The organism is Secundilactobacillus kimchicus JCM 15530, assembly GCF_001433995.1.
Taxonomy (GTDB): domain Bacteria; phylum Bacillota; class Bacilli; order Lactobacillales; family Lactobacillaceae; genus Secundilactobacillus; species Secundilactobacillus kimchicus.
The window spans coordinates 115,344-292,702 of the sequence record NZ_AZCX01000004.1 but is presented as its reverse complement, the minus strand read 5'-3'; the positions used below and the strand labels follow the sequence as shown (position 1 = coordinate 292,702).

At 44.0% G+C, this 177,359-nt stretch carries 192 protein-coding genes, 3 tRNA genes, 1 other RNA gene, 1 pseudogene, 1 CRISPR repeat array and 2 other annotated features (1 of these 200 only partly in view); of the genes and pseudogenes, 47 read left to right on the top strand and 150 right to left on the bottom strand.

What is annotated here, in order from left to right; translation table 11 throughout:
* Positions 1 to 380: 380 nt before the first annotated feature.
* From FC96_RS07675 to yfmF, 11 genes are all read right to left on the bottom strand, one after another.
* Positions 381 to 2,438, bottom strand: a complete 2,058-nt coding sequence (locus FC96_RS07675) for an LTA synthase family protein (protein ID WP_056942571.1) — start codon at positions 2,436 to 2,438, stop codon at positions 381 to 383.
* A gap of 105 nt (positions 2,439 to 2,543) precedes the next feature.
* A complete protein-coding gene (locus FC96_RS07670; protein ID WP_055679707.1) occupies positions 2,544 to 2,780 on the bottom strand; it encodes a YkuJ family protein in 237 nt (78 codons plus the stop codon).
* A gap of 116 nt (positions 2,781 to 2,896) precedes the next feature.
* Positions 2,897 to 4,834, bottom strand: a complete 1,938-nt coding sequence (gene mutL / locus FC96_RS07665; protein WP_056942570.1) for a DNA mismatch repair endonuclease MutL — start codon at positions 4,832 to 4,834, stop codon at positions 2,897 to 2,899.
* 21 nt (positions 4,835 to 4,855) lie between these two features.
* Positions 4,856 to 7,441 carry a DNA mismatch repair protein MutS gene (gene mutS, locus FC96_RS07660; protein WP_056942577.1) on the bottom strand — a complete coding sequence of 862 codons (2,586 nt, stop codon included), beginning with the start codon at positions 7,439 to 7,441 and terminating at the stop codon, positions 4,856 to 4,858.
* A 49-nt stretch (positions 7,442 to 7,490) separates the two neighbouring features.
* Entirely contained in the window at positions 7,491 to 8,294 is an 804-nt protein-coding gene (locus FC96_RS07655; protein ID WP_056942569.1) for a TIGR00282 family metallophosphoesterase, read from the bottom strand.
* Between the two features lie 108 nt (positions 8,295 to 8,402).
* Entirely contained in the window at positions 8,403 to 9,962 is a 1,560-nt protein-coding gene (gene rny / locus FC96_RS07650; protein WP_056942568.1) for a ribonuclease Y, read from the bottom strand.
* 233 nt (positions 9,963 to 10,195) lie between these two features.
* Complete coding sequence (locus tag FC96_RS07645; protein ID WP_056942567.1) at positions 10,196 to 11,443, bottom strand: competence/damage-inducible protein A; 1,248 nt, start codon at positions 11,441 to 11,443, stop codon at positions 10,196 to 10,198.
* A 76-nt stretch (positions 11,444 to 11,519) separates the two neighbouring features.
* A complete protein-coding gene (pgsA, locus tag FC96_RS07640; RefSeq protein ID WP_056942566.1) occupies positions 11,520 to 12,107 on the bottom strand; it encodes a CDP-diacylglycerol--glycerol-3-phosphate 3-phosphatidyltransferase in 588 nt (195 codons plus the stop codon).
* 89 nt (positions 12,108 to 12,196) lie between these two features.
* Positions 12,197 to 13,129, bottom strand: a complete 933-nt coding sequence (locus FC96_RS07635) for a helix-turn-helix domain-containing protein (RefSeq protein ID WP_055679706.1) — start codon at positions 13,127 to 13,129, stop codon at positions 12,197 to 12,199.
* 106 nt (positions 13,130 to 13,235) lie between these two features.
* Entirely contained in the window at positions 13,236 to 14,528 is a 1,293-nt protein-coding gene (gene yfmH / locus FC96_RS07630; protein ID WP_056942565.1) for an EF-P 5-aminopentanol modification-associated protein YfmH, read from the bottom strand.
* The gene (gene yfmF / locus FC96_RS07625; RefSeq protein ID WP_056942564.1) at positions 14,506 to 15,777 is read right to left on the bottom strand and encodes an EF-P 5-aminopentanol modification-associated protein YfmF; all 1,272 of its coding nucleotides are present in this window, start codon (positions 15,775 to 15,777) and stop codon (positions 14,506 to 14,508) included. Before yfmF ends, yfmH begins: the two co-directional genes overlap by 23 nt.
* A gap of 132 nt (positions 15,778 to 15,909) precedes the next feature.
* Here yfmF and FC96_RS07620 point away from each other — a divergent pair, with 132 nt between their 5' ends.
* Positions 15,910 to 17,265 (top strand): aspartate kinase, encoded by a 1,356-nt coding sequence (locus FC96_RS07620; protein ID WP_056942563.1) that lies wholly within the window; start codon positions 15,910 to 15,912, stop codon positions 17,263 to 17,265.
* 99 nt (positions 17,266 to 17,364) lie between these two features.
* On the opposite strand, the gene cls is transcribed toward FC96_RS07620, so the two are convergent.
* The 15 genes from cls to ezrA all read right to left on the bottom strand — a co-directional run bounded on the left by cls (position 17,365) and on the right by ezrA (position 35,062).
* Positions 17,365 to 18,813, bottom strand: coding sequence for a cardiolipin synthase (gene cls, locus FC96_RS07615; protein ID WP_056942562.1), 1,449 nt, complete (start codon positions 18,811 to 18,813; stop codon positions 17,365 to 17,367).
* A 60-nt stretch (positions 18,814 to 18,873) separates the two neighbouring features.
* Complete coding sequence (locus tag FC96_RS07610; RefSeq protein WP_056942561.1) at positions 18,874 to 19,719, bottom strand: amino acid ABC transporter substrate-binding protein; 846 nt, start codon at positions 19,717 to 19,719, stop codon at positions 18,874 to 18,876.
* A gap of 12 nt (positions 19,720 to 19,731) precedes the next feature.
* Positions 19,732 to 20,373, bottom strand: coding sequence for an amino acid ABC transporter ATP-binding protein (locus FC96_RS07605; RefSeq protein ID WP_055679703.1), 642 nt, complete (start codon positions 20,371 to 20,373; stop codon positions 19,732 to 19,734).
* Between the two features lie 15 nt (positions 20,374 to 20,388).
* Positions 20,389 to 21,036, bottom strand: a complete 648-nt coding sequence (locus tag FC96_RS07600) for an amino acid ABC transporter permease (protein ID WP_055679702.1) — start codon at positions 21,034 to 21,036, stop codon at positions 20,389 to 20,391.
* A 148-nt stretch (positions 21,037 to 21,184) separates the two neighbouring features.
* Positions 21,185 to 21,413 (bottom strand) — a binding site (T-box leader).
* 55 nt (positions 21,414 to 21,468) lie between these two features.
* Positions 21,469 to 22,272, bottom strand: coding sequence for a septum site-determining protein MinD (gene minD / locus FC96_RS07595; RefSeq protein ID WP_056942560.1), 804 nt, complete (start codon positions 22,270 to 22,272; stop codon positions 21,469 to 21,471).
* Positions 22,273 to 22,276: 4 nt separating this feature from the next.
* Positions 22,277 to 22,939, bottom strand: coding sequence for a septum site-determining protein MinC (locus FC96_RS07590; RefSeq protein WP_055679701.1), 663 nt, complete (start codon positions 22,937 to 22,939; stop codon positions 22,277 to 22,279).
* A gap of 13 nt (positions 22,940 to 22,952) precedes the next feature.
* The gene (gene mreD, locus FC96_RS07585; RefSeq protein WP_056942559.1) at positions 22,953 to 23,477 is read right to left on the bottom strand and encodes a rod shape-determining protein MreD; all 525 of its coding nucleotides are present in this window, start codon (positions 23,475 to 23,477) and stop codon (positions 22,953 to 22,955) included.
* An 11-nt stretch (positions 23,478 to 23,488) separates the two neighbouring features.
* Positions 23,489 to 24,352: a rod shape-determining protein MreC gene (gene mreC, locus FC96_RS07580; RefSeq protein ID WP_056942558.1), complete on the bottom strand. Its 864-nt coding sequence runs from the start codon at positions 24,350 to 24,352 to the stop codon at positions 23,489 to 23,491.
* Positions 24,353 to 24,436: 84 nt separating this feature from the next.
* A complete protein-coding gene (locus FC96_RS07575; protein ID WP_056942557.1) occupies positions 24,437 to 25,441 on the bottom strand; it encodes a rod shape-determining protein in 1,005 nt (334 codons plus the stop codon).
* A gap of 168 nt (positions 25,442 to 25,609) precedes the next feature.
* On the bottom strand, positions 25,610 to 26,923 hold the full coding sequence (locus tag FC96_RS07570; protein ID WP_056942556.1) for a bifunctional folylpolyglutamate synthase/dihydrofolate synthase: 1,314 nt from the start codon (positions 26,921 to 26,923) through the stop codon (positions 25,610 to 25,612).
* Between the two features lie 165 nt (positions 26,924 to 27,088).
* The gene (locus FC96_RS07565; RefSeq protein WP_056942555.1) at positions 27,089 to 29,758 is read right to left on the bottom strand and encodes a valine--tRNA ligase; all 2,670 of its coding nucleotides are present in this window, start codon (positions 29,756 to 29,758) and stop codon (positions 27,089 to 27,091) included.
* Positions 29,759 to 29,819: 61 nt separating this feature from the next.
* Positions 29,820 to 30,031, bottom strand: a binding site (T-box leader).
* 23 nt (positions 30,032 to 30,054) lie between these two features.
* Entirely contained in the window at positions 30,055 to 30,564 is a 510-nt protein-coding gene (gene tpx / locus FC96_RS07560) for a thiol peroxidase (protein ID WP_055679700.1), read from the bottom strand.
* 159 nt (positions 30,565 to 30,723) lie between these two features.
* Positions 30,724 to 31,941: a tRNA uracil 4-sulfurtransferase ThiI gene (gene thiI / locus FC96_RS07555; RefSeq protein WP_056942554.1), complete on the bottom strand. Its 1,218-nt coding sequence runs from the start codon at positions 31,939 to 31,941 to the stop codon at positions 30,724 to 30,726.
* 13 nt (positions 31,942 to 31,954) lie between these two features.
* The gene (locus tag FC96_RS07550) at positions 31,955 to 33,130 is read right to left on the bottom strand and encodes a cysteine desulfurase family protein (protein WP_056942553.1); all 1,176 of its coding nucleotides are present in this window, start codon (positions 33,128 to 33,130) and stop codon (positions 31,955 to 31,957) included.
* A 201-nt stretch (positions 33,131 to 33,331) separates the two neighbouring features.
* The gene (ezrA, locus tag FC96_RS07545) at positions 33,332 to 35,062 is read right to left on the bottom strand and encodes a septation ring formation regulator EzrA (RefSeq protein WP_056942552.1); all 1,731 of its coding nucleotides are present in this window, start codon (positions 35,060 to 35,062) and stop codon (positions 33,332 to 33,334) included.
* Positions 35,063 to 35,228: 166 nt separating this feature from the next.
* Between ezrA and FC96_RS07540 the strand changes: the two genes are divergently transcribed.
* Together FC96_RS07540 and rpsD are read left to right on the top strand one after the other, a co-directional pair.
* Positions 35,229 to 35,696, top strand: coding sequence for a GAF domain-containing protein (locus tag FC96_RS07540; protein ID WP_055679695.1), 468 nt, complete (start codon positions 35,229 to 35,231; stop codon positions 35,694 to 35,696).
* A 195-nt stretch (positions 35,697 to 35,891) separates the two neighbouring features.
* A complete protein-coding gene (gene rpsD / locus FC96_RS07535; RefSeq protein ID WP_055679694.1) occupies positions 35,892 to 36,500 on the top strand; it encodes a 30S ribosomal protein S4 in 609 nt (202 codons plus the stop codon).
* Positions 36,501 to 36,588: 88 nt separating this feature from the next.
* Here rpsD and FC96_RS07530 read toward each other — a convergent pair whose 3' ends face one another.
* Positions 36,589 to 37,191, bottom strand: a complete 603-nt coding sequence (locus FC96_RS07530) for a DUF1054 family protein (protein ID WP_056942551.1) — start codon at positions 37,189 to 37,191, stop codon at positions 36,589 to 36,591.
* Positions 37,192 to 37,271: 80 nt separating this feature from the next.
* Between FC96_RS07530 and FC96_RS07525 the strand changes: the two genes are divergently transcribed.
* The 4 genes from FC96_RS07525 to FC96_RS07510 all read left to right on the top strand — a co-directional run bounded on the left by FC96_RS07525 (position 37,272) and on the right by FC96_RS07510 (position 40,236).
* The gene (locus tag FC96_RS07525) at positions 37,272 to 37,739 is read left to right on the top strand and encodes a YueI family protein (protein WP_055679692.1); all 468 of its coding nucleotides are present in this window, start codon (positions 37,272 to 37,274) and stop codon (positions 37,737 to 37,739) included.
* Between the two features lie 64 nt (positions 37,740 to 37,803).
* Positions 37,804 to 39,087, top strand: a complete 1,284-nt coding sequence (locus FC96_RS07520; protein WP_056942550.1) for a replication-associated recombination protein A — start codon at positions 37,804 to 37,806, stop codon at positions 39,085 to 39,087.
* A 302-nt stretch (positions 39,088 to 39,389) separates the two neighbouring features.
* Positions 39,390 to 39,677 carry a hypothetical protein gene (locus FC96_RS07515; protein WP_056942549.1) on the top strand — a complete coding sequence of 96 codons (288 nt, stop codon included), beginning with the start codon at positions 39,390 to 39,392 and terminating at the stop codon, positions 39,675 to 39,677.
* Between the two features lie 79 nt (positions 39,678 to 39,756).
* Positions 39,757 to 40,236, top strand: a complete 480-nt coding sequence (locus FC96_RS07510) for a universal stress protein (RefSeq protein WP_056942548.1) — start codon at positions 39,757 to 39,759, stop codon at positions 40,234 to 40,236.
* An 80-nt stretch (positions 40,237 to 40,316) separates the two neighbouring features.
* Here FC96_RS07510 and FC96_RS07505 read toward each other — a convergent pair whose 3' ends face one another.
* From FC96_RS07505 to FC96_RS07350, 32 genes are all read right to left on the bottom strand, one after another.
* Positions 40,317 to 40,895 (bottom strand): DNA-3-methyladenine glycosylase I, encoded by a 579-nt coding sequence (locus FC96_RS07505; protein WP_056942547.1) that lies wholly within the window; start codon positions 40,893 to 40,895, stop codon positions 40,317 to 40,319.
* 34 nt (positions 40,896 to 40,929) lie between these two features.
* Positions 40,930 to 42,579, bottom strand: a complete 1,650-nt coding sequence (locus tag FC96_RS07500) for a glycerophosphodiester phosphodiesterase (protein ID WP_056942546.1) — start codon at positions 42,577 to 42,579, stop codon at positions 40,930 to 40,932.
* A gap of 23 nt (positions 42,580 to 42,602) precedes the next feature.
* A complete protein-coding gene (locus FC96_RS07495) occupies positions 42,603 to 43,574 on the bottom strand; it encodes a DUF2785 domain-containing protein (protein WP_056942545.1) in 972 nt (323 codons plus the stop codon).
* Positions 43,575 to 43,668: 94 nt separating this feature from the next.
* On the bottom strand, positions 43,669 to 44,445 hold the full coding sequence (locus FC96_RS07490) for a hypothetical protein (protein ID WP_055679685.1): 777 nt from the start codon (positions 44,443 to 44,445) through the stop codon (positions 43,669 to 43,671).
* Positions 44,435 to 45,307 (bottom strand): ABC transporter ATP-binding protein, encoded by an 873-nt coding sequence (locus tag FC96_RS07485; protein WP_056942544.1) that lies wholly within the window; start codon positions 45,305 to 45,307, stop codon positions 44,435 to 44,437. The genes FC96_RS07490 and FC96_RS07485 overlap by 11 nt, the downstream gene beginning before the upstream one ends.
* A complete protein-coding gene (locus FC96_RS07480) occupies positions 45,307 to 45,678 on the bottom strand; it encodes a GntR family transcriptional regulator (RefSeq protein WP_055679684.1) in 372 nt (123 codons plus the stop codon). The genes FC96_RS07485 and FC96_RS07480 overlap by 1 nt, the downstream gene beginning before the upstream one ends.
* 37 nt (positions 45,679 to 45,715) lie before the next feature.
* Positions 45,716 to 47,533 carry an FtsX-like permease family protein gene (locus tag FC96_RS07475; RefSeq protein ID WP_056942543.1) on the bottom strand — a complete coding sequence of 606 codons (1,818 nt, stop codon included), beginning with the start codon at positions 47,531 to 47,533 and terminating at the stop codon, positions 45,716 to 45,718.
* 15 nt (positions 47,534 to 47,548) lie between these two features.
* Entirely contained in the window at positions 47,549 to 48,304 is a 756-nt protein-coding gene (locus FC96_RS07470) for an ABC transporter ATP-binding protein (RefSeq protein WP_056942542.1), read from the bottom strand.
* A gap of 159 nt (positions 48,305 to 48,463) precedes the next feature.
* On the bottom strand, positions 48,464 to 49,291 hold the full coding sequence (locus FC96_RS07465) for a MetQ/NlpA family ABC transporter substrate-binding protein (protein WP_056942541.1): 828 nt from the start codon (positions 49,289 to 49,291) through the stop codon (positions 48,464 to 48,466).
* A 32-nt stretch (positions 49,292 to 49,323) separates the two neighbouring features.
* A complete protein-coding gene (locus FC96_RS07460) occupies positions 49,324 to 50,007 on the bottom strand; it encodes a methionine ABC transporter permease (RefSeq protein WP_055679682.1) in 684 nt (227 codons plus the stop codon).
* Positions 50,000 to 51,034, bottom strand: a complete 1,035-nt coding sequence (locus tag FC96_RS07455) for a methionine ABC transporter ATP-binding protein (RefSeq protein WP_056942540.1) — start codon at positions 51,032 to 51,034, stop codon at positions 50,000 to 50,002. Before FC96_RS07455 ends, FC96_RS07460 begins: the two co-directional genes overlap by 8 nt.
* A gap of 390 nt (positions 51,035 to 51,424) precedes the next feature.
* The gene (locus tag FC96_RS07450) at positions 51,425 to 51,727 is read right to left on the bottom strand and encodes a glycine cleavage system H family protein (protein WP_055679681.1); all 303 of its coding nucleotides are present in this window, start codon (positions 51,725 to 51,727) and stop codon (positions 51,425 to 51,427) included.
* An 18-nt stretch (positions 51,728 to 51,745) separates the two neighbouring features.
* The gene (locus tag FC96_RS07445; RefSeq protein ID WP_082593438.1) at positions 51,746 to 52,951 is read right to left on the bottom strand and encodes an FtsW/RodA/SpoVE family cell cycle protein; all 1,206 of its coding nucleotides are present in this window, start codon (positions 52,949 to 52,951) and stop codon (positions 51,746 to 51,748) included.
* Between the two features lie 88 nt (positions 52,952 to 53,039).
* Positions 53,040 to 53,261, bottom strand: coding sequence for a DUF2969 family protein (locus FC96_RS07440; RefSeq protein ID WP_056942539.1), 222 nt, complete (start codon positions 53,259 to 53,261; stop codon positions 53,040 to 53,042).
* 49 nt (positions 53,262 to 53,310) lie between these two features.
* Positions 53,311 to 53,586, bottom strand: coding sequence for a membrane protein insertion efficiency factor YidD (gene yidD / locus FC96_RS07435; RefSeq protein ID WP_055679680.1), 276 nt, complete (start codon positions 53,584 to 53,586; stop codon positions 53,311 to 53,313).
* A gap of 11 nt (positions 53,587 to 53,597) precedes the next feature.
* Complete coding sequence (mreB, locus tag FC96_RS07430; protein ID WP_055679679.1) at positions 53,598 to 54,608, bottom strand: rod shape-determining protein; 1,011 nt, start codon at positions 54,606 to 54,608, stop codon at positions 53,598 to 53,600.
* Positions 54,609 to 54,737: 129 nt separating this feature from the next.
* Positions 54,738 to 56,042 carry a UDP-N-acetylglucosamine 1-carboxyvinyltransferase gene (murA, locus tag FC96_RS07425; protein WP_056942538.1) on the bottom strand — a complete coding sequence of 435 codons (1,305 nt, stop codon included), beginning with the start codon at positions 56,040 to 56,042 and terminating at the stop codon, positions 54,738 to 54,740.
* A gap of 19 nt (positions 56,043 to 56,061) precedes the next feature.
* Entirely contained in the window at positions 56,062 to 56,268 is a 207-nt protein-coding gene (locus FC96_RS07420; protein WP_235804739.1) for a DUF1146 family protein, read from the bottom strand.
* 205 nt (positions 56,269 to 56,473) lie between these two features.
* Entirely contained in the window at positions 56,474 to 56,902 is a 429-nt protein-coding gene (locus FC96_RS07415; RefSeq protein WP_055679677.1) for a F0F1 ATP synthase subunit epsilon, read from the bottom strand.
* Positions 56,903 to 56,915: 13 nt separating this feature from the next.
* Positions 56,916 to 58,328 carry a F0F1 ATP synthase subunit beta gene (gene atpD / locus FC96_RS07410; protein ID WP_055679676.1) on the bottom strand — a complete coding sequence of 471 codons (1,413 nt, stop codon included), beginning with the start codon at positions 58,326 to 58,328 and terminating at the stop codon, positions 56,916 to 56,918.
* A gap of 21 nt (positions 58,329 to 58,349) precedes the next feature.
* Positions 58,350 to 59,246, bottom strand: a complete 897-nt coding sequence (locus tag FC96_RS07405) for a F0F1 ATP synthase subunit gamma (RefSeq protein ID WP_055679675.1) — start codon at positions 59,244 to 59,246, stop codon at positions 58,350 to 58,352.
* A gap of 25 nt (positions 59,247 to 59,271) precedes the next feature.
* A complete protein-coding gene (atpA, locus tag FC96_RS07400; RefSeq protein ID WP_055679674.1) occupies positions 59,272 to 60,810 on the bottom strand; it encodes a F0F1 ATP synthase subunit alpha in 1,539 nt (512 codons plus the stop codon).
* Between the two features lie 28 nt (positions 60,811 to 60,838).
* Entirely contained in the window at positions 60,839 to 61,381 is a 543-nt protein-coding gene (gene atpH, locus FC96_RS07395; RefSeq protein WP_056942537.1) for an ATP synthase F1 subunit delta, read from the bottom strand.
* Positions 61,371 to 61,886 carry a F0F1 ATP synthase subunit B gene (gene atpF / locus FC96_RS07390; RefSeq protein WP_055679673.1) on the bottom strand — a complete coding sequence of 172 codons (516 nt, stop codon included), beginning with the start codon at positions 61,884 to 61,886 and terminating at the stop codon, positions 61,371 to 61,373. The genes atpH and atpF overlap by 11 nt, the downstream gene beginning before the upstream one ends.
* Positions 61,887 to 61,937: 51 nt before the next feature.
* The gene (atpE, locus tag FC96_RS07385) at positions 61,938 to 62,150 is read right to left on the bottom strand and encodes a F0F1 ATP synthase subunit C (RefSeq protein WP_055679672.1); all 213 of its coding nucleotides are present in this window, start codon (positions 62,148 to 62,150) and stop codon (positions 61,938 to 61,940) included.
* Positions 62,151 to 62,190: 40 nt separating this feature from the next.
* Positions 62,191 to 62,910 (bottom strand): F0F1 ATP synthase subunit A, encoded by a 720-nt coding sequence (gene atpB / locus FC96_RS07380; protein ID WP_056942536.1) that lies wholly within the window; start codon positions 62,908 to 62,910, stop codon positions 62,191 to 62,193.
* Positions 62,911 to 63,177: 267 nt separating this feature from the next.
* On the bottom strand, positions 63,178 to 63,807 hold the full coding sequence (upp, locus tag FC96_RS07375) for a uracil phosphoribosyltransferase (protein ID WP_056942535.1): 630 nt from the start codon (positions 63,805 to 63,807) through the stop codon (positions 63,178 to 63,180).
* A 164-nt stretch (positions 63,808 to 63,971) separates the two neighbouring features.
* Positions 63,972 to 65,231, bottom strand: coding sequence for a serine hydroxymethyltransferase (gene glyA, locus FC96_RS07370; RefSeq protein WP_056942534.1), 1,260 nt, complete (start codon positions 65,229 to 65,231; stop codon positions 63,972 to 63,974).
* Positions 65,232 to 65,302: 71 nt separating this feature from the next.
* The gene (locus FC96_RS07365) at positions 65,303 to 66,325 is read right to left on the bottom strand and encodes an L-threonylcarbamoyladenylate synthase (protein ID WP_056942533.1); all 1,023 of its coding nucleotides are present in this window, start codon (positions 66,323 to 66,325) and stop codon (positions 65,303 to 65,305) included.
* Between the two features lie 2 nt (positions 66,326 to 66,327).
* Positions 66,328 to 67,188 carry a peptide chain release factor N(5)-glutamine methyltransferase gene (gene prmC / locus FC96_RS07360; protein ID WP_056942532.1) on the bottom strand — a complete coding sequence of 287 codons (861 nt, stop codon included), beginning with the start codon at positions 67,186 to 67,188 and terminating at the stop codon, positions 66,328 to 66,330.
* Positions 67,181 to 68,263: a peptide chain release factor 1 gene (gene prfA / locus FC96_RS07355; RefSeq protein WP_056942531.1), complete on the bottom strand. Its 1,083-nt coding sequence runs from the start codon at positions 68,261 to 68,263 to the stop codon at positions 67,181 to 67,183. The genes prmC and prfA overlap by 8 nt, the downstream gene beginning before the upstream one ends.
* Positions 68,264 to 68,274: 11 nt before the next feature.
* Positions 68,275 to 68,859 (bottom strand): thymidine kinase, encoded by a 585-nt coding sequence (locus FC96_RS07350; protein ID WP_056942530.1) that lies wholly within the window; start codon positions 68,857 to 68,859, stop codon positions 68,275 to 68,277.
* Between the two features lie 202 nt (positions 68,860 to 69,061).
* On the opposite strand from FC96_RS07350, the gene FC96_RS07345 reads away from it, so the two are divergent.
* Both FC96_RS07345 and FC96_RS07340 read left to right on the top strand, forming a co-directional pair.
* Positions 69,062 to 70,414 (top strand): Mur ligase family protein, encoded by a 1,353-nt coding sequence (locus tag FC96_RS07345; RefSeq protein ID WP_056942529.1) that lies wholly within the window; start codon positions 69,062 to 69,064, stop codon positions 70,412 to 70,414.
* A complete protein-coding gene (locus FC96_RS07340) occupies positions 70,411 to 71,115 on the top strand; it encodes a type 1 glutamine amidotransferase (protein WP_056942528.1) in 705 nt (234 codons plus the stop codon). Before FC96_RS07345 ends, FC96_RS07340 begins: the two co-directional genes overlap by 4 nt.
* Positions 71,116 to 71,161: 46 nt before the next feature.
* On the opposite strand, the gene manA is transcribed toward FC96_RS07340, so the two are convergent.
* From manA to FC96_RS07325, 3 genes are all read right to left on the bottom strand, one after another.
* Complete coding sequence (gene manA / locus FC96_RS07335; RefSeq protein WP_055679708.1) at positions 71,162 to 72,127, bottom strand: mannose-6-phosphate isomerase, class I; 966 nt, start codon at positions 72,125 to 72,127, stop codon at positions 71,162 to 71,164.
* Positions 72,128 to 72,185: 58 nt separating this feature from the next.
* On the bottom strand, positions 72,186 to 73,205 hold the full coding sequence (locus FC96_RS07330; RefSeq protein ID WP_056942527.1) for a serine hydrolase domain-containing protein: 1,020 nt from the start codon (positions 73,203 to 73,205) through the stop codon (positions 72,186 to 72,188).
* A 128-nt stretch (positions 73,206 to 73,333) separates the two neighbouring features.
* A tRNA-Gln gene (locus FC96_RS07325) sits at positions 73,334 to 73,406 on the bottom strand.
* Positions 73,407 to 73,592: 186 nt separating this feature from the next.
* Here FC96_RS07325 and FC96_RS07320 point away from each other — a divergent pair.
* Both FC96_RS07320 and FC96_RS07315 read left to right on the top strand, forming a co-directional pair.
* A tRNA-Glu gene (locus tag FC96_RS07320) sits at positions 73,593 to 73,665 on the top strand.
* Between the two features lie 329 nt (positions 73,666 to 73,994).
* Positions 73,995 to 74,879 (top strand): CPBP family intramembrane glutamic endopeptidase, encoded by an 885-nt coding sequence (locus FC96_RS07315; RefSeq protein ID WP_056942526.1) that lies wholly within the window; start codon positions 73,995 to 73,997, stop codon positions 74,877 to 74,879.
* Between the two features lie 89 nt (positions 74,880 to 74,968).
* Here the strand turns inward: FC96_RS07315 and FC96_RS13125 are convergent, their stop codons facing one another.
* The 39 genes from FC96_RS13125 to FC96_RS07125 all read right to left on the bottom strand — a co-directional run bounded on the left by FC96_RS13125 (position 74,969) and on the right by FC96_RS07125 (position 110,324).
* On the bottom strand, positions 74,969 to 76,597 hold the full coding sequence (locus FC96_RS13125; protein ID WP_056942525.1) for a DUF5776 domain-containing protein: 1,629 nt from the start codon (positions 76,595 to 76,597) through the stop codon (positions 74,969 to 74,971).
* A gap of 168 nt (positions 76,598 to 76,765) precedes the next feature.
* The gene (locus FC96_RS07305) at positions 76,766 to 77,164 is read right to left on the bottom strand and encodes a hypothetical protein (protein WP_235804735.1); all 399 of its coding nucleotides are present in this window, start codon (positions 77,162 to 77,164) and stop codon (positions 76,766 to 76,768) included.
* A 239-nt stretch (positions 77,165 to 77,403) separates the two neighbouring features.
* On the bottom strand, positions 77,404 to 78,849 hold the full coding sequence (locus FC96_RS07300) for a catalase (RefSeq protein ID WP_055679666.1): 1,446 nt from the start codon (positions 78,847 to 78,849) through the stop codon (positions 77,404 to 77,406).
* A 694-nt stretch (positions 78,850 to 79,543) separates the two neighbouring features.
* Positions 79,544 to 80,308, bottom strand: a complete 765-nt coding sequence (locus FC96_RS07295; protein ID WP_054660850.1) for an N-acetylmuramoyl-L-alanine amidase — start codon at positions 80,306 to 80,308, stop codon at positions 79,544 to 79,546.
* On the bottom strand, positions 80,308 to 80,583 hold the full coding sequence (locus tag FC96_RS07290) for a hypothetical protein (protein ID WP_056942524.1): 276 nt from the start codon (positions 80,581 to 80,583) through the stop codon (positions 80,308 to 80,310). Before FC96_RS07290 ends, FC96_RS07295 begins: the two co-directional genes overlap by 1 nt.
* A gap of 11 nt (positions 80,584 to 80,594) precedes the next feature.
* Positions 80,595 to 80,822 carry a hypothetical protein gene (locus tag FC96_RS07285; RefSeq protein ID WP_054660848.1) on the bottom strand — a complete coding sequence of 76 codons (228 nt, stop codon included), beginning with the start codon at positions 80,820 to 80,822 and terminating at the stop codon, positions 80,595 to 80,597.
* Entirely contained in the window at positions 80,819 to 81,223 is a 405-nt protein-coding gene (locus FC96_RS07280) for a hypothetical protein (protein ID WP_056942523.1), read from the bottom strand. The genes FC96_RS07285 and FC96_RS07280 overlap by 4 nt, the downstream gene beginning before the upstream one ends.
* 1,474 nt (positions 81,224 to 82,697) lie before the next feature.
* Positions 82,698 to 83,459: direct repeats of the CRISPR family, unit length 28 nt; unit sequence GGATCACCTCCGCTGGTGCGGAGACTAC.
* 105 nt (positions 83,460 to 83,564) lie between these two features.
* Entirely contained in the window at positions 83,565 to 83,708 is a 144-nt protein-coding gene (locus FC96_RS12905) for an XkdX family protein (protein ID WP_156403188.1), read from the bottom strand.
* Between the two features lie 12 nt (positions 83,709 to 83,720).
* A complete protein-coding gene (locus FC96_RS07275) occupies positions 83,721 to 84,152 on the bottom strand; it encodes a hypothetical protein (protein WP_054660844.1) in 432 nt (143 codons plus the stop codon).
* 46 nt (positions 84,153 to 84,198) lie between these two features.
* The gene (locus tag FC96_RS07270) at positions 84,199 to 84,759 is read right to left on the bottom strand and encodes a hypothetical protein (RefSeq protein ID WP_054660842.1); all 561 of its coding nucleotides are present in this window, start codon (positions 84,757 to 84,759) and stop codon (positions 84,199 to 84,201) included.
* Between the two features lie 11 nt (positions 84,760 to 84,770).
* Positions 84,771 to 85,844, bottom strand: coding sequence for a hypothetical protein (locus FC96_RS07265; RefSeq protein WP_056942522.1), 1,074 nt, complete (start codon positions 85,842 to 85,844; stop codon positions 84,771 to 84,773).
* Complete coding sequence (locus tag FC96_RS07260) at positions 85,844 to 86,731, bottom strand: hypothetical protein (protein ID WP_054660836.1); 888 nt, start codon at positions 86,729 to 86,731, stop codon at positions 85,844 to 85,846. The genes FC96_RS07265 and FC96_RS07260 overlap by 1 nt, the downstream gene beginning before the upstream one ends.
* On the bottom strand, positions 86,724 to 87,443 hold the full coding sequence (locus FC96_RS07255) for a hypothetical protein (RefSeq protein ID WP_054660834.1): 720 nt from the start codon (positions 87,441 to 87,443) through the stop codon (positions 86,724 to 86,726). Before FC96_RS07255 ends, FC96_RS07260 begins: the two co-directional genes overlap by 8 nt.
* Positions 87,430 to 88,605 carry a baseplate J/gp47 family protein gene (locus tag FC96_RS07250; RefSeq protein ID WP_056942521.1) on the bottom strand — a complete coding sequence of 392 codons (1,176 nt, stop codon included), beginning with the start codon at positions 88,603 to 88,605 and terminating at the stop codon, positions 87,430 to 87,432. The genes FC96_RS07255 and FC96_RS07250 overlap by 14 nt, the downstream gene beginning before the upstream one ends.
* Positions 88,606 to 89,034: 429 nt before the next feature.
* A complete protein-coding gene (locus FC96_RS07245; RefSeq protein ID WP_056942520.1) occupies positions 89,035 to 89,421 on the bottom strand; it encodes a contractile injection system sheath initiator in 387 nt (128 codons plus the stop codon).
* A gap of 357 nt (positions 89,422 to 89,778) precedes the next feature.
* A complete protein-coding gene (locus FC96_RS07240) occupies positions 89,779 to 90,147 on the bottom strand; it encodes a hypothetical protein (protein WP_056942519.1) in 369 nt (122 codons plus the stop codon).
* Entirely contained in the window at positions 90,144 to 91,445 is a 1,302-nt protein-coding gene (locus FC96_RS07235; RefSeq protein ID WP_056942518.1) for a hypothetical protein, read from the bottom strand. Before FC96_RS07235 ends, FC96_RS07240 begins: the two co-directional genes overlap by 4 nt.
* Complete coding sequence (locus FC96_RS07230) at positions 91,445 to 91,927, bottom strand: phage baseplate plug family protein (RefSeq protein WP_056942517.1); 483 nt, start codon at positions 91,925 to 91,927, stop codon at positions 91,445 to 91,447. The genes FC96_RS07235 and FC96_RS07230 overlap by 1 nt, the downstream gene beginning before the upstream one ends.
* A gap of 10 nt (positions 91,928 to 91,937) precedes the next feature.
* Positions 91,938 to 92,936, bottom strand: a complete 999-nt coding sequence (locus tag FC96_RS07225) for a phage baseplate protein (RefSeq protein WP_156403187.1) — start codon at positions 92,934 to 92,936, stop codon at positions 91,938 to 91,940.
* Between the two features lie 62 nt (positions 92,937 to 92,998).
* The gene (locus tag FC96_RS07220) at positions 92,999 to 98,140 is read right to left on the bottom strand and encodes a phage tail tape measure protein (RefSeq protein WP_056942515.1); all 5,142 of its coding nucleotides are present in this window, start codon (positions 98,138 to 98,140) and stop codon (positions 92,999 to 93,001) included.
* The gene (locus FC96_RS07215) at positions 98,140 to 98,406 is read right to left on the bottom strand and encodes a hypothetical protein (RefSeq protein ID WP_156403186.1); all 267 of its coding nucleotides are present in this window, start codon (positions 98,404 to 98,406) and stop codon (positions 98,140 to 98,142) included. The genes FC96_RS07220 and FC96_RS07215 overlap by 1 nt, the downstream gene beginning before the upstream one ends.
* Positions 98,378 to 98,890 carry a hypothetical protein gene (locus FC96_RS07210; RefSeq protein ID WP_056942514.1) on the bottom strand — a complete coding sequence of 171 codons (513 nt, stop codon included), beginning with the start codon at positions 98,888 to 98,890 and terminating at the stop codon, positions 98,378 to 98,380. Before FC96_RS07210 ends, FC96_RS07215 begins: the two co-directional genes overlap by 29 nt.
* Positions 98,891 to 98,911: 21 nt before the next feature.
* Complete coding sequence (locus FC96_RS07205; RefSeq protein ID WP_056942513.1) at positions 98,912 to 99,349, bottom strand: hypothetical protein; 438 nt, start codon at positions 99,347 to 99,349, stop codon at positions 98,912 to 98,914.
* Between the two features lie 113 nt (positions 99,350 to 99,462).
* A complete protein-coding gene (locus tag FC96_RS07200; protein WP_054660795.1) occupies positions 99,463 to 100,545 on the bottom strand; it encodes a hypothetical protein in 1,083 nt (360 codons plus the stop codon).
* Between the two features lie 2 nt (positions 100,546 to 100,547).
* Entirely contained in the window at positions 100,548 to 101,048 is a 501-nt protein-coding gene (locus FC96_RS07195; protein ID WP_054660793.1) for a phage neck terminator protein, read from the bottom strand.
* Positions 101,032 to 101,439, bottom strand: a complete 408-nt coding sequence (locus FC96_RS07190; RefSeq protein ID WP_054660791.1) for a hypothetical protein — start codon at positions 101,437 to 101,439, stop codon at positions 101,032 to 101,034. The genes FC96_RS07195 and FC96_RS07190 overlap by 17 nt, the downstream gene beginning before the upstream one ends.
* Positions 101,436 to 101,888, bottom strand: a complete 453-nt coding sequence (locus FC96_RS07185; RefSeq protein WP_054660789.1) for a hypothetical protein — start codon at positions 101,886 to 101,888, stop codon at positions 101,436 to 101,438. The genes FC96_RS07190 and FC96_RS07185 overlap by 4 nt, the downstream gene beginning before the upstream one ends.
* 1 nt (position 101,889) lies before the next feature.
* On the bottom strand, positions 101,890 to 102,108 hold the full coding sequence (locus FC96_RS07180; RefSeq protein ID WP_054660787.1) for a LysM peptidoglycan-binding domain-containing protein: 219 nt from the start codon (positions 102,106 to 102,108) through the stop codon (positions 101,890 to 101,892).
* An 11-nt stretch (positions 102,109 to 102,119) separates the two neighbouring features.
* On the bottom strand, positions 102,120 to 102,452 hold the full coding sequence (locus FC96_RS07175; protein WP_056942512.1) for a hypothetical protein: 333 nt from the start codon (positions 102,450 to 102,452) through the stop codon (positions 102,120 to 102,122).
* Positions 102,453 to 102,464: 12 nt separating this feature from the next.
* Positions 102,465 to 102,743 carry a hypothetical protein gene (locus tag FC96_RS07170; RefSeq protein ID WP_056942511.1) on the bottom strand — a complete coding sequence of 93 codons (279 nt, stop codon included), beginning with the start codon at positions 102,741 to 102,743 and terminating at the stop codon, positions 102,465 to 102,467.
* 16 nt (positions 102,744 to 102,759) lie between these two features.
* Positions 102,760 to 102,972 (bottom strand): hypothetical protein, encoded by a 213-nt coding sequence (locus FC96_RS07165; protein ID WP_054660781.1) that lies wholly within the window; start codon positions 102,970 to 102,972, stop codon positions 102,760 to 102,762.
* A 91-nt stretch (positions 102,973 to 103,063) separates the two neighbouring features.
* Positions 103,064 to 104,125: a major capsid protein gene (locus FC96_RS07160; protein WP_054660779.1), complete on the bottom strand. Its 1,062-nt coding sequence runs from the start codon at positions 104,123 to 104,125 to the stop codon at positions 103,064 to 103,066.
* Positions 104,126 to 104,142: 17 nt separating this feature from the next.
* Complete coding sequence (locus tag FC96_RS07155; RefSeq protein ID WP_054660777.1) at positions 104,143 to 104,535, bottom strand: hypothetical protein; 393 nt, start codon at positions 104,533 to 104,535, stop codon at positions 104,143 to 104,145.
* A gap of 18 nt (positions 104,536 to 104,553) precedes the next feature.
* A complete protein-coding gene (locus FC96_RS07150; RefSeq protein ID WP_056942510.1) occupies positions 104,554 to 105,219 on the bottom strand; it encodes a capsid assembly scaffolding protein Gp46 family protein in 666 nt (221 codons plus the stop codon).
* Between the two features lie 111 nt (positions 105,220 to 105,330).
* Positions 105,331 to 106,272, bottom strand: a complete 942-nt coding sequence (locus FC96_RS07145; protein ID WP_056942509.1) for a structural protein — start codon at positions 106,270 to 106,272, stop codon at positions 105,331 to 105,333.
* On the bottom strand, positions 106,190 to 107,869 hold the full coding sequence (locus FC96_RS07140) for a phage portal protein (protein WP_056942508.1): 1,680 nt from the start codon (positions 107,867 to 107,869) through the stop codon (positions 106,190 to 106,192). Before FC96_RS07140 ends, FC96_RS07145 begins: the two co-directional genes overlap by 83 nt.
* A gap of 14 nt (positions 107,870 to 107,883) precedes the next feature.
* Entirely contained in the window at positions 107,884 to 109,221 is a 1,338-nt protein-coding gene (locus FC96_RS07135; RefSeq protein WP_056942574.1) for a PBSX family phage terminase large subunit, read from the bottom strand.
* A complete protein-coding gene (locus FC96_RS07130; protein WP_054660767.1) occupies positions 109,202 to 110,005 on the bottom strand; it encodes a terminase small subunit in 804 nt (267 codons plus the stop codon). The genes FC96_RS07135 and FC96_RS07130 overlap by 20 nt, the downstream gene beginning before the upstream one ends.
* A 133-nt stretch (positions 110,006 to 110,138) precedes the next feature.
* Positions 110,139 to 110,324, bottom strand: coding sequence for a hypothetical protein (locus tag FC96_RS07125; RefSeq protein WP_056942507.1), 186 nt, complete (start codon positions 110,322 to 110,324; stop codon positions 110,139 to 110,141).
* A gap of 406 nt (positions 110,325 to 110,730) precedes the next feature.
* On the opposite strand from FC96_RS07125, the gene FC96_RS07120 reads away from it, so the two are divergent.
* The gene (locus FC96_RS07120; protein ID WP_054660765.1) at positions 110,731 to 110,982 is read left to right on the top strand and encodes a GlsB/YeaQ/YmgE family stress response membrane protein; all 252 of its coding nucleotides are present in this window, start codon (positions 110,731 to 110,733) and stop codon (positions 110,980 to 110,982) included.
* Positions 110,983 to 111,353: 371 nt separating this feature from the next.
* Here the strand turns inward: FC96_RS07120 and FC96_RS07115 are convergent, their stop codons facing one another.
* A complete protein-coding gene (locus tag FC96_RS07115; RefSeq protein ID WP_054660763.1) occupies positions 111,354 to 111,806 on the bottom strand; it encodes an ArpU family phage packaging/lysis transcriptional regulator in 453 nt (150 codons plus the stop codon).
* 396 nt (positions 111,807 to 112,202) lie between these two features.
* On the opposite strand from FC96_RS07115, the gene FC96_RS07110 reads away from it, so the two are divergent.
* Positions 112,203 to 112,418, top strand: coding sequence for a CsbD family protein (locus FC96_RS07110; protein ID WP_056942506.1), 216 nt, complete (start codon positions 112,203 to 112,205; stop codon positions 112,416 to 112,418).
* Between the two features lie 136 nt (positions 112,419 to 112,554).
* On the opposite strand, the gene FC96_RS12760 is transcribed toward FC96_RS07110, so the two are convergent.
* The 13 genes from FC96_RS12760 to FC96_RS07050 all read right to left on the bottom strand — a co-directional run bounded on the left by FC96_RS12760 (position 112,555) and on the right by FC96_RS07050 (position 118,855).
* Complete coding sequence (locus FC96_RS12760) at positions 112,555 to 113,010, bottom strand: DUF1064 domain-containing protein (protein WP_082593427.1); 456 nt, start codon at positions 113,008 to 113,010, stop codon at positions 112,555 to 112,557.
* The gene (locus tag FC96_RS07100) at positions 113,000 to 113,545 is read right to left on the bottom strand and encodes a hypothetical protein (RefSeq protein ID WP_056942505.1); all 546 of its coding nucleotides are present in this window, start codon (positions 113,543 to 113,545) and stop codon (positions 113,000 to 113,002) included. The genes FC96_RS12760 and FC96_RS07100 overlap by 11 nt, the downstream gene beginning before the upstream one ends.
* 10 nt (positions 113,546 to 113,555) lie before the next feature.
* Entirely contained in the window at positions 113,556 to 113,870 is a 315-nt protein-coding gene (locus tag FC96_RS07095) for a hypothetical protein (protein WP_054660757.1), read from the bottom strand.
* Between the two features lie 2 nt (positions 113,871 to 113,872).
* Complete coding sequence (locus FC96_RS07090; RefSeq protein ID WP_056942504.1) at positions 113,873 to 114,709, bottom strand: DnaD domain-containing protein; 837 nt, start codon at positions 114,707 to 114,709, stop codon at positions 113,873 to 113,875.
* A gap of 48 nt (positions 114,710 to 114,757) precedes the next feature.
* A complete protein-coding gene (locus tag FC96_RS07085) occupies positions 114,758 to 115,057 on the bottom strand; it encodes a hypothetical protein (protein ID WP_054660753.1) in 300 nt (99 codons plus the stop codon).
* Positions 115,058 to 115,069: 12 nt separating this feature from the next.
* Positions 115,070 to 116,218 carry a hypothetical protein gene (locus FC96_RS07080; RefSeq protein ID WP_056942503.1) on the bottom strand — a complete coding sequence of 383 codons (1,149 nt, stop codon included), beginning with the start codon at positions 116,216 to 116,218 and terminating at the stop codon, positions 115,070 to 115,072.
* On the bottom strand, positions 116,215 to 116,736 hold the full coding sequence (locus tag FC96_RS07075) for a host-nuclease inhibitor Gam family protein (RefSeq protein WP_056942502.1): 522 nt from the start codon (positions 116,734 to 116,736) through the stop codon (positions 116,215 to 116,217). The genes FC96_RS07080 and FC96_RS07075 overlap by 4 nt, the downstream gene beginning before the upstream one ends.
* Positions 116,736 to 117,038, bottom strand: coding sequence for a hypothetical protein (locus FC96_RS07070; protein ID WP_054660743.1), 303 nt, complete (start codon positions 117,036 to 117,038; stop codon positions 116,736 to 116,738). Before FC96_RS07070 ends, FC96_RS07075 begins: the two co-directional genes overlap by 1 nt.
* Positions 117,031 to 117,207, bottom strand: a complete 177-nt coding sequence (locus tag FC96_RS12900; RefSeq protein ID WP_156403185.1) for a hypothetical protein — start codon at positions 117,205 to 117,207, stop codon at positions 117,031 to 117,033. The genes FC96_RS07070 and FC96_RS12900 overlap by 8 nt, the downstream gene beginning before the upstream one ends.
* A gap of 239 nt (positions 117,208 to 117,446) precedes the next feature.
* Positions 117,447 to 117,752, bottom strand: coding sequence for a DUF771 domain-containing protein (locus FC96_RS07065; protein WP_056942501.1), 306 nt, complete (start codon positions 117,750 to 117,752; stop codon positions 117,447 to 117,449).
* 11 nt (positions 117,753 to 117,763) lie between these two features.
* On the bottom strand, positions 117,764 to 118,288 hold the full coding sequence (locus FC96_RS07060) for a hypothetical protein (RefSeq protein ID WP_056942500.1): 525 nt from the start codon (positions 118,286 to 118,288) through the stop codon (positions 117,764 to 117,766).
* Between the two features lie 73 nt (positions 118,289 to 118,361).
* Positions 118,362 to 118,646 carry a hypothetical protein gene (locus FC96_RS07055; RefSeq protein WP_054660737.1) on the bottom strand — a complete coding sequence of 95 codons (285 nt, stop codon included), beginning with the start codon at positions 118,644 to 118,646 and terminating at the stop codon, positions 118,362 to 118,364.
* Positions 118,646 to 118,855: a helix-turn-helix transcriptional regulator gene (locus FC96_RS07050; protein ID WP_054660735.1), complete on the bottom strand. Its 210-nt coding sequence runs from the start codon at positions 118,853 to 118,855 to the stop codon at positions 118,646 to 118,648. Before FC96_RS07050 ends, FC96_RS07055 begins: the two co-directional genes overlap by 1 nt.
* 152 nt (positions 118,856 to 119,007) lie before the next feature.
* Here FC96_RS07050 and FC96_RS07045 point away from each other — a divergent pair, with 152 nt between their 5' ends.
* The 5 genes from FC96_RS07045 (at position 119,008) to FC96_RS07025 (ending at position 121,443) form a co-directional block, all read left to right on the top strand.
* On the top strand, positions 119,008 to 119,244 hold the full coding sequence (locus FC96_RS07045; RefSeq protein WP_054660862.1) for a helix-turn-helix domain-containing protein: 237 nt from the start codon (positions 119,008 to 119,010) through the stop codon (positions 119,242 to 119,244).
* Positions 119,241 to 119,804 (top strand): hypothetical protein, encoded by a 564-nt coding sequence (locus FC96_RS07040; protein WP_054660733.1) that lies wholly within the window; start codon positions 119,241 to 119,243, stop codon positions 119,802 to 119,804. Before FC96_RS07045 ends, FC96_RS07040 begins: the two co-directional genes overlap by 4 nt.
* A gap of 285 nt (positions 119,805 to 120,089) precedes the next feature.
* Positions 120,090 to 120,326: a helix-turn-helix domain-containing protein gene (locus FC96_RS07035; protein ID WP_056942499.1), complete on the top strand. Its 237-nt coding sequence runs from the start codon at positions 120,090 to 120,092 to the stop codon at positions 120,324 to 120,326.
* The gene (locus FC96_RS07030) at positions 120,323 to 121,084 is read left to right on the top strand and encodes a hypothetical protein (RefSeq protein ID WP_056942498.1); all 762 of its coding nucleotides are present in this window, start codon (positions 120,323 to 120,325) and stop codon (positions 121,082 to 121,084) included. The genes FC96_RS07035 and FC96_RS07030 overlap by 4 nt, the downstream gene beginning before the upstream one ends.
* A gap of 143 nt (positions 121,085 to 121,227) precedes the next feature.
* The gene (locus FC96_RS07025; protein WP_054660729.1) at positions 121,228 to 121,443 is read left to right on the top strand and encodes a hypothetical protein; all 216 of its coding nucleotides are present in this window, start codon (positions 121,228 to 121,230) and stop codon (positions 121,441 to 121,443) included.
* Between the two features lie 144 nt (positions 121,444 to 121,587).
* Here FC96_RS07025 and FC96_RS07020 read toward each other — a convergent pair whose 3' ends face one another.
* Positions 121,588 to 121,824: a helix-turn-helix transcriptional regulator gene (locus tag FC96_RS07020; RefSeq protein ID WP_056942497.1), complete on the bottom strand. Its 237-nt coding sequence runs from the start codon at positions 121,822 to 121,824 to the stop codon at positions 121,588 to 121,590.
* Positions 121,825 to 121,993: 169 nt separating this feature from the next.
* Between FC96_RS07020 and FC96_RS07015 the strand changes: the two genes are divergently transcribed.
* From FC96_RS07015 to FC96_RS07005, 3 genes are all read left to right on the top strand, one after another.
* On the top strand, positions 121,994 to 122,356 hold the full coding sequence (locus FC96_RS07015; RefSeq protein WP_054660858.1) for a helix-turn-helix domain-containing protein: 363 nt from the start codon (positions 121,994 to 121,996) through the stop codon (positions 122,354 to 122,356).
* A gap of 15 nt (positions 122,357 to 122,371) precedes the next feature.
* Positions 122,372 to 122,785: an ImmA/IrrE family metallo-endopeptidase gene (locus tag FC96_RS07010; protein WP_056942496.1), complete on the top strand. Its 414-nt coding sequence runs from the start codon at positions 122,372 to 122,374 to the stop codon at positions 122,783 to 122,785.
* A gap of 232 nt (positions 122,786 to 123,017) precedes the next feature.
* On the top strand, positions 123,018 to 124,355 hold the full coding sequence (locus tag FC96_RS07005) for an IS1182 family transposase (RefSeq protein ID WP_420835109.1): 1,338 nt from the start codon (positions 123,018 to 123,020) through the stop codon (positions 124,353 to 124,355).
* 1,271 nt (positions 124,356 to 125,626) lie between these two features.
* On the opposite strand, the gene FC96_RS07000 is transcribed toward FC96_RS07005, so the two are convergent.
* A complete protein-coding gene (locus FC96_RS07000) occupies positions 125,627 to 126,220 on the bottom strand; it encodes a hypothetical protein (protein WP_054660727.1) in 594 nt (197 codons plus the stop codon).
* Between the two features lie 953 nt (positions 126,221 to 127,173).
* Here FC96_RS07000 and FC96_RS06990 point away from each other — a divergent pair.
* Together FC96_RS06990 and FC96_RS12895 are read left to right on the top strand one after the other, a co-directional pair.
* The gene (locus FC96_RS06990; protein WP_056942494.1) at positions 127,174 to 128,328 is read left to right on the top strand and encodes a tyrosine-type recombinase/integrase; all 1,155 of its coding nucleotides are present in this window, start codon (positions 127,174 to 127,176) and stop codon (positions 128,326 to 128,328) included.
* Between the two features lie 299 nt (positions 128,329 to 128,627).
* Entirely contained in the window at positions 128,628 to 128,792 is a 165-nt protein-coding gene (locus tag FC96_RS12895) for a hypothetical protein (protein WP_156403183.1), read from the top strand.
* A 146-nt stretch (positions 128,793 to 128,938) separates the two neighbouring features.
* On the opposite strand, the gene FC96_RS06985 is transcribed toward FC96_RS12895, so the two are convergent.
* Positions 128,939 to 129,268: a hypothetical protein gene (locus FC96_RS06985; protein WP_056942493.1), complete on the bottom strand. Its 330-nt coding sequence runs from the start codon at positions 129,266 to 129,268 to the stop codon at positions 128,939 to 128,941.
* Positions 129,269 to 129,444: 176 nt separating this feature from the next.
* Here FC96_RS06985 and FC96_RS06980 point away from each other — a divergent pair, with 176 nt between their 5' ends.
* Complete coding sequence (locus FC96_RS06980) at positions 129,445 to 130,485, top strand: branched-chain amino acid aminotransferase (RefSeq protein ID WP_056942492.1); 1,041 nt, start codon at positions 129,445 to 129,447, stop codon at positions 130,483 to 130,485.
* A gap of 140 nt (positions 130,486 to 130,625) precedes the next feature.
* On the top strand, positions 130,626 to 131,144 hold the full coding sequence (locus tag FC96_RS06975) for a CvpA family protein (RefSeq protein ID WP_054660719.1): 519 nt from the start codon (positions 130,626 to 130,628) through the stop codon (positions 131,142 to 131,144).
* A gap of 86 nt (positions 131,145 to 131,230) precedes the next feature.
* Here the strand turns inward: FC96_RS06975 and FC96_RS06970 are convergent, their stop codons facing one another.
* The 5 genes from FC96_RS06970 to FC96_RS06950 form a co-directional block, all read right to left on the bottom strand.
* Entirely contained in the window at positions 131,231 to 132,577 is a 1,347-nt protein-coding gene (locus tag FC96_RS06970) for a glucose-6-phosphate isomerase (RefSeq protein WP_054660717.1), read from the bottom strand.
* Positions 132,578 to 132,658: 81 nt separating this feature from the next.
* Complete coding sequence (locus FC96_RS06965) at positions 132,659 to 133,519, bottom strand: GRP family sugar transporter (protein WP_054660715.1); 861 nt, start codon at positions 133,517 to 133,519, stop codon at positions 132,659 to 132,661.
* A gap of 147 nt (positions 133,520 to 133,666) precedes the next feature.
* Positions 133,667 to 135,121, bottom strand: coding sequence for a sensor histidine kinase (locus tag FC96_RS06960; RefSeq protein WP_056942491.1), 1,455 nt, complete (start codon positions 135,119 to 135,121; stop codon positions 133,667 to 133,669).
* Positions 135,118 to 135,933: a response regulator transcription factor gene (locus FC96_RS06955; RefSeq protein WP_056942490.1), complete on the bottom strand. Its 816-nt coding sequence runs from the start codon at positions 135,931 to 135,933 to the stop codon at positions 135,118 to 135,120. The genes FC96_RS06960 and FC96_RS06955 overlap by 4 nt, the downstream gene beginning before the upstream one ends.
* Before the next feature lie 29 nt (positions 135,934 to 135,962).
* The gene (locus FC96_RS06950; protein ID WP_056942489.1) at positions 135,963 to 136,655 is read right to left on the bottom strand and encodes a C39 family peptidase; all 693 of its coding nucleotides are present in this window, start codon (positions 136,653 to 136,655) and stop codon (positions 135,963 to 135,965) included.
* Positions 136,656 to 136,782: 127 nt separating this feature from the next.
* Here FC96_RS06950 and FC96_RS06945 point away from each other — a divergent pair, with 127 nt between their 5' ends.
* The 6 genes and pseudogenes from FC96_RS06945 to FC96_RS13275 all read left to right on the top strand — a co-directional run.
* On the top strand, positions 136,783 to 137,556 hold the full coding sequence (locus FC96_RS06945) for a Cof-type HAD-IIB family hydrolase (protein ID WP_056942488.1): 774 nt from the start codon (positions 136,783 to 136,785) through the stop codon (positions 137,554 to 137,556).
* A gap of 54 nt (positions 137,557 to 137,610) precedes the next feature.
* Positions 137,611 to 137,983: a transfer-messenger RNA gene (gene ssrA / locus FC96_RS12755) on the top strand.
* Between the two features lie 372 nt (positions 137,984 to 138,355).
* Complete coding sequence (locus FC96_RS06940) at positions 138,356 to 139,069, top strand: class I SAM-dependent methyltransferase (RefSeq protein ID WP_056942487.1); 714 nt, start codon at positions 138,356 to 138,358, stop codon at positions 139,067 to 139,069.
* Between the two features lie 1,081 nt (positions 139,070 to 140,150).
* A complete protein-coding gene (locus FC96_RS06935) occupies positions 140,151 to 140,342 on the top strand; it encodes a helix-turn-helix domain-containing protein (protein WP_054660709.1) in 192 nt (63 codons plus the stop codon).
* Positions 140,343 to 140,721: 379 nt separating this feature from the next.
* Positions 140,722 to 141,000, top strand: a complete 279-nt coding sequence (locus FC96_RS13280) for an IS3 family transposase (RefSeq protein ID WP_082593424.1) — start codon at positions 140,722 to 140,724, stop codon at positions 140,998 to 141,000.
* A gap of 27 nt (positions 141,001 to 141,027) precedes the next feature.
* A pseudogene (locus FC96_RS13275) lies at positions 141,028 to 141,465 on the top strand (transposase); the annotation flags it as partial.
* 282 nt (positions 141,466 to 141,747) lie between these two features.
* Here FC96_RS13275 and FC96_RS06925 read toward each other — a convergent pair.
* The 3 genes from FC96_RS06925 to FC96_RS06915 form a co-directional block, all read right to left on the bottom strand.
* Positions 141,748 to 142,065 carry a hypothetical protein gene (locus FC96_RS06925; RefSeq protein WP_156403182.1) on the bottom strand — a complete coding sequence of 106 codons (318 nt, stop codon included), beginning with the start codon at positions 142,063 to 142,065 and terminating at the stop codon, positions 141,748 to 141,750.
* A 73-nt stretch (positions 142,066 to 142,138) separates the two neighbouring features.
* Entirely contained in the window at positions 142,139 to 142,624 is a 486-nt protein-coding gene (locus FC96_RS06920) for a hypothetical protein (protein WP_056942486.1), read from the bottom strand.
* Positions 142,617 to 142,961: a hypothetical protein gene (locus FC96_RS06915; protein WP_054660703.1), complete on the bottom strand. Its 345-nt coding sequence runs from the start codon at positions 142,959 to 142,961 to the stop codon at positions 142,617 to 142,619. Before FC96_RS06915 ends, FC96_RS06920 begins: the two co-directional genes overlap by 8 nt.
* A 342-nt stretch (positions 142,962 to 143,303) precedes the next feature.
* Here FC96_RS06915 and FC96_RS06910 point away from each other — a divergent pair, with 342 nt between their 5' ends.
* Positions 143,304 to 143,537, top strand: coding sequence for a hypothetical protein (locus tag FC96_RS06910; RefSeq protein ID WP_054660701.1), 234 nt, complete (start codon positions 143,304 to 143,306; stop codon positions 143,535 to 143,537).
* A gap of 1,250 nt (positions 143,538 to 144,787) precedes the next feature.
* Here FC96_RS06910 and FC96_RS06905 read toward each other — a convergent pair.
* The 8 genes from FC96_RS06905 to FC96_RS12745 form a co-directional block, all read right to left on the bottom strand.
* On the bottom strand, positions 144,788 to 145,735 hold the full coding sequence (locus FC96_RS06905; protein ID WP_056942485.1) for a helix-turn-helix domain-containing protein: 948 nt from the start codon (positions 145,733 to 145,735) through the stop codon (positions 144,788 to 144,790).
* Positions 145,736 to 145,820: 85 nt separating this feature from the next.
* A complete protein-coding gene (locus FC96_RS06900) occupies positions 145,821 to 146,168 on the bottom strand; it encodes a hypothetical protein (RefSeq protein ID WP_054660697.1) in 348 nt (115 codons plus the stop codon).
* Positions 146,165 to 146,560, bottom strand: a complete 396-nt coding sequence (locus FC96_RS06895; RefSeq protein WP_056942484.1) for an HTH domain-containing protein — start codon at positions 146,558 to 146,560, stop codon at positions 146,165 to 146,167. Before FC96_RS06895 ends, FC96_RS06900 begins: the two co-directional genes overlap by 4 nt.
* A 2-nt stretch (positions 146,561 to 146,562) precedes the next feature.
* Positions 146,563 to 146,835 (bottom strand): hypothetical protein, encoded by a 273-nt coding sequence (locus FC96_RS06890; protein WP_054660693.1) that lies wholly within the window; start codon positions 146,833 to 146,835, stop codon positions 146,563 to 146,565.
* Entirely contained in the window at positions 146,835 to 147,137 is a 303-nt protein-coding gene (locus FC96_RS06885; RefSeq protein WP_156403181.1) for a hypothetical protein, read from the bottom strand. Before FC96_RS06885 ends, FC96_RS06890 begins: the two co-directional genes overlap by 1 nt.
* Before the next feature lie 325 nt (positions 147,138 to 147,462).
* Complete coding sequence (locus FC96_RS06880; protein ID WP_054660689.1) at positions 147,463 to 147,747, bottom strand: MerR family transcriptional regulator; 285 nt, start codon at positions 147,745 to 147,747, stop codon at positions 147,463 to 147,465.
* 13 nt (positions 147,748 to 147,760) lie between these two features.
* Entirely contained in the window at positions 147,761 to 148,408 is a 648-nt protein-coding gene (locus tag FC96_RS06875; protein WP_054660687.1) for a BRO-N domain-containing protein, read from the bottom strand.
* Positions 148,409 to 148,421: 13 nt separating this feature from the next.
* Entirely contained in the window at positions 148,422 to 148,646 is a 225-nt protein-coding gene (locus FC96_RS12745) for a helix-turn-helix domain-containing protein (protein ID WP_338055565.1), read from the bottom strand.
* 155 nt (positions 148,647 to 148,801) lie between these two features.
* On the opposite strand from FC96_RS12745, the gene FC96_RS12740 reads away from it, so the two are divergent.
* Positions 148,802 to 149,584, top strand: a complete 783-nt coding sequence (locus tag FC96_RS12740; protein WP_082593416.1) for a helix-turn-helix domain-containing protein — start codon at positions 148,802 to 148,804, stop codon at positions 149,582 to 149,584.
* Positions 149,585 to 149,644: 60 nt separating this feature from the next.
* The gene (locus FC96_RS06865) at positions 149,645 to 150,796 is read left to right on the top strand and encodes a site-specific integrase (protein WP_056942482.1); all 1,152 of its coding nucleotides are present in this window, start codon (positions 149,645 to 149,647) and stop codon (positions 150,794 to 150,796) included.
* Positions 150,797 to 151,073: 277 nt separating this feature from the next.
* Here FC96_RS06865 and FC96_RS12890 read toward each other — a convergent pair whose 3' ends face one another.
* A complete protein-coding gene (locus tag FC96_RS12890) occupies positions 151,074 to 151,247 on the bottom strand; it encodes a hypothetical protein (protein WP_156403180.1) in 174 nt (57 codons plus the stop codon).
* Between the two features lie 261 nt (positions 151,248 to 151,508).
* On the opposite strand from FC96_RS12890, the gene FC96_RS06860 reads away from it, so the two are divergent.
* Positions 151,509 to 151,874, top strand: coding sequence for a hypothetical protein (locus FC96_RS06860; RefSeq protein WP_054660685.1), 366 nt, complete (start codon positions 151,509 to 151,511; stop codon positions 151,872 to 151,874).
* A 71-nt stretch (positions 151,875 to 151,945) separates the two neighbouring features.
* Here FC96_RS06860 and FC96_RS06855 read toward each other — a convergent pair whose 3' ends face one another.
* On the bottom strand, positions 151,946 to 152,422 hold the full coding sequence (locus FC96_RS06855) for a prolyl-tRNA synthetase associated domain-containing protein (protein ID WP_056942481.1): 477 nt from the start codon (positions 152,420 to 152,422) through the stop codon (positions 151,946 to 151,948).
* A 171-nt stretch (positions 152,423 to 152,593) separates the two neighbouring features.
* Between FC96_RS06855 and FC96_RS06850 the strand changes: the two genes are divergently transcribed.
* From FC96_RS06850 to FC96_RS06845, 4 genes are all read left to right on the top strand, one after another.
* Positions 152,594 to 153,766 carry a serine hydrolase gene (locus FC96_RS06850; RefSeq protein WP_056942480.1) on the top strand — a complete coding sequence of 391 codons (1,173 nt, stop codon included), beginning with the start codon at positions 152,594 to 152,596 and terminating at the stop codon, positions 153,764 to 153,766.
* Between the two features lie 85 nt (positions 153,767 to 153,851).
* Positions 153,852 to 154,004, top strand: a complete 153-nt coding sequence (locus FC96_RS12885) for a hypothetical protein (protein WP_156403178.1) — start codon at positions 153,852 to 153,854, stop codon at positions 154,002 to 154,004.
* A gap of 92 nt (positions 154,005 to 154,096) precedes the next feature.
* Positions 154,097 to 154,264 (top strand): hypothetical protein, encoded by a 168-nt coding sequence (locus FC96_RS12880; protein WP_156403177.1) that lies wholly within the window; start codon positions 154,097 to 154,099, stop codon positions 154,262 to 154,264.
* A 294-nt stretch (positions 154,265 to 154,558) separates the two neighbouring features.
* Positions 154,559 to 154,984: an OsmC family protein gene (locus FC96_RS06845; protein ID WP_054660681.1), complete on the top strand. Its 426-nt coding sequence runs from the start codon at positions 154,559 to 154,561 to the stop codon at positions 154,982 to 154,984.
* A 102-nt stretch (positions 154,985 to 155,086) separates the two neighbouring features.
* On the opposite strand, the gene FC96_RS06840 is transcribed toward FC96_RS06845, so the two are convergent.
* On the bottom strand, positions 155,087 to 155,542 hold the full coding sequence (locus tag FC96_RS06840) for a MarR family winged helix-turn-helix transcriptional regulator (RefSeq protein ID WP_235804737.1): 456 nt from the start codon (positions 155,540 to 155,542) through the stop codon (positions 155,087 to 155,089).
* Positions 155,543 to 155,688: 146 nt separating this feature from the next.
* On the opposite strand from FC96_RS06840, the gene FC96_RS06835 reads away from it, so the two are divergent.
* From FC96_RS06835 to ppx, 4 genes are read left to right on the top strand one after another with little or no spacing between them, the layout of a single operon-like run.
* Complete coding sequence (locus tag FC96_RS06835; protein WP_056942479.1) at positions 155,689 to 156,504, top strand: LicD family protein; 816 nt, start codon at positions 155,689 to 155,691, stop codon at positions 156,502 to 156,504.
* A 14-nt stretch (positions 156,505 to 156,518) separates the two neighbouring features.
* Positions 156,519 to 158,048: a Ppx/GppA phosphatase family protein gene (locus FC96_RS06830; RefSeq protein ID WP_056942478.1), complete on the top strand. Its 1,530-nt coding sequence runs from the start codon at positions 156,519 to 156,521 to the stop codon at positions 158,046 to 158,048.
* Between the two features lie 8 nt (positions 158,049 to 158,056).
* A complete protein-coding gene (locus FC96_RS06825; RefSeq protein WP_420835108.1) occupies positions 158,057 to 160,210 on the top strand; it encodes an RNA degradosome polyphosphate kinase in 2,154 nt (717 codons plus the stop codon).
* Positions 160,210 to 161,163 (top strand): exopolyphosphatase, encoded by a 954-nt coding sequence (gene ppx, locus FC96_RS06820; RefSeq protein WP_056942476.1) that lies wholly within the window; start codon positions 160,210 to 160,212, stop codon positions 161,161 to 161,163. The genes FC96_RS06825 and ppx overlap by 1 nt, the downstream gene beginning before the upstream one ends.
* A 66-nt stretch (positions 161,164 to 161,229) precedes the next feature.
* On the opposite strand, the gene FC96_RS06815 is transcribed toward ppx, so the two are convergent.
* The 7 genes from FC96_RS06815 to FC96_RS13235 form a co-directional block, all read right to left on the bottom strand.
* Positions 161,230 to 161,301: transfer RNA gene (locus tag FC96_RS06815), tRNA-Asn, on the bottom strand.
* A gap of 62 nt (positions 161,302 to 161,363) precedes the next feature.
* Positions 161,364 to 161,672, bottom strand: a complete 309-nt coding sequence (locus FC96_RS06810) for a hypothetical protein (protein WP_054660856.1) — start codon at positions 161,670 to 161,672, stop codon at positions 161,364 to 161,366.
* Between the two features lie 208 nt (positions 161,673 to 161,880).
* Positions 161,881 to 162,972, bottom strand: a complete 1,092-nt coding sequence (locus tag FC96_RS06805; protein ID WP_056942475.1) for an ABC transporter ATP-binding protein — start codon at positions 162,970 to 162,972, stop codon at positions 161,881 to 161,883.
* A gap of 87 nt (positions 162,973 to 163,059) precedes the next feature.
* Positions 163,060 to 163,905, bottom strand: coding sequence for a glucosaminidase domain-containing protein (locus FC96_RS06800; RefSeq protein WP_056942474.1), 846 nt, complete (start codon positions 163,903 to 163,905; stop codon positions 163,060 to 163,062).
* A gap of 128 nt (positions 163,906 to 164,033) precedes the next feature.
* Positions 164,034 to 165,161 carry a glycoside hydrolase family 73 protein gene (locus FC96_RS06795; RefSeq protein ID WP_056942473.1) on the bottom strand — a complete coding sequence of 376 codons (1,128 nt, stop codon included), beginning with the start codon at positions 165,159 to 165,161 and terminating at the stop codon, positions 164,034 to 164,036.
* 201 nt (positions 165,162 to 165,362) lie between these two features.
* Complete coding sequence (locus tag FC96_RS06790) at positions 165,363 to 166,070, bottom strand: glucosamine-6-phosphate deaminase (RefSeq protein WP_054660671.1); 708 nt, start codon at positions 166,068 to 166,070, stop codon at positions 165,363 to 165,365.
* 183 nt (positions 166,071 to 166,253) lie between these two features.
* The gene (locus FC96_RS13235) at positions 166,254 to 166,385 is read right to left on the bottom strand and encodes a hypothetical protein (RefSeq protein WP_268872573.1); all 132 of its coding nucleotides are present in this window, start codon (positions 166,383 to 166,385) and stop codon (positions 166,254 to 166,256) included.
* A 107-nt stretch (positions 166,386 to 166,492) separates the two neighbouring features.
* Here FC96_RS13235 and FC96_RS06785 point away from each other — a divergent pair, with 107 nt between their 5' ends.
* On the top strand, positions 166,493 to 167,119 hold the full coding sequence (locus FC96_RS06785) for a flavin reductase family protein (protein WP_054660667.1): 627 nt from the start codon (positions 166,493 to 166,495) through the stop codon (positions 167,117 to 167,119).
* 109 nt (positions 167,120 to 167,228) lie between these two features.
* On the opposite strand, the gene glmS is transcribed toward FC96_RS06785, so the two are convergent.
* The 4 genes from glmS to cdaA all read right to left on the bottom strand — a co-directional run bounded on the left by glmS (position 167,229) and on the right by cdaA (position 172,458).
* Positions 167,229 to 169,046 carry a glutamine--fructose-6-phosphate transaminase (isomerizing) gene (gene glmS, locus FC96_RS06780; RefSeq protein ID WP_054660665.1) on the bottom strand — a complete coding sequence of 606 codons (1,818 nt, stop codon included), beginning with the start codon at positions 169,044 to 169,046 and terminating at the stop codon, positions 167,229 to 167,231.
* A 208-nt stretch (positions 169,047 to 169,254) separates the two neighbouring features.
* Positions 169,255 to 170,607 (bottom strand): phosphoglucosamine mutase, encoded by a 1,353-nt coding sequence (gene glmM / locus FC96_RS06775; protein WP_056942472.1) that lies wholly within the window; start codon positions 170,605 to 170,607, stop codon positions 169,255 to 169,257.
* Between the two features lie 28 nt (positions 170,608 to 170,635).
* Positions 170,636 to 171,607, bottom strand: a complete 972-nt coding sequence (locus tag FC96_RS06770; RefSeq protein WP_056942471.1) for a CdaR family protein — start codon at positions 171,605 to 171,607, stop codon at positions 170,636 to 170,638.
* Positions 171,604 to 172,458, bottom strand: coding sequence for a diadenylate cyclase CdaA (cdaA, locus tag FC96_RS06765; RefSeq protein ID WP_056942470.1), 855 nt, complete (start codon positions 172,456 to 172,458; stop codon positions 171,604 to 171,606). The genes FC96_RS06770 and cdaA overlap by 4 nt, the downstream gene beginning before the upstream one ends.
* 173 nt (positions 172,459 to 172,631) lie before the next feature.
* Here cdaA and FC96_RS06760 point away from each other — a divergent pair, with 173 nt between their 5' ends.
* Positions 172,632 to 173,318, top strand: coding sequence for a DUF1361 domain-containing protein (locus tag FC96_RS06760; RefSeq protein WP_054660663.1), 687 nt, complete (start codon positions 172,632 to 172,634; stop codon positions 173,316 to 173,318).
* A gap of 27 nt (positions 173,319 to 173,345) precedes the next feature.
* On the opposite strand, the gene FC96_RS06755 is transcribed toward FC96_RS06760, so the two are convergent.
* Together FC96_RS06755 and murB are read right to left on the bottom strand one after the other, a co-directional pair.
* The gene (locus tag FC96_RS06755) at positions 173,346 to 175,463 is read right to left on the bottom strand and encodes a cation:proton antiporter (RefSeq protein ID WP_056942469.1); all 2,118 of its coding nucleotides are present in this window, start codon (positions 175,461 to 175,463) and stop codon (positions 173,346 to 173,348) included.
* 18 nt (positions 175,464 to 175,481) lie between these two features.
* On the bottom strand, positions 175,482 to 176,390 hold the full coding sequence (gene murB, locus FC96_RS06750; protein ID WP_056942468.1) for a UDP-N-acetylmuramate dehydrogenase: 909 nt from the start codon (positions 176,388 to 176,390) through the stop codon (positions 175,482 to 175,484).
* 127 nt (positions 176,391 to 176,517) lie between these two features.
* On the opposite strand from murB, the gene FC96_RS06745 reads away from it, so the two are divergent.
* Together FC96_RS06745 and FC96_RS06740 are read left to right on the top strand one after the other, a co-directional pair.
* The gene (locus FC96_RS06745) at positions 176,518 to 177,282 is read left to right on the top strand and encodes an exodeoxyribonuclease III (protein WP_056942467.1); all 765 of its coding nucleotides are present in this window, start codon (positions 176,518 to 176,520) and stop codon (positions 177,280 to 177,282) included.
* Positions 177,283 to 177,340: 58 nt separating this feature from the next.
* Positions 177,341 to 177,359, top strand: partial view of a 3'-5' exonuclease gene (locus tag FC96_RS06740; protein WP_056942466.1) — the start only. It continues 521 nt past the right edge of the window; 19 of the gene's 540 nt are visible here — the first part of the coding sequence; it begins with the start codon at positions 177,341 to 177,343; the stop codon falls past the right edge of the window.

Sequence of the window (177,359 nt, the reverse complement as noted above, 5' to 3'; positions counted from 1 at the left end):
ACGAAACTTTGTTCAGTTTTCAAAGGTCTACAATCACGAATACTTCGTGGTTGTTGTTGATTAGCTTGATTACCAATCAACTTAATCAGTATATCAAGTGTTAATCAGGAAGTCAAGAACTAAATGAATAAATATTATTTTTTCAAAACACATTTTTCATCATCCTCGGTTAACACTGTCTGAATCGACTTACGCCGCTTATTCGTTTTTGAATAATTATGCGTTGCGTACGACGGATGTCGTCAACTGCTAACCAATTCCTTTTTAACAACGAGTATTATATTATCAACTAACTGGCTTACGGTCAAGCTCTTTTTGCTACTTTTCTGAGCTTTTTTAAAAAAAAAGAGTGATCCATCATCTGGATCACTCTCAAAAACCTATTTTAACTCAGGTGCATTCGTCCTGTATGTTGCTGTCGGTTTACCCTTATGACGCGCTTCAACGCTTGTCGGTTTCTGTTTTTGGGCCGTTTTCAGCTGGTCCATTCCCGTTGCATACTTATAGTTATACTTCTTCTTATCAACGGTCTTAAAGGCCTTAAGTTGATAGAAACGTAGTAAGTCCCCCTGCACTACCCGGTCAGAAAGAGACAATTGAGTCGTCACATAGTTTTGATCCTGGTCAATCTGGGCTTGTTGCTTCTTCGTTGGATCTAAAACCGCCCCCGTCTTGGTATTGTAGACCGTCCCGGACGACTTTGTGTACTGAGGTGTCACAAAATCACCATCACGAAAGGCCACAATCTGACGTCGATGAGTGGCCAAAAGATCCTGTCCAAATTGGATTGTCTTTTGGTTATTAATCCCTAACAGGTCAAAGAGGGTCGGCAAAACGTCAATTTCGCCACCATAAGTGTGGTTGATACCGCCCTTGAGACCTGGCGTATGCACCATAAAAGGAACCTTTTGGAACTGTGCTAAATCGTAATTCGTAATATCGTCCTTGTGCAACAACTGAGCGATTGCTGGGCGATGATTGTTCGAAATGCCATAATGGTCGCCATACAACACGAGTAAACTCTTCTTATAGAGTCCCGCTTGCTTGAGATACGTCAAAAATTCACCAAAAGCCTCATCTAGGTAATGGGCCGTTTGAACATACGGATCCACCGTCTTATCCCCAGTCTTAGTCGCTGGAAAATCGACGTTCGCCTTGTCTAGTTCATATGGATAGTGGTTTGTTAATGTAATTAACTTCGCATAGAACGGCTGCGGCAACATCTGTAAGTATTTGGCAGAATCTCTGAAGAAAATCTTGTCCTTTAACCCATAGCCCACCGAATAGTTTGGTTTCGTCTTATAGTAACTGGAACTAAAGAAGTAATTATAACCCCAAGACTTATACGTATTGTCCCGATTCCAAAAACTAGGAACGTCGCCGTGGAAAGCTGCCGAGGTATAACCGTGCTGACCAAGTATAGCTGGCGCCGCCTGGAACGTGTTTTGGGCCCCGTACGTCGTCATCGCTGACCCTTGTGGCAACCCAAAAAGAGAGTTCTCAAGCATCATTTCAGCATCTGACGTCTTGCCTTGGCCAACCTGGTGGAAAAAGTTATCAAAGCTCACCGTGTTTTGATTACGATAAAACCGATTCAAGTTAGGGGTGACTTCTCGCCCGTTAACCTTGTAATTAATCAAAAACTGTTGGAAGCTCTCTAAATGAATGATAATAACGTTTCGACCCTTAGCTCGACCATAATACGTCGGGTTCACGGCCGTTTTATTTTGGCGCACAAACCGTTTAACACTATTCAAATCGCTAGCGCTAGCTTTGGCCCGCGTAGCGCTCTCCTTTTGCGTCTGATAAGCCGAAAAAGCAGCGTACTCATTAATTCCGAGATACTTCACGATATAGTTATTATCAAAGGTTCGCGTCAACAAACCCGACCGATCACGGTTCGCAATTCCAAATTCAGCTCCCATTAAAGCAAACGCCAAAACGGTGATTGTCGCAGCAAACCGCCGCTTAAACGGTTGCGGGTCCATTCTAATCACCTTGGTGGCCAACAGAATAATGAGCAAAACCACGTCCGCAAAAGCCAAAAAGTCGGTTGGTTTAATAATTTCACTAATACTTTTACCCAGATTATTCGAAACGTCTCCAGAGCCCTTGATAACACCAAAGGACAGAAAATCCGAAAATTCTCGATAGTATAAAATATTAGCAAAAAGCCAACATGACTGAAGAAAATCAATAATTAACATCAGCCAATAACGCAACCGGCCCCTGAAATAAAGCGCAATTCCCAGCAAAAGTAGTGCTGATGGAATAATATTAACGGCGAGAAGAAATTCTTGAACGTCTCCTTTAACGCCGAGTGAAAACTTTGTTTTGTAAATCAGATACGTTTTGAAACAAAACAGAACGACCGTGAGTAAAAAAAAGCCCATGGTGGTGTTCAGTTTCTTAGATGTCCCCTTTAGAAATCCAGACATAACTCACTGCCTCCACGATAAAGATCACAAATGCCATTATAACGGACCACCGCTAAATAGCAATTTGCCAGGGGTTTCTTTTTAAAAACTTCAGATTCAGAATTTTTAATTATCAAATAACAAGTCATAGACCTCAATGGCCACCAAGTCAACATCGTCAAACGAGAAGGTTTCGTTATTTTGGTATTCCTCTAATTGCCACGTCTCTTTGTCTTGACTAAGGGTAACTTGGCAGGCCACGTTACCATCCTTTTCAAAGCGGCGATTTTGTTCAACACCACTTTCATCTTCCAACATCGCAATCAGTCGATTTAAAATTCCCATGAGCTTTGACTTCGTCATCTTAATATCTCTCCTTAATCTATCATTCCCTCAATTCTACCAGAGAATCAGCATCACGGCACCCTTCATTTGAAGATAATAAAAACCGGACCCCCTAGTGGCCCGGTTTTTGCGTTCTATAATGCGGATTCATGTGCATCTTGAATGCGCTTGAAAAGTTTTTCCATATCAGTGTCAGTAAAGTGAACCAAAACAGGCCGGCCATGGGGACAATTAAATGGATTTTCAGCAGTCGCCAATTTTGTCAAAAGCGCCTTTGCTTGTCGGTTATCCAAGTGGTGATTGGCTTTAATTGCCCGTTTACAGCTCATCATAATAGCCGTTTTTTCACGAAACTGAGCCACCGTTAACCGCCCATCCCGAAGGACCCAATCAATCATCTCTTTGACCGTATCCTCTTCCTGACCGGCTTTAAACCAGGTGGGATGTTGATGAATCACAATACTGTTACTCCCAAACAATTCCACATGAAGACCAACGCTGGCTAGCGTGTCCGTGTGGTCTCTGATTTTCAGCATATCCGAAGTGCTATAGTCAATAACAATTGGCACAAGCAACCGCTGCTGATCGTCAGCCACCTCGCCTATTTTTTGGCGATAATACTCGTAGTTAACCCGTTCTTGAGCAGCGTGCTGGTCGAGCATGTACAACCCGTCTGGTGCTTCTGCCAACAAGTACGTGCCGTGAAACTGCCCGATGTAACTTAACGTTGGAAACCGCTCCGTTGTGGGTGCTTGAAGTAGTTCTGTTTCTTGGGATACTCCGCTTGTTGCCGCTGGTTCGATAAAATTAGACTCACCGAACGGTCGCACAACTTCGTTTTTGTACTTCGACTCAAATTGGGCCATAGAAGGACTCTTCAAATCCTGTCGCGACCGAATTGTCACGGGCTGATGGCGATCTTCTTGACCATTATCCGGTGCTGCCACAGGCGCTTTTTTCTCAGGCTGAATAGCAGCCGAAACCCGTTCTTGACCTCGACTTACGGCCGTTAACGCCTGACTCATTACCCGCAGATCCACGGGCTTTTCGGCCCGTTTATTTAAATTATCCCAACCATCTGGAATCAAATTTCGGTCGCCCAAAGCAGCCGCAACAGCGGTCCTTACAAGATGACTTAACGCCTCTTCCTTGCTTAGACGAACCTCCTGCTTGGTCGGATGGACGTTAACGTCCACGAGGAGGGGATCCATTTCAATATTAATCACGGCCAGCGGGTACCGGCCAACCATTAGCTTAGAACCATAACCCGCGATGACTGCCTTGGTGATTGCAAAATTTCGAACGTAGCGACCATTCAACAAGACGCTGATATAGCTGCGACTTGCCCGGGTAAGTGCTGGGAGTGAAACATAGCCACTAATCTTAAAATCAGCATCACTGGCCTTAATTGGCGCCATTTGGCCAGTCGCCGCCATACCATACACACTGCCAATAACCTGAAGTTGATCGCCTCTTCCCGCAGTCCGCAAGAGTTCACGACCATTATGCGTTAATGCAATTGAAATTTCAGGGTGACCAAAAGCCAGTCGGTTGACGATATCAACAATTTTAGAAAGTTCAGTATTGGGTGACTTCAGATATTTCAAACGGGCCGGAACGTTGTAAAACAAATCCGCAACGGTGACCGTTGTCCCCCGTCTAGCTTCGGCTGGCTTCTGCGTCACGAGCTCACCGCCTTTAATCGTCACCGCTGCCCCTGTTTTGCCAGTGGAAGTGACCATCGTCACGTTCGAAACCGACGCAATGCTAGGTAGCGCTTCACCCCGAAACCCTAGTGATTTAACGCGAAACAGATCTTTTCGATCAGTAATTTTACTGGTGGCATGCCGCTTAAAAGCCGTCAACACCTCATCCGTTGAAATACCATCGCCATCATCTCGAACTTCAATTTTTTGAAGGCCCGCTTCTTCAAGCGTAATATCAATTTCTAAACTATGAGCGTCAATCGCGTTTTCAACCAATTCCTTCACAACAGAAGCTGGTCGCTCGATCACTTCACCGGCTGCAATTTGGTCAGTGAGTACATCAGATAATTCATGAATTTTGGTCAACGTCCTCACCCCCAATTTTCCTTACTTCTTGTGATTCATAGCTTGTTGCCACTTGTACACTTGATTCATGACATCCATCGGTGTCATGGCCATTAGGTTTATTTTTTTCAATTCAGCCATCAGCTCGACCGCCTCTGAGTCAACCACTGGCTCACTAAACAACGATAACTGGCCATCCTCTTCAACCGGTTCTGCAGCTGTGACTTGTTCTACCGGGTTGTTTGGTGTTGCTTGCGACACAACCGGTTGCTGCCCCGTCGCCTCTAAATCAGTCAAAATAGTATCCGCTCGACTCAGCAGGCTAGTGGGTAACCCCGCTAACTTTGCCACGTGAATACCGTAAGATTTATCTGCTGGACCTGACTGCATCTGATGTAAGAAAACTAATTCGCCATCTTTTTCCACCGCACCCACGTGAACGTTTTTCAGGTGAGTCAGCGTCGTTTCAAGCGTGGTCAACTCATGATAATGGGTCGAAAACAGTGTCTTAGCATGAACCCGGTTGTGCACATATTCAATAATGGCCTGAGCCAGCGCCATGCCATCGTAGGTAGCCGTTCCCCGACCGATTTCATCAAATAAAATGAGCGAATTAGCTGTCGCGTTGGCAAGGGCCTGATTGGCCTCTTTCATTTCCACCATAAATGTACTTTCGCCGGAAATTAAATCGTCTGCCGCCCCAATTCGAGTGAAGATCTGGTCGAAAATCGGCATTGTCGCCTGCTTTGCAGGGACGAAACAGCCCATTTGTGCCAATACAACGGTTAGCGCCAATTGCCGCATATACGTGCTTTTACCAGACATGTTTGGCCCTGTAATTAGCAAAATAGTCGTATCTGTCGGCATTTTAACATCGTTTGGAACATACTTTTGCCGGCCGAGGACTTTTTCGACAACCGGATGCCGGCCTTCGACAATTTCTAAATCATGGCTATTGGGCGTCAGCACTGGTGCGACAAACCGATAGCGTTCACTCACATCCGCGAAGCTCTGCAAAACATCAAGTTCGGAGACAGCCTGAGCCAGTTTCTGAATTCTCGAAATATTGGCTTTAACTCTATCACGAAGCTTAACAAAAAGCTCGTATTCTAACCCTGTTGACTTCTCTTCTGCCTCAAGGATCAAACGCTCCTTTGCCTTTAGTTCAGGCGTGCTAAATCGCTCCGCATTAGTTAACGTTTGTTTTCGCTCGTAACGGTCTTCGGGTAACTTGTCTAAATTCGCTTTTGTCACTTCAATATAGTAACCAAAAACCCGATTAAAGCCAATTTTCAGGTTATTTATTCCGGTTGCTGCTCGTTCGGAGGCCTCAAGCTCAGCCAGCCATTGTTTACCATTATGCATAGCCGACCGGTACTCATCTAACTTCGCATCGTAGCCATCTTTAATCACACCACCATCTGTGACCGAAAGTGGGGGCTCGGCAACAATTGCTTCATCAATCGCTGTTGCCACATCATCCAAGGGATCTAGGGCGTCAATTGTCGCGTCAAAAACTGGCGCATCGAGATTTTCAATCACGTGTTGAACCTTTGGAATTTGTCGTAACGACGTTAGAAGTTGGATCAAGTCGCGACCGTTGACGCTGCCAAAAGCCACCCGACCCGCTAACCGTTCTAAATCATAAACCTGAGTTAACTCTTCTTGCAGATTATGGCGTTCAAAATACGCGTTCACCAATACTGCCACCCGTTCTTGCCGGTTCATAATCGCTGTTTTATCAACCAACGGTCGATCAAGCCATTGCTTCAACAATCGGCCGCCCATCGCCGTTTTAGTTTCATCCAGGAGCCATAAAAGCGTGCCAGATTTTTTGTTCGTTCGAATATTTGAAACCAATTCAAGATTCCGCTGGGAATAGTGGTCCATTTTCAAGTAAGCTGATGGCTGATAGACTACTGCCCGTTGAATATGAGCAAGACTCCGTTTTTGAGTATCCGTAATGTAGGTCAGTAAGTGATCAAGAACCGCTTTTTGAGCACGATCGGTCACCCCTTGTGTCGCAAAACTCAGTTCGGCTTTAACGACCACTGCGTCCTCGTGAGATACTAGGACCCCAATCGTTTTAAACTGATCGATGAGCTCACCTGAAACTGACTGATCCACCACAATTTCCTTTGTCTGGAGGCTCATCACTTCATTGAGGACCGCACTGTGCGTTGTTAAGCTTGTGACCTTAAGTTCACCAGTTGATAAATCTGCGTAAGCAAAGCCAAATTGACCCTCAACTACCGCTAACGCCGTTAAGTAGTTATTTGACTTAGCCGCGGCTGCCCCGGTGTCGGTTTGAGTACCCGGCGTCACCAGCTGGATCACTTCTCGTTTGACCATTCCTTTGGCTAACTTGGGATCCTCCATTTGTTCGCAGATGGCTACTTTGTAGCCCTTATCAATTAAAATATCAATGTAATTTTGTGCCGCGTGATGGGGCACCCCACACATTGGAATTGGATTTTTTGAACTGTGATTTCGGGTTGTTAACGTCAGTTCTAGTAGTTGAGCCCCTTTAATCGCGTCCTCATTAAACATTTCGTAAAAGTCACCGAGGCGATAAAATAAGAAGGCATCCGGGTACTGGTCCTTAATTTTTTGATACTGCACCATCATGGGTGTCTGTTTTGGTTCTGTGCTCACTAAAGTCACCTCTGATTGTTTACTAGTTCAAATACGGGTGGTCTCGGTTAATTAAAATAGGTTTAATCGCCGTTGCCTGGTTTGTCGTGTCACTAATGTCGACAATGCACCCCGAGAGTTGTTTATTTGGTCCCGTGGCCACTTCATAACGAGCTGGTCGTTGGTCTAAAAACCGACCGATCACAGCTTCTGGCTTCATGCCGAGAATCCCATCATCAGGTCCCGTCATTCCGGCATCCGTCATAAACGCGGTCCCGCCCGTTAAAATCTGGCCATCGTTTGTTTGAACGTGAGTGTGAGTGCCGACCACGGCTGTGACCCGCCCACTCAAATACAAAGCCATCGCCCGTTTTTCACTCGTGACCTCTGCATGCATGTCAACGAAAATCATATCGGTTTGCTGGCGAAGTTCATCAACGATCCGATCAGCTACCTGAAAGGGATCATCTAACGGCGGTAAGAAGACCCGACCCTGAAGATTGATAACACCCAGCTTCTTTTGATTAACTTGCAGCGTCGTAAAACCGCGGCCAGGAACGTCGCGACCTGGGAAATTGGCCGGACGAACTAACTTTTTAGTACTGTCAATAAAATCAAAAATTTCTCGATTATCCCACACGTGGTTGCCCATCGTGACAACGTCCGCGCCGCTGCTTAGAAGGGCCTTATAGATTGCCTCACTAATTCCCCGACCAACTGGGGTGGCATTTTCGCCATTAACAATGGTGGCTTGAGGTTTCAAATCCCGTTTTAACCGTGGTAAATAGGTCTGAATCATGTCCATCCCTTGATCACCAACAACGTCACCGATAAATAAAATTCGCATGTTGTTCCTCTAATCTAATTTGATATGAACCCTTTAATACCTTGACTATTCTACCAGCTTGTCACCCAAAAATAAAACAAAGACCAGCTTTCGCTGGTCTTTGTTTGTTTACTTGGCGTAGGCCACTGATCGAACCTCACGAATTACGGAGACCTTGATGTGGCCTGGGTAATCCATGTCACTTTCGATGCGCTGCTTAATATCATGCGCGAGTGTGACTGCGTCTAAATCTGAAATTTTATCAGGTTTCACAATGACACGGACCTCTCGACCCGCTTGAATAGCGAAGGATTGTTTAACCCCATCAAAGTCATTGGCAATTGTTTCAAGGCGTTCAAGGCGGTGAATGTAGCTTTCCAACGAATCGCTACGGGCGCCTGGCCGGGTCGCGGAAATCGTATCCGCAGCGGCCACGAGTTCTGAAATAATGGATTGTGGCTCATGGGTATCTGTTTGAGCTGCAATGGCATCAACCACAACTGGACTTTCCTTGTACTTCTTTGCCAACTCAACACCACTTTGAATGTGGGAATCCTCAACATCGTTTTCCACTGCTTTACCAATATCGTGTAATAATCCTGCGCGTTTTGCTAGCGTAACATCCTCACCGAGCTCTGCTGCAAAAATCCCGGAAAGCTTAGCGACTTCAATCGCGTGAGTTAAGACATTTTGACCATATGAAACCCGGTAGTTCATCTGACCCACCAACTTAATTAAAGCTGGATGCATCGAATGAATACCGAGATCAAACACGGTTTGCTCGCCAAGGTCTTGAATCTTTTCATCCAATTCCTTACGGCCCTTTTCCACCATTTCTTCAATTCGAGCTGGATGAATCCGCCCGTCTTGAATAAGTTTTTCAAGGGCCAGCCGAGCTACTTCACGTCGAATGGGATCAAACCCACTCAATACGACCGCTTCTGGTGTATCGTCAATGATCAAATCAATACCTGTCAGCGTCTCGAAAGTCCGAATGTTTCGGCCTTCACGACCGATAATTCGACCTTTCATGTCATCGTTTGGCAACGTCACAACCGTGACAGTCGTATCAGAGACCATATCAGCCCCCGAACGTTGAATGGCTTGAACCACTAAATCTTTGGCCCGTTTATCGGCCTCCTCAATGGCTTGACGATGACTTTCCTTAATCATTTTCGCCCGTTCCTCAGACAATGAAGCCTTTGCTTCGCTAATAATCTGGGCTTGCGCGTCCTCTTTCGAGAGCGCCGCCGCTTCTTCAACGGCTGCTTGCCGCTTCTCAATCAGTGAGTCTGCTTGCTGTTGTAATTTAGCCAGTTTTTGTTGCTCAGCGCTCAGTTTGTTTTCCTTGCGTTCCAGAGCATCTTCCCGCTTTTGAAAAGCGTTATCTTTACGATCCAGCGCCTCTTCTCGTTGTAACACCCGATCTTCTTGCTTTTGAACTTCCGCCCGTTGGTGCTTTAGTTCGCCTTCAATTTTTGAGCGATAACGATGACTTTCCTCCTTAGCCTCTAATAGGGCTTCCTTGGTATCAGTCTCAGCCTGCTTTTTCGCATCTGCTAAAATTCCTTGTGCTGTTTCGTGCGCTTGATCCAAGTTCCGTTCATAAACGGACTTGTGTAACACGTACCCCACAACAACTCCGACAACAATAGCGATGAGTGCGAGGATTATTTCCGGAATACTCATGATTCCACCTCCGCATCATCAAAAATGATTGATTGCTAAATCAGCTATTTTTAAGATGTTTATTTTGATTATTGACACATCTAATATTTTAATGTTTCTAAACAAGCATGTCAATCAAATCTATTTCCATAAGTGCCGAATTTCCGCGGGTTAGGTCGCCTTTTATCCAATATCGGACTAAATTCGTGTCCCTGATGCAACAATCTGCCAACTACCACCATAACAATTGGCTTTTAGGCTTTTTTAATTTCTCGCCGAATAAGATCTAACCCGGTTAAAACTGACCGGTCCCGAATCTGTTGGCGACCGTTGTTAAACTGGTACAAAAAAGCTTGGGGTTCCCGATTTTGGTACGCCATCCCGATCCAAACCGTCCCGGCTGAGTGACCCTCCAATTCGTCTGGTCCAGCCACCCCCGTGAATGAGACAGCGACATCGGTTCCCATCTTCTCCTTAGCCATTTTGGCCATCCAGATTGCCACGGTTTCACTGACGACACCATACTGATCCACAATTTCAGGTGGAATACTAAGTAACCGTTCCTTCGCCGAGTTTGCATAGGTCACAAAACCACCAGGAAAGACTGCTGAGACGCCTGGAACATCGCCGAGTGTGCTTTGAAATTCACCAGCTGTCAAACTTTCAGCGGCCGTAATCGTCAGGTGCTGGTCCACCAAATCTTTAACCACGACAGCAGCTAAACTGTTATCATCGCCGTACCCGTAAAAATAATCGCCATCTCGTGCTAAAATTTGGCTCACGATTTCGTCAATCAGTTGGTTAGCCTCACGAATCGAACTGCCACTTGCTGTTATTCGAAGCGTCACCTCTGCCGGTTTTGCGTACGGCGCAATGGTCGGATTCGTTTGCTGAGCAATTAAGTCAGCAAGATCCGCAACAAGCTGTGATTCACCAATCCCAAAAAAGCGCATAACTTTGGAAGATAAGAGCTGAGGATTAACTGATTGTTCTTGCAAAATGGGAATCAGGGCTGAATCCACCATCTTTTTAAATTCCCGCGGTGGCCCAGGCAGTAACACAAAATCAGCCCCGTCAGGATTAGCATAAAAGTCCCCCACGGCATAACCATTTAGGTTGGCCAGTGGTCTTGCCCCTTTAAGCATCAATGCCTGCTTAGCATTGTTGGTGGTCAACATTTTACCAGTCCGCTTTTGATAGGCTGCAATTTTTTCCGCGGCCATCTCATTAGGAACCAAATCCACCTTAAGATAATCGGCGACCACCTCTTTAGTGAGGTCATCATCGGTCGGCCCAAGACCGCCGATGGTAATCACCAGATCACTGCGACCCTCAGCGGTTTGAACCGCTTGGGATAAGCGCTGCCGATTATCTCCGACAACGGTTTGCCAATACACATTGATCCCCAAGGCTGCCAACTGTTCCGACAAGTAGGCGGCATTTGTATTACTAATTTGTCCGAGGAGGATTTCCGTCCCCACTGCAATAATTTCTGCGTTCATAAGTCTAACCTCCGTTTAACATTGGATCTGAATCACCTAGTAAAAACGTCACTTGCACGTGGCAAGCGGCGCTTAGTTATTTCTTAGACGCAAAGGAATCCGCAAAGACGGACCGATTTTGAACGAAGTAATCGATTCCCGAGTACACGGTAAAAAATAGGCAAACGTAGAGTAAAATCGTCCCCAACCGAAAATCTGGGAACAAGAAGTCATTTAAGAGCAGCAAAATAATGGCCAGCATTTGCGAAGTCGTTTTAATTTTCCCCGGCCACGCAGCCGCAATCACCTCGCCGTCATTTTCGACAACAATCAACCGTAAGCCAGTCACCGCCAACTCCCGACACACGATAATGGCAACCACCCAGGCGGGCGCCAGCCCCATCTCGACTAAGAGTACAAATGCGGTCATCACAATCATTTTATCAGCTAATGGATCGGCAAATTTGCCGAAATTAGTGACAAGGTGGCGGCGCCGGGCAATCTGCCCATCCAAAAAGTCCGTCACGCTTGCCCCAGCAAAAATAATCGCCGCCACAATCTGGGTGACAGGAATCATCGTGGACAGCCACGTCACACTGCCCCAGTCCATCGGAACCGCTAAGATAATAAGAAATATCGGGATTAAAAAAATGCGAATAATCGTGAGTCGATTTGGTAAATTCAACGTCGTGACCTCCTGGTTTAATAAAAAAAAGGTTCCCGATCTGTCCAGCTACCTGGAACTAAGAACCACCGGAAACTCGTTTTTAACGGTTATTTAAATTGAATCGTAATGTTTTGAACTTGGTTAATCGTACTTGAAGAACTGGCCGACGCCGTATCGGTTGTGCCGTCTGTTGAACTAGATTCAGTCGTCGTAGCTGAACTACTTGCTTTAGCAGCTGGCAGTTTGTGACCGTTGACCGTCACCGTTGTCGCCGGGGCGTTCCCCATATTAATTGTCACAGACGTTGCATCGCTAGCTAAAGCAACTTTATGCTGACTACCCGATTGCAACGTCCCCTGCCAAACTGAAGTGCCGTTAACGTTCACAGAACTCCAAGCACTCTGGTCACTCGAAAGCGTCAACGTCTTCTTAGCTGGAGCGTTTTTCATCGTAAAGGTGGTGTCAGTTCCCGTTGTTGAAACTTGGCTAAAAGCAACTTTATCAGCCGACTTAGATGATGCCTTTGAACTGGAACTAACTGCTTTCGAACTTGTTGATTCTGAACTACCACTCACCGAAACAGAGCTAGTTTCAACCTGCGAGGAATGCTGTTGCTGGGCCCGATTGGTGCTAGCCAGCCAAATCCCCACTAACACGACGATAACGACCAACACCCCAATGACAATCGGGACTCGGCGACGCAGGTTACTCATGCGCTCGTTTTCAGTATGCTGTGCGGAGCGTCGTGATGGGTTATCGTCATTGACACGATCAACGTACTCTTGGGTCTTGGTACTTGGCAATTGATCGTTATACTGATCTAATAATGCTTGCCCGTCGAGCCCCACGGTATCCGCATACTGCTTAATAAAAGCGCGGACGTAGAAATCCCCGGGCAAGTCCGAAAACTGCTCGTCTTCAATCGCAATCAAGTACCGCTTTTGAATTTTGGTTGCTTGTTGCAAGTCGTCTAAGGTATAACCCTTTGCGATACGGGCGTCGCGTAGTGCGGCCCCAATGGATTGATTCGTTTCACTCATAATGTATACTCTCCACCTAGTTATAAATCTTTTCTACAGCCAGTATAGCATACGACCCACTCGGATTTAATAGGTCTGTCCTGTCAAATCCATAATTTAATCTTTCTTAACTCCCAGGCAAAATCGTCTGGACGCTCACGGTGTCCAAATTGATAAAAGATTGCATGGCTGTTAAAACGTCATCAAAGGTGACGGCCTCAATCACGTCAACCTCATCAAAGATGGTCGTACCACCGTACAACCAATCATCATACTGATTAGCAATTGCTTCTAGCGAATTAAAACTTGCAATGGTACTCCCGATTGCTTCTCGTTTGACGGTCTCAAAATTAAATTCTGCCTTTTTGAGATAGGCTTGTGCGTTCTCCAGAATTTCGGTTATCCCGGCTTCAAATCGGTCAGAGTCGGCTGTCTCCCCTGCTAAAATAACAAAGTGGGCGCCCCGTTGTAGTTCAATATTGTAGCCAAAACTGTCGTCTAATACGGACTGGTCATACAGTCGAAGGTACTCACTAGCCGTTTCACCAAACAAAAGGTCGAATCCTAAAGAAAGGGCCTCCTCATACTTGAACCGGTCCCATCCTTCAGGTAACTGGTCCACGCCTCGCAACCCAAGGCTCACTTTAGGGCGTTCAACTGGCATTGTCAGGGTCGACCGCTTGATTAAGCCCCCTTGATAGGCCGCTTCATTTTGTGAGCGAATAATGGGCATTGGCCGGTCAAACAGTTTGGCCGCCTGATTGGCTTTAATCCACCCCATTGTTTCGTCTGGCTCGAGTTTGCCAACCACCACCAAGCTCATATTAGCCGGTTGATAAAACGTTTTGTGGGCTAAGTACAAGTCATCCGCTGTGATGGCTGCAATGGAGTCAAGGGTTCCGGCAATGTCATTTTTAAATGGTAAATCTGGATACATTGCTGCTATGGTCCCAAAATAAGCCTGCGAATTTGGATCATCATCGTACATTTGAATCTCTTGACCAATAATCCCCTTTTCCTTTTCCACCGTTGCTTTAGTAAAGTATGGCCGTTGAACAAAATCTAACAACGTTTCTAAATTTTCCTTCAAGTGACGAGTGGTCGAAAACAAATAACTGGTATGGGTATAACTCGTAAAAGCGTTGGAATTTGCGCCAAAGTGGGCAAAATCATCAAACGCATCGTGGTCTTCTTTTTCAAACATTTTATGCTCTAAAAAGTGAGCAATCCCAGCTGGTAACGTGACTGGATGCGTTGTCCCTATGGGCACAAACGTGTTATCAATCGAGCCATAGTCGGTTGTAAAAACAGCATATGTCTTATGAAAACCAGCTTTAGGTAGCAAATGCACCGTCAAGCCGTTAGGTAAGACGTCACTGTATAGCGTTTCAGCTAATTTAGGATAGTGGTGCTGTCTCATTGTCGTCGGCCCCCTCTAAAAAGTATGTGGCTTGCTGTGTCACTTGCTGAGCAACGGCTGACACCGTCTGTTTCGATACGGCGCTCACCTGCTGTACCCACTCAGCAGTGGAAACGTGACTCCCGACAAGCTCATCTAAAACTGCCTGATTCAACAACGCTTGAGCGGAATCCATTCGAGATTCACGTCCATTAATTAAACTGGCAACGACCTGATCAAACAATTCATCGCTGAATTGGCCGTTTTGAATGGCCGTTAGTTGAGCTGCAATGATCGCTTCAACGGCCTGGCGGTTGTGTGATTCGATCCCTGTCCGGACAGAGAGCATGCCGGTAAACGCATCAAACTGACTGCTAGCAAAGTAGGCCAGACTGTTCTTTTCACGCACATTTTTAAATAAAAGCGAGATTGGGGTCCCACCAAACAATCCATTAAACACCAGTGCGGCATAAAATTGTTCCGTTCGATAGCCAATAGGTAACTGGTAAGCTAAATTTAATTTGGCCTGAGCAACCGCTTGCTGCTCAGTTTTTTCAATCAATGGTTGCCGCAGCCGAGTTACGATTGGGCTTTCTTTTAACGGAGTCCGATCTGGCAATGGCCAATCACCCATCAAAGCCTTAATCTGTGCTTCTGTGACATCACCAACGACTGTTACCTGAACCTGATTCGTCGCCAACAGATTCTGGTAATCTGCTAACAGTCCCTGCCCATCCAGCGTCGCAATGGTGGCGGCGTCACCGTATAAACTGGTCGCCAGTTCCGGCAAATCGCTAAACACCATATTTTGAAGCTGCTGATCGGCATGATATTGCTTATCATCGTCTAGGGATTTTAAATAAGCAATGAGATTTCGCTGTTGAAGTGTAAACGTTTGCGATTCAAAGGCGTCATCCTTCACTAAGGGGCGGAAAATAACTTTTTTCATAAAGTTAAACATGGTCGCTAACACATCGGGGTCACCCAAAAGGGCCCCATCGACCACATTTCCTGAGAATCTTAAGCCGTTGATGCGGCCGTAACGAAAAACATTAACGCCAAAACTAGCGCCATACATATTGGATAAAGCTGTTGCTAAGGCCGTTTGAGTTGGATAGTCCTGACTACTTGTTTCCAACAGTTGGGCCATTAAAATTCGTTTAGATAGCTCTGAAACGGTCACAGGGGCGATAAAATCAACGGCCACCCGTACCGTTTTGAATTGGCTGGTCGGAATCACCGTTAGCCCGATGCCTTTGCCTAATTGCATTTGTCTCGTTAGCCTCCTTAAGCATTACCCTACCATATTAGAGGATTCACGCGGCGATTACAAGATGGGTCCTTGAACCGACTCCCAACCTCTGATATTCTATTACTAATCATTTTTTAATGGAGGATGCTCATGAAAGTCGTAAAGTTTGGCGGTAGTTCACTTGCCAATGCTACCCAGGTTCGAAAGGTCGTCGAGATTGTTAAAGCTGACGACCAACGTCGGTTCGTTGTTGTCTCTGCGCCAGGCAAGCGGTGGTCCGATGACATTAAGGTGACCGATTTACTCATTGACTATGCTAATCGGGTGATCGCCGCCAAACCTATTGCCGATATTACCGATGCCATTATCAGCCGGTACCAAGATATTGCCACCGCCTTTCACATCTCAACAGATCAGTTTGCACCCATCAAACAGGCTATCTTGTCCTTGCCCGATCAGACGTATCAGGACAATGACTATTTAATGGCCACGTTTAAGGCCCATGGTGAGCGACTTAACGCCCTTTTATTTGCTCAAATTTTAGCACAAGAAGGCGTCAAAGCTAAGTACCTGGATCCCCATGATGCTGGTATTTTGGTGACTGATCATCCAAACGATGCAGAAATCATTCCAGACAGTTACGCTCAAATTGGGGAGTGGACGGACAGCGATATTGTCCGGGTTATTCCAGGCTTTTTTGGGTATAACTTACAAGGGCAAATTTGCACTTTTTCACGCGGCGGTTCTGATATTACCGGGGCGATTATGGCCCGAGGCGTTTCAGCGGACCGGTACGAAAACTTCACTGATGTCAACGCCATTTATGCCGCTAACCCCAGTGTGGTTACCAATCCAATCGCTATTCACCACATGACGTTTCGGGAGATGCGAGAACTCTCATACGCCGGCTTTTCGGTTTTTCACGACGAAGCCCTCATTCCAGCAATTGAGGGGAACATTGAGGTCGTTGTTAAAAATACCAACCATCCTGGCGAGCGAGGGACTTCTATCACTGCCGCTAAACGGATCAACCCCGCCTACCCGGTTTCCGGAATTGCCAGTTCACCGAACTTCTGTGGGATTTACATCCGAAAATACATGTTGGATAAAAAGGCGTTCAGCCAGAAGATTCTGCACATTTTATCCGAATACGGATTGACCTATGAACATATGCCCTCTGGGATCGACGACTTAACGGTTATCATGCGTCAGGATCAACTGACCGACGATTTGGAAGATCGTCTGATTCGCGAACTTGTGATTGCTTTGAAGCCGGATGAAATCCACATTACTCACGACTATGCCCTTTTGATGGTCGTTGGCGAAGGGATGCGCAACCGAACTGGCCTGATGTCGAAAGCCACCGATGCATTGGCCCGCCAAAACGTCAAATTGGTCATGGTCAATCAAGGGGCTTCCGAAATTTCAATGATGTTTGGCATTCAACAAGACAAAGCCAACGCAGCCATCCAAGCCCTCTACGAAACTTTTTTCCCGGAACTGTAATTAAAAACACACCCACTTCTGAGGCCTACCCCTAAAGTTAAAGTGAAATCACTTTAACTTTAGGGATACACCTCATTCATTGAGAGGGTGTGTTTTTAATTACAAAATTGGGGCCAGTAACCGGGAAAATGACTGCTTGGCCTTCGTGTACAACGACTGTTGCTGATACTTTGCCAGCGTCATTTCTTCGCTTTGTTCAAGGTCAATTTCAAATACCTTAAGTAATGCAGTTGCCAGATCTTCATCATACATAAACGCGTTCACTTCAAAGTTCAACTTAAAGGAACGAATGTCCATATTCGCAGAGCCAACAGAAGCAATCCGGCCATCGACTACAACCATTTTAGCGTGCATGAACCCGTTATGATACGTGTACACCCGGCCCCCCGCACCCAATAATTTCTTGGCGAAGGATTCCGTGGCACGATAGACAAAGGGATGATCCGGATGATCGGGAATGATTAATCGAACATCGATTCCAGATAAGGCAGCCACGGTCAGGGCTTCTAAGATACTTTCGTCCGGCACAAAGTAAGGTGATTCAATTAAAACAGCTCGCTTCGCGCTATTGATGAGCTTTAAGTAGCCCTTCTTAATCTGCTGAAGCTCCGAATCTGGACCGCTGGACACAATTTGCATGCTCGTGGTCCCATTTACGTTAATTTTTGGGAAATAGGTCTGATCGTACTGCACCCTTTCTTGCTTAGCCGTCGCATTCCAATCCAAAAAGAAGCGGCTCTGTAACGCTAGCACAGCATTCCCTTCAATCCGCAAATGCGTATCCCGCCAAAAGCCAAACTTAGGCTTTCGATTAACGTATTGATCACCCACGTTAAAACCACCGATGTAACCGATCTTTCCATCGATAACCACAATTTTACGGTGGTCGCGAAAGTTCAACTGAAAATCACTTAAAGCTAATCGGGAACTCAAGAACGGATAGGCCCGGCCGCCAAGTTCGGTTAGCCGTTTAAACAAGTGCTTTTTACCGCCATGCGAGCCAAACGTATCATAAATGACGCGAACGGCGACTCCTTCCGCAGCCTTTTTCTCAAGTAACGACACAAATTGACGGCCAATCTGGTCGTTATATATTGTAAAATACTCAACGTTAATGTGATGTTTTGCTCGCAAGATATCTTCGAATAACGCCGCAAACTTCTTTTCACCATCCGTAAAGACCCGCACTTTATTGTCGGTGGTCACAACAGATCGATCCACTTCTAAAAATAAGTTCACTAACTCCAAAACTTCCGGACTCTGATTATCCGGGACCGTTAAGGCTGCATTTGAAACTAGCTTTTTTTGGGAGGCCACCAATTGCCGAATTCCTAACCGCTCTTGGGCTTGAATATCGAAAATCCGTTTTTTGGATATTTTTCGACCAGCAAACAAATAGAACACGAACCCCACAACCGGAAGTAGCACCAGCACTAATAGCCAGGCCCAAGTCGTTGAGATATCGCGTTCCTCTCGAAAGATCGTGACTAGCGCCACGATTAAGTTAATGAGCAAAATGGTTGGGATCAGAATTTCCAAAGATAACATACGTTCTCTCCACTCTCAGACAAGATAAATTAATCTTACCATACCAAGTCGTTAAAAAAACTATTTTTGGTGGAGTAACGGGGAATCAGCCGCGTTTCCAAACCACTTGTGGTTAATTTTGGCCAACGTCCCATTTTGTGCTAACGTCTTAAGACCCGCATTAATTTTGGCCTTAAGGGTGTGGTCGCTCTTGCGTAATCCAACCCCAAATTCCTCTTTAGGAAACTGACCATTAATGATTCGGTAGGCCGCCGGGTTCTTCTGGTGTTTGACGTAGTAACCAGCGTACGTTGAATCAATAATCATCCCCTGAATCCGGTTCGCGTTCAAGTCAATAAATGCGTTTGTGAAACTATCATACAACACGGGTGACTGGCCCTTAATGCGATTTTTCAACAATTTGGGGTACGCGCTAATGTCGTTTGCCCCTGATGAACCAGTCTGAGCGCCCAGGGTCTTCCCCGCCATCTGCCGAAACGAGGTGATGTTATTTTTACGAAGACTAACCAATGTTTGATCATTTTGTAAATAAGTATCACTGAACGCCACGACCTTTTCTCGTTCCGGCGTCTTTGAGTAGCCATTCCAGATTGCATCAATCGTGCCGTTATTCAACTCCGTTGCGTTCATCGACCAATCAATCGTTTGAAAACTAACCTTTAAGCCGTACAATTTAAAAACTGCGCGAGCTAAATCAACGTCATACCCAACTAGGCGACCACTTTTTTCGCGGAATCCCATTGGAACAAACGTATCGTCTAAGCCCACAATGGCATATCCTCGCTTTTCAATCCGGTGCCAGTTATCGACATTGTTAGCCCGTTCACCAACGGTTACGCCACACCCAGAAAGAAGACCGCCAAGGGTGATCAAAACCAGAAGGCTTAACCATAATCTCTTCTTCATTCTGATTTCCCCCTATGATGGTTTAATCGGCTCAACACGCAAAATTTGATCCGCAATGTTTTCCGCGAAAGACATATCGTGGGTAACCACAATCTGAGTCATCTTCGAAGCTTTGAGACTTAAAATAATTTTCTCGACCGTCTCACGTAAATCTGGATCAAGCGCACTGGTTGGTTCATCGTAACATAGAATTTTGGGGTTCATGGCTAACGCCCGAACGATCGCCACCCGCTGTTTTTGCCCGCCGGATAACTGGAATGGGTGCAAAGTTTCTTTCCCCGTTAAATCAAGTTGATCAATCAACTCCTGAGCTCGCGCTTCAGCTTCTGTCTTGGACTGTTTTAAAACCATCTCGGGGGACAACGTAATATTTTCCATCACGGTCAAGTTGGGGAAAAGTTGGAAATCTTGAAAGACAACCCCAATGACCTTATCGTTATCCCGGTTTTCATACGGGTCAAAGACCTGACCATCTAACCGAAATTCCCCTGAATCAATGCGTTCCAGACCACTCATGCAACGAAGCAGGGTCGTTTTACCTGCTCCTGAGGGTCCAACAATAGCCAAGATTTGGCCGTCTGGCACGGTTAAGTTCATGTTATTAATAATTGTCCGGCCGTCAAACCGCTTAGTGATATTTTTTAATTCTAGCATTTATAGACCTCCTAACTAACGCCAAGTGCTGTAGTGTTGTTCAATCCGCCGCAACAGATAAGTCGCAATTGCAGTCATCAGCAGGTAGATAACCCCAACCATGACTAACGGTAACAAGGTGACATCGCGCGACATCGCGATATTGCCGGCCCGTAATAAATCGCCTAACCCGATCACGTAAACCAAGGAAGAATCTTTGATCAAATTGATTGTTTCATTGCCAATTGATGGTACGACAATTTTAACCACTTGGGGGATCACGATTTTACGTAGCGTTTGCCAGCGCGTTAATCGCAACACTTTAGCACTTTCATATTGTCCTTCCGGAATCGCTTGGAAGCCGCCCCGGAATATTTCGGCAAAGTATGCCGTATAGTTTAAAATAAAAGCAAAAATGGCAGCGTCGTAACGCTCAAAAATAATGTGGACCACTGGCAATCCGTAAAAGACAAAAATCAGTTGCAACAGCAGCGGTGTCCCTCGCATCAACCAAACATAAAACTTTAACACCCACCGAATTGGTGCGACACGCGACCGTAATCCCAGGCTAACAATAATGCCTAATGGGATTGAAATAATCAAGGTCCAAAAGAAAATCTGGACCGTCATCCAAGCGCCGCTCATCAGCGACGGTAAAATTTCACCAGCATAATTTAACATCATGACTCCCCCTTCTAAAATAAAAAAGTCCCCTTGGACTAAACACTAGTTCAAGAGGACGACTCGTCGTGGTTCCACCTCAGTTCGTCTGTCACTCACGTCACAGACCTCATGAAGTTTAAGCATTAAAAAACCCTCTTGGAAAAAATTCCAAGAGGGCGATTATCGCGGTTCCACCTCATACTTGTCAGTCGTTCACACGACAGACCTCAGTAAGTTTAATGTTTAAACTTCAGCGATAACGAGCTAACCGGGCCTCTTCTACTAACCTTCAAAGAGTCAACTCCCAGATGTGATTCGCAAGTTATCAGGACCCCTTTTCACCAACCGGAGCTCTCTAACCAAGATAATCTTCCTACTAGTCTGATCAAAGTTTCTTTTATTAAATTATTCTCATTATAGCGAATTCACAACATTAGTCAAGAAAAAAATTGGCTAACCGCGCTTAAACCATGACGCCACCTTGCTCCAAAAGCTCGGTTTAGCCGTTTGAATGTTCATTAACGGAACCGTTTCACCCTCCAGCCGCCGCGCGATATCGCGGTAACCACGGCCAGCAGGATTGTCAGTCTTCAGGACCACCGGTTCACCATGATTAGAGGTTGCGATAACTTCGTCGTCATCCACAACAATTCCTAACAGTGGCACGCCCAAATGATGGGTGATTTCATCAATATCCATGACGTCGCCTTCGTCCATCATGTGCGGGCGAATCCGGTTAATGACGATATGGGATTCTTCTTGCAACGGATTCTTCTCTAATAATCCCACCACGCGGTCCGCATCACGCACAGCCGAGATTTCTGGTGTTGTGACGATAATCGCTGTATCAGCACCTGCGATGGCATTCATAAAGCCCTGTTCAATTCCGGCCGGACAATCAATCAAAACGTAGTCAAAATCTGGTTTTAATTCATCAATAATTGCCCGGGCTTCATCTTCATTAAGCGCCGTTTTATCAGTATTTTGGGCGGCTGGCAGTAAGTACAGTAAATCGTCAAATCGTTTGTCTTTGACAAGCGCCTGTGCTAATTTTGCCCGTCCGGCTACAACGTCGACAATGTCGTAGATAATCCGATTATCCAGGCCCAGAACCACATCTAAATTACGTAATCCAATATCTAGATCAACGAGACACACCCGTTTCCCCATCAGAGCAAGGGCAGTTCCAATATTGGCGCTGGAGGTCGTTTTCCCCACACCGCCCTTACCAGACGTAATTACTATCGACTTTCCCATCTACCTAACCTCCTATTTGGTGGTATAACTTTGGATTGATTTCTTTTAGCTCATGTAAGTGACCATAGGTGACAGTATGTAGGTCATTCACGTAGGCCACCGTTTTATGATCAGCGGCTAGTTGATCCGCTTCAATAATATTAATTTGTTCGCCAATTCGAACTTGCTGAGCCTGATGCAGATCGCCGATGATGAGCTTATCCTCGAAACTTGGAGCACCAGCATGGACGACTCCCATGACGTCCCCCAACAAATACAAGTTACCAGACGTGGTCAGGTTACCACCTTCGTTGATGGTTCCTAAAAACAAGACATCACCCTTCATTTCGACGCGCTGACCATTCCGAATTGTTTGCGTCAACAAGTGCACGTTGTCCTGCTCTTTTAAATAAAAGGCCTCTTCGATTGTCATAACGTTGGCCGTAATTTTATGGATCGAAAAACCCGCATACTCACTAACAATCGCTTCGAGCTGCCGATTTTGGTCAGCGGATAATAATCGATCCCCGGTCAAAACATCAAAACTGATTTTAACGGTCGCTTCAGCATCCGCCGAGAGGTTATCAAGTAATTCTCGTAACCCCGTTTTAACCGCTTCGAAATCCGCTGACTGGTCGATTGCCAACTGATAACCATCCTGATTGCCTCGCAGTACAACTGCTTGCATTCTACAAACCTCCCTAACTGCTCATCCAGTCGAACAGCCGTTGAATTGGATAATACAAAATCACAAATGCCGCTAGATTATACGCCAATGTCGGCCCTAATGAATACACCAGCATGTCCGCAACGGAGGCACTGGTCAAATGGGTGACCATATTAGCCACGAAACTGGCAAAGGTCACAATTGTGATGTCAATAAATACAATGAGTAAGCCACTTAAAAAACTGACTGGAAACTCACGGTAACCAACCTTGGTGACCAACACAACAATGGGGAATACAAAGACAAAAACACCTAAAATTCCCGTGTAATATAAGTCGAAGACACAGCCAACAATGGCTGCCCAAATTTCGAGGTGATTATTATGTGGTCCTTCAAACAAAACAGTAAAAACTAACCACAAAACCACCAAATAACTGCTCATTGCGTATGGGTAATGAAACAGTTGTGGTTGAAAGGCCGCCCCGATAATCCCATCGAGGTACAGCCAGATAAACAGGATAATGGGAAAGCCGTACTTCATTTTTGTTGCTCTTGCCAATCGTCTCCCCCCTATTCCGTCGTTTGGGCTTGTCTGATGGCGACAGTGACAAAACTAACCGAGGAAACATCAGCCGCCGGGTTGATCATAATCTTGGAAGCTAAGCCGTAATCATCATGACCGGTAGCTGCAACAGTCCCAATGTATAATCCGGCTGGCATGACGCCACCCAGACCACTGGTCGAAACCCGATCGCCCTTTTCAATCTTCTTTTTAGTGGTAATGTTTCCCATCTCAATTTGGTTCTTGTCGTTATCATACCCGGAGATAATACCATTCACCGTCTCACCGCTCTTATTAGTAATCTGAACGGCAAACCGGTTAGCTGCCTCGTTCGTATTGGATAACAACTCAACTTTACTGTTGGTTCGGTTCACTTCCGCAATCCGACCAACAAGACCCTTTCCCGATAAGACAGGCATGTTCTTCTTGATTCCCGCTGCGCTTCCCTTATCAATAACGACTTGGTCCTGCCAAGATGAAGGCGTCCGGGCGATGACAGTCGCCGTCAAGGCATCGTAATCGGTCAGGGTGTTATTCAGTTTCAGTTGCGTTTTAAGCTTTTGATTCTCACCCGTTAAGGCTTGATCACGAACCTTTGTTTGGGCCAGCTGTTGCACCTGTTTTTTTAACCGGTTGTTTTCCTGATACGTGTTTAACAAGTTCGAAATTGAACTAACCGAATTCTTGACGCCCGCCACTGGTAGCGCGACCAGCCGGTTACCAAGCCCGACCACATCGTTTCCGAATTGTTGAATCATCGGTGGCGTTGCCCGGTTGTTACGAACCACGACGGAGAAACTCATTAATCCGAAACTGACGATTAAACCTACAATGATGATCACTAATCGTCGGTTGGAAAAGAATTTATTCATGATTGTCCTCCAGTGAATTGTTTACAAAATGTGGTGATTGACGCGCTAATAAAATAAGCGGGAAGTACGCTTCCCGCTAAGTCGTTATTTTTTCTTCATAACGTCGATACTCTTCAGCGATTCACCGGTTCCGATTGCAACACAATCTAGCGGGTCATTTGCGATGAATACCGGAACTTTAGTGGCATCCGCGATCACGTCTGGTAAGTTACGCAACAAAGCGCCGCCACCAGTTAAAACAATCCCGTGGTCGATGACGTCAGCAGCGATTTCAGGCGACGTTTCTTCTAGGGTTTCTTTAATGGCAGTGATCACTTCTTCAACGCCTTCATGAATCGCTTCGGCAATGTCTGAAGACGAAACTTCGATGGTCTTTGGCAGCCCTGAAATCAGGTCGCGACCACGAATTGAGGCACCGTCCTGGTCAGCCGCCGCTTCTACTGACGCTGACCCAATGTCCATCTTTAATTGTTCAGCCGTTCGTTCCCCAATCAATAAATTAAAGTGTTGGCGAACATAAGCAATGATGGCTTCGTCCAACTTATCACCCGCCATGCGAATTGACCGACTTGAAACGATGCCACCAAGTGAGATTGTCGCCACATCAGTGGTCCCACCACCAATGTCAACAACCATACTCCCCGTCGGATCCATAACTGGTAGACCAGCCCCGATGGCAGCTGCAAATGGTTCTTCGATAACGTACGCATCACGCGCGCCAGCCACGCGAGTCGCATCAATCACGGCCCGCTTTTCGACTTCCGTCACACCACTTGGGACGCAAACCATCACGTATGGCTTACCACTTGAATTACCTAACGTTTTTTGAATGTAATACTTCATCATGGCAACGGTTGTATCGTAATCAGCGATAACCCCGTCTTTCATTGGCCGAATGGCAACGATGCTAGCCGGCGTCCGACCGATCATTGCCCGTGCGTCTTCCCCCACGGAAACGATTTCGCCCGTTTTTGTATTCTTGGCAACCACTGAAGGTTCACGTAAAACGATACCCTTGCCGTCAACGTAAACAATCGTATTGGCCGTCCCAAGGTCGATGCCGATGTTTTTAGTTCCTAATCCGAACACTCTTTTTCATCCCTTCATTAACCCACAATCACACGATTGTATCAATTAGTCTGTTAGATGTATTATACCATACCTCTACTATCTGAATCACTAGTAGCCAGCAACAAGCATACCTAATTTATTGGTAGCTCTGCAAGGTTTTCTTTTTTTTTTAATGGAATTTAACTTTTATGACTCGTCCTTGAAAAAATGACGCACATCCGAAATAAAATACAGCGAGCCCGTAATTAAAAATAAATCATCCGCCGACATCGTTCGAAGAATCTGAGCAATCCCGAGTTGCCAGTCCTCAACCACCCTAATCCGGGGGTCATCGCCATACTGTTTGGCCAACGACTCGGGCGATTCAACCACTCGGTGACCAGGGCCATTGAAGGTTGTCAACACGAGGTGCACATGCTTAATTTGCAATAAAATGGCTAGCATTTTCTCAAATTGCTTGTCAGCTAACACAGCAAATAAAACGTAGACCTCGCGATCCGAGAACCTTGCATTGACCAACCGAGTCAACTCTGACATAGCCGGTTGGTTGTGGGCCCCATCCAAGACAATGAGTGGGTCGTCCACCACCGCTTCAAATCGGCCAGGCCACTTGGTTTCTTTCAGGGCCTGCTTCACCGTCCGCGCTTGGACCTTTTGTTGCATCTGAGTCTCATACACCAAAAAAGCGGTCAGCGCACTGCTGGCGTTGGCAACTTGGTAATCGCCAAGTAGTTGAATTTGCAGGTCGGGATACCGAACACCATTAAACTCATAATCGAATCGTTCTTGCCAGCCAGCACTTGGTTTCAAACGGGTGTGATAGCTTGAATCGGGCTGATAAAGTGGGGCAGCTTGCCGTTGGGCCGTTTGCTGAATGACCTGTTTGGCGGCCGCCGGTAATTGACCGATAACAACCGGAACTTTAGGCTTAATAATTCCTGCCTTTTGAGCGGCAATTTTTGGCAGCGTGTCGCCTAGCAATCGCATATGATCATAGCCAATTGTCGTAATAACCGCGACGGCCGGCGTTAAAACGTTGGTAGAATCAAGTAATCCGCCAATGCCGACTTCGACGATTGCCACGTCAACGCGGCCCTTAAAGTAAACAAACATCATCGCTGTGATGATTTCAAACTCAGTTGGCCCACCTTCCGGATAAGTGGCGTCTAGTTCGTCAACGACCGGTTTTACAACGTTAATAAGCGTTAACAAATCGGCATCACTAATGGGTTCTCCATTAATTGAAATCCGTTCGTTAAACCGCATTAAAAATGGTGATGTAAAAGTTCCCACGGTGTGTCCATTAGCCACCAACAAATTCTGTAAGAACGCGACTGTTGAGCCTTTTCCGTTCGTCCCTGCAACGTGAATAATGGATAAATCCCGTTGTGGATTTCCCAGGCGATCCATAAAGGCGTTCATGCGTCGGAGTTGATCACTTTTTTTAAATTGCGTTCTGCCGTGAATAAAAGCCAGTGCGGCTTCATAAGTTTCAATCATTTCTTCTGCTCCTTAACCAAGCTCAAAATACCAAAATTGGGGATAGGCTTGATGAACAATTCAAGCTTACCCCCAAATGATTGATTTAAACAGCATTCAAGCCTTTACTTCGAGTTAGGTTGGCTAATAAATAAGACCATCACACCCTAGTCGGTGTCTGTTAACCTACTGTTCAGCCTTTAATGCCGCTAAACGGTCTTTAGTTGCTTGTAACTTACTTTCGTTTTCCGTTTGCTTTTGACGTTCCGCTTCCACTACATCGGCCGGCGCGTTCGCAACAAATTTTTCATTGGCCAGTTTCTTTTGGGCCCGCGACACCTCGGCCTCAAACTTCTCAACTTCTTTTTGCAACCGAGCTGCTTCTTCATTCAAGTCAACCAATTCAGCTAATGGAACGTACAATTCGGCATCTGAAACAATCCCCGTCATCGCTAATTTTGGCGCTTGAACATCAGCACCAATGACCATCGTCTTTGGATGAACAAAGCGGTCAATGTAATCCCGGTTAGCTTCAAACATGGTTTGTAAAGCCCCATTATCCGTTTTGATCAGCACGTCAATTGGCGATGACATTGGCGCATTGGCTTCAGCACGGATATTTCGGACTGCCTTAATCAATTCAATTAAGCGACTCATGTCATCAATTGCCTTTTGATCGTCGAAGTCGGCATGGGTTTCAGGATAAGCTGCGACCACCAATGAATCACCCACGTGAGGCATCGTTAACCAAATTTTTTCGGTCACAAACGGCATAATTGGGTGCAACAGCCGTAATGTTTGGTCAAGAACGTAGGCCAGGACGTTTCGAGTTTTATTCTTGGCTTGTTCATCAGCGCCCGTCAGCACTTCCTTGCTCATTTCAATGTACCAATCACAGAAGTCATTCCAGATAAAGTCGTAAAGCGCCCGACCCGCTTCACCGAAATTAAACTTCTCGAACTGCTCTGTGACTTGGGCAACCGTCTGGTTCAAACGACTCAAAATCCACCGGTCGGCTAAGTCCCAACTTGCTTTATCTGGCAACTCTGGTTTCGTCATTTCACCAAGGTTCATGATGACGTAACGGCTCGCGTTCCAAATCTTATTAATAAAGTTCCACGCCGAGTCCATCTTCTTGTATGAGAACCGAATATCTTGACCAGGGGTTGAGCCGTTTGACAAGAACCACCGTAAAGCATCAGCACCGTACTGGTCAATGACGTCCATCGGATCAATCCCATTCCCCAGTGACTTACTCATTTTACGGCCCTCTTCATCGCGAATCAGACCGTGTAACAAAACGTTCTTAAATGGCCGACGACCCGTAAATTCCAGACTCTGGAAAATCATCCGAGAAACCCAGAAGAAAATAATATCGTAACCGGTGACCAAGGTATCCGTCGGGAAATACCGCTTAAAATCAGCAGCTTCCGTATTAGGCCAACCCATGGTCGAGAACGGCCATAAGGCACTTGAGAACCAAGTATCCAAAACATCTTTGTCCTGTTCCCAATTTTCAATATCCTTTGGCGGCTGTTCGTCAACGTAGAGCTCACCAGTTTTCTTGTTGTACCAAGCTGGAATTTGATGGCCCCACCAAAGTTGCCGCGAAATAACCCAATCGTGAACGTTTTCCATCCACTGGCTAAAGGTTTTTTCAAACCGGTCCGGCACAAAATCAACTTTATCGTCCGTCATTTGGTTTTTCAGTGCTTGTTCAGCTAACGGCTTCATCTTAACAAACCACTGAGTAGATAATCGAGCTTCTACCTGAACGCCAGTCCGCTCGGAGTGGCCCACAGAGTGAACGATGGGATCAATGGCAATCATCAAGTCCTGATCTTGTAAATCTTGAATCATGGCTTTCCGAGCTTCAAAGCGATCCAGGCCTTCATACTTACCGGCCTTTTCATTCATGGTGGCGTCTTCATTCATCGTATTAATTCGTTCTAGGTTGTGCCGGTTCCCTACCAAAAAGTCATTAGGATCGTGAGCCGGTGTAATTTTAACGGCCCCAGTTCCAAACTCAGGGTCGGCGTGTTGGTCGGTAATAATCGGAATCTCACGATTGGCTAACGGCAAGATAACCTTTTTACCCACAACATTTTTATAACGTTCGTCGTGGGGGTTCACCGCAATGGCGGTATCACCCATCATGGTTTCCGGCCGAGTTGTGGCAATTTCGATGTAATCCTTCCCATCAAGCGTCGTTTCGCCATCGGCAAACTTGTATTTGATGTGGTAGAAAGCACCCTTGTCGTCTTCATGGATGACCTCAATGTCTGACAAGGCGGTGCGGGCTTGAGGATCCCAGTTAATGATGTATTCGCCACGGTAGATTAAGCCTTTCTTGTAAAGCGATACAAAGACCTTTTTAACCGCATCAGATAATCCTGAATCCAGCGTAAACCGTTCCCGAGAATAGTCTAATGACAGCCCTAACTTGCCCCACTGGGTCTTAATGGTATTTGCGTATTCGTCTTTCCACTCCCAGACTTTTTCAATGAACTTTTCACGGCCCAGATCATAGCGGGAAATACCTTGCTCGCGCAACTTAGCCTCAACCTTGGCCTGAGTTGCAATTCCGGCGTGGTCCATCCCTGGTAACCAAAGGGTGTCAAATCCCTGCATCCGTTTTTGACGAATAATCATATCTTGCAACGTGGTATCCCAGGCGTGGCCGAGGTGGAGTTTTCCCGTCACGTTTGGCGGTGGAATCACAATTGAATACGGGTGGGCTTTTTGATCCCCACTCGGTTTGAATAACCCTTCGTCCAACCACTCGTCGTATCGACCCGCTTCCACTGCTTGGGGGTCGTACTTTGGTGGCATTTGTGTCGTTTCTTTATCTGCCATGTCAAACTTCCTCTCCAGATTCATTTTTAATTGTTAAAAAGAAAAGCACCCCGTCCTAATAACATAGGACGAAGTGCTTCGCGGTACCACCTAAATTGGGCGTTTAGGCCCCTCTTAATAACAATCGTTAACGGCCGTTACACCGGTTAGACCTACTTGGTTCAGTCCAACAGCTCACAAGCTACGTTCAATTAACTGGCCGGCGGAATTTTCAGCAACCATCCACTCTCTGATCAAAGCCGGTTAATCTACTCTCTTGCTCAATGCTTATATCCGTTATGATAGCCAATTTTTGACTAAGCGTCAACTCTGTCTGTCAACTTTTCCAAAGCTTCTAGAGCAGCCACGTAATTGGGCTCGTGGGTTGCTTCGGGGACAATCTCTGAATAAGTGATAACCCCCGCCTCATCGACCACGAAAATACTTCTTGCTAATAACCCAACTGTCGGCAGATAAAGCCCCGTAGCATAGCCAAATGAAAGCTCTTCATCCGACAACAGTTGCAGGTGGGCTACCCCTTCAGCGGCACACCATCCCTCCTGCTCTGCGACCGCATTATTTGAGATCGTCACAAAAGTTGCATGAGGATAATGATCGGCCTGTTGGTTGAATTTATGAGTCTGGGTGCTGCAAACTGACGTGTTGATGTCTGGAACCACCGAAATGAGCAGTGGTTGGCCGACTAAATCAGCCCGCTTGACTTTTTGATTTTGATTATCGAAAACCTTGAACTTTGGTAGTTCTTCCCCAACCGTTGGTGGGGTCGCTTCAAGCTCAGCTGGATTGCCATTAAACGTTATCTTCACTGTGAACACTCCTTACTCAATGAATCGATTTTAGTTTAATTTAACGCGTGACTCACCTAAATGCAAGTTAAAGTCACGCCAAAAAACGGTAATAAAAACCCCCAGCAACAGTTACCTGCTACCAAGGGCTTTGATATTTTACAGCGCCTGTCATCAGAATTACAACAGTTCTGCAAAAACCTCTTCTTGCTGGTTCATATAATGGTCACCTGGTTTGATATTGACTACCGTCACCCCAGCTAACGCTTCCGCCATTAAAGCATCCACATCAATCAACTTTTCAAAGTTCCGCACTTTTTCTAGATCCGGCCGCGTCTTAGGAGCCGGTGGTGTGAAGATTGTACAGCAGTCTTCAAAAGGCAAAATTGACAGATCATAAGTGTCAATCTTTTCAGCAATCTTAATGATTTCAGTCTTATCCATCGAAACAAGTGGCCGTAAAACTGGCATTGTTGTCACATCGTTGATGGCAAGCATGCTTTCCAACGTTTGTGAGGCCACCTGCCCCAGCGATTCCCCGGTGAAAATCCCTTTTGCTCCTCGTTGCTGAGCAATAGCGGCCGTTAATCGGAGCATCATTCTGCGTTGAATGGTCATCAGATAACCTTCTGGGACTTTTTCTTTGATGTCTTCTTGGACCTTAGTGAACGGTACGGCAATAAATTGAACGTGGCCAGCAAACCCGGCAATTTTTGTCGTTAGCTCTTTGGCTTTCGCAAGTGCCTGCTCACTGGTGTACGGCGGACTGAAGAAGTGGACCATATCCAGCTTCACGCCACGCTTCATTCCCATGTACGCTGCAACGGGCGAATCAATGCCACCAGATAACATCATCACGGCTCGGCCACCAGTGCCAACTGGTAATCCACCAGCACCATGAATTGTTTCGCTACTCAAAAAGATCCCGTTTAGGCGCACTTCTACTCGTAGCGTGATATCAGGTTGTTTCATCTTGACCGTAATAACTGGAATTGATCGTAAAATGTGACCACCCAACTGATCGTTGATTTGGTTCGTGTCTAATTCAAATTGGTGGTCTTGTCGCTTCGTATTAATTTTGAACGTCATACCTGGCTCATACTGCGCCTCAATCAGCGTCTTGGCCGCTTCGAACATCGCATCCTTAGTTTTTTCCACCTTCAAAACAGGGGAGAAGTTTTCGATACCAAAGACCCCTTTTAGCCGGTCAATAACGGGACCAGATGGCGTCCCGTTCAATGCTACGTGCAATCGGTCATGTTGGGCGTGAATCTCCAAGTCGGCAAATTCTTGCAACGCAGCCTTCACGTTCTGACCAAGTTGCCGGATAAAATCCTTTCGGTTCTTACCCTTAGTTGACAGTTCGCCGTAGCGAACCATAATTTCAGAATAATCCATTGGAGCCTCCCTTCTACACCTGAGCCGACGATTTGGACTCAGTGTGACTTAACTTTTTAAATTGATCATACAAAACATCAAAGACCCGGTTGAACTCGTCAGCTTCGGCCAACGTATTATTGGCGTCTAACGAAATCCGAATGGCGCTTGTCGCCACCGATTCATCAATATGCATGGCCATCAAGGTACTCGACGCCATGTGTTTTTTTGAAGAGCAAGCGCTGGTCGTCGAAATAAAAATATCGTGTTCTTCAAACGCGTGAACGATGGTTTCCCCTCGGACCCCTTTAATTGCAAAACACAAAATGTGGGGCGCAAAATCATCCGTTGGCTGGGAAAACAGCGTCACAAGGTCACGATCCTTGATATGTTGGTAGATTCGATTCTTAACGGCGCGCTGCTGGGCCACCTTTTTAGCCTCATCGGTTAATAATAACCGAAGGGCCTTCGACATTGCAGCAATCGCGGGTAGGTTTTCTGTCCCACTTCGAAGGTTCCGTTCCTGACCACCGCCCGTCAATAACGGGGCAATTTTCCGGCCCTGCCGTTTGTAGATAAACCCAATCCCCCGAGGTGCGTGAAACTTATGACCAGAAAAAGTCACAAAGTCCACCCGGTCGTTCATGATCATATCTTGAATCCCCTTACCAATGCCTTGAACCGCATCGATATGATAATGAATCTTAGGATAATCAGCTAAGACATCGGCCACAGCCTTAAGCGGTTGAATCGTCCCAATTTCGTTATTCACCGCCATAACTGAGACTAAAATCGTAGTCGGCCGAATTGCGGCCTTTAAATCAGCAATTGAAATCCGGCCGGCTTCATCCACTGGCAGGTAAGTGACTTCAAACCCCAACTGTTTCAATTGCTCCATTGAATTATGAATGGCCGGATGTTCGACAGCGGTTGTAATCAGGTGATTCCCAAAAGCCCGCTTTTCAATGGCTGTTCCCTTCAGGACCCAGTTATCGCCTTCCGTGCCACCACTCGTGAATAGAATTTCACTCTGGTGAACGCCCAGTAAATCCGCGATTTGTTTTCGGGACTGCTCAAGGAGGTTAAACGCGGCTTCACCAAACCGGTGCAAGCTCGACGGATTTCCCCAGATTTGCTGACTGACCTTGTCATAAGTGTCCACAACTTCAGGTGCTGCTTGGGTTGTAGCACTGTTATCAAAATAGATCATTTTCTCTGCCTCTTTATTTAGATTGGTTCGACTCCAATCAAAAAGTAGTCTCAATTATAACAGAAAAATCAGTAGTGACAAGCCTCTCGCGGTGGTTAATATCCGATTTGGGGAGCTGTATCCCCTAACACAAACAGCGGCAGACTTGGTGCATCAAGTCTACCGCTGTTTTATATGACCGTGATTGAGAATCTTAGTATCCTATAGCCCCTCAAGCGGATCATTATCTTGTTGTTGTTTTTTCGACTGGTAATAGTTGTCCTCCAATCGCTTGTAGGACCCCGGCTCCACCCGATCGAGCACCGTTGCAATGGATTCCAAACTCTTAGCGTAATTGTAGTCTTCGTCAAACAGCCGCTGGGCTTCGTCACTAGCCGCTGCCACGTCATCGTGAGACATCCGATACCGGTTAGCGTACTGGATCAGCTGCTCAGCTAATTGCGAGCTATCAATTAAGTCAGTGGTCTTTTCCTTTAAAATATCCAAGTCAGACTGAATCATAATCAACTGCTTTGTGATCTCTTCCATATTAATTCGGGGTTGATTAATGTCATGGTTTAACTTGCCGATTTCGGTTGAAACGACCTGAAAATAATCCGTATAATCCTTTGCTAACCCAGGTAAATTAAGATTGGCGACTTGGCGATGGATGGCATGCATCTCAAAGTCAAATTGTTGTAAGGTTTTCAAAGCCTGCTTTTCTTCCTCGGCCAACCCGGCGACAGCCTCGTTAATCGCTTGTTGCTGGGTTTCCATTGCCTCAAGATCCGCCCGTTGCTGTTCTTGGCGATCGAAGACTTCGGTGTAAACGGCCTGATTTTCATGAATGGCCGTTATATCCGTTTGATACTGCTTTTCGACCGTCTTAAGTTGGCCTGCAAAGTCGTGCACCGTGGCTTGTTCATCATGGTCCAACGTGTAATTTTGACTCAATCGGTCCAATTCCTTGCTCAAAACACTATTTTGGTTTTTAGCATGGGCGATAAACTTGGCTAACACGTCAAGGTTAGCCTCAACTTTTGGCTTAGCAGTCATTTCTTTTTCCATCACGTCGTACAAGTGGTCAGCCTTGCTTTCCAGCTGCTTACTCATCGCTGTGGCGTCATTCAAATCCAATTTGGCTAACGCTTCATACGCCGCTTGAAGATCCTCATCAAGTTGTGTCACTTGGGCGTCCAAATCGGATTCTGGAAATTGATAACCCTCTTGTTTTAAAGTCGCCAGGCCTGATTTAATCTCGGCGATTTGGGCTGGAAACTCCTCTTTTAACATTTTATACAGTGGCGGGATCTGCTCAATCAGCTCGCCCAGACGATCTGTATCGCGTTGTAATTGTTCCATCAAGGCCGTTGCTTTTTCGTGATCGCCCTGACTCGTTAACGCGCTAAATGTGTCGTTATTATCTTCCAAGGTGGCCAATTGCGTTTCAAGCGCATCAATGCTGTCACCATACAGAAAATTCTTCGACAAAAGTGCTTTTCTTAGCTCTTGATAGCGGCGTTGCAACGCGGTGACCGCTTCTTTATGCTGTGCGTCAATTTTTTGAAGCTGATCGACGTTTTCGCCGAGCTGCTTGACTACTTGACGGGCAACTCGCAACGATGCCGCAGCCTTGTTCTTATTGGCGGCCGCCTGAAACAGGTGATACTGTTTGGCTTGTTGGCGCGCTTCTTCAAGTTGTGCTGTAAGCCGCGGCAACCGATTTTCGGTCAGATCTGAATAATCTGTGTCCAGCTGATTCACCTGCTCTAAGGTCTTTCCAGTTAGACTCATTGTTTTAACCCCAGCAATGTCAGCTTGAATCGCGGCTGGATCAATCTCTGATTGTGAGTCAACCAGCGCTTTAATTTGTCGTAATAAGTATTGTTGGTATATTAGAATTGCGGCGTAGACCACAATTGCTAAGATGATGATTCCCACTAGAATCTTCAACGTCAATCCCCGTCCTTTATTCCACTCATATCAGTAGTCGATTCCGTAGAATATGTTTGATTTTTCGGTTCGCTACCTTTAAAATCTAGGCTAACTTAAATTATAGCATAGATAATCCGCCCTCTTCAGCGGAAATTCTAGTTTTCATACAAAAAGGAGCTTGAATATGCAAAATACAGAACTTTCCATGATGAGCCAACAATTGGATGCCTTACTGGACAACGAAAACAACCTTGTTGCGAACCTATCCAACGCCTCGGCCCTTCTTAACCAAAGCTTATCTGATCTGAACTGGGCGGGTTTTTACCTGTATGATGATGTGACGGACGAATTAGTCTTAGGTCCGTTCCAAGGCCAAGTCGCTTGTATGCACATCAAAAATGGCGCTGGGGTCTGTGGGACCGCACTAGCCACGCAAACTACCCAACTTGTCAAAAACGTCCATGAATTTCCCGGCCACATTGCCTGTGATTCGGCCAGCAATGCTGAAGTTGTTGTTCCCCTGACCAAAAATGGTCACAAGATTGGCGTCATGGACATTGACTCACCGACTCTCGGCCGATTTAGTGAAGCCGACAAGCAAGAACTCGAACAGTTTGCCAATATTCTAGTTAATCACCTTGACATTGCTTAGTCATTTGAAGTACACTGTCGTTTGTGTAAAATAATGCAGCGATGAGTGGTAAGCTCGTCAACAGATCACTGCCAATTGGTGGTTCAGTTAGTAACCTGCGGCTGCAGACGGCGAAACCTGCAAAGCGATCTGCACGAATACTAAACTCATAATGGCTTATTTTACTCCAATACTATTTTTTGGAGGAACAACAATATGTCTCGTTATACTGGCCCAAGTTGGCGTATTTCTCGTCGTCTTGGCATTTCACTTTCTGGTACTGGTAAGGAATTGGCCCGTCGCCCATACGCACCTGGTGACCATGGTCAAGCCCGTCAACGTAAGCTTTCAGAATACGGTACTCAACTCCGCGAAAAGCAAAAGTTACGGTTCACTTACGGTTTAACTGAACGTCAATTCAAGAACCTCTTCTTACGTGCCGGCAAGATTCGTGAAGGCAAGCACGGTGTTAACTTCATGATCATGCTCGAACGTCGTTTGGACAACATGGTTTACCGCTTAGGTTTGGCTACTACTCGTCGCCAAGCTCGTCAATTGGTTAACCACGGTCACATCACCGTTGATGGTAGTCGTGTCGACATTCCTTCATACGAAGTTAAGCCTGGTCAAGTGATCAGCGTTCGTGAAAAGTCAAAAGACATGCAAATCATTAAGGATGCCGTTGAAGCAGTTGTTGGTCGTCCACAATTCGTTGAATTCGATGCTGATAAGCTCGAAGGTAAGCTTACTCGTTTACCACAACGTGAAGAACTTGATGCTGACATTGACGAATCATTAATCGTTGAATACTACAACAAGCTCTAATTTCATGAGACTTAAAAAAGAACGGCTGATGCCGTTCTTTTTTTCTGCCCAAAATCCAATTCTTTAAGCCGTCAGAAGCCAGTTTACACTAGCTTTTCTGCTCGCCACCTTGAAGGAGCGCATAAAATGGTTGGAGCGCGCGGACCGTTTTATGCAATTCGGCTTGCTGTGTGCCCTCATCTTGAAAGACTGACTCACCACGAAACCACTGCCGGCCCACCAAAAAATCAGCCTGCTTAATTTGTCGATAGCGTGCTAGGACAACCTCTGAGTTAGCCAGTGTCAAAGGTGCGCTGGCCTTGGCCATATGATTCCCGCTAACTTGAAATGCTGCGTCCAAAGTAGCCAGCTCGGGCAATTGGGTTTCTAACTGGCTAGCTAGCCATTGGCGTTGGCTGGCCTCTGCTAGACAAGCCAACCAAACAAATAACCGATCATCCCAAAAACCAAGCATCAGATGTGGCGTCATTTTATAACCTCGGAACTGCTCGTTAAACGCTATCCACGTATTCATTGGTGGGTTTTTATGCCGCCTTAAATGTTGAGCGATATGAGTTGCTGAAGCGCCTAACCAATCACTGATGAGCGGCGCAATCGCTTCAAATTTTGGATCAATTTCTGATTTAATTCCACCCATTCGACCCGCTAACGTCGGGTCTTCAAACACCTCAAAATCCCTGTCATTAAACATTTCTAAACCGCCTCTATTCCGTCCTAAACGTGCTTATATGTTATACTACTTATACCTTAAAAGAAAGGTGGTCGATTTAAATGGCCGATAAAGACGACTTAACATCCCACTTGGATAACGCCATTTATGGCACGCCCAAGCTCCATCCCGATGAACAACGCCAATACCTTGGTACCTTCCGTGAACGAGTATCCTTACGCATGACAATTCAACAAGTGACCGATCAGATAGGACTGGCAGGATTTAAAGCCGAACTGAAAGCCAATCCAGACTTTCACGTGATTTTTAACGGCCACATCGACAGCCAAGCACTGAGTCCCTATATGCAGGCCGCAAGTGCCGCAAAAATTGAATTTACCATTGTTCAAGACGCCTTCTATGGCGACCAACCAACGAGCTCGGGGCTGATTGTTGCAAGCGACCACGCCATTGATGCTTACCCGATCGATGTCACTCAAAAATATCCCGAAACCTCGTCGGCAACCCAAAATACGACTGAAAAGAAAAGTTTCGGTGATCGCTTGAAGGATTTATTCAGCGGTCACTAATCCCCCTCAACCGTCGCTTATGCTGATAAACGACGGTTGAATCGTGAAGAAAGGAGTTTCCAAATTGTCCGAACCTCTGGCGTATCGCATGCGTCCGCAAAAATTAGAAGATGTCGTTGGTCAACAACACTTGGTCGGTGATGGCAAGATTATTAACCGGATGGTCAAAGCTAAAATGCTATCATCCATGATTCTGTATGGACCACCGGGAACCGGTAAAACCAGCATTGCCAGCGCAATTGCGGGATCCACCAAGTACGCTTTTCGGAAATTAAACGCGGCGACTGATTCCAAAAAGGACCTGCAAGTCGTGGCTGAAGAAGCCAAAATGAGTGGCACGGTTATTCTACTATTGGATGAAATCCACCGGTTAGACAAAACCAAACAAGACTTTTTGCTGCCCCATCTTGAAAGCGGCCGAATCGTTTTAATTGGCGCCACCACCGAAAATCCGTACATTAATATCAATCCGGCCATTCGGTCACGGACGCAAATATTTGAAGTCTACCCCCTTACTCCTGACGACATTAAGGGGGCCATAGACCGAGCGCTGGCCGATCGGCAAAACGGCCTGGGTGATTGGCCCATTAGTTTGGACGACACGGCGGCGACTTTTTTAAGTACTGCAACGAACGGTGACCTTAGAAGTGCCCTGAACGGTCTTGAATTAGCCGCTCGTTCAACTGAGAAGGATTCCGAAGGCCACGTCCATCTGACGTTACCAATCATTGAAGAGTGCGTTCAAAAGAAGGCTTTTTCTCACGATAAAGACGGTGATGCACACTACGATGTTATTTCGGCCTTTCAAAAATCCATTCGGGGAAGCGATACGGATGCCGCCCTTCACTATCTGGCCCGACTCATTGTAGCGGGTGACCTCCAATCCATTGCGCGAAGACTGCTTGTCATTGCTTACGAAGATGTGGGCTTAGCGAATCCACCGGCTTGTGCGCGAACCCTGGCCGCCATTTTATCCGCAGAACGACTAGGCTTACCTGAAGGGCGGATTCCGTTAGCTGATGCGGTCATCGAACTCTGTCTATCCCCCAAGTCAAATTCTGGAATTACGGCGATCGACACGGCTCTTGCAGACGTCAAAGCCGGGAAAGCTGGTGACGTGCCTAACCACCTTAAAGACGCGCACTACAAAGGCGCTGAAAAACTGGGCCACGGGGTCGATTACAAGTACCCCCATAACTACGAAAACGATTGGGTAGCTCAACAATACCTGCCAAATAAAATTAAGAATACTCATTATTATCAGCCCAAAGCCAACGGAAAGTATGAAGTCGCCTTTGGGGATCAGTATCGGCGACTGTGGCATGCACAACACAACACGGCAGAATAATTGTCAAAGTTAGCGATATATGCTACTATAATTTTGAGTTCTAGGGTGTGCGCGTTGCCCAGCATACGTGTTTGCCGAACAACTATTGTTACATTGGGACAACGATGTTCGTCCTGGCGATGACATGCCTTTTCACTAGGTAGTCCAGTCCTTGACTCATCAGCCCCACCTGCTTATCAGCGGGCCAAAACCTATCGGGCAATTAACGGCACTATTAGATCTTTAAAGTATTTTTACTTTGGGGCTGACTTGCACCTTGTGAGTCAGCCTTTTTCTTTACATATTCACTTGGAGGTTCTACTTTGCTCATTACTATCCTAATGCTCTTGCTTACCGCAATTAACCTTTTCCTAGGTTGGTATCTATTCACTCATCGTAACCGGCCTTTCCTGGTCTTTCATCCGGAAAAAAACGCTGGATTAGCTTCGCTTACTAAATTTAGTGGCCTCGCCCTAACAGTTATGGGCGTGGTGGCCTTAGTGGCTACTGTGATTCAAAATAACGTCTTTATCTCCATCGTTTTAATTTTTGATATTATTCTTGTTTTAGTCGTTCAAATGATCTTTGTCAGCTTCTTTCCGAAGCAATGATGAAAACGGATTCTTTTTTCCTTTTTATTTTCAGTCATTTAACGTAAGATAGAGGTATAAAGTGAAAGAGGTGACCATTATGTTACAACAATATAACCACATTTTAGTGCCAGTTGACGGTTCATACGAGGCTGAGCTTGCTTTCAAAAAAGCTGTTGCCGTTGCCAAAAGAAACGACGCTGACCTTCATTTGGTTCACGTTGTTGATACGCGTGCTTTCCAAAATATTTCCAGTTTTGATACAACGATGGTTGAGGAAGTCACCGATACCGCTAAAAAGACCCTCGACAAATATGTCCAAGAAGCCAAGGATGCCGGCGTTACTAACGTCGACTATGCCATTGAGTACGGTGCTCCAAAAACCATCATTGCTCGCGACGTTCCCCAGAATTTGGACATCGATTTAATTATGATCGGTGCAACTGGGCTCAATGCCGTTGAACGGTTACTCATCGGCTCAGTCACTGAATATGTCACACGGACAGCCGTTTGCGACGTATTAGTTGTTAGAACCGACCAAGAAAACAAGCCCGCAAAAGCACCACACCAAGATCACTAGATAATTGCGGCAATCTACAAAAAGCCGGGATAGAATTGATTAAATATCAATTCTATCCCGGTTTTTAATTGTCAGCAGTCTTATATTGTTTCGCCACCCAACGACAACTCTTGATGCCGATAGCACGTCTGAAAGTGATCATTAACCATCCCTGAGGCCTGCATAGTTGAATAAACCGTGCGTGGGCCAATTCGCTTAAATCCCAATAACTTTAACGTCTGACTAACCGTGTCAACAAACAATTTAATGGCCGGGTTTTCTCCTGGCTGCAGGTGATGATCCAGTGGCGTATCATGAACCTGAGCCCAAAACAGTCGCACCAACGACCAGTCCAGGTCGTGTAAGGCAGCTAGCACCCTGGCATTTTCAACAACCGCGTCAATTTTAGCCCGATTTTTAATAATGGTTGGGTTCGCATATAACTGCCCCTGCGATTGAACACTCATCGTTGCAATGCGCGCCACATCAAATTCGTAAAAGGCCGCCCGCAATCCACTACGGTACTTCAAGACGGTCTCCCACGTTAAGCCTGCCTGAAAGATTTCCAAGCAGAGGTTCTCAAATAATTGCTGTTCAGAACGGACTGGGACGCCCCACTCTAAATCATGGTAAATCAATAACTGAGGACTTTTTTCAGCCCATTCACACCTTGTCGTCATATCACCAACTCCTTTAAAGTTAGCTACGCAAGGATTAAATAAACTGACGGACAATTTCTTGAACAATTGCCCAGTAATATGACTGAGGTGGCCGCCGTTCCATCTTTTCAAGCCGATCCAATCGATCGGTAATAATACCGTCAATCCCCATCACCCGCATCACCTGCATCTGAGAAATTCTAGTTGGCGACCATACAAAAACGGGAGCCCCCATCGAATGGGCCTGTTGGACAAATGTCTGATTGAGACCAATCACCTGGAGCGAATAGAAATCGGCGGGTAAATTCCGGATCGAAAACAGGTTCACCGGTAAAATGTAGCCCACGATCAGTTCTTGGTCAATCGTTTTTAGTTGCGTGAGAGTTTTATAACTCATCGTGTGCACAAGACCTTGTTGCGCCACAATTTTGCGACCGTACTGGCGGACAAAACGGCGAGCCATATCAGCAGAGTCATGCGGGTTGACCTTTATTTCAACCATGACTCGTTGGTGATTCGCCCTCGCCACGGCTAAGTATTCTCGAAGCGAACTTAAATGAGCTGTCGCTCCGCCGTCCTGACGTTTAACGCGCTGCAATTGAGCAAGCGTGAAATCGCGAATAGGCCGCTTAGACTCCCCACTTTTAAACGCAATCGTATCATTATGCAGCACCACAAACTGCTTATCTTTCGTCTCCTGAACATCAATTTCAACATAGCTCGGATGTCGCTGAACCGTTTTTTTGAGCGATTGTATGGTGTTGGGGACCCCATTACGGTTCACAGTGCCGCGGTGGGCGACGCTAACAACACCAGGATTTGTCACACCAAAATGAAAGGCTTGAAAGCTAAACATCCCAATTAGTAACACCACAAGTCCGGTTGGGAACCAAGCCATCGTATGCAGTAAATCACCCTTTTCAAAATCTGGATTAAAGGTTGGCTGCCCCAAACTCTCCCAGATAATTGCGACCAACACAGCACTTAGCATCAACAGCGTCAACGCAACGAATACCGTTAGAATCAACATACTCGTTAATCGACCACTGGTCTGCCCCATCTTGACCACCCATTCATGGGTGAAAAAAACGCCCAATTCGTCCACAATTAACATGGGTAACCACAGTGCCACCATTGGCCGAAAGAACAGCCTCAAATGGGCCCACAAGCCCTTAATGGAAGGCTGTTGTTCAGAAGCGTGGTCCTGCTTTAATAATCGAGGACTAGACCATGTAAAACCACCCAAAATACTCAAATAGGCTAAGCCAATAACGGACAACCAAAAAACGCGATGCATCACTATCTGGTCAGCCCAGCTCCCAGACAGTCCGATAAAATTGACCACGGTGGCTGTAAAACCTGCCCCACCAAACGGTAACCAGACGAGTAACAACAGGCCTTCAAACCCAATGAGCTTAAACCAGTTTCTCCGATAGCTTCGCCACGCCTGAGCTAAAATTTCATCACTTTGATTAACCAGTGACGCTGAACCGGTCAGGACCGTCACAATGAGGGTCACTTCAAATGGCAAACCAAGCGTAAACAACCCCGCTAAAACGGCTTTAATAGCCACCCAACCTGCATTGAGCATCATAATATGGAGTGTCGTCAGAATGGCCATTAATAACAGCCAACCCAGATTAACTGCCCGAACCTGTAACAGCCGGTGAATCATCTGAAAAAGCTTACGGTAATAACGCAACATCTTGAATTCCTTCTCAATCTAGCCTATGCCAAAAAATCAATCACGGAACTCAAATACTGCATGATAGCTTCGTTAAAATCATGACGAATGATCATGGCTTCAATTAAGCGACCGCGATTATAAATTCGATTCCAAACGGCCTCATTCTCTGAGGTTTGGATGATAATTAACTGTTGGCGCCACCGCTTTAACTGCGATAGCAAATAATCTGCGTACAATCGATTCTTACTCGTCAAGTGCGCCAAATAACCCGCAATTCGCTGTGGTTCCCCAAATATGAGCGCCCCATCTAATTGTTTGTATCGTTCAATTAAAGTGGCCATTAAGAATAACTTGTCGGCCCGGGTTAATGAATCGCGATCAGCAAGTTCATCTAAGAGATTCCCAATATGCGTATAGACATGCGCCCATCCGTTACTGCCGATGAACCCGCGAGTATCTTTTTCAAGAATGATGTAACATGCAATTTGGTCAACGACGGCACTAATTTCATCGGCCGTTAAAACGTGATAACTCACTCGGTCGGCATAGAGAACGAGCGACAAAATCAAAACAGCAAAAGAACGCTGATAAACGGCTTCATTTTCCGGTTCTGTAATATGAGAAAAGAGCACTTGGTCACTACTTAAATATCGAACAGCCAGTCGCAATTGGTCTTGCGTCAGAACTTTTTGTTGCATCAAGTCGTTAAATAGAAAATAAACGCCCTTGTCCCGAATGGCTGGATCGGGTGACTTAAGGTGATTCAATAGGTTTAATAAATCCCCATCTTCAATTCGAGTTAGCGTGCCCTCCCGAATCTCCTCATTCAGGTGTAAGATTAAGCCTTTAATACCAGCGCCATCGTCCGGTAAAGAAACGTCAGTCTTTGGCGTGACCGGAACGGTGTCAAGCAAATCACTCAGTTTAAGTCCTAGTGACTTATAAAGTTTTCCCGCATTGACCTCTACTCTTAGCCCCTGCAATTCGTGTTTCAAATCCTCGATTTGACTCAAAGTATCCGCTCCGTTCTAATTGCTTTTAAAAACATTCTAGCATGATTCAGTCAACAATGATAATGGGGGGTGATTGAACCTGCCATTATCATGGTCACCTTGGATATTTTAATTTTAAGTTGACAGCATAAGTTGCACCCGTCATAACACCTAAATAAATTAGCCCTGAGATTAGGGGAGCGCCGGCATTGAAAGTTCCCGCTTGAACGTTAGGATGGTATCCAGAGACCCACTCAGCCAGCGTACTTAACCACGTGAACTGCCAAATTCTAGGAAGGTCAATGGCAGCCGCCGCAAACATCATAATAAATAGTAGGATCGGAATACCCACCAATAAAATCAACTGCGTCCGTCGGCTGAATAAGGCCAGAACACTTCCCGCAAACATGGCTGTCATGGTCAAACAAAACATGAATAACACCGTAATCAGAAATGTAATCAACCCGGACACTATGGGAGACGCTGTGGCTTTACCATAGAAACCTTGAAACGCGAGGACCGTTCCGCGGCTGTCAACCACTGCAACGTAAAAGAGACCATACAGCGCATTAACAACCTCACCAGCGATAATAATCGTGGCCATAACAGCTGCTTTTGACCAGAAATAGGTTTTTCGGCCAATTCCATTTTGGATTAATACCTTAAAGCCGTCGAACGTATTTCCGCCATACGCGATTAAGAAAATGGTTAAGACAATCGCAGTCAGTGCATTCGGCAGTGTTGCATTCAAGTTATAGGCGCTCGACCGGTCAAAAAGCAACCACATCAGGAGAGGAATCACAACAATTCCGGCAATTCCCCAAACATAAAACCAGAGTAGTGCTTGAACGTCAGACTTTAGCTGATAGTGAAAAGCTGCTTTAAATCGCATCGGCTCCTCCTTTCTGACTAGTTAACGTCACAAATAACTTTTGTAAATCAATGTGATCAACCGTCACCGTGTCTGGGATCGGTCGATCCGCTATCAATGGCCCATAAACGTAGTCCACGTACAAGTGGCCCAACTGATCTTGACCAATGATATTCGTCCCAGCGGTATAGGCGGTCACATCAGCCTTAGGGCCAGTAATCGCATAACTTTGCGCTAAGATGGCCTCGGTACTATCATCGACTGTCAGTTGGCCGTTTTGTAAGACGAAGACTCGCTCGACCATATTTGCAATTTCCTCGATCAAATGGGTCGAAATAACAAACGTCCGCGGTCGCTGGCTATAATTTTCAATGAGTAGCTGATAAAACAACTCACGGTGGTTGGCATCTAATCCCAATGTCGGCTCATCCAAAAAAACAAAGTCAACGTCAACGGCTAACGCCACAATTAACTTCATAATGGACCGGTACCCCGTTGATAACTTATTAACCCGAACCCTTGGGTCAAGGTCAAATTGCTGACACAGTTGCTTAGCGAGCTGTTGATCAAACTGCCCATACAGGGTCTCAGTTAACTCAAAAACTTCACTGACTCTTGACCTCGGCGGGTAAAGGTTCGCCTCACTCATTAAGTACATCCGGCCGAGCGCTTGATCGTGATTCTTATTGAGTTGACCGTCCACTAACACATTGCCACTCGTTGGATTTAGGCGATTGGTTAAAAGGTTAAACAGCGTACTTTTACCAGCACCGTTACGGCCTAACAAGCCGTAAATCGTGTTGGGCTGAATGGTTAAGTTAACATCTTTTAACACGACTTTATGACCAAACACTTTGGTTAAATTTGTCACTTGGATATCCATTACGTTATCTTAAACCCCCTTTTAACCATCTCAAGAATTGTCGACTCGTTAATGGCTAACTTCTGTGCTTCTAAAACTAAGTTAACAACGTATTGTTCATAAAACTCTTGACGTCGTTTTTCCTGAATTTTCTCACGAGCACCGTGAGTGACAAACATGCCCAAACCACGACGTTTCTCAATCAGTCCATTTTCTACTAAAATGTTCATTCCCTTTAAAACCGTTGCTGGATTAATATGAAACTGCTTTGAAATCTCGGTTGTGGAGGGTACTTGTTCCCCTTCCACAAACGTGGCCACAAAGATAGCATCTTCCAGCTGATCCGCCACTTGTAAGTAGAGCGGCTCCGTACTATCAAAGTTAAATTGCATGCTGCACCCCCTAACTGGCTATTTTTGACGATGCTCACTATTTATCGATTTTCACTTTTGGCACCACAATGCGCTGGTACATCATCACTGTGATAACGTAGTAAATAATATACAAAAATAGGAACAATGTAAATGGTAACCAGAGTTGGTCATAAGGGCTCAACAATAACCCACGAAACATTTGTAGACCAAATAAAACATCGATAACCCCTAGGATTCCAGGAAGTGCAAATAAAACCCCAACTTCTTGAATAATTGACCGCCGTAAAATTTGAGGGCGTGTTCCAATTTTATTGAGCATTTCATAACGTCGTTTGTCACTTGCGGCCCCACTCAAAATTTTGAACATTAAGCAACTCGCTAACATTGCTAGAAAGGCAATACCAAGGAAGAAGCCCATGAACTCGAAACCGCCGAATAGCGCCGTTGCTTCGGTGAACATGGCGAACGTGCCAGGAAGGGATGAAGCCGCTTGACCCGTCGCTTTTTCACTCACCACTTTAAGCTGTGCTTGGCTTTTGCTTAAGTCAGCCACCCGAAGCATCAACACTTTGTGCTGACTGCCAGACAACCTAGAAAAACGGTTGCCAGACACGATTCGAATCGCCTTTGATCGCTGCCAATTCGGTAGGTTCAAAAGGAGTTGTTGCGGATTCTTTTGCATCTTGTCGACGGATATTTTTTGGTACTTGGCCGCTTGAAGCCGACCAGCCTTTGCCTGATTCATTATTTGTGATTCCTGAGAAACGGATTCAAAGGGTTGGTTTTTAAATTGATCTGCATTGAAGTAAACGGCCTTTTTCGTCACGACCTGGTCATATTGGGCAGTTAACTGCCGGTCTAACTTTTTGACCTCCTGCTTAACCGTGGCCGAAGGGTCGCTTAAAACCAAGGTATAAGCGGACTGGGCCGTAGCCATTGACGTAATTTGACGTTGAAACCCGATTCCAACGGTGATTGCGCCCAGCGCGAGGGCAAATAAAATGGAAACAATCGACAAAATTCGGGTATAATTGCGAATTCTAAAGCTCAGCTGTGATAGCGTGAAGGTGTGAAGACCCTTACTAGCCCAAGGCAGTCGTTTAAGCATCACGACCAGCCAAACAAAAACTGCATTAAAGAGAAAATACGTCCCCAACACAATGGTCACTAAGGCAACCGGAATACTCATCAAGACCAGCAATTTCATATTGGCCATTACATAATAACCAATCGCCAACAAGGCCACGCCGAGCACTACTTGAATCAGCTGCCGGCCCTTTTTAAGGGTTGGCCGGTTGGGTTCACTATCACCTTTCAGCAATTGAAGAACTGGCGTCTTAGTGAGCCCGAAGCGGTTGATCACTCCTGCAATTAAAAACAAGATGACGTATAATGCCAGAGTTGCAACAGCTGCTGGGAGAAAGAATGGTTCAAACCCCTTTAACTTTGACGAAAACATCTGATCCATGAGGTAGTTCCCAAGCGTTGCGGTTAACAGCCAACCAACGACAATCCCAATCAGGCTGGCTAAGGTGCCAATAAGGAGTGTTTCGGTTAGGATTAACTGCCCAATTTTCCGTTGCTTTGCACCCAACATCATAAAGAGCCCATAGTCGTGCCGTCGCATACTCATCAGAAAAGAATTTGCATAAAAAATGTAAACTAAGGAAATAATCGTCAGCAAAATCGAACCAAATTGGAAAATAAAGCTGGCGCCCGTCACCATACTACCATTAGCCTTAATGAAATCCTGATTAGTCGCCAATGCCTCAAACATGTAAAAAATAGCACTTGAGATGACTAATCCAAAAAATAAAACGGTGTAGTCTTTAATCCGACTCTTAATACCAGTAAACGCTAATTTTCGTAACACCACGATTCCCCCCTTCTATTGGAATGTTCCTAGCGTGTCTAAAATTGTTTGATAAAAGGCTCGTCGATCTTGATTCCCGCGTTTTAATTCAGTGCCAATCACACCGTCTTTAATAAATAAGATCCGTTGACAATAACTAGCAGAGAATGGATCATGGGTGACCAATAGTACAGGCACGTGTTGTTCTTGATTGACGGTTGTCAGCATCTCTAAAAGATCTTTAGCGCTATTTGAATCAAGAGCACCTGTCGGCTCGTCACCAAAAAGAATGGCTGGATGGGACACTAATGCCCGAGCAGCTGCAATCCGTTGCTTTTGGCCGCCTGAAATTTCACTTGGATATTTGTCCAAAATAGCTTCAATGGAGAGTTGCTTGGCGATCCGGTTAACCTCAGGTTCAGCCGCCTTAGCCGATACATTTTGTAATGACAACGGCAGGGCGATGTTTTCGTAATTTGTTAAATTTTCTAAGAGATTAAAGTCCTGAAAAATAAATCCGACTTGGGTTGCCCGAAAATCAGCCATTTGATTTCCCGCTAACGTGGTTAATTCGCGTTGATTAACCGTGACCGTGCCACTAGTTGGCCGGTCAAGCGTCGCTAAAATATTGAGAAGGGTCGTTTTTCCCGATCCAGACGCCCCCATGATGCCAACAAACTCGCCAGGTTGAACGTCAAAATCAATTCCTTTCAACGCTTCATACTGTTTTTCGCCGGCCTTGCCGTACGTTTTACGAATGTTTTTTACTGATACAATTGGTGTTGTCATCATATCATCCTCCTGTTTGGTTAGTTACTCATGTAGTTAACTATATAAGAGCTAATTATCTTTGTCAATCCCCACTTGGATCATCTCGGTAAAAATTAATTCCAACCTATCAGCACAAAAAAACGTTCAGCACTTAAATGCTGAACGTTTTTGATAGAAACTCTAAAAAGTTTTAGCCGGTAAAACCGCACCTTTGTAATGCTTCTCAATCCATTGTTGGGTACTCTTTGACTGCAGAGCTTTCAACAACTTCTTGATAGCTGGCTTATTTTGATCACCTTTACGAACCGCTACAATATTAACGTACGGGCTAGATTTCTTCTCCAAGGCAATTGAATCTTTTCGTGGATCTAACCCGGCTTGAACCGCGTAGTTAGCATTGATAAAGACCACATCGCCTTCGTTGTTCTTGTACAATTCAGGCATCAGTTTTGGTTCGTAACTCCGCTTGAACTTTAAGTGCTTAGGGTTTGACGTAATGTCTGAGAAGTTAGCTGTCGTAATATCGATGCCCTTCTTCACTTTGATTAAGCCCGCATCCTTCAAAATTGTTAACACCCGACCGTAGTCTGGCGTGTTGCTGCTAACCAGCACCGTTGCGCCATCTTTGAGATCTTTAAGGTTTTTAACCTTCTTTGAGTAAGCTCCAATCGGTTCCAAATGCACGCCACCAGCATTAACCAAGGTGCCATTATTTTCTTTATTCCACTGCTTTAAGAACGGTACGTGTTGGAAGTAATTAGCATCTAATTCTTTGCCAGCTAACGCTTTATTAGGCATCACATAGTCTTGGAAAATTTTAATTTTCAAGTCAATGCCTTCCTTTTTTAACTCAGGTTGGACATGCTTCAAAATTTCGGCATGAGGCACTGATGAGGCACCTACCGTAATCGTTTTGCCGTTATTTGATGAGCTGTTACCGCAAGCTGCCAATAACACAGCCGTCGCCGCAACCCCTAATAAACCGACGATTTTCTTTAAAAACTTCATAAAAACTTCCTCCTCTATCCAGCAGATCTTTTTTATAGCGTCCGTTTATCAATATGACGGACGAGTGTATCCCCAATAAATTGAAAAGCGAAAACAATGACGACAATAACAACCGTTGCAACCAATACGATGGTGTTGTTACTTGCTTGGAAGCCCTCTTGATAAGCCAGATTTCCTAATCCACCGGCCCCAATAGCACCGGCCATGGCCGTATAGCCAATTAGCGAAATCGTAGTTACTGTTGCTCCTGATACCAACGCTGGCATACTTTCAGGGAGCAAAACCTTGAAAATAATTTGGCGTTTCGTTGCCCCCATGGCTTCGGCTGCTTCAATGACGCCGCGATCGATTTCGTGAAACGCCAACTCTACCATCCGAGCGTAAAACGGTGCCGCTGAAATCACAAGTGACGGTAATGCGGCGACCGGTCCAATAATCGTCCCAACCAGGTTTTTGGTGAACGGTAAAAGTAAAATAATTAAAATAATATATGGTATTGACCGAAACACGTTCACCAAAATGGCAATAACCCAATTAAGACCGCGAACTGCCAATGAATTAGACCCACTCGTTTCAAACAACAAAAGGCCTAGAAGCACTCCGAGAATCGCAACGAACAACATGGACACAAGCGTCATCCAAATGGTTTCCCATGTTGAACTCCCCATCATATTCCAGTCAACCTGATCAAAGGCAAAATATGAACTGTTACCCATGATGAATCACCTCCGTTTCAACTCGCATTTTTTTGAGCAGGTCTTGAGCCCCAGCTAAGCCAGTTTCATCGCCCAGCAACTGCAGGTAAAGTGAGCCAATTGCGCCCTCTTGCGTCTGGTGAATGCTCCCTTCAATAATTGAAACTTGAATCTCAGGGAACTGATGAATCATCTCAGACACAATTGGTAGCTTCGCTTGATCGCCATGAAAGACTAATTGAATCAGTAATCCATTCGGGTAGTTTTGAATTAAATCATCCAAAACAACGTTTGTATCTGAGCTTGCCGGATCGACTTCTTCGTTGACAAATCGCTTCGTAATCGTTTGTTTAGGGTTTCTAAACACGTTAAAGACGGTTCCTTGTTCTACGACCTGGCCGTCTTCCATCACAGCCACATGGTCGCAAATTTTGCGAATAGCGTGCATTTCATGAGTAATGAGGACAATACTTAAGTTTAATCGTTTGTTGATTTCCAGCAACAAATCTAGGACTTCATCGGTTGTTTGTGGATCTAACGCACTCGTGGCTTCATCTGAAATTAAAATTTCCGGATCGTTAGCTAGGGCCCGGGCTACTCCGACCCGTTGCTTTTGCCCACCTGATAATTCTGACGGGTATGCATTCTCGCGACCTTCCAAACCAACTAGTTTCACTAGTTCAGCTGCTTTTTTTCGTCTTTCAGAACGACTGAGACCAGCAACCTCTAACGGGAACATGACATTTTGCAAAACGGTCCGTGACCAAAGTAGGTTAAAATGTTGGAAGATCATGCCGATTTTCTGGCGCTTCTCGCGGAGTTCTTTTCCACTCAGCGTCGACATTTTTGCGCCATTAATATCAATTTCACCAGAAGTTGGGGTTTCAAGGCCGTTTAACATCCGAACAAGGGTACTTTTACCTGCACCAGAGTATCCGACAATCCCGTATATTTCGCCGTCTTCAATCGTTAAATTGACGTCATTAACAGCGTTTAAATTGCCGTCTTTCGTTGCGAACGTTTTTGAGACTTCTTTAAACTCGATCAAAGCTGCTCCTCCTCAAGAACCAAAATAAAAGAGCTTCTCCCCCACTGACTCCGAAGAGTCATTCAGGACGAGAAGCTCGTGTACCACCTTAAATTCATTATTGTCTCACAACAATAACCTCAAAGAGTCACCTTCCAGTGACTCAGCGAGATAATGGTCGCAGACCAGCTACGATTTACTTAACAAAGCTCACCGTAACATTTCACGCAGAACCATCTTCAGTGTCAATCCGTGCCCTCTTTTCAGCTGCCGAGGGTCTCTAAACACGGGCGAACACGTACTCATCCTGCCAATAATTATTCGCATTGCGTCAATAATTGAAGTATAACTAGGAAAAATGAGAAAGTCAAGTGAATCCCTCGATCAAATTCTCATCTTTTAAGTAGTTGTTTATTCCGTCAAGTCAACCAACCAGGCGTCTGCTTCCGCTTCGCTATTTAACGTGTCATAATCCCCAGCATCAAGCTGTGGATTAACAGCAACAACTTTTCCAGTCATTGGGCTTTCAATGTCTGAGACCGCTTTTTCAGCTTCAACCGAAATTAACGTTTTGCCCGCCGTGACCTGATCACCAACACTGGGTAACTGGGCAAACATCACGCTGCCAAGCTCGTCTTGGCCAAACTTCGTTAAACCAACGCGGGTCTTACCATCAACGTTCTTTGTCCAGAGATACCGATCTTGTTCTGCCATCTCAATCACCTCATCATATTATTCAAAATCATCGTTACGGCTAAACATGTAACTCTTGTAATGATACCTCATCGACATAATCATGCCAATTCCAATCATGTTCCCAATCAACGCAGATCCCCCTTGGCTCACAAACGGCAATGGAATCCCCGTCAGCGGTAAGAGACCGATGCTCATCCCAATATTTTCAAAAACGTGGAATAAAACCATCATGATAACCCCAGTTGAAATGTACGCGTAGAACACGTTTTTGGTATCAAAGGTCACCCGGATCATTTGGTAAATTAATAAGAAGTACAATAAAATCAAAATCAATCCGCCGATGAAACCGAAGTTTTCACCAATGACTGAGAAAATCATATCAGACTCCCGAACCGGGACATACACCTTAGACTGGTTAAACCCAGTTCCAAAAACGCCTCCGGATCCGATAGCCTTCATACTTTGCCAAAGTTGATAACCATTTGACGACGTATCTGCCGCCGGATTGCGCCAGGTATCGACCCGCTCAAATTGGTAACTTTGAAACCCAATGTGCTCTAGAATGGTCCGACCCCAGGAAGTCACAACCAACGTCAGAGCGGCCCCACCAACTGCGGCAATCCCCGCTGCTGCCGGAACCAAAATTTTCCATGTTATGCCTGAAATCAGCGCAACGCCACCAACAATTGCAAAGAAGACTAACATCGTACCAAAGTCATTTTGCAACTTTAGCAATACAGCAACGGGTAACGTCCACATCACCAGTTTACCGATGAGTAACCAGTCCGACTTAGTTGTATGTTGCAAATAGGTGTGATTATGATCACTTGTCACGCGAGCCAGCATTAAAATAAACGCGGGCTTCATCACTTCTGAAGGTTGAAAAGTCAATGGTCCCAAAGCAAACCACGATTTGGCACCAGTTGAAGCAGCGTAGGAACGACTATATAAAAACAACACCGCAAACAGCAAAAATATTCCAATCCAGTATGCAATCGGTGCCACTTTCCAGAGTTGCTCTGAATCAAACTGCATAATAATGACAATGGCCACAACCCCAATCACATACCAAATGAGTTGTGACACCAATGCAGAAGTGACACTAGTAGCGCTTGAATCGTGATTGGCGGCGACGTAAATTGAAGCCAGCCCAATCAAGGCCAGCATTAAAACACAAAAAATAACACCCCAATCAATCCGCGACTCGTCATCTGCTTTGCCTATTCTAAATCTATCGGCCACAATAGTGCCCTCCTTTTCAGACTATATTATATCGGCCACCTAACCCAATCATCCGACTCAATGACTGGTTTTTAAGGATTCTTATCCTTTAGTGGTGTAAATTGTAGTTCGAAAGGAGTAGCTCGACAGCCTCATTCTGGGTTTTAACCCGAATTGGCCGGTCATCAAATAACTTGGCTGCGAAACCGCCATCATCGGTCGGGGTGACCACGCCAACTTCTTTTTCTTTGACCTTGATGACTAAAACGTCTTTTCCATCCCGGTTATCCTCATCAATTGCAACTTCTACTGGGCGATTTTTCTTTGACATATTAAACTCCTTTTAAGTGAACCGACAAACAAAAAGCAGTCATCACTGACTACTTCAGATTCATCGAGCGAATGTATTCCATTTCGGCCTGTTTATTTCGTTTCAAGCTAAAATGGTCCGGAACGGGGTCATAACCACCGTGAACAAGCGGGTTGCACCGCAGAATCCGAGCAATTCCCATCAGTGTCCCTTTGACGGCCCCGTGCTTTTGTAGCGCTGTCAAAGTGTAACTTGAACACGTCGGTGAATACCGACAGCTCGGGGGAAACAAGGGTGAAATAAACCGTTGATATCCCCGAACCAACAACATTAAGACCTTTTTCATATAAGCTCCTTCTAGTTGTCGCCGCGCTTGCCCTGCTTACCCGTTTCACCGATGTGCTCCAACAAAATACCAGCACCCTTAGCGACGTTATCTAACGGGGTTTCGGCAATGACAACTGGGACCTTTAACTGTTCAGTAAACAATCGATCCACACCGTGTAAAAGGGCGCCCCCACCGGTCAGCATGATACCACGATCAATAATGTCAGACGCCAATTCAGGCGGGATAACTTCCAGAACTTCCTTAGCTGCTGCCACAATTTGACCCATGATATTACTAATCGCTGGTTCGATTTCCTCAGATGTTATTTCAATCGATCGAGGCATCCCTGAAACCGCGTCACGCCCCCGAACCTCCATCGTATTTTCTGCAATATCAGTTGGAAAAGCTGAACCGATTTTGATTTTAATGGCTTCTGCACTACGCTCACCAATCAACAACCCATGCTCGTTTTTCATGAAATTAACGATGCTGGCATTTAATTCGTCACCGGCAATCCGAATTGATTTGCTGGCGACAATGTCACCCAACGACAGAATGGCGATGTCGCTGGTCCCGCCACCAATATCGATGACCATATTGCCTTGGGGTTTGAAGATGTCCATTCCCGCCCCTATTGCAGCAACTTTTGGTTCAGCCTCCAAATAGACTTTGGCGCCACCCGACTTTTCAGCTGCTTGAATAATTGCTCGTCTTTCTATTTCAGTAATGTTAGTTGGGGCACAAATCATAATGTTGGGCTTTGACATGAATCCTTTGACGTTGAGTTTACTGATAAAGTAAGACAGCATTGCTTCAGTAATATCAAAGTCCGAAATCACGCCATCCTTTAATGGACGAATTGCCCGAATATTACTTGGTGTCCGTCCCACCATGCGGTACGCTTCTGAACCGACCGCTAAGACCTGGTTGGTTTTCGTGTCAATCGCAACAACGGAGGGTTCATTTAATACGACACCCTTGCCGACTGCGTAGATCAAAACGTTGGCTGTACCAAGGTCAATTCCAATATCTTTAGCCATCCTTATTCCTCCTGCATTAATTGCTTCTCAACCGTTAATTATAGCATAACACCTGAGCTAACACTATCAGCGTTCTAAGCAAAAACGAGGCTGGCAACCTTTATCGGTGCCAACCTCATTTTGTCTCCGTTAATCCTTAGCTTTTGTTTTCAAGACCACTTCGTCATTGTCCGAAACATCAACGCGTTCGATTTCTGCACCAAGTGCTTGAAGTTTTTTATGGAAATTATAGTAGCCCCGATCAAGATACTTAAGGTTTGTCACTTGCGTATAACCGTTAGCCACTAATCCAGCCAACACTAACGCCGCAGCCGCTCTTAAATCCGTTGCCGCAACTTCCGCACCATTAAATTCAGTTGGGCCATTTAATAGAACTGACCGGCCTTCGACCTTGAAGTTAGCATTCATCCGTCGGAGCTCTTCCAAGTGCATAAAGCGGTTTTCAAAAACCGTTTCAGTCAGTGTACTTGTCCCGTTAGCTGCTAATTGCAATACCGTCATTTGCGGCTGCATGTCCGTTGGGAAACCTGGATGCGGCAGCGTTTTAACATTCGTTGGCTTTAATTGGGCCGGGCCAAGAACCCGAACACCAGCGTCTTCAACAAGAACTGAAGCGCCCATTTCTTCCAGTTTGGAAATCAGTGGTTTATTATGTTCGGGAATCGCATCCGCAACCAATACATCACCATGAGTTAGCGCCGCTGCAACCATAAACGTTCCAGCTTCAATTCGGTCTTGAACCACGCTGTGCGTTGTTCCGTGCATCTCCGAAACACCCGTGACTTTAATCGTTTCTGTTCCGGCACCCTTAACCTTTGCGCCCATCTTGTTTAAGACGTTGGCAAGATCAACAATTTCCGGTTCTTGAGCTACGTTTTCAATCACTGTTGTTCCAGTTGCCATAGTCGCTGCCATCATAATATTTTGAGTCGCACCCACGCTTGGGAAATCGAGGTAAATATGCGCCCCGGTTAGCTGATCGGCGGTTGCTTCAATGTAGCCATCGTGTTGGTCAATTTTGGCGCCCAACGCTTCAAATCCTTTAAGGTGCAGGTCAACCGGTCGTGAACCAATGGCACAGCCGCCTGGCATGGCCACTCTAGCATGACCAAAACGGGCCAACAGCGGCCCCATCACAACAATGGACGCCCGCATTTTCGAAACGTATTCGAACGGAGCTTGCGTTGACAATTCCTTAGCCGCATTCAAACGAATCGAGTTGTTCGGTTCATCAAAGTCGACGTCTAGGTTCAAAAAACGCAAAACATTGTTCATCGTGTAAACGTCTGACAAAATTGGGACGTTAGTTAAAACTAGATCGTCCTTCTCAGCTAAAATCGAAGCTGCCAAAATGGGAAGAACCGCATTTTTAGCCCCTTCAATATGTACAGTGCCTTGTAATCGTGAGCCACCGTGCACAATAATCTTTTCCAATTGATTTCCCTCCATTCCGTTACCTGATCAAAAAGGTCAGGTTGCGGACGTTATCGTAGAAACGCCACAAAAATTCGCTACAGCTAAAGCCGATTGTGACAGATAATAACACAATCAACAATCGTGCTTGAGTTGGGTACAATCTCATTAAATTTTCGATGTGTAATTTCTGAATGCTCCAAAAGGCTAGGAAGATAAACAGAAATTCCGTCACCAATTGTAACATTGCCGTAATCCCGATTGTCTTCATAGTTTGCAAGATCCTTTCTGCATTACCCATCAAATATAGCATAATTGGCGATACTTGTCGTTAAAAACGTAACAATTGTAATATTACGTTTTTAACGAGACCACGTTTTTTTGACGTCTCAATCAGAAATTGATCATAACAAAAAAAGCCTGAAGCAATGCTTCAGACTTTTTAGGTCAAACTATTTACCTGCTACGTTAATCCGGTTGATTGCCCGGCGAAGTGCAACTTCGGCCCGAAGCATCTCGTCTTTATCGTGAGCAGCACGTGCTTTATCAATCCGGTCTTGAGCGCGCTTTTGGGCACTCTTGGCCCGATCAACATCGATGTCTTCTTGCAATTCAGCAGTATCGGCAACGACTGTCGCTACGTTATTCGAAAATTCAACGAAGCCACCATTAACGGCAACTTCGGTTTCTTTACTGTCGCCGACGGATTGAATCCGCGCTTCGTCAACCGCTAATGACGCGATTACAGGAACGTGGTTCGCCATGATTCCAAGCTCACCTAATTGGGTTTTGACAACGAGTAACGTCGCCTGCTTGTCTTCATAAACCGTACCATCAGGGGTTACGATACTAACGGTCAATACTGGTTGATGATCAGCCAATTAGAACCCCTCCTTAGTTGTTTAAGCTTTCCTGCATCTTCTTAGCGTTTTCGACAACGTCTTCAATTGGGCCACAGTTCCGGAATGCATCTTCAGGAAGATCATCATACTTCCCATCCAGAATTGCTTTGAAGCCCTTGACGGTTTCAGAAACTGGTACATATTTGCCGGGTAGACCGGTAAATTGTTCCGCAACACTAAAGCTTTGTGACAAGAAGAATTGAATCCGACGAGCACGGCCAACGATGGTCTTTTCTTCGTCAGACAATTCATCCATCCCAAGAATTGAGATGATATCTTGAAGCTCACGGTAGCGTTGCAAGACGTGCTGAACTTCAGTGGCAACTTCGTAGTGTTCTTGACCAACAACTTGTGGGTCAAGGGCGGTTGAAGTTGACGCTAACGGGTCAACGGCTGGGTAAATTCCTTGTTGCGTCAATGAACGTTCCAAGTTGGTTGTTGCGTCCAAGTGAGCAAACGTCGTAGCTGGAGCAGGGTCGGTATAGTCATCGGCAGGAACGTAAACGGCTTGAATTGAGGTGATTGACCCCTTCTTCGTTGACGTAATCCGTTCTTGCAACTGACCCATTTCAGTTGCCAGCGTGGGTTGGTAACCAACGGCTGAAGGAATCCGACCAAGTAAGGCTGAAACTTCCATCCCGGCTTGGGTAAACCGGAAGATGTTATCGATAAATAACAGCACATCTTGGCCTTTAACATCACGGAAGTATTCCGCAATGGTCAAACCAGTCAAAGCGACCCGCATCCGGGCTCCAGGTGGCTCGTTCATCTGACCATACACCATGGCCGTCTTCTCCAGAACCCCAGAGCCTTTCATTTCGTAGTACATATCGTTACCTTCACGGGTTCGTTCACCAACCCCCGTAAAGACAGAAATCCCGTTATGACCTTGTGCAATGTTGTGGATGAGTTCTTGAATCAACACGGTTTTACCAACACCGGCACCACCGAACAACCCAATTTTCCCACCACGAACATATGGCGCTAACAAATCAATAACTTTAATCCCGGTTTCCAAAATTTCTGAAGTTGGGTTCAATTCATCGTATTTTGGTGCATCACGGTGAATTGGCATTCTTTCAGCATCTGGGCCGAATTCGGCACCACCGTCGATTGGATCCCCTAAAACGTTAAACACCCGACCTAAAGTATCGTCACCAACCGGAACAGAAATTGAATCACCAGTGTTGATGACTTCCATTCCACGGCGAAGACCGTCGGTACCGTCCATCGCAATCGTTCTCATCACGCCGTCCCCTAATTCAAGGGTAACTTCGGTTACAAGAAAGCTGCCATCATCCTTTTGGATGTGTAAGGCGGTGTTAATATCAGGGAGTTTGTCGTCTAAGGGGAATTCAACGTCGACAACTGGTCCGATAACTTGAACAACTTTACCAGAACTCATATACGTTAATTCCTCCCGTCATTAATTATTTAATGCCTCTTGCCCACCAGTAATTTCAGTGATTTCAGTTGTAATCGCTGCCTGGCGAGCACGGTTATATCGCAATTCAAGATCAGCAATCAAATCGGTTGCATTGTCAGAAGCAGACTTCATCGCATTTGAACTTGACGCATGTTCGGCTGTTTTTGCATCCAAAATAGCGCCAAAAATCAAACTCTCGGAGTATTGAGGTAATACCATACTGAGGACCTCTTTTTCAGAGGGCTCCATATCGTATGAGGCCGTCAATGTCTCTTCTGGTGCTTCTTCAGAGGCATCAGTGGAAAGCGTTTCGCTATCCACTGGCAACATCTTTTCAGCACGGAAACGTGCAACCAACCGGTTCACAAAATGATCATATAGGACGTACAGTTCGTCAAAGAGGTTATTGTCATACATAGTTGTCACCGTTTTGACAATTTCACGAACCTCCATAAACGTTGGCACGTCACTCACCCCACGGTATTCATAAGCCACGTTAGCGCCGCGCTTCTTGTAGAAGTCTGCGCCCGTGCCACCCACGGCCAAGATGAGGTGATCCGCGCCACCACTGTGTTCTTCAATGAACGAATTGGCTTCGCGTAGGACGTTACTGTTGTAACTACCAACCATTCCGCGATCGGATGTGATGACCAGATAAGCAACCTTTTTAGTCGACTGATCCGATTTTGAATCGCTCGAGGAATCATCTAATAGATGAGATTTTGCAAGGTGCATCACAACTGCTTTCACTTTTGCGACATAGTCCTGATAACCGACTGCAGCCTTTTGAATCTGGTTCAACTTAGACGTTTGGACCATTTGCATCGCCGTCGTAATCTGACGGGTGTTTTTCGTCGACGCAATCCGGTGTTGGACATCGCTGATTGATTCAGCCAATTGCTCTCACCATCCTTCCTCAAGATTAATTAGTCGCAGCTGCTTGATCTTGCGATACCTTCGATGGTTGGAAGGTATCGGCATATTCTTGAACGGCACTCTTCAACGCAGCATCGTCTGGTAATTGACCAGTTGATGTGATCGTATCAAGTAAGTCTTTATGGCTACCGTTAAAGAAGTCGAATAAGCCACTTTCAAACTTAGCGATGTCATCAAGTTCAACTTTGTCCAAGAACCCGCGGGTCAGGGCATATAAAATCAAAACTTGATTTGCAACGGAAAGCGGTGCGTGCAGTGGTTGTTTCAAAACTTCCACCGTCCGGGCCCCACGGTTCAGCTTAGCTTGCGTTGCGGCATCCAAATCGGAGCCAAATTGGGCGAAGGATTCGAGTTCATGGTAAGAAGCCAAATCCAAACGTAATGTTCCGGCCACTTTCTTCATGGCTTTCACTTGGGCGTCCCCACCAACCCGGGAAACAGAAGTCCCGGCATCAATTGCGGGCCGAATTCCTGAATAGAATGAATCACTGTCCAAGAAGATTTGACCATCGGTGATTGAGATCACGTTGGTTGGAATGTAAGCAGACACGTCCCCGGCTTTAGTTTCAATGATTGGCAACGCCGTCATTGAACCCCCACCGAGTTCGTCGTTTAACTTAGCAGCCCGTTCCAATAACCGTGAGTGGGTGTAGAAAATATCACCAGGATAAGCTTCACGACCTGGAGGCCGACGAAGAATCAAGGAAAGTTCACGGTAGGCATCAGCTTGTTTTGAAAGATCATCATAAACAATCAAAACGTGCTTACCATTAAACATAAATTCTTCACCCATCGCTGCACCGGCATAAGGTGCAATGTACAGAAGTGGTGCTGGTTCACTAGGACCGGCCGTCACAACAATGGTGTAATCCATTGCCCCGTACTTGCGTAAAGTTTCAACGGATCCACGAACCGTTGATTCCTTTTGCCCAATAGCAACGTAGATACAAATCATGTTTTGGTCCTTCTGGTTGATGATTGTGTCAATTGCCACAGTCGTCTTCCCAGTTTTCCGGTCACCGATAATTAATTCACGTTGACCCCGACCAATTGGAACCAATGCATCAATGGCTTTCATCCCGGTTTGAAGCGGTTCAAAAACAGATTGACGTTCCATAACGCCCGGTGCTTTTCGTTCGATTGGCCGTGTGTGACCCGTATTAATAGTGCCTAACCCATCAACAGCTTGACCTAATGGGTTTACAACCCGACCGATCAATTCGTCGCCAACAGGGACTTCCATAATTCGGCCGGTCCGCTTAACGGTGTCACCTTCAGTGATCTTGGTGAAATCACCAAGAACCACAATTCCGACATCGTTACTTTCAAGGTTTTGGACCATTCCGTAAACCCCGGTATCGAATTCGAGCAACTCACCAGACAACGCATTTTCAAGGCCGTGAGCTCGGGCAATCCCATCACCAACGTAGGTGACAGTCCCAGTCTCTTCAACAGAGATCTCATCTTGATAATTTGCTAACTGTTGTTTGATCAGAGCACTGATTTCCTCAGCTTTAATGCTCATATAGGTTTCACCCCTTTATCTTTTTTCTTTATCCTAACAATGTTTGACGCAATCGATTGATTTTGGTCTTGATGCTACCATCAAGAATCGTGCCAGCAGACTGAACCACGACGCCACCAATAATCGAGGGGTCCACGCGGTTACTGAGAACCACCGTCTTTGCACCTACTCGACCGGCATAGCCGTCACGCAACGCATCAAGTTCCGAATCACTTAGTGGAACTGCTGTCGTTGCTTCAGCGTAAACCGTTTGATGAAGCGTATCGTATCGCGCTTGAAATTGATTGACAATTTCAACCATTGCGTCCATTCGATTGTAGTCATACACCATCTGAACGAGATTGTGAATCGTCCCAGATGTTGCGTCCAAGAGCGGCTGAACTAACTTTTGCCGTTCACTGGGCGCCAAACTCTTGTCAGTCAATACAGTGCCCAGTTGTGGGTTATCCTGGAAGACAGTGCGAATTTGTTTAAGTTTCTCAAGGCCATCATCCAATTGATTCTGACTATTAAGTAACTCAAACAACGCTTTAGAGTAGCGCTTGGCTACTGTTACCTTATCAAGACTCATGTTGCTTCCCCAACCCTTCGATGTAAGAATCAATCAATGCCTTTTGATCATTAGCGCTCAATTCTTTTTGAATGATCTTGGAAGCAATCTCAATAGATAAGTCAGCCACATCGTTACGGGCATTGAGCAACGCATCTTGACGCTGTTGCTCGATGTCTTTCTGGGCATTTTGCTTCAACGTCAAAACTTCGGTTTGAGCATCCGCTAAAATTCCATCACGTTGTTGTTGGCCTTGTTTCTTGGCACTGTCAACGATAGAAGAGGCTTCCTGTCTAGAATTGGCTAAGGCATCTTGGCGTTGTTTTGCCAGAGATTCAGCTTCCAAACGTGATTTTTCGGCTGAATCAATATCATTAGAAATCTTGTCAGCCCGCTTTTCCAACATTTCGTTAACTGGCTTCCAAGCAAAAACCCCGATTAGCCAAAGTAACAAAACAAAAGCGATCGCATAAAAAACCATGTCACCAACCATTAGGCCAGCTGCCACCGTTAAATGTGAGAACATCTATTGACACCTCCTTTGCTATCAATTTGTTGGTCACTATAAACGTGACGATTACTTGTTCATAACGAGCAATGCGACAACAAAGGAAATGATTGGCATGGCTTCAACAAGACCAACACCAATAAACATGTTCGTCCGTAATTGACCTGACAATTCTGGTTGACGGGCCATCCCTTCAAGCATCTTTGAGATAACAAGACCGTTACCAATACCACCACCCATGGCGGCACCCGCCATGGCGATACCAGCTGCAATTGCACCCATAATAAAAATCCTCCTTAAAATATAAAGCTAATTCTGTGAACTACTCTTCAATCTCCAGTTTTTGAGAGATATAAACAGATGAAAGTGTGACAAAGACGAAGGCTTGGATTGCCCCGAGGAACAACGAGAAACCTTGCCAAAACATTTCGATTGGTAATGCGATAATCATTGTCACAATACCGTGCGAGAAGGCAAGTTGCCCGATGATCTTAAGTAACATTTCACCTGAGAAAATAACACCGAAAATACGAAGTCCCAACGTGAGGAAGTTCGTAAATTCTTCAAAGATACTAATCGGTAACCAGAAGACGAACGGTTTTAAGTACCCAGTGAAGTGTTTTTTCCATCCAAGCTTTGAAACCCCAGCGTACTGCGCCAACATCATCGTTGCAAGCGAGAATGTCATCGTAACGACGGGATCGGCGGTTGGGCTTCGGACATAGTCCTTAGCACCAACTGCTACTTGAATGAACAAACCCATTTCGTTGGAAATAAATAAAAACAGGAATAACGTAAATCCGTAGAGTCCGAAGGCCCCCACTTCATTACCGTGAATAGAACCTTTCAAAATTCCGTTGGTAAACTCAATCAGCCACTCAAGAACATTTTGACCTTTTCCGGGCCGCAAGGTTAAGTGACGGGAGAGTGCAAACACAAACAAAAAAACGAGCACGAACGCAATAAGCCCTGAGATAATGTTAGCGGCATTAAACGTTAGTCCTCCGAATTGAAAGGTTGGAACTGAAGATGGGTCTCCCACAGAATATCACCTCTTTTCCACCAAAATAGCGCATTAGCGAGAAAACGTACAACAAAGCTTATGTAGGTGCGTAACTCCACAAATGCGGGCACTTGGAATGACAGCTTCGCTTTCATTACAAAATACAATCAAAACTATACCACCTATCTGCCAAAAATACAAAGCTGTTTTGATAAATTTGTTAGTAAAAAAACAATTAATTCACCTGTACGACAAACCTTATCGTATCAAGGAATCAATTGTTTTTTAAGACGCAAAAATCAAAATTTATTTGGTCCCGAATAACCGGTCGCCAGCATCCCCCAACCCAGGGACAATGTAGCCGTCTTCATTGAGGTGGTCATCTAAGGCAGCCGTATAAATATCCAAATCAGGATGCTTGTCTTGAAGGGCCTTAACGCCTTCAGGCGCAGCCACCAAGCAAACAAACTTGAGATTGGTGGCGCCGTGCTTCTTCAACGCATCGATCGCCATAATGGCCGAACCACCCGTCGCCAACATCGGATCCACCACGAAAACTTGACGCGACCCAATATCTTCAGGCAATTTCAAAAAATATTCGTGTGGCTCAAGGGTCTCTTCATCCCGGTACATACCGATATGGCCCACCTTGGCCGCTGGAATTAGTTGTAAGAACCCATCAACCATTCCAATCCCAGCTCGAAGAATTGGAACCACCGCTACTTTTCGCCCAGCAAGTTGCTTAGCCGTCATTTTAGCAATCGGCGTCTCAATTTCAACGTCTTCAAGTGGCATGTCACGAGCAACGTCATATGCCATTAACATCGTTATTTCGTTGACAACTTCCCGAAATACTTTTGTTCCACAGTTCTTGTTACGAATAATTGTCAGTTTGTGTTGGATAAGCGGATGATCCATCACTTGAAACTTGCCCATGACTTGACACTCCTTTAAATGTTTCCCTTATTGTACCATTTACCCTCGCCCGATTGAATGAGGGCTTGATAAAAATAGCTAAAAAAGTCGCCGACCCCGCTACTTCTTAACGGTTTACCCGTTAAGGTAGCCTCATAAGGGTCAGCGACTTAGCCTAGTATTAGTTATTCGAAGGCAATGGGGGCGACATTTTCATCAATTGGATGTTGGTCAGTCAACGCCCGCACCCCTTTTCGGACAGTTGCCAAAGCCGTTTCATCATCGTGATTATCGATGGCTGCCAAAATGAGTTCAGCGACCTTTTTAGCATCGGCCTCATCAAAGCCCCGGGTTGTAATCGCGGGTGTGCCCAACCGGACTCCAGAAGTTTTAAAGGGACTCAAAGTCTCATTTGGAATAGCCTCTTTGTTGGTCGTGATCATGACGGAATCAAGTAATTCTTGCGTTTCTTTACCATTCAGACCCGTTTGAGAAACGTCCAACGTCATCAAGTGGTTGTCAGTGCCCCCCGAAACAACCCGAACCGTGTCTGACTGGTCGAAAACTTCAGCCATGGCCTGTGCGTTCTTGATAATCTGGCCGGCATAATCAGTAAAAGTTGGTGCTAGCGCTTCTTTAAAGGCCACTGCTTTCCCAGCAATAACGTGTTCTAAGGGACCCCCTTGAGTACCAGGAAAGACCGCGGAATTGAGCTGCTTAGCGTATTTTTCCTGCGATAAAATTAACCCACCACGTGGTCCGCGCAACGTCTTATGCGTCGTTGTCGTCACAACGTCAGCAATGCCAACAGGACTTGGATGCAAGCCGGCGGCCACCAGCCCAGCAATATGGGCCATGTCAACCATCAGATAAGCACCCACAGAGTCGGCAATTTGACGAAAGGCCTGCCAATCAATGACCCGACTGTAAGCAGACGCCCCAGCCACAATCATTTGGGGCTTAACTTTTTTAGCGAGATCCGCAATCATATCAAAATCCAATCGTTCGGTTTCAGGATTTAAACCGTATGAGTACGCTTCATACAATTTCCCGCTAAAGTTAACTTTAGCACCGTGGGTCAAGTGGCCACCCGCGTCTAACCCCATTCCTAAAATGGTGTCGCCCGGTTTTAAAAAGGCGGCATAAGTCGCTTGATTTGCCTGGGAGCCTGAGTGAGGTTGAACATTGGCATATTCTGCATGAAATAGCGCTTTGGCACGATCAATCGCCAAACTCTCAACGATATCAATAAATTCATTCCCACCGTAGTAGCGTTTCTTAGGGTAGCCTTCAGCGTATTTATTGGTCAAAACGGAACCTTGAGCGGCTCGAACACCTGGTGAAACGATGTTCTCTGAGGCAATCAGCTCAATGTTATGTTGCTGCCGATCCTGTTCATTTGCGATAGCTTGCCATAATTCTGGGTCTTGTTCTTGATAATTCAACTCAATCAGCTCCTTAGGCAGTTAGTACTTCTATTCTACCAGAAGGCAGAAAAAAAGCCCACCTCTGGGCTTTATTGTTCGGAATTAAAATGCATTCCACCAGCTGATTTATCTAACCGGTTCATATAGGCTGCACCAAGTCCACGGGGTTCAAATCCTTGAGCTAAAATTAAAGAAACGTTCGACTCTAGGTCAAAATGGCGTAATCCCGCAAATAACAAATGACTGGCGCTGGCAATATCTGTGCCCAACGAAAAAGCTTCAACGTTGGCGGGCAGTGACAACTGGCTCAACACCTCATCTGTCGCCATTAACCCAACCGTATCTGCTTGCGCGCTAGCCTGGTTAACGCCAGCCGCAAAGTCAGCTGGATCGTCCACGATTTCAACCTGTGCCCTTGGCGCGTAATGCTTGTACTTCATGCCTGGAGCTTTCGGGGTCTCATCTTTTGACACGTGATGGTGGTCCGCCTTAACCGGACCAATTACAGCTTCTAACGCTTCGACGGTCACCGCGCCCGGTCGTAAGATAGTTGGCATCGCAACCGACATATCAATCACAGTCGACTCGACGCCAAATCGGGTTGGCCCATCATCCAAAATTCCTGCAATCTTACCCTTAAGATCGTGGTAGACGTGTTGAGCTAAGGTTGGACTAGGTTTTCCTGAAGTGTTTGCCGAGGGACCAACAAGCGGTACTCCAGCCGTTCTAATCAACTCGAGCGTTTTTTGATTATCAGGCATCCGAAAGGCCGCCGTTGTCAAACCACCGGTCACTGTTTTAGAGAGTGCGCCAGGCTTTAAGGGGAGGATAATTGTGAGCGGGCCCGGCCAAAAATGCTTCATTAAAGCCTTTACGGAATCAGAAAGTGGCGTAGCGAACTTTTCAACCGTTTCAACATCGGCAACGTGCACAATTAACGGATTATCACTCGGCCGCCCCTTTGCTTCATAAACGTGACTCACCGCGCGGTCATTCGTCGCATCAGCCCCCAGACCATAAACCGTTTCAGTGGGGAATGCCACGAGTTGCCCCGCCCTGATCTGGGCCGCCGCCGCTGGTACCTCATTTGATTGATAAATAATCGTGTCCATCTTTACTCTCCATTCCCCGGGTTGAAAATAACCCGGACCATTCGATCATGACCTGCCATATCTTGCCGGATACGAATTTGAGCATCGGGAAAAATCGTTTGAAATAGCGTTTGGACCGTTTCACCCTGATCAAAGCCAATTTCTAGGTACAACCGGTTGGTCATCACTATCCCTTGCTTCAGCTGCTGGGCCAGTTGCTCGTAAACCGCTAGCCCGTGGTGATCCGCAAAAAGGGCTAACGATGGCTCACTTTCAATCACACTTTGATCCATTAACGGCGTCGCCTCACGAGCAATGTAGGGCGGATTCATCACTACCGCGTCAAAGTGGTCACCAGTAAATGGTGTGAGTAAATTTCCCACTCGCTCGGTAACCTCAACACCTAAAGCCACAGCGTTCTTTCGAGCGACTGTCATCGCTGCCGCCGAAATATCACTAATACTAACCAACCAGTCTGGCCGTTCTTTTTTTAACGTTAAGCCGATGGCGCCACTCCCCGTTCCAACGTCAAGAATAGTCAGCTGGGCTTGGTTCGCGTAATCAGCCAATAACCAAGCAACCAATTCTTCCGTCTCTTGTCGGGGAATCAAGACGCTAGGCGTGACGCTAAACTGGTACCCATAAAAGTCCGCAGTTCCAATAATATACTGCGGTGAAACTCCCGCTAAATAGGCACTCACAGCAGCCTCAAACTGGTCTTTCAATTGCTCCGGTAGGCTATCGCGGTAATGAATTAATAGCTGCGTCTGGTCAAACCCCGTCAAAGCCCGCATCAAGTAATCAGCAGTCGCTGGGTCTAAGTCTCTTTTTTTCATAGCTAAAGAAGCCCCCTTAAGGGCTTCGAAGTAGGTCACTTTAGCCATTATTCAGTTCTTCCAGTTTTTCCGTTTGGTCATACAGAATTAAAGCATCAATAATATCGTCAAGATCACCGTTCATAATCTTATCGAGTTTATTTAACGTCAAGCCAATCCGGTGGTCCGTCACCCGATTTTGCGGGTAATTGTACGTCCGAATTCGTTCAGAACGGTCCCCAGTTCCGACCGCCGACTTTCGTTGTTCGTTATAGGCGCTTTCTTCTTGTTCTGCATAGTAATTGTAGACCCGGGCGCGCAGAATTTGCATCGCCTTGGCACGGTTTTGTTGCTGCGATCGTTCATCTTGCATCGCCACTACAATGCCGGTAGGTAAATGGGTCATCCGCACCGCTGAGCTGGTCTTGTTAATGTGTTGGCCCCCAGCCCCAGAGGAGCGGTAAACATCAGTCCGAATATCCTTTGGATCAATATCAATATCCACGTCTTCTGCCTCAGGCATCACACCAACAGTCGCAGTTGACGTATGAAGCCGGCCCGCTGATTCAGTGACTGGCACCCGTTGAACCCGGTGAGCCCCGTTTTCATACTTTAACTTCGAGTACACCTTGTCGCCAGAAATGAGCATCACAATTTCCTTGAAACCACCCACTTCGGTTTCGTTCCGGTCGACCACTTCGACTGACCAACCCTGTTTTTCAGCATAACGAGAATACATGTTGAACAGGTCAGCAGCAAAGAGACTGGCTTCGTCTCCACCAGCAGCGCCGTGGATTTCCATCACAATGTTTTTATCGTCGTTTGGATCTTTAGGTAACAACAAAATCCGAATTTTATCTTCAAGTTCGGTTTTTTGGGGTTCAAGCTCTTTTAATTCCTCTTTAACAACTTCTTCCATGTCGGCATCGAGCTTTTCGTGCAACATGTCATTATCCTCGTTTATTTGTTCCGTGATTTTTTGGTATTGGTGATACACCTCAACGGTCTCACGCAAATCAGCCTCTTCTTTTGAAAGGGCCATGAACCGCTGTGTATCAGCAATCACTTCTGGATCACTAATCAATTCATTAAGTTCGTCATAACGATCCACGAGTGCTTGTAGCCGATCGAACATTTCGTCCATAGTTTCGCTCCTTACTTTCCTAACATGTCTAGTGGCGGGTTATAGTAGTGGCGCCGGCACACTGGGTAATACGCTTCATTACCGCCGATTTGGACCTGTTCACCCTCATACACCGGTTGGTCGTCATGAAACCGCAAGTTCATCGTGGCCTTCTTAGCGCAAAACCAGCAAATCGTTTTCATTTCTTCCAATTTGTCCGCATACAGCAACAGATACTTAGAGCCTTCAAACAATTCATTGCGGAAATCATTTTTTAAACCAAATGCCATAACCGGGATATTTAATTCGTCCACGATTTTAGCCAACTGAAAAACGTGCGCCTTCGTTAAAAATTGCGCCTCATCAATCAGCACACAGTTGGCACCCGCGTTAATGGCTTTTACTTGTTCAAAAACATCATCACCCTGAAAAATCGGGTGAGCCGGCCGTTCTAGTCCAATTCGACTTGAAACCGTGCCGACCCCAGCACGATCATCTACCCCGCTAGTCATGATAATCACGGGTTTGTTTTGTTCCTCATAATTATGCGCCACTTTTAAAATCTCTATGGTCTTACCGCTATTCATGGCGCCATATTTAAAAAATAGTTGTGCCAATATTTGAACCCACTCTCTCACGAAATTTCTCATCTATTATAGCGGAAATGGCAACAGAATTCATTAAGGAATGGCAAATGGTCATGAATTTTGTCATTTTTCATTAAAACGCATGGATTCAAAGCACACATTTCTAGTTTTAATGGTAAAATTATTGTTCAGTGGCGGCTGACCGCCAAAGTCTCAGAGGAGCGTATTAAACATGACATTACGAAGCGAAATCGCAAGTTTAGCCGGGAAATCATCTTACTGGTTTCTTCACACCTTTTTTAAGGGCGGTAGTTCCCTACCAGGGAAAATTACAACAAAGATTGACCCCGATATTTTAAAACACTTAGGCCAAAACTACGAGGTTGTGATTGTGACCGGAACCAACGGTAAAACGCTAACCACAGCCTTAACTGTTCGAGTCTTACAACAAAAATACGACGACGTCCTCACAAACCCCACCGGCTCCAACATGGAACAGGGCATTGTCACCACGTTTTTACGAGCCCCTAAAACTAAGGCCAAAAAACCGATTGCAATCCTTGAGGTGGACGAAGCAAACGTGATCAAAGTCACCCAGTACATCAAGCCTAAGGCCTTCGTGTTCACCAACATCTTCCGGGATCAAATGGACCGGTATGGTGAAATTTACACCACTTACCAAAAAATCATTGACGGCGTGGCTTTAGCCCCTGATGCAACCATTATTGCGAATGGCGACGCCCCCATTTTCCATTCTAAAGACCTACCAAACCCCATTATTTACTATGGGTTCAACCACCAGGATCAAAGCCAAGATATCAAGGCCAAAGCAAATACAGACGGTGTTTTATGTCCCAACTGCCAACACATTTTACATTACCACTTCATTACGTACAGTAATCTAGGCAGCTACTTCTGCCCTAATTGCGGCTTTTCACGCCCTGAGTTAACCTACGCTGTGACGCAGTTAGGCAAAATGACGCCTAAAAATTCACAGTTCGACATTGACGGTCATCCTTACAAAATCGAAATTGGGGGACTATACAACATTTACAACGCCTTAGCTGCCTATGCTGTTGGTCGGTTCTTCGGCGTCAGTCCAGCCCAAATTGACCAAGCCTTTAGCGAAGACAAAAAGGTTTTTGGTCGACAGGAAGAAATCAACGTGGACGGCAAAGCTGTTACGCTGATTTTGGTCAAAAATCCGGTCGGTTTGAACCAGGTCTTAGATATGATTGAGACTGATTCAGCACCATTTTCATTTGTCGGTCTGTTGAACGCAAATTATGCGGATGGTATTGACACCAGTTGGATCTGGGATGGAAACTTTGAGAAATTAGCAGCGCTCAATCTACCAGCCTACATCACTGGTGGTGAGCGGTACAAGGATATTACCTTCCGGCTTAAGGTGGCGGGGGTGCCATCGGACAAACACGAAATCGTTCCCGAACTGCCAAAAGTTCTTGAAAAAATCAAACAATTACCGACGCAGCACGTTTATGTTTTGGCAACGTACACAGCTGTGCTACAATTACGGAAACTTCTAGCCGATCAAGGTTACATTAAGGAGGGAATGGGTCAATGACATACGAGCTACGAGTTGCCCATCTTTACGGGGATCTCATGAACACCTATGGTGACGTTGGCAATATTTTAGCGTTGAACTACTACGCAAAGCAAATTGACGTCAAGTTGACAACCACGGTTGTCAGCTTGAACCAAAAGTTTAACGCAGACGATTATGACCTTATCGTCTTTGGCGGAGGTCAGGATTTTGAACAAGAAGTCATTTCAACTGATATTCAAAAAAAGAAACCAGAACTCACTCGCTTTATCGAATCGAATGGTCCGGTACTCGCTATCTGTGGTGGTTTTCAGTTATTAGGTCACTACTATGAAGGCGCTAATGGTGAAAAAATCCAGGGCGTTGGCGCACTTGACCACTACACCCTTAAGCAAGACAATCACCGATTCATCGGCGATATTACCATTAAAAACCCAGAGAATGGCGAGGTCTATCATGGCTTTGAAAACCATCAGGGTCGAACTTTTCTCGGTCAGGATGAAAAACCACTCGGAACCGTCGTTGAGGGTCATGGTAACAACGGTGAAGACGGCACAGAGGGCGTCATTTACAAAAACGTCTACGGCACCTATTTCCACGGTCCGATTCTGACCAGAAATGCCAATCTTGCCAAGCGGCTCCTAATCGCCGCCTTAAAACGAAAATACCCAAACGCTGACCTACGAGCCCAAGAAGCGTTACCAGTCGGTGCCACGTTCTAAATAAAAAGCCGCGTGAACTAGTTTATGAACTAGCTCACGCGGTTTTTTATTTAGCTTGCGTCTGATTTGGCCAGGACGTGATGAGGACCATACTGCCTGTCAGCGCTAATTGATCGACGTCATAAGGAATGACGAACGATGCCCCTTTTTCAAGCGGATAATCATGGCCATCGACAGTCAACGTACCGTTCCCGTCAATGACGGTGAACAACTGATAGTCAGCTTGTCGTCGTTGAGTGGTCGAGCCAGTACATCGCCATTTTTCAACATCGAAATACGGACTACTCAATAAGTGCGTCTTCGTCAGGCCTGGTTCCGAAGTCGTCGCGATGTCTAAAACAGGATCAACGTGCGGAACCCTCGTCACATCGATAGCCTGCTTTAAATGCAATGCCCGTTTTTGCCCCGTCTTCTTATCTAAGCGGTCAAAATCGTACACTCGATACGTGGAATCGCTACTTTGCTGTGTTTCAAGGGCCAAAATCCCTTGGCCAAGCGCATGAATTGTTCCGCTCGGCACGTAATAGAACTCGCCCGCCTTAACCGGAATCTGGCGCAACAGGTGCGACCAGTCTTGCGCTTCAATCATGGTCTTGAGTTCATCGCGGGTCGTCGCTTGATGACCGTAATACAACTTAGCCCCTGGATCAGCTTGCAAAATGTACCAACACTCTGTTTTACCGAGTTCATGTTCATGTTCAGCTGCGTAAGCGTCATCCGGATGAACTTGAATGGATAGATCGGTTTTGGCGTCTAGAATTTTAATCAGCAGCGGGAAAACTGCCCCAGCCTCATTGTTGAACAATTCCTTGTGCGTTTGCCAAAGCTCTGCTAACGTCTGTCCTTTAAAACGGCCGTTAGCAACAGCAGTCGGTCCGTGAGAATGTCCTGAAATAATCCAAGCCTCACCGGTCTGATCATCCGGAATTTTAAAACCAAACTGCGACTGAAGTTTTGATCCACCCCAAATTTTATGGTGAAAAACTGGCGTCATGAATAACGGTTCCACGATTTTCGCTCCCTTCAAATGCTGGTTTAATCATACCACGGTCGCAACCTCGTGAAAACGCCTACAAGTGATTATTTGACTTTTCGCTGAGATAGGTTGTAATTAATGCATTTCTGGCGCCTAAGAAAGCGGTATTCGGGGCCTTTGGGTGAACTCGGTTCGATAAAAAGACCATGGCTTGCTGATTCTGTGGGTCAATGACTATAAAGGTTCCCGTAAAACCACTGTGCCAAATTGCGTAATGCGGTGTTGGAAATTGAACTGGGACTAACGCCCAGCCAAACGATCGAAATGCAGACTGATTGGGCGTTTGATCTTTCAAAAGTGCCTGCTTAAAATCCGTGGAAATCGGTCTGTTGTCACGGCTCATCATATGTTGAACAAACGTGACGAGGTCGCTGCGAGTGGCAAACAATCCAGCCGATCCACACCGACTTTTCAATACATTGGCCTTTGGATCATGAACCACACCGCGGATCAGTCCCCGAGTTGATGACAGTTCAGTGGGAACACACGTCAACGGATCAGTAGGTTGAAAAGTACTATGTCCCATCCCAAGGGGCGTCAAAACGCGCTGTTCAATTGCCTTTTGAATCGGTAAACCGGTAATTGCTTCAACGATCCATCCCAGAAAAATAAAGTTGGTATCTGCATACACCATTTGCTTGTCAAAGGTTGGTCCCACATGCAAGGTCAGCAACGCATCGTGTAACTCTTGGGCTGACAGTTTATCTCGCCGCGGAATATAGCCTGTGATGCCTGATGTATGGGTCAAAAGGTGGCGAATCGTCACTCGTCTGTCCGACCAGCCAGCTAAAAATTGCGAAATCGGATCGTTTAAAGTTAACACGCCCGATTCTATCAATTGCAATACGACCGGAACAGTTCCCACCACCTTGGTTAAACTTGCCACGTCGTACAGTTGATCGTTTTTTAGCGGTTCGTATGCCGGAACGAGTTGCTCAGCACCCACAATCCCCTTTGTTTGCAACTTACCATCTAAAATTGCGTAGCTAACGCCGGGCACAATACCAGTCGCTACTAGCCGGTTGATCGCTTCAATCGTTTGAGTATACGCCATTGATCACTGCCTCCTTTGATCCTGCTAGTCTTCATTTTGTTGCCGAAGTGGGTGTTGATTAGTCCTCATCAGCTGTGAAAATCCGGATTAATCAAAAAGGACCTGCATATTCATGCAGATCCTTGCGATTGGGTATACTGGGCTCGAACCAGTAAATTACGGATTCAGAGTCCGCTGCCTTACCAATTTGGCGAATACCCAAGAATAGGTCATCTCACAGTTAAATAGTGTACCGTCTTTTACTTTTAGTGTCAATATGTTTTGCCCGACTTTTGTCTTCATTTTTGCTGTATGATTAGCCGATAGATTTAATAATATACAGGAATGGTTGCTTTTTTTGAATCTACAGTGTAAAATACTATCTGTTAATAAACATTAGATAGCCATTGCCCGCTGGTCAAATTGGTTAAGACGTCGCCCTCTCAAGGCGGAGTTACGGGTTCGATCCCCGTGCGGGTGATTTTCTCAACAATATGGGAGTATAGTCAACACCTAAAATGCCTAGATTACGGTATTTCAGGTGTTTTTTTCTACCCTCAAACATACTCAAAAATAATGGTGGGGGAGTCATAGGGGAGTTGCAAACGATTTTCTGCCAAATAACTCCCCTACGACTCCCCTAAGCGAAAAATTCTCATCAATGTACCTCATCTATTGCATTCATAGAAGGCCATTCCTCATTCATGAAAGAATGATCGTTACTCGCCTCTTGAAGTTCAGCTGGAAACCAATACAATTTTCTTAAGACACTCCTAAAAGGCTAAGCGCAACTTTGGTAGATTAAAAGTAGTGCTATACTCTACCCATAAACTTCATCATGAGGGGGAAACTGTTATTTTAAAGAAAAGTGCCTTAACTTTTAAAAATAATTTGTTGGTTTGGCTAGTGGCAATTGTTTGGGTCCTTATTTCACAAATACCGGGAGTATTTTATGGACTAGCAAAAGTCCCACTGAATTTTTTCGATTCATATTCGTTCCTACTATCTTCTATGTTCTTTGAGGGTATCATCGTCCTAGTGATGTGGAGATACTATAAGCGTGACATCAATCTTTTTAATTTTACCAAAAAGAATCGCATCGGTAATTATGGGTATGGCTGGATTGCAGGATTCATTCTATTCGCGGTTGTATGGTTTGCAATCGTATTATTACATGGTTTCACTATCAAATTTGTATTTCTGGGAACGAATCTAGTTTGGTTGATCTTATTCTTGTTTGGTTTTGCGTGCCAGAGTATGTTTGAGGAAGCTCTATGCCGCGGATATGTGATGGGAAAATTATTAAAGAAAAGCACACCTATCATTGCTATCATTTCTAACTCATTTTTCTTTATGATTCTTCACATGTTAAATTCGGCGTTTAGTATAATTCCAGCAATTGGGTTACTCATGTTTGGAGTATTAATGTCGCTATTGCGTCTCTATGGTTACTCATTATGGTTTTTGGGTACCCTTCATGCAGCGTGGAACTTCTCAGAGGGGATTATCTTCGGAACGAGTGTTTCGGGGATAGCAAATATGGGGCTAATTGTTCAATCAAAACCTATCGGAAGTAAGTTCATAAATGGAGGTAGCTTTGGCCCAGAAGGATCAATAACACTGTTAATTGTGTATGCAATTGTATTAGGATGCCTGTTGCTTGTTCGATCTAAAAAACGCAAAAATATTTTCTAGCATTTTGGGATACGATTAAGGCTTCCCAAGGTGACCCTTTATTAAAAAAACAAACCCGCTCACCTTCAAAAGGTAAGCGGGTTTTAAAATTACTTGATACTTGAAAAGACTACAAATTTTTTATTCGCCGTGATGTACTTGCCATTTGTTAAACGGTATCTTGTGGCGTACTTGTATTTACGAATTTGAGTGACTTTTAATGTTTGGCCTACTTTAACGTGTGTACTCCTCCCGGATAACGAATATTTGTTATATTCATAAATTCCAGTCGGATTAATCACTCGAATTTTTTTGGTTTTTGGTTTTGTTGCATAGTAAGCTGAAACTACATATCTAGAACTAGCCGTTATATATCCAGAAGTGCCTTTAACATAACGCGCTTTATACGGGTCATATTGTTGTACTCGATATCTTAAATGGCCCTGACTATCTCGTTTGTAACCCTTAACAACAAACTCAGGCCGATTAATTCGCTTAGCCTTGCGATAGTACTTAATGCGATTGTGTTTGCTAAACTGTCCGTTTCGGTATAAGCCCACTGCCCGAATGGCATAAATTGCTTGTCCCTTCACTGCTACTGCCTTGGGTGTTGGTGTCGGCGTTGGCGTTGGTGTCGGCGTTGGTGTCGGTGTCGGCGTTGGCGTTGGTGTCGGCGTTGGTGTCGGTGTCGGTCTTGGTTCCTTTTCCCATTTTAAGGCGTAGTACTGATATCCGTCTGTTCTCAGAGTTTGTCCGTTCTCATATGTTATTGTTGCTGGATACCCATCAAGATTAAATTGATTTCCCACGATTAGCCATTTGCTTCCTTTAGCTACGTTACCTGTAGAGACAAAAGTATTCCCGTCTTTATTTATCTTCTCCCAATCACCGGTACTTGTATTATAAATCCTTGTACTGGTTTGGATGGGTTCAGACTTTATGCCTAAAACCTGCGAGGTTACCTTGATTGGCGTCTCAGAAGTAAATGTATCTGGATCAATATAAATCGGATTTTTACTAAAGACCTGAAATTCTGCCGTCGCAAAAATGTCCATGTCCCGGCTAAAAGCGGGTTTATTAAAGAAAGAAAAATCTGTTATTCTTTGATTCGACAGGTTAAATCCAAAATCCTTAGTTCCCTGATTCGCTTTCGCAACCTTTTCAAATAATGGTGACAAACGAGTTAAATCGTCATTGGTCAATCCTTCTTGATTTGAATATTCAGTATTTCCGACTAATTCGATATGATTAAACGATTTTTGAGGATCCGTAAATTCAATACTGTTTAGGGCCTCAAAGTCAGCGTTATGCATACCATCCTGTTGCAGCGATAAATCTGAGACTTTTAGCCCTGATAAGGGTTTTAGCGACACGCCTTTCGCTACATTCAAACCAAGATACTCAATCTCGGAATGATTGAGTTCTTTAAGTGATTCTAATCCCTTCAAAGAAGTGAGGTTCGACACAGTATGTGGAATCGCTGAAATATTTAATTTTCTTCCAGAATAGTTTCGCACGTCCCCATATGTTATCTTGTCGGTTTTCCCCATAGCCTGCGCAACTATCTTCCCCAATCTTTCGTCTCCAAAAACTACATTTTCGTTATCTAAATGTGCATTAACCTCCTCACGATTTTCATCACTAGATACAGCTACTACATTTGTTACATTTGCGTTCAGCAAACATAAACTCACCGATAACGATATCGTAAATCCAAACAATATGTTTTGACACTTCAATGCAAGCGCCTCCTTTTGGATATAAATTTAACATAGTGTCATATTTAATGCAAACAAAATTCGAATTATGTATAATATAAAGCCTACTTTATTTTTAATTTGTAACAAAAAACTGTCCGTCTTCAGAGATGGGCAGTTTAGAAAATCGAACTAGAATTCCGTTTTTTTTTATTTATTAATATTTTTGAGAGCTTGACCGTAAATCCAATAATTAGTTGTGACATTCTTATGGTTAACCTTCTTAGACACTGAGAAACGATACCAATTATATTGTGTGGCCTGGTTGGCGGTCATGTTAACTTTGACAGGGAATTGGCTAATCTTTTTTAAATTAATTCCTGATTTTTTCCAAGAAATTGTCTTGATCTTTTTATAGTTACTGTTAGGTACATGGTTGTATAACTTAAATGAACCGTAGTTATTGTTGAATTTGGCGTTCATTTTTGTCTTAGTATACTTTAGCTGTCCTACCATTGGCCCTTTAGTTGAAGTTGTTTTTGCACTTACACTAATACCCATAACAGACAGCGCCATCAACGTGGTAAACAGCATTACAAATCTTTTCATAAGTGTTGCCTCCATCAGTAATATATTTTGTTTCAGGTACACGGCCATTACATCATTTAAAATTGAATGATTACAGCGATTTTGCTAGATCGTTTAATATTTTTAATAGTCTTCACTAGAAAGCATCATTTATTTAAATGAAAAAATTATGGTAATACATCTGCCCACTATAAGAAAATAAAAACACCCAATCTTTTTAAGAAGGGTGTCCTATCAGTGGTATTGAATTTATTAGATACCTAATCAATAACTTTAGAAATGTCCAGATGTGCCGCGCTGGCAATTCTCTTTCCATAATCTTTGTCTGCATGGTAGAAGTTTTGCGTAGCCAAGATCTTGATTTCATCATTATCGAAAGTACTAAACGCATTAACAATCGTTTGGATTAACCGTTCTTGTTCGTCATCTGACATCAAACGATACAAGTCTCCGGCCTGTGAATAGAAGTCGGTATCATATGGCTTGAAATGGCCGGTTTCACCTGACACACCATCTGCGTGAATTTTCGCTTTATGCACTTCTTTAGGACCGTTTTTACTGTTCGGTTCGTAATTAACACTATCATCTTGATTTTGTGCCATAAATCCATCACGAGCGTAATTATGAACCTCGTTAATGGGCCGGTTTATTGGTAGTTGCTCATAGTTTGCCCCAAGTCGATACCTTGCAGCATCTTTGTACCCAAATAAACGCCCCTGCAATAATTTATCTGGTGAAGCCTCAATTCCTGGTACCAAATTGGCCGGTGAGAACGCTAACTCCTCGACTTCATCGAAATAGTTCGTTGGATTTTCGTTTAACGTAAATTCACCTATTGTGACTAATGGGTAATCTTTGTGCGATACTACCTTTGTCACATCAAAAATATCCGATTTATAGCTGAATCCATCTTTATAAGGAATAATCTGCACCGCTACTTTCCACTTAGGGAAATTCTTTTCTTCAATAGCATCATACAGGTCATGTAATAGATAATCGGTGTCTTTGCCTGCGATTTTTTCCGCCGCATCATCAGTCATGTTATGAACACCTTGATCACTGATAAAGTGATACTTCACCCAAAAAGCTTCACCATGTGCGTTAACCCATTTAAATGTATGACTTCCATACCCATTCATAGTTCTGTAACTAGCCGGATTACCACGATCGCCCATCAAATAAGTCACCTGGTGCGTACTTTCCGGAGAATGAGCCCAAAAATCCCATTGCATCTCATTATCTCGAAGATGTGTCTTCGGATCCCTTTTTTGAGAATGAATAAAGTCCGGAAACTTTAGAGGATCATTTATAAAGAAAACAGGTGTGTTATTCCCAACAATGTCATAATTCCCCTCTGCAGTATAAAGTTTAATCGCAAATCCCCGAACGTCTCTGATCGTATCAGGATAACCAGACTCCCCAGCTACTTGGGAAAATCTGATAGCCAAAGGTGTTTCCTTACCTTCTCCATTAAATAAATCAGCTTTGGTATAATCGGACATATCTCTCGTTAATTTAAAAGATCCTTTAGCTCCGGCTCCTTTTGCGTGTACGACTCGTTCCGGAATTCGTTCTCTGTTAAAATGTGCCAATTTTTCAAGTAGTTCATAATCTTGCATCAGTACTGGGCCACGTTTCCCGGCTGTTTGCGAATGATTATTATCCGACCAAGGTTGACCCGATTCGGTAGTTAGCTTTTCTGTCATGTCATTTCCCCCTTAACATTCCTATATTTTGGTTGTACCCTATTTAAAACTTGAATTCAAGTATTTAGCTGTATTCAATTACAGAATTAAAGCAAGCTAGATTACGACTACTTACGTTTCTTTTTAATCGGGTGCCATTGTATTTGAGGTATAAATTCATCATATATAAAAATGCTCGCCTTTGGGGAAACAGACCTCCCGGGTGGCAACAATACGCGATATTGTTAATACTGTTCACATATCCATGTCGACCATTGAAATGATTTAAAAACTGTTGGTACAATCGGGTTAATTTAACTAAGGTATATTTTTAAAAAGATCCCATTTGAATAACGAAAAGGAGAATTAATAAAATGATCTCTACGCTTATTGGCTTTTGCTTTTTGGGCTTTATTATTATGAGTATCGGACTCAAATATAACGTGTCTAAAACTATATACTTTGGCCTGGCCGTGATGATCTTTCCAGTGTTAACCTTCTTTTTTTTATACTTTACTCATTAAGGCGACCCTGCCGATTTCCTCGTTTTACATCTTATTGGAATAGTTTTTGTAAATTTCGTGAACAAAATATAAGAAGCCGCCTACCCCAATAAGGGCAGGCGGCTAGACGAAACTAGGTTAGATGAAGAATTCAGGCTCTTCAAAATTTGTATATGACTCATTAAGCGTTTTTATTATAGCACAGCTAAAGGTTATTTGAGAGCCTTAATAAATTTTACATAGTCCTTGTTGGCAGTCACGTAACCGACAGCGGTTTTAAAGCGGTAAATCTTACCGTACTTCTTCGGTTGAGCATAAAAACGACTCCCCTTCATAAAACGCACAGCCCGCTTCTGTTGTGCCTTAAGATCTTTGTATGCGTACACTTTTGGTGCAACAACTTCATAAAGCCCTTTAGTTTTGTAGTATTCTGGCTCGCCCATTGTTCCTACCACTCCATTCTTTAAATCCTTAGCAAATTGCCGTTTACTGATCCCCCATTTAGCCAAATAACCGTAAGGGTCAACATGGTCGCCACCGAAATGTTGAGTCACCCACTTATGCGTCTTAACTCCTTCAGTTGTGCGTCCACCTTTATCCAATGTTAAAGGAATCCCGTACTTTTTGGCGTAATATCGAATCAACCAAATATAGCGCTTATAAGATTCATTAAAACGGGCCTGCGTATCAACATGAGCTAGTTCGACTTGCATCGGGCTGTACGGGTTAGCATCTAAAGCACCCCAAGCCACATATCCCGGCTGCCCAACTTGGAAAATCGCCGTATCGTCCACAATAAAATGGGTATATGCGGCACCGTAATGTCCTTTCATATACGCCGCTTCGTTTCGAGCTGAATGGGCGCCCTTGTTGGCATCGTTGCCAGTATCATGCGCAATGATAAACCGCTTAACAGCCATTCGCCCATCACCTTCAGTGGCACCCAAAGCATAATCATTATTAATTGGATATCCCATTATTTAATCCCTCCAAAACCTTTAAATCCATCAAATAAGCCGGCTGTAAAACCACCAACTAACAGCCCCATTACAGCACTAGACAGGTAATTCGTGTCACCCGTCGTGGCAGTTGCCACCAAGCCGACCAAAATACCCGCCCCCATGGCTATCCAAGGCAAGTAATGGTTACCTAGCCGCGTCGTTTTAAAGGCCTGAGTGATACAAAAAACGACCAAAACTGTAATCATCAGTTCGGCCGTCGTCCCTAAATTAAGTTGTTGAATTAAATCCATATTATCCTCTCCTATAAGTCGCCATACTTTTGAATATAGCGATCAATTTTATGTTGCAGTGCTACGTTTTGCTGTTCAGCTTTCTCAGCTCGCGTTAATGCTTTGGTATACAGTGATTCCCATTGTTCTTGTTGCGACTTACGTTTTCCTAAATCATGGGTAAAATAGGCCGCCGCAAAAGCGGGCACAATCGCAATAACGGGGCCAAACTGGTGGACAATCTCCCCCAGCCAATTCATAACGAAGCGCTCCCCGAATCACTCCGTTTAGCTAAATAAAAAACCACTACAGTTAAAGCCGCATTACTAATCCACGGCATATCAATACCCAGCTTGATAAAGTGTGCCAGCTGAAGACAGGTCAAAAAAGTCATCATAAACGCTGATACAATCAGCAAAGCATGATCAAATCGCACAGAACGATTAAAATCGATTACCCAATACAATAACAACGTCCCTAAGACAACAAACGCCCCGCCAAAAATATCATCATTGGCAATGCCTGACAGCACTGGAGGCCAAATAAAATACTGATCACTCAAGACCAAGTGGATCCCAATGGCAATCTGAAATAGACCAAGCATGATATGCAACGGATTCTCTTTAATTGATGATTTAAACACTAGTTTCTGATTTTTCATTTTATCCCCTTCTTTCAAATTTTAAGTAAATAAAAAGCACCTACTGTATAAGTAAGTGCTCTGCGTGGTTATATAGGCCAAGAGGTAATCACAATCTAGAAAGTTTAAGTGTAAGCGCAATCCACTGGCACCACGCGATTAAATTTTATCATTTTTTGACTTATAAAACCGACATTTTTCTAAATTAAACAAAAAACACTCCAAAATAACGGAGTGTTTTACTATTCCAACCTTTAGTTTCCCCAAGAACCGTCCTATCTACTATAGCCTACGCAAAAGCTCTGTTTAGTTCAAGAAAAAAGCTTTTCAATTTCAGAGCCGTAATACCAGCTTTAAATTATACCCGTAAAAAAGCACCTACTTCGTAAGAAATAGGTGCTCATACGCGGAGGATCTAGGATCATCCTGAATAAAAGATGAGAAACCGCTTCATGTTTGGGGAAGCTCCTCCGCATAAAGCAGTATATCATCATTAGGCTAGTTTGGGCAGAACTTTTTCAGGCCATCACAACAATTGAGTGCACTCACTTATTCAATAATTGGATGCACAATAAAAGCCACCTACGAGAGAATATAGGTGGCTTTGAGGTTATATTTTGCGACGAGAAAATTTGGGGGAGTCTCTATCGCTGGTAACTACTGTAGGGGTATCAGAGGAGTAACTGAGCTACCAACAAGAATAATACCTGACATCGAGACAATATACAACTAAAAATATTCGAACAAATAATGTTATTTGAAAATTCATCAATAAATCATGGTGCAATGTACTTTTCACAACCAGGTTAGTTGTAAACAAAAGGCACCTACCATTTCAGATAGATGCCATTTTTTACAGACACGCAGAAGCCAAGTCAATTACTTAACTTGAAAAGGAGTGAAACTGCTGTGTGTTTGAGGAACAGCTTCTGCGCTTTTTTAGTATAGCACGAAACATAAACTTTTCGAGCACTGAATCGCCTTCGCGGGTGCGGAGAGTACGTCTGCTGATCCATGTCGATACCCTCTTGGTTGGGATCACCTCCGCGGGTGCGGAGAGTACTTGAGAAAAACAAAGGGACTTTCGCAGGAAGAAGGATCACCTCCGCGGGTGCGGAGAGTACCAATAAACAATCATTGATATAGCGGCTTCTTTAAAGGAATATCCCTCATTTTTTAATGAGAAACAATTTATTTTTAAAATACACCATTACTTTGAGCAATACAACCGCATAAAACCTAATTTCGAGTTCAATAGTGCTAAGCAAAAGAAAAGCACTTACCAATTAAGATAAGTGCTATACGTGGTAAATGCCTAAAAATCAAATTTTAGAGTAGTATAGCCGCACTCATTACCACGCATGTTCATTTTATCACTATTTCCTTTCTGTACATCACGATCTTTTAATTTTTATAGTATTTTCACCTCTAATTAATAATTTAAACTAAAAGTTAGTAAGCGATAATGAGCAAATGGCTTGGCACATTCCCACCGGAGATCACCTCCGCTAGTGCGGAGACTACGATAGCTCGCGGATCGAGTTAGACAGCGCGTCAGGATCACCTCCGCGGGTGCGGAGACTACTTGGCAGTGTCGAGGCTGGTATCGGATAGCCCGGGATCACCTCCGCGGGTGCGGAGACTACACACTCATTTGGTCCACTTTTTGCAAGCTCTGAGGACCACCTCCGCGGGTGCGGAGACTACTTAACCCGGTCTCCGGCGTTAAGTGTAGAGATGGGATCACCTCCGCTAGTGCGGAGACTACGCTTTACCATCACCAATATTCTGAACGGTTTGGGGATCACCTCCGCTAGTGCGGAGATTACTCCAAGCAATTCGGTCCGCATATTAATCGTTTTGGGATCACCTCCGCTGGTGCGGAGACTACAGCGACGATTACCAAAGTTGACGATATTAAGGAGGATCACCTCCGCTGGTGCGGAGACTACCAATTTACCAAGTCCACATTTGAAGCGTTTGCGGGATCACCTCCGCTGGTGCGGAGACTACCTCAACGTCAAAGCGTAATGCCCCCATCAAATAGGATCACCTCCGCTGGTGCGGAGACTACGGATGTGTCTACAACGGGTGATATGAACAGTCAGGATCACCTCCGCTGGTGCGGAGACTACACGTAGTCGACCTTTCGAATAACAATGGCATTAGGATCACCTCCGCTGGTGCGGAGACTACCAGATTTGGACCGCATCGGTGCTGACTGGGGTGGGATCACCTCCGCTGGTGCGGAGACTACACTAAATAATCATTGATACAACGGGATTTTCCAAAAGGTGTAACCTCAATTTTTATGAGTTTCGAATCCTGTGTTAAAACTACACCATAACTTCGATCACTTCAACTATTTTCCCGTGTAGTCAATACCTGTAATCTCTTTATATTGTTCTGGGGTAAGGCACCAATTAACCATATAATCAATCTTTAACCCCCAAGAGTTGTACAATTTTGCGGTGTCATAATTTGGAAAGCTAAATGGGTTTTTCATTTTCTGTCCCTCCTACTTGTTTGTCTGTAACTCAGTTACTGTCTGTTGTAGTTTAACAATTTGTTGGGTCAAGCTACCAAACTGTTCTTGAAATTGTTGTGATTGTTGAGTAAATCTCTGTTGAGCCTCAGTTTGAGCTCTAGTGGCAGCGTCCAAAACTTGTTCTAGGTTAGTTGCATTAGAAAAAGTTTGGTCCAGTCTATTGGCTTGCTGATCAATAATGCCTTGCAGGTAGTTGATCTCTAAGCTCGGCAGGTTCCCCGGCGCCTGTAAACGGCCATTGCCTAGCAGGCGGTACTGCCACCAGTAGCGGGTGAAGTACTGTACGGACGTGGCCGGTACGTCTACTTCCTGTAAGCCGTCAGCTGTTTCTAGTACGGGGGCAGTGTCCTTATCTGGGAACTCGCCATTGAGTTTTGAATCTGGTTTTACATAATATTTCATGCTAAATCCTCCTTATTTTTGTGTAAAAGAAAAGCACCCTTAGGTGCTAGTAGGCAGTGATCGAGTCTATATCTATATAGCCATTTCCATCAGTTCCTGTGTATATGCAAGTGCTTTTTCCAGAACCACCTGAGTAGTTACTTAAAAAGGTTAAAGTGTCAGTGCCAATGCTTTGAATTTTCGCACCTGCTACCACACCCACTCCGAATTTGCTAACTTCTATCAAGCTGACAATTGCATGCGTCTGCAATTGTTGTTTCGTTAAATTTATAGAAGTTTTGAATAGAAATTTAATATCATCTCGATCTGACCAAATAATCGCGCTACCCGCTTTCGTTTTATTTGGCGGATTGGTAAACGGTACATACTTATAAAAATTAGTATAATCTGTTATTGCCATACCAGAAATACTAAGTTCTAGTCCCCCGTCTAGCTTATCAAAAGTACTGGATAACTTAATGTTTGGTCCACTAATAGCATTATCAGGTAAACTCGCATTGCCTAGATATTCGCTGCCATGCATAAAGAAGCGTTCTTTTTCAAAAATTTTAGTTCCGGGATTTATGCCACTATCCCAAATTAAAGTGTTGCCGATAATTAAACCCATGATTACCCCTCCTAGTATGACAAAATATATTTGATCGCCAAAAATCGATCAAAATCAGTGCTAATTCCAGACCCTAAAACACCATTCACTGAAATTGATAACTCAGTTTTCTGAATTTTCAAATCAACGTTAAATTGAGTGCCTAAATTATCTAAGACTATAATTTTTTTCGACGGCGCTTCTTTAGAAATTAAGACTGGATTTTCAGGAATGGTGAAAGTACCGCTTCCGTTAGCGTTCCAACCGGAAAAGCCACCATAATAATAGTCAGCACTCGTATTTTCAAAAATGATCTGTACACCAGTCTTCTGATTTTGAATTTCTTCTGACAGTTTTAACTTACCTCCGGAAATACCCTTCACTTTATAAAATGGTGTGTTGCCATTCCCTAAATCTTTATCACCTGTTAAAACTCCACTTGAATCCCCGAATGAGTATAGTGAATGTCCGTCAACGACATCGTAATACGCGTTTACTGGAACAATATTTTTATTCGTATCCAACGTAGAATCCGATTTAATGAAATTAGCCGTTTTACCACTACTTAAAAGTATCTGGCGCATGTTGGCCGCATTAATCACTTCTTCTACATGTGAGCTAGTCAGCTCTTGGCCTTGTAAAATTTGGTATCGGGAGTCTTTTGAAACTTCTACAAATTGGTCTTGGACTTTTTTACTGATGCTTGTCCAGAGGTTAGCACTACTAGTAGAATCGATAAACTGGACATTAATTTGTTGTGTCCTGTTATTTTCCTTTACCCAGTAATTTAATTGAGACCACGGCAAAGCATTTTTAGCACTATTCAAATCTTCCCATACGCCAGTTCCAGTTACGTAACCTCGATAACCGCCCGGGATATGACCCTTGGCGACGTAGTTGCCATTCTCATCTTGAGAATCGGAAACATTCATGACATCTTTTTCATCAGCTGTGCCAGTTTTGACGAATGGTATATCATACGTACCCACACTCTCGCCGGTGTCTTTCAGCACATAATTTATTGTCACAATCGGATCCGCCTCATAAACCAGCTTATTTCCGACCACGCAACCAATAATCTCCTGATTTCCAATAACCATTCCCATCAGCTCAAGTCCTTTCCCCAGACATAGGCGTAGGTTGGATGCTGTTTTCCACCAGCAATGGCGGCCTCTTTATCAGCTACCAAAACAATCACCGGTGCGGGATTTCCGTCGATAGTCAAGTTGCTTTGAGCAAAATCAACCCTATCTGTAGCCTTACCGGTATCAGGATTGCGGTGGACCACTTCGGTATCTTTAGCCAGTTTGTCGAGTGTCTCTTGCGTGACGAAGACCCCCGTCTGCTCCCCGTCCTTGGTCGTGGCCTTTACGCTTACATTGTCGTCGGACAGCGTCACCAGGTTATCGGGTAGCTTTGGCGTGACATTTTTAATTTCGTTGTCAACTTCTTGCTTGGTGTAATAGTTCTTAAAGCGTGCATCTAAGTCCGTGACTAAGATATAGTTCTTTAAGATGCCATCCAGTTCGTCATTGGAGACAGAACCATCTGGAGAGATGATAATATTAACGTTTTGAGCATCACCGACATGCACCTTTAACTTGAAGCTCGTCCCAGTGACCGTGGCGCCAGTTTGTCCTGGAATTAGATCCGGCTTGCTGGCAGTTAGAATACCATATAAAATCTCATCGCCGTCAGCTGGTTTAGCAAACAGAGCCAAACCATACAATAGATAATCCGTCGTTAAATCCTTGTTGACTACTTTAACTGGCACATTGACCGTATGATCGTCCTGTACACTAATCGTACCAACCGGTAGGTCTTGCATTACACTGTCCAACTTAGTGATTGCCTTCAATTGGTCAGCAGTCATTGCTGACATATCTTTATCGGTGGTTTGGGCGTGTGTGTATTGAATCTTTTTCTCGGCTAAGGTTTGCGCTGACAATTGATATCCCGCTTCAGTAATAATGAGTTTGTTCCATTTAGCCATGAGTAACCTCCTCACTTTCAATTTCGTATTCTGTGTTGACAACTTGGGTGGAATGCAGATAAGTCGTAGTATCCACTTCACGTTCGGTTGTTTCGGTGCCGATATCGCTCTCGACCTCGACAAAGTTAAACGGGATTGCAGCCGTGCCAACATACAAATTACCTGTTGATGAAACTTCAAAAGTTACGTTAGAAAGCGTTATGCCTAATGCCAAAGCATTTTGTAGCTCGTTAATGAAGAGCTGTGTAATTTCTGGATGTTCGATTTCGTCTAATGGCAAATTCTCTACGTTGACGTGTAACGGTTCACCACGCGGCTGACCATCGGCTCCAATTTTATAGTCGTTATGCACCTGCACCTCACTGGGATCAACGTTAAACGTAGCTGCCACAATGGCTATCACTTCGTTGGCAGTACCTTGTGACGTTCGATTCACCATTTTTAGTTTTAGCAAGAAGCGGTATAAGTCATCCGGCTTGCCCAAACGAGGTAGGTCAAAATCATCACCGATATCGTCTAATTGGCCGCCGACTGCATTCTCAATATCGTTTAATAATGCAATACTTTTAGTATTTTGAGTCTTATCGTAAATAAATTTGTTTAAAACCCGTAGAAACTTTTCGGTAGGGGCATTGGGTGCCGTATTGATACCGTTAGTAGGAATGTCCAGAATTTCTTTTTCATGATAAAGTTCAAACTCACTCTTTGGCACTACTGATCACCTCAATTGTTTCATCACCCGTGGTGGCCACTGAAAAATTATCTAGGGTAATATTGGTTCGCCCCAATGATTCCCTAGTGGTTCCCCAGGTTAGATCAACCACATCATCAACACCATCTACATCAAATATGACCCCGAAGACTTGAGCATATTTAAGAATGGTCCCCATACTCATTTCATCAATCCAGGCTTCGATGTTGTCTTTAACGTCTTGCATGACGCTATCCGGGTCGGCCGCATTCTGAGTACTAATTGATAACTTAATTGAAAAGTAAATTGGCTGTTCTGTCCCATCAGAAAAGGCGACGTGATTTACGTCGCCATTGATAAGTGGAATATCAAATTGTCTAGTGCCAACTAACGTGATCCCCAGTGCAATGTTATCCGAAATAGCTTGTGCCACCGTTTGTGGTTCGCCACCCAGCACATAGATATGAGTGGTGTATGGCGGATCACCGGCCGCATTCGCTGTTCGTTCATTATTAACCGTCGTTAAAACACTCTTAACTCCTGATACTTCATACAAGGCAGACTGAATACCGTTGGGCGTCGGTGACTTAATGGCTTTTTGAGCCAGCAAAAGCCGTCTACGCAAATCGTAATCTGTTTCCATATCAGCCCCACCAGTTGCGGGTTCCGGGTTGGTAACCGATTCAATTTCCTCCACAAACATCACTTGGTCCGTAATCGTATTAGCAGCGCAGTTGTATTCTTCGCCCATTTCTTTAGCATACACCCTAACGCTCACTGTACCGTCCGCACCAATTACAACATCATCTTGTGTTTCAAAAATTCGGTCCTCATTGTTACTAAACATACTTTCTGCGTCAATGGCATATCCTGGCGTGCCTTTAATTAATAAACTGGTACTGGCAAATTGAGCCAAATTACGTGAAACACCGTAGTTAGCAGCTAAACGATCTAGTGACGTTCCTTCAGCTAACGACACAAAACGTGAATCATAAACGTCTTCAGTATTTAACTCTGACTTAGCCAGTTGACGGGCTAAAGATTCCAGCACGCTTTCAACCCAAGAACCAGTTGATAAGTCAACATCGGGTCCTAAATTCTTATCTTTTTTAATTTCCGTTTGCAATGACAGCAACCACTCATCATACGTGGTTGGTTCAAAGCCTGTTTCTTTCAGTCCCAAGAATACTCCTCCCTTCTATAATTTAGGTAAGATAAAAGCACTTACCGATTATGATAAGTGCTGTGATATACTTTATATCGTGGAAAAGTTAATGACGGTTGGCAAATCCAATCACTAAGAGGTGGTCGCCTATGAAAGACGTACCTAATCTGACTGTGAAAGGAGGTGCCATTGGTGTCTGTTGTTTCCGTGTTGACGTTAGTTTGCACATCATGTGCATGCCTGATCGAATTAATCAGACTAATAGTCGACATCGTGAACGCAATTTTAGACAACAAAAAAGACCGTCACTAAACTTTCGGCTAAGTTTAACGGTCTTTTGATCAAAAACTAAATGCCAGCCGTCTTTAGCGGCTCCACATGAGTCGGTGTTCTAGCACCGGCTCTTTTTACATACCTACAATAACATCTATCATTCGAATTCTCAACTCAAAACCCTAGAGGTTGCTCTAATTCGATATTCGGATTGCCGTTGTTATCGGCAATTAAGTCCGAATCGGATAATCTTAATTTGACCTGGATGCTAACTCTCCGCCGGTCTAAATTTGGAGTCACATTCACATCAAGTACTTGTGATACCCGATCATCATTTTCATAAGCTTCGGCAATCTTCGCCGCAGCAATATCCGTATCTTCAGTAGTACCAAAAAAATTGAGCCACTCAACGCCAAAACTATCATCATCTTTAGCCCAACCGACTGACGACATTAGTCGTAACCGTAACGATTGACGCAACTCATCTATACCGTTTACTACGCTGTCGCCTTTCATAAAATTGGGATCCCCATTAATATCCAACCTAACATCCGTACTCATATCAATTTCTCCAATCAAAATCAAAAGGGCACCGACAATAAGTCAATGCCCTTCTGTACTATATACGTGGAACTTCTCCCATACACCCCAATAACCGACCTCCATCAGCAATGCTACCGAGTGGGAACGGTTTGGTATAAATCCCCCGATTTATACCAAAAATAGATACTACAGCATCTTATTCTTAATGTAAACACATGAAAACAGGCAAACACGCGACTAGCACGTGAATAATTAAATTTTAAGTCATTTAGAACGATTACAAATACTGATATAGCAGGAATCACGTTTAGGTATCATTTTTTTATTGCTTTTACATTAAGATACCTTAAAATCTTTCTAAATTACATATATTGCTCATTTAATCACTCCTAATACGATACTCGAATCAACACTATTCATACGATTCCTATCTTCACGAAGTGTTTGGCCCTTCTTGTAATGTTCTAAACTATCGGCGATCACACCGACCAGGACATCATCACCAATCTTTAATTCCCGAGTATGGCCACCCTCGCTTTTTCCCGGTACATAAAACCCAAAGTCTAGTTGATAGCAGTCACTCACAGGTGTTCTTTTTTTGCCTTCTACTGTCATTGTAGCTGGTTGAACAGTCAGTGGCTTTGTTTTAATGACTCGCCCAACAAATAGCGTTTTTAGACCGCTCACCGATTGACTGATGCGTGAATCGATCAACGCAACTAAGGAATTCTCACCCGTCTTCATTTCTTTCTTCCTTTCTTGTGACGCTTAGTTCGCTTGTTCTTAACTGTTCCTCGCGCCGCCTTGTCCTTAACACGTTTATTTTTGGCCTTTAAATCTGCTTTAGCTTTTTCCTCATTTGCCATCTGTTTGGCCTTTTTAAGACTTTCGGCCTGTGCCTTTTGATAAGCGGCATATGGCACAAATTGGAAAGTCACGGTACTAGTGGTTGTAGTGTATTCACGTTGGCCGCTTAACACCACGCACTTACCATAATTTTTAATACCATCGTTAATGTAAACGAGTGCGCCCACGTGAATTTCTTTACGCATTAAACTTTGAGTTTCATACTTCTGACCACTGTATTCGCCGTCATCACTAGGCGTTGGGTGACTAATCAAACCCGTTTCTGGAGTTAAATGCAAACTGGCCTTTTGACCTGTTGTCATTTCTTGGACATACAATTTTCCGCCTTCAATAAAGACTGGGGTATTGGCACTATCAGCAATCTTTTTAATAGCATTAATCGGCTTGCCCCCAACCGTATAACCGTTGGCAAACTTATGGTTGTAGTTAAGTTTAACTGTACCGAGAGGAACCTTAGCTCGTTTAGCAACGTCGCGAATAATAGTTAAGGCTTTGGTACCCGCCTTGTAATGCAAATTTACATACGATACTTGCTTGACCATTTTAGATTTAGCAATTTTAGTTTTCTTCGTCTTGGCGTACTTTTTGCGGATTTTGGCTGAGTGAGTTTTCTTTTGACTATTCAATGCTTTTCTTTTTAAAGCTCGTTCATGTGACGTTGCGTTGGGGTTGTCGCGAATCCACTTATCAATTTCAGCTTGCTTTTTGCGGTTATATTCTGAGATATAGTCCGTCATCGTCTTCCCACTTGCCGACTTTCGATCGTTCTTAATCCCTACTTTGACTTTCTTTACCTTTTTAACTTTGATCGTGTCAGCAGAAATATCTGGGAAACTGTTAAAGTTTACCTGGATCGTCCGATCAGTGCCATCTAAAGCAATCGGTGTTGAAGACTTGATGGTCCCTTTAGCCACAATGCCACCATTTTTCGCCGAAGCATCGGCATTATAAAACCCTGCCGTGACGATAATTGTGCGGCCTTGCAGAAAGTACCCAAACTCTTTGTCGGTTAAGTTATACATCGTTAGCGAATTAACATCAGGATTAACCCCCGTCGTAAACGGTAGCGTAAATTCTAGTGCCCGATTATTTGGTGCCTTGTCCCAGGATAAAAACTCAACTTGGTGGCCTTTCCATTGCACATAAACACGAGCATAGCGGTGAACAAAATACATTATTCACCCCCACCTTCCTGTAACTCCGAATCATCATCGATACTATCATCAGTGTCATTATCGGCATCTTCAAAAGTCTCCTCAACGCTAAAGTCCATGTTGGCGTCGTCACCGTCAGGATTAAAGTAACCACTACTGTGATTATTCGGGTCCATCTCACCAGTAAATCGATTATCAATCGAAATAAAAATGGAATCATTAATTGTCGCCAGATTAACCTCGTGAGTCTGGCCAGTTTCATCAATTAACGTCAGCGTCTCGCTTGGTAGGGCCGCATCATGTAGATCAGCAAACAGCGTTTCTTGAGCTACTAGTCGTTCGCGGGTCACTAAATCTTCACCATCTTCATCGACTAACGAGAAATAGAACCGATCATTCTCACTGTTATAATCCACGGTAGCTTCATATTCCATACCACTTAACGGTAGAGGGAATGTTTGTGGCAGGTTATTTTTATTAAACTGAATCGTATCAAGATACATATATCATCACCTATTTCACGCGAATTCGCTTGCCCACCGGTAGCTTTCCTTCTGGCCAGCCATTCCACGCCATGAGTGTGGCAACGGCGGTACCGTATTTTTTGTGAAAGAACCAGTAACCTTGTCCTTTTTGGATTTTGGTATAGTGTGGGCCTTTCCCTTTTTTTGACTTGTCACCCTTCTTTTTAGGGTTGGAATCTGTTTTATTTTTTGACTTTTTCCCATTACTACCCGATTTGGAAGTTTTAGTCGTGGCACTTTTAGCCCACTTCGTGTCCTGATAGGTTACTGACACTGAAACTGCATTGTCTCGAGGAGCATCAAAGTTGGCCGACACTGCGGTTAATACCGCACTCTTCGTTGGCCGTTGCCCATGTAACACCTCAACTTCGGTACCATTCTCAGACCACCGCTTTAACATGTCATATTGCTTTTTTAAGCCTGCAATGCCAGAATCGGGGTCCATGGATTTTAACGATCCGCCTAATTTGCCATCAATTTGATGTTGGGTGGGTTCCATCTGCGTATAGTGGTTAACGTACTGCCCCGGCGAAATACTATTTGACGTCATACTGGTTGAGCTAGATTCGGTTTCAGTGCTGTTATCAATATAGACGTAGCTGTGGGTTGTCCCTGGGTGCTTCGGCATAATCAGTGGACGGCCAGCAGCCCAATACCCCGGCTTCTCCTTTTTAGCATTGTTCAAAGACTGTTCTTTATTTTTAATGGTCTTTTTACGTTTGCTTTCTTGTGCTTTATATGGAGCCAGCTTCTTTTTGGCAGCCGAATATTTAGCTTTGTATTTACTCATGTTGCCACTAGCAATAAACATCGCCTGCTGCACTGCAAAAATTTGCTTGCGCAGTTTTTCTTTTTCAGCTACCGTTGCATGTTGATACTTTTCGGCTAACTGATCTTTGAGTTTTGAATCTGCATTGTATATGTTTTTGAATTTATTGTAATAATTCAGGGCTGTTTTAAGCGCTTTTTCGTATTGTGCTTTAGACACAGTCATCGCTCCTTTCTATATCTTAATATGTAAAAGGCCCTCCAAAGAGGGCCTTAATTTGGTCATGCCATTGAAGCTTCAACGTAACTGTCCATGAAGGCCTTAAAGTCAGCATAACTAGCTTTAACTCCTGCTTGAGCACCACGTTTTGCCTCATCGGCATTAGCCGGATTTTGAACAATAATCTTGGGTTCAAATTTAATAATCGGACGAATCGTCGTTTTAGTCTTTGGCTGAGTGACCGATTGTCGCATTTCATTAAATTTAATCTGCGATTGCTTAATTTCAGCAGCTTGCTTACGCATCTTCAAGAAATCCTTGAATTGTGCAAACACGCCACTACGACTCTTTTTGCCGCGATCCGAAATAGCTTCCATCAATAATGGGTCCGCGCTTGGCCGACTGGTATTAATTGCCACTTCATTCTGACCCGCTTCGCCAAACACGTTGACTGCTCCGCTTTGAGCCCAACCGCCATTAGCAAACCGTCGGTGTCCCGAAGGCCCTGAAGCTTGCCCACGCCATTCACCAACCTTGCCGTTATAGCCAACTCCAATATCAGTTTTATAATGGCTATTATTGAAAAAGGCTAACAATTGGTCCCAGGCTGACAAGATGTTTTTATGACCCTTAACAGCATAAGCGTTAAAGGTCCCACGTTTATATTGCAACAGACCCATTGCGGAACCGGTGCCATCGCCGTCATTAACTCCTGTGACGCCGGCGCGTCCACCAGATTCGTTCTGAATCATCTTCAACATGTAACTCATCCACTTGCCACCTGGAATAGTTGCGTGCATAGCCTTAGCTGCTTTGCGAATGAGTGATTCATAATCGCCAATTGGCTGACCACCAATCGAACCTAAATCATTATCAGCAAAACGATCCTCTAATGAACTAATAGCTTTCTTTCCCAGTTGATGCTTAAAAAGCTTTTTGAGCTTAGGATTGGCTTTAGTTACGTGCTTCTCTTGATCATGAAGCCCTTTAACTCGATAGACGCCATCGTGAGAAACAGAAGTTACATCGTTAATGCTGGTAACTCGTGCTCGAGGCGGTGTTTCATTAAACATTGCGCCAGTTCGCGGATTTTTTAGAATACCAACGTGGCCAGCTGCCCCATTACCATGACCGAATAGGTAAAGATCACCTGGCTTTCCTAAGTGATAGCTCCTACCTAATCGTTCTAACGATGAACTGGCTTGCATGGCAGTAGTTGTCCGACCTGCATCAATACCAAAGTGTTTCAAAGCAGTCATAACCATACCGGAACAGTCATACACACTAGGCCCCGTACCACCCATAACATAAGGTTTACCAGCGAAGTGCTTTTCAGCATACTCTAAAAATGCTTTTCGAGTTCCTCCACCACTACCGATGATGTCACTCAAAACAGACCAGGCAGCCGTAATCCAAGGAATACCAATCTTACTTGCAGCTCCTCGACCAGATGTGGTTACCTCTTGTGACAGTCTCGATCCTGATGGTTGTACATGGCTAGCATAGGCCTTCTGCCACGAAGCCGGTATATTTTTCTGACTGTTCTCAACTAATTTTTCTAACGTATCATTAGATACCCCAGAACCTTTAGCATACCTAACAATCCCGCCACGGCCGATAAATTCTTGGGTCTGACGGCCATTTAAGACTTGTTCACCCTTCTTCAAATGGTGTACGGCGTTTTGTCCGTGAGCTAATGATACTGTGCCGTTGTTATGGACGATAGCCTCTTGGCGTGGCCCCGTTTGGGCATCATTTAAAATCGCAATTTGATCTGTTGGTATACGTCCATTAGAGCCTTTTGCGTAACTGATTGGCTTTAATATACGCGTATTGCCACCAAATTGAGAGAAAGTGCTATTAATACCACTAATGCCGATATTAAGTTGCTTGATAGCAGCGGCCATCGCTTTGTGCGTATAGTTATCCAGTTTTCCAAAAATTTTGTAGAAGTCGGTAACCATATCTTGAGTGACAGCGTTCATACCTTTGTGCATCTGATTCATTTGAGCCTGACTACCCTGTTTCATCTGAACCAGCTGTGTCAATGAATTCTTTTGCATAGTGTCAAAATCCTTCACTGTGCTCTTGTGAATTATACCGGTATGCTTGTCGGTATCTTTAGCAATCGAATTCCATTGCTTCTTAGACCCTTTTTGCAGCGTTTTAAGCGACTTCAACGACTTCTTGGATGACTTACCGTAAGCATCAAAATCAACTACTGTACCCTTATTTTTGACTTTTTTAAGCTTAGCAGTTCCGGCTGCATGATGAACCGGACCAAGAAGCGTCTTTGTATCCTTAGCATTAAAAATGTTAGTGCCTTTAGGAATAAACTTGTGGACATTATGTCCCTTAGGAAGTTCAGCTTGACCGTTAGGATAAACCATTAGCTCGCGTCCGCCGCCATCGTTGACAATGGCATGTTCATCACGACGGACACCGGGACCGAGATTAGGCAAGTGAGTAGTTCCGGTGGCATGCTTCTTGCCTTTATCATCGCCGCCACCAAACCAGCCTTTGATCGTCTTAATTGGGTGTGAAACAAAACTACCAATAGATTTCCCAAAAGTTTTCAAAGTATCCCAGATTCCGCTGATAATATCTTTGAAGACGTCACCAATGGTGCCAAAGATCCCTGTAAAAATTTGCTTCGCATCTTGCCAAATATTTTTCCATCGGCCGTGGAAAATATCAGAAATTAGCGAAACAACCCCACTTACTGTTTTAATTAAACCCGAAAGTACATGACCCACAACTTTAATAGCTGTTTTAACGGCTGTACCAAAAATCTTAAATGCAAATCCGGCAGCTTTCATTGAAACACTGACCACCGACTTAATAAGTTTCATGGAATCTTTAATTGCACCGCTGCCATTTTTACCAGAAAGTGGCTTCACAACATATTTATTCCAAGCCTTGCCAACGCCACTGAAGGATTTAAGAAAAGTTTTGCCAATTGAACTAAACGTTCTCTTAATTGGTTTAATCAACTTGTCTATAGTCTTACCGATGCCTTTCAAGGAACCAGTGATGGTTTTTTGCATTTTCTTAGGGATCGTCTTTTGGATTGTCGAACCGAGTTTGCTTCCCAGCATCTGCCCAATCACTGCACCGGCGATACCACCCACTGGCCCTAGTAGTGACCCAAGAGCACCACCACCAAGCATACCCGCTGTGGCGCCAACTTTCTTACCAGCATTGTGCTGATTCATGCCAATCAAGTTAGTACCAGCCATGGCAATATCAAGGATTGGAACCTTAGAAGCAACTTTCCCGGCTAATTTAAACCCACCCGAAGTAAGTTTGCCAACGCGAGTTGCTCCTGGTATCTTACCAAGGAGTGATTTACCTTTGCTGAAGCCACCTTTAGTAATCGTCTTAGCATCTGACCACAGTGTCATAGGTAGACTCTTAACACCTGAATTAAATTTAGATAATCGGGTCGGGGTACGATGCCTGCCACGGTATCGCTTAGGCAATTTAGGCAAGGACGTGCCACTTAAAATGGCACTCCCCCGGACACCTTTATGCTTAGGCACGTTCTTAACCCCTGTGGCCTTCTCTAGTTTTCCAAGCACAGACAACAGTTTCGTGTCACCTAAAAACGAGACTGCTGCTTTCAAAGCACCAAAAGATTTTACTAAGCCACCGATTGCCATTGAGACTGGTGCTATAGCACCAACGGCCACAATCCCCCAAGTCACAATTTTCTTTTGCGATTTAGGCATATCGTTAATCTTGAATAGCAATTTATCAACTGCAAATAGGAATTTGTTGACGTTGGGCAACACTGTTGTGGCAAAAGAAATTCCTAATCCATTCAAAGACTGCTTAAAAATATTGATCTGACTTTGTGCTGACCCCATATTCTTTTGAGACAACTTACCAACATAGTCCATGTTAGTAGATTTTTGAACCTGTTTATCTAAGCTCTTAAGTTGTTTGACGTTTTCAGCCATGATCGTGCCGGCTTGCTGACCAGTCGTACCAAACAGGTTATGGAAAATAGCGCCCTTTTCGCTTTTGCCTAAATCTTTCGTATGCTGGTTCAGAATACCGAAAATATCAGTCATTGATTTCATATCGCCATTTGACTTTACAAAATCCTTTGTGGATACCCCAATGTCCTTCATAGCCTGAATTGCCGCTTTACCAGGGCTCTGCAGAGATACGAGGGCCTTACGTAGTCCGGTCCCGGCCTTATCAGCTTCCAATCCGTTGTTAGACAAGATACCAATAGAGCTAGCAGTTTCGTGTAGCGTGATGCCGCTCAAATGAGCCGTTGCCCCGACGTACTCCATAGCTTTACCCATGGACTGAAAGTCAGTCGCAGTCAGGTCAGACGCATACGCCATTTGGTTGACGACCGTCTTGGTATTTTTAATCATGCCGCTGGTCGTCTTGGCTCGCATACCGAAGGATTCAAGCGTGGTAGTGGCATTGTGAACGACATCGCTATAATCATCACCTGATGCAATGGACGCTTGCAGTAATGATTTTTGGGCGCCTAACGCTTGGTTGGAATCGTAACCACGTTTAACTAATTCTTGGTAGCCATCCGCAATCTTGCGTTGTGAGACTCCATATCGAACTGAATATTTGCTTGCGTCGTCCTGCATCTTACCAACGTTGCGAGTTGCTTCGCTGGCTTTTTCACCACCGTACGTTAAAAGGTTGGTGGTTTCTCTAAACGAATGTTGTAATTTGACGGCATCATCAGCTGACTTAACAAACGCTGCACCTAAGGCGAAAGAGGTTAAAGCCATTTTGTGACCAACGTTAGTAAACCTGTCACCAACACTAGAAAACTTCTTGTATTGATCTGAAGCTTTTTTCGCGCTTTGAGTAACCCGTTGCATGCTAGAAATTTGACTATTGAAGTTTCCTGAATGGATTGCCCTCGTCATTGATTGCTTTAATCCGTCAGTTTGCCTTGTCGCACGTTTAACGGCGCTCTCGGTGTCTTTAACACTGCTAGTTACACCGTCAAATCCGTGTTGTTCTTGGGCTAACCTATTTCCGCTTCCCCGGGCAATTTCACTATTTAATCCTTTGACGGAAGCTTGGGCCGCTTTGATTGACTTACTCATCTCAGGCATACGTTTCTTAATGTCTTTAATGACATTACGCAAGCCATCCAGTTGTGAAAGGCCATCAACGCTGATGCGATAACCAATGTCATCACCGGCAATTTCGGGCATCAGTCTCCCTCCTTTCCACCAAAGGCCAAGGCAATCGCATTTGCTTTCGTATACAGCTCATTTTTAGTACGTAAAGCAGTTGCATACTGCAAAATGCTCAGTTCATTGCCTGACATGTTCTCTAATTCTGCTGGCGTAATGTTAGAAGCCCCAGCAATATAAGTGGCCCAACGCATCGCCAGCACCGGATTAAGCTCAAACAGGCTTTCTATCTGTCGTTTGTTGAAAAAAATTGAACTACGATAGATAAAACGTATTGATGACATTCATAAAGTCATCAAGTTCACCTTTCGTCATGCCCACCTCTGTTAAATGATCAAATGTAACCTTATTCATTGGCTTGTCGTCCACCTGAATTACCTTAATGATTTCTTTCATAATGAATGAGTAAACACCCATTTTATTGAGTATCACCAGATCATTACCGTTGTCATCGCTTGAGATTTTAACCTCTTTGTCGCTAAGCTCGGTACTGACTCGTAGACCAGGCTTAACAACCGTCGTTAACAATTTCTTGCCATTTTTAAGCACGTATTCGAAGTTGAAATTATCATCAACTGACACTTCATCGAACTTTGCACGTTTGATTGAGGGCAATTTATCAGTAACTGTCGGAACGTTTTTTTCCTCTCTTAGGGAAGATTCTTTGGTAACATCAAGCATAGGCTTAACGTCTACTTCTTCGGTTACCGGTTTGGGAGCAGTTTCTCCGATAACGTTAGCGTCGTTTTGCAATTCTTCGTTATCCATTTACTAAAGTCCTCCAATTAATTAGTCCGTAGTATTTTTTTCCAAAGTAATTCGTGTACATGAAAAGCCAGGTTCAACCGTTTGCGAACCGCCAGTAACATTAATATCCGGTTTTTTGGTAAGTAATGCCTTACTGGTATAGATATGTTCGTATGGCGTTGAAATATCGATTTTGTGATACCCGGTCGATACCCCATAGTCAAGCATGTCTTGCCAGGCTTGAGAGGCACGATTCAAATGGAATGTGATGGTCCCGCGATCATCATGATTCATAACAGAAGATCCATTGCCTTGAGCATCAACATCCATGGTCACATTATCAGTTGTCCAGGTCACCGAAACCATATCTTGCCCGTTATAGTAAGTGACCAACTTATCATCAATTCGTACTACAACTTTCGCAGCGTCATACAAAGGTTCGTCGTCTTCAAGATTTGCAGTTGCTAAATTTTGAGCCATTGTGTTTCCTCCTTTACATCACGATAGTATTTTCAATGTAGGCATCTTCCGCCATTCCCATTGGATGATACTTAGTGCTGATCCCACGCATTTCACGTTTTGTCTCGTATGACTTAGGCAGTTGACCAGGTTTGAGATAGTTTACTGAGTAATGTCTCATTCCCATTTGTATCACGAATAGGCGCAATAATATCCAAATCTCCCGCATCGATAAAGACACCTTTAATGACGCCAATGATTGAATCGAAACCAACCTCGTCGTAGGGGATCCCTTGGTCGGCGCTTTGTACGAACAAGTTTGCTAGCCGAGCATGGACTTCGTTTTGAATCCAATCCCAACCCAAGATGGTATCTAAGTGAAAACCTTCTGCAGCCATGCGTGAACTAGTTAATCGTGGCGCATCTAATACATAGGCATAAGTAGCAATGTTGTACTTTTCTAATTCCGCCATATCATCAGGGGTAAAATCGTAGCGATCTTGCGGCTGGGTATATGGCAAATCACCAATGGCATACTTAACCGCTGAGTGTGGACGGCGGCCGTACATAGCACCGGCAAACGCGGCGTCAAATACGTTATTGTAGGTGTCTTGAATCTCAGCATTGGTATCATCAACTGCTGGCAGTGTCATCGGATAGGTCTTCTTATTCGCCGTAAAGGCTTGCAGTTGCGTAGCATCAGTTGAATAGGCTAAGAAAATCCCAGTGTTTTGCTTCTCGACAAAGTTTGAGATCGCATTGGCCACCTCTGAGTCAAAATCAACTAAGAACCAGAACTGCGGTCCAGCAAAGTAATATTTCTTTAAAGCCGTCACGGCCGCGATTGCGTCTGCTGACAAATCGCTATCAGCCATCGCTGTAACCACATCAGCAGTTACTTTCGCCCCGTCATTTGCTGGTGTTGCCTTCACATTGGCAGGGGCTGGCGCCTTTTTGCTATCTGTTTCAGCAAAAGTTACTACGGCCAGGGAGGCTGCCTCACCATTAGCTTTAAAGTAAGCGCGAGCTTTCTTCCATGCTGGTGTGTATGATTCATAATCCTCAGTTAAAGAATCTAGATCGTCATAGACCTTAATTCCTTGTTTCTCACCTTTCACAAGCGCCCCAGTAGGAACATCTTTTGCTGCGGTGGTGTATTGATTCGAGATATGGGCTGGAGAAATCCGGCTCAAAGTACTAAATAAAGTGTTTGCCATTATTAATCCTCCTTATTGGGATTGATTGTTAAGTCCGAAACGCTGGCAATCGTGTCAATTGGACTCTTGAAGTTTCTGTAATACTGAATCGTTAGGTCGAATCCGGTGTGATGCACCACCGAAAAAGGTAACCCGGTAATAGAACGCGTTTGTGGCGCGGTAGCTTCACGGACCACTAAGTTTGCATCACGTTTCAACAGTTGTCGGGTGTACAAATCAAATAGATACACCCGTAAATCACCGGCTGTTTGCATTGCAGCGTTAATGGTTGTCGCGAAAGCGTCTAGTGAGATTGTCGCCTCAAACAAACCGTCATTAAACGTGGCGTCACCAAATACTGGATCATCAATGACCAACGGATAATAGGAGACAAACGGTGGTTGCTTGATAGTTGCAATCCTTTCATTTGGCACAACTTTTAAATCGGTGATTTGCTCGACAACATCTAGTAGAGGACCGATAATCGTTGCAAATTCTGTTGGATGCTTATCCCATGGGCGCAAGCGTATCATCACCCTTCAAGTAGTACACAAAAATACCGGCTACTAAATCGTAGTCGGCTATTTGGTCAATTTGATAAACATGTCCGTTATATTCAACGTAGGTTCCTGCGCGATACTCATGTTCGGAATACCAAGCCAACTGCCGTGGCAGTGTACTGCCCGCGGCGCCTAATCCTTGAGCAATGCTCTCTGATACGCTGGAATGCCGAGGTAGCACCGGGTCTTCTAACTCTTCTGCAGTAAGGTCGGTCTTTAAATCCGTCATCGAAATTGAAATAGTTTCGTGCATCGGGTCAGTTTTATCATTGTCTAATGCATTCAATTTAGGATGAACAGTAATGGGTGTACTAAAGTCGCTTATTGCTTCGTACAAATCTTCAATCACACTCACCGAGGAATCACCTTCTTATCAATTGAACGGTACAAACCACCAGTATCAATTAAGGGTTCATCGCGCCCCTTTTTGGCAATTGTACTAGGTGCATTAGCTGGCCCGATGGTGTCAATTTGTTTGTGCACATCGTCTACCATACGGTCCCCAACAAACTTATAGGCAGCATTGGCCGTAAACTTGCCTACCAGAACACCTTTTACTGCTTCACGACTAATAAAGCGCCAGCCATGGTTGCGGTTTTTGTAAACTGTACCACGCAGAAAAGAACGTGCCGGAATCTTAGCGGTCCCAAATTCGTTATACCGTACGATATCTGCCAACTCTTCCGGAGTATGTTCAGGAACGCTTTTAAGCGCACCAACGACTACCTGTTGCCGATTTAATGCTTTAAGTCGCCTGGATTGTAACGCCAACCGTTTCAACACCCGCTCTTCCGCTTCACTCATCTTAGAGTACCAACGGAATCTTAAGTGACTTACCCGGTTGTAATTCGCTGGTCGTTAGCTTATTAACTGTCATAATGGCACCGACAGTTGTTTGTGACCGAAACTTAATCCATAAACCATACAGGCTATCACCATCGGCCACTTTGTAGGCCGCAACTGGAACTTCTACTTCGTTCAGAAACGCTGTCCCAGTTTGTTTTAGTAATGTTTGCTTGGACATTTTCATACCTCCTATTTAAACGCCACTCGCCAGTCCCGTAGGCCATACTCGTCCAAGAGTGTTAAAAAACTCGTCCAATAATTATTATTGGGCGAGTCTCCAAAACGGGTGTAAGTAGCGTCTTCAACTTTGACGGTTTTATATTTGTTTGCACTATTAGGGAAATCTGAAAATAACATGTAGCAAGCGTAGAGATATACAGCACGATTTAGCGCTACTAGCGGGACCTCATATTGCTTAATAATTTCACTGGCTTCTTCCGCATACTGGGTAATAGTTACCTCATCAAGTTTCCGAAAATCTCGGTTTCCCTGTATGCGTTCTACAATAGCCTTTAAATCCATCATTAGCCCTCCTTAAGAAGGTTTAATCACGGCTCCGTCGGCAGTTGGGGTAACCGTCAACTTAGTGGGAGCAACAGCTTTAGACTTAATAACCGTAAACCCAGGCACATCCACTTTGTCAGATTCATCTAGTTTTCCGTCTGGATCGACGTGAGAAGCTTTGTAATCGCCGTCTGCCACAACATCTCCGGAAGACAATCCGGTGATAGCGGTTCCTTCTAAATCGCTACCTGTTGCAATAGGCTTAGTTAAATCGTCTTTTTTGTAAACATTTAGTTTCAAATCTGCCATTATATTACCTCCGTAATTAAGAACCTGCTGGAACCGTAAATTCGGGAACGTCGACTGGTTCGGATTCATCAAGTTTTCCACTATCGTCCACGTGGGTGGCTTTATAATCACCAGCCACAACCTTAGTCCCCGCTGCCATACCCGTAAGGACTGCACCAGTTGCATCATCTCCAGTGGCTACTGGTTTGGTCAAGTCATCTTTCTTATATAGATTGAGCTTCAATGCCATCAATACTCATCCTTTCTACTTTTTAGCCTTTGCCGTAACCTTTACGCCATCTGTTGTCGGGGTAGCTATAACATTTTTGGGGGTGTCAGCCTTAGCCTTTACTCGCTTTACCAACGTTCATAATCATCACATTACGAACCTTATCAAAAGCTGGTAAGATGTTTTGTGAAGTATGAACCAGTGTTGAAACAGGATCGTGAATCCGATCCGTGTAAATGGTAATTCCATCACTAGTACGCGAAAGCTGGACGGTTGAATCACCAGTCAAACCCATATCTTCGTTGGTATCAGTCCACACCATGCGACCTAATGAACCTTCTGGCGCCAAGACAACCATATCGTCGGGAACAAATCGGTCAGTGCCAATTCCTTTGTTATAAATAATCACGCGAACGCCAAGCGTTTCTTGTACTAAGCTCAGAACCGCTGACTGAGCTAAGGCAACCCCGTCGCTAGTTCGGCCATCAGTCAGCGTAGAAACAATTTCACCGGACTTGGCTAACTTACGGAAAGTTCGGCCATTCATGATCACTACGCCAATCGTTGTGCCGTTGTCGTCATTAATCTTATCCATTTGATCTTGAATATCATCCAATGGCTTAGAATCTTTAGTACCCCATTCAGTGCCTACTTGAATGTCCTTGTGTTCAGCTGGCATGTGAAAGTCGCGAGTATAAATAAGGTTGTTGCTCCCTTTATCGTCAGCACCACTCACTACAATCTTTCCTGTTGTGAGAGCTTGCATAGCAAGGATTTCACGCGTCCCGTAAGCGAATGTGAGCAAGTCGTTCAAATCGTTGTATTGCGTATTTGCGATGGCTTTCACTTCGCTTGGATCAGCGTTGTTAGCCAGTGCACGATTAATATCTCGGCGGCGCTTTTCGTCCATCGCTTTGTAGTTCTTGAACGGAATAGTGTTGTATGCTTCACTTTCAAAGCCACGATTCCCTAGCTTAACTGAGCCAACGTCTTCCGTAGTAGCCGTCATCATACGTAACTTCGATTCTTCACCAAAATAGAGTTTAGTCGTCTCAGTCGAACTATACGTCAGATCGAAGGCGCTTTGATAGAAATACGGTTTACGTTCGTTACTGCGTTGGTTCCACCATGCAATGATGGAGGCCGGATTTTCAATATCACCAATAGTTAACATTTATACTCCTCCTATGATTAATCTCGATTTACAATAGTTACCTTTGGCAACGCCGTTTTAAGTGCTGTAATAACTTCGTCGGTGTATAGCTTTCGAGTTGCATCGTCCATACGTGCCAGGTTGATGGTGCCAGCTACAATGACTGAAACAGGCGTTGCTCCACCAGCAATGTTGTAGTCTTGACGCAAGATTCCTTGCGCCTTGGTAGCGTCGGTCGTTGGATTTAAAACAACTGACCCGTCGTTACTAGTTAGGAAGTTCTTATCTGCTGTTAACAACGTGCCACCCATAATATATTTTTGACCGTCCGCATCTGCGACGGCCGTTGGATCATCGAGCATATTTGCAATCGCAGTAGCGTTATAGTCATCAATTAAGATGTCGTTACTGCCAAAAATCTGTTTTGCCATAATTTAGGCCTCCTATTTTTAATAAGTACTCTGCAACGGCGTTCTGGAACCGCCCGATTTAGCGACATCAGCACCAAAGTTAGCGCTAGAATCTTGATGCTTCGTAGCAGACGGAACCCGTCCACCAGCGTATTCAGCGCGGACTTTAGCTTCTGTTTCCTTTTTGATGTCCGTGATGAAACCTAACAACGTGCTTGCATTCTCAACCGTCTTATCGCGGTCATCATTTACAAACATTGAGACAATCTCTTTGGGCATATCAATATGGCTCTCTTTGAAAACCTCAAGCGTTGAGTCGATAATGTCACGACGTGCCAGTTGCTTTTCAAGCTTTTCAACTTTAAGCTCTTCAGGCGTCTTTTTAGGCTCCTTAGCCGGCTTATCGCCAGATTTAAGCTTTGTTAGTTCTGCCTGAGCTTGTTCTAGTTGCTGTTGTAGCTCATTCTTTTTGCTTTGCTCCTTGCCGATGCGACCCTGCAATTTTTCGATGATGTTGGCATTCTTAGCGTCATTCTCATCTTTCTCATTGTTTCCATAATCCGAGTTATCATCTGCATTTAATGGCTTGTCGTCATTAGCATCATTGGGGTTATCAAGTGCCGGGCCGCTTGGACTGCCACCATTTGGGTTGTCTTCAGCAAAAAACTGTAATTGCATTGGCACTAACTTACTAAATCGTTTCATACTTAAAACTCCTTTCGCGCATTTAAGGTCATGGGAGACTGTATTCCTCAGGTTGTTCTTTATTGTCCGCAACACATGGAAAAGGACAAAATAAAAAAGCCTGTTCAGGCTTTAATAAATACTGAAGTTTACAAAATTTGAATCACTCGCTGGTGTCTTGTGACATCGACAATTAGGATGACTGTCATCTGGAATATCCGGCGCATCGTTAATGGCGTATGGACTGCCATCAGCGAGACCTTGGCATCTTTGACACGCGCCGGGTTCATTCACCCAATCTACATATTGCACACCTGCTAAACGGTAGGTGGTCATATTGACATGATCAATAAGTCTTGCCGATTCCGTACGGACAATTCGCCGGGCATTGAACTCCATTTGCTTAACCCGATCAGCAATGGACTGAGAAGTCTTAAATTGGGCTGTATTAGCATGGTCGGCCAGCATGTTTTCCATATCCTGAAGGGACATACCGTGCTTAATATGTTTATTAACTAAGGACTCAATATCATTAGCCAAGTTGTCGCTATCAATCCACAAATTTTGCGACCAAATAGCGCGTGTACTGGGCTGTGTCAGGACACTGGAGGCCCGCTTTTGTTGCGTCGTTGACAGTTTAAAAGCATTCTCCATACGTTTTAATTCAGTGTTAGCATCTAATTCAATGCGTCGCTCAATATTTCGTTGGTTTTTTACCGTCATTCTGATGACGGCTAACCCCATCAAAGCTGCTAAAATATGCTTTTTATCAATATGAGTCTGTGCATTGTAGGCCTTAACACGACTGAATGCCTCACTCGGCCAGTCGCTCATATCAGTTTGCTTAACTGCATTTTGCCATTGCTGTAAGTCCCAGCGACTAGCTTGACTACTTACCTGTGAAACAGTTAAACCGTTCTCATCAGCATAGCGTGCATAGAACTGTGATAGATGGTCACGAATGTACATCAGACATTCACGGTAATATTGGTTACTTTGCTGGTCGGTCTGGTTGTCCAGATTTATTAGTTGTTGAATCCGTTGTCGTTCCTGCTGAATCGTGAGCGCCACCATCGCCTACACCCGCCTTCTTTTGCTGGTCAGTCACGTACTGGTCAACATTTACTTTAGCTTCATCAATTACCTCTTTGTTTTCTTCTTTGAGCCGTTCAACCTCTGCTGCTGGATCATCAATACGTGATAGGTACCCAAGCTTAGTAACATCACTGACTTGACCATCCAGAGTTTTTACCGTTTGTGCCTCTTCTAGCATGTTGTGTGGAATACTCTGCTTATGGTCGAATGTTAGGTCATTCGGGTTAGCGTTTTCGCTCCATTGTTTAAAGAGAATAGCAAACATCTGTCGTAGTGCTTTATCCATCTTATGCGACTTCACACGTGCTCTGGCCTGCATGGGCTGATACCGTTGCAATAAGGCGACGCCACTAATAGATTGAGCTGACATACCAAAATTAGCATCATTCAAATTAACCACTTGTGACGTCTGGTAAACCATATCGATGGCACGGTTTAAGAAGTTCTCCTTTGCTTCATCATGTGGATCAGGTGACAGAAACGCTGCAGATGGGGTTACCTTACCGTCATTAGTATTGATGGCCGTTTTCTGTTTAGGATAAATATTAATAACGTGGCTTCCTTGCAGCATTTCAATCTGTTTATCGTCCAACTCGTCCCCTGTAATCACTAGGTAGGATTCATTAAAGGTGTCATTGTCATTACCTTTGGATGACATCACATTATCAATCGCGTCAATGAGGTTAATAGAATCGTCAAATAACCCGGCACGATCTGAGTCTTCTGCTAGCTCAATGACCGGCAATGCTGGGAAATTTAACATGTCGCTTTTCACAACGCGGTCAGGATCATTGCGATCAGCGTTAGTCACTATTAAGCTCCCTTGCGCATCACCACTAGCCATCGTGTCGAATTGATAAACAGCGTCTTTAGTGATTAGTTCACCATACTGACGCGCAGCACCAGTCGAGTACCGAATTGCAAATACAGGATTGTGTTCTATCGAATCGTCATATACAACGATAGTGTCTCTAGGTGAGCAAACCGCCATCTTGAGCTGCGTCTGAACTTCATCTGATTCTCGTGATAGGATACCTACTTCATACAAATAAAGATATGAGCGACCGTAAATATCAGCTTGCTTAGACCATTCGCTAAATACATCCCCGTAATCATTGGCATTCAGCCAAGCTTGAATCTTGCCGTTCAAAGCGTCATCATCAGTCTGGCTGTTATCTGATTGGTGCTTAATAACAACCGGTTCGCCGCTAAAATAGCCGTTAAACGTGCTAACGAGCTTCTTGGGTAGGTTAAACGTCAATCGATTGTCCGGCTTATTTAGAGGCTTTTCTGGGAGGCTAGTAATTTTGTGGTGTCGACCAATATAGTAGTCATGTTTAAGCTTGTATTTAGGCACCAGATAATTCTCATGATAATTAATAATCTGCTTAACATCATCTAAGTGGCCTGCGATACCGACGTCTCCAATATCTTTGTTGTAAAGAAAAACATCGTCATCAGTGATGGCAATGTTTTCAGATAACCCAGAGGACCCATCATTGCTGTTTGCGTGATGCAGTATCGGGCGCCCACTCAGCACGTAATCTTGCATATTTTGTGGTTCTCTTGTTGGCATTTAAAACTCACCTCCTAATAATGATCAATTAGTTGAATACCATTACCATTATCGGTTTCCGGTTGTAGAATAGTCGCGCAGAAATAGCGCATGGCGTCCATCGTATGATCGTGATCTTTGGTTGGCTTATCCTCGCCACGTTGAGCTGCTTTATCATCCCACACGTAACTGGCGAACTCCTTAAACAGGTTCGGCAGGTTGCGCGTGAACTTAATCTGACCATTACTCATCAGTGATTGGGTCAGTCGGATACCGTCCAGTACGTTATTGTATGCTTGATAGACCTGGTACCCCCGCGATTCCAACTCAATGATAAAGTTCTGAGCCGCCGGGTCGACGATAATTGGTGCAATGATGGGGCCTAAAAAGTTCCCCAGATCATCAGCATACTGCTGGTCGGTCTTTTGAACGCCACTCACATCATGACGGGCATCGTAGTAGTACTCACGGAGCAGATACCAAACGCCATCAGAAAAACCCCACAGCAGGAATACTGTCGGGTTTTGGGCGCCGTAGTCACACGACACGTAGTATTGAGTAATATTGCTGTAGTCTGGCGCGTCAACGACCATCTTTTGCTCGTCAAAATTATCATAAATAATACCATCGCTAAGAACCCATAGGCCTTCGATGTAGCGCATGTAGAACACGCCAGAATAGCTTCGCTTAAACCGGTCTTTAACCGACTCAGCCAACGCTGGGTTATCGTCCATCATGAAATGAATGTGCAGCGCCTTGTGTTTTTCAAGCTGATCCAGCCACTCCAACTTAAACCAGTGATAAGGGCCAGCTGGGTTACAGTTGAACCACAGCTTACCGCCGTCCACAGACACACGACCAGTTGCTTGATTAACAAATGATTCTGGCATCAAGGCAACTTCATCAAAGAAAAAGCCGGCTAAAGTAATCCCTTGGACTAGATCTTGCGAGCTTTCGTCCTTGCCACCAAACAGGAAGTAAAAGTTAGTCTTGCTACCGCGCTTAATTTCAAGCATGTTATCGGCACGCCGGTCAATTACTTTGAAACCTCGACCTTCAAGCATTGTTTTTAATGGTCGAATCACGTTGCGTCGTAACGACCCAATTGTCTTGCCTGCAATTCCGAACTGTTGACCGTCGTAATTTGTCATAGACCACTCAATGTAGCTCATGCTCATAGTCATGGTCTTGCCGGCACGAATTGAACCATCACAGATAATCGCTTCGTACTCTTCACGGTTACGCCATTGCGGGTGCGTCAGCCATGCATTTTCGAAAACCTTAGCCTGAAACAGTCTTGGATCCAACCACCATGACAACACCTCTAGTTGCTTCGGTGAGAACGGAGCGTAATTAAACTGTGGTGTTTTCATCATCGTCCGTCCCTCGCTTAGCTTCATAGATTGCCTTTAGGAATGCGTCATCATCTTGATTAGTGTCAACTGGTTCAGGCAAGCGGTCAAGCAACTCTTTCATGGCTTTTTGCTTGTCATACAACTTGACTACCAAGCCGTCACGGCCAACATGAATATCCTCAATCAGCGACCAGTCGACCTGATCACTCGGCTTCAAATAGATGTCAGCGCTGTGCTTACGAATCAGATTGTTATCCTCATCGAACAACGGGTTTCCGTCTTCGTCCTGAAGGGCTGTATCGTAGCTGTCGTAGTTGATAACGTCGCCAAGTGAGGCAGTGGCCTGCTTAATGTACTGCAATAGAACATCGTTAGCGTCCATCAAAATTGACTGCTGTTGTTTGGCCTTTAAGTCCTTGATAGCCTCAATTATCTTAGGGTTTCTAAGGAGTTTATTGCCTTCAACCATAGCCGTGTTATAGTTACTCCCATATGCCTTTTGGTAAGCCCAAGTCGCGTTGAACCGCTGCAAATAGTACGCACAGAACAACTTTTGCTTTTCGGTTAGACCTGTCGCATCCAACGTCTCTTGCATTGCGACAATGTCGCGTTTTGTCGCAGATTTTTGAGACGCTGTCGCATTTTCTGTCGCACTTTCTTTTGCCGATTGGCCTTCATCCCAATGACCACGCGACTTCCAGTTTCGGACGGTACTTTGCGACACATTGTAACGCTTAGCGATTTCTTTATACGATAAACCAGCTAAGTAATCCGCTTTAGCTTCTTCTGCTCTCTTTGTCACAACATATCACCACACCTCCAATTTAATGTAGTTGGCTCCTATGATGTCATTACGCACAAGTTGTTCGCTATAATTACATCATAGGAGTTTTTTATTATGATCAATAAATCTGCCATCAATCAATTCATTAACTTTATTGTCTTTGTTCATCTTGTTTCCTCACTTTCACAACCTCACCAAATTTAAAAGCAGCATGCTTTTCAGCACACCGCTTCTCTTTAAACCATTGTTCCAAATCTCGTTCAATTTTTAAATCGGTAACACTATTGTAGCCACTGTATGTACGATACATAGAATTGCAATAATTCCTTCTTGTCATTATGATTACCTCAACTATTAAAAAGTATGTATTTTCTTAAAAAATTATTTATGTAGACTCTGTATCGGGATATTGATATAATTTTTAATCTCTTAACCTTACTCAAGTGTCTATCAAGCAATTCACTCACTAGCAAAAACATTATAGAAAAGAAGCATAGTTAGCCGCATTGGAGGTCCGCTTGATTTTTAAATAAATTGAATTACTACAAAAAAAGGTCTTATAATATCAATAGAGTCATTTGTTATTAATGATCAGGAAAATTTTTAAGGGGATTGGCCTAACGTTTTTTATTTTTAAGTTAAAGTACTTGAATTAACTTACTTGGACTATATCTGTCTCAAACTGCTTCCCGGAATTTAATAACAATGTCTCAAATAAATATCAAAGATTGGGAGGAAATATTATGCACTGGTTATGGGTATTAATTGTAGGAGCAATTATTGGTGTTATCGCTGGAGCAATTACCGGCCGTGGTAACTCAATGGGCTGGATTGCCAATATTATCGCCGGCCTAGTAGGATCGGCCTTGGGAGAAGCTGTACTTGGCCATTGGGGACCTCAACTAGCTGGAATGGCAATCGTACCTTCAATCATTGGTGCCATTATTTTAGTTCTGATTGCATCTTACGTGGTAGGACTACAATCTAAAAATTAGTACTTTCAAAACGCCCGAATTTTCCGGGCGTTTTTTAATTTCCAAAAAAAGCCGGCGTTAGACACCGGCTTAAAGCGCGAACGCCCGCCCAGTACGAGAGGAGCATCCCTCCTTAAAATTTGAAGCGGGCATATGCCACGTATCGGAGTCGAACCGACACCTGCTACCACAGCGTGGCGACCAATAACAAATATATTTAGGAGGTTTGTCGGCTATGGGGCCGGCAACGGGTGCAGTTGGAGTCGAACCAACTAAACCGTAACACCCTGAAAGAATCGGAGGAATTTATCTAATTCTTTTGATAATACCAATTTACACCCATAATCCGAGCTTTTGGTTCGGTCTTAGTTCACTAAAAGTTCACTCTCAAATTAAGCTTTAAATACCAATAAATCATTCAATTTATTTCCCTCCTCCAATTGAGGCGGAAACTGAAACGCAAAAGCGATAATGGCATCCTTTTTGATTTTCGTATACTGCGTCTTTGAATAACCAATGTGATCCATAATCAAGTCATCTTTGTCGGGAAATTCAGTCAAGAACTTGCGTTTCAAAATATATCGATACTCTTCTCGCTCTAAAGCATCAATCGCGTGCCTAATTTCAGTACAAACAACAGTTGCCGAACTGTGCTCTATTAGACTATTCTCTGCTGTATTTTTAAAATTGGGTGATTTGGGCATACCATCCATTGAAGGTGATCGTAATGAAATCACGTCTCGTCTTTCAATCCTATGCAACAGCACATAGTCACCCAATAGCGCTTTTGCTTTTTCTAACGTTGCTTCTTCATCTAACTTGCTAAAATAGGCACTACTTTTCAACCCGTTCCACCCCTTGTCGTGTCAGTGTTTATCCGCTATAATTATCGTGTCGGGAATAATTGTAGTCATTCTGCAAACACTTGTGGGATGACTTTTTATTTTTTTAACTTTCTCGTAACCATTTCTTAACTGATAAGTTGTACCATGTACTTGTTAATAGGTTGGTATCTATTAACACTCCACAAAGAATCCTGATCAAAGGCGTCCAGAGAGGCGTCTTTTTGTTTAGATTTAATTTGTAACTTCAACTGACCATTTGATCTTTGGCGCAAGTTTCGATCCTCTTTGAAGCTATGATTATTGCAATTACACTTCTTGGCAACGATACCTTTTTATTTGCTTTATAGTGATTTTTCTGCGACACTTAAACTAGATCAAATTTAGGAGGTTACCATTATGTCACTAGACGATATGATTGATAGCACTAAGGATAAAGTTTCCGGCAAGGCTAAAGAAGTTGAAGGCAAAGTAACTAACGACAAGGGTCGCGAAGCACAAGGTAAGGCTGAGGGGTTACTCGGCAAAGCCAAAGAAAAACTTGCCGATGCAAAGGATGCAGCTTCAGAAGCCATTGATGACGTCAAAGAAAAATTCGATAAAGAAAAAAAGTAGATTTATCAAGCCGTCCTAAGGACGGCTTTTTTAGTATCCGTGAATCCTAGTCTAATTAAACAATTCCAGTATCAACGTCATCGTTAACCGGACCTTCCCGTGTTACTTGTAACGAGAGCCTACTTCGCAGTTTTAATCACAATAGTTCCTCTTTAAAAATCTTATTATGGTAATCATACCTAGCAATCACAACTGGTACTCCATGCTCGTGCATAAACAGCACCATCCGTAATTTACTGTCGGTCGTAAGAGTTGCTTTGCCACCTTTAACATCAATTACTGATAGCAATTTGTCACCGTCATAAATGCTGAAATCAGGTGTGTAAGATCGGCTACGATACGTCTTACCATGTATTTTGAAACTGGGACAAATTTGAAAACGTTCATGTATTCTAAACTCTTGTTTCAAAGTTTTTAACTGGCAGTAATAAGCTGCTTCAGCCCGGCTATCAAACTTATAACCATTAACCTCAATTTTACGGGCGCCAAATTTGTTTTGAGATTTCTGTGATAATCTGCCGGTTTGAGATTTTAATCGTCGCTTACGTGCCCCGGTGGGCCTCTTAACACCCCTTGGATACCTAATCGGCATTAGCTCTACCACTCTTTGCCTGTATTTTTTTAAGCTGATAACCACGGTAGTTGGCCAAATTAGCAGCGTCAGTTCCACGATAACGTTTACCACCCCGCCACGCCATGAGTTGCTCATCGGCATTCAAGGCATTGGCTAACTCTGCTCTCGTCATTTTTGCAACATCCCAAGATTCCATCAGTCCAGTAATGTAGCGTGAGATGGCTCTAGGCTTAGTTTCTGGCGTGATTGTTGCGCTCTTTTTTGAATCCATAATACCTAATTCCATTCGTACCGCTTTTAATACCTGGGCAGTCCGGACAGAAGACATGCCCAGCCGATCAGCCAAACTACTAAATTTGACGTTGCCATTTTCGATAGCCGTCTTAACCATCTGATACTGCTTATCACTCAACATTACGTTGCCATGTCGTTTCTTAGTAAGAATTAAGCCTCGTAACTCTTCTAACTCCGGATCATCGTAGGTTAATTTGCTTAGATCATCGCCGTGCTTAATCTCCAATTCATGCAACTTCGCCAATGCTTTTGGTGTCATGTTATCTCCATCACTTTCTTTTGATTAACTGCTTGCGCTTAGCCACTTCAAAGTCAGCCAGATACTCTTCAGCAGTGACTTTTGGCTGCCAGAAAAATTCGAAACCATCGGGGATCCCAATGCCTTTTTGCGCCTGTTCCATGCAAATTATGATGGCAAAGAACTTAAACCACTTTCTGCTGTGCTCGCCTGTTTGCGTCTGGCCGTCAACTGCATATGCTTCTCTCAGTCGGTCTTGAACGAATTTAAACCCAGGTCCCTCGCCGTATGCTTGTGCCTCTGCTAGGGCCATAAAAGCGTCGGCCCATCTTGTCTTATCTGCCATGCTTAATCCCCCTTCAAAATTTCGTCAAAACTTGGTAAATCTTTGTTCTCGTACTTAGCTGGTTTTGGTGGTTCATAGTCATCTTGGATCCAATCAGGTAATGTCTCTTTAATTCGTCTAGGCAGTTTGTAGCCTCCTGGACGGTTAGCCTTTCGCTCTCGTTCCATCTTTCGCTGGTGCTCTACATCGGCCTTTTTGGCCGCTTCGATTGTCGTGACCTTCAATTCACGCCAACCTTCCAACACGCGATCGACGTACTTAACCGAGTTCTTAGCCGGGATTTGTTTACTGCCGGCGATGGTGACGGCAAAGTTAACCAGGTCAGAGCCAAACTCAGACACCCAGTTCGTCAAATCTTGCTGGACGATAGCATTTGGGAAACCCCAAAGTTGCTGCCACAGCTCCCAGGTATTTTGCTCGGCCGTGTTGGTCACGCCTTTGTCATCGTCATTGTTTCGTTTAGTTTTGTTTAGTTTATTTAATGCTCCACTGTTGTCTCCACTACTGCCTCTACTGTTGTCTCCACCATTGCCTCCACTACTGTCTCCACTATATGGAGACAAATTAAGAATTGAGTAGATAGCAGCTTGATTGCCTTTACGTGGTGACCACTTAATGTAACCTGCCTGAGCAAGTTCATTGCGTACTTTAAAGAAGTTGGAGTCGGATTTAATACCAGATTTTTGCTTTAACACCGACGAAGCTACCGTGAACGTTGCCGACCATGCGGTTTTATTGTTCTGGGCCATTAGTGCGTGCCAGAGTGCAATTGCCGATGAGTTCAGCGGATCATTTTCGAGCTTGTCATAGAAAGCTTTAATCTGCGTAATGTAATTCAACTTGCCACCCCCTCAATGCCTACCCTCCCACCACTACTGATTAAATGTTTACTGTAATTTCTTGCCAAGAATATTTGCTAACATAGCAATTATCTCAGGCGTCAAACCTTCAGAAATATCGGCTCCCTCTGTTGAACTTACTACGGGATCTGATGTAAATTGTTCTTTAATCTCGTTACAGATATTGCTTACCATATCGCTATTAAAACCCATGTCCTTCATAATGCCAACGACTGCAGATGTTAAACCGGTTAAGACCTCCATACGGCTCATACCCGACGCTGTTAAACACGAGGCATAGTGTCCATCTACTAATGTTCTGGTAACTGTAATTGTTGGTTCGCTCATAATTAATTCCTCCTAGAATGGTAGATCGTCTGTGTTAATGTCCACGTCCGTGGCGTTGTCTGCAAACGGGTCCTTAGGTGGCGTTTGTTTTTCATCTTCGTGTTCTTTTAATGGGGCTTCTAACTCTGTAATCATGGCTTGCATACCGTCGGCCACCTTAGTAACTTCATCATCGGTTAAACTGCCCCAATTACCATCCCAGTCGTCACCCACAATTTCTTTGACAACTTGCTTAGCAGGTTGCTTGGTATCAGGTAATCCCAGCTGTTTAGCGGCTTTGTTCGACTGAATCGCAATAATTTTCAGTTTGGCCACACTAGTCCCACTTAGAGTGGGCTTTTCTGGAGTCTGCTGAGAATTTATATTGTTGGGTTGTTCTGACTCAGCCCGATTGGCCCGAGGAGATTCTGATTTAGGGCCGGATAAAACTAACTTGGCAGCTGCCTTTACTTTTTTGTCATACGCTTTGTCGGCTAGAAATTGCACACTATTTCGGTCTGTCTTAACCAGGTCTCCCAATGGTGTCCCTTTACTCTTTTTCATGGGTGACTGTACTTTAAGAGCATCCTGATAAGTCATTGTAGCTAGTTCAGCACGTTCATCAAAACCTGACATGTCTTCGATGTCTTGCGTAAATAAATCTGATAGCGAACCAATCGTGAGCGTAGCATCAACCTGTGCACGTTTCTTAGCCATCTTTAGCACTGTGTTCTTTACGTCAAACGGAGCATTGGGATCGGGAACCTTGACACCATCTTCGAAAGAATTTCGCTGGTTCTTTTTTTCGCGCGTATTCCCGTTACCAAGTCCTTCAGTGATTAACTTGCCGTCTTTCAATAGGGTGCATTTAACTGTGTAGTCGAAATAGGCATTATCGGGATCATAATTTTCTACCTTGTCAATTACTGCGTATTCACTCTGAACGCCCATTAGCATGAGAATTTTTTCGGCACCTGGTTTTAATAAGGTTGGCTTTGCCCCGGTCCCCGGGATAATTCCAAAGTCCTTACCTTCAATCAATTGGTTCTGGACCAAATTTTGAAATTCTTTAATGGCTTTTAACTGAGCAGTGACTTGGCTGGGTTTGACCGTCATAATCAACGACATTGCCGATGAGTCTTCTGGCTGTGTTTGTCGCGTATTTGCTAGTGCTTCACTCATAGATCATCGACCCCCTTTGTAGGTGTAAACTTAACATCTTCTCTTTCAGTCACATGGATTCCTGGGACAATTTGACCGTCCTGATCAATGGCCTTACCGCCTTTGACTGGTGTCAAGGTTTTCTTGAAGTCGCCCCATTTGAGCGTTAGTTTTGACTCAATAAACTCCGGGTGCGAGGTGGCCACGAAGGATTGCAACTGCTCGTCATCGTGCTCCCAGTTCTTACGCTTAGTCACCATGGCTTTACCGGCCGGAACATTAATTTTGCCATCTGGTCTGGTCTGTCGGTACTCTTCCAAAAGCGATTCAAAGTAATCGTGGCTTTCGTTTAAATCATGGGTTGTCCGATCAAACCATTCTTGTGTTTGCCGGTCGAACTCGTGTTTCTGCTCTTGCTTGTCTTTCAGTTCCCGATTAATTTCTGCCAACTTCCGAAAAGCCCAGTTAGCAGCGGTGTCATCATTTATATGGAACCTTTCACCCTCGGCCTTCGGGTGATTTTCAAGTACTTCGCTCATTACAATCCCTCCTCAAATGCACCTAAGCCATTAATTCTGCCTAGCAACGCACCTAATGCCACCAATCCACGATCCCAAGTATCTCCTGGTTCTATTTCATCAAGCAATGTTGAAGCCATTTGCTTGGGAGTTGTGTGCTTTAAAATTTGTTTTAAAATTTCGTTTTCAATATCCCATTCATTCGTCGGAAAATTAAGCCCGTCATACCGCCACACCTGAGTACCAGCTTCTAATCGGTTTCCTTCGTAATCAAGGGCATTGGTAACGGTTCCTGATGGGTATAAACTATATGGGTCAATCATCGTCAATCACTCCTTTATAGGCCTGTACAATCTGGTTAACGCACCGTCGCATATCAACCTTTACCTTCTTACGAGTCCGTAAATCGGCTTCGCTAAGGTCTTCCAAGAACTCGGATAAGTCATAAGCCGTTTTGAGTGTTTGTCTGAATCTATTAAGTTCTTCAGCCATTGCCACGACCCCCATTTTGGGTTAAAATTAAAAGCATAAAAGTTATTCTCAAGTAACTTATGTTGACTCACTGTCATGCCCGACAGTGGGTTATTTTTTTGCTCTTTTTTCATTTGCTCATCTCCTAGTCAAAGAATCGTTTGTCGTGCCGGTGCTCAAAGGCCAACGTCAAGACACTAACACCAATGAGGCTTGCAGTTAACCCGACCCAAGTAAATGTAACCATATCGATTACCTCCTTAATTCAAACCGTGTTCAATAATGAATTTTTGAATTTCGTGAGACGGAATATGCCAACCATTGTGTGTACTACCATAATCGATAAATCCGCCACGCAATACATCCAATTGGTTTTTGTACTTAATTAAGTAATTCAGCGCCCTAGTAGTTCCCTTCTGGTTAAACACGTGCTCGGCGAACTGTTTTAACGTCCACTCTTCCGGTTTAACTTGAGCTTTTTTCCACGCCTGAAACTCTTGAAATTCATCTTCCTCAACTAACCGGAGATGTTGCTGTGCAATTAAAATGTCAATAGATTCTGCCATATTTCCACCTTCTATCCGCCGTAAACACGATTGTAATGATCAATCATGCTTTGAAGCTTTTCTTCTGACATGCCAGAGCTTAGAGCCTTGACGATCATGTCAGTTCTCTCTGCTCCCTGTTCTTCCAAATATTGTTGGATGAAGTTTTCGATGTGCGCTTGGTCTTCAGCATTGCGCTCACTTGGCTTCTTGGTGTAGGCTAACTCAAAATCATGTTCAGCTTGAATTCGTTCTTGCTCTTCTTTGTGTTGGATAATTGAAGTGGCATAAGGAGATTCCAGCTGCAACTTGCTATCATTCAAAAACGACAGTACACCGAATTCGCTACGAGCGGCACTCATCGCTAATTTCAATGATCCAAGTGATTCAACCAGTGTCCGTTTAACTTCACGTGTTGCACTGCGCTTACCGGTCTTTAAATTACTCAGAGCGCTAGGTGCCATGTGTATCTCATTAGCTACTTGCTCATGCGTTTTAACAGGCTTAATAGCCGTTAAATCATGTTTCAATCGTTTAGCAAACTTTAAATCTACCAATGTCATCACCTCCCTTCATTGAATAGATCTTTTAGTTTCTTTGCTCAAAAGCGAGATATTCTAATATTGGGAACTAAATAGTGTTTAGCAATCCTTGTACGATTTTACGAGCTTCATTGATGTTGCTCGAATTGATCTGGTAAACATTTCTGACGTGCAGCTTAATTCGTAAAATCGTATTAATCGAATTCTTTAATTGATAAGCATCAGGATTTCCGAAGTGAGACAAATGATTTTCAATCTCTTGACTTAACTTTGTCCACTCACGCGGACGCTTAGGTTTATCTACCATCGCTGACAGCTTTTCTTCGACCGCTTTATCTACTAATTGATTCAACTGTTCTTTTGTTACTTCCATTACTTGGTCACCTCTTTTTCAGGTAATAATTCCTTCACATCAATTCCAAGCGCATCAGCAAGTTTAGTTGCTGTGATGAGACCAGGTGTTTTATCTGTATTTTCAATGCCACTAATCGTGGTTTGAGGAACCCTGCTGACGTCAGATAACTTGGCTTGTGTCATTCCCGCACGTTCTCGGAATCGAATTAATTTTTCACCACTGTTCATATAATCACCTCTTTAATTGACCCATTTGGGTATGAAAGCAATATATACCCTTTTGGGAACGTTGTAAACCCATTTGGGTAAATTATTTTAAAAGCAAGTTTGCTACGCTTGTAGTAAACATTACCCAGATGGGTTTAAGGAGCATAGCAAACATGGAATTTGATCATGGAAAACTTTTTACAGATCGTTTGTACAAATACATGAGAGACAGAAACCTAACACTCAATAGAGTTGCTACCCTTTCAAATATTACTGCCTCCACGCTGAATAACATTGTTAATCGTGGTTCTGCTCCCAGAATTGACACCATCTACAAGATTTGTGATGGTCTTGACATCTCCGTGCGCGACTTTTTCGACTTCCCGCCCTACAACGAGGTGGAAGAATGACTAATTCTGACATAATTGCGTTATTTGCTTTGGTAATTAGTATCTTGACTGCGTTGTACACTAGGTTCACTCAACTACGACGTGATCTTGTGAACTTGAATTGGATTTACCAAACTTCCTATGATTCAGACGACTCTGGTAATTTTTATTTTGCATTAAATGTCTACAACCAATCATCAATTTCACATTCGATAACCAATGTTTCCGTTGAGTCAAGTAATAATAAATTTATAAGTGACGCTTATCGCTATCCTGTCTTGGTTACGACAAGGACAATTCTTAAAACGGATCCTGATGACAGTGACGTACATTTGGTGTATTCGGATTACGTTCCAATGAATATTGATCCACAACATTCAAAACAAGTTGTACTAGCTTTTTCTGGTCAATTACCTAAAGACGGTTTTTGTATCGTTCTCACCGGAACGCATACCCAGCGTATCCATATAAAGAAGTCTGCGACTCCTTTCATCAGCCTTAACGACCTTTCTTTAATTTTCGATAGAGATTTGGGAGGAACTTTGCCTCAATTAAAAACTGTCAATGGTAAGAAAGTTTAGAACATCCAAAATCAATATCGATGATTCACATAAACTACGTACACAAAACAAATTATCGACCCAACCAATGAAGTGATAGCGACCGCAAGATGCATAGTGGTCACCTCCTTTTTGAATTGAATTTTTCATTTTTTCACATCTAGCCAACTAGACCAACAGTGACAATTTCCGTGTAAATGCTAGCTTTCTGGTGAAAAATTCTTCCCTTTTGAATGAGACTTTACAAAATTAGTTTAATACGCTTATAATACTAGTTACCCAATTGGGGGAAGAGGGGGAACAAACATGGATTACAATCGTGGAAATCTATTCGCTAAACGTTTATACAAATATATGCGCATGCGAGATCTAACTTTGAATAGAGTGGCAAAACTATCGGGGTTGACTGCATCGACGCTCAATAACATCATTAATCGAAGCTCGTCGTCCCGAGTAGATACAATTTATAGAGTCTGCAATGGACTGCACACTTCTGTTCGAGATTTTTTCGACTTTCCTCCTTACAATGAGGTGGAAGAATGAAAGATCAGTTTTTGATCCTCTTGATAGCCTTAGTATTTGCTTTTTTAACTTTTGTTCTCACCGCACTAGGTTGGTGGATGAATCGTAGTCACTTTGCTGTTAAAACAAAATGGTTTTTTTCCACGAATGACGATTCCATTAAATTAGAAATAACCATTACGAGTTTGTCTTCGACTCCAATCAAAATTAAAGAAATTTCCTTTTTGGATTCTGATTTGCGAAGCATTTCCGAAATTTATTACAACTATGAAATCGCCCAAGAAAATTGGATCGCTGATCAAATTGAAGAGAGATTAAACCGTCTCGTTAAACAAGAGACTACCTCCAAACGAATAAACACGTTTAATACTGGGGGTACGCTAATTGCATTACCGACAATGGAGACTTCAGATAGCAATTTGAATTCTTCTGAAACACTCTCAAACTTATCAGCTAAGAGCAGACATACACTAGAAAATTGGAAAAGCTTTAAACGTATTCAAATTCGGGAGCACTTGCTAGAAGAAATTGATCAATCAGATGATTCAGAACATAACATCAACAAAAGTGCTTCCACCCCTTTAATTGGAACTGAAGTAATCGGATCAGCCGCAACGAAAACTTTCACCTATTGGTTTTCTTCTCAAAATATACCTACCAGGATGGTAATGATGTATCTGGGAAAAATTTGGGGATTCACTCACAGGAAAAAATTCCCTATTCAAAGCCCAAACGTACAATTTCAAGAATCACACAATAAACGTCATAAAAAATTTTAACTGAATCGCATGGCCAATACTTTTTCATTGTATTGGCTTTTTTAGATCCATTGCTTAGTACTTTCGTCCACTACCCCCCTGCATTAATCAATTTACATATTCACTCATTGTGAGATAATGAGCTTATGGGGGAGGTGAATAAAATGGCGTATAACGAGGAGGTCGCTGAGTTTTTAATTACCGTCGGTTCCAAAAATCATTATATAGAAGGCGAAAACAAAGGTTTTACCGCCCCTATGTTTGATCAACAAGATGTTTGGGATACCGCTGGCACTTTAATTGAATCTCATGTCTTAAACGTCCATCTAAACTGGGTGAGTGACAGTATTGTTGACATTATTTGGGATAAGCCAAACTAATATCCAAAGAAGAATGACCAATACTCATTCTTCTTTTGTTTTAAGCAACTCTTCTCCCCTATTTGAATAGATTCCGTTGGTTATTCACACCAACAGAAAGTAAAATTAAGTTATCAGCAAAATGGTTTAGGAATACTGAATTCCTCAGTGGTTGACCTTCTTACCACTCATACTCAAATCGCGTACTTCTTTTTCAAAAAAAATAGTCCATTCAACTCCCATCTTTAAAGAAAGGTCTTTAGCCTTATCCACATTAGGTGTTCGCCAACCACTTTCATACGAAGTGTAAGTTGATTTGGGGATGTCAAGAATGTTAGCCATTTGATCTTGAGACAAATTGTGTAACCTTCTATATTCTTTAAGCCACAGGCGCTCTTGCATTGTCTTACCTCCCATCTCAGGTACATATCCCATGTTCCTTTAATGTTTTAAATATAGTACATATCGCGTACATAGTCAATAAAAAAACTCTTTTCGAGTATTATTTTTGTTTTTCTTTAAAGTATACAATACGCGTACTATAATTCTTGATATGAAAGGGGATCAATTCATGTTCGCTAATAGATTAAAAGAGCTAAGAAAATCTCAACCAGGTTTAACTCAAGAATCCATAGCTAAGCAAATTGGTGTTGCAAAAACTACCTATGCATCATATGAGCAAGGAAAAAGGCAACCCGATTACGAAGTTCTATCCAAAATCGCTAAAAGATTTGATGTGACAATTGATTACCTCCTAGGCAACAACGAAACTCCAAAATGGGCTAATGAGAAAGATACAAATGATTTACAAAAGTTTCTCACTGAGAATGAAGGATCTATGACCTATGGCGGTGAAAATCTAACTAAAGAAGAAAAAGAAAAACTTAAAATTGCAATGACTCAAATTTTCTGGAGCAGGCATAAACATGATTAGGGGGAGGAAAACTAAATGAGTAATAACAGAATTGCAGAAATTTCTCGGATAGTGACTAACTCCTACCACACTGCCGATCCATTTGTCTTGGCAGATAAATTAAACATTGATGTCAGATGGAAATCACTTGGAAGATCCCCTCTTGGTAAGACTATGTATGATAACGGTGAGCCCATAGTATTGTTGAATGAGCAAATTCACGATCAGCCATTACGTTACTTTACGATGGCCCATGAATTAGGCCATATAATAATGCAAGAAGGTCTAATCGGATACTATACTCTTAACAATTATGCCCATTCAAGCCTAGAGAATGAAGCCAATGAATTCGCTGTTGCTTTACTCGGCCAACTGTATATCGAAGAGAATCAGCGCCTACCCGACAACTATTTTGACTTGGTTTATCTGTACGGGATGCCAATCTTTTAAAGTAAATATTTTTAATGGATCATTCTATTTTTGTAAGGTTGTTTTCATAAACACATAAACAATTGGAGAAAACAGTGCATGATAGTTAAAAACAAAAAAAACTGGTATTGGTATTCACTAATACCAGTTTCAGACTGAAGACAAAGTATCTATTTCGATGGACTTTGTCTTCTTTTTTGTTTTCTCAACAATGAAACCGCTTTATAATAGCGGTAGCGAGGTGATTATCATGATGGGAAAGCCTAAAAATGAAGATGTTCGTAATCAAGTCCAGTTCGTTTGTTTAGATGAATTGGTACCACAGGATCATTTACTGCGAAAGATTGACGCAGTTATCGATTTCAATTTTTTGCGCCAACTAGTCCGTCCACTATATGCCGACGATACGGGTCGGCCGAGTCTTGATCCGGTAATGTTACTCAAACTGCCCATGATTCAATATCTGTATGGCAAACGAAGTATGCGTCAGACCATCAAGGAGATTCAAGTTAATGTCGCCTATCGGTGGTTTTTAGGTCTTGATTTAACAGATAATGTACCTCACTTCACCACCTTTGGGAAAAACTTTGAGCGTCGATTTAAGGGTACCGATCTCTTTCAGCAAATCTTTGAGCAAATTCTCAACCAGTGTTTTGAAGCGGGTTTGGTCGACCCGTCGGTTCTGTTTATTGATGGAACCCATATCAAGGCCGCTGCCAACAATAAGAAATATCGTAAGCAGACGATTAACAAGGTGGCCACCTACTATCATGATGATCTGGAAAAGGAGATTACAACCGATCGGTTGCATCATGGAAAAAAAGAATTAACGCCCGGGAAGGAGGCACCAAAACAAGTCGAACAGAAAATTAGTCAGAATGATCCTGATAGTGGCTGGTTTCATAAGGGTGAACACAAGCAAGTCTTCGCATACAGCGTCCAAACCGCGTGTGAAAAGCATGGTTGGATTCTAGATTACACAATCAACGCCGGTAATCAGCATGACAGTCAAGCTTTTGAAGCAATTTACCGCAAGGTAAAGCACTATGACCCTCTCGCTATCGCAATGGACTCCGGATACAAAACACCGGCTATCGCCCATGAAGTACTACAAGATGGGACTAAACCTATCTTCCCTTATAAGCGACCAATGACTAAACCGGGCTTTTTTAAGAAGCATGCATACGTCTATGATGAACACTACGACTGTTACATATGTCCAAATGATCAAATACTGAGTTACTCAACAACGAACCGTGAAGGATACCGAGAGTACAAGAGCAGCCCTAAGGTGTGCCGCACTTGTGCAATGATTCAACAATGTACCCTTTCCAAAAATCATCAAAAGGTCATTACGCGGCATATTTGGCAAGACGCCTTAGATGAATGCGAAGATATTCGGCATACCCTTAAGTGGCGTGCCTGGTATGACTTGCGAAAGGAAACTATTGAACGCATCTTCGGCACGGCCAAGGAAGACCATGGACTCCGATACACAAACATGCGTGGGCGGGAGAAAATGGCTATGAAAGTTGGCCTTACTTTTGCGTGCATGAACATGAAAAAATTGGCAAAATTGAGGGCAAAGTAAGGACCGGTAAGGTCTATTTTTTTCGCCTTAACCAGTAAATTTGAGTTTAAAAGCGAAAGAAAACACCGCTCTCAGTTTTGAAAGTGGTGTTTGTCTTCACTCTGAAACTGGTATTGGTATTCACTAATACCAGTTTTTTTAGTAGCGAATTGTCAATTTCAAGTAGAAAACCTCTTTCACATAAACCTCCAGTGCAGATTTCCAACCGAATGTCTTTCTTGGTTTGGTATTAATTTGCCATACCATCTTAATTAGTTCAAATCTAAAAAGGTCGATAAATCCTTTGCGCGTCGATTCCATCGGACTTAAGATCTAAAACACTGGCCAAATTGCGGCCTCATAGAATTACCTAAAAAAGGCGCATTTTTGTCTCAGTTCTTTGAAGGGCGATAGATTTGTTTGTATTACAACGTCAGTGCTACAGGTACTCATGCTGTTACGCAATCCAACGTTTGATCGTGTAATTTTAACTAACACGTGCTGGATATGTTAACAGCCAAAGAGATTGCGAAATTACCGGCATTTAAGATTCCAACGCACAACGTCTCTTAAATACTAACATCCATTTTCTTTACCACTTCAAAACTCAGCTAGAAAAACGCAAGTTCGACTTAGCCGCACATTCGTTGATTTCTTTGTTAACCGTTATTATTTGCTAGCACAACGATGACTGTTAGAACCCTCACTACGGACATGAATGCCAAATATATTACCTTCATCCACCATATTTTTCCCAATGCCGTCATGATTATCGGCCATTTATGCAACATTCAGTTGATCAAGCACATTTTGAATAGTGAGCAATTAAAATCTTGAATTTAACGCCTTACAAACAATCTCGTCATTATTACTTATTTAAAATAACTTAGTACTTTTTACCAATTTGAGAACCATCTGAAAAACTTCAAGGTCATCTATCTACGCGTCGTCAAAAATATGTGACGCAACAGAATGGAATTGGCCCGATTAATTCTAAATACCCTATTTTTTGAAGGTTCTATGACAACCATCACGTAAATAGACCACAGATGGATATATGTAACGTTATCGATATGCTAAAAAAAACGTAAACCACTGTTCCGAATATGTGGAGTTATCCTCATTTTAACGGCCCAATTGAAAGCTTAGATCGTGAGGTCAAGCGCTTTATTCATAGGCCCCATCAACATGATTGAACTAAAATTCCAATAAAAAAGACCAATTCAGGTAATGAATTGGTCTAAAAAACGAGTTAACAAAGCTCTAAATTATCATAACACAATTTTAAAATATTAATAGTTAAAGTTAAAACGTGCTAAGATGTTTTCATTATTAGCATTAGCTGTAACACCTTGGTTAGTTGAGGAGTTCTCTTGACCAGCCTTTGCAGTATAAGTTAACGTTGGGATACCAGCACCATCAGCTTGTACCGTGTAGTATGCATCGTTCAAAGCTGAGTCATCCAAAGTGTATTGAGTTGCTGTATAAACTTTGCCCTGGAGTACATCTTTTGCACTAGAGATAGCTGTCGTCCCTTGCTTTACAACAACGAACTTGTCAGCACCAGCAGACTTGATTGCGGCAAGAACATCTGCGCGAGAAATCTTATCACCAATCTTACCAGTAGCAACCTTTGTTAATGCCAAACGCAAGTTAGCTAACGTTCCCTTATCATATGCAACATCGCTTGTTGCGTCAAGACCTGTTCCAGTTAAGTTAGTCGTCTTAGATAAATCATTTCCGGCAACACCAAATACACTGAATGCCTTGGCCGATTTAACTGACAATGTAACAGTTGAGCCATACTTAGCATTTGCTAAAGCAGCTGAATTATTCGCCTTTTGTGCATCACTCAAACCGTCAACCAATGAGTAACCAGAAACCAATGAGTTAAGAACAGTGTCCTGAGTGGCTACATTAGGAGCAGAGGTATTTAAAAAGTCGACTGCACCCTGTGTTTTGTAATTTGAGTTGGTGTATGTCTTTGACGCTACTACCTTACCATTTTCATCAGTGAAGTTAATACGAACTTGGTTTTCTGCAACTGGTGCTTCAGTTTGGACGTCTTTAGCAGCAATCCACTTACCATCGGCAGCAGTCTTAGTGCCAGCGATTTGGTAGTAAAGGTCGCCTGACTTGCTGTTCTTAACAGCCTTAGAAACAGTAAACTTAGCACCGTTAGCTAATTTTTCAGAGGCACGGCCAACTTTGTAAGTAGTCCATGCTGGAGCGTTCCAAAGTTGTGCGCCATCATTAGCAGTTTGGTCGCCAGTAGGTGCAGTTGCGTCAGTAGTAGTAGCAAAGTCCTTAATACCACCAGCAAAAGTACCCTTTACATTACCACCGTATACCCAGCCACGAACAGTCTTATCAAATGTAATTAACGTCTGCGTCGTTGTTTATACATTCTATTGTTACCTCGCCTACCCCAATTGGTTTAGAAGGATTACCATAACATTTCTAAAAAGGAGGTACTGCCTGTTCCCCAGTTTACGCACAGGCAGAAATACAAAATGGAATTCACAGATGTTTTTGGTTTCAAACATAGCGACTGCGTCCCCGTATCGACAACAGGAAAGTATGATCGTGTGATAATTATTGAAGACCCCTATAAAGTACGCTATGTTTGCCTCAATCCCAACGCTTGCCCTGATATTAGGCATTCACAGCATTGGTCACCGGCTAAACCTCAGGATGCTCCAGAAGATTATTTTGGTAATTTGAAACGTAATACAGATTAATAATAGTCCTACAGAATAAACAATAAATCGTCGTGCCATCCGTCCGCTACAAACGCCACTGGTGGCATCTATTACACTGATAGAAAGGAGCCGAAACCTTGGCAATCCGTAAACTTTCAAGTGGCAAATATGAGGCCCGAGTAAGCTATAAAGAAAATGGCCAAAAGCATCGTAAAACCAAAAATTTTGCAAGATTAGCTGAAGCACGTTTGTGGGAATCGGAAAACAAAGCAAAACTTGGAACTGGCGCTAACCTTAAGCAAGCCGATCAACCTTTTATCGACTACTATCGGCATTGGATTGAAATTTACAAGACCGACGGCGTTAGTGCCCACACCCATGACACCTACATGCTGATCGCAGATTGGGTGGAAAAATTCTTTCATGACACCTCAATTGGAAAAATCACCCGTGACGATTTCCAACAATTTGTGAATGGTTTTGGAAAAAGCCATGGGATCAGTTACACCCAAAAACTCGTCCGCCAGATAAGAGCTGCCGTTCAAGATGCTGTTGCTGACAATGTCATCTATAAGGATTTCACTTTTCGAGTTAAAATTACTGGTAAAAAACCGCAAGAAACCGAAGAAAAGTATCTCGACTTAGACGACTACCACAAACTGCTACCCTACCTAATTGAGAATGCTGGTCCCGACCACATGTCTTACGCAATGCTCTTGTTCCAACTTCAAACGGGAACCCGGTTTGAAGAAGCCGCTGGCATGACGTGGGACTGTGTAGATTTTAACAACCACATTGTCACGATTAACAAACAATGGGTGCCACGGGAACAAAAACTTGGGCCAACTAAAGGCAACGGGCAGGCTGATGGTAAAGTGACCATTGCTCCACCTTACGCTACTATGCTAGAAAATTTTAGGCAACAGATGGTGAATTATTTCAATGACATTGGGTTGGACTATGATACAATCAACGAGAAACAATTAGTATTTTTCTCAAAATTACGCAAAATAAATACCAACTCCGGCGTTAACTCAGCACTGGCAGATTTATGTACTAAACTTGGGATTAAAGTGGTTACCAGTCACGCTATGCGACATACACATGCCAGTGTGTTGATTCAAGATGGTGAAACACTTCCCTACGTCCAACACCGATTGCGACACAAAAAACTGGAAACCACTTTAAATAATTACGTTCACTTGGTGGAAAAAACGAACGGTGAATCGGATCGAAAAGCTATGTCTGTTCTAAGTGAACCATTTACAAAAAAGAACTCAAAAAACAGCTAATTTTTCATGACAGGGGAGTTAAAAGTACGTAAATCTCTTTTAAACTGCGACATTAAAGACCTAAAAATCACCGTGCGGGTGATTTTCTCAACAATATGGAAAAACAATTGATACTCTGAATGCCGTTATACGGCGATTCAGGGTATTTTTTTGTGCTCTCAAACACACTCAAAAATAATGAGAGCGGAGGTTTTAGCGGAGGCCGACCCCAAAATGACCTCTAAACCTCCGCTCGCCTCCGCAAATTAAAAAATCCCCCTCAACATTCTTGCGTAGCTGAATGAAAAGGAGGTTTTAAAATGGCCAAAAATTATAATGATTACGGACTACCCTGTGCTGTCGAGTTGGCTGATGACACGGTTATCATTAAAGTCGATGGCAAAGTTGTCACTGAACGGCACCATGCCGAAGCGGTCGCTTTTGACTCGCTTATTGAGTTTTGCAAAGCGTTTGTGACACCATGACCAGCCTTGTTCAATCATGTCCTTAAACAGGTCAAAAACGCGACCTTTAGCGAACCGCCGTTGACGGTAGTCTCGTCAAAAAATGCGGGCTGCTCTTTAACGCTCACAGAGATAATCGGTTGAATGGTAGCGGCTGAGTCGGCCATTTATTCAAATGAGATCTCAACCAAAAACAAATGCTGATCTACGATGTGGCTCGTGGTAATCCACACTTCATGGTAGTCTGGCCGCGTATTTTGTGTCATGTTGAAAAAATAATCTAACAGGCTGCTGTACTCACCAACAAAATCATCTGTCATTAGGTTAACGCTCAGTCGATTGACCGGAAAATAGAGATCTTGATTGGCGACGGGCACCTGATCATCGATTCCCATTGTCACAACATTTCCATATTCCAATGGCTTAAACGTAACCCGGTCTGGGTGCCGTTTAATATACGTTAATACGTTATAAATCGAATCTGAATTACTAGCCACAACGCCGCATCCTTCCTGAATGTTGTTGGGGTTATTATACCAAAAATTCCGCCTTTCGTCAGGTATGACCTGACTGTCTCTTGACACGTTATTCAAAGCAGGCTAAAATAAATTAAAAATCAATTAGAAACGCGTTGACTTTTTAATTTATTTACTTTTAAGAAGGAGTGGTTCTTTTGGCAAAAGCACCTAAAGCATCAGAAATCGATTGGAGCGCGTTAGGCTTCGACTATTTGGACTTGCCATATCGTTACATAGCCCACTACAAGGATGGTCAGTGGGATCAGGGTGAACTCACTGAAGACAGCACCCTACATATTAGTGAAGGATCCACCGCCTTACATTATGGTCAAGCCGACTTTGAGGGCTTAAAAGCCTATCGCACTAAAGATGGTGAGATTCAGTTATTCCGACCAGACCAAAATGCCAAGCGGATGCAGCGGAGTTGTGCGCGCTTATTGATGCCCGCACTATCTGAGGCACAATTCTTAAGCGCCCTCAAATCAGTTGTTAAGGCGAATGCAGATTACGTTCCGCCGTATGGTACGGGTGGCACGCTCTACCTTCGTCCACTCATGATTGGAGTTGGTGGCAATATTGGGGTGCATCCCGCTCAAGAGTATATTTTCACTGTTTTTGCAATGCCGGTCGGCGCCTATTATAAGGGTGGCGTAACGCCAACTAACTTTACGACGTCCTACTATGACAGAGCTGCCCCTCACGGTACTGGTCAAAATAAAGTTGGGGGTAACTACGGCGGGAGTTTATTGCCAGGTGATGAAGCCCATAAAGCCGGCTTCTCGGATGTTATCTATTTGGATCCCGCAACCCACACCAAGATTGAAGAAGCGGGTTCAGCGAACTTCTTTGGCATTACTAAAGACAATGAATTCGTCACACCAAAATCTGATTCCATTTTGCCAAGTATCACGAAGTTCTCCTTGCTTTACCTAGCCGAACATAACCTTGGTTTGAAACCAATTGAAGGCGACGTTTACATTGACAAACTTGACCGATTCACCGAAGCTGGGGCAATGGGAACGGCCGCTGTCATCGCGCCAATTGGGGGCATTGAATATCAGGACCACCTCCACGTCTTTTATAGTGAAACTGAGGTCGGCCCGGTTACCCAAAAACTTTACAATACGCTGACAGGGATTCAATTTGGCGATGTTAAGGCTCCTGAGGGTTGGATTCAAAAAGTTGATTTAGATTAATTTTGCAAAAGCGCTCATTATATTGAGCGCTTTTTTGTTTGCAAAGAATTCTCAAACATTTTTCAAAGTTTGAATAAAAATGGCCATTTTAAGCAACAATGCCGCTATAATTAATCCAATTCAAAAAACGAGGCCTATCTATGATTTTATCAATTATTGTTGCTGTTTTGCTTGCCCTTGGTGCGGTCTATGGATACCAAACTGGACTCGTCTTACAACTAGTTCGCCTAATATCAGCTGGTTTGAGTTGGATCGCGGCCATCTTAACGTGCGCACCCGTCACGACTTTTATTTACACCATCGGCCAAAACCAACAAACAACGGGGCAAACACCCCCGAGAGTTATGACCATCATCATCTTTGCCATTTTGTTTTTCCTTGTTAACACACTCTTATGGCGGCTTGGACGGACCTTAAACCTAGTGACCAAGCTACCAGTTATTCATCTGTTAAACGGCCTTTTAGGTGCTGTAGTCGGCTTAATTATTCGGTACTTAATCATCTTTATCGCGCTCAACATTTTTATCTTAATTCCCAATGATTGGGTCCAATCCCAATACCAGGCGTCGCAACTTTCTCAGACTATTGTGACTAAAACACCGGTCATTTCTCAGCAACTTCTACACCAATGGCAGAATTCACTTCAACACCAAAATTAAAAACGCTAGTGAACGGTGTTGTGCACCATTCACTAGCGTTTTTAATTTGGTAATTGCGTCTCAAGTGTGTAGCAAATTCCTTAGAATTACAGGCGCGCGTTAAGTTCTTTACCGCGCTCCTCAAAGCCGGGTTTGCCAAGTAATGCGAACATGTTTTGCTTGTAGGCTTCAACGCCTGGTTGGTTAAACGGATTAATCCCGTTTAAGTAGCCTGAAATCGCCACAGCAACTTCAAAGAAGTAAATCAAGTAACCCAACGTGTACGCACTTTGATCTGGAATGTGAACACTCATGTTCGGTACATTTCCATCAATATGCGCTAACGTCACACCTTGGAACGCCTTAGTGTTGGCAAAATGCATCGTTTCGCCTTCAAGATATTGTAGTCCGTCCAAGTTCTCATCCGACTTCGGAATATCTTCATCATGCGTTGGCTTGTCGACGAAGATAACCGTTTCCATTAAGTTTCGTAAGCCTTCTTGGATGTATTGACCCAATGAGTGTAAGTCAGTCGAGAAGTTAGCGGATGACGGGTAGATTCCCTTTTCATCCTTTCCTTCTGATTCACCCATCAGTTGCTTCCACCATTCAGAGAAATACTGTAGGTTTGGTTCGTAATTTTCAAGTAGTTCAGTTGTATAGCCTTTCCGGTATAAAATGTTACGATAAGCGGCATATTGGTAAGCTTCATTTTTAGTTAAATCAGGGTCCGTATAAGCATTCTGGGCATCACGGGCACCCTTCATCAACTCGTCAATATCAGCTCCTGACGCAGCGATTGGTAATAACCCAACGGCTGTTAAGACTGAGTACCGACCACCGACACCGTCTGGAATCACAAAGGTTTCATAGCCGGCAGCGTCTGCTTCCTGTTTCAAAGCACCGCGAGCCTTATCCGTCGTCGCATAAATACGCTTGTTAGCACCATCAACACCGTACTTCTTGACTAGCAGGTCTTTAAAAATACGGAAGGCAATTGATGGTTCCGTTGTGGTTCCAGATTTTGAAATCACGTTAACAGAAAAATCACGATCACCAATCAGATGAATGAGGTCGTGAACGTACGACGGACTGAGTGAATTTCCGGCAAACAAAATTTGAGGAAATTCACGTTGATCATCTGGTAAGTAGTTAAAGAACGTATCATTCAAGAAATCGACGGCCATTTTAGCACCAAGGTAGGAACCGCCAATTCCAATGACCACTAAAACTTTCGAATCTGATTGAATCTGCTTTGCAGCAGCTTTAATTCGAGCGAACTCTTCTTTATCAAAATCCGTAGGCAGCGTTAACCAGTCGCGGAAATCACTCCCCGCACCAGTGCCCTGACGAAGTTGATCGTCAGAAGCATTAACGAGCGCCTGCATCTCAGTTAATTCATTATCGTGAACAAACTTCTCAAGTTTCGAAGCATCAAAGGAAATGTGTGCCATGTAAACTTACCTCGCTTTAATTTATTAGGTTCGTCTTTAGTATAACCGATTCAATCAAAAAATGAAATGGCCTAGACCGAATTATTTTAATGTCCCAAGAAGAACGCCACCCGCAATAACGAGCAATGAGCCAACGGTAACATAAACCATTTCCCGTCGTGTCTTGTGTTCGCCCAGCAAAAAGATGCTACCGAATGTCGAAATAACAATCCCCATTTGGGAGAGCGAATAACTAATTGCCAATCCAACCTTTGGGATAGCTAGGAACATGAAGAGGTTCCCAATCCCCCAGATAATCCCAGTTAAAATATTTTTAACCATCGGCTTGCCAAAAGGTTGGTTTCGCGCAGCAAACAATAGCGCCCCGATAACCATCCCAATTGATTGCGGGAAAAAGATCGTCTTTGAATCAACCGCTGACCACTGGACGACCACCGTATAAAGAACGTAACCAATTGTTGAGAAAATAAGGGCTCGAGTCCCGGCTGACGGGTTATAACTTCCGCCTTGCGAGGCTGGCTGGCCGTTACGATCACGTCGAGAGGTTAACACAATCCCACCGATCAAAACAATCATTGCCAAGGTCCCAACTGAAATGGTTCGCGTCGTTGTCCATTCGTGGAATAATAGCACCCCTGCCAAGGTGGTAAATACAAGTTGTAAGCCTGTTGAAACTGGCATTGTGATTGAAATTCCAATGGCCTTCATTGACTGGAATTGTTGGAATTGACCCACGGCCCAAAACAGGCCAGATGCAATCCCAACGAGCCAAATCTTCGTATCAAACACCGGATGAAACATAAAAATACTAAAGGCCCCAAAAATCAGTGCCCCGAATGTCATCCCAAGGGTTTGTTGGTACGAGGTCCCCCCTAATTTACCACTAACAAGACCAATACTCCCCCACATCAACGCCGGGATAACAGCCATAAACATTGCCATCTGAAAACCACTCCGTTCTTTCAAAGTTTGGAACGCTGTTGTAAGCGCTTAAATTTATTTTCATCTTTGTTATTCTAACTGATTTTAGAACAAAATAAAAGAACTTTTCCTTCGAAAAGTTCTTTTATTCTGGAAAAACGGCTGTTATTAGTCAACCCGATCAGGAAAAATAATGGTAAACGTTGTCCCAACCCCAAGCTTGCTTGTCACTTCAATCTTACCGTGGTGCATCAAAACAAGTTGGTGGACAATCGCTAATCCGAGTCCGGATTCGCCATACTTCGTACTTGTCCTAGACGGATCCGCTTTATAGTAACGCTCCCAGATATTAGCCAGCTGATCTTCGCTCATCCCGATTCCGGTATCTGAGATTTTAAAAATACTTTCTTCAAAGCCCCGTTGGGCCACGATATCGATTTCACCGTCTTGAGTAAATTGAACTGCATTTTGAACGATGTTAAAGATAACTTGGACAAACCGATCATAATCCGCCCACACCACAATATCTTGAGCGGCGTGTAACAGAAGTCGGTCGTTTTTATCAGCTGCTTTTGACTGCAACTGTTCCGTCACGTTACGCAACACCTCAACAGCGTTAAATTCCTGTTTGACCAGTTTAATTTGATTATTCCGAATTTTTTCATAGTCCAAATTCTCATTCACTAACCGAATCAATCGTTTGGTCTCACTTCGCATGAGTTCAACACTGTGAGCTTTACTTTCCTCGGGAATAGCATCGTAGGCTAATCCTTCCAGTAGTCCATTGATTGTTGTCAACGGCGTTCTCATCTCATGAGCTGCATCCGCCATAAACGCCCGGCGACGCTCCTCCTGTCGCTCGATTTCCTCTTCGGAATCCTGCAGCGATCGCGCCATGTTGTTGAAATCATTTGCCAAATCATCAATTTCATCTCGACCAGCATTATCCAATCGGACAGAGTAATCGCCTTGTGCGACCTTTTTGGTAGCTTGCCTCAGCCGATTCAATCGAAGCGTGAGATACCGCGAAACGCCGTAGGCAATCAACAGCGCCACGAGTGAAGCCACCAGCAACGCTTTACCTAGGTTCGAATTGATTCGAGAAATATTGGCATTAATGTTTGAAATAAACGTGCCAACTTTAACCACCGCAACAAGGTGGCGTTTATGGTGCCCATCCGTGTAGAAATAGGGTTTTAATACATCCGTCATTGCCGGTTCATTTTGCCCGTTCGCCATTTTAATTTGGCGGTCAGATACTTTTTTGACAATGTCACCTTGCTGAAGTTTTTTCCAATCCGTTTGATTAATTTTTGAAATATACACGTTATTAGGAAACACCGGAGCGTTACTGCCGTTAAAAATGGTGAAGTGAACCGATTGATTGCGCAGCAGTACCTCACTATTTAAAAGGGCTTCAGAATCAAAAGTCACTCGTTCCCCATTCTGCCCCGAAATTTTAACCGATTGTTCGATCAAGCTGTTGGCGTATTTTTCCAAACTCGTCCAGTTCGTTTGATAAACCATATCCCGCGTCATTCGTCCGAAAGAAAGACCTAGAAGAATTAAAACGGTGGCAATAACCGCAAAAAAGCCGATCAATTGTTGGTAGATCAGCTTCATGATTGGTCCGCTCCTGAATTTTTAGTTGCCGGGTCTTTAGCGTCGGTATCTGAAATATCCGAGTCATCAAACCGGTATCCGATGCCCCAAACAGTTTGAATCACCTGTGGGCCAACGCGTTCGATTTTTTGGCGAAGTTTTTTAATGTGGGCATCAACCGTTCGCTCATCGCCATAGTATTCAAAATCCCAAACAAGCTGTAACAACTGTTCGCGTGAAAAAACCTGCTTGGGCTTATGTGCTAAGGTTCTTAGCAGTTCAAATTCCTTGGGGGTTAAATCATCAATCAATTGGCCATTCAAGTAAGCCTCGCGCGTGTTATTGTCCAGCTTAAAATGGTCAGTTGTAATGACCCCATCAGTCGCTTCTTCTTTGGGCGCTTCAAGTGACTCAGCAGTAGTCCCCTTAACCGGTTCAGCTTTTTCTTGGCGCTCTTTTTGTCCCACTTTAACTCGCCGATCTAACGCCTTGATACGCGCCATCAGCGCTATTGGACTAAACGGTTTCGTGACATAGTCGTCGGCCCCCATTTCAAGGCCCAATATCTGATCACTCTCGGAATCTCGAGCAGTGAGCATAATGATGGGAACCGTGTCAGAAATAGCTCGAATTTTACCACTTAGCTGCATACCGTCCATGCTAGGCAAGTTTAAATCTAAGGTGATCATGTCCCAAGCGTCGGGCGATTTTTCAAATAGCTCAAGGGCTTCTTTACCATCCTTAACCACGGTGACATCCCATTGCTCTTTCTCAAAGAACATTTTCATCATCTTGATTACCGAATCGTTATCTTCAATCATCATCAGTTTCATGTTTTCACCATCTTTCAATGAACTTTCATTTAACAGCTAATTGCGTAAAATTGGCTACCTTGCCATCCTTTTTTTAACGTTTGGTTGGTCGTTTTTAATTTTCGATTCAAAACGGCGTCATTATAAAAAATATTTCGACGACTGTAACCTGTTACAACGACAAATCGCGGGCTCGCATACAGTGACTGGCTACTATCAGCGATCATCACAATCACCGGCCGTCCCCGATCAATTTGGCGCTTCAACGTTTTCAGTGTCGCGCCAGAAATATCACGAGAAACAGCGCCAGAATAACGGATCGTATCCCCGATTTTTGCTTGGGCGGCGGTCGTGTCGAGGTCTTTAAATTGGGTCACTAACTCATCGTAATCGAATGGTTTATCAAAGTAAGCTAGCAACATCGACAGGGCACCGGCAACATCGTTGTCACCCGCCATAAGCGGAACGTCCAACCGTCGATAGTTGGTTTTGATTGCTGCCTTTTTCACCCAACCAACCAATTGACCTTCAAACTCTGCATGGTACCATAAATGTTTCCCGTAAAATCTAATTTCAGTCGTTTTAATTTCCTGGTTTGACAAAATTTCAGGCAATGTCTCCGGGCGGACAAAATACTCCTCTGAGGCCCGAGCTTCACTAATAAAATTTCGGCCAGAGGGTGATCGCTTAATTTTCACAAAAAAAGGGCGCGCCCTCTCGTCTGCAATCACGTTCGAGTTCATCTCAATACCCCCTTTTCACCGCTAATCACATTATACTTAACCCATCTCTATTACACAAATATCCATGACTCACAAGTGACTATGTTACAATCGATGTAATCTAACGATTCGAAAGGACGGATTTTTTATGGTAAAGGCGGTCACTTTCTTCGACCTTGACGGAACACTGTTAAATGCACAGACAAAATTGGACGCTGATGTTATCGAAGCCATGCACGTACTTCGCAAGAATGATGTACTACCCGTCATTTCAAGTGGGCGAAACCTATTTGAAATTCGCGACATCATGGCCCAGACGGGAATTGACTCCGTCGTTTCAGCCAACGGTGACTATGTCATCTTAAATGGTCAACCCATCTATGAAGCCCGATTCGACTTGGCATTAATGCAGCAATTTGATACCTTTACCTCCGAGAAAACCGGTGATGCGTTTGCCGCTTTGAATGATCAGGGAGCCCGCCTCAATAAACCCTCTCAAGTGGCTGACCAAGCATACGACCACGTGAACAGTCCCGTACCAGCTGTCGATAATCAGTTTTGGCAAACGGCTGCCGTCTACATGATGATCGTTTTCACTGACCACAATGATGAGCTTTACCAGCAAACTTTTGCTGATGACTTCACGTTTTATCGCAACACACCCTACAGTATGGATATTGTGATTAAAGGCGGTTCTAAACAAACGGGCATGAAACAGTTGCTTAACCGCCCCCAATTTAAAGGTGTCCCAACCTACGCGTTTGGCGACGGGAACAATGATATCTCGATGCTTGAGCTTGTGGATCATCCCATTGCGATGGGAAACGCCCTCCCACACGTGAAACCCTACGCTGAATTTGTCACAACGGCGAATATCGACCACGGAATTGTGAACGGGCTCAAACATTTCGATTTAATCTAATCAGATTGCTTTAACAACCCCTGCAGATATGCTATTATGTAGTTTGTTTCTAACGGGGTCGTTATGGATTCGACAGGTATAGGTTGAGTCTGGATTGCGTTTCGTAGCGGGAATCTACGTTAAAAGTCCCACCTAAATTTTAACTGCAAAAAACAGTTCAAATTCTCTCGCTTTGGCTGCCTAATAAGCGCTTAACGAGGATCCGCCTAGCCTCGCCTACGGGCTAGATACGGGTCTTACCTTATAGTAGGCTCACGCTTGCGGCTTCCACCTGGAGCTAATAGAAGAGACTAATCAGGTTAGCTGTTCATGGTTTGCCCTGACAGGCGGCGGTTTGTGCAGTGAATTTTAAGTAGTCTGCCTATAAACGTAGATATCCGGGCGGCAATATGCTTGGACGCGGGTTCGACTCCCGCCGACTCCATTGTATACAAAAACCTTGTTGTAGATAACGCCTAAAGCGTTGATATAACAAGGTTTTTATTTTTCACATATTCAGTTGATACTCGTTTATTCAGTATCAAAGGTAGCCAAATCGGTAGCCACGTAGCCACCAAATATTAATAGCCAGTCGTGAGCGGATGAGTATCCTAACGGATGCTCTTTTTTGACCCTCATTTGATATAACACATTCAGAGAGCTTTTCATATTTATAAAATACTGCTATAATAGTATAAGTTAAAAAACACAACGTGAACAGCTTGAAGGAATCATTTTTTACAGAATCAAGAGAAAGCAAGCAAAATAAGAGAAGCCACTAGAGGCTTCTCGTCATGAATTATAGGGATAGGAGCTTTTTATGTTAATTAAACAACACATTGATGCCCCACTAGTACCTCTTCTTTTCTGTGCTGGCGGAATAGTCATCTTGGTATTAGGACTAGTTCCACCGATTTCTATTCAGAACTCAATTGGTAACTGGATTGGTGGCGTTTGGTTAATTGTTTGCGGAACGATATTTCTAAGAACCAGTCTGAAAGGAAAGGCCAATATTTGGGATAGTTTGTTACAAAATGAGTCTATCAACCCCTCCGGACGATATTTAGACATTGGATGTGGAAATGGGTTAGTAATGTTCAAGTTGGCCGAACACTTAAAATCTGGGCATGTGACCGGCATCGACATATGGAGTGTTCGTGACCAAACGTTTAATTCACAGCAATCAGTTACTGATAGCATCAAAAAAAATTCACTTGAAAATAAAGTTAAGGTACTGACAGCTGATATGCGTAAGCTTCCGTTTGGAGATCACCAATTTGATGGTGTCATGGCGAGTTTTTCTATCCACAATGTAAAACCTGCTAGTAATCGCAATCAAACATTGTCTGAAATTGCCCGTGTTCTTAAACCCAACGGGCAATTGATTATCGTTGATACAGGACGCAAAGAGCGGGAATACACTGGTTATTTAGAAAAATATGGATTTAAAAGTATTAAAGTAACCAAAGCTGGCTTCAATGGTTGGTGGGGTGGCCCGTGGGCTCCATCGTTTATCATTACCGCAGTCCGCTGAAAAAGTACCTTCATCCCTAAACAAGGAGGTACTTTTTATTTTGTTTCACAAATTTAAAGTGTTTCAATACTTATATTAAGTTACAGTCTTTCTCGTTGAAACCCCGCCAAAAATTGTTAACATTTGCTAACAATTGGGAACTGTAAACATCAACATTTAAAAACATTCTACTTGCAAAAACCTTAACTTTTTTCAACAACCACAAGCTACTTTTATGCCGACATTCAAGGCTTGCTGCATACGATTTACATACTAAGTTTTACTAGGGTACTAAGGCTCTATAAGCCTTGTCAGAAACGGTCTAAGCCTTTATGCTATCCCATATTATCAGCTCTCAAAAATGTTGCAACAGTGTTGAATTTTGCACCCTTTTTCATTGGTAACGCTGTTCCGTTTAATGGTAACGCCACTTCCTAAATTCGTTGGGACACTTTCGCACTTTGTCGCACCTAATTTAGGGAGTCCCATCCTTACTTACCCTGTCAACCCCCAGACATTAAACCCGATATGCACCCTTACAAAACCTAACCTGTTAGCTTAGTATTTCTTAGTGTTTGTATCAATGAAATTGCCTGTTCGACTAACTGAAAATGTTTATCATTTCCTCGCATTCTAATCTTAGGGTTTCTTAGGGCGTTCGCTTCATGCGGATGCTGTTATTTAGCCCTCTTTAGGGTGTGAGAAACGTTAGGATGATCCTTTAAAAAATTGAAAGCTAGCCTTTTTAGGTGGTGTAAAAATTGTAGAAATAGATGGCTCAAATTGTTGGAATTTATTGGTACTTAGGAACGCCCTACCGTTTGAAAATGAAAAATCATTCATCTAAGCGTGGCGGAAATCTCTGGGGTAACTCTCAAAAAGTCAACAATTGTCAACATCCAGTCTAAGTAAACGTCATCTTTTTAGGGTGTTAGAAATGTGGCTTTTTAGTCGCACAAAATATGCCGATTTAACTAGCTTGAGCTGTTGCCGTTGAACGTCAATAAAAAATTCTCGCCTTTTTAAGGTGAAGCGAACCCCCTAAGTTGGAGTAATCCAAACTTAGGGGGTTTTAGTATGCACTTTTCAGTGGAACAGAATAATGAAAGCTATTCAAGATTTGAACGCAGATATGTCCCTTTCTCAAGTTATGAAGAAGTATGGTATCAACGGAACTGCGACCGTTTACGCTTGGCGCAAGAAATTCGAAAAGCTTGGTAAATCAGCTTTAAGTGACCAGAGATCCAACAAGACAAAGTATGATTATTCCTTTAAAATGAACGTTATTAGATGACGCATGGATAACAATGCCTCACTCCCAGCAACCGCGGAACACTTCAACGTTGCCGCTCCCGCGATTATTTTCCAATGGGAGCAAGCTCCTAGAAAGGGCAGTTAAGTTCTCTAAACGACAGCAGAGGACGGTATAAAGAAACGTCAGACAAACGCAAAGACGAAGTTGATTATCTAAGAGCTAGGATCGCCTACTTGGAAAAATTGCACGCCTTGGCTCTGAAGAAGAAACAATCTCAAACCAAGAAAAAGCCCAACTAATAGCTGAGCTGAGGCGTGAATTAGAAATCAGGTTGGTAATTATTTTGAGAGCTACGAAAATGTCTAGCAATAACTTTCATGACGCAAAGCAATGAACGTATCAGGAAGATTCAGCAGAATTGGTTCAAACGATAAAACAACTTAGATCAGAACATGAAGATTGCGGTTATCGTCCTATGACTGAGGCCCTGAAACACAATGGTTACGAAATCAATCATAAAACGACATCAAGACTCATGAAAGCTCATAACTTACTCTGTCATGCGTTCGATAGGAGAACTAAGAAATACAATTCGCATGTGGGAACTGTAGTATTCAGCCCCAATCGATTAAACCGTCGGTTTATGACAGACAGACCTTACCAGAAGATTATGACTGATGTAACCGAACTTAGATGAGGTAACGCAACGACTGATGAACGAACCTACTTCACCGCATATATGGATCTTCACAGTGGTGGAGTAATTAGTTGGGGGATCAGTCCTTCACTAACGGTGTCGTTTGTCACGACACCATTGAAAGAATTGATTGCGTTACGCCCAAATCTTGGGTATAGGATGACGGTGCATTCTGATCGGGGAGTTCAGTATCAAAATCCGAATTATCAACGTACTCTTAAGAAAGGCAGAATCTTCCAAAGCATGAGCCGCAAGGCCACATGCCTGGACAATGCGTCAATTAAAAGTTTCTTTCATATTTTAAAGGTTGGCACCGTGCATAACCATCACTTTTCGACATACGCGGAACTTAAAACGGTCGTCGAAGCCTTCGTCTATTATTACAATCACCAAAGAATCAAAATAAAACTGGCCGGAATGACTCCGGTTGAATGCCCGAAACATTCCGACCAGTTATCGGCTTAACTATTCACTCCAAATTTTGGGGTTCACTTCAAGGTGTCTTAAAACTCGTTTTATGTGAGTCAATTTTCAGCCATTTTGCTTGCAAATTTGCCCGTCGTATTAAACCTGTTAGGTGTTTGTTAGAAGCAGCGAATCGTTGGTTTCACCGTAAGTCCCAAATTGTTAACTAATGTTAACTATCGACATAAACATTATGACTTTTTAAGGCCTCCTAAATTTCCACATAAACTTAGTCTATATTTCTAACACAACCTCAATGTACTGCCTACCAGTAGGCAGACACTAACTTATTAACCCTTTTAAGTCCTTATACACTTTATCGCGGTTAAATGGCTTCTGCCGATAAGTTCTAAGCCGTCTAAATAGTTCTGAACGGATGCGAATATATGCTTTAAAATCAATGCCTTTGACTTTTGCTTGCGCTTGGTCTGTTGGTATCTGATCGACTGGCTTATGAAACTGTTCTGCGAGTAACTGGCGTTCATCCTCCGTTAAATACGACAACCTGACATAGAGCTGAATGACGCATTGTTTATCAAAATCGCTGAGCTCATTAATGTGTTGATCATATTCATACCAGCGTCGTAAGAAATAACGCACTTGATTCGTGCTCCACTCCTGTCCATAAATTGGTTTCATCAACTCATGTGCGCATTTTTGCGCCTATCCCCCTTTATGAAATCATGCCTAACACTTGCCTCATCATTGCAGACACGTCCTGAGATACCTCAACGGCTATATCATCCGCCAACCCAAACTTATGTGCCGTTGCTTCTTCAATTTGGTTGCACTGGTTCAGCGCTCGCTGATCAACGTCCTCATCCGTTAGCAACTGCTCGTTTGAACCGTATTTTCTCACGATATAAGCACGCTCTTGATCAGACAAGCTAGACAGGTATCTTTGCCAATGAGTATGTTTAAACGCCAGTTCTTGGCTAGTCTGAAAGACAAGACTTTCCATATCAATAATCGCATCAATTTGGTGATCAAACCGGACTATCCGATTAGGATTGCCAGCTTCGTCAACATCTAAAGGACTTCGCATAAATGACTGTTGCCAAAACATGGCCTTGATCACATCCAACTGCCTGAGTATCCTGAATCGTTTCCGGTCTAAGTGCATGTACTCACGGATGAGACTCTCATCTAGACTATCCATTAACAACTTCTCCAGCACTAATTTTTCTCGACAGTTCGGACAACTTGGCCTGTCCCACAATCTCAACCAACATTTCAATTCCAGCTTGCTTGCGAGTATAAAACTGTGATCGGCTGATAGCTAACTGGTCAAACAGATCAATGTTATTAAGGTGCTGAACATAGTAATCAACAAAGATTGGTTGCAACTGATTCGGTAAACACTGAAACGCCTTTCTTAGTATCGTATCAACTAACCGAAACAGATCACCCTGCTCTGAATCAGCCTCTAGTAAATAGCCATGATCTCGATACCATTTTAATAGTGTATTGAACTGTTGCATGAGTTTCTGATCCAATAAAACCACCTCCGACAAGAATAGACAAACCCTCAGTAATTAGATATACTTGACTTAATCAACTTATTACTGCCGGTAACCTTACCCGAGGTGGCTTTTTTGTTACCAAACGTACTACTTATTTGGGATATAAATATTCATCTTATTGTTTTTTTGATGAATATAATTCATTTTATTGCAAATATTGAACTTTATCTATTGCCTAAACCGTTCTATGTCTGCGACAAGAACCTTTTTCTCTAACAAGTTTTGATATTTACCAACGATTGCTTTAAAAACTAAATCTTTTCTTTTTAAAAACGTTGGTATATCATGCACATGGATGGAAAAGGAGGTGATTAAATGACCAAAATTTACGTCCGGGCTGGTGTCAGTGAACAAACGGTTAAACTTTCAGATGGGGAACAAGCTTATATGCACGTACAAAAGCAAGCCGACTGTCTACGCTATGTGTTCGAGTTTCCCAAACACTCACATAATCGTTTCTGGTATGATGGTGATGTACTCAACAACGATACTGAAATTAACGTGCGCACTGTCGGTAATTCAGAACGTTATCAAATAATCGTTTATTGATAAGCTGATATATAATGACATTTTTCTAAATATTATCATATATAAACTTATCAATGCTTATTATTGTAGAAGCCTCTGAATATCTAATCAGTTTCCTCAGCCCCGTTCCATAAACAAGTTAAAGGCCAGTGTAAACGCACTGGCCTTTTGTTATGCTTTGTCAATGTATTCAAATTGCTTTAGCCAATATTTCAACAGTAAAATTCTAAGTTTTTCTGATCCCTTACCACTTTGATCAAATCTTGCTCGTTACTATATCTGTTGGTTAGTGATGCTGACAATCTGGTTCAAATAAACCTCGTGCAGCTTAATTCCTCCTGCCCTCTCTCAAACAATAAATTAGCTTGATTAAATCAAGCAGTTTCAATGTAATTATACCTGTTTACCATGCAAATTTAACGATTTAATTCCTGCACTTCACAGCGAACTCTGATTGCTTGCCGGTTATCATCTGAGTGCTGTTCGGAGTGCTACCCGGACTGCCGTTCAATATGAACATCACTCAGCGAATTATGATCTACGGTCGTGGCTAGTTAAAAGTCTGACCCTGTTGTTGACCCTCGCCATTCCCTCTAGTTGACCCACTTTATTGAATTGAAGTAGGGTAACTGGTTAAGCTACTGGTTGGGTAACCGCTTGAGCTACTTTTTTCGCTTCTAGTAGCCCAACTAGTAGCTATGAAATCTGCCTGCCAACTTTACATGGCCTCCGTGAAGCCTAAGATACAACTTCTAATCAGTTGCAACCTCTACCTAACCGACTACCAGCTCCAATAACTCCACACAAGGTAGGTTCTTGTAGGCAATAACTCTGTTAATGTAGACAATAACCCCACCAAAACCGGGTTTCTGCATCCGATAACCCGATTAATGTAAGCAATAACCCCCACAATAATAAGCATCCTATTGCTACGCCATTGCGTACGCATAACTAACGTAATGCCAACGCATAGCGATCGCATTCCTAGCGCATTTAACAACCCTACTAATTGCTATGACCTTATCTACTTACCTCACATCATCAACAGTGGTTAAAAGCACATTATTTAGTCATAAAACGCACTGGATTTTAGCGTTGCCCTTTAATGCGCGTTTTAACTTTCTATTGACTCGGTGATTTATAAACACTGGTCATTTCTAAAAACTTGGTAATTATAGATATTACTCTGTTACCACTGACAGAATTGGTACTGACAGAATTGGTACTGACAGAATTGGTACCCCTTACCGTCATTGGCGACAAGCAGGCGGTTATACTTTGTCAGCGAAAAAAGATAATAAATAATCTTTAAACCGGTCTTCGGGTATGCCATGGTCGTCACCTTGTTGGTCAACACTATATCTAGACATCCAGTCCACCACATCATCAGGAGTCTGTAATTGCATCCTTTGCCAATCCTTGACTACCTCATAAATATAAGCGTACTGAAACCCGTATTTCCGGGCGTAAAAGGTTGCCATATTAACCCATTGATCACCATGTTCACGGATGAACGGTTGCAATTGCTTTTTCTGTTGAACGGTTAGTGGTGTTTGATAGGCTAGTTCGTAATAAGCTGGTGCAAGCAAACTTCGATTCGTTTTAAACCACGGATCTAATTCAACAACATTGCCGACCACCTTTTGATTCGCAATTAAGGTGTACACATTAGTCTGATTAACACGGCCGTCATACCGACGATCTATTTTGATAAAGTCCGCCTGCTTCAATTCCCGTTGTGCATTGTAGAAAGTTTTAGGACTCATTTTTAATTGCGACACCATTTTCCCAACACTCGGCCACGCTATTCCCTTAGTTCCAGCGTGCGAAGCTAGAAACGCGTATATTAGTTTACTATTGTTTGATAAATGGTTATTTAGCATAATGAGCTTAGGGAAGTAACCATAGCCGTTGTGCGCCCCTTTTTGACCGATTTTAGCTTGGTTAAGGGTCAAGGTATACAAAGTGGTGCTTCCTTGATGTTCAAACTGAAGATAGCCTAAGTTAGCCAATTCCGTACGAGCACGGCGGAACGTTTTAATATTCATCCGTAAGTAACCTGTAATTAATCTGTTGTTAGGGTATGCCTGCCATGTATCGCTATCCGCAAACACCGTTAACAAGCAGAATAGTAACCGAGCTGATCGGCTTAATTCGGCTTCAAAGACTTGTTTCAAAATGTAGCCATACCCCGAAATACTGCCCGTTGTATCTGCCATATAATTCACCTCAACTTATTACTGCTTAGTACATAAAAACGGGAACGCACTAGACGATCCCGCTACAACTGCTTAAATTTACAAGTCACGCAAAATTCCATAACTCACCTTGTGCTTTCGCATAATTGGTCACCCGGTTTAAAGAATACCCTGCATGTTCTCTTAACATCGGATCCACTTTATCGTTACCAAGTGCTTTAACGGCCTCAATAAAGGCTGTGTATGCTGAGTTCCACGCCGTGTATTCATCCGCCAACTGGTCAACCACTCTATTGAAGTTCGTCACTTCTAGTGCGCTTGTTTTCGGCTGATAGTCTAACTTTATTTTGAGGCGTTTTAGTTGCCGATAACCAAAGGCTAGTTGGCGATAACGCTCGATCAATTCATTAGCCTGCCTTGACCAACCCAAAACTTGTTCTTGTGGATCGTTCAAGAAATTTCCTCCTCGTCACTAGCCTGATCCACAGCCACAATTATTTTAGGCTTCTGTGATGTTTTATCGTCCTCTAAGGCCATTTGCCACCCGGATAACTCAGCCTGCTGTAACGCCTTTAAATTACGTTGTTCAGTAGCTATCTGCTTCTTGTATTGAGCTATCCCCGCCTGTTTTTCGTTCTCGGTTTCTGCAATGAAGTAACCACCGTTATTTCCCTGTCGACTCGCCATAATTGGGATTCCTGACGCTCGTAAAACCTCTATGGCATCATAGATAGCCCGTTGGCTCATTTGAGTACGTAACTTCAACTCTTTCATGGTGACTTTTGAGGTTGCACCAACGTGTAAACATTTAAGAACCGCTAAATCCATTTTAACAAGTTTCCGCATCCTCACACCTCTTCCTTGCTGGTTTTCACTTCCCCCGCGCTAATCATATGTCCAGCCAGATCGTCAACGTCCATAGCCAAATCACTAATCACTTCTAATGTTTGCCTTACCTGACTCAATGCGATTCCCAGCTCGTTTTCTCGTTCCTCGTGTTGAGCTATCGTTAAGCAATATTCCGGTTTTTCGTAAGTCTCAGCCGCCTTAGTTAACAGCATAGTAAGCCCGATTAACTGACCGACTTTCATTTTCAATCTATCCATGTGCGAATAAGTCATTAGTCGTTCACCTCATCATCTTCAAAAAAGCTGCCAATTTGTGCAGAATTGTCCTCTATTTTTAATCCTAATTCCCGAAATACCGGCATTATTTGGCTCAAGTTGTATAAGACATCACCAAATTTGTAAATACGTGCTTTAAGCTCATCCGCTGATAACTGGTTCAGGTCAACATTAGCTTCCCTACAATGCACCAACAGTGGTTCTTTCATAAGCTTTGCTAAGGCCATAGCCTCGTTTGCTAAATCTGCAATTTTAACTGTTTTGCTTTTAATAAGGCGTACATCAATATCTGTCAACATTTTAAAAACTCCCTTAATTTCTTTTGAAAATAAGAAAGCATCATGTAAAATGGAAAACGAAAAGCGCTTTGTCATAACTCTTTTCGTTAGTCCGTGCTGGTAGCGTCCAAACTTACAGCACGGGCTTTTTTGCGTCCATTCTCCAAAATGCTTACCTCGTCTCTATTTAACTTGTGCAATCCAATAACCGGTTATAACGCCGAATAACGTTGAACCAATCAATCCAAACAGAATCAAATCTAAAATACTCATTGCAACTTACCTCTTTTCTACCCAATGTGATTACCCGTCCACGGCTGGCATTCGTTTTTGTTTTGCAATCACACTAGGCGTTCAAGATATACTCATCAACTTCACGGCGATTAAAGAAATAAATGTTTGGTGCTTCCGGGATCATATGCGGATTCAAGCCGTTCAAGACCATTTTACTGACGGTCTCAGATGAGCAACCAAGGTATCTCGCGACTGCCGATTTACCGCGCAACCATTCCCCGCTTTCTTTAGCCTTACCTTGTACGCTAATAACGGCTTCTTTTAATAAAGCCACCATTTGCAACTTTAGTTGATCGGATGCTTCTTGTGGTAGTTGTACCGTTAGTGGTTCACTCATGATAAATCCCCCCTTAGTTTGCTGGCGTGTGGACTGGCAAAGTCACCTTGCGATAGCCACGAGAATAAATAATCTCACTCACATGTAAATTAAGGCCAAAACGTTCTTTCGTTTCCATTAAGCTAACAACGTCATTCAATACAGCCTCACGATCAGCGAGCATTGCCGGTGACATTTCTTTCTTGGGAATCATTTTAGGTCTGCCATATTGATTTGAAATTGCCTTATTGGCGATTGTATTTGCCTTTATGAAGTCAACCGGTTGAGCGTTTCCTAGTCCCTCGTTTAGCTGGCGCATTGCTTCTTTTTGATGCTCAACGTCCGCCATTTTAAACGCCTGATATGATTCCAAGCCCACAGCTTCACGTAACTCCTTGATCACTGAGTGAACCCACCGGCGAAATGGCCTTGCTTCTTCCAAGTGACTAGATAAAACCAAGTCATAAATTCCATACTCATTAACCACCACCTTACGGGGGTTTCCTCGATTACCGTCGTGAAACACGACTGTATTCTTATCCTCATTAGAAATATGCCTTGCTACTGCGTCTCGTCCATTCGTATAACCTAACGCATCCGTTACATCAGTTCCTATTGCCCACCAGTCTCCATTTAAATCAATAAAGCGGATGCGGTGACCGTTCCATTCTTCAACTTTCATGTCTTAGTCCTCCCTATTCATGTACCAATTTTTTAGGTGTATACTCAATCAACTCCGATAATGGAATTTCTAAATAGTCACACAGCTTGCGTAATGTATCTAATTTCACGTTCTTAGAACGACGGTAATACAAGCTAATTAAAGTTGATCTGGAAATACCCGTTTCTTCATGAACTTGGGTAATGCTTATCAACCGTGCTCCTAAAATTGTTGAAAATCTATTATTCAAACCAATCACCCCCAATATTTTTCGGCTAATCGTTTTATTGTTCGATTAATACTACAATGAAATTGTATACGCTACAAAATTAGCTGTCAAGTAATGCTTTGTTTTTTTGGCTATTGCTCATCTCGTAGTACCTATGCTACAATTTTTCATAAGAGGTGTTACTTATGATTGCTAACCGTTTGAGCATTTTGATTGCAGAAAGACATTTAAAGGCTTCCAGAATATCCAAAGATACAGGAATCGCCAGATCAACTCTGAACTCTATCACTTCAAATACTAGTAAGATGATTCAACTGGAAACCATTAATACGCTCTGTCAGTATTTAAATGTTTCCCCTAATGAATTTTTCGAGTTTTTACCTTTCGATGTTGAATTTTCACCAGATTTTACTTTGGACAATATTCAAACTAACCTGAACATGCCTAACGATTCATATGTACTAAATGATTTCACTATCAAAGGAATCGAAATTGACGGGTTTCTCAAACAAAGTTTCATCAGAGAGACCACCGGTTTTCGGGAACGCACCTTTGACCTCACTATCAGACAGATCAAAGATTTCGATTACATGTACCTTAGCTCTGAAGATAGTTTATACGACACAAATCTTGAATTTGATGTATTGCTCGGACACACCAAAGATAACGATTCATACACAAAAGACTTGGACGGCTTTACAGAACTTTGGGACAAAGAGTTGCCTACCAGTTTTCAATCAGCCATTACCAATGAGATTATGAATCAAACGACAGACTTGTTTCGCTCCCAAGTTATTGCGTACCTGGCCGAACAGGGTATTAACGACCTTGATCAAGAGGCGCGGAAAAGCTTTGCCAACGCTTTCAAGTCAATACATTTCTTATTTAGCTTTTCTTTTGATAATGCCTATAAACCGGATGTCGAGCCCGCTTCATTGACAATTTCATTCGATAGTCTACCGTTCTAAATCATAAATTTTCATGCATACATACCATTCACGGCTGGCGCTGAAAGGATCGGTATTGTTATGGCAAGTATTACGAGTTACACCACCGGCAACGGTGACAAGCGTTACATGATTCAGGTTTATCAAGGCTTAGACCCGCAAACGGGGAAGCCTAAGCGGATGAAACGCCGAGGCTTTAAGACAAAAAAAGAAGCCACCCTTGAGGCTAACCGGCTAGAGTTAGCTGTCTCAAACGGTGACTTACAACAAGAAAACAATATTTCGTTCAAAAAGGTTTATGAACAATGGTATCAGGGCTACATCAACACGGTGCGGGTGAGCACTTATGCGCGAACCGCTGGTATGTTTAACAATCACATTCTACCAGCTTTTGGCAATAAACGCATCCGTACAATTACAGTTGCACAGGTTCAAACGGCTGTTAACAAGTGGTTTAAGTTTGCCCCGAATAACTACAAAAAGTGGTATCACTACACCGCTAACGTGTTTGATTACGCCATTAAGCAAGGCTATATGAGCGGTGTTAACCCCACCAAACGGATTACCCTACCAAAGCCTAAGAAGAAGTGGAACAAGCAACCTGAAAACTTTTGGACTAAGGAACAGCTAACTGAGTTTTTCTCTTTCATAGACTCCGAAAAGGAACTAGAAAAATATTCGCTATTTCGGGTACTGGCATTTGCTGGCATCCGCCGGGGTGAGTGTCTCGCGCTAACGTGGAATGATATTAGCTTTAGTAAGTCCACCATGCGTATTAATAAGACCCTTACTCAAGGCGTTAGAGGTGAAACAATCGTACAACCACCTAAAACGATAGCGGGTAACCGAGAAATTGCGTTGGATGCCACTACCCTCACCTATCTCAAACGCTGGCGTGCTCTTCAAAAAAAGCATTATCTGATGCTTGGTTACAACACCTTAAAGAATGGTCAACTGGTCTTTGCAACGTCTAAAAACACCTTTAAATCGCTGAATACGCCTGCCAAATGGCTCAACTCAATCATTAAGAAGCATGGTCTCAAGAAAATGACGGTTCACGGTTTTAGACACACATCCGCCAGCCTGCTCTTTATGGCCGGGGCAACGATCAAAGAAGTTCAAACTCGATTGGGTCATGATGATGCAGAAACCACTTTGAATGTGTACACGCATGTGACGAAACAAATGGATAATCAGACGGCCGAAAAGCTAGCAAGTTATCTTAATTTCTGACCAAAGGTAGCCAAATCGGTAGCCATTGCAACGTAGCCACAAGTGAAAAACAGCTATGAATCACGGTTTAACAAGGTTTACGGAAAACACGGGCGCAATACCCGCCGACTCCATTATTTCAAATTTATACTAGAACGCCTGAAACGTTATGTTTTGGGCGTTTTTGTTTTACTTGATACTGAACTATTTTTAAACTTTCTAAAATCGGCACACATTTAACGCACAAAAAAAGCCCGATTACTAACGAACCAGGCGTTGTGACGGAATCATTTTTCAATTATTTTAAGACGTTGATAGCCACGTCAACGCGGCCGGTACCCTGCCCGAGGAGTAGCGGATTTTGCTCAGTTCGAACAACACCAGAAACCGCCTTGCCATTTTTGATTAGGTTTTGAATAAACCGTTTGCCAAAATCGCTACTTACGCCTCTAATTAGCCATGTTCGTTTCATTTTACACCACTCCTTTTCAGAATTTTATGCCTTTAATGAGTCAACATTATCCACCAACAGCCATAAAATTTCAACCAAAAATCGCATCTTTTTTAGTAGTTATTAGCTAATTTAACTTCATTTAGCTTTTTCTAACAAGTTTGTGAAAACCCTTTGACAAATCATCTAAAACTGCTTAGTCTGAGCAATGAGGAACCTTCACACATCTCGTGGCCAAATAACCAGAGGTTGTGCAGGAATTTGTCGTGAAGAAGGGATAGTATGTCAAAATTGCCAACATATAACGAACAACAGTGGCAACGCGCAGTGGATGCTGTCATGCAAGAGTATCAAGCCTATCTGGATGAGCTTCATGAACAGGGTGTTGATTATACAATCAAGAACGCCCGAAAACTATTGATCTATCAGGATTTAATCGCTGAGTGGCAACACAAATTACCAACGGTTATTTCCGATCTTGAAGATAATGAGTTTGCCTTAACCATTTTTAATGAAATCAAGACCCACCGGCCAACTACACTACTTCAACGGGCCTATGAGGATATGTCAAGCTGGTCAAACTTCAATCCGCTCCCAATTACACTGTGGCTTCAATTGTCAGAAGACGCCACTATCTCGCAATATTAGCCACCATATTATCCAAAGAACCAATCGGCTTTGACAAACGCTGATTGGTTTTTTTCAGCCTATTGGATCACTTAACTCACAATCAGCCGTTTTGGGTCTCGTTTCAACGCTTTTAAGACGCGCACAAAGTCGGAATAGGCGAGCACCACAGTAGCTGTGTTGACGTTGGGATGAAAGCCAATTGGGGCATTTCGGTCAATTTCAGCGTCGATTAAAACCGTCACACAGTGAGCCACATCATTGAGCAGTCCAAATGGTGTTACCGAGCCCGGCATGACGCCCATCAAACTTTGAAGTTGTTCGGATGTTGCAAATGATAACCGCTTCTCACCTAACTGGTGGGCAATTTTTTTAAAGTTCGCCCGCCTGTCATCTCGCATGATTAATAAGTAATAGCGATCACCACTTTTAAGTAGCAGATTTTTGACTTGACTGCCTGGCGTCTTGAAATCAATTTCGTCAACCGTAAATACCGCCCGGTGAAAGACAACAACATATTGAATGTTCAGCTTCCCTAAAAAATCAAAAACCAGTTGTTGTTGCGTCACGTCGATTCCCCCAATCCGACCTACAGTTGGTCATATTGTACGCCTCGGCTTAGACAATCAACTATTAAAGTTCCGTGACGATGACGTCAAAATTTCGTTACAGATTGCCCACAGCATTGCGCTATCTCAACGGGCTATGGTATTTTAAACCAATGACGAAAGGAGTTTGAAATGAAGAAATTATACCTCACATTAGCTTTAGGTTTCGGCTTAGCCATCGGCGCTGGCGCCGCAACCCAAGCGACCAGTACGGCGTCTGCTGCTAGCTATCACGTCGTTGCCAGTCAGTCCATGACTAAAACCGCTTACCACAAAGCGTCTACTAAAGGGGCCGTGTACAATCTCAGCCATACGCGAAAATTGGCCAGCCTCAAATCCTACCCCAACACAACCTGGTATGCGACCAAGAAGGTCACGTTAAAACACGGTAACTCAAAGGCCGTTTATTACAAGGTTAAAAACGGCGCAGGTTCTGTTAGTGGCTATGTTTGGCATACATACCTCGCTAAGGGTGTGGCCCCGTTCAACTTAAAATATGCTCGGGGAGCTGTTGCGTTGAATGCTGATACAAACAAAGTTTTATGGTCTAAAGCAGCAAACACGCCCCGCCCAATCGCCTCTATCTCCAAATTAATGACGTTATACTTAGTTGAGAAAAAAGTGGCCGATTCAAGTGCCGGCTGGAATTCAACGGTTAATACCAGCTACTCAGGTTTGAAGAGGATGGGAAATTCATCCGTCTATGGCGGCTTTAAGTTTACTAAGAACAGTTATACCGTCAAACAATTGTATCAAGCAGCCCTAATTGAGTCTTCAAACAATGCGGCCATTGCCCTCGGCCAATGGGTCGCTGGCGGTGCCACTCCAGCTTATAATAAAGCGTTCATTAAAATGATGAATAATCAAGCGGATGAGTGGCACCTTGGCAAGGCGACCTTCGTATCCGCCAACGGCATGGAACAAAATGCGCTGCGGACTTACGGTTACTCCGTTAGCGGCGGAAACGCCAACATGGTCTCACCCAAGGACGTCGCTCTCATCGCCAGTCACTTAATCAACGACTATCCAGCCGTCCTTGAGGATGCCAGCCATGCCTCTTTGAACGTTAGTGGTCAGCTTTGTTACAACTACAACAACTTGTTACCCGGGCGAAAATACTACCAAGCGTCCCTGAACGTTGATGGGTTGAAAACGGGTTACACCGATCTAGCCGGTTACTGCTTTGTTGGAACTGGCAAAAAAGCCGGTCATGACCGGTTAATCACGGTTGTGTTGCACGATGAAAATGAATTTACTGAAACCCGGGCGTTGATGAACGAGGTTTACAATAAAGATTTAATTTAACGTCGCGCTTTAATTCTGCTAAAATCACTGGTAAGTCATCACTTATCAGTGATTTTTTAGTTCTAATTTACTCTGGGGGATTCGTATGAAACAACTATTAATTGAACTTTTCATCCTATTGTTGGTCTTGTTTCTTCTCATCTTCGCATTTAGCCAGTACCATGACCCTAAAAAATCAGCTCAGGCCCCTGCTATTTCGGTAATTTTAATGTATCCTAATTGTCAAATTAGTGCATAATACTAATAGATCTCACAAATACATTGCATGGATATTGCGTTTATTCCTACGTCATTGTATAATGCATTCATTCTGAAAAAAGAGGATGATTGATGATGACCCCAGCAAAACCAATTGATAATTTTCAACCCCATATTGACTACAACCAGACTCGTCCTATGACCTTAAAGGACTTAAATCAACTCGACCCTGCTATGCGAGGATTCGTTCAGACCCACGCATTCGGAGTTGATCCCAAAACAAACCATTTTCTCTTTTAGTCCACCGCTGCCCCCTTTAAATAGGTTGCGTGCGCGTGACGAATTGGGTATACTTAATCTCACATAGGGCTTTTTCACAACGGTAGCTTGTTGCGGCCGCAATGACCGCGATTTTGGTATTGCAATCATCCCTCAAGTCACCGTTTGTACACATATCAACTAGCCGGAATCGAACTTTCGATTCCGTTTTTTATTGTCTTCTAACACCCGTGGCTGCGATCAGACCTTCAAATCACATTTAACTTGCAAGCGCTTCATTTAGCCGGTACACTAGCGGTTGAGGAGGCGTTTCCCATGGATAATTCAGATAAAAAATTCCGCAAACTATACGAAACTGACATCTACAACAAGGATGGTTTAAACGGCTATGCATACGTTCCAAATGGCATCGCCGTCGCCGTCAGCAACCCACGTAACGAAACGATGCCTGGAACCAATCCTGAACAGTTACTAGGACTTTCTTTAAGCACGTGTATGAATGCCACGTTACAAGCTATCGAACGCGAAAACGATCTAGACCATACAGCTGAGGTCCATGTTCACGTAACGATGGTTAAGGGTACTGATGGCTTAGAATTTTTAGTTCACGCCATGGTCAGCATCCCTAGCGTTAGCTATGAGCGAGCCGTTGAACTGACCAATCAAGCTGAACAACGCTGCCCGGTGTCAAAACTATTAAGCGGTAGCATTAACTACACGGTTGAAACTCTTCAAAATTAGACACAAAGCAAATCCGTTCCCGAATCATGTTGAAAAAAAGCAGTGGCGGTCTTGATTGATTTTCAAGACCACCACTGCTTTTAGATTAGGCTTTAACCACTGCTACGAGTCAGCCGGATTATTTAAGTTGGCAACATCCACAAATTGGCGAATAAAATGTAAAATTTCTTCCGCCTTACCCTCACCAAAATAGTCAACCCAACTTTGGAACCGCTGTTCCGCCTTTTTTGAAATCACCCGTTCAATTTCGTCACCACGAGGTGTTAATCTCAAGTACTGACGCCGACGATCATTTGAATCACGTTCTTGATAAATGTACTCAAGGCCAAGCAAAACCTTAATTTGGCGAGATATGGCACTTCGCGTGACTTTTCGTGAATCCGCTATGTCAACCAGCGTGACATTCTGGCTTTCTTTAATCGTATGCATAATCAAGTACTGTTCGAATGATAGCTTGAACGCCATAGCCGGTTCTGAAATAAAACTATCAAGATACTTCAGTGAAGTCATGTAGACGTCAATGTATTCATCTAATAAGTGTTTGGTATTCAATACTATCACCTAGTTTCGTGAAATTAATTTTCCTTTTTATCTTAGCATTTTGCAATTTTAATTACCAATCCAATTCACCGCCAACTTTTGAAAGCTTCATTAACAATTGCCTGTGGTAAGATAAAACCAGATAACGAAAGCGGGGGAAAACTATGACTGATACTATTTCCAGGATTCATAAAGTTGAACTTGGAAACCTCAAAATGATTGCCGAAATCTGCGATCAATTGTCGCTAAATTATTTTCTCATTGGGGGCTCGTTGCTAGGTGCTATTCGCCACAAAGGTTTCATCCCTTGGGACGACGACATGGATATCGGCATGGTGCGGCAAGACTACGAACAATTTCAAAAATACGCACCAAGATTACTCCGTGGCCACCCCTATTTTTTACAAACGCCTTACTCCGACCCTAACTACGGATTCAGTTATATGAAACTTCTGAACCGGAATACTTATATTGAAGAAAAAAACAACGTGAACGATGCTCGGAAAGGCGTCTTCATTGATATTTTTCCAATCGATCGGATTCCCGATAACGACGCCGCGCGCCGCGAGCAAATGACCCGTTTTAAACTGCTGGATAGCGATGTCATTGTTCGCGCCGGATACGGGTTCATTGACACCCCATTTCGGCGGTTACGATCAGGGCTCGACGAAAACGATGTCAAGGACATTACCCAACTAAAACGGGAACGCGACCGCGTCATGCAAGCTTACAATAAACAGGCTTATTCTAATTTGAAAAACCTAGCTTCCCAGTATGCTTACGATAAAGAGATTCTTACTCTGGCACAAGTTAGCCAGTTAATTGAAGTTCCGTTTGAGGATACGACGGCCATGATTCCTGCTGATTACGACACGATTTTGACCCGATTATATGGCAACTATTTGCAGCAACCACCCGTAAAGCAACGAACAGAAAAGCATATTAGTAAATTAATTATGGACAACCAGACATTTTCTTAAAGGAGGTTTTGGCCATGAAGAATCGATACTTTGGCACCATGATTGCAACCGTTCAGGGTCTGGAGCTTCTGATTTCAGATTTAAAATCCCTCAAGCCTGTGGAACGGGTGCGTAAGGAGCTTCCCGTTGGAGATGACATTTATCAACACCGGCCCCTCCCCTTTAGTCTGGTCACGCAATTAACAACTGGCCTTCAAGGATTTCTACAGCTCCTAAATGACTACCAGGTCACTAACTACCAACTTTGGGGAAGTGAGGCCCTATCTCAGGCCCTCAATGCGGATTTCATTGCGGATCAAATTGACCTCCGAACCGGCCTGAGGATTCATTGGTTATCAATCAACGAAGAATCCTATTTTCGCAATCAAGCCGTTTTAACACAACTTAAAGCCAGCAAAATTCAAAATAGCCAAACCGTGACACAACTTGTTGGGATTAACTCTGGTAACACGACTGTGACTCAATTTCGGGGTGTCACCTTTAACTATTCCACCAACTTTGCGATTGGGCCGGTTAAAATTGCCGAGGACCTCCAAAGTCTGCGGCAAAATTCACCTAATTCGGTGGAAGTGCTGACAGATTACATCGACAGTAAACTAAATAATGTTGAACGCTCTGTTATTACCGAAGAATCTGCACCAACCAGCCGCATTATTTTATTAGGTTCGATGCCGCTTAGTCAATTAGCTCGTAGTAAGCAAACCCGCCACTTGAGTTCGACCGCTTTTGAATCTCTTTTTGACACCGTTGTGGACGGTTCCGACCAGTTTTTAATTGAACGACTTGGCGTTAAAGAAAGCGACTTGCAGCTTCTTCTTCCCGAACTTTTGATGCTCCGCCGGTTAATTAAACTAACCAATGCCAAGGAATTGGTGATTTCCGACACGACTGTCCTTGATGGGCTGGCTATCAACGAGGCGATTAAAGCCGGGTACAGCAACCTTCACTTTACTGAGCAAACCATCATTACCGCTCAAAACATGGCCGACCACTATGGCGTCGAGCCGGTTCACCGTCAGCTAGTCACTAAGTTTGCGCTCCATTTATTTGACCAGTTAAAACCGCTACATCAATTGGACGCCCGCTCTCGAGTCTTGCTAGAAGTGGCCTCACTCCTACACGACGTGGGCGGTTACGTCGGTGCTCACGAACACTACCTCCATTCCGATTACCTCATTCAAAACTCTGACATTATTGGGCTATCTAATCACGAACGCAACGTTATCGCGGCAATCGCCCGATACCACAGCACCCAAACGCCTGGAACAGATCTCAGTCATTTTCAAAAAATGACCACTCAGAATCGCTTGCAGGTGGCTAAATTAGCGGCTATCTTACGATTGGCGGACGCCTTAGACGACGACCACCAGCAAAAAATTCAAAAAATATCGGTCTCGCTACAGGAAAAACGGGTGGTCATCAGTGCTTACAGCAACGCAAACCTCTCGTTTGAGAACTGGGTTTTCGCGTTTAAAAGTCAGTTTTTTGAAGAAACATTTGGCCTAAAAGCAAAACTAAAGCAAAGGAGCGTGACGGCAAAATGACGACTAATATCAACTTCAAAAATCCCGACTACTACACGAACCGGGAACTAAGCTGGATTGACTTCAATGACCGCGTTCTAGAGGAATCGCGGGATCGTAGCAACCCGTTACTTGAACGGCTCAAGTTCTTGAGCATTACCCAAAGTAACCTGGATGAATTCTTTATGGTGCGGGTGGCATCACTAGCCAAGTTAGCGTCAGTCGACTACCCCAAACCTGACGCCTCTGGGCTCACTGCCGATGAGCAACTGCGGGCCGTCAATAAAAAGGCTCACGCAATGTTGACCAAACAATATACGACGTTACAACGGTCACTATTACCCGCCATTGAACAGCATGGTGTTTATCTAAAAACCATGGCAGAGCTAACCACTGAACAATACGAATTTGTGAAGAGCTATTTTCACGATGAGCTCTACCCCGTCCTCACACCGATGGCCGATGATAGTTCGCGCCCATTTCCGTTTATTTCAAATGACTCCCTCAACATCGCCGTCCAGCTTGTCAAACATAAAGAAAGCACCCACTTATTTGCCACGCTTCAAGTGCCAGATGTCTTTCCCCGAGTGGTCCGCCTGCCAGGTGCCAAAAATGACTTTATTTTGATTGAAACCATCATTAAAGCCTTCGTTGGCGCGCTATTTGTCAATTACCGCGTCAAAGAAGCGGCAACCTTTAGAGTGATTCGCGATATGGACCTTGACGTTGCTGAAGAAGATACTTCAGACCTGCTTAAAGAAGTCCAACAACAGCTTAAACTGCGCGAACACGGCCACGTCATTCGCCTAGAGGTCGAAAGTACTATCAGTAAAAAACTGCTAAAACGGCTCACCAAGCAGCTGGATATTCACGAATACGCCATCTATGAAGTCAGTGGCCCAATCGACCTCACCTTCCTAAATGAGCTGGTTAAACGAATCGTTGGGTTGGAACAGCTCAAGTATCAACCCTTTACTGCTTACGAATCGCCGGAATTAAATCATGATCACGACATCTTCAAAGCAATCCGAACTCATGATTGGTTGATGCACCACCCCTACGATATGTTCGATCCAGTGGTCGAGTTTATCCGCCAATCATCCGTTGATCCCGACGTTCTCGCCATAAAAATGACCCTATACCGGGTCTCAGGTGATTCACCCATTATTCGGTACCTCGGGCGAGCAGCTCAAAATGGTAAACAAGTTACAGTCCTAGTAGAGGTCAAGGCCCGCTTTGATGAGCAAAATAACGTCCACTGGGCCCGGCAACTCGAAAAGATGGGCTGTCACGTTATTTACGGGTTAATTGGCCTTAAAACCCACTGTAAGCTCACCTTGGTCGTCCGACGAGAGCAAGGTGGAATTCGGCGTTATATGCACATGGGCACCGGAAACTACAACGATGTCACTGCCCACTTTTACACCGACATGGGCCTGTTTACCACCAATGCCGATATGGGCATTGATGCAACTAACATTTTTAACATGCTCTCCGGCTATTCTGAGCCACCGTACTTTCACTTGCTGCACATCTCACCACAAGGAATCCGTGATTTCATCAATGAGCGCCTAAACCAGGCCACCAAGCTCGCTAAAGAGGGCCGCCCAGTTCACATCCAAATGAAAATGAACTCGTTATCTGACCAACCAATGATTGCTCACCTCTATGAAGCGTCACGGGCAGGTGTGAAAATCGACCTCATTATTCGGGGCATTTGCTGTTTAAAGGTTGGCATTCCCGGCATTAGTGATAACATTACGGTTCATTCCATTGTGGGCCGTTTTTTGGAGCACAGTCGGATTTATATTTTTGACTTTGATGGCGAACGCAGTTTCTACCTTTCAAGCGCCGACTTAATGACGCGAAACTTAAATCGACGAGTGGAGTTACTGTTCCCAGTCCTCCAAGAAGATCTGGCGGAACGGGTCAGTCGTATTTACCAAACCATGTGGACGGATAACGTCAAAACCCGCGTTCTTCAACCCGATGATACTTACCTGCATGTCGATCGACGAGGTCGGCCAGCGTTGGACGCGCAAACCCTTTTCACCCAACAAGCAACAGAACGCGCTGAAGCCCAAAAAGCGACTGAACGCCGATCGCCAACCAACGAGTTTCAGCCAATGTTAAGCCCAGAAAATCAACCAACGACGCTCGATGATGGGAGTGATACCAACTAATGGAAAATTTTGCAGTAATTGACTTAGGATCAAACTCGGTTCGAATGACCATCACCCAGATTAACGATGATGGCAGCCGCCAAGTGGTGGCACAGATGAAAAATTACGTCCGACTCTCAGAAAATATGGGCCCTCAACATGAACTTCAGCCGGAAGCCATCGAACGAACAATTGGTGCCCTCTTAACGTTCAAAGAAACCTATTCAAAGCTCGAAAATGTTCATCTAAGAGCCGTCGCAACTGCGGCAACCCGATTGGCTACAAATCAAAAAAAGTTCCTTAAACAGGTCTTTGCAGCAACTGGTATCGAGCTGGAAGTGATTTCCGGAACGACAGAGGCATACTACGATTATTTAGCGGTTAGTCAGACCCTGCCCGCAACTAATTCGGTGATTCTTGATACTGGTGGTGGCTCCTCTGAAGTGATTCTCGTTCAAAATAACAACATCAAAAATCTAATCAGCATCCCGTTAGGTAGCGTCTCTATCACCCAACAGTTCCTACCAACTGACGTCATCACCGCCTCATCGCTGTTTAACGCGATGACTTACGTGAACAACGTTTTAAATAGTGTCTGGTGGCTCCGAAATGGGTTAAACTTACCCGTCATCGGGCTCGGTGGTAGCAACCGAACCCTCGCCAAAATCAACCGGCGGGCCAAACACATTCTCGATTCTGAAAATATTCATGGCTATCGCTTGAGCCGGGCTGCGGTTGATCGAACTTTTTCAACAATCGTCGACAGCGACTTAGCCGGCCGAAAAGAAATCCCTGGTCTCAGCAAAGATCGGGCTGACATTATCGTTGGTGGGTTAATTCCATTAGTGTTACTGATGCGTTATTTAGACTCCGACCGCATTACATTCTCTAATAACGGGTTGCGAGAAGGCATTTTGTTTGAACACCTCACTGAAACTCGTGGGCAAGAAAACAAAAATGCACCGACCGCCTAAAAAAAAAAACCGGACAACCAATTAGTGGTTGTCCGGTTTTTATCGTCTTGTTTCACAACTAAGCGACTGCCCCGGCTGGGATCGAACCAGCGACCTCTTGATTAACAGTCAATTATTCTACCGCTGAACTACGGGGCAAAAACATCACTTAATAGTTATACCATGTACATTAGAAAAGGGCAAGAATTTTTGATAATTTTTTAACCAATATGGTTTTCGCGTAATACCATATCAATCTCATGTTGCACCTTAGGCGGCTTTTGCCACTCCTCAAAGTGGTCCATCTGCTCCGTCGGCATCTCGTAATTTTCATTAATGTAATTCTCATAGGCTTCAACGTGTGGCGAATGAGGAATGTTGAGTTGCAAGATTCGAACCTGCTTGATAAACCCACGCTCTGCGGCTAACTCTGCCCGCCCATTTTGAACCATGTTACTGATTTCCATGTATTTACTGCCATCTAACCTGGTAATTTCCTCGATTAATGTGAACGTTTCGTGGCTCTTCAACACCTGTCACTCCTTTTCAACCTATGAATTATACCACATAACAAAGGCCACAAAAAAGCCACTATCGGGCGATAGTGGCGGCATAAGAGAGAAAGAGAATTGATTAGAAGGTAATTATTCATACCTTACAAATTAAACTATAACGTTAATTGTAAGCGCTGTCAATATGATTTTAAAAAAAAGTCGCTCTTTTGCGACCCTTTAATCCCTATTTACTTTTACTGTAACTGCCAACAGGCGTAATTTGCTCTGTCGGATGAATCAAAACGCTTGGATCCTTCACAACCTGATTCAACGAATGACCAGAAATATTGACCCAGCAAAGTAAGACAAGCAAAACGACTGCCGCCCAAGTTAACAACTGGTTGCCGACCGACATTTTTTCACTAATCACAGAACCATAAAAGGCTTTCTTAACTTTAGCGGGAACGTTTTTTTCTTCCGGATGTGCTGCTTCCCGTTGCTTGACCACGTCCGCTTGGAAAGCGTCAATATCAAACGCTTTTTGGTTTTCTTTCATGCGCCGTTGAAAGCTGTGCTTTTCTTTCTTGTCTAAGCTCTTAAACCATTTGACAAAATCCTTGTAGTTTTGAACGACCTCAGCCGTTTGGCCAATTTCCTTCAACGTCCCATAGTGGATCCATGCGACTCGATCACAAAGCTTTTCGACCTGTTTCAACGAGTGACTGACAAAGATAATGGTCTTTCCTTCATCCTTGAACTCGGTAATTTTGTCCACACATTTTTGGTAGAACGTGTCATCCCCAACCGATAAGGCTTCGTCGATAATCAAGATATCAGGATTGACGTGAGCCGCAATCGAAAAGCCCAGCCGGGACTTCATCCCACTTGAATAACTTTTAACGGGTTGATACAAGAAGTCGCCGATATCGGCGAACGAGACAATATCATCCATCAGGTTATCGATTTCTTCGTTGGTAAGCCCCAACATCAACGCCTTCAAGCGAATATTTTCAAGGCCAGTCAAATTGCCCCGCAATCCGGACCGAATGGCAATAATTGAGGTATCGCCACGAACATCCACAATCCCACTGGTTTGGGGAATGATCCCTGAAATAATGTTAGAAAGCGTTGATTTCCCAGAGCCGTTAACCCCGATAAGTCCCAGTGTTTCGCCGGCCTTCACTTCCAGTGAAATACCCATCAACGACCAAAAATGCGGAACGGGCTTCCGATTCAGGGCAAAAAACGATTTCAGCTTATCGGTTTGCGTCTTGAATAATTCGTATTCCTTTGTAACGTTTTCAACTTTAATTTTGTAATCTACTGCAGTCGCCATTTTATATTCTTCCTAACGTTTAATTACGTGATTAACCATAAGCACCATTATATCAAACTCGGGCCGCTTTAGAAACTGACACCAAGATTACCGAGTTTTTAGGTTCAAAAGGTCAGTCAGCTGTACCCAACCCGTTGTTTGGCCAATCTTAATCTGATACCAAATCGTCTGAGTGTTTTTAATAATCCCACGCTGGACAATCTGAACGTTGTGGTTCGCAAGTTTTGCACTATCGATGACCTTCGCGTGGCCGGTTGGTCCAGGAACGCTATCATAAATTTTTACGTCCCCATTTTTGACAGTTGCATGACCTTTGTAAGTTGCATACGTCACCCCAGGGGTGATTTTAACCGTGTGATCTGCATCATCTTTATTGGTGGTTGCTTGATCAAACCGTTGTAAATCATAAGTCTCAATAATGTGATTTAGTTTTTCACTGTAGCTTGAATCCGTGGCATACGAACTCGCTAAGGTTTTAGTCGCCGAAACATACGACGTGGCGTTTTCCCGCCAGGCCTCCTGATACAAAAATGGGTTCCAAGTCGTCCCATCACGAAGAACTTGAGCGTAGTCGTTAATTGAAGCTGCCAACGTTGGGTAAGCCTTGAACTGGGCCACGGTACCGACCATCAGCCCATTGCTCCCCTCTTCAGAGGTTGGTAGCGTGACCGATTGTCCTTCATAATCACCTTTGACACCAAAATAATTATTAGCTTGAGCTGCCAACTCACTGGTTCCCCAGTCACTCTCGAGTGCTGCCTGGGCCATCATGACCGACCCGTAAAGGTGGTATTTCTTGCTGGCTTGCATCACAGGCCGACTAAGTCGACTAATAAAATCCGTGTGAGTATCCGCCTGAGCCGTCGCCGATAAGCCGCTTAACAATGCAACTGCGGCGATGACCGTCATCATTAATTGTTTAAACACCTTCATAGAAGTAATTCCCCTCAATTTTACTGAACCGTCATTATTATACAGGGTTTCAAAGATTAAACAAGCGCCTGCAAACGACATAACAAAAACTCAAGGACTTCTTAATGCAAAGTGCCTTGAGTTTAAAATTATTTGATTTTACTAAAAGCCGGCGCCTCAACCCAACCGGTTGTCTGGTCGGCGGTCACCTTATACCAAATACTGGTTAACCCGTTTTGCACATGGGTCGCCTTTTGCGAGATTGCGACTTTGCTTGCTCCCAGCTGATCCGTGGTTGTTAACACCTTCGCCAGATAGCTTGAATTATAAACGTGGTTGTACACGTAATTCTTAGTGGTGCTTAACGTCCCAGTTGCTTTAGCGGTCGAATACTTCGTGATTGGGAAGCTTAGCACTTTCGCATAAACCCAATACTTCTTGGCAGTCGTCTGCTTGCTAAACCGAATTCGGTACCAGTTCGTTTTCGACCGTGACTTATATGCTCGATTGTCCAGCCAAACTGGCCGGCCGGTCCAACCGCCAAGTGTTTTCCAAGCGTATTTGGTTGTTTTATAACCACTCCCGGTGACATGATTATAAACGGCATATTTTCTGAACGCACTGCTAAGCGTTGCCGTTTGGTTACTAGAAGCACTATTGTAGGTAATTTTATCCGCATTAGCTGAGCTGCCGCCAGTGCTACCACCAGAATCTAACGCGTCTAAGCTGTACGTTTGAATCAAGTTGATCAACGATTGGCCGTAATTAGGCGCCGTCGCATACTTGCCAGTTAACGCGTTGGCTGCGTCTTCATACGTGCTGGCATTCTCCCGCCAAGTCCCCGAGTAAAAGGAGGGGTTTCCGGATATCCCATTTCGTAAAAGCTGGGCGTTGTCCGTCATTGACGCTTTAATACTTGGATATTTTTTAAACTGAGCATCTGTGTAGTACAACTGCCCGTTGCTGTCATATTCAGCAGTCGACATCGTCACTGACTGGCCGTTGTAAGCGCCCTTGACTCCAAAATAATTATTGGCAGACGTTGAAAGCGTGCTACTCCCCCAACCACTTTCAAGCGCGGCTTGCGCCATCATCACTGACGGATACAATTTGTATGAGTTGGCGACTGATTTAACAGATGGCCCCAGCTTACTAATAAACTGCGTTGTTTGCGTGCTGGCTTTTGAATGCTGCGGTTGGCTCGTCGTTATCCCAACCGCAAGGCCAAGCGTAACGAAACAAGCGGAGACCATTTTTACCACCGTTTGTTTATGCATCCCAAAATTCCCCCTGAATGTCCTTAATATGTACCACCATTATAAAGATTATCACAACTTGCTTCAATGGCGAAACGATGACATTCTAATTCATTTTGACACACAACTGAAAAAATGAGGCCTTATTCATTTAAAAAACATAAAAACCCGCCTAAAATCGGGCGGGTTCGGTGCTTATTTTATCTCAAAATATGCATGCAATTAGCGGCTTAACTTACTAGCTGCTGCTTCGTCTACAATCACTGTGACGTCAGCATGATTTTGTAAGAAGCTTGCGGGAACATCTGTTGTAATCGGGCCTTCGACCATCGCCTTAACCGCGGCCGCTTTTTCTTCGCCGTAAGCTTCAAGTAAAATATGCTGGCTCTTTAAGATCGACGCAATTCCCATTGAATAGGCGTACCGTGGCACTTCTGACTCATTATCGAAGAACCGCGCATTGGCTTTAATTGTCGATTCAGTCAAAGCAACCTTGTGGGTTGTCAGCTCCGGATCAGTCCCTGGTTCGTTAAACCCAATATGGCCATTTTGACCTAAGCCTAAGATCTGCAAATCAATCGGATTATCCGCAATAATCTGATCGTATCGGGCGGTTTCAGCTACTGCATCCGGATTTGTGCCGTCTGGAACATAGGAATGAGCAAACGGTTTTTGGTTAAATAAATGTTCTTGCATAAAGTAGTGGTAGCTTTGAGGATGGTCAGCTGCTAGGCCAACGTACTCGTCTAAGTTGACTGATGTCATTTGAGTGAAATCCATGTCACTTGCGCTAATCGCCTCGTAGGTTGTGATTGGGGTACTTCCCGTCGCCAAACCAAAGACCTTGGCGCCATTGTCGTAAGCTGATTGAAAGACGTTATAACCCTTTTGGCCGCCTTCTTGACGGTCCTTGACAACGATTAATTTCATGTGATATCTCCTTTTTAAGACCTGAATTGCTCATCGGTATAGCCCAATAATAATCTATCTAGACCAATATTGCAAGCCTCTTGCTCAAAAAAATTGCATTAATCTTTCTAACTACTAAAAAAACGCTGCGGTTGCTAAATTCTCAACCACGGCGCTATCTTTCAGATCTTCCCAACACGTTACTTATTTTTTAACGCGGCGAATACCCCGTTTATTGGCAGCCAATGCGTTTTGTTGATCTTTAAATTTTTCCCAAGTCGCTTCTTTTTTAGCGGCTGTTTTGGGATTTTTCGTTTGTTTTTTTGTAAATTTCATTTTGAATCGCCTCTCTCACTCGGACGAGTTTAACACGAACCGTCCTGACAGTCTAATCCGGTGACTTAGCGTATACTAACTTTAAAACATCATAAGGAGGCACCGGCATGCTTCATTATCTAAGTACCCAATTAACGTCCCTACAACGCTATAACCTTCTTTCTGGCAGTCTGATCCCCCGTCCCATTGCCTGGGTCACCAGCCAAGCACCCAACGGCTCTGGCCCGGTTAATTTGGCGCCATTTAGCTATTTTTCCACCATGCCAAGTGACATTCCACTTCTCACCCTTGCCATCGGCCGGCGGTTAGACGGGCGCCCGAAAGATACCGCTCAAAACATTTTGACCTCAGAGGAAGCGGTTATTCACTTAGTGGACCAAGCCCACTTAACTCAAATGAACCAGACCGCTGCAACCTTGCCTGCCAATCAAAGTGAGTTAAGTTTAGCTGATTTTAAAACGCAACCTAGTCGCTCCGTGAGCGTGCCAAGCCTCATTGGCCCTAAAGTTCGCTTTGAAACCACCCTTTACCAAACGGTGCCGGTTCAAAACCACGAAGACCAAATTGTGACTGACCTGTTCATTTTAGAAGTCACCGACTTTTACTTTGCCGAAGAAGTTCTTGACCAAAAGACGATGCACGTTAATGCTACCGCCCTTGATCCGGTTGGCCGACTAGCGGGGCCGACCTACACTGGACTCGGTGATCTCACCACCTTAATTCGTCCGAAGTGACGGCTGTCCCGGGCACATCACAATTAAAAACCGACCTGACAACGAATCATCCCCATCGTCAGGTCGGTCTTTTTTAATTTATAGCGGTTTTGAATCGAAGGACTGCCGACTATTCGACCGTCACACTCTTGGCTAAGTTTCTTGGCCGGTCAACGTCCAGGCCCTTTAGTAAACTCGTGTAATAGGCCAGCAATTGCGTTGGCACAACACTAATCAGCGGTGTCATGAGCTCATCCACATCTGCCAGAACAATGTCATCAGAATCCTTGGCTAAATTCTCAGAAACAATTGTGATGATCTTAGCGCCCCGAGCCATCGTTTCTTGCAAGTTTGATCGGGTAAGGCCCGCAGTCTTAGATTGGGTAATAATCCCAATAACTGGAGTGCCTTCTTCAATTAACGCAATCGTTCCGTGCTTCAGTTCACCAGATGCAAAGCCTTCTGCTTGCACGTAGGAAATTTCCTTTAACTTCAAGGCTGCTTCCAGCGATACGCCCCAATCGAGCCCCCGGCCAATGTAAAAGGCATTTGGCGTCTTCAAGAAGCTTTGCTTAACCAGCGCTTCGATTTTGTCTTTCTCGTCCACAATTGCTTGAATACCAGTGGCAACCAATCCTAATTGTTGACGAATGTCAAATCGTTGGGCCACAATCTGCTTATCAGCCTCACCAAGTGCTTTGGCCAAAATCGCCTGAAGCGCAATCTGAGCCGTGTAGGCCTTGGTTGAAGCCACCGCAATTTCGGGACCCGCGTGCAATAGCATGGTGTAGGTTGCTTCTCGGGACAACGTCGAATTCTGCACGTTGGTAATCGTTAAGCTCTCGTGCCCAGCAGCGTTGACATTAACTAACACTTCTCGGCTGTCCGCCGTTTCACCACTCTGTGAAAGGAAAATGAAGAATGGCTTCTCCGACAAGATCGGCTGTTCGTATGCAAATTCGGAAGAGATGTGAACTTCAGTCGGTGTTTGGGTTAGGTTTTCAAATAACCGTTTTCCGACTAAGCCTGCATGATAACTCGTACCGGCACCCACAATGTAAATGCGGTCAGCCTTCTTCATTGAAGCCAACAACGCGTCATTGACCACCGGTGCTCCTGTCTCTGACAAGTAAACCTGCGCAAGGCGCCGCATCACGTTGGGCTGCTCGTCAATTTCTTTCAGCATGTAAAATGGGTAAGTGCCCTTGTCTGTTTCGTCGGCGTCCATGTCAACGTGGAACGTATCACGTTGCACCACGTTCCCCGCCGCGTCTTCAATTTTGATACCATCTGGTTTGATCGTTACGACTTCACCATCCACTAACTCTAAAAAGTCGTGCGTCTCACGTAACATAGCTAAGGCGTCTGAGCAGACGACGTTAAAGCCATCGCCAACCCCAACTAAAAGTGGACTCTTGTTTTTGGCAACAAACAACGTGTCTGGTTCCTGCTTATCCATCAGTAAAAACGCGTACGAAGAACCATGCAGGAGCTGTAAAGCTTTGATGAACGCATCATGAGCATTCAAATTTTCTTCGGTCGCAATCTTATCAATCAGTTGAACCACAACTTCGGTATCAGTTTGACTAGTGAATGGCACGTCACTTAAATATTCACTTTTGATTTCTTGGAAGTTGTCGATCACACCATTGTGGACCAGATAGAAGCGCCCGTCTTGAGAAACTTGAGGATGCGCATTATCCACACTCACAACCCCATGAGTTGCCCAACGGGTATGACCGATTCCAGTCGAACCATGGACGCTAGGCCCCACCTCACGCTTTAGTTCTGAGATGCGACCCTTTTCCTTAACCAGGTAGTCTTCACCAGACTGGTCGTTCACGTAAATCCCAGCTGAATCATAGCCCCGATATTCCAGCTTTTGTAACCCGTCTAATAAAATTTTGACTGCATTATCGTTACCCGTAACGCCAACAATTCCACACATATTTTCAACCTCTAATTTTCATTATATTAATTGGTATAGACACTATAACACTTATTAATCTTACTAACAGGTATACTTTACAGCGTTTGATAGTTACTGTCAACGATAATTATCGAATTGGTATACTTGGGTTTTTGGCGGAAAATCCAGGTAACAAAAAAGCGATTTTCAGAACCAATATGGCTGAAAACCGCTTTTCTATTTTCATTTAATCAACGCCAACTTCTTTTTTAACAACTTCTACAATTCGATTAACATAGCCGTCGACCGCCTCTTGAGTCGGGGCTTCAGCCATCACTCGTAAGAGCGGCTCTGTCCCGCTCGGGCGAACAAGAACTCGACCATCGCCCGACATCTCTTTTTCGACGGTATCAATGATGGCTGCAATTGCTGGGTTCGCCAGCGCAGCTTTTTTATCCGCCACTTTAACATTGACCAACGCTTGTGGATAGTCTTTCACTTCCTCGGCTAATTCGGACAACTTCTTACCCGTTTCCTTCATAATGTGAAGGAGTTGAAGACTGGTCAGCATGCCGTCGCCAGTTGTATTGAAGTCCAAGAAAACAATGTGGCCAGACTGCTCACCGCCGAGGTTGTAGCCGCCAGCAAGCATTTCTTCAACGACGTACCGATCGCCAACCTTCGTCTTGACACTGGTCATGCCGTGCGCTGCCATTGCCTTGTACATTCCAAGGTTACTCATCACCGTTGTGACAATGGTATCCTTTTTTAACCGACCGTGTTCAGACATGTACTTGCCACAGATGTACATGATTTTATCCCCGTTGATCACGTTACCCTTTTCATCAACGGCAATGCAACGATCGCCGTCGCCATCAAAGGCCAGCCCGAGTTGGGCGCCACGTTCAACGGTATATTTTTGAAGCGCTTCTGGATGTGTTGATCCAACGCCATCGTTGATGTTTAATCCGTTCGGTGAGGTTGCCATCGTATCAAAATCCGCACCTAAGTCAGCGTATAACCGTGATACGAGGCCACTTGTGGCCCCGTTCGCTGAATCGATTGTGAAGTGCATGCCAGTTAAATCATCAGAAATAGTTTGTTCCAAAAATTGGATATACTTCTGACTGCCTTCTTGATAATCTTCAACAACCCCAAGCCCCTGTGCAGCCGGTCTTGGCAGTTCATCGGTCTTATCAAGTAGGGTTTCAATTTCTTCTTCCAAGTCATCAGACAACTTGTAACCGTCGCCACCGAAGAACTTAATCCCATTGTCCGCCACCGGATTATGGGAGGCCGTGATCATCACCCCAGCTGCGGCACCTTGATTACGAACCAAGTAAGCAACGGCAGGCGTCGTGATCACACCTAACCGGAGGACTTCGATTCCAACTGACAGTAACCCGGCAATTAGCGCTTCTTCCAACATTTGACCAGAGATTCGCGTATCATGGGCCACTAGCACTTGGGGTTGACGCTCAGCGCTATCTGCGTGTTCCGTCAGTACATAGCCACCGGCTCGACCTAATCGAAAAGCGAGCTCGGGTGTCAGTTCTTGATTAGCAATGCCTCGTACCCCATCAGTTCCAAAATACTTCATAAAGTTAATCCTCATTTCTTCTTACAAGTTAGTTTGTTTTTGCTGTAATGGTCACTTTAACGCTTGCTGGATCAATTCCGTTAACATCCTCGTCGTCTGGATCAAGACTAATTGTCTTGGTCTTTTTATCCTTAACGTCGCTGACATCAACGTCCATGGTGACTTTATCGATGGCCTCCAGCTCTGTTTCTGTCCCAAAGATCCGCACCTTTTTCGTCGGACTTGTAATCGTATAATTTTGGTCATCGCTACCACCCTTTGCTCGAAAGCCTAGCGCAACTCGCTTAGAGTGACCCTTAGCCGTAACCGGCAAACTGGCCTGGGTTGTCGACGGCGTCAAAATGACGTTAACCGTTCGGCCCTGCTTATCTAGTGCTTCAATCACAGCTTGAGTATTAACCGTCGACTTTGCGTTTTGGGGCACGTTAATTTCGGCCACAACACGGTCAATTCGTGCAATCTCACTTTGAGCTCCGGTCGCCTTAACGTTCGTGACATCCGTTGTCGGGGTGCCAGCCTCGTAATTTTCCGCAATTTTACCCTTGTCATAGTTAACCTTAACCGGGTAACTGACGGTTTGTCGCGGCTGAATATTAACCGTGATGGTCGCTGGATCAATTGTGGCTTTGATTTCTTTATTTAACCCGTCTTGTTGCAACTTGACGGTATGCTTTCCCTTCCCCAGAGAACCAAGATCCGCGAAGACCCGGAAATTTTGTGTATTCGCAGTTGCCGTGACTAACGAAGCCGGCCCGCTCAGGTGAACCTTGACGCTTTCTGGATAACCCGTTACAAAGTATTTATCCGAATCCACATTCAATCGCAACTGAACGGAAACGGTTTTTCGCTCGGTGGCTGTTAGGGTTGTCAAGCGGGTATTCGACTCTCCACCACGACTGGTCGTCATAGACTGCGTTGTGTTGACAAACAAGAACAAACCTACCGCAAGAATTAGGGATAAAAGCCGATAGACCCATTTACTGTTGAAAAAGTTGCTCATTTTTTGGCACCTCCTCCACGAAAGAGATGGTCAAAACTATCAACCAACCAGGTAAAAATATTCCGATTTTCCGGTTCATGTTCTTGAATCAGTTCATTACGGAAAAATTTCAGATAATCATTTTGGGTCATATTTCTCAACAACTCATTATTTTGCGTGACGGAAACTTCCCCTGTTTCTTCTGAAATAACAACCGTCAACGCATCCGTGACCTCTGAGATTCCAACGGCGGCCCGGTGTCGGGTCCCCAGTTCCTTAGGAATTAAATTACTCTCAGATAGCGGCAAGTAAGCTGCGGCTACCGCAATCTTATGATCTCGAATAATCACTGCACCATCATGGAGGGGCGTATTAGGAATGAAAATATTAATTAACAATTCCCCGGAAACTTCTGCATCAAGGTCAATCCCCGTTTCGATGTAATCCTCAAGACCCGTATCCATCTGAATGGTAATCAACGCCCCAATTCGCCGTTTCGACATGTACTGAATGGCTTTGTCCAATGCATCAATCAACTTGGTTTCCGCTTCATTGACCTGCCGACTGCGTACAAACAATGACCCACGTCCTAAGTGCTCCAATCCGCGTCGAATTTCAGGCTGAAAAATGATAATCATGGCGATGACGCCCCAAGTAATAATCTGATCCATTAGCCAAGAAAGGGTCGACAACCCTAACCAGGCACTCAGAAACTTGACCACCAGGATGATCACAATTCCCCGAAAAAGCTGAACCGCTTTTGTTCCTCGAATCAGTAAAATCAACTCGTAGAACAGAAACCAGACCACTAAGATATCAATGACACTGGCCAGGTTGTGCCAGGTTAAAAAGCTACCCCAATCTAGGTTCATTTAGTTCCCTCCAAAAATCTATTCACCCTTCATTATAGCACGCGGTATTCATCTTTTAACCCGCTTTCCAATTGTTTATAAAAACGCCACGATTCCACCGAAACGCTTCTCAAACTAGGGCGCTATCTGTTAGTATCAAGGGTAGAGATTAACTTTAGAGAGGGGGCGCTAATATGCGTCAATCTGCGCAGTGGCAGATTCGCGTGTTTTTCGGGATTTGGATGCTAATTTTATGGCAGTTCGCCAAGGCACCATTTTCATTTTTACTGCTGAATACCTTTTTGGGCTACCTACCCATTGAAATTAGTTTTCACGTCGGCGCTAACCGACCTCGAAACCATTTCTTATTCTGGGCGATTGTTGTCGTGTGGCTACTTTTCTACCCAAACGCGCCTTACTTGCTGACTGATTTATTCCACCTTTCACTGCTAAATGCCTATACGACAGACGGACTGCTGGCAATGTCGGTCCACGTTTGGATCTACTTCACGTTTATTATTGTCAGCACCCTATTCTGCGTGGTCCTCGGTTTTTGGAGTCTTCGACACGTGGCTCAGACCATTGCCCAACGGTACTTCAAAAGTGGTTGGACCGCTCAGTCAGTATTGGTTGTTCTTCTGACGTTTCTAACTTCCGTTGGGATCTATGCCGGTCGCTTTCAACGCATTCACACAATCTACCTGTTCATCAGTCCAGATTTAATTTTGCATCGCCTGCTGGCCATGTGGACGCCGAAAATGCTGATGTTTGTTGGCCTAATGACGTTGATTCAATTAATTGCTTATTGGCTATTTAACCGGGTTACCACACCTCAGCCCCAGTTAAATAATCGCAATCAAAAAGAGACGAAGGCGGGTTAATTCCCGTCCTCGTCTCTTTTAGTATGGCTAATCTGGATCGCCATCATCAACCGTCATCATCATTAAGTTTTCAGAGTAGTTAATGTATTGCCGAAGTCGGGAAGCCATTTGCCACGGGATATTGCCCGCTTCAAGCAACGACTGAATGCCGCTTCGTTCTGCGCCGAGTGCCAGAATTCGAAGCCGATTCGTCTGTTGCTGATACTTCTCACGAAACTTCGCACTCGCTTGTTTTGTTCTTTCAATTCGGTTTCGGTAGTACACGACCAAGTGGTAGATTGCTTGTTTGTCTAACTCGGCCGTCTTTTGAGGATCGGCTGCCAAGTGTTTTGACAACGCCTTGATCGCGGCTTTAGAACTTTCCCGGTCAATTAACTGCCACTCTGCCTGTAAGTCATGCGGGTTGGCCCGGCTTAACCGCAAAATGAGACGTCGTGCGAATTGCCGAAGCCACTTGTTCCAGTTTTTTAAAGTTGAAATGACAGTCCGACCACTAACCTGGGTCAGCCGTTGGCGGGCCCGTTCGATCCGACGTAACGCCGACCGGTAACTTTGCATCGAGATTTGATTGTGTTCAAACAACCGTTCAACGGCACTTTGCTCACCATCTAAACCAATAGTACGAAGTTGCATTTCGTCGGTTAAAACCCGTTGCATCTCCGTATCATCTTTCACCTTTAACTCCATTCGCCGGATCAGGAACTGATAGTCTAAAATCAGGTCATAAGCAGCCCGCTGGTTTTCCTGTCGGCGGTTTTCTTCAATCGCATTGATGGCCAGCCGCATAATATAAATTCGAGCTTCCGCTTCCGTCATTTTGCGGACAGTAGTGGCTGGTTCCAGCGCAGCATCATCAGCTTCTTCATCCTCATCACTCAAGCTTGCACGGGTTCGTAACGGAATCGGATTGTCCGGAGCAACCAAGGGAAGCGAAATAACAGCGGCTACCAAACTAATAATAATCACGCCAGCCGCCACGAATAAGGCCAGTGACCGTTGTGGAAAAGCACTTCCAGTTGCCGTCAATAGCGGTAGGGATAGTACCCCAGCCATTGTAATCGCACCACGGACTCCTGAAAGTCCGGCCATCAAAGCGACCCGTAAACTCGGCTTACGTTTTCGTTGACGTAAGTAGACGCTACCTTCATACAAGTAAATCCAGGCCACCCGAATCAATAACAGAATCAACCAGGCGCCAAGTGCGTATAAAATGGCTTGAGTCGTACTAAACTGGGTACTTTTAATGATATTGGTAGTTGCCAAAGGCAGCTCGATTCCCAGAATCAAGAACACGACCCCGTTCAGTAGATAAATAATAATGTCCCAGGTCTTTTCCGTAACCAACCGCAATTCCGGCAGGTCTTCAACCAGCCGGTTTTCGTGCGCATGAGATAAGACGCCCGCCGTCACCACAGCAATAACACCTGAAGCGTGGGCCACTTCTTCGGTAATGACGTAAACAATGAACGGCGTTATCAGTTGCAACACCGTGTTAAAAATCACGTCGTTAATTCCTTGTCGCCGTAAAATATCACGCAGCAACTCGACGACGGTCTGCAAAATAAACCCTGACAAGAGACCGACCAGACTGATATAGAAGAAATCTCCAACGGCGCCCGACAGTGAAAACACGCCGGTGACCGTGGCCGCAACCGCATATTTGAATGCAATTAGGCCAGACGCATCATTAATTAAACTTTCGCCACTGACGAGGTGCAAAATATTTTCGGGTAAATTAGCCCGTTTTGAAATGGACTGAACAGCGACCGGATCGGTTGGCGACAAAATAGCCGCAACCGCAAAGCTCACCGTCAATGGCATCTTTGGAATCATCAGATACATTAGATACCCACCCACAATCGTGGTAACAAAGACCAGGCCGATGGCATTGGCAAAAATCGGTCCCCTAAGTTTCCATAGCTCCCGCTTGGGGAATCGGCGACCATCGTTGAACAGCAATGGCGCAATAAAAAGCAGCAGGAACCAGTCCGTATCCAAGTCAATCTCAATGTTCCAAAAAAGCGCCACCACTAATCCTAGCGTCACTTGAATCAGACTGACCGGAATGAATGTCAGGTAGTGGCTCAAAATATTAGACACAAGCACTAGGGCCACCAGGAGGATCACAGCTTCAATAATTGGCATACATGGTCCTCCCCTTCACTAGTGTGTTGGAATCGAATCGCCGATGATTCGAACCTCGGTTTCAAGTGCCACACCAAACTTATCGAACACCACTTCTTGAACGTGGTGAATCACGTTCAAATAATCGGTTGCCGTAGCGTCGCCCACGTTAACGATAAATCCGGCATGTTTCATCGACACTTGCGCGCCCCCAATTTGAAACCCCTGAAGGCCGGCATCATGAATTAGCTTTCCAGCGAAGTACCCCGTTGGACGTTTAAACACACTCCCGCATGAGGGGAGATCCAAAGGCTGTTTAGCAGCTCGTCTAGCGTTCAAATCGTCCATCTGAGCCTGAATTGCTTGGCCATCACCAGGCTGGAGCTTAAAAGTCGCGGTTAAAACAATGTCGCCTTCCTCTTGAACTCGGCTTTGCCGGTAACCAAAGTCCAATTCTGATTTCTCAATCGTTTTCAAAGTTGCTTCCTTTGTCAGAACCACGACGGACTCAGCAACCATGCTAATCTCGCCACCATAGGCCCCAGCATTCATAAAAATCGCGCCGCCAACGCTTCCCGGAATGCCAGCCGCAAATTCGAGACCCGTTAAACTTGCTTGTTGGGCTTGCTTCGTCACTTCAATGAGTGATGCCCCAGCATCCGCCACAACGGTCGTTTCCGACACACTGATTTGATTCATTTGAGTCAAGATTAGCGTCAAACCGCGAATTCCACCATCGCGAACGATTAGGTTGCTCGCATTACCGATGACTGTCACCGGCAACTCGTTGGCGTTTGCGAACTTCAGTAACGCTTGAACCGATTCGGCTGATTCTGGAAAAGCCAAAAAGTCAGCTAAACCGCCCGTTTTAGTATTTGTAAAGTGGGCTAAGGGTTCGTTTTTTAAGATTTTCACGCTTGGAAAAGCCGTGAGTACAGTTTCCGTCATATCGATATCCCTTTCCTTTTGTCATACAAACCATTTTACCATGCCCGTCTGCGAATTTGGACTTTTCAATCCGGCAACCTTAAATATTTTGCTATACTTAAGCTAGTGCAAGGAAAGGATGGGGAGCATGAAATTTATCTCATGGAATGTCAACGGGCTTCGAGCCGTTGTCAAAAAGAATTTTACCGACACCTTCAACGCCCTGGACGCAGATTTTTTCTGCATTCAAGAGACTAAGATGCAAGCTGGGCAGCTTGAACTATCGTTGCCCGGATATGAACAATTCTATAACTACGCAGAACGCAAGGGCTATTCGGGGACAGCCATCTTCACAAAAGTTCCCCCGCTGTCTGTCCACTACGGGATTGACGTCCCTGAATTCGACCACGAAGGCCGCGTCATCACCCTTGAATACCATGATTTTTATTTAGTCACCAGTTACACCCCCAACTCGGGATCGGGCCTCAAACGACTTAATTTTCGACTTGCTTGGGAAACCGCCTTTCAGGACTACCTTGATCAACTCGATCAGACAAAACCCGTCATTTTATGCGGTGACTTAAATGTCGCCCACGAGGAAATCGATCTTAAAAATCCCCAGACTAACCACAAGAACGCCGGGTTTACTGATGAAGAACGGGCCCGCTTCAGCGCGCTTCTTGCTCGTGGTTATACGGATACTTTCCGATACTTCTACCCCCAAGTGACGGACCAGTATTCTTGGTGGAGTTACCGGTTTAACGCGCGGGAGCGTAACGCCGGTTGGCGCATTGACTATTTCATCACTAGCCAAGCCATCGACCACAATTTAGTGACCGCTAAAATTCACAGTGAAATTCTTGGGTCAGACCATTGTCCAATCGAACTTGATGTTCAAGACTTACACGCTTGACCCGCTCTTTAAAGATGATAAACTAGGGCTATTCAGTTACAAAAAAGGAGGCCCTCAATTGAACTTTGTGGCCATGG

Excerpts from the sequence above, each read along its gene's own strand:
- FC96_RS07675 (WP_056942571.1), bottom strand. The coding sequence starts at position 2,438 with ATGTCTGGATTTCTAAAGGGGACATCTAAGAAACTGAACACCACCATG.
- FC96_RS07670 (WP_055679707.1), bottom strand. The coding sequence starts at position 2,780 with ATGACGAAGTCAAAGCTCATGGGAATTTTAAATCGACTGATTGCGATG.
- mutS (WP_056942577.1), bottom strand. The coding sequence starts at position 7,441 with ATGATGGTGCAGTATCAAAAAATTAAGGACCAGTACCCGGATGCCTTC.
- FC96_RS07655 (WP_056942569.1), bottom strand. The coding sequence starts at position 8,294 with ATGCGAATTTTATTTATCGGTGACGTTGTTGGTGATCAAGGGATGGAC.
- rny (WP_056942568.1), bottom strand. The coding sequence starts at position 9,962 with ATGAGTATTCCGGAAATAATCCTCGCACTCATCGCTATTGTTGTCGGA.
- FC96_RS07645 (WP_056942567.1), bottom strand. The coding sequence starts at position 11,443 with ATGAACGCAGAAATTATTGCAGTGGGGACGGAAATCCTCCTCGGACAA.
- FC96_RS07635 (WP_055679706.1), bottom strand. The coding sequence starts at position 13,129 with ATGAGTGAAACGAATCAATCCATTGGGGCCGCACTACGCGACGCCCGT.
- yfmH (WP_056942565.1), bottom strand. The coding sequence starts at position 14,528 with ATGAGACAGCACCACTATCCTAAATTAGCTGAAACGCTATACAGTGAC.
- yfmF (WP_056942564.1), bottom strand. The coding sequence starts at position 15,777 with ATGCAATTAGGCAAAGGCATCGGGCTAACGGTGATTCCGACCAGCCAA.
- FC96_RS07620 (WP_056942563.1), top strand. The coding sequence starts at position 15,910 with ATGAAAGTCGTAAAGTTTGGCGGTAGTTCACTTGCCAATGCTACCCAG.
- cls (WP_056942562.1), bottom strand. The coding sequence starts at position 18,813 with ATGTTATCTTTGGAAATTCTGATCCCAACCATTTTGCTCATTAACTTA.
- FC96_RS07610 (WP_056942561.1), bottom strand. The coding sequence starts at position 19,719 with ATGAAGAAGAGATTATGGTTAAGCCTTCTGGTTTTGATCACCCTTGGC.
- FC96_RS07605 (WP_055679703.1), bottom strand. The coding sequence starts at position 20,373 with ATGCTAGAATTAAAAAATATCACTAAGCGGTTTGACGGCCGGACAATT.
- FC96_RS07600 (WP_055679702.1), bottom strand. The coding sequence starts at position 21,036 with ATGATGTTAAATTATGCTGGTGAAATTTTACCGTCGCTGATGAGCGGC.
- minD (WP_056942560.1), bottom strand. The coding sequence starts at position 22,272 with ATGGGAAAGTCGATAGTAATTACGTCTGGTAAGGGCGGTGTGGGGAAA.
- FC96_RS07590 (WP_055679701.1), bottom strand. The coding sequence starts at position 22,939 with ATGCAAGCAGTTGTACTGCGAGGCAATCAGGATGGTTATCAGTTGGCA.
- mreC (WP_056942558.1), bottom strand. The coding sequence starts at position 24,352 with ATGAATAAATTCTTTTCCAACCGACGATTAGTGATCATCATTGTAGGT.
- FC96_RS07570 (WP_056942556.1), bottom strand. The coding sequence starts at position 26,923 with ATGATTGAAACTTATGAAGCCGCACTGGCTTTTATTCACGGCAGAACG.
- FC96_RS07565 (WP_056942555.1), bottom strand. The coding sequence starts at position 29,758 with ATGGCAGATAAAGAAACGACACAAATGCCACCAAAGTACGACCCCCAA.
- thiI (WP_056942554.1), bottom strand. The coding sequence starts at position 31,941 with ATGGATTATTCTGAAATTATGGTTCGCTACGGCGAACTGTCAACTAAG.
- FC96_RS07550 (WP_056942553.1), bottom strand. The coding sequence starts at position 33,130 with ATGATCTATTTTGATAACAGTGCTACAACCCAAGCAGCACCTGAAGTT.
- FC96_RS07540 (WP_055679695.1), top strand. The coding sequence starts at position 35,229 with ATGCAAAATACAGAACTTTCCATGATGAGCCAACAATTGGATGCCTTA.
- rpsD (WP_055679694.1), top strand. The coding sequence starts at position 35,892 with ATGTCTCGTTATACTGGCCCAAGTTGGCGTATTTCTCGTCGTCTTGGC.
- FC96_RS07530 (WP_056942551.1), bottom strand. The coding sequence starts at position 37,191 with ATGTTTAATGACAGGGATTTTGAGGTGTTTGAAGACCCGACGTTAGCG.
- FC96_RS07525 (WP_055679692.1), top strand. The coding sequence starts at position 37,272 with ATGGCCGATAAAGACGACTTAACATCCCACTTGGATAACGCCATTTAT.
- FC96_RS07510 (WP_056942548.1), top strand. The coding sequence starts at position 39,757 with ATGTTACAACAATATAACCACATTTTAGTGCCAGTTGACGGTTCATAC.
- FC96_RS07505 (WP_056942547.1), bottom strand. The coding sequence starts at position 40,895 with ATGACGACAAGGTGTGAATGGGCTGAAAAAAGTCCTCAGTTATTGATT.
- FC96_RS07500 (WP_056942546.1), bottom strand. The coding sequence starts at position 42,579 with ATGTTGCGTTATTACCGTAAGCTTTTTCAGATGATTCACCGGCTGTTA.
- FC96_RS07490 (WP_055679685.1), bottom strand. The coding sequence starts at position 44,445 with ATGCGATTTAAAGCAGCTTTTCACTATCAGCTAAAGTCTGACGTTCAA.
- FC96_RS07485 (WP_056942544.1), bottom strand. The coding sequence starts at position 45,307 with ATGGATATCCAAGTGACAAATTTAACCAAAGTGTTTGGTCATAAAGTC.
- FC96_RS07480 (WP_055679684.1), bottom strand. The coding sequence starts at position 45,678 with ATGCAATTTAACTTTGATAGTACGGAGCCGCTCTACTTACAAGTGGCG.
- FC96_RS07470 (WP_056942542.1), bottom strand. The coding sequence starts at position 48,304 with ATGATGACAACACCAATTGTATCAGTAAAAAACATTCGTAAAACGTAC.
- FC96_RS07465 (WP_056942541.1), bottom strand. The coding sequence starts at position 49,291 with ATGAAGTTTTTAAAGAAAATCGTCGGTTTATTAGGGGTTGCGGCGACG.
- FC96_RS07460 (WP_055679682.1), bottom strand. The coding sequence starts at position 50,007 with ATGGGTAACAGTTCATATTTTGCCTTTGATCAGGTTGACTGGAATATG.
- FC96_RS07450 (WP_055679681.1), bottom strand. The coding sequence starts at position 51,727 with ATGGCAGAACAAGATCGGTATCTCTGGACAAAGAACGTTGATGGTAAG.
- FC96_RS07440 (WP_056942539.1), bottom strand. The coding sequence starts at position 53,261 with ATGTCAAAGAAAAATCGCCCAGTAGAAGTTGCAATTGATGAGGATAAC.
- yidD (WP_055679680.1), bottom strand. The coding sequence starts at position 53,586 with ATGAAAAAGGTCTTAATGTTGTTGGTTCGGGGATATCAACGGTTTATT.
- mreB (WP_055679679.1), bottom strand. The coding sequence starts at position 54,608 with ATGGCTAAAGATATTGGAATTGACCTTGGTACAGCCAACGTTTTGATC.
- FC96_RS07420 (WP_235804739.1), bottom strand. The coding sequence starts at position 56,268 with ATGTTACAATTGGTGACGGAATTTCTGTTTATCTTCCTAGCCTTTTGG.
- atpD (WP_055679676.1), bottom strand. The coding sequence starts at position 58,328 with ATGAGTTCTGGTAAAGTTGTTCAAGTTATCGGACCAGTTGTCGACGTT.
- atpA (WP_055679674.1), bottom strand. The coding sequence starts at position 60,810 with ATGAGCATTAAAGCTGAGGAAATCAGTGCTCTGATCAAACAACAGTTA.
- atpH (WP_056942537.1), bottom strand. The coding sequence starts at position 61,381 with ATGAGTCTTGATAAGGTAACAGTAGCCAAGCGCTACTCTAAAGCGTTG.
- atpF (WP_055679673.1), bottom strand. The coding sequence starts at position 61,886 with ATGTTCTCACATTTAACGGTGGCAGCTGGCCTAATGGTTGGTGACATG.
- atpE (WP_055679672.1), bottom strand. The coding sequence starts at position 62,150 with ATGGGTGCAATTGCAGCTGGTATCGCCATGGCGGGTGCCGCCATGGGT.
- upp (WP_056942535.1), bottom strand. The coding sequence starts at position 63,807 with ATGGGCAAGTTTCAAGTGATGGATCATCCGCTTATCCAACACAAACTG.
- FC96_RS07365 (WP_056942533.1), bottom strand. The coding sequence starts at position 66,325 with ATGGACACGATTATTTATCAATCAAATGAGGTACCAGCGGCGGCGGCC.
- prmC (WP_056942532.1), bottom strand. The coding sequence starts at position 67,188 with ATGGCTAAAGTGACCTACTTCGAAGCCCTTAAGGGGGCTTCTTTAGCT.
- prfA (WP_056942531.1), bottom strand. The coding sequence starts at position 68,263 with ATGGACGAAATGTTCGATCGGCTACAAGCACTCGTGGATCGTTATGAC.
- FC96_RS07345 (WP_056942529.1), top strand. The coding sequence starts at position 69,062 with ATGACATTACGAAGCGAAATCGCAAGTTTAGCCGGGAAATCATCTTAC.
- FC96_RS07340 (WP_056942528.1), top strand. The coding sequence starts at position 70,411 with ATGACATACGAGCTACGAGTTGCCCATCTTTACGGGGATCTCATGAAC.
- FC96_RS07330 (WP_056942527.1), bottom strand. The coding sequence starts at position 73,205 with ATGGCGTATACTCAAACGATTGAAGCGATCAACCGGCTAGTAGCGACT.
- FC96_RS07305 (WP_235804735.1), bottom strand. The coding sequence starts at position 77,164 with ATGAAAAGATTTGTAATGCTGTTTACCACGTTGATGGCGCTGTCTGTT.
- FC96_RS07300 (WP_055679666.1), bottom strand. The coding sequence starts at position 78,849 with ATGACAGAAAAGCTAACTACCGAATCGGGTCAACCTTGGTCGGATAAT.
- FC96_RS07295 (WP_054660850.1), bottom strand. The coding sequence starts at position 80,308 with ATGGGATATCCAATTAATAATGATTATGCTTTGGGTGCCACTGAAGGT.
- FC96_RS07290 (WP_056942524.1), bottom strand. The coding sequence starts at position 80,583 with ATGGATTTAATTCAACAACTTAATTTAGGGACGACGGCCGAACTGATG.
- FC96_RS07285 (WP_054660848.1), bottom strand. The coding sequence starts at position 80,822 with ATGAATTGGCTGGGGGAGATTGTCCACCAGTTTGGCCCCGTTATTGCG.
- FC96_RS07280 (WP_056942523.1), bottom strand. The coding sequence starts at position 81,223 with ATGAAAAATCAGAAACTAGTGTTTAAATCATCAATTAAAGAGAATCCG.
- FC96_RS12905 (WP_156403188.1), bottom strand. The coding sequence starts at position 83,708 with ATGAAAAACCCATTTAGCTTTCCAAATTATGACACCGCAAAATTGTAC.
- FC96_RS07275 (WP_054660844.1), bottom strand. The coding sequence starts at position 84,152 with ATGAAATATTATGTAAAACCAGATTCAAAACTCAATGGCGAGTTCCCA.
- FC96_RS07270 (WP_054660842.1), bottom strand. The coding sequence starts at position 84,759 with ATGGGTTTAATTATCGGCAACACTTTAATTTGGGATAGTGGCATAAAT.
- FC96_RS07265 (WP_056942522.1), bottom strand. The coding sequence starts at position 85,844 with ATGGGAATGGTTATTGGAAATCAGGAGATTATTGGTTGCGTGGTCGGA.
- FC96_RS07260 (WP_054660836.1), bottom strand. The coding sequence starts at position 86,731 with ATGGCTAAATGGAACAAACTCATTATTACTGAAGCGGGATATCAATTG.
- FC96_RS07245 (WP_056942520.1), bottom strand. The coding sequence starts at position 89,421 with ATGAGTACGGATGTTAGGTTGGATATTAATGGGGATCCCAATTTTATG.
- FC96_RS07240 (WP_056942519.1), bottom strand. The coding sequence starts at position 90,147 with ATGAAGACGGGTGAGAATTCCTTAGTTGCGTTGATCGATTCACGCATC.
- FC96_RS07235 (WP_056942518.1), bottom strand. The coding sequence starts at position 91,445 with ATGTATTTTGTTCACCGCTATGCTCGTGTTTATGTGCAATGGAAAGGC.
- FC96_RS07230 (WP_056942517.1), bottom strand. The coding sequence starts at position 91,927 with ATGTATCTTGATACGATTCAGTTTAATAAAAATAACCTGCCACAAACA.
- FC96_RS07220 (WP_056942515.1), bottom strand. The coding sequence starts at position 98,140 with ATGCCCGAAATTGCCGGTGATGACATTGGTTATCGCATCAGCGTTGAT.
- FC96_RS07215 (WP_156403186.1), bottom strand. The coding sequence starts at position 98,406 with ATGTCATCAATACGTTTTATCTATCGTAGTTCAATTTTTTTCAACAAA.
- FC96_RS07210 (WP_056942514.1), bottom strand. The coding sequence starts at position 98,890 with ATGGATAACGAAGAATTGCAAAACGACGCTAACGTTATCGGAGAAACT.
- FC96_RS07205 (WP_056942513.1), bottom strand. The coding sequence starts at position 99,349 with ATGGCTCAAAATTTAGCAACTGCAAATCTTGAAGACGACGAACCTTTG.
- FC96_RS07200 (WP_054660795.1), bottom strand. The coding sequence starts at position 100,545 with ATGGCAAACACTTTATTTAGTACTTTGAGCCGGATTTCTCCAGCCCAT.
- FC96_RS07185 (WP_054660789.1), bottom strand. The coding sequence starts at position 101,888 with ATGAGTGAAGCGGAAGAGCGGGTGTTGAAACGGTTGGCGTTACAATCC.
- FC96_RS07180 (WP_054660787.1), bottom strand. The coding sequence starts at position 102,108 with ATGTCCAAGCAAACATTACTAAAACAAACTGGGACAGCGTTTCTGAAC.
- FC96_RS07175 (WP_056942512.1), bottom strand. The coding sequence starts at position 102,452 with ATGGATTTAAAGGCTATTGTAGAACGCATACAGGGAAACCGAGATTTT.
- FC96_RS07170 (WP_056942511.1), bottom strand. The coding sequence starts at position 102,743 with ATGGCAGATTTGAAACTAAATGTTTACAAAAAAGACGATTTAACTAAG.
- FC96_RS07165 (WP_054660781.1), bottom strand. The coding sequence starts at position 102,972 with ATGGCATTGAAGCTCAATCTATATAAGAAAGATGACTTGACCAAACCA.
- FC96_RS07160 (WP_054660779.1), bottom strand. The coding sequence starts at position 104,125 with ATGTTAACTATTGGTGATATTGAAAATCCGGCCTCCATCATTGCATGG.
- FC96_RS07155 (WP_054660777.1), bottom strand. The coding sequence starts at position 104,535 with ATGGCAAAACAGATTTTTGGCAGTAACGACATCTTAATTGATGACTAT.
- FC96_RS07150 (WP_056942510.1), bottom strand. The coding sequence starts at position 105,219 with ATGAAACGATTTAGTAAGTTAGTGCCAATGCAATTACAGTTTTTTGCT.
- FC96_RS07145 (WP_056942509.1), bottom strand. The coding sequence starts at position 106,272 with ATGGTGGCGCTCACGATTCAGCAGGAACGACAACGGATTCAACAACTA.
- FC96_RS07140 (WP_056942508.1), bottom strand. The coding sequence starts at position 107,869 with ATGCCAACAAGAGAACCACAAAATATGCAAGATTACGTGCTGAGTGGG.
- FC96_RS07135 (WP_056942574.1), bottom strand. The coding sequence starts at position 109,221 with ATGAAAACACCACAGTTTAATTACGCTCCGTTCTCACCGAAGCAACTA.
- FC96_RS07125 (WP_056942507.1), bottom strand. The coding sequence starts at position 110,324 with ATGACAAGAAGGAATTATTGCAATTCTATGTATCGTACATACAGTGGC.
- FC96_RS07120 (WP_054660765.1), top strand. The coding sequence starts at position 110,731 with ATGCACTGGTTATGGGTATTAATTGTAGGAGCAATTATTGGTGTTATC.
- FC96_RS07110 (WP_056942506.1), top strand. The coding sequence starts at position 112,203 with ATGTCACTAGACGATATGATTGATAGCACTAAGGATAAAGTTTCCGGC.
- FC96_RS12760 (WP_082593427.1), bottom strand. The coding sequence starts at position 113,010 with ATGCCGATTAGGTATCCAAGGGGTGTTAAGAGGCCCACCGGGGCACGT.
- FC96_RS07100 (WP_056942505.1), bottom strand. The coding sequence starts at position 113,545 with ATGACACCAAAAGCATTGGCGAAGTTGCATGAATTGGAGATTAAGCAC.
- FC96_RS07095 (WP_054660757.1), bottom strand. The coding sequence starts at position 113,870 with ATGGCAGATAAGACAAGATGGGCCGACGCTTTTATGGCCCTAGCAGAG.
- FC96_RS07085 (WP_054660753.1), bottom strand. The coding sequence starts at position 115,057 with ATGAGCGAACCAACAATTACAGTTACCAGAACATTAGTAGATGGACAC.
- FC96_RS07080 (WP_056942503.1), bottom strand. The coding sequence starts at position 116,218 with ATGAGTGAAGCACTAGCAAATACGCGACAAACACAGCCAGAAGACTCA.
- FC96_RS07075 (WP_056942502.1), bottom strand. The coding sequence starts at position 116,736 with ATGAGCGAAGTACTTGAAAATCACCCGAAGGCCGAGGGTGAAAGGTTC.
- FC96_RS07070 (WP_054660743.1), bottom strand. The coding sequence starts at position 117,038 with ATGATTGACCCATATAGTTTATACCCATCAGGAACCGTTACCAATGCC.
- FC96_RS12900 (WP_156403185.1), bottom strand. The coding sequence starts at position 117,207 with ATGGCTGAAGAACTTAATAGATTCAGACAAACACTCAAAACGGCTTAT.
- FC96_RS07065 (WP_056942501.1), bottom strand. The coding sequence starts at position 117,752 with ATGGCAGAATCTATTGACATTTTAATTGCACAGCAACATCTCCGGTTA.
- FC96_RS07055 (WP_054660737.1), bottom strand. The coding sequence starts at position 118,646 with ATGGAAGTAACAAAAGAACAGTTGAATCAATTAGTAGATAAAGCGGTC.
- FC96_RS07050 (WP_054660735.1), bottom strand. The coding sequence starts at position 118,855 with ATGAACAGTGGTGAAAAATTAATTCGATTCCGAGAACGTGCGGGAATG.
- FC96_RS07045 (WP_054660862.1), top strand. The coding sequence starts at position 119,008 with ATGGAATTTGATCATGGAAAACTTTTTACAGATCGTTTGTACAAATAC.
- FC96_RS07040 (WP_054660733.1), top strand. The coding sequence starts at position 119,241 with ATGACTAATTCTGACATAATTGCGTTATTTGCTTTGGTAATTAGTATC.
- FC96_RS07035 (WP_056942499.1), top strand. The coding sequence starts at position 120,090 with ATGGATTACAATCGTGGAAATCTATTCGCTAAACGTTTATACAAATAT.
- FC96_RS07030 (WP_056942498.1), top strand. The coding sequence starts at position 120,323 with ATGAAAGATCAGTTTTTGATCCTCTTGATAGCCTTAGTATTTGCTTTT.
- FC96_RS07025 (WP_054660729.1), top strand. The coding sequence starts at position 121,228 with ATGGCGTATAACGAGGAGGTCGCTGAGTTTTTAATTACCGTCGGTTCC.
- FC96_RS07020 (WP_056942497.1), bottom strand. The coding sequence starts at position 121,824 with ATGCAAGAGCGCCTGTGGCTTAAAGAATATAGAAGGTTACACAATTTG.
- FC96_RS07015 (WP_054660858.1), top strand. The coding sequence starts at position 121,994 with ATGTTCGCTAATAGATTAAAAGAGCTAAGAAAATCTCAACCAGGTTTA.
- FC96_RS07010 (WP_056942496.1), top strand. The coding sequence starts at position 122,372 with ATGAGTAATAACAGAATTGCAGAAATTTCTCGGATAGTGACTAACTCC.
- FC96_RS07005 (WP_420835109.1), top strand. The coding sequence starts at position 123,018 with ATGGGAAAGCCTAAAAATGAAGATGTTCGTAATCAAGTCCAGTTCGTT.
- FC96_RS12895 (WP_156403183.1), top strand. The coding sequence starts at position 128,628 with ATGGCCAAAAATTATAATGATTACGGACTACCCTGTGCTGTCGAGTTG.
- FC96_RS06975 (WP_054660719.1), top strand. The coding sequence starts at position 130,626 with ATGATTTTATCAATTATTGTTGCTGTTTTGCTTGCCCTTGGTGCGGTC.
- FC96_RS06970 (WP_054660717.1), bottom strand. The coding sequence starts at position 132,577 with ATGGCACACATTTCCTTTGATGCTTCGAAACTTGAGAAGTTTGTTCAC.
- FC96_RS06965 (WP_054660715.1), bottom strand. The coding sequence starts at position 133,519 with ATGGCAATGTTTATGGCTGTTATCCCGGCGTTGATGTGGGGGAGTATT.
- FC96_RS06960 (WP_056942491.1), bottom strand. The coding sequence starts at position 135,121 with ATGAAGCTGATCTACCAACAATTGATCGGCTTTTTTGCGGTTATTGCC.
- FC96_RS06955 (WP_056942490.1), bottom strand. The coding sequence starts at position 135,933 with ATGAAACTGATGATGATTGAAGATAACGATTCGGTAATCAAGATGATG.
- FC96_RS06950 (WP_056942489.1), bottom strand. The coding sequence starts at position 136,655 with ATGAACTCGAACGTGATTGCAGACGAGAGGGCGCGCCCTTTTTTTGTG.
- FC96_RS06945 (WP_056942488.1), top strand. The coding sequence starts at position 136,783 with ATGGTAAAGGCGGTCACTTTCTTCGACCTTGACGGAACACTGTTAAAT.
- FC96_RS06940 (WP_056942487.1), top strand. The coding sequence starts at position 138,356 with ATGTTAATTAAACAACACATTGATGCCCCACTAGTACCTCTTCTTTTC.
- FC96_RS06935 (WP_054660709.1), top strand. The coding sequence starts at position 140,151 with ATGAAAGCTATTCAAGATTTGAACGCAGATATGTCCCTTTCTCAAGTT.
- FC96_RS06920 (WP_056942486.1), bottom strand. The coding sequence starts at position 142,624 with ATGGATAGTCTAGATGAGAGTCTCATCCGTGAGTACATGCACTTAGAC.
- FC96_RS06910 (WP_054660701.1), top strand. The coding sequence starts at position 143,304 with ATGACCAAAATTTACGTCCGGGCTGGTGTCAGTGAACAAACGGTTAAA.
- FC96_RS06905 (WP_056942485.1), bottom strand. The coding sequence starts at position 145,735 with ATGGCAGATACAACGGGCAGTATTTCGGGGTATGGCTACATTTTGAAA.
- FC96_RS06895 (WP_056942484.1), bottom strand. The coding sequence starts at position 146,560 with ATGCGGAAACTTGTTAAAATGGATTTAGCGGTTCTTAAATGTTTACAC.
- FC96_RS06890 (WP_054660693.1), bottom strand. The coding sequence starts at position 146,835 with ATGACTTATTCGCACATGGATAGATTGAAAATGAAAGTCGGTCAGTTA.
- FC96_RS06885 (WP_156403181.1), bottom strand. The coding sequence starts at position 147,137 with ATGTTGACAGATATTGATGTACGCCTTATTAAAAGCAAAACAGTTAAA.
- FC96_RS06880 (WP_054660689.1), bottom strand. The coding sequence starts at position 147,747 with ATGAGTGAACCACTAACGGTACAACTACCACAAGAAGCATCCGATCAA.
- FC96_RS06875 (WP_054660687.1), bottom strand. The coding sequence starts at position 148,408 with ATGAAAGTTGAAGAATGGAACGGTCACCGCATCCGCTTTATTGATTTA.
- FC96_RS12740 (WP_082593416.1), top strand. The coding sequence starts at position 148,802 with ATGATTGCTAACCGTTTGAGCATTTTGATTGCAGAAAGACATTTAAAG.
- FC96_RS06865 (WP_056942482.1), top strand. The coding sequence starts at position 149,645 with ATGGCAAGTATTACGAGTTACACCACCGGCAACGGTGACAAGCGTTAC.
- FC96_RS12890 (WP_156403180.1), bottom strand. The coding sequence starts at position 151,247 with ATGAAACGAACATGGCTAATTAGAGGCGTAAGTAGCGATTTTGGCAAA.
- FC96_RS06860 (WP_054660685.1), top strand. The coding sequence starts at position 151,509 with ATGTCAAAATTGCCAACATATAACGAACAACAGTGGCAACGCGCAGTG.
- FC96_RS06850 (WP_056942480.1), top strand. The coding sequence starts at position 152,594 with ATGAAGAAATTATACCTCACATTAGCTTTAGGTTTCGGCTTAGCCATC.
- FC96_RS12885 (WP_156403178.1), top strand. The coding sequence starts at position 153,852 with ATGAAACAACTATTAATTGAACTTTTCATCCTATTGTTGGTCTTGTTT.
- FC96_RS12880 (WP_156403177.1), top strand. The coding sequence starts at position 154,097 with ATGATGACCCCAGCAAAACCAATTGATAATTTTCAACCCCATATTGAC.
- FC96_RS06845 (WP_054660681.1), top strand. The coding sequence starts at position 154,559 with ATGGATAATTCAGATAAAAAATTCCGCAAACTATACGAAACTGACATC.
- FC96_RS06835 (WP_056942479.1), top strand. The coding sequence starts at position 155,689 with ATGACTGATACTATTTCCAGGATTCATAAAGTTGAACTTGGAAACCTC.
- FC96_RS06830 (WP_056942478.1), top strand. The coding sequence starts at position 156,519 with ATGAAGAATCGATACTTTGGCACCATGATTGCAACCGTTCAGGGTCTG.
- ppx (WP_056942476.1), top strand. The coding sequence starts at position 160,210 with ATGGAAAATTTTGCAGTAATTGACTTAGGATCAAACTCGGTTCGAATG.
- FC96_RS06805 (WP_056942475.1), bottom strand. The coding sequence starts at position 162,972 with ATGGCGACTGCAGTAGATTACAAAATTAAAGTTGAAAACGTTACAAAG.
- FC96_RS06800 (WP_056942474.1), bottom strand. The coding sequence starts at position 163,905 with ATGAAGGTGTTTAAACAATTAATGATGACGGTCATCGCCGCAGTTGCA.
- FC96_RS06795 (WP_056942473.1), bottom strand. The coding sequence starts at position 165,161 with ATGCATAAACAAACGGTGGTAAAAATGGTCTCCGCTTGTTTCGTTACG.
- FC96_RS06790 (WP_054660671.1), bottom strand. The coding sequence starts at position 166,070 with ATGAAATTAATCGTTGTCAAGGACCGTCAAGAAGGCGGCCAAAAGGGT.
- FC96_RS13235 (WP_268872573.1), bottom strand. The coding sequence starts at position 166,385 with ATGAAATTTACAAAAAAACAAACGAAAAATCCCAAAACAGCCGCTAAA.
- FC96_RS06785 (WP_054660667.1), top strand. The coding sequence starts at position 166,493 with ATGCTTCATTATCTAAGTACCCAATTAACGTCCCTACAACGCTATAAC.
- glmS (WP_054660665.1), bottom strand. The coding sequence starts at position 169,046 with ATGTGTGGAATTGTTGGCGTTACGGGTAACGATAATGCAGTCAAAATT.
- glmM (WP_056942472.1), bottom strand. The coding sequence starts at position 170,607 with ATGAAGTATTTTGGAACTGATGGGGTACGAGGCATTGCTAATCAAGAA.
- FC96_RS06770 (WP_056942471.1), bottom strand. The coding sequence starts at position 171,607 with ATGAGCAACTTTTTCAACAGTAAATGGGTCTATCGGCTTTTATCCCTA.
- cdaA (WP_056942470.1), bottom strand. The coding sequence starts at position 172,458 with ATGAACCTAGATTGGGGTAGCTTTTTAACCTGGCACAACCTGGCCAGT.
- FC96_RS06760 (WP_054660663.1), top strand. The coding sequence starts at position 172,632 with ATGCGTCAATCTGCGCAGTGGCAGATTCGCGTGTTTTTCGGGATTTGG.
- FC96_RS06755 (WP_056942469.1), bottom strand. The coding sequence starts at position 175,463 with ATGCCAATTATTGAAGCTGTGATCCTCCTGGTGGCCCTAGTGCTTGTG.
- murB (WP_056942468.1), bottom strand. The coding sequence starts at position 176,390 with ATGACGGAAACTGTACTCACGGCTTTTCCAAGCGTGAAAATCTTAAAA.
- FC96_RS06745 (WP_056942467.1), top strand. The coding sequence starts at position 176,518 with ATGAAATTTATCTCATGGAATGTCAACGGGCTTCGAGCCGTTGTCAAA.